Source organism: Candidatus Gastranaerophilales bacterium, from assembly GCA_028693235.1.
Classification (GTDB): domain Bacteria; phylum Cyanobacteriota; class Vampirovibrionia; order Gastranaerophilales; family Gastranaerophilaceae; genus JAQUVW01.
The window spans coordinates 1-230,686 of the sequence record JAQUVW010000004.1 but is presented as its reverse complement, the minus strand read 5'-3'; the positions used below and the strand labels follow the sequence as shown (position 1 = coordinate 230,686).

Genomic DNA, 230,686 nt, shown 5'->3' with positions numbered 1-230,686 from the left:
ATGCAAAAGATGTTTTGAAAGCGGTTAGAGATAATGCTGCTGATGATTTTGCCATCAAAGAACTCGCTCGTGAAATACCTATTATTCCCGAAAATAAATTTATCAGTGATTTATTGAGTGATTTTACTTCTTCTAAAACTCAAATCGCTGCAGTCGTTGATGAACATGGTGGTATCGCCGGTATAGTAACTGTTGAAGATATATTAGAGGAAATTGTCGGCGAAATATACGATGAATTTGATGAAGCTCCTGTTTCTGAAATTATAAAAATTGATGACAAAACAATGAATGTATCAAGCCAAATCGATATTGATGATATGAATGAAAGATTTGACCTTGATATCCCTAATGAAGATTTCCAAACACTTGGCGGATACGTTTTCGGGCTGCTTGGTAAAGAACCTGAAATCGGCAATATTGTTGAAGATAGAAATATTACATATAAAGTTATCGAACTGGACGGAAGAAGAATTTCTCGTGTTATAATGCACAAAAATACCCCATTTATTGATGCTTTAGAAAAAGAAGAAAACGAAGAAAATGAAAAATTATAAATCAGGTTTTGTTGCAATTGTCGGACGACCGAATGTTGGTAAATCAACAATTTTAAACCGAATGGTCGGTCAAAAAATTGCTATTGCGACTTCGAAAGCTCAAACAACACGTCGCAGAATTAAAGGTATTTTGACTAATGATGATGCTCAAATCGTTTTCGTTGATACACCTGGAGTACACAAACCTTTAGATAAACTCGGCGAATGCCTTGTTGACGAGGCTAAACAAACTTTGCCTGACGTTGATATGCTTTTGTTTGTTGTTGATGGCTCTACTCCTGCCGGGCGTGGTGACAGGTGGATTGTTGATAATTTGCTTAAAGACTTAAAAACCCCCTTGATAATTGTGTTGAACAAAATGGATTTAATCAAAGATGCTTTGAAGAGGGAAGAAATTTTGCTCTCTTATAAAACTTTATTCAATGAAAATTACCCTTGTGTTAAAGTTTCAGCGTTAACCGGTCGCAATTTTGATACCCTAATTGATAATATTGTTCGCAAGCTTCCGGAAGGTGCTCCAATTTATGACTCTGACGAGCTTACTGATGAAACTATGAGAAATATAGCTCGGGAGTTAATCAGGGAAAAAATTCTTTTGAATACTCACGACGAAATCCCTCATTCAGTTGCCGTAATTATTGATAAATACGAAGAAAAACCAAAAATAGACCGCATTTTTGCACAAATAATTGTTGAACACGATAGTCAAAAAGGTATAATAATCGGCAAAAAAGGTTCTATGCTTAAAAAAATCGGCTCAGAAGCAAGAGTCGAAATTGAAGAATCTGCAGGAAAAAAAGTATATCTTGATTTGCAGGTTAAGGTCATAAAAGACTGGCGTAAAAAATCTAAAAATATTGAAAAAATGTATTAGGTTTGATGTTTTAGTGCAGCTTATAAAAATATCCGTTGTAAAATTGAGGTTGATATAAAAACCGTCGAGGATAACTAATCGGGTAATCATTAGTGCATATAAAAAGTTTTAAAAAATAGCCAATTGGCTATTTTTCATTTTTATAATCAGTATTATAATAAAACCGAAAAATATAATTAAAAATATTGATAATTTAAATTCTTATATGAAGTAGGTAAAATGAAAAAAGCATTTACATTAGCGGAAGTATTGATTACATTAGTTATAATCGGTGTTATAGCTGCGTTGACGATACCTGCATTGTTACAAAATACGCAACAACAAGAATATAAAACTGCTGCTCTAAAAGCTTTATCTACAATTTCAAACGCTACTTCAATGGCTTATGCCAAAGATGGTGTTACTTTTGATGATTTAATGGATATGACACCAGATGAAAGGACATCGGAATTAGAGTCAATGATGCAGGTTTCAGATAGAGATGTTAGTCTTGAATTCGATGCATCTAAAGCTCAGGGGAGTTCTGATTATTCACTGGAAGGTTTCAGCACTACTGACGGCATGCTATGGGGGATATCTACTCAAGGAATTTGGGTTGATGTAAATGGAAGCAAGGGGCCTAATATAGCTGCAAATTCTCAAGATGAGCCACAAGATGTTATTTTTATGAAGCCTGAAAGGTATGTCGCTGACGATATGCCTCAATCTGAAGCTTGGGCTTTATATGATTTTTCTTGTTCTTGTGAATGGAATAGGGGATAAGTTTATCATTTCTTTCTTGTTAAATATCATAAGAATATTTTATTTGAAAATTTCATAAAATATGATGTTATTGTTCTTTAAATTATGAAAGGTTAATTATGAAAAAAGCATTTACATTAGCGGAAGTGTTAATAACACTTGTGATTATCGGTGTTATAGCTGCGTTGACGATACCTGCACTGCTCAATAATACAAATAAAGAAGAATATAAAACAGGTGTAAAAAAGGCGTATTCTGTATTATCACAAGCGGTACAAACCCATTATGCTTTGACGGGCAAAAGAGTAGAAGATGTTGCTGATGATTGCGGTAATGATGCTGACTGCATTTTTGAAAATTTCTATTCAAAAAGAATGAATATAGTGTCATCTACAACTCCATCAAACAGTAAAGCCTGCACAGTCAGTGGTGATGGGGATAGCGGTGATCTTACTTTTTATACTGCAGACGGTATGGCTTTTACAATAAATGAATATGGAGATATCGTTTCTGTAGATGTAAACGGTGATAAAAAACCAAATTTGTCAACAAAATCCCCTGATGATCCCAAAGACGGAGGTTATTATTTTGAAGTGGAATGGGGCGGAAAAGCAGATAATTATTTCAAACCCCATGGACCCGCAAAATGCTTGATTAAAGGCAATACTGATGATTCTAGTTGTGATTGGTCTGATTCAGATGGTGGGTCTGGTGAAGGCGAAGAGCTTCGGTAAAAACTGCATTATATACTAAAAAGCCCCGATTGGGGCTTTTTAGTGCTTTAAACTATTTTGTGTTTATTATTTGATTTCAACTCTTTTTGCAGCAGCATCTATTAGTCCTGCGAATAATGGGTGCGGTCTTTCCGGACGTGATTTAAACTCAGGGTGGAATTGGCAAGCTACGAACCAATCATTTTTAGGAAGCTCTATCATTTCGCATAGCATTCCGTCAGGGGACATTCCTGAGAATACCAAACCAGCTTCTGCGATTTTGTCACGATATTCGTTATTGACTTCATATCTGTGGCGATGACGTTCCATAATCTTTGTAGCTCCGTAGGCATCAGATGCTTTTGTGCTTTTTTTGATTTTACATTCGAATTGGCCGAGTCGCATTGTTCCGCCGTATCCTTCGACGTTTTTTTGCTCCAACATAAGGTCGATTACAGGGTATGGGGTATTTTCATCAAATTCCATACTATTAGCATTTTTTAGTCCAACTACATTTCGAGCATATTCAATTACTGCACATTGCATTCCGAGGCATAAACCTAAGAAAGGAAGATTATTTTCTCTTGCGTATCTGATTGCATTGAGTTTACCTTCAATGCCTCTTATTCCAAAGCCTCCGGGGATTACTAATCCGTCAACGTCTTTGAGCATTTCCTTTGTTTTATCCATATCGGTGCATTCATCAGATGCAATCCATCTTATATCAATTTGGGCATTATGTTTATAGCCTGCGTGTTTTAAGGATTCAACGACAGAAATATAAGCGTCTGAAAGTTTTGTATATTTACCAGCTATAGCGATTTTAATTGTTTTTTTAGGGTTTTTGATTTTATCGACAAGCTCTATCCATGATTTCAAATCAGGAGTCTTTTTCTTGTCGTCCATTAGTAATCTTTGCATTACAACCCCTGCAAGATTTTGTTCTTCCATTGCTAAAGGAACTTCGTAGATACTTTTCATATCTCGACATTCAATAACAGCATCATTCGGAACAGAGCAGAACAAAGCCAATTTTTCCTTTTCTTTCTTCGGAATAGGTTTAGAGGTTCTGCAAACCAAGATTTCAGGCTGAATGCCGTAGCTTCTTAGTGTAGCAACACTGTGTTGAGATGGTTTTGTCTTTAGCTCGCCTGAGGTCGGAAGATAAGGAAGCAGTGTAACGTGGATTGAAATGCTGTTTCCTATACCAGCTTCAGAGCGGAATTGTCTGATAGCTTCAATGAATGGCAAGCCCTCAATGTCACCGATTGTGCCTCCGATTTCTGTAATCAAGAAATCAGGTTTAAATTGAGTTGTTGCTTTTTTTATTCTTGCTTTAATCTCGTTTGTAATGTGGGGAATAGTTTGAACAGTTGCACCGAGGTAATCTCCTCGTCTTTCTTTTTTAATAACGGTTTGATAAATACTACCTGAGGTTACGTTGTTGATATGACCTAAATTTGTATCAGTAAATCTTTCGTAGTGTCCCAAGTCTAAATCGGTTTCAGCTCCATCATCTGTGACGAAAACTTCTCCGTGTTGGAAAGGGCTCATTGTTCCGGGGTCGACGTTTATATAGGGGTCAAATTTTTGGATTACTACCGAGTAACCCCTCGCTTTTAACAGTCTTCCTAACGATGCTGCGACTATCCCTTTTCCCAGTGATGACACAACACCACCTGTAACAAATACATATTTCGTCATAATACCCTCTGTCTCTAGTTATTCTATTTTAGCGTTATTTAGTTGATTTTCGGAACCTTGAAAAATCCATCTTCTTCAACTGGTGCATTTGCCATCAATTCTTCTCTTGTTTGTTCATATTTGACGACATCTTCTCTCATTACGTTTACTATCGGAATAGCTGTTGTCATTGGCTCAACATTTGTTGTGTCAACTTCATTCATTTGCTCAACGTATTTTAATATATCACCGAGTTGCTTTGAAAACTCAGCAACTTCTGCAGCTGTAAGTTCTAATCGTGCAAGTTTAGCAACGTGTTTTACATCATCTGTGCTAATCATGGGTTTAAAATCTCCTATAATCTTAAACAAAATCATAGCACAATCAGGCATGATTTTCACTTTTCCTTTACATTCTTAAAAATTTTTGTTGGACTGAATGTATTCAGCATCGCAACGGCTCTATTTTTTATTTTAAAACTATGTATGGCGTTACGGAAAATGCCAAGTGGTGCAATCCACACCATCTAATTCAGTATATAACTGTTATAAATCTCTTTTTGCCTGCATTTTTTTGTGTAATGTTTCAATTTCTTTTTTTACATATTTTGCAGGTATTGATAGGTTTGTATGATTTTGAAGTGTAAGTTTAAGATATTTTTCGTAAGAAGTGTCATCTTCAAGTTTGTTAAATATTTCAGCCAAATAATAACATGTATTTCCGTTAGTCGGATTTACTTCAAGAGCTTTTTGCAAGGTTTCCATTGCAGGGATATGCTCACCTTTTGAGGCTAAAATTTGAGCATAAAGAGTCATTGCGTCGATATCTTTCGGGTTGATTTCTATTGTCTTTTGTAAAGCGTCAACAGCTTCTTCTTCTTCTCCACGTTCCCAATATATAGCGGCAAGATTAAAATAAGCCCAGCTGTAATCAGGCGTGTCCTCGATTACTTTTTGATAACCTTCAATTGCTTTTTCGATTTCTCCGTTTCGTTTGTACTCGAAAGAGAGGTAAAAACGGGCAATCGTGTCTTTTTCGTTTAATTCTACAGCCTTTTCAAGATATTCGATTGCTTTATTTGTGTCATTCTTTTTTGAATAAATGTATCCGATATTAAACAGTGTATTTGAATCGTTTTCAATAGCTTCTAATACCTTTTCAAACAAGTCTAAAGCTTTATCGTATTCTTTTTTTTGAATGTATGCACAAGCCAAATTGTATTGAAAATCAGGTTCATTAGGGTTTACATTAAGTGCATTCAAATATGAGTCGATGGCTTTATCTACATATTTGAGTTTTTCCCATATAATCCCTATGTTGTAATGAAGCCGTGCATCTTCGGGAAATATACCGACTAAATAAAAAAGATTTTTAAGTGCTTCTTCATTTTCACCTATATCAAGCAGTGCAACGGCAAGTTCTCTCATTGCTTGAAAGTTTGTCGGGTCGTTTTTTACAATATTTTGGAGCTCTTCAATTCTGTCATCCATAGGCTTTATATTAACAGTTTTTATTTAATGTTTCAATCATTGTTTTTAAGAATTCAAAATATTTTTTAAAGAAATTGGTATTGCTTTTATCAAGTCAGTTGCTAAAACCGAGTATTCAGTCAAATTGTTTGACAAAATATCGCCCGAAAGCCCATGTATATAGACTCCGAGCCTTGCTGCATCAGCTAAATACATATTTTGGACAACAAATGCTGATATTATCCCGGTCAAAACATCACCCGTACCGGCTTTTGCTAGAGCGGAATTGCCTGTATGGTTTATATAAATAGAATCTTTGTCTGCGATTATTGTTTTGTGACCTTTTAGCACAATGGTGCAATTGAATTTTTCAGAAGCTTCTTGTGCATATTTTGCCCTGTCTTTTTGTATTGTTTCAACGCTTACCTTCAACAATCTTGAAAGTTCCATTGGGTGAGGCGTCATTATTGTGAATTCAGGTAATTTAATGTTTTCGCCGTCTTTTGATGCTAGTAATTTTGCAAAACAGTTTATCCCGTCAGCGTCAAGAATTAATTTTGTAAGAGGTGAACAGTAGTCTAAAAACTTCTTTAAAAATCTAACGGTACTATTTGTTTGCGTTAATCCGCACCCCAAGCTTACAGCATCATATTTCAGTGCTTTTTCCGCAACAAGTTGAGCTGATATACTTGAAAGAGTTTTGTCAGGTTTGCAGCTTAAAGGCATAAATGTAAGCTCCGGAGCAAGTGAGGCAATATTGTTCACAATGCAGTCAGGGCAAGCCAATGTGACATATCCAGCACCTGTTCTTAACGCAGAAATTGAAGACAGATAAGCCGCTCCTTGATAGCATCTTGAACCGGCGATATTTAATATTTTTCCGAAAGTTCCTTTGTTGGAGTCTTTTTTTCTTTTTGGTAAGAGTATTTTTGCTCTTTTTAAATCTATGGTTTTATCCATTTGTTTGCCTTATTGCTTCATAAACAACTATTGCAACGGAATTTGAAAGGTTTAAGCTTCTTTGATTTTCTTTCATTGGAATAGTTAAGCAACTTTCTTTGTTTGCATTTAATAGTTCCTCGTCAAGTCCTCTTGTTTCGGGCCCGAAAACAAGAAAATCACCTTCTTGAAAATTTATATCGGTATATTTTTGTGTTGTCTTAGTCGTTAAATAGAAAAAACGAGAATCAGGATATTTTTGTTTTAAATCTTCTATATGATTAAATTGAGCTACAACTGCACTATCCCAGTAGTCTAAACCTGCTCTTTTTAAATATTTATCAGTAATTGAAAATCCCAATTTCCCGACAAGAAATAATTTTGCTCCCGTGCAAGCACAAAGACGCACTATATTTCCTGTGTTTTGAGGTATTTCAGGTTCAACCAATACAATGTTAAAACTTTTTTTAATTTCGTTATTGCTCATTTTCTTGCTTTTCTTGTGTAAAGAAACGTTTGCTTTCCAAAATAACAGGGATACCTCTCAATACGCAGAAAGTAACTGCAATATAAGCAAATACATTGGCAATAGTTATTAGCAATCCTTGGTGTTGTGAGTACCATATAAATTGACCGATGGACATTGGTTTATACATATACATATTAGGAACATGGGCGATAATCATCATAACAAATGCTATTGCTTTTGCTCCGCCATAAGCTGCTCTTGCAAATCTTGATGCTGTGATGAATTTGCCGATAGGGTTTGTCATCATTGTTTTGTCGCCAAATGCTGTGTAGCCTTCTGCAAATGCTAAGCTTCTTATTCCGTCTGTAATAATGCCTCTTGATAAAACTACGATTGGAAGCCAAGCTCCAATCCAACCTAAAGCGGCAAACGTTACCCAGTAAGCATTTTCAACTATTCTGTCGCCTAAAATATCAAGAACAGAACCTAGTTTTGTTTCTTCGTGACGAGCTCTTGCTACATAGCCGTCAAGTCCGTCTAAAATTATTACGAAGAACGTAAGCCAAAAAGCACTGAAATACCAAGATGGTGAACCTGTAAATAATAGTGCTAAAGTTCCGAATGCTAATAGTATTCTTAATATAGTCAAAAAGTTTGCCATTATAAATTTCTCCTTTATCTCTTACTTCTTGAAAGTGCAAAATCAAATTCATCAAGATTTTTTCTGCGTTCTCCAAGCATAATTTTTTCAGCTTCTTCAAGAACCTTTGTTACATTGAAGCCGTTTTCTCCGTCGCTTCTTGCTTTTTTACCTTGTTCAATGCAATTTAAGAAGTGTTGGCATTCAAGTTTTAAAGGTTCAATTTCTAAATAATCCAAGGTTTCTGTTTTGACGGCTCCAGGAGCAGAATTGTCAAATATTTGTAATTTATGCTCAGGCAATGTGTCATCAAACATCGCACTTGCTTTTGTTCCTCGGACAAGCAGATTTACTCTTTTTTGAGGGTGAATCCAGCTATCTGAAATGTGTCCTATAATGCCGTCTTCGTATTCAATAGTTACGTGCGTAATATCCATAATCTCGTTGCCGTCAGAAGAAGCCCCGACTGCACTGATTACTCTCAATGGTTCTTTGTCGATAATATAGCTTGTCATAGAAACGTCATGAGGAGCTAAATCCCACATTACGCTTCTGTCATTTTTAAAGTGGTTAATATTTAAACGGTCGCTTTGAATGTATCTGATTTTTCCTAAAGCACCTTCTTTGATAAGCATTCTCAAACGGTTTACTGCAGGATGATACAAAAGTAAATGTCCGACCATTAGTACAAGACCTTTTGAATCTGCTAGTTCTGTCAGCTTTCTTGCTTCTTCTGCGACTGTTGAAATGGGTTTTTCAACATATACATTTTTGCCTGCTTCTAAAGCGGCTTTTACTATTTTATAATGAGTATGACTTGGTGTAACAACAATTACGCCTTGTATTTCAGGATTGTTGAATACATCTTGAAAATTATTTGTTGTATTGACCTCAGGATATTGCTCTCTCACTTTTGCGATGTTGTCAGGGTCCAGGTCGCAGACCGTGTTAAGGGCGTTTAAATTATAGAAATTTCTGACTATATTCCTTCCCCATAAACCACATCCTATTACTGCTATATTATGCATTTTGTTTTCCTTTTTCCTCTGTTTATATTGGTACTAATTCTATTATACATATTAATACTAATAAAATCAGTTGCCCCTCGTCAAATTAAGATTTTATAAAGACTGCTCTTTATTTTCTTTATTTTGCTCTGAAAGCTCTTTGTCTTCTTCCGTCATTTTTATCGGTAGTCTTATCCCGAATGTAGACCCCACGCCCGGCGTGCTTTTTACAAAGACTTTGCCGTGATGATGTTTTTCGATAGTTATTTTTACAAGATGTAAACCAAGGCCCGTTCCTTTAATTGTGTGAGTTGCATTTTCAACTCTATAAAAACGTTCAAATATTTTCTTTTGGTGTTCTTCGGGAATACCTATCCCTTGGTCTTCTACTGTTATTTCAACAAAGCTAGGGTCTCTTGCTATTTCTGCTCTTATTTTGACTTTGCTGTTATCAGGTGAGTATTTGATTGCGTTTGACACCAAGTTCTTAAATGCTCTTTCAATACTTTCAGTGTTTATTGGAAGCTTTGGCAAATCAGGTTCTTTTATAATTGAGAACGTTATTCCTTTTTCAGAAGCCAAAACTTTCATAGAGCTGATTACTTGTTCAATAAGCGGGACAATGTCAGCATATTCTTTAGGAACGTTAATGTTAGGAGATTCCAGTCTTGAAAAATCCAATATTTCGTTAACCATTTTTTGAAGCCTTGTTGCTTCTTTATTTATGGTTTCCATAAATTCTTTTTGTGTTTCTTTATCAAACTCATCTCCATGAGAATATAAAGTGTCGATATAGGTTCTTAGTACTGTAACAGGAGTTCTAAGCTCGTGGGATACGTTAGAGATGAAATTATTTTTAAGTTTATTGATTTCGACTTCTTTTGTGACATCAATAAGTACAATAATATATCCGACGTAGTCTTGGTTTTTGGAGAACATAGGGGATATTATCGCCTTTATTACATTTTTATCGACTTCTATATTGAATTCGAGAGGCTTGTTTTCCATAATATCTAGAGGAGTATCTTTAAATTGTTCGATTTTTTCTTGGAAACACATTTCTCCGTTGCTGTCACAGTACATTTGAATTTTTGTATTTAATATTTGAGAATCTTCAATCGCAAGCATTTTTAAAGCGGCACTGTTCACCAATACCACATTGTCAAAGTTGTCACAAACAACAACACCGTTGACAATACTCATCAAAACAGCTTCCAGCTTGTTTCTTTCGAGTGTAAGTTGGTCGATATTTTGTTCTTCATAAAGGTGCAAACGGCTCGACATATCGTTGAAAGCAGTGATTAATTCTTTAACTTCTCCGCTAACTCCTTTTGTTTCAAGCTTATAGCCGAATTGACCCGTTGAAATCTGTTTTACGCCGTGATGAAGGATTCCTAATTCTCGTGTTATCAACAAAGTGTTAATTAATATTACGATGGAAAATAAAACCCAAGCGATTGAAAATATGCCAAAGAGGGAGTTTCTTGTGGCTTTAGAGATTGCTTTTATACCCTTACCTGCGAGTCCTACACTTACAGAGCCAACAACTTCAGAACCGTTTTCATTAACCAAAACCAAAGGAGAACTTATAGATATTTTTGTTTGTTTAGCTTTTTGAGGGTAATCGTTTTTTGTTGAATAAATTATATTGTTTTCTTTGTCTTTAAACTCAATGAAGGAAATGTCTTGGTCGCTTGAAATTATTGAAGCTGTATGAGCTCTTAAAGTATCTATTTTTTCAGAATTATCAACATCTTTAGCGACCTCAAGGCTTTCAATGGAAAGAGTTTTTGTAACAATCTGGGCAAATTCTCTGTAACTTGCATCAAGTTTTTTCTGAATATTGGATATTGCAAAAATGGCGACCATAACAATCAGGAGGGTGCTCATTACGAGCCCCAACAATATAAATTTATTCTGCGTACTTAAGCTTAATTTTGGTTTTTTCATAATTATAAATTATATTATATGTCAAAATAATAATCATAACAAGATTATTAAGTAAGGAATAAAAAAACAACTGCCCTTGACAATAGGTTGCTTATAATTCGTGGATTATCGCCGAATTTCTTTCGATAGCAAGGAATATGTTAACAAATGTTTAGACAGCTCATTGCTAATCGGTTTTTTTCTTGACTCATGGTATTTAGCGAATATTATTGTATAACGGATATATATGGTTAAGATTATGATTATAAAAGGCTTTTAAGCCTGTCTACAAAAGGTTTAGAGGCACAATCGAAACAAAAATAACGATATAGTAAAAATTATAAATTGAATATATTTAAAGTTAATTATATTACGTAGTACACCACATACAGCGAGGTGAATGAATGTCGACAACAAAATATTCTGAAAGAGTTACTCCAATGGGCATGCCCAGAACTAGATTGGATGACTTGCCGGACTTAATTGAAATTCAAAAAAAATCTTTTGAATGGTTCCTTAAAGAAGGTTTGAAAGAGGAGTTTCTTTCTTATTCTCCGATTAAAGATTATACAGGAAGATTGGAATTGCATTTCCTTCCTAATTATACCTTCGATAATCCGAAATATTCTATCGAAGAAGCTAGAATCCATGACGCTACCTATGCAAAACAGCTAAGAGTTATGGCTCGTTTAGTAAATCGTGACACAGGTGAAATCAAAGAACAAGAAGTCTATATCGGTGATATCCCGACGATGACTGATAAAGGTACTTTTATCGTAAACGGTGCAGAACGTGTTATCGTTTCTCAAATCGTACGTTCACCAGGGGTTTACTTCAAGAGAGATATTTCTCCTACAGGTAAACGTTTGTTCAATGCAACCTTGATTCCTAACAGAGGTGCATGGTTAAAAATTGAAACTGATGCTAATGACGTTATTCACGTTAAAATTGATAAAAACAGAAAAATCTTAGCTACAACATTGTTGAAGGCTATCGGTATTACTGTTCCTGAAATGGAAACATTGTTTACCCACTTTGAGTTTTTGAAAAAGACACTTGAAAAAGATACAGCTGAAACAACTGATGATGCTTTGATTGAAGTTTATAAAAAACTTCGCCCGGGTGACCCAGCTTCTGCTGCAGGCGGTCGTTCTATTTTAGAAGCTCGTTTCTTTGATGAAAAGAAATACGATATCGGCAGAGTCGGTCGTTACAAATTAAACAAAAAATTGAATTTGAATGTTCCTGAAACAATGAGAACCTTGACGGTACAAGATTTAGTTGCTTCAATCGAATATTTAGTAAACTTAACTTACGATGAAGGCTCAGTTGATGATATTGACCACTTGGGTAATCGTCGTATTCGTTCAGTTGGTGAGTTGCTCCAAAATCAATTCAGAGTTGGTTTATCAAGAATTGAAAGAATCGTTAAAGAAAGAATGACTCTTCAAAATTCTGAAACATTGACTCCATTGAACTTATTAAATACAAAACCTTTAGTTGCGGCATTGAAAGAGTTCTTTGGATCTTCTCAATTGTCTCAATTTATGGACCAAACAAATCCGCTTGCAGAATTGACTCACAAACGTCGTATTTCTGCTCTTGGACCTGGTGGTTTGGTTAGAGAAAGAGCTGGATTTGCAGTTCGTGATATTCACCCTTCACACTATGGACGTATTTGTCCGGTTGAAACTCCTGAAGGTCCGAACGCAGGTTTGATTGGTTCTTTAGCTACTCACGCAAAAGTTAATGATTATGGCTTTATTGAAACTCCTTATTTCGCTGTAAGAGAAGGAAGAGTTACTGATGAAGTTACTTATATGAGTGCGGATGAAGAAGAAAACTTCCGTGTTGCTCCTGCTGATATTAAACTAAACAAAGACAGAACTATTAAAGAAGATTATGTTCCTGTCCGTTACCGTAGTGAATTTACAATGGGTGAATCTAACCGTGTTGACTATGTCGGTGTTTCTCCTATTCAAATCATTTCAGTTGCTACGTCAATCATTCCGTTCATTGAACACGATGATGCGAATCGTGCGTTGATGGGGTCTAACATGCAACGTCAAGCTGTTCCGTTATTGATTACTCAACGTTCTGTTGTTGCAACTGGTCTTGAAAGAAGAGCGGCTAAAGACTCAGGCATGGTCGTTTGTACTGAAGTTGACGGCGTGGTTGAAAGAGTTGTCGGTGATGAAGTTTGGGTTAAGGATAACGCAGGCAAAACTCACAGATACCAATTAATGAAATATTTAAGAAGTAACCAAGATACATGTATTAACCAAAAACCAATCGTTAGAGATGGTGATGTGGTTAAAGCAGGTGACGTCCTAGCAGACGGTGCTTCTACATGTAGCGGTGAACTTTCTCTCGGTAAAAACGTTTTAGTAGCGTATATGCCGTGGGAAGGATATAACTTTGAAGATGCTATTTTGCTTAGCCAAAGATGCGTCAAAGACGATGTATTTACATCTGTCCACATTGAAAAATTAGAAATAGATGCTCGTCAAACTAAACTCGGACCGGAAGAAATTACTCGTGAAGTTCCGAATGTTTCAGAAGAGTCTTTGAGACACTTGGATGAACGCGGTATTGTCAGAATCGGTGCAAGAGTTTATGCTGATGACATTTTAGTCGGTAAAGTTACTCCAAAAGGTGAATCTGAACATCCTCCTGAAGAAAAATTGTTAAGAGCAATTTTCGCTGAAAAAGCAAGAGATGTTAAAGATAATTCTTTGAGAGTTCCTCATGGTGAAGGTGGCCGTGTAGTCGATGTTAAAGTATTTGACAGAGAAAAAGGCGATGAACTTCCACCAGGAGCTAATACAGTTATAAGAGTTTATATCGCTCAAAAACGTAAGGTTTCAGTCGGTGATAAACTTGCAGGACGTCACGGAAACAAAGGTATTGTTTCAAGAATTCTTCCTCAAGAAGATATGCCTTTCTTACCAGATGGTACACCTGTTGATATCGTATTGAACCCACTTGGTGTTCCTTCACGTATGAATGTCGGTCAAACTTATGAATGTTTATTAGGTTTGGCTGCATACTTAACAAAAGAACATTATGAAGCACCTCCGTTCGATGAAATGTACGGTGACAATCAATCAGAAATTGCAACAAGAGCTGAATTGATGAGAGGTATCAAAGATTCAGGTTGTGATTGGGTAAGAGAAGATGGTAAAGTAAGACTTTATGACGGTAGAACCGGCGAACCTTTTGACCAACCGGTTGCTGTAGGTCTTACATACTTCTTGAAACTTGTCCACTTAGTTGATGACAAAATTCACGCAAGATCAACAGGTCCATACTCACTTGTTACACAACAACCATTGGGTGGTAAAGCTCAATTCGGTGGTCAAAGATTCGGTGAAATGGAAGTTTGGGCTCTTGAAGCTTACGGTGCAGCTTATACGCTTCAAGAAATGCTTACAATTAAATCTGATGATGTCAACGGACGTTCAAGAGCTTATGAAGCGATTGTTAAAGGTGACAATATTCCAAGACCGGGTATTCCTGAATCATTCAAAGTACTTGTAAGAGAATTACAAAGTATCGGTTTAGATATTACCGTTGCTAAAAAAGGCGGCGAAGAAGTAGATTTGATGTCTGATACTGATGACCTTAGAAAGTCAGCTCCTAAGAGAACACTTTCTGATGTGGATTCAGAGCTTTTAAACATCAATTTCTTTGAAACCCCAAGCTCATTTAAAGAATAAGAACTAAAATTATATAAAGGAGATAAAAATTGTCTACAAGTATAGATTATTTTGACTATATACGAATCAGTATCGCTTCTCCTGAGCGTATTCTGAAATGGTCGTATGGTGAAGTATCAAAACCTGAAACAATCAACTATAGAACATTAAAACCGGAAAGAGACGGTTTGTTCTGCGAAAGAATTTTTGGACCTACAAAGGACTGGGAATGCTATTGCGGTAAATATAAAAGAGTAAGACATAAAGGTATCATTTGTGAACGTTGTGGCGTAGAAGTTACTGATTCAAAGGTTCGTCGTCACAGAATGGGGCATATCAAATTAGCGGCTCCTGTATCTCATATTTGGTTCTTAAAAGGTATTCCATCTTACCTTGGTTTGCTTTTGGATATGTCTTTGAAAGACCTTGAACAAGTTATTTATTTCAACAATTATGTTGTAATTGAACCAGCTGATTCAGGATTTAAGAAGCTTCAACTTCTTTCTGAAGAAGAATATGAAGACTTTATGTTGGAAAATGAAGAAAGTGCTTTAAAAGTAGGCATTGGTGCTGAAGCTATTAAAGATTTGCTTTCTGAAATTACAATGCCTGAATTGTTAGAAAACATAAAAGCTGAACTTGACAGTGCTGGTGGTTCTGTTCAAAGAAAAGCAAAATTAATTAAGAGATTAAGACTTGTAGAATCTTTAATTGCAAGTAATACATCTCCAACTTGGATGATAATGGATGTACTTCCTGTTACACCTCCTGATTTAAGACCTATGGTTCAATTAGACGGTGGCAGATTTGCAACATCAGATTTGAATGATTTATATAGACGTGTTATCAACAGAAACAACCGTTTGTTGAGATTGCTCGAAATGGGTGCTCCTGAAATTATTGTTAGAAACGAAAAACGTATGCTTCAAGAAGCCGTTGATGCTCTAATTGACAACGGAAGACGTGGTAGAACTGTCGTTGGACCAAACAACAGACCGTTGAAATCATTATCAAATATCATTGAAGGTAAACAAGGTCGTTTCCGTCAAAACTTACTTGGTAAACGTGTTGACTATTCAGGTCGTTCAGTAATCGTTGTCGGTCCTAGCTTGCAACTTAACCAATGTGGTTTGCCTAAAGAAATGGCTATAGAATTGTTTAAACCTTTCGTTGTTAATAAATTAATCGAAAGAGGACTTGTTCAAAATATCAAATCCGCTAAGAAGAAAATCGAAAGATCAGAACCTGTGGTTTGGGATATTTTAGAAGAAGTAATTGATGGACATCCGGTTATGCTAAACCGTGCTCCTACACTTCACAGATTGGGTATTCAAGCATTTGAACCTAAATTGGTTGAAGGTAGAGCTATTCAACTTCACCCGCTCGTATGTACTGCGTTCAACGCCGACTTCGACGGTGACCAAATGGCGGTTCACGTTCCTTTATCAATTGAAGCTCAAACTGAAGCAAGAATGCTAATGCTCGCAACCAATAACATTTTAGCACCTGCTACAGGTAAGCCAATCATTACACCTTCTCAAGATATGGTCTTAGGTATGTATTATCTAACCATTCTAAAAGAAGATGAAGGACCGGGAAACAGATTCTTCTACAGCTTTGAAGACGCAATTGCTGCGTTAGAGGCTGGTGTCATTACTCTTCACGAAAAAATTACAGTTCGTGATGATAAAGGCAAAAGACTTACAACTACTGTTGGTAGAATTATCTTTAACGAAACTGTTAGAAAAGCAGTTCTTTCATCATAAGACGAAGCAGGGTTACCCCTGCATTTCGTCGTCCTGTAGGCTACTACAGAGGGAAGGTACATTTTATAAAAATTAAAGGTGAGAATATAACATGGATACATTAATTCACAAAAAGAAATCATTTGACTTCATTAACAAGCAGATGAATAAAGGTTCGTTGAAGAACTTGCTTGCTCAAGTATATCTTGAGTTCGGCGGTGCCAAAACTGCTGACTTGGCAAACAGTTTGAAGAACTTGGGATACAGATTTGCTACAAAAGCGGGTACAACTATTACTATTACTGACTTATCTGTTCCTGCTGTAAAAAAAGATTTGCTTGCTCAAGCTGAAAAAGAAATTGAAAAATCAACACACAGATATTTAAAAGGTGAGATTACTGAAGTTGAAAGATATACAAAGGTCATCGATACTTGGTCTGAAACAACAGCTAAGTTGACTGAAAGTGTAGTTGAAAACTTTGATAGATTGAACCCTGTATATATGATGGCGTTCTCCGGAGCGAGAGGTAACTTATCTCAAGTATCACAATTGGTTGGTATGAGAGGTTTGATGGCTGATGCACAAGGTCAAATCATCGACTTACCTATTAAATCAAACTTTAAAGAAGGGTTATCGGTTACTGAATATATCATTTCTTCATACGGAGCTCGTAAAGGTCTTGTAGATACAGCGTTGAAAACAGCCGATTCAGGATATTTAACAAGACGTTTAGTCGACGTTGCTCAAGATGTTATCATTAGAGATATAGACTGTGGTACAGATAGAGCTATCAAAATGTCAGCTATTTCAGACGGTGAAAAAATAGTTGCTCCTTTAACAGACAGACTTTTAGGTAGAACAATTGCTGAAGACATAAAAGATGCTGAAGGTAATGTTATTGTTGCTAAAGGTACAACCTTAGATCGTATGGATGTTAAAAAAGTCGAGCCTTTAAATCTTAAAGAATTATTAGTTCGTTCACCTTTAACTTGTGAGCTTGAATATGGAATTTGTCAAAAATGTTACGGTTGGGCTCTTACAACTCAAAAAATGGTTGATGTCGGTGAAGCAATTGGTATTATCGCTGCTCAATCAATCGGTGAACCCGGAACTCAACTTACAATGAGAACTTTCCACACCGGCGGTGTATTCAAAGGCTCAGGTGCTATGAAGCAAATTATTGCTGATGAAGATGGTGAAATTACATCTAAAATTGCTTTTAAAGAATTGAGAACACGTCATGGTGATGATGTACAAGTTTGTCTTCAAGAATCTGATATTGAATTGAAAGGTGCTAAAAAGACTTATAAATACCACATTCCTGCAGGTGCTATTTTGCATATCAGCAAAGGACTTAATGTTAAAAAAGGTGATAAGTTAGCTGATTTTGAACCTACAAGTCAAGGTGACGGTAGTCGTTTAACAGAAAAAGCTACAAAAGATATTACGACTGATTTGGGTGGTGAAGTTGTATTCCAAGACTTCATCGCAGATGAAAAGAAAGATCGTCAAGGTAATATTTCAAGAACTGCCAATAAAAATGGTATAATTTGGGTTTTAGGCGGCGACGTTTATAATCTTCCGGGTGGTGCTAAAATCTTGGTTGAAGATTCTCAAAAAATTAAAACAGGTGAAAAATTAGCCGAAATTATGACCGTTTCTGAACACGGTGGTGAAGTTAGAGTTGGTGATAATTTAATTGTTGAAGAAATTAAATTCGAAGGCAAAAAAATCAAAAAAATAGTTAAAGGTAAAGAATTAACTATTGTCATTGCTTCAATCACGCCATCTAACGCAGTATTTGAAAATACAAAAAAAGAACAATTATGGACAGTTGAAGCTACAGGCGAAAAATATATCGTTAAATCTCCAGTTGATACAACAGTGGAAAACGGTATGATTATTGCAGAACTTGTCGATGAAGAAAACAGTGTTGCTTCAAGTGGTGAAATTAGATACAACGGCGTTGAAGTTGATGAAAATCAAATCGTAACAAAACCCGGCGAAGTAATTTTTATTCCTGATGAAATACATCAGTTGAATAAAGATTCAGCTTTGAAAATGGTTGAATCCGGTACTTTTGTAACAGCCGGTACCGAAATTGTTAAGGATTTATATTCTCACATTGACGGTATTGTTGAAATAAAAGAATTCAATGACATTATTCACGAAGTTGTAATCAGACCAGGCGAAGTTTATACATTGTCAAACATCAACGATTTAAAAGTCGATGAAGGTGAGATTGTTGAAGCCGGTACTCAAATCGCTCCTAAAGTTAAAGCGAAAGAGTTATCAATTGTGACTATTTTGGATTCAGATAATGACAATATGGAAATTGATGATCTAGATGAAGATATTGATGTTTCTACTATTGATGAAGAAGAAATTTCAAATAAACCTATCCAAATTTTAGTAAGACCTGTTCAAAAATTTGATGTTCAACCAAAAGATGTTTCTATTGATTTCAACACAACTGATGAATCAATTGACATTGTTCCAGTTACTCAATTGCAATTCAAAGATGGTGCAAGAGTAAGAAACTTGGATGGTGCAGTTCTTACAAGAACAAGCTTGGTCCTTCAAATGCAAGGCTTCTTGAGTCACTTAAAAGGTATGGTTGAATTGGATGAGGATAATAACTTAAAAGTTGTTGTTCTTGAAACATTGATTGTAAGAAGAGAAATCGAAGGTTCATCTAAGACCAAAGCTTCAATGCAAACTGAATTGTTGGTTCAAGACGGACAAATAATTGATGCAAAAACTCCTGTTGCTAAAACTCAAGTTTTGGCTGTAAATGATGGTGTTGCAAGCATTAAGGGTGCAGCTCAAGACCTTAGAAGATTGCTTCTAATCTCTGACAACTATGAAGAAACAATTTCAACAAAAACTAAACCGATTGTTGAAGTCGGACAATTTATCAAAATGGATTCTGTACTTTCTGAATCTGGTGAACAATCTGATATTTCAGGTATGGTTGTTGCTGTTGATAAGGCGTCAGTCACAATAAGAACAGGCCGCCCATATTTGATTAGCCCCGGAACTATGCTTCAAGTAAACAATGGTTCATTGGTTCTACGTGGTGATTTCTTGGCTACATTGGTATTTGAAAGACAAAAAACTGGTGATATCGTTCAAGGTCTTCCGAGAGTTGAAGAATTGCTTGAAGGTAGAAAGCCTAAAGATTGTGCTATTCTTGCTGAAATCGACGGTGTCGCACATATTGAAATCGAAGATGATGTTCCTAGATTGTTTATTGTAAATGACAATGGAAAATACGAAATTAAATTTTCTATCGATTCTACAATCATCGTTGCTAACGGGCAAGAGGTTACAGCCGGACAACCTTTAACAAGTGGTCCGTTGAACCCTCATGATGTCATCAGATTGAACGGAGCGTCAGCTGCTCAACAATATTTGGTTGATGAAGTTCAACGTGTATATCGTTCTCAAGGCGTTGAAATCGCTGATAAGCATGTCGAAGTTATCGTTAAGCAAATGACTAAGAAAGTCAAAATTGTTGAATCAGGTGATACAAAATTGCTCCCAGGCGAATTCCTTGATTTGAAAATTGTTGAAGAAGAAAATAAGTTGGCTATTGAAGCTGAAGGTCAACCTGCTACATACGAAGCTGTATTGCTTGGTATAACAAAAGCAAGTTTGAATACTGAAAGTTTCATCTCTGCTGCTTCTTTCCAAGAAACAACAAGAATCTTGACTGAGGCTGCTGTTGATGGCAAACGTGATCTTTTAAGAGGATTGAAAGAAAACGTTATCATCGGTAGATTAATACCTGCAGGTACAGGTTATTACCATTTGACAAATGCGTCAGAAGAAAAGGATAAAGAAGCTCAAAGAAGAGCTGCTCAAAAGAACAATGCTCGCAAACCTTCTGCTATCTTAGAAGAAATTGAAGGTATGTTCGGAGCTCCTGATTTTACCATTGAGTAATTTAAATTTCAAATAAACACGAAAAGAGGCAGTCTTGAAGGCTGTCTCTTTATATGTTAAAATGGCTAAGTCTTTCAAAAAAGAGTTTATAAAAGATAATGTTTATATGGCTATTAGGGGGCTTTAATGAAAAAAATATTATTATTACTTTTTGCATTAATTATTGGTACTTTTATGTCTTTTGCTATTGCTAATGATGAATCAGCTTCTGTTTTGCAGTTTTTCAATAAGTATGTTCAAGCGGGCAACAGCTATTCTTCAAATTTCTTTAGCTTTTTTGTACCTAATCCGAAAATTATCCGTATTGTAATAAAGCCAGATGGAACAAAGCAGGCTGTAAATGTCCCTTTTGCAAAATACAAAAAAGAGGCAAGTTTAGGTATGAAAGTTGGTAAAATCGTAAAATACAGTAATTCATATTCTGATATAAAAGTTACAAAAGATGGTGTAGATTACAAGGTTACTGCAATGCGAAAGGCTTCGGCAAGTGATTATAGTTTGCCGGCGTATTTTATCATCGGGAAAAATTCTCAAGGGGAATGGAAAATGAAGGTTGAGTCGATGGAAACCAAAGTTCAGAAGTTTTTAAATAATAAATAAATATTAAAGGGCGGATATGTTCCGCTCTTTTTTAAAATAAACCGTCGCATTTAGTCCCACAGAATTTGCATTTGCCGTCATAATCGAGATTGTAGCTTTTTATTATATATTGATTACGGATTATAAGTTCTTTTTTACAGTTTTTGCAATAAGTAGTTGATGTTTTTTCGTGATGAAGATTGCCTGTATATACGTAGTTTAAGCCAGCTTCTTTGGCAAAATTATATGATTTAATAAGTCTTTGTGGTGAAGTTGGTTTATGATTTTCAAATTTGTAGCAAGGGAAAAACGCACTAAGGTGAAGCGGAATATTTTCTCCGAGTTCATTTTTTATCCAGTTAAATTCGTTTTTCAATTCAGTTTCTGAGTCATTTTCCCCTTCAATAATAAGGGTTGTAAGTTCAAGGTGACAGTTTGTTTTTTTGTTTACGTATTTTATTGTATCAAGAATGGGTGGGAACGTGACCAATGAATTTCTTTTATAGAAATCGTTTGAAAATGCCTTGAGGTCAATATTTACAGCATCTATATATTTGAAAAATTTTTCTCTAGGTTCGGGGTTTATATAGCCTGCAGTTACGGCTATTGTTTTTATTCCGAGTTTCTTGCATTCTTTAGCTGTATCAATTGCGTATTCAAAAAATATCACGGGGTCGTTATATGTAAATGCTACGCTTTTGCAACCATATTTTTTTGCCATTGTTGCAATTTCAATGGGGGAGGCTTTTTGAAGAAGGGTCGGGTCGATTTTTGCTTTTGTTGTTGTGTAATTTTGGCAAAATTTGCAGCCCAAATTGCAACCAATTGTGCCGAAAGATAATACTTTGCTTCCGGGGTAGAAATGGTAAAGCGGCTTTTTTTCAACCGGGTCTATTGCGAGTCCTGTTGTGTAGCCGTAGGTTGTAAGTTTGATTTTGCCGTTTATGTTTTGTCTGACATAGCAAAATCCTCTTTGTCCATCACCAAGTGTGCAATTTCTGGGACAAAGAGTGCATTGAACTTTATTAGAAGTAAGGCTATTTTCGTATTTCATAAAATATATTATAATGCTAATTATGTATTTTGTAATTGGTTTAATCGGTGATTTATTATGGAAAAAATTAAACAATCTTCTGCAATGGGGACATTCTATTTTGAGGATAAAAAAGAACTTTTATCTCAATTAAAAACTATTTTTTCTCATGAAAAGGTATATGATGTAGAGTCAAGAGCTATTATAGTTCCTCATGCGGGGTATGTATTTTCAGGAGCTTTGGCGGCAAAAGGTTATCAATGTTTGAAAAAAACTATAAAAAATATTTTTATAATTTCACCCGTTCATTATGTTCCGATTGATGAAGTTACATTGTGTTCTTATGATTTTTTTAAAACACCATTGGGTACAATTCCTGTAAATAAAGATATAGTTGCAGATATAGTAAAGCATTTTGGTGCTCAAGTTTCAGATATTCCTTTTGAAAAAGAGCACGCAATTGAAGTTCAAATACCTTTTATTCAATATCTGTATGAGGATGTTCGGATTATTCCTGTATTGGCTTCCGGTAATCAAGTTGAGAAGATATCAAACATTATAAAAAAATATTATAAAGATGAAGAAAATGCCTTTGTTATATCAACTGACTTGAGTCATTTTCATACAGATGTAGAAGCAAAGAAAATTGATAAAATAACGGCGGAAATGATTGAGCAACAGGATTTATCAGGTTTTCAATCTGAGCAGGCATGTGGCTCAACAGGGTTATGTGCGGCGGTTGATTTTGCAAAAGCAAATCAATACTCTTTCATCAGAATAGGGTTGACAAACTCTGCTGCTGTTACTGCGGATAAAGATAGAGTCGTTGGTTATGGTGCGTGGATGCTTCAAGAAATGACAAAATCAGAATTTATAAAAGAATATTTTTCACCTTTTGCGATTTCTGTTTGTTACAAAAGTATTGCAATGGGATTGAACAACAAAAAATTGGACGCTCAAGTTGAGCTAAAAGTTATTCCGCCAGTATTTGATGAGCTCGGTGCGTCATTTGTTACGTTGAAAACAGATGGCAGTTTAAGGGGATGTATCGGCTCTATTATTGCACATAGACCGCTAATTGCTGATTTAATAAACAATGCTTCAGCTGCTGCTTTTCAAGACCCTAGGTTTGCTCCTTTGACGGAAGATGAATTTGACAATCTTGATATTTCTATTTCTTTATTATCAGCACCAATGAAAATTGAATTTTCCGGGGAGCAAGATTTATTGCAAAAAATCAAACCCTTTGAAGATGGAATAATAATAAAAGATGGGGCTCATCAGGCTGTATATTTGCCATCTGTTTGGGAACAATTACCTGAAAAAGTTATGTTTTTAAATTCTTTAAAACAGAAAGCCGGTTTGCGACCCGATTATTTTTCCAAGACATTTGAAGCATACAGATTTTCGGCAATTCATATTGACGGTTAATTGCTTCTATTTAAAGTAGTATAAAAAGTGATATAATTCGTACAAATGCCGCTATTATAAACTATGAAAGTTTATCTCAGCTACATTTGAATGAAATATCTCACGAATGCTTTTTGGCAAATGGTAAACGTAGTATTGAGTAATTTATATTTTAGTTTTGACTTTTATAGGTATGAATATGTAGTAGTTGGCTATTAGCTCAAACATATATATGTGGAGGTGTTATGGAGCTTTGTTTTCAATGGGGTTTTGATATTTTTAATCCACTCAAAGTCATATTTGTCCTAAAAGTCTTATTATTAAAGTTTATAGCCGATGTGTAGCTTTTTGTTTTTTTGTTTTTTGAGAATAATAAAAAACAAAATATACGGAGGCTTAGATGAAAACAAAATTGTTAAAAAAAGATGGTGAATATTGTGTTATTTTGCCTGATGAGTTTATTAAAACGCTTCATTTAAAAGAAAATGAGCTTTTAAAAGTGGATTTGGATTTAGCTCTTGAAAAAATTGAACTTTTTAAAAGTGCTCCCGATGATAGAATGGAAACACTCGATGTTGAAGCTGACATAGATTTTTAGTTTTAGGCTTTAATATTATTATTTTCGTCAACGTGTACAATTGTCGGCTTGAAAGTTTTAGCTTCCTCAGGAGTCATAGCCGCATAGGCAACGATAATAACTTTGTCGCCGATTGCGACTTTTCTTGCAGCCGCTCCGTTTAGGCAAATATCACGTTGTCCTTTTTTACCTGCAATAATATATGTTTGAAATCTTTCGCCGTTATTGATGTCCAATATTTCGACTTTTTGACCTTCTGAAAGATTTGCTGCGTTCAAAAGTTCAGCATCAATAGTTATGGAACCGACATAATTAAGATTTGCGTCGGTCACAGTTGCTCTATGTATTTTTGAGTATATAAATTCTAATAGCATAACTCTTCTCTTTTCCGAGATTATTTTATCAAAAACAAAGTTAAGAGTCAGCGTTCTTTTTTAATTTGTTAATATATTTTTTTAAATCAGATATTTGTTTAGGTTTTAAATATTTGAATTGACCTTTTTTTAATCCTAAGATATCAATAGGTCCATGTGAAACACGTTTTAGCGAAATAACTTTGTGTCCCAAGTAATCTAGCATTTTACGGATTTGTCTGTTTAGTCCTTGATAGAGAACAATCTGCAGAACTGTATTTTTGCCTTCCATTTCAACAATTCGGGCATCAGCATAAGCAGTTTTGCTTTCTTCAATTTCGATACCTTTTGCCATAACGTCAAGGTCGTTTGTGTTAACTCTGCCTTCTGCACAAACTCGATAAATTTTAGGGATGTGTATAGAAGGATGTGCCATTTCGTTGATTAAATCGCCATCATTTGTAAGGAGTAAAAGTCCTGTTGAATCTTTGTCCAAACGTCCTATTGGCTTTAAGTTTTGGACTTCTTCCGGTAAAATGTCATAAATAGTTTTTCTACCTTTTTCATCGTCCATGGTCGTTATATATCCAGCCGGCTTATAATAACGGATATAGGTCAGATTTTGGGGTTTTATAAGTTTATTTTCGACATAAACCCTATCTTTTCTGCCTACAGTATAGCCCATTTCTCTAATGACTTTATCGTTTACTCGGACTTTTCCGGCTTCGATGTATTCATCAGCTTTTCGCCTTGAACAAAATCCTGTTGAGGCGATAAATTTATTTAATCTTATTTTTGTTTCTTTTATGCTCATATTCCATTATGATACAATACATTTTTGATAATGTATATTGTTTTTGAGAAAAAACTTTTTTATGATATTATTTAATCAAGTAATATTCTGTATGAGGAGTCTTTAGATGGTAATCGTCAAAAAGTATAAAATCGGCGTAGATGTAGGTGGGACAAACGTAAAGATTGCATTGGTTGATAAAAAAGGTGCGATTGTTTATTCAAATTCAGTCCCAACAAGAGCGGAGATGGGCTACGAATATACAATAAGCAATATAAAGCAAGCTATTTATGATTTGATGAAAGAAACCAAAACATCAAAAGACCTTATCGAGGGTATTGGCTTTGGCTTCCCGGGGCAAATTGATTGCGATAACGGAATTGTAAGGATTGCTCCTAATATTCCCGGATGGGTTAATGTGCCGATTGCTTCAATTATTAAAGAAGAATTCGGGATTGAAACCAGAGTGGACAATGACGTAAGATGTGCTGCTTTGGGTGAGCTCAATTTCGGTGCAGGTAAAGGCTGTCACAATTTAATCTGTATTACAGTCGGAACAGGTATTGGTTCAGGCTTGATTATCAACGGAAAACTCGTAAGAGGTGCGAATAATGCAGCAGGTGAAATCGGACATATTAAACTCCAAATGCACGACGGACCTATTTGCGGTTGCGGTGATACAGGTTGTTTAGAAGCTTTTGCTTCCGGTCCTTCAATTGTTGCGATGGCGGAAGAATATATCATTGGCGGAAAATCTACAAAATACAGAGAGCTTGCTAATCCTGATATTACACCTTACATAGTTGCTGAAGCTGCAAAACAAGGCGATGTAGTAGCGAAAAGAATTTACAATATAATCGGTGAATACATCGGTATAGGTTTGACAAGTGTCGTAAATCTTTTGAATCCTGAAAAAATCGTTATCGGCGGTGGCGTCGCAGACGCAGGCGATTTACTCTTTGAACCTATTATCAGAACTATTAAAACCAGAGCTATGCCAATACAAGGCTCATCTGTTGAAGTAGTTCATGCAGAACTCGGAAATACCGCAGGTGTTATTGGTGCAAGTTTATTAATTGAAAGCTAAAATCAAATTATGTCTTTATTTCTATATTGGGGACAAGAAGATTTTTATATTGAAAAAGAAATCGAGAAGCTGAAATCAAAGCTTCTTGATTCTTCTTTTATTTCAATGAATTACAAGGTTTTAGATGACCCTCAATTTATTGATGTCGTTGAATGTTGCCAAACTACTCCTTTGATGTTTGGCAATATGGTTATTGCAATTAATATGGAAAAGTTTTTAATAGGAACAAAGACGGCTGTTGATGATAAACAAATTGCTGTTTTTGAAGAAGCTGTTAAAAATTTGCCTGAGGCTGTTAATGTTATTTTGGTCTGCAAAATAAAAAGAGATGAAAATAAAAAAGTTGATTCAAGAAAAAAACTCTACAAAATAATCTCAAAATATGCTCAAGTTAAAGAATTTCCTCAATATAGAACTTATCAAAAGGAGCTTCCTTCGGCAATCCAAAATCTTGCAAAGGAAAAAGAATTATCGATTGATGCTCAATCGGCTCAATATATTGTTAATCAATTGGGTGCCAATTTGCGGTTGATTGATTCAGAGCTCGAGAAACTGAAAATTGCGATATATCCAAACAAAAAACCTTCGCAAAATGATATAAAAAACAATTGTATCTCGTCTGATGATATATTTGCACTTGCGGATTTAATTGTCGAAGGCAACAAAAATGAAATTTTGCGTCAATTCCATTCTTTAACCGATAGGCGTCACTATTTGGAAATTTTGGCTGTTTTGCAATCTAATATCCAAAGATTTGTTTTCATAAAAAATTATTCAAAAAAAGCTTCCCCTGCTGAAATTGGAGCCCAATTAAAGTTGCATGAGTTCGTTGTCAAAAAAACTGTCGAAAAACTTTCGCATGTATCGTTAAAAAGATTGGTTGATATAAAAAGCAATTTAACTCAAGCTGAATATAAGATAAAATCAGGTCAGACAACAGATGCAATGGTGGCGATGGAATTGGCTTTATTGGAGTGATTATGAATGAATTTTTAAAAAAAAGATACTCTTATTTGGCAAATTTTTTTGAAATGGCTTTATCAGAAAATAACAAGTCCGTTGCAAATTCTATTATTTTTTACGGAATGGATGTTTTGTCACAATATTATATGGCGTTATCGCTTGCTAAACAATTAAATTGTACAGGAGATAAAACTGATGATTGCTCGTGCGTAAATTGCTCTTGGATAAGGGACAATAAGCATCCTGCGGTGACTACTGTTTCTAAAATAAACAACAAAACAGACTCTTCAAAAACAGTAATATCTTCAGAGCAAGTTGAACAAGTGATGGATTTGTTGATGAATACATCTCCGTATCACAGGGTTTTTATCTTTTGTGATGCAGAATATAAAGAACTTTCTGACGAGGAAAAAACACATATCAATGAATTTAAAGCATTAAATCTTTCATTACCCGACTCTGAAACTGAAGGCATGAAGTGGTATCCATCAGGTATTACTAAAGCATGTTTTCAAGATGTTGCAGCAAATTCATTATTGAAATCAATTGAGGAGCCTCCAGAAAATGTGACTTTTATTTTCTTAACGGCGGACAAAGAAGATTTGATTTCAACCATCATTTCTCGCTCTCAATCTTTCTTTGTTCCCAGCTTCAAAAAAGAAAAATTCGAAACAGAGTTTTTGTTGGATTGGTTTGCTGACTATCCTAATTTTCCTGTCGATAATTCGTTGAGATTTTCTAAGAGAATGCTGGAATATCAAAACTCTAATGGCTACAAGCCTCAATATATACTTGATTGCATTGAGTATTATCTTGTTCAAATAATTAAGTCAAATATAGATAACAAACAGCTCTTTTCAAAAATAATGAATGATATCCAAAAAATTCAAGATTCAAAAAAAATGCTCAATTCCTACGTGAAAGACCAAACTGTTTTTGAGGATTTGGCTTTCTATTTTGCAAAATCACACTAACTCTTGAATTTATTATTAACATAACTTAATTTTAATGCTATAATAGCCGTAATCAGTTTATTATAAGGAAAAATTTATGAATAAAAGCCAATCAGTCGGTATTTGGATTGTAATAGTCCTATTAGCGTTATCACTTGTTTCGATGCTCTTTACAGGCTCAACAACTACGACCAAAGACTTGTCTTATACTGACTTCTTGAAAAAAGTTAAGGCAAATGAAATAAAATCTACAGAGATAGAACGTGATATGCTTGTTGCAAAGCCAATCAACGATACTATTCCAAACGCTCAAGGCAACAAGCTTCAACCTGCTGCGACTTTGCAATACAAAGTCATGATTCCTTTGAATGATGATAATTTATACCCTTTGCTTGAAAATCATAATGTAAATGTAAGTATTAAAAAACCAAGTGATTCTTCATCGTTTTTAGGCTTTTTAGGCACTGCTCTTCCTTTGTTGCTTATTATCGGCATTTTTGTTGTTATGGCTAAAACGCTTCAGGCGGGTGGCTCTCAAGCAATGTCCTTTGGTAAAAGTAAAGCAAAACTTATGCTCGATAGCAAAGTTAAAATTACTTTTAATGATGTTGCAGGTATAGATGAGGAAAAACAAGAACTTGAAGAAATTGTAGATTTCTTGAAAAACGGCGAAAAATATATGAAACTCGGTGCAAAAATCCCTAAAGGTGTTCTGCTTGTCGGACCTCCCGGAACCGGTAAAACTTTGATGGCAAAGGCAGTTGCTGGGGAAGCTGGAGTTCCCTTCTTTTCAATAAGCGGTTCTGATTTCGTTGAAATGTTCGTCGGTGTCGGTGCTTCAAGAGTTCGTGATTTATTTGAACAAGCAAAAAAACATCACCCTTGTATTATTTTTATAGATGAAATTGATGCAGTAGGTCGTCAACGTGGTGCCGGTCTTGGTGGTGGGCACGATGAAAGAGAACAAACATTGAATCAATTGCTTGTTGAAATGGATGGTTTTGATGAAAATGTAAATATAATTGTTATTGCGGCGACAAATCGTCCTGATATTTTGGATAGTGCCTTGCTTAGACCGGGCCGTTTCGACAGACAAATTATGGTTAGTGCTCCTGACGTTAAAGGTAGAGAAGAAATATTGAAAGTTCACTCTAAAGGTAAGCAACTTGATGATACCGTCGACTTAAAAGTATTGGCTAAAAGAACCCCTGGATTCACAGGTGCTGATTTGCAAAACTTGTTAAATGAGTCAGCTCTTTTAACCGCTCGTAAAGATAAAACAAAAATCGGAATGGATGAAATTGATTCTTCAATTGACCGTGTAATAGTTGGTATCGAAAAGAAAAGCAAAGTAATGACAGATGAGGACAAAGAAGCTACTTCTTACCATGAAGTCGGTCATGCACTTCTTCACTTCTTCTTGGAAAATGCTGATAAATTGCACAAAGTAACTATTATTCCTCGTGGATTTGCCTTAGGCGTCACTTGGAATTTGCCGGAAGATAACAAAGTCCATGTTACAAAAGCAAAGTTGCTTGACCAAATCACTATGACTTTAGGTGGTAGAGTTGCGGAAGAAATAATCTATGGTAGAGATAAAATCTCAACAGGTGCATCTTCTGATATTGAAAAGGTGACTGACTTAGCTCGCAAAATGGTTTCAATATGGGGAATGTCTGACAAAATGGGTACAATGGCTTACGGCAAATCTCAAGAAAATGTCTTTATGGGGCGTGATTTCGGTCATACAAAAAACTATTCGGAAGAAATTGCAGCTGATTTAGACAAAGAAATTAAACATATTATTGATGAGCGTTATGATATTGCCCACAGTTTATTGACAGAAAATAGAGATATGCTTGAAGCTGTTGCTAAAGAACTTTTAGAACGAGAAACCTTAGACGAAAAAGAAGTTTCTGAGATTATCGACAGAGTAAGAGCTGATAGAAATCAAAACTGTTAAAATAAAAATTTATATAAATAAAAAAGACGTCTATTGCGAAAGGCGTCTTTTTTATTAGTATATTATTTTATACATTACCTTTTAATCGTTCTTCAGGTGATGTTATGGTATTGATTCTAAGTCCAAAATTATCGCCGATAACAACGACTTCCCCGTTTGCTATGTGCTTTCCATTGGCGTAAAGGTCAACGGATTCTCCTGCGATTTTGTTTAGTTCAATAATAGAACCTTTGGTCAGTTCCAATACCTTTTTTATAGGAAGCTCACATCTGCCGAGTTCTACAGTCAATTCAAGATTGATATCCATCAAGATATCAAGGTTGCTGTTTTCTTCTGCACTTGTTTGGATTTCGTTTTCAAAGGAGGAAAATTTTACGGGTTGAACAGTGACCGGCTCTTTGTATAATTCTTCAGGTTGAGCGTCATTAGTGCTTTCTTCAGTAAAATCTTCAAGAACAGGTGTTTCTTGAATTGGTTGGACAGTTTCCTCTGGAATAGAAGTCTCATTGTTTAAAATATCATCGTTATCCGGCATAATAACCTTTCTATAAATAGCTTTTTAAAATATCTGATGTTTCATTATATCGTTCCTCAACTTTTACGCAGAGTTTGTTTTTCATTGTACCTGGTCTTGCAAAAAATTTCTTTGCTCCATTGACTTTTACGACTAAATCGTCTTGGATTTTATTTTCTAAAAGGACAACATCTCCTTCTTTTAATGCCATAAAATCTTTTAGTGAAATTTTTGTTTTGCCGAACAAAACTTCAATATCGACATTAGATGTGTTTAATTTGTCAATCATGTTTTGTTTTTCTTCGGCAGTTGCCATAATACCTTTTGTTTGGAATATATGTTGAGTACTCAATTGACCGATTATGCTTTCAAGAAGCGGATATGGCAAACAAATATTCATAAGTCCGTAATATTGTCCACTGATTTGCACCTCTAGTGTAATCAGTGCAATAATTTCGCCGGGGCTTGCGACTTGCACAAGACTAAATGAATTCTCTACATCAATCAATGTCGCTACAGCAGGCATGATATTTGACCATGAGTCTGCAAATGTATTGATGGTTTTTTCAAGAACTTTCTTTGTTAAAGCTTCTTCAACATCGGTAAGTTCTCTCGATTGAATTTCTACAGTACCGATACCGCCGAGCATTCTATCTACAATACTTGAAATAACTTCAAAGCTGAATCCGATTAATATTTGCCCCAATAGAGGGTCGAGCTCAAAAATACCAACCGTCATAGGTGTTGGCATAGATGCGACAAATTCATCGTATGTGATTTGGTCCACAGATACGACGTCGACATTTATAGGTATTCTGAGGTATCCTGTCATTGATAGTGACAATTGACGAGAAAATTCTCTGTGTATATCTTGCAGACCTCTTAAGTGTTCTTTTGAAAATTTATCAGGGCGTCTAAAATTATACAGTTTATAGCCTTTTTGATGTTCGTTGAAATCCTCATCTTCATTGTCCATATAGCTTTCAAAATCATTGAAATTTTGATAGCTTGAAAATGCAGGATTTTCTTTCACTGCAGCTTGGTCTTTATTTTTTTGTATATCGTTGTTTATTTCAGCCAAAAGGTTGAACTCCCTATTGCATTATGAACTGTCCGAAACTTACTCTTATAACTTCTCTTTCGCCACCGAATATAGAGTCTACTGCGTCTATAATTTCATCTTTAGCGAGCTCTTTACCGGCAGTTGTTGATAGCTCGGCAGAAGTTTTACTTGATAGAGATGAAATAATGGCATCTCTGATTGCTGGTTTATATTGTGCCATTTCTTCTTCAAGCGGTGAAGCTGCTGCTCCTTCGCCGTGTCCGCCACCTTTTTTCGCAGGTTCTGAGTCGGCAGGAGTTTTTGTTAATTCAAGAGCCACACTTACTTTTAGGTATCTTCTTGAATCAGGGTCACTCAAATTCATTGTGAAATCGCCTAAGTCAACAATTACTCCTCTTTCTTCACCGGCAGCTTCTTGGTCAGCTTCTGTTGTTGTTTCTTGAGTCGAGTCTGTTGATATTTTTTTGAACATTGAGTCTTGTATAAAATAATTTGCAGCCAAAAATAGTCCGCAGATAATAGCGGTTGTAAGAACATTTACGATTAATATTTTTGTGCCGGCACCTTTGTCTTTGTTTTCTTCATTCGGTTTTTTAGGTGCTATGTCTTTGGGTGCGTTAGGTTTTGCCATTTTATCATCTCCAATGATTACTTCTTCTTATCAAGTATTATAATATCAACACGTCGGTTCATTGCTTTGCCCTCAATTGTTGTATTAGGTGCGATAGGTTCATATTCGCCATAGCCTATTGCTGAGAGTTTCTTGGGGCTGAGTCCTTTTTGTGTTATCAAATATTTTATAATATTTGTTGCCCTTGCGGTTGATAACTCCCAATTAGAGGGGAATTGTGTGTTGTTTATCGGTGAGGAGTCTGTGTGACCTTCTATTATTATTTGGTTATCCAGTTTTACAAGCTCGTCTGCGATATTGTCTAAAGTGCTTACCACCTCGGGTTTTATTATAGCAGAACCTGGGGCAAAAAGCATTTTATCATTAATTCTTATTATAGCTCCTTTTTCTCCTTTTAGAAGCTTTGTTTTACTTTTTATATCATTATTTTCGGATAATTTTTCAATAATCTTATCTTGTTCCGTTGCATTTAATGTATTTGGTTGAACTTGGGCTGTAGAAAAAGCCTGTTGCATTTCTTTTTGTGCTTGTTTTGCTTTGTTTAAATCCATACCGTTTATAGCCCACATAACCATAAAAAGAGCCAAAAGCATTGTGATAAAGTCTGCGTAAGAGATAACCCAGCGGTTTATATAGTCTTTAGAATTTGAGTAGTAGTCGTTTCTCATCAGACTTTTTGCTCCGTTGCTACGTATCTTAAGCTTTTGCGGTTGTTGTATTTTAGGTAAGCTATTAATTTTTCTTCAACAATTGTGGGACTTTCTTTCATTGTTATGGAAATCACGCCTTGAAGAATTGCTTCTTTGAACATAACTTCTTCTCTTAATTTTAGTTTCATATAACCTGCAAGAGGTAAAAATACTAAGTTTGCGATACCAACGCCATATAAGGTTGCAACAAACGCAGTTGCAATGCCGTTTCCCAATACTTGAGGGTCTTGAATGTAGCTCATTGCTTGGATTAAGCCCAAAACTGCACCTACAATTCCAAATGTGGGGGCATAGCCTCCCATCGCTTCAAAAACCCGTGAGTGGATAAGTTCTTGTTCTTCATCATAAGATATTTCCGCACCGAGAATGTCATATAAAAGTTGAGGGTTTTCAATATCTATTGCGAGTTGGAGCCCTCTCCTTAAAAAATTATCATCAATATTGTCTATTATTTCTCGTAGGTCAAATAGAGTGTTATGTCTTGCATAATGAGCAATTTGTATAATATCGTTTATGATTTTTAACCTTTTATCAGGCTTCTTTTGTAAAACATTAACTGATGATTGGAGGGCGTTGTGTACTATTTCAGGTGAAAAATTAAATAAAGTCGCAACAAGGGTCCCTCCTATTACGATTAATAGAGCCGTTGGCTGGAATATCAATCTCCAGATATCTGAATTTCCGCATTGCGAAAGAATTACCATAGCTGAAATAATTATAACTACAAAAGCAATCATTCTGTTCATTAGATGCTATTCATCCCCAATTCTAGTATATATACATGATTTCATATTTTTCATATATGGGTATCAACTAAATAGTGGATATTTTATAAACTTTTCTTGTAAAAGTGTTATATCTGCTATCATGTAGGGGATAATATATGAAAGGGGGCATGTTTATTAATGGCTTCAATAATTGATTCTATCAAAACTATTTCAGGAGATGACCATCCGTATTACAAAATCACAATTCTGTCTTTGCTTTTGTTTTTCGTGGTTGAACTCAATAAAACCGGCTCTTTAAGTCCAACAGGGACTCTTGTGCTTAATCTGGTTGCGGGATTCTATTTTATAGGGTACTTGTTTTCAATTGTTCACAATACGCTATCTGAGCAACACGTTTTGATGCCTGGGTTTATGACTCCGATAAATGATATTTTGCATGGTGCTCTTGGTATTGTTGCGATTTTACCTACTGCATTTTTAACATATTGGTGTATTACAAAGTTAATGCCTTTTTTGATTTATATTCCATCTGTAAATTGGATTATTTTGATTATTACGTTTTCTGTTTTATTTTCTTTTGTTATGATGCAAGCATTATTTTATGCGAGAGATTATAAATTTTTCAACGCATTCAACTTGCCGTTAATGCTCAAAGTCGGTGGCGATTTTATCGTGAACAGTATGTTACTTGCCTTGTTCCTTGTTATTTTATCTGCAATTATTCTTTTGCCATTAGGTTATGTTGTTTGGCTCTTGTTCGGAACAGGTATTGTGATGAATTTCTTTATAACAGCTGCAAGCTTTTATTTGTTGGTTATTTCCTTGCAATATTATTGCCAAATGTATTTTGAGTTTGTTATGTTGGAATACGAAGAAAAGACAAAAAATGAAGTTGATAAGCGATTTTAATTACATAATTCTCTAAGCTTTTTCAATTGGTCACGAAGTTCAGCCGCTTTTTCGAAATCAAGTAGATTGGCGGCTTTTTTCATGTCTTTTTCGATTTTTGTTATTAATTTAGGGAGGTCTTTTTTCGATATTTTCATCTCAACCATTTCTTCAGCAACTATGTCTTCAATGCTCCTATAGCTGGAAACGAGTTGTAAGAGATTATTTTCTATCGGCTTTTTAATGGTTTGTGGTGTTATGTTGTTTATTTTGTTGTATTCAAGTTGGATTTTTCGTCTTCTTTTGGTTTCGTCTAGTGCTTTTTTCATGCTATCAGTTATTTTGTCAGCGTACATAAGAACTTTTGAGTCGGCATTTCTTGCTGCACGTCCTATTGTTTGGATAAGACTTGTTTCTGATCTTAAAAATCCTTCTTTGTCTGCGTCCATAATTGCAACCAGTGAAACTTCAGGGATATCAAGTCCTTCTCTAAGCAAGTTTACACCAATTAGAACATCAAAGACTCCGAGTCTTAAATCTCTAAGGATTTCGACCCTTTCCATAGAAACGATTTCACTGTGGAGATATCTGACTTTTAAGCCTCGTTGAGTTAAATAGTCGGTGAGGTCTTCAGCCATTCTTTTTGTTAGGGTTGTGACAAGAGTCCTGTCGCCTTTGTCTATTATTTTGTTGATTTCTGCAATGAGGTCATCGACTTGATTTTCTGTCGGGTGGATAAATATCTCCGGATCAACCAGTCCTGTGGGGCGGATTATTTGCTCTACAAGTTGAGATGAGTGCGATTTTTCAAAGTCAGAGGGAGTTGCGGAAATAAATATTTTTTGTCCTACTCTTTTCCAAAATTCTTCAAACTTCAAAGGTCTGTTATCCTTTGCACTGGGTAGCCTAAAGCCGTAGTCGACAAGGGTGTTTTTTCTTGCTTGGTCGCCGTTATACATAGCTTTGATTTGTGGAATTGTCACGTGTGATTCATCAATAACAAGCAAAAAGTCATCTTTAAAATAGTCTAAAAGGGTTGCAGGAGGAGTGCCCGGGGCTCTTCTTTCGAGTATTCTCGAGTAATTTTCTATGCCTGAGCAATACCCCATTTCTTTAATCATTTCCATGTCGTATTTTGTACGTTGCTCAATCCTTTGAGCTTCTATTAGTTTGTTTTGAGATTCAAATTCTGTAACCTGATTTTTCATCTCTTGTCTAATCATTCCGAGAGTTGCGTCGACATCATCATCATCTGAAATGTAATGCACTGCAGGGAAAATCACGGTTTTATTCATGTTTTCAAGTATTTCCCCTGAAACAGGGTCTATTTTTGTAATTCGTTCAACTTCATCTCCAAAGAGAGAAATTCTCGTTATTAATTTTTCATAAGGTGGCATAATCTCGATTAAATCGCCTCTTGGACGAAAAGTCGCACGTTCTAATTCAACATCATTTCGTGAATATTGAGTTGCAACCAAACCTTTTAGAAACTCATCTCTGTCGAGCTCGTCGCCTATTTGGATTGTTATAGCACCTTTAAAATAATTTTCAGGAAGCCCCAAGCCGTATATGCAGCTGACTGAAGCCACAACTATTACATCATTTCGCTCAAAGAGGCTTCTTGTTGTGTTGTGTCTGAGTCTATCGATTTCGTCATTAATTGTTGCTTCTTTTTCAATATACGTGTCAGTTCGTGGAATATATGCTTCAGGCTGATAATAGTCGTAGTAGCTTATGAAATATTCAACGGCGTTCTCGGGGAAAAGCTCTCGGAATTCATTATATAGCTGTGCTGCCAAAGTTTTATTATGAGCTATAATAAGTGTCGGCTTCTGCACTTTTTCAATAACATTTGCAACTGTAAAGGTTTTTCCTGAACCTGTAATTCCTAATAATGTTTGAGCGTCATTACCCGATTTAAGCCCATTTAGAAGCTTTTCAATAGCTTTTGGCTGGTCTCCTTGAGGCTTATATTCTGATGAAATTTTGAATTTCTTCTCCATAATACAGAGTATTGTAACATTAATTTGCGTAACTTGCTTTACCAATCGGCTAATTAGAAATATAATAGTTTTAAGGTTGGTATGGAGTACAAAATGAGCGAATTATCCGTAACTGAATATATTAAAAAAGCTTTTGACGTAAAATCTCAAGGTAATTATAAGCAAGCTATAGAACTCTTTTATAAAGCTCTATCTATTGATGATGAAAGCTCTGAAATTATGAGTGAAATCGCTAATTTGTATTTTAAAATGAATGACCCTGAAAGAGCTATAGAATATTACGAGCAAGCACTCGAGGCGGATCCGTTTAATTTGAATATTAAGTTTGAATTGGCTCTTGTTAATAAACATCTAGGCAATATCCAAAAAGCTATAGATTTGATTGAATCTGTTTATCTTAAAAATAATGATTTAAAATATCTTGTGGAACTTTTACATTCTTTATGTCTTGAAGGCAGAAATGAAGAAGTTGTCGATAAATTTGAAAAATCAGATTTTCAAAATGCAGACTCTGATGCTCTTTTTAATTATGTTGCGATGGCATATAGAGCAATGGGTAAAAATGATGAGGCAGAAGTCTTTTACCGCAAAGCTATCTCTTTAAACAATGATAACAGCGATGCGAAATATTCATTGGCTGAAATTTTAGTTGAAAAAAAATCATATAAAGAGCCAGAAGAACTTTTGTTGAGTATTCTCGAAGAAAAAATTTGCTCAAAAACGTATCACCTCTTGGGGCAAATACATTTCAATTGTGGCAGATATGACAAGGCGATAAATTATTTTTCTATAGCCGCTAATATTGAATCAAATAATCCTCAATATTTTTATGATTTAGGCACATCTTATTCCTTGAAGGGCTTTCTGGCTGAGGCGGAAGATGCTTATCAAAAAGCTGTAAAATTAAGCCCTAATAATTTGCATTATAACTATACATTGGCTTATTTGAATTATCAATCGGGTGAAATTTCTAACGCAAAACAAAAACTCGAATATGTGTTGTCTATAAATCCACATCATATAGATGCACTTGTTTTAAAAGCCCTAATTGCATCAGAAGATGGGGACGTCCTTGCTGCAAACAAACTTTTAGATGAAGTGCTTGAAAATACTAAAACAAATGATTTCGCTTTTTATGTTAAATCCTTGCTATTCAAAAAATTAAATTGGTGGGAAAAAGCTATTGAAACTATAAAAAAGGCTCTTGAGTTAAGACCTGATTCCTTGGAATATATGAGTGAATTAGCTACTTATTTTTATAATGCAAAATTATATGATGAAACTAAAGAAATTTGTGCAAAGATAATCAGTCAAGATAAAAAGTTTTTATATGCTTATTTGCTCGGTGCAAAAGCGTATTATGTGTCTTTAGACTATGAAAATGCCTTGAAGTATGTTGAAAAAGCATTAAGGTTAGACCAAAATTCTGATGAGGCATACTATATCAAGGCACTTGTTTTTAAAGATACTGCGGTTATAAATTCTGCAATTGAAATGGCTCAAATTGCAATTAATATCGCACCTCAAAAAATAGAATATTATGAATTTATTGCAAAAGGTTATTTTGCTCAACAAAATTATAAAGATGCGTATTCTTATTATAAAGAAGCTTCTAATCTTGACATGCTAAATGTTTCATACAAATATCAGATGGCAAAATGTGCTCAATGTGACGGCAATAACCAAGAGGCTCTTGCTAATTATTCCGTTGCAAAAAGATTGGAGCCTGCAAATGTATTTATTGCAACTCAATATGCGGATTTTTTATGTTCAATTCATAAGGTGAAAAAGGCTTATGATATGTTGAAAACAACGCTCGATTATAACCCGTCGAATCATGATAGAACTGAATTAGTAAAAAAAATATTAGAAGTTAGAGAAATTCTAAATGATAAATCTACAGCAATTGAAAGAATGTTTTCTAAATTAAAATCTAAAAAATAATTTACTAAGCAAGTTTTATATCGGCAAGTTTCGGGTCTAGCAATCTTCTGCCGACATTTTCAAACTGTATTGAGCAAAGAGTTTTGTTGCCGTATTTTATTATTTTTTCAACAACACCTTTTCCATATTTTGCGTGGAAAACGAAGTTTCCTTCATGAAATTCAGTAGCTTGTGAGTTTGATTCTTCAATTTTAGCTTCAATAACAGGAACCGTCGGAGTCTTTTTAATCGGGACAGGCTCGGGAGGTGTTGTTATTATAGGCTCAGCTGTCGAAACGGGTGTTTTGACAGATTCGGGAGCTTCCTTGACAGTTGATTCTTTAATAGCTTGGGGCTCTATGGATGGTTGTTTTGTTTCTTCTTGTAAAACGGCATCATTTTGAAATTCAATGATTTCTTGAGTTTGATGGGGTTCTTCAAGATGAATTTCGCTTTCTGTATCTTCAACAATAACAGATATTTCAGGTTCCATAGCTTCATCTGTTTGAACTGTTTCGTTGGATTTTTCTTGAAATTGTTCAGTAGGTGTTGTTTTTTGAGGAGGAGTTACCTCATCAAGTTCTTCTAACAAATCCAGGTCATCTTCTGTTAATTCGTCTTCAATTATGTCAGTTGTTGTGATGTTTTTTTCAACCTCAATATTTTCAACAGGTTCAGTTTGTTCTACAATTTCTATAGTACCATCTTGGTGAATATCAATTTCAGGTTCAGGCTCTATATTCGGCTCGGCATCGGCTATTTGTAATTGAGGCAAGATTTCTTTTTGTGGCTCTAATTCTTCATCTAGGGCAGTATCTTCTGCTTCTATAAGGTTTTCAGATGGTGCTTCAATTGGTATAACATCTTCTTGATTAAGTTCAACATCATCTTTTATTTCAACAATATTAGCTGGTTCTTCCGACATTATCTCAGGAACAAGGTCGATAATTTCTTCAGGTTGTTTTTCCACTATCTTATTTGTTTGTTCTTCCGGTGTTTCAACTGTCAACATTTTGTCAATGTCGTTCTTTATTGCTTCTGTAACGGTATCTTTGAAAACCGCTCTGTTATATGCTTTAAGCTTTAATATAAGTGGCATGTAAAAAGTGTTTTCGCTCCAAATAATAAATTCTTTTTGGTTTAATTTGTTCAAGAATGTATTATATATTTCAAAGTCGTTAGTCTTTTCAATCGGTGCAAATAAAATCAAGTTTTTGCACAAAGATTTTAGCTTAAAAATGTTGTCATATTTAAAAGATGAAACAGGAATAGGGCGAATTGCCTCATTTTCGTATATAGAAAAAAGAATTTCTTCGTCAGAATTTTTGTTTGTGACATCAAAAATCATATAGCATTTTTTGTTAATTTGAGAAGCGATAAGCTCTAAAATGAATTTGTGCCATTTTTTGTCAATTTGAGAGGCATCAATTACGGTAATAGAGTTTTTGGAAATGATTTTGTTTATGAAGTCAAATTGTTCTTTTGATTGAGCAAAAAGCCCTTTTTGTTGATATTTTATAAGTTTATTTTTGAAGATTATAAGCTCAGGAAGCGGGTTTTGCCTGCATTGTTCGTCAATAACTGATTTGAATAAGTCAAACGGTATAAATCCATCTTCAAGCGTGCTTACATAGCTTTGAAGCTCAAGCAATATACCTTCAATAATGGCTTTATTTTCAGTAGAGCAATCATAAAGGTCGTTTTCTGCAATATAGTTAAATGCTTTAAAATTCAGTGGCAATTTATATTCTTTAGAAACAGATAAAATATTAGCATTTTCAAGCTTTTTGTATCTTCCGTCAAAGTCAATGACTAAAGTCTTTTTGTGGCTTTCTAAAAGACCATATAATATATTTGTTGTTAGAACAGCTGCATTTTCAATTTTGTCACATTGAATATAAGGGCGTTCTTTAAGAAGGCTGAAACCGAGATTTATAGCTGTATCAGGATGTGAAGCCAGATTGCCCCAATACATATTTCCGTTTGAGCTTTGGATTAACTGTGCTATTTCAGAGGCTTCGATATATATAATATTAGCGTTTTTAGACGGTGTATAGCCGTTATAAGTTGAAAGATTTGCATTTTTATTAATTGATAGAGAAAACTTTATCGTAGCAATGTTTGAGTCATCTTTTTCTGCTGATTCAATGTTTATGATTTGTGCAATAAGACTTTGATTAGAATCTTCTATAAGTAAAAAATCTGCAAGTAAAAGGTTGTTTTCAGATGGGGAATACAAAATTTTAGCTATATCATTTTTTATCTCAAATAACTGCATTAGTAGCCTCTCAACTCATTCCGTGTCATTGCAATAATTATACAACAAAATTCGTTATTTTATACAATGATTTTCGACAAAAGGCTCTAAATGTATTAAAAAAGAGGTATTTCCAAGTTTTTCTTCGATATTTTTTTCGATTTCATCACAATAATGGTGACCTTCTTTTATGGTTTTTTCAGCGTTAACCAATAATGTGAGTTCGACTTCTCTGTTTATTCCTGATTTTCTCGTTTTGACATTTTTGAAATGGACATTTCTGCTGATTGCGTAATCTTCTAAAATATCCATAATTATCTTGTTTTCTTCAAGGGGCAAAGTTCCGTCCAATAAGTTGTTAGAGGCTTTTTTGCAAATGTTAAAACCTGCGTTTAAAATAAGAACTGCAACTATTATCGCAATGATTGGGTCAAGAATAGCAATTCCTGTGATTTTTATTATTAACAATCCTGCAAAAACGGCTAATGATGAATAAACATCGGTTCTAAGGTGCTCTGCATCGGCAAAAAGAGCTATGGAATCGGTTTTCTTTGCGACTCGAAATATATACATACTTATAAAAAAGTTCAAAACAGCTGCAAAAAGCATTACCGCAATTGCGATATTGGTATCAAGAGCAAATTCAGTCGGGTTCAATATTTTTTTCACAGCTTCGAATACTATGTAAAAAGATGCAAGGATTATCAAAGTGCCTTCTATTAATCCTGAAAAATCTTCGTATTTTCCGTGTCCGAATTGGTGGTCAGCGTCCGGGGGAGCACTTGATTTTACAACAGAGAAAAATGCCAAAAATGAAGCCAACAAGTCACTTAACGAGTGAATGGCTTCTGATATAATACTTATTGAGCCTGAAATATAGCCTGCTATAAATTTCAATATAATTAATGTTGTATTAGAAACAATAGACAAAAATGCTGCTCTTTTTTTGCCTCTTGTTGTTATAGTTGCTTCCATGGAGTGCCTCTTTTATTCTCGTATATCTACTATTCTTGATTTGTTTGCTTGGGGTTGATATGTGTTTAAAATTTTGTCTTTTTTATTTTCGTTAGAAAGTTTTTGTTTCGTTTCTGCGTGCATTTTTGTCAAATTATCCAGATTTGTTTTTTCAAGAATTTTTATTTTTTCAATCAAATTTTTTAAATCTGAAGGGTATGAGTCTAAATCTTTGTATAATCCGGCTATTTTATCAAGTTGACTGTATAGACCGTTTCGGATTTCGATAATGTTTTCGAGTGTGTCAAAATCTTCCTCTTCAAGGCAAGTCTTAACTTGAACAGAGGTGTTATATATTTTTTCATATAAGAGAGTTATTTGTTTATAATCCATTTTATGCCGTTTCTGTCGTTGTAGAGTGGACTGCGTCTGAGTCGTCATTTTCGGACTTTTCACGTTTTTCTTTGGCTGCTATTTCAATAGCTTTGTTCCAAGTGTCACGGAGGCCTTTTAAATGTTTTAGAACTTCATCAAGTGCATCAACATCTTTTTTGATATTGGCATCGACGAGTCTGTTATACAAATATGTGTATAAATCATATAGGTTTTGAGCCATTTCTCCGCCAATTTCCATGTTCAAAGTGCTTTGAAATTCGGAAATAATCTTTTGAGCTCCGATAATATTGTTGTGTATTTTTGGGATATCTTTAAGCTTCTTTTCAGAAGTCATTTCAAGTCGTGCGATATTCAGGTATTGAATAGCTCCATCATATAGCATTATTAATATTCTTTCGGGTGTAGCCGTTTCAAGATTACTTTTTTGATATTGTTTGAGATATGGATTCATTTTCAGGACTCCTGATTTATATTTTCTTATTTACAAGTATACCAGATGCTGAGTTTAATTTGTATACTAATTTTATCAAATCATTTGGGGATATTGTTTCTATAACGGAATGGCTTTCTGTGTCGATAAGCTCAATCAGTTGAGATATTGGGTTTAGCTTCACAGTGTATGCTTTTGAGTCATCTAATTTGTATTCGTTATAGTTTTCTTTTTCGTCGGTTTCAGATTTGCTGTCGTTGTCAGATTGTGCATTTCCTCCTGAGCCTCCTTCAAATTCTGAAGTTTCGGTCTGTTGGTCGGTTATAGTTGATTGTTTTTTGGAAATTCCGTCTATTGCATTATTTCCCAAGGATTGAAGTGCTATTTTGTCAGCTTCGTTTGCCATTTGGGCTGATGTCTTTTTTATTTGTATTCCGAGATTTCCCATTGAAAGTCCATCTACGCCCATTTTTGTCCACTCTTTCTGTCCACTTATGAATGATTTGTTACCAAATTGCATAAACTTTACTATTATATTATAATATACATTCAGCAATTATTAAATACTTTTTTAGGAGAGGATATGGAGAAAAAAAATTTATTTGTAAGTTTCCTTGATAAATTTATCGATTTGCCATTGTGGATAAAAGAAGCATTGTTTTTGTGTTTAAAACAAGACCTTGAAAAATATTCAGTAGCTCAAAAATCTGTTGATAAAAGCGATTTATATCAATTCTATTCGCCTGTGTTAACTTATGTTGGTAAAAAAGAAATATCTTCTCATAATGATTCTCACGAGCCAAATGTGTATAAATTTTTAGAAGGGGCTGCTATGGGGCTTAATTGTTTAGAGATTACCCTAAATAATTATTGGACTCTTGAAGAAACTGCTTTGCTCAATATTCTATGTGTTGAAAAAGAGTATGTATCGCCACCTTCTTCAAAAGTTGCAAATGCTATGCTTCTTTATTTTTCAGGAAAAATAAGGTTTGGTGAGTATTTTAAGCGTATAGGTAAAATTAATGTTGACCAACTTGATTCAGCTTTGAGAAAACAAAAAGAACTTGAAGAAAACGGGCAAAAAATGGGTATGGCTTCTGTTATGATAAAATTGGGGCTTGTTACCGAAGAAGATACAAAAAATGTCTTGTATGTAAAAGATGAATCTAAAAAAAGATTTATTTTTAATACAGATTTGCTTGGTAAAGGAAATGCCTCCCGCGTAGATTCGGTATCCGGTATTACTGCTGGTTCAAACTTGGCTTTATTGGAAAAATTAACCAAAGAAAATACTCTTTTGAAACATAAAATTAAAGGAATTATAAACGTAATTCAAGGCAAATAATATGGAACCCGAATATAAAAAATTAATTGAATTTCAACGAAATGCTATTGTTGAACAGGAACATTCAGGTCTTATTCTTTTGCTAGATAAAAAAAAGGTTCTAAAAAGAATAGGCTCCGATAATGGGGCTAAATTCTATCTGCGTTCTTGTATGAAGCCTTTGCAATTTGCTTTGCATATAGATGAGGATGTTCCTAAAACATTTTCTTTTACACGAGAAGAAATTGCAGTTTGTTGTGCTTCGCACACAGGGTCTTTAAAACATCAAAAAGTTGTTAGAAATATTTTGAATAAAATAGGGCTAGATGAGTCATATTTATTGTGTCCAGCACATTTGCCATTGAGCTTAATAGAGCAAACAAGATTGATAAAGGAAAATATTCTTTTTAAACCAATTCACAATAATTGCTCCGGGAAACATTCTGCTATGCTTGCTTTATGCCAAAAAATGGGTTGGAATAAATCAAATTATATGGATAAAAATCATCCTTTGTATTGGTCTATAATTAATAGGGTCCTCTCTTTATGTGAAGTCCAAAATGATGATTTTGTTATAAGTAAGGACGGGTGCGGCCTTGCTACTGTCGCAACAACGCTATCGCAGTTGGGAAAAGGCTTTTTGAACTTATTCTTAGATGATAAATATGTTGCTGTTAAAGATGCTTTTTTAAACGAACCGTTTTTAATCGGAGGCGAAAATCGTCTGGATTCTTCAATAATTGAAGCGTCAGAAGGTACTCTTATTGCAAAAGTCGGAGCTGGCGGGTTGATAGTTGTCGTAAATCCGAATTTAGGTCAGGCAATAGTCGTAAAAATAGCTGATGCGAATATGCAGGCAAGGGCTATTGCGACAACAGAAGCCCTCTTACAATTAGGCTGGCTGACTAGAGAGCAAGTTGAAACATCATCACTAAAAAGCCAGAACGACAGACATGTTACTACCCTTTTAGGTGAGCAAATAGGTCAAATCATTCCGACTTTTCAGTTTTAATTTAATATTAACCGAATGTTTTAAATGAACTTTCGACGTTCTTTTCGATAACTTTTTTTACAGAATCCATTTCGGTTTGTAAAGCGGTATGTTCAGTTTCAAGTTGTTTCAATCTCATATCAAACATTTTGTCTTGACGAGCTAAAACACCTGCTTTTTCTTCGTATTCAGCTTCTGCAGCTGCATCATCAGCCGTATATAAACTATCGCTTACAGATTCTAAACCTTGCCAAGTTACACTTGAAAAGCCTGTATCAGAGTCTGCATCAACTTTTTCTAAAGTCCATTCGCCACTTCTGATTTTCTTTTCCAAGTAGTCGTTATCGGTACATTTGTCATCAATGATATATTTTTCGCCTTGATTATTTCTGATAGTTTCCATTGTGAATTTATATGCGTCAGAAGCGGATGCGTCATCATTAATGTATAATTCTTCGTTGTTTAATACGTTAGTATTTTGGAAAGAATATTCATTTTTTGTCCAGTAGTCGTAAAATGAAGGTGCGTCCATTTCTTCAATATTCTTTTGGAATTCATCAGGGTCAACAATAGCTCCGTTTTTGTCCAAGATTGGATTGCTCATATAATCATTGTTAAGTCCTGACATATAAGTGCTCATGAAGTTTTGACCTGTGTAAATAGTATTGGAAAAGCCTTTACCTTCTGTATAGGTGAAACCGGTGAAACATTTATTGTTTATAGCTTTATTGTATTTATCAGTAGCATTTTGAACATTTTCTGAGGTATCTGCGTATTTTTGCGGGATAACGATGTTTCCGTTTTGGTCAACAAGTCTCATGCTTAAGCCGTTAATAGGGTCAGTGCTTGTGATTATATCGTAGGTCAATCTTGTTGAAGCATTGGAGTTATTATTTGCATCAACTTTAACAAACAACAATTGTTGATTGCTCATTTTGTTGCTAAAAGCGTTTGCAACAGCGTCAGTTTGATTTGCAAGCATTAATTTTTGTTGTGCAATTTGTTGAGCTTGATATTCGTTGTTGTTTCTTCTAGCTGTTAGCTCTAAATATCTTGCTTGTGAAGCTGACATACCCATGATATAAAATACTCCTTGTTTGTATCATGTTAATCGTCTTAAATTATTAATATCTTTAATAATTTAATTATATTTTATATCTTTTGTTAAGAAAGTGTTACAATTTTTTCTTTGTGCTTTTGCAATATTGTTAAGCTGTATTTCTCTTAATTGGCAAAAAATTTTATGTTTTATATTATAATAAGTGTGAGTATAAAATTGTATGTAAGCAATATAAGTCTAGTGAGGAGAATTTAATGGAAATCGGCATACCAAGAGCCTTATCTTTTTATAATTTTTATCCGTTTTGGTTTGGATTTTTTAACGACTTAGGTATAAAAATTGTGTTGTCTGACAGGACAACCAAAGAAACAATGTCTACAGGAGCGGCACTTGTCGTTTCGGAAACTTGTTTGCCAGTTAAGGTATATGCCGGACACATATTGAATTTGTTAGAAAAAGGTGTGGACAAGATATTTTGTCCTTCTATTCAATCTATTGCTCCAAAAATTTACAACTGTTCAAAAATAAGGGGGTTACCCGATTTAATCAGAAATGTTATTAAACGTGAATTTACGCTTATTGAAGCAACTCTTGATAAATCAGAAAAAAAACAAGGTCTGTATGAGTTTTTAGCAGAAGCTGTAGCTCCATTTGGCATAACGGATAGTAATATTATAAGAAAAGCTTCAAAAGCTGGCTGGCGTATGTATAATAACTTTAATGTTATGACAAGAGCCGGTGTTCCTTACAAAAGAGCTTTGAAATATGCTTTAGAAGATAAGGTTATTATTTCACAAAATAATAAATCATATCCTATAAGTATTGCAGTCATTGCTCATGGATACAATTTGTACGATGAACGTGTCAGTATGAAGATATTTGATAAGCTGGAAAAACTCGATGTTAAAGCATATACAGCAGAACAACTTTCTCAAGAGCAAATGCAAGAAGGTATTGCAGCTTTAGACTCAAAAGTTTATTGGGCGAATGAATATGAAATATCAGGAGCTGCTGCTCATTATATTCAAGAATCAAAAATCGATGGTGTTATTACTATCAATGCTTTTGGTTGTGGCCCTGATTCTTTAATGATTGAAAAAATATCAAGATATGCAAAAGAACAATCAAAACCTATTTTGAATTTGTCAATTGATGAACAAACAGGAGAAGCTGGTTTCGTTACAAGAATTGAAGCTTTTACGGATATGTTATTCAGAAAAAAACGCTCCAAAATTGTTAATAATATAGAGATTGACGAAGACGAAATGATGGATTCAAATTCAATCAGGGACAGAATAAATACATCTTTAAACGCAAGATAGGTGAAAGCTTAAATAAGTTTTAATCCTGTTTAAAAGCACGAAAAGAGACCTTAAAATAAGGTCTCTTTTATATTAATTAATTGGCAATAAGTCAAACTATTGAGGTTGGTTCCAAAGTGCGTCTCTTATGAATTTGCTTTTTTGAGATTCAGCAGAAAGAGCAACGTTTTGTGGAGTAAAGATAAAAACAGTATCACCTATTTTTTGTTGGTTGCCGCTTAGAGCGTGAGTAGCACCGCAAAGGAAGTCTACGATACGCATAGCTTGGTCTTTGTCAAGCAAGTGTAGGTTAAGAATGATTGTTTTTTTATCTTTTAAGTGTTTAACAATTCCGACTGATTCGTCGTAAGAGCGTGGTTCGCAAACCATAACTTCGTAACCACGGAAGTTCGGATGATTAACAACTTTTAAATCTTGGTTTCTTGAAGAAGATGATGAGTACATAGGTTCCATAGCCAAATTGTCTTGGATAGGGTAATCTGCGACTTCGCCTTCCATGTCTTCAAAGATGTCATCTCTGTTTTCAAATCCTGATGTTAAAAATCCAACGATTGATTTAATTTTGTCTGATACTGCCAATTTAATTTCCTCCCCATTATGTTTATTTAAATAATATTCTACCTAATCTGATGATTGTCGAGCCTTCTTCCAAAGCGATTTTGAAATCATTGCTCATTCCCATCGAAATCTCATTTAATTCTACCTTGAATTCAGATGCTAATTCATCCTTTAAATGTTTGATATTTGCGAATAAAGAATGCAACAATTTTTGGTCTTGAGTTAAAGGTGCAATGTTCATTAATCCAAGTACATTGATGTTCTTTAGTTCTGTTATTTCTTTAAAACAAGCTTTTAAATCATTTGTCGAAAACCCGTATTTTTGTTCTTCGTTTGCATTGTTTACTTGCAAAAGAATTTTTTGAACGATTTTTTGTTTTTTAGCTTCTTCATCGATTATCTTAGCTAATTTGAGTGAATCTACGGAGTGGATAAGGTCGAATTTTCCGATGATAGATTTCACTTTTCTTGATTGGAGATGACCAATCAGATGGAACCTGCTATCAGCCAATATTTCAGCTGGAAGCTTTTCCATTTTAGCTAAAGCGTCTTGAACTCGATTTTCCCCAAAATCTCTGAATCCTGCTTTGTGATATTCGATAATCGCATTTTCGTCAAAATACTTTGTTACCGCCACTATTTTTGGTGTATAAGGTTCGATTTGTGATTTAATCAGCTCAATATTTTCTACTAATTTGTTCATTAGGTTTAAAAAACTCTCCCCTAAGTCATGGCCTCTTAAACACTTTAATTATTATAATGTAAGATTTTATAATGGACAACAAATTGCATACTCAACAAATAGATGAATATATTAAAATACCTCTAATCCCATGTGGTTCATGGATTGACCATGGTTTTCGCCTTCTTAATAAAACTTAAACTTTCGACTTGCATAGCTAACTCTGCTATAAATTTATTACACAAAGTAAAGTTTTTACGTTGCGATTAGCAACTTTTTTCTTTATGTACGTTCAAAAATATGTGTTTATAGGAGTGTAATTGTAATGAAAGTTTCAAGTATTAATTCAAATGTGACAAAACCGTCTTTCGGAAGAGCTTTAACTACCGAAGAAAATCGTGAATATCAAGTCTTGATGAAGCAAGCAAGAAAATCTTTAGGAACCGGTGATACTTATATGATTACCCCTGACACAGCGTTGCCTCAAGAAAAAGGCAAAAATACAGGTATAGGAACTTCTTTTTCTAAATCAGGTCAAGATTTTATAAAATTTATGAAAAAAATGACAGGTATAACTTTCGTTCAATATCTACCTCAAGGAACTATCTCAAAAGGTAACAAATCACCTTTTTCAGGGTCTGTTTTTGCTGTCGGACCGCATTTAATCGATCTTGAAAAACTAACTCAACCCGAATTTAATTCAATTTTGCCTCAAAAAGAATTTAAAGCTGCAGCAAAAGAAAAAAATACAAATAATGTCAATTTTGATTCAGTTTTAGGTGTTGATGGCGTTCAAGAAAAAGCATTAAGAAAAGCGTATTCTAATTTCCAAAAACTTGATGATAGTTCAGATTTGAAGATTAAATATAATGATTTTATGAACTCTGATGATACTGAATGGCTTCAAAGAGATTCATTATATGAAGCATTGAGTGAAAAACATGGCAATGATTACTGGAAAAATTGGGATGACGATTTAGATAAAAATTTATTCTCAGGAAAATATCCTAAAGCCAAAGTAAACGATAGAATTTCTGAATTAGAAGAAGAATATTCAGACACAATCGGATATAACAATTTCGTTCAATTTGTTGCAAATGAACAACAACAAGAAACAAAACAAGCATTAAATTCTGAAAATATAAAAGTTGCAGGTGATTGCTTAGTAGGGTTTTCACCTAGAGAAAATTGGGCGTTCCAATCAGCTTTTATGTCTGACAAATATATCGGCTGTTCAGGAGAAGGTGGAAGCGTCAATGCTTGGGGATTGCCAGCTATAGATTTTGATTCTATAGGTAATGGAGGCAGAACGTCAGAATCTGAAAAATTGTTGACTCACAAATTAGACACTTTCTTTACTAAATATGATGGTGCCAGAGTCGATGCTGCGTGGGAACTTGTTCAACCATATATCTACGAACAAAAAGAAGGACAGGCACCTCGCAAAGACCGTGACAGATATGAAGGTGATAAAATCTTTAATTTGATAGAAAAAACTGCTCAAAAACATGGTACAAACAAAGAAAATATCACATATGAAATGCTTGGCGGTCCGGTAAATCATAAAGATAATTTGTTAAAAGGCAGAACTCAAATTCACCATTCTATCTATCAAAATCCTGGTTGGGGCTCTGTTCAATTCTATACTAACGAGGGTTTACGACCTAACGAATTTACCTTTGGGTTAGGTACTCATGATGATATCGGTCTACAAGATATTGCTAATGTCAAAAGAGGGGAGCAAGCTCCTGTCTTGGCTAAAAATCTTCATATTTTCAATGAAGGTGAATTAAAATCAAGCCCTGCAAAATTCATGAGAGCTAAATGGGCAGAACTATTTACCGCAAGAAATAACTTCTTTACAGCTTTTGATGCAGTAGGTGTAGACGGTAGATTTAATGACCAAAACGGAGGCAATCCTGTTAATTGGACATTGAGAATTCCTGATAATTATGAAGAAGCTTACCATAAAAATTTAACCCAAGGAAAAGGCTTGAACGCAGCAAGAGCAATGGCTGACGCTATGGAAATTACCGGTAAAGGTGAGTGGCAGGTCAAAGAAAAATTGCATAAAGTTGCTTCAATACTTGAACAAAACGGACCAATGACAGAAGCTGAGGCTAACAAAAAACTTGGTGCAAATAAAAGCGTAATCTAGTTCATTTAAATTAAAATTTAATTTATTATTTTAACAAGTGTCTAAAATGATGTATAATCAGTTTAGGCACTTGTCTTTGATGGGAATTATGAATAAAAATTCAACTCAATACTTAAAAGATTTTGCACTCTACCTTGAGGTAGAAAGAAATTTTTCCCCACATACTCTAAAAGCATACCATTCCGATGTATTGGATTTTTTGGTTTGGTTAAACGAGGAGGATGTTACTTCTGTATCTTATAAAACTTTTAAAGAATTTTTGCTTTTTATACAAAAATTTAATTATACAAAGACAACGACGGCAAGAAAAATTGCTTCCCTAAGGACTTTTTATCGTTTCTTGTATCGTGAAAAAATTATTGAAGCAAACCCCGCACTGGGAATTCACGCTCCAAAAAGAGGTAAGCCGTTGCCAAAATTCCTCACCCAAGAAGAAATTGACCAAATTCTAAACAATATCAAGATTGAAACGCCCTCCGGGTATAGAAATCGGACAATATTAGAGCTTCTATATGCTACAGGCATGCGTATTTCGGAATTAAGCGGACTGAATTTTGAAGACCTTAATTTAGAAAATAACGAAATAAGAGTTTTGGGTAAAGGCGGTAAAGAAAGAATCGTTCTTGTTTCTAACAAGGCAAAGGAATTTTTAAACAAATATATAAAAACTGCACGTTATATGGTGCAAAAAGAAGGTAACAAAGAAAAACCTACTGAGGAAAGTCCTGTATTTATAAACAAGACAGGATATAGACTTCAACCTCAAAGTGTAAGATTGGCAATAAAAGATGTAGTTGAAAAAATAAAGTTACCGAAAGATGTTACGCCTCATGTCTTTAGACATAGCTTTGCAACAAAGCTTCTTGAAAAAGGAGCTGATTTGAGGGTTGTACAAGAACTTTTAGGTCACAGTAGCATAAGCAACACCCAAATATATACCCATGTTACTACCGAACGTCTTAAACAGGCGTACAATTCGGCTCACCCGAGGGCGAAATAAAATGAATATATTTAATAAGATGAAGGATAAAAAATGTTTGATGTAATAACAATCGGAAGTGCAACAATGGATGCTTTTATAGAAACTGATGCTGCAAAAATCGTTTCTGTCACATCTATGAAAGATTCAGCTGAGTTTATGGCTTATCCTTACGGTGCCAAAATTGAAATTGACAATTTTAAATCTTCAACGGGTGGTGGAGCTGTTAATACGGCGACAAACTTCTCAAACTTAGGGTTAAAAACATCTACAATAATTAAAATCGGAAGTGATAATCAAGGCAAAACCGTCGTTGATAATTTAGTTAAATTCAAAGTAGATACTTCAAATGTTAAGATGTGTAATGATTCAACTACGGGCTTTTCAGTTATATTAACGAGTTTTCAAGGCGATAGAACCGTTCTTGCACATAGAGGTCCAAATGCAACAATTACTACTAAAGATATAAATTTTGATGCTATAAAAAAATCAAAATGGCTTTATATCGCACCATTAAATGGGCACTCAAGAGAGGTTTTAGATGAGATAGCTGTTTTTGCTGAAGAAAATGGCGTCAAAACCGCAATTAATCTCGGAACAAGCAGTATAAAACAAGGAGTTGACAAACTTGCAAAAGTTTTAAGCACGGCAGAGGTCATAACAATGAATTTAGAAGAAGCGTCCATGCTTACTGGTATAAAAGTTCGTCCCGATACAAAAGAGGAAAAATTTTCAAGAAATTTAGTTCATCCTGATGTAATGGCGATGTTAAAGTCTATCAAAGCTTCTCATCCGAAAATTGTAATGATAACAGATGGCAAAAACGGAGTTTATGCTTATGACGGCAATACCTTGTATCGTTGTCCTGAATTTCCGGCAAATGTTGTAAGTACATTAGGAGCCGGAGATGCTTTTTCTTCAACCTTTGTAGCTTCATTAATGAAAACTAACAATAATATAGAAAAATCTCTCAAATATGCTTCAATAAACGCTGCTGCTGCGGTTTCTAAATTTGGAGCACAAGAAGGATTTTTAACTTTTTCAGAGATTGAGAAAAAATTGAATGAGTCTCCTGATTTTGTTGTTGATAAATGTCATTTTGATATCACAATAGATAATAGTGATAATTCGAATTTAAAAATGTAAACGAATGTAACAATATAGCAACTTTATGTAATCGGTATATATTTTTTGTTTTTATATATGTGTGTACAACGTGTAAGGTGCATTATGATTTCAAGACTAAGTATGATGAATAACGCAAATACAAATGCAGTTAAGTACGCCTCTCAAACTAACGAAAAGAAAGGCGAATTCAACTTATTTGTAGGTGGTTCCGCAAATGATACGGTTCTAATGGATGCTGATTCATCAATTATTTTAAGCGGTGAAGGCAATGATTTGTTGGTTTCTAAAGGTAATGGCTCTCGAATTGAATCAAACGGCGGAAATAATCAGATTGCTACAACAGGTGATAATAATAAAGTAACTGTCGCAAACGGAAATAATACAATTATTTCTCAAGGTGACGGAAACACAGTTACGGCTGTAACCGGCGATAATAAAATTTCAACAACAGGCGATAATAACAAAGTTTCTGTTGCGAGTGGTGATAATACAATAGTTTCAGCCGGCAATTCAAATACAATATTGGGCGTTTCCGGCGACAATAAAGTTTCAGTTACCGGCGACAAAAATAAAGTAAACTTAGCTATTGGTAACAATACCGTTATAGCGGCAGGTAATTCAAATAATATTGAAACAACTTTCGGCGATAATAAAATATCAGTAACCGGCAACGAAAATGCAGTTGATGTGATGGCCGGAAATAATCAAATTGTTGCAAAAGGTGATTCAAACAACATTGAAGCAGAAGACGGAAAAAATATTATCAATGTAACCGGTAATAAAAATAATATCGCTGCTACAAATGGCGACAATTCAATATTAAGCATCGGAAATATTAATAATATACTAACAGGCGATGGCAAAGACCAAATTGTAGCAATCGGAAACGGTACGAACATTGATGCAGGCGATGGTGACAATTCAGTAGTAGTTAGTGGTGATGATATTACCATCAAAACCGGCTCTGGTAACGATTATATTTCAACATTAGATTTTGCAATATCAGGTGGTGCATATACGGATTTTGTTAGTTACTTAAAAGATAAAACAACTATTGATGGCTTAAAAGCAGTCATTTCAGGCAACAAAAACTTGAACATTGACAGTGGCGACGGAAACAATAACATTTTTGCTAATACCGATGGCAAGGCTGATATAACTGTCGGCGACGGTAACAACAAAATTATTGCAACTAACGGTTTGGAAATTGCTGTCGATGATGCAAATAATTTCTTTACAAAATAAAAAATCAATTAATAACTGATATTGCGACGATTTTGTTTCGAAGTTGCAATATAAATAAAAACGAAACTCTCAGCAGTAAATACTCTTTACTGCTATTTTTTTATGCTTTTTTTTCGGTTTTGAATAAAACGACCGATTTTTATAATCTTTTTTCTGTCTTTAAGCTGGCTGATATAGATGCCTCCGAAAATAAAAGAGCAAGCTGCGAGTTGCCAAAGGTTGAAGGTTTCTCCCAAGAAAAACCAGCCGAAAAATACCGCTGCTACAGGTAGCAAAAATAAAAAAGGAGAGGCTTTACTTGCAGATAAAGTGCAAATCGAAAAATTGTATAAAGCATAGGCAATTACTGTCAATATGCCGAGATAAAGTACAATAATAGCACTGATATTAGGTATAATTGCAAAGCTGCCGCCTTGAATCCAGTTTAGCAAAACAAAAAATACGGCACCGCCCATAACAGATATTCCTGCAAGGTAAAATGGAGGATATCGGTCCATTAAATATTTTGTAGTGATTATACTTGTATCCGTCAATATAATTGCACAAAGCTCTAAAAAATTACCGAAAATCGGATTGGGAGCTTGTTCGTTTACGTCTGATGCCAAGCTTAAAAACACAGATCCGATTATCGCTATAAACAAGCCGTAATAGGCTATTTTCGGAAGCTTTTCTTTAAGTATTATTCTTGCTCCGATAACAATAAATATAGGCTCTAGAGCACTTACAATACCCGCTTGACCAGACGAGGTGTATTTAAGAGCATTAGTTTCAAATAAAAAATACAAACAAGGTTCACAAATCATCATCAATAAAACAAATTTCAAGTCCAATTTTTCAATTTTAACGTTTTTGTATGTTGTGAAAAAGAATGGTAAAAACAAAAATGCAGAAATTAGCATTCTAAAAGTCATAAGTTCGGGCGTAGAATAAAAAGTTAAGCAGACTTTAGTTGCAGTAAGTGTTGTACCATAAAGAATTACCGCTATGAACAGCGATATATAGGCAAAGATTTCATTTTGATTTTTGTATTTGGATAATAAATCTTTCATTTCATACAAAATTTCCTTGCCTTGCTAACTCGATAAACAACATTCTTTAATAAAAGTATTGAAAAATCAATTCAATAAGAGTATATTTTAATAAATATTTAATTCTATAAGACTAAACAAATCGGATTAAATTTTTGAAATAGATATTAATATATCTATACAAAAGAAATATTTTGTAATATATTTGATTTTGTATTATAATTTACATAAGTGTGACAATTAAAAGGGTTCGCAATATGACAGAAAATAATGAAATACAAGGTGAACAACAAGACTCTCGCCAAAAAATATTGGTTGCTGATGATGAAGCCAGCATTAGAAGAATCTTAGAAACCCGCCTTAAGATGATTGGTTATGATATTATTACCGCTGCTGACGGGGAAGAAGCTATCGCTGCTTTCAATAAATATAATCCTGACTTAATTGTTCTTGATGTAATGATGCCAAAAGTAGATGGCTATGGTGTTACCAGAGAAGTCAGACGTACTTCTGATGTACCTATTATTATTCTTACAGCTTTGGGTGACGTATCAGAGAGAATTACCGGTCTTGAACTCGGTGCTGATGATTATGTTATCAAACCATTCAGCCCCAAAGAACTTGAAGCTAGAGTTAAATCTGTTTTGAGAAGAACTACCAGCAAAGAAACACTTGCTCCGACAGGTAAAGTCGCTAAAAATGTTATTACTACAGGCAATATCAAAATTGATACAGCCAGACGTCAAGTTTTTAGAAAAAATGAACGTATCAGATTGACAGGCATGGAATTCAGCCTTCTTGAACTTCTAGTTAATAACTCAGGTCAAGCTTATTCAAGAAACGAAATTCTACAACACGTGTGGGCTTATCCACCTGATCATCGCATTGATACCAGAGTTGTTGATGTTCATATTTCGAGATTGCGTTCTAAATTAGAAACTGACCCTGCTAATCCTGAATTGATTCTTACAGCTCGTGGAATTGGTTATATGTTCCAAAGAATAGCATAATTACAAGTTAGCTGTTTAATAATCAGATATAATAAAAAGACCTCATTTTAGAGGTCTTTTTGTTTTAAATATTTTTTAAAATTGGCTTTTAAATCTTTGTATATATCTTGCATTTTGTTTTCAAGTAATAATCTGTATTTTTCAATAGTTTCTTTATCCGCATCAGAGGGTACATAAATCGGGTCGCCATATAAGGCTACCGTTTTACATAAACCTATTGGGTATCTGAATTCGTCCCAAGATTTGAATTTAAGAAAATTTGGTGAAGGTGAATACCAAAGAACCGGAATTATAGGTATTTGTGACATTTTTGCAATGTTTATTATTCCATCTTTTACGACTCTTTTAGGACCTTTTGGACCATCTACGGTTATAGCAATAGAGTCGCCGTTTTCAAGCTTTTCTAAAAGTTGCATTGTTGAAGATACGCCTTGTCTACCTTTGGAACCTCTTACAGTGTTTATTCCGACATGGTGAACGCCTCTTGCTATTATCTCACCGTCATTTGATGGACTGATTAAAACGTGCAGTTTTGATTTTTCTTTATTTGCATATAAAGCACATTGGTGTGCATGCCACAAAGCATATATGCAGGGCTTTTCTTTTGGGTAGTTAGAATTTTTAAATAAGGTTAATCTTGTTGTCATCTCAAACATTAATTTGACAAGATTTGATAAGATAAATATTTGTATTTTTCCTTTGAATGTTGGCATAATACCTACTTTACACTAAACTGATACATAAAGCAAAAGAGACGCTTAATCTGTTTAGGCGTCTCTTTGTTTTTTTTAGAAAATTATAAAGAATATTCTTTAACTTCAGCAACTAGGTTTCTAGCGTCAAGTTTAATGCTTGGCCCCATAGTTGTTGTGATGAATGCTGATTTTAGATAAGTACCTTTAGCAGAAGATGGCTTAGCTTTAATGATAGCGTCAGCCAATGTCATGAAGTTTTTAACCAAGTCTTCTTCTGTGAAATCAACTTTTCCGATAGGAACGTGAATCATACCTTGTTTGTCAGCTCTGAATTCAACTTTACCAGCTTTAGCATCTTTAACTGCCTTAGCAACATCAGGTGTAACAGTACCAGTTTTAGGGTTTGGCATCAAGCCTTTAGGTCCTAAAACACGACCCAATTTACCTAACATGCCCATGCAATCAGGAGTTGCAATAAGGGTATCGAATTCAAACCAACCGTTTTCGATTTTTTCGATAACTTCTTCAGCACCTGCTTCATCAGCACCAGCAGCTTTAGCATCAGAGGCTTTAGGTCCTTTAGCGATAACGCAAACTCTTACTTCTTTACCTAAGCCGGCAGGAAGAACAGTTGTGCTTCTTACTTGTTGGTCAGCGTGTTTAACGTCTATGCCTAAACGCATGTGACATTCAACAGTTTCGTTGAACTTAGCAACTTCTTTAGAAACTTTTTGAATCATTTTCAAGGCTTCAATAGAAGATGCAGGTTGTTCAAAACCTTCCATTATTTCTGCAATTTTTTGTTGTTTTTTAGTTAATTTTGCCATTTTATTCTCCTTTCGTGGTAATAGCGCTTATTCAGCTTCCACGTTAATAGTTGTAATTAAAAATGTTACTAGTCAGCGACCGTAACGCCCATAGCTCTGCAAGAACCTTTAAGCATTTCAACAGCTGCATCCATGGTAGTTGCATTTAAATCGTTCATTTTAATTTTAGCGATGTCTTCAAGTTGAGCTCTAGTGATTTCAGCGACTTTAGTTTTATTTGGAGTAGCTGAACCCTTTGGTATATTAAGAGCTTTTTTAATTAATACAGCAGCCGGAGGTGATTTGATGATGAATGAGAAAGATCTGTCTTCATAAACATCAATAATAACCGGAATAATATAGCCGGCTTGAGATTCTGTTTTAGCGTTGAATTGTTTACAGAAATCCATAATATTAACACCATGTTGTCCCAAAGCTGGACCAACCGGAGGTGACGGATTAGCTTTTCCGGCTTCAATTTGAAGTTTAATTTTTCCTACTACTTTTTTTGCCATTTTATTTCTCCTTTCGTGGTCTAGCAGGAGCTTTAGAGCCCCCTTCCACAGTTTATCAGTTATTCAGTAGCTTATACTTTTTGAATTTGTTTATACTCTAATTCAACAGGAGTTTCTCTACCGAAGATAGAGACTGTAGCACGCAATTTAGATTTGTCAGGATATACTTCAGTAATATCTCCGATGAAATCAGAAAACGGACCTGAAACAATTCTAACTTTGTCGCCGATTTTAACATCAAGTTCAATTTTTGTAGTTGAACCTTGAGTCCTGTTAATAATTTTTTTGATTTCGCTGTCTTTAGCAGGAATAGGTCTTTTGCTGGAGCCAACGAATTTTGTAACGCCGGCAGTATGTCTTACGACGTACCAGCTGTCGTCATCCATAATCATTTCAACAAGAACATATCCAGGGAAGATTTTTTCTTCTCTGTCTTGTTTTTTGCCATCTTTCACTTTAGTGATAGTTTTTTGAGGGACTTCCACTCTGAAGATTTTTTCTGCCATGTTCATGTATTCGATACGTTTTTCGAGATTAACTTTAACCTTGTTTTCGTGTCCAGAATAAGTATGAACGACGTACCATCTTTTTTGAGGAGCTTTAGTTTCTTTGATGGAGCTTTTAAATTCTGCATCTTTTTCAGCAGCTAAAGCTTCAGTTGCTGATTCTTCAGCTTGATTTTCAATTAATTCATTATTATCTTTAGTCATTTTGTGTCCTGTCTATTTAATCGAGCGTGCTAATCTTTATATAGCTCACTTTGTTTAATGTGGTTTGAGCCATTCATTTAAAACGAATTTACTCGCACAAATTAGTTTCCAGCGATACCTTTAATCATATCGAAGAAACCTTTAAATAACAGATCCAATAAAAGAACGAGGATTGTAAAAACGAAAACGATTACAATCACGTAGATAGTTTCGACGACGACTTGTTGTTTTTCAGGCCAAGTAATTTTGCCCCATTCCAAGCGGACGCCTTTAAAATAGTTAATTAAACCATCTTTTAATGAAGTTTGATCTTTATTAGAACCAGTCATTAATACCTCTACTCTATTTTTAAAACGCGCCCTGAAGGACTCGAACCCTCGACATCCGGTTTTGGAGACCGACGTTCTACCAACTGAACTAAGGACGCTTTTTATAGCTTATTTTGTTTCTTTGTGAACGGTGTGTGTTTTGCAGAACGGACAATATTTTTTAAGTTCCATTCTTTCTTTCAAAGTTTTTTTGTTTTTAGTTGTAGTGTAGTTTCTTCTTTTGCAGTCTTCGCAAGCTAGAACTACCATTTTGTCATTTTTTCCTTTTATGCCCATTTTTCACCTACATAAATTAAATGTGTCGTACTTTGTAAACAAGGCAAATTTATAGAATGCTGTTTTATTCTTTACATTCTATGCGTTTGTCTATGCGTAATAAGACTATATCGCAAACATAAAAAAATTAAAACATTTTGTTTACAAATTGAAATCTTTTGTTTCGCAAGGCAATTCAATACTTGCAATTGTTTTTATATATACATACGGGGATTATATTTTTAAGAAGGGGATTTTTAACATGGGTTATGACATTGGTGCAAATCAAAGTGATATATTTAGGGCTATTGGAAAGGTTTCTTCTGCAGGCAAGTACGATTCAGATAAAGAAATCACACCTTTAGCTGATGCTGCGGATAAAAAGGCAGCAAATATTGATGATAAAACAGGCGTTACTGTTGCTTTAGAAGATTTTACAAAACTCACAAACAGTTTCGATTCTAATGGCAGAAGTCAGGTTACATCAAAAAATGCAAAGTCTAATATATTTGAAAAAATCGGCAGTATTTTTGGCAAAAAATCAGATAATGTATTCAAAAACAGTGTTTTAAAGGATTCTTTGGCGGAGGATTCTTATACACAGTCGGATATTTTAAGTGAAAATATTGCAAAAAACGGTGGTTTGCAGTTCAAAAAAGATGGTGACGACTTATATAATTCTGCTTTAAATTATGCAAAAGCAGATATTGCAGCTGTTGAAAAAAGTTTTGCAAATGCTCATCCGGAAGACGGATTTCAGGGGAAAAAATTAAATTTAAATACGGCAGAAGTTTCTTCATATATTTCTGACAATTCTTTTTTAACAGACAATTTTGAAAAACTCGATTTAGACGGAAAGAAAAAGTCTGTTTCTGCTGAAGAATACGCAAGCTATATGCTTGTAGCGGACAAAATGAGCAATGGCAAAAACGACGGAAAAATTACTTCTGACGAGGCAGATGCCTTTAAGGGGGTAAAAATGACAGATTTGCAAAAAGAGGCGTTGAAAATATATAACGCACAATATAAAAAATAGAGATTATCTGTGATAAGGTTCGTTAAGGTTAATTTTGTAAGAGCGGTAAATCTGCTCAATCAGGATTAACCTTATCATTTGGTGGGTAAAAGTCATTTTAGAAAAACTCAATTTGAAGTTTGACAGCTCTGTAACGCTTTTGTGGAGACCATTTGCACCACCAATGATAAATACAAGTTCATTGATACCTGAGTTTGAAATATCTTTTATTTTTTGAGCAAAGTCTTCTGACGATAGATTTTTGCCTTTGATTTCGAGTGTAATTATGTAGCTGTCGGGCTTTATTTGTTGGAGAATTTTTTGAGCTTCAGCTTCCATATATTTTTCGGCGAGACTTTCGTCGTAGATTGTCTCAGCGGGGATTTCGAGAACAGAAAGGCTGCAATATGGTGTAAGACGTTTTTCGTATTCTTTTATAGCGTCTTTCATAAAATTTTCTTTTATTTTGCCTGTTGCAATGATTTTGATGTTCATAGAATGATTATATAGCAAATATCAAGGACGAGGTAAAACTTTTGGTATATCTTCATTTTCGTCATAATCAACAGGAACACAGGCTGAGTAGTCCATTTGAGTTACATCTTCCTTGATGAACACCTCTTGACTATTTTGTCGTCAATTTATACAAGCTTTTGAATAAATCACAAAAATGCCTTTTACATTATCGCTGTTTAGCGTTAATTCATTTGGACCCTTTTCTCCATTTGTATCAACAAAAATAAAAAACTATTTTTCTTGTGTTTAGTTCAAAATAAAGAGACTTGGGGATAATTGAATTAAAATTTTTGATAAATAAATCTTTAAGATTTGACAGCTTGTTGATTTATACTTACCATTGTTTACATGGTTATAGATTTGCCAAAATATGAAATAAAGACAGGTGTCAGGGCTGTAAAGCTTGGCGGGTTGAATATCGGTTCCGACAGAGCTCTTAGCTATATGAGTGAAAATTCAAATAGCTCCAAGCCTTACTTTGCTTTAGAAATACCATTTTTTGATTTGCAAAATGAAGCAGATGCCATCAAAAACGCTTTTGATGGTTGTAAAAGTTTCGATGATATTTTTCATTTTTCTGAAAATTTGCCGTGCGATATTATTTGTATCTCTTTTGATTTTGATGAAGAAAAGGTTCAAGGTGGAGTAGAAGCGGCACTTCCTGTAATAAAAGATGTTGTCAAAAACTCCACAAAACCCATTATTTTAAAGGGGTGCAACAATAAAAACGTTGATAAAATTTTGTTAAAAGAGCTTGCTTTAAATGTCAAAACCCCTTGCGTTATTGCTTTTGCAGAGGAGTCTACTTATTCTGAGATTGTGCCTGCGGTTATTAAAAATAATCACATTTTAGCCTTGCGTTCTCCGATTGATATAAATCTTGCAAAAGAGTTGAATATTTTGACAGAAGATTTGGGCTTAAAAACCGATAAAATTTTGATAGATCCTGATTTGGGAGCATTAGGCTATGGGCTTGATTATGGCTATAGTATAATCGAAAAAATTAAAGAAGCAGGGTTAAGCGGCGATGAAATGTTGAATATGCCAATTATTAGTTTTGTCGGCGAAGAAACTTTTAAGGTTAAAGAAGCTAAATCTGATAAATATGACGCAAACTGGGGCGATTATGGTTCAAGAGCTTTGATGTGGGAGATTGCAACAGCTGGTGCCATTATTTCAGCAGGTGCAAATGTTGTCGTCTTGAAACACCCAAAATCTGTTGAAATTTTAAAGGAAACTATATGGAATTAAGTGGATTACAAATCTTCAAATATCTTCCTGCCGGTAAAAAAATACAAGGTGCAAATTGCAAAGAATGTGGATGCCCTACTTGCATGGCGTTTGCGTTAAAAGTCGCTAAAAAACAAATAGCTATTGACAAATGCTCTAAGGCTCCATCGGAACTTGTCGAAATTCTTGAATCTGCTTTGAAAATTCAACAACATGAAATTCAATTTGGCGTAAATAAATCATTAAAAACCGGCGGTGAAACCGTTATGTTTCGCCATCAAAAAACTTTTGTAAATAAAACAGTTTTCGCTGTTACTTTGGATTGTTGTGACAAGGAATTTTTTGAAAAACTTAAAAAAATTAAAAACTACTCGATTGACAGAATAGGAGAACTTTTTAAGGTTGATGCAATTAATTTAATTGGTGACAATGATGTCGAAAAATGTGCTAAAGAAGTAATAAGTGCAGGTTTTTCTTTGATTCTTAATACTGATGACGAAAAAGTTTTTAACGACTTGAAAAATTTTAATCCGATAATGAGAAATTCTAAAGTCGGCGATATCTTGACTGCTAAAGCTTCTTCGCTCGATGAGTTGAGCCTTGCTTCTCAGAAATTAATCGATGAAGGTAAGAAAAATATAATTTTAGATTTTGATATTTCAAACAAATCTCTTAAAGAAAGCGTGGAAGCCTTGACTTACATCAGGCGGCTTGCAGTTTTAGATAAAAATGAGCCTTTTACATACCCTGTAATGGTTCACATAAAAGAGAAAAATGTATATAAAACAGCTGCTTGGGCAGCGTCATTGATTTGCCGATATGCAAATATTATTATCCTAGATGAATTTGATGAAGCAATGATGACTACGCTTTTAACCTTGAGGCAAAACATTTATACCGACCCTCAAAAACCGCTGCAGGTTGAATCAAAAGTGTATGAGGTAAACGAGCCTGACGAAAATGCAATAGTCATGATGACTACAAACTTTGCACTTACATATTTTGCTGTTTTGAGCGAAGTTGAGTCTTCTCCTTTTTCTACATATCTAGTTATAACACCATCTGACGGCATGAGCGTTTTGACGGCTTGGTCTGCTGAAAAATTTACGCCTGAAATAGCTGCTAAAATGATTAAAAATTCTGAGATTTTAAAAACTGTAAAAAATAAAAAAATAATTATCCCCGGACTTTTAGCTCACCTGAAAGAAGACTTGGAAGAAGCAATTGATGGCTGGGATATAATCGTAGGACCCAATGAGGCGTATAAATTACCTGATTTTGTAAAAAATAACGTTATGTAGTTTTAAGATTTGTATCGCTTTTATTTAAATCTTCTTTTGTTTAAGTTAAACTGTCTAATGGTGAGTAATTACCGCTGTGATTAAAAAGAGATGGAGATAGGAATGTATAATGTTGCTATAATTGGGGCAGGACCTGCAGGGATTTTTTCTGCTCTTGAAATAGTTAAGTTGAAGCCCGATTGGAAAGTTGTTATCGTTGAAAAAGGGCAAAAAATAGAAAAAAGAAAATGCCTTTTAAGAGAAGGTTACGCTCAATGTCCTAAGTGTAAAAAGTGCGGTCTTCTTTGTGGTTGGGGCGGAGCCGGTGCTTTTTCCGACGGAAAATTAACTCTTACTCCTGACGTCGGCGGCCATTTGACCGAATATATGGAAAGAAATAAGGTCGAAGACCTATTGAAATATGCTGATGAACTTTATCTTGAACATGGTGCAACTGATGAAATCTTCGGATTAGACAAATCAACTTTTGCAGACATTGAAAGAAAAGCCACAATGGCTGAATTGAAGCTTATCCACTCTCCGGTACGTCACCTTGGAACAGAAAGAAGCTTGCATGTTTTGAAACATATGCAAGATTATTTATCTGATAAAATTACTATTTTAAATAACGTAAGTGCTAAAAATTTGATTGTAGAAAATGAGCAAGTAAAAGGTTTTACGACCTCTGACAATCAAACTATATATGCCGATAATATCATCATAGCTCCAGGGCGTGAAGGTGCTGATTGGCTAACTAAAGAATTTGCCGAAAATAAAATCGGTATGGTAAGTAATGCCGTAGATATTGGTGTCAGAGTTGAGCTTCCTGCTCCTGTGATGCAAGACATAACAGATAAATTGTATGAATCAAAATTGGTTTATTATTCTCCGACATTTGGTGACGAAGTCAGAACATTCTGCATGAATCCGAATGGCGAAGTTGTTATGGAAAACTACAATGGAATCGGAACAGTAAATGGACACAGTTATGCAAACAAAAAGACTCCAAATACGAATTTTGCATTGCTTGTCAGTAAAAAGTTTACAGAACCGTTTAAAGAGCCGATAGCATACGGGCAACATGTTGCAAGATTGGCAAATATGCTATCAGGAGGTGTTTTGGTTCAAAGATTTGGTGATTTACTTGATGGTCGCCGTTCTACTCCTGAAAGAATTGCTTCAAGCATTATTAAGCCTACTCTTGCTTGTGCTACACCAGGGGATTTGAGCTTGGTTATTCCTTATCGCCAAATGCTTAGTATTATTGAAATGCTTTATGCGTTAGATAAAATTGCACCCGGAGTAGCTTCCAGATACACATTGTTGTACGGTATAGAAGTTAAGTTCTATAGTGCTCGTGTGAAGTTAACAACTGACCTTGAAACAGAGGGCGTAAAAAATCTATACGCAATCGGTGATGGTGCAGGCGTAACAAGAGGCTTGCTTCAAGCATCAGCTTCAGGCGTTCATGTCGCAAGAGTTATTTGCGGAAAATAACAACCCCCAATTTAATCGATATAATAAAAGGCAGTTTAATAAAAAAAGCTGTCTTTTATTTTATCTAATGTCGATAGAATTCAATTGGCAATAGGTTTTGAATGCTGCTTTTTCTTTGTTTACTTCAGTAATCATATTTCCTAAATCTAAATCAACAGCTATGCTTGTAGCATATTCAAACATTTGTAGAGTGTTTTGAGCTACTTCAGACTTGTTTACAACTTTAATTGATATTACTTCTTCAAGGTATTTAGCGTAAGCTAAATAAAGCTCAACTTGAGCGTAGCTCATACCGAATTGTTTGGCGATTAGCAGTGCTTTTTCAAGGTACATTTTTGTTGCGTCGAGGTCACCTTTTATTATATAGATTTCTGCAATAAATTTTTGCAAATATACAATAAAATTGTAGTTATTGATTTTTGGGTTTTGAGCCACATCGAGAGCTCTTGATGCTATATCGAGTGCTTTGTCGGCTCCGTCTATGGTTAATGTGTTGGTTGCAATAAAGTACCAGCATAAAAGAGCTCCTGTTGCAATTTTTTCTTTTGCAAAATAAGTAACTTCTTCGTTGTAAATTTCAAGTGATTTTTGGTAATTTTCATCACGTTGAAGCATATAGCCAAGGATAGTTTTAATTATATTTTTGGTAAATTGGTCATTTGTGTTGTTTGCAAAGGTTGCAAGTGAGAATAATTCTTCTTTTAAATTGTCAAATTTATGCGTTAAAAGTGCGTTTATTATGTATATTAAATTCCATTGAGATAAAAATTCAGGATTTAAAACGTCATTTTTATAAGCTTCTGTTATTTCGTTTAAAATGTCGTAAGATTTTTTAATTCTTCCTGACACCGTAGAGGAGAGTGCTTTTGTTAAAGCTGCTTTAGTTTGGTAGTATTTGCTTTCAAGTTTGTTGATTTGCATTATTTCTAAAATATTATCAATAATTTCAAATCCTTTGGAGTTTCCTTGCAAAGAATAAGCGTCAGCCAGTGTAAGACTGGTTTCTAGCCAGCTTTCATAAATCAATGTTAATTTATTTTTAGGAGTTTCAGGACGAGCTAAAGCATTTTCAAGTTCCGATAAAATTTCGTTGTTGATTAGGTTTATGACTTCTTCGCAGTTGCCTATTTTAAACAATGCTTTTAGTTTTCTGGATTTTATAAGAGCCGTTTCAGAAGGTGAGATGATATCGCCGACCAAGTTTATAATCATGTTTATAGCTTCGATAACCCCATAGAAATTGCCTGTTGAGTAGCAACTGTTTACGACATATCCGCACAAATCGATTATTCTGTTTGTGTCGCCTGCTTTTTTTGCGTTTGATATGACATTGGACAAGTATTCAATGGCTTCTACAGGATTTTTTTGATATAAGAGTTTTCCGATTTTTTCGCAAATATCGTTATATAAAATCTGTGAGTTTTCAAAATTATTATCGTTTAATATTTTTAAGCATTGTTTTTGTTCTATTACAAAAAGATTAATATCTCCAACAAAAGCCGCCAATTCAGAGTTTGATTGCCATATATCGAATAAAAGGTGAGGGTTGTTGAGGTTTTGAGCTATTATTGCTTTTAGAGAGCTGTTTGAAAGAGTGCAAGAGCTCAAAATGTTATAAAGTTGTTGGTTTAATTCATAATATTTAGGCGAAAGTTTTGTTATTTCAAAAACTCTTTTCCAAAGCGATAAGCTTCTGAAAACATAGGTGTAAGGTGTAATTTGTTTTATAAACAAAAGGGATACAAGTTGGCTTAAAATAGATTCAAGTTGTGGTTGTTCAAGCCCCAAGGCAGCACCAAGAATTTGGATATCAAATTTGTATCCGATAGTTGCAGCCCCAAATAGAACTTCTTTTGCTACTTGATTAATATTTGATTTTTCGTCAAGACGTTCTTGTATGACGGCATCAATAGTTTGTGGTAGTGGCGGGATTTGTGAGTCGTTTGCGAATTTAATAACGCCGTCACTTGCTTTGAGATAACCTTTGTTGTGCAATAGAGCCATCACCTGCTCGATATAAGAAGCGTTTCCCCTGCAATTTTCGATGATTTGTTCATAAATATTTTGAGGAAGAATCTCGATACTACCGTTAAGAAAATTACTGATAAAAGTTTTGATTTGTTCAAGAGATAGCTTGTCCAAATAAATATTTTCAAAAACAGATTCCGGTAAGAAGGAAGAATAGAAGAAGCTTTGGGCTGCACGTTTGTCTTTGTATGCAACAAGAAGCTTGAATTCGTCAGGAATATCGTATTTTTCCAAGAAGTGCATTAAATATTCATAAGAAGATGCATCAATTAAGTCAAAATCGTCAGCAATGACAACAACTTGATTTTTGGCAAGAAGTGAATTAAACGCTTTGTCTAAAATTTCAAACAGAGAGTTTTGATTAATTATTATATTTTCAAAATTATCTTTTTTTGTTGGGTATAAAAAATTTATAAAATCAGCTAATTCAGTTGAATTTAATTGGTTAAATACATTTTCAAAAACTTTTTTGTTATTTTTGCTAAAGAGTTCAACATCTGTTATAAAAGCTGGAAGTGAGAGAAATCTGAGGAATAAATCTTGTATAAATCCAAAGTTGGAAATTTGAGTTAAAGGGTTACATTCGCCTAAAAGCACCAAAATATTATCTTCTTGAAGTTCATTTTTAACGTAATCAAGTACGATTGATTTTCCTCTTCCTTCAGAGCCGTTAATAGCAATTATAGCTTTATCTTTAGCGTTTTTAATTGTGCTTACTATTTTTTGATTTGCTTGAATTTGCGAATAATAAACTATTTTGAAATCATCTTCATTTTGCGTTTGTGTATTTTCAATTTGTTTTTCTTCTTTTATGTGAGATTTGTCAAGGTTATCAGGGATTTCTGATATATCAATATTTTTATCTTCTGTTGAAGATTTTTGTATTTCCTTTTTTTGAGGTTCTTCCATATCAGATATAGGCTTAGTATTTTTAATCATATCTTGCAGAAACGATTCTCCGCATTTTCTGCATTTTAGAGCGTTTCCGAGGTTTGCCGTTTTACAGACCGGACAAAATTTTATAAGTTCTAGTCCGCAAGACGAGCAAAATTTTGCACCAAAAAGGTTAAGTTGATTACATTGAGGGCAATGCATCTGAACTTTTACGCCACAATTAGCACAACGCAAGGTATTATCTGATATTTTGCTTCCGCATTTGGGACAAATCATCTCGTATCCTGATATTGAATTCAATTAACAAAAATCATTATAACAGGAAAATCCAATATAGACTATTTTATGTGAGTTTTAATTAATTTAGAAAGCTCAAGGAGTCTTTTGCTGACTTCTGACTGGGAAAGATTTAATTCTGTAGAAATTTGATTTTGTTTAAAATTTTTCATATATCTTAAATAAAAGATATCCAAGAAACATTTTTGAGGGTTTTCTTTATGCAATGTACAAACGACATCAGCAATTCTTTGTAGTAGGTCTTTTTTTACGACAATTTCTTCAACGCTTTCTTTAGGGTCAGCAAAATCAAAAGAAACAATTCCTTGATTTGAGCTTGATGAAGCTGTAGAGAAATCAGGCTTATGTTTTAGTTGGCTTAATGGAATTTCACCTGTAGAAACATATTTTTTTGTAGAACGTCTGACTCTGCCCATATTTTTTAATACAGACAAAATAGAAGTATTAACTACTTTTGAAACATAGCTTTCAATTTTTTGGATATTAGAGCCTGAGTTAAAAACAATATAAGTTTTTTGAAAAGCTTCATTGCAAAAATCTTCAAGCAAATCCTCATTGCCGTTAAACTTCGGATTAGCCTTAACAATTTTTTCTATAAGTTGTCTTTGGTCATCTACTAGTAACACAGTTGTCCCACTCAATTAACATATCCTCTGACAATATAATAGCATAAATTAGAAATTTATTACCAATTTTAAATCATAAAGGTTATCTTTGTTAAAAAGAGCAGCCTTTGTTTGTGTGGATAGCTTGTTTTCCTCGGTTTTAGAGAGTTGTGGAACTTTTATGTAGGGTAAAGTTTCTTTAATAGTTTGTAACACAATGTTATCAATTTGGTCAGAACCGCTTGAATCGAGAACGCTAACTTCTTTAAGTTTGTTATCTTTTGCAACTTTTATTTCAACTTTTATTTTGTTGTTGTAGGCTGTTTCTGTTGAGTTCACGAGTTCTGCTCTCAAGTTTGTTTGAATATTTTTACCGGCTTGTTGAAGGTAAACAGCAAAGGATTTATTAGTCGCCATAGCTTGAGATACTTCCCAGAATATTTTTGTTACAGTAACAGCAGACGGGTTGTCGCTGAATACGTTAGTCATGGCTCTGTTTACATCTCTTGGTGTGTCTGCCATAGGTGCTTTTGCAAGTTCATTGGCTGTCATAGGGGAATGACTGCCACCTTGAGGGGCTTCATTAATCGGAGGTGCGTTAAGGTCGTCCATCATTTCAAGATTTGCAGCTTCGGTTTTATCTTTGCCGGATTTCATCATATTCCCGACGCCGAGTATAGTGCCGAGAACCAAACAACCGATTAAGCATGAGGATAAGATTATCATTTTCTTTTTATCAATAGGTGTTTTTTTCTCATTCATCTCAATCAAATTAGACTTGTCATCTTGGAATTGAGTTTGTTCATCATAAAGGGCGGCGATTTCTTCTTCATCTATTGTTTCAACAGCGTTATCTTGAGGTTCTGAGAGTGATATTTCATTGTCTTCAGTGTTTACGATAGAATCGCTGTTTTTGTTCGTGGTATTTGATTCTGCTATAAAATCTTCAAAATCGCCTGAGTTTTCAGGTGTTACAGGCGGAATTTCTTCAAAATCATTAAGTTTAATGTTTGAAGTATCAGTCGGCTCAAACATTTCTTGATATTTTTGTTTAGTTGTATCTTCAGGTAATTCTTCAAAACCATCATCTGATGCTACGGGCATATCTGAGAGTTGTTGATTTTCTTCATTGGTTGACAAATCTATATCGGATTTGATTTCAGTTCCTTTAAATATGTCATTTGAAGTTGAAATATCCGTATTTTCATCTGTTGATAAATCAATATCAGAGGTGATTTCAATATCTTCGTTGATATTTTCAAAAGGGGTATCAAATAAATCTTTGTTATCAGTGAATGCATCTGATGAGTCATCTTCGATAGAGAAATCTTCAATTTCGCTAAGTTCGTTTAATTCCGGGTTGGAGATGTTTTCGTCAAATCCAAGCTCGTTATTTTCTTCTGCTTTGTTTTTTTCTTGTGCTTTTGAGAAATCTTGCAGTGAAAACATTTCATTGTCTAAATCTTCTTCTGATTCGGTGTTATCAGATGGAACCTCCTCTGTATTGATGTCTTTTTCTAAGAGGTTGACTTTTTTTGCTTCGTCATCAAAAGTAATCATTTCATCATCGATTTTAATGTCATCATCGAGTGAAAAGTCTATAACATTTTCTTCTGTGGAAGTTTCTTCAACTTTGATTGGTGAGTCTTCAATAATTTCATCAGTATTTTGATTTTCTTCAACTATTTCAGAGGGTTTAGTGTGGTCTTCAATCAAGTCCAGAGTGTCTGTATTTGTAGTGTTTTCAGGAGTAGATTGAAGCTCATCTTCAATTAAATCATCAAGGTCATCAAGGCTTATGTCATTATTTTCTGTTAGAATTTCAAGGTTATCATCTTCTTGACTTGTTCCGAGGTCGTTAGATGAGAGCATATCTTCAAAAGTCAGATTTTCCAAATCTTCATTTTCGTTTAGTGATTCTTTTTTGTCTTGCGAGTCAAAGCTTAAATCTAAATCTATATCAGGAGCATTAATTGTCGGAGCAGCGATTGCGGCTCCTCCTATGATTGGTGCTACAATTGGCACAATCGGAACGATTGGTGAGGATTTTTTGTCTTCTTCGTCATTATCTTTAGTAGTTTCATTTTTAGCTAGGTTGTCATCGTCATCAAAAAGCTCATCTAAGATATCGTCATTTTCGTCATCTTGTTCTTCAGTTTTAGGCTCAATAATGTTTATAATTTCTTCTTTGCCTTCATATTGCGGTTCTTCTGTAATTGTTGCCCCGATAAAGCCGAGAGTTTTGTCTTCTAATATTTCAGGATAATCTTTGCTGTTTGTGACGATTGATTCAAAGTCATAAAATTCGACAAAATCAGCTCTGCATTCAGCACAATCAATAAGATGTTTAATCATTTTCTTTTTGCTTATGTAAGGGATTTCTTCATCTAAATATGATAAAAACATTTCTCTGAACTGTTCGTGGTCTTCATCTACCAAATCAACAGGTTTAGGTTCTTTTATTTGTTCGAGCAAACTATCGAATGATTCAAGAGCATCTGTGTCCATGATGAAATAGTCACCTGATTCAATTGCTTTTGAAATATTGTTTTTTGAAGTAAAGCCAATGAGTTCGGCTTTTTTTAGGCTTTTATCAACATTTATTGCGATATAAAAATCAGCCACTATGTCATAGTTGAAATGAGATTTTGGAATAGAAAGATATTTGTTATCGGAGATTATTCTTATGTCTAATTTCCAGTTGTTGAAGTAGACGTCGGAGATTTCAAATTCTTCGTTTACAGGTGCTATTTTGAATAAATTTTTTGTAATGCTGACTTCAATATCTTGAGTAAGCATAAAATCAGCGAAAGCGTCTAATGCGACAATAGAAGCGAAAGCTCGTTTTCTTTGGGTTATGTTCTCAATTTTTGCCGAAATTATTTTGGCATATTTTAAAGCATCTGCTGTAATCGTCAATTCTCTGCTACTTGCTAATTCCATTTGTTTAACTCCTGTGGTATAATCCTCTAATTAATAGAGTACACATCCTAAAAAAATATTCCAATAGATTAAGTTTGTAACGTTTCATTTACAAACCGCTTTAAATGGGCAATTTCGAAGACTTTTTGTTTTCATGAATATGTCAAAACTGCATCTTATTACAAAAATTAAATATGAAGGAGACAACAATGATTAACGGCGTAAACTTTGGGGCTATCTCTACTGATCCAACAATAAAATTGCAAGACGCAACGATAACACAATCTAATGCTAACAATACCGGAACTCCGGCTGCTGCGCAAAAGGTCGAGGGCGATTCTTTTGCAGGCGGAGAAAAGAAAAAAACTCATAAAGGTGCCAAATTCTTAGCATTTATGGCTGCTTTAGGTGCAGGTATTGCAGGTATTGCAGTTGCTGCTAAAAAAGGCAAATTGGGCAATCTTGCCGAAAAACTAGAGGGCAAACCAGACTTTTTGAAAAACGGAGTTGCTAAATTAGAAACCTTTGGAAACTTTATCGCAGATAAAGCTGCTCCAATTATTGCAAAGGTTAAGGATATGATTCCCGGCTTGAAGAAAGCTGCTGAAGAAACAACTGAAACAGTAGGCGAAGCCGTAAAAGACGTTGCCGAAGCTGCTACATAACTTAGAATTATCGTTAATCAGATGCACTATATAATAAAAAGCTGTTCTATTGGACAGCTTTTTTGTATGAACCGTTAAAACGGAAATAACTTACTAATGGGGCTATTTCGTCCATTGCATTGTCTACATCTTTGTCTTCGATATGACCGTCAAAATCAATAAAAAAGTTATATTCTCCGAGATTTTTCTTTGAAGGGCGAGAATCGATATAAGATAGGTTAAGGTTGTATTTGTTAAAGACATCTAATATTTTAGCCAAGGCACCTGCAACATTTTTTGTTGAAAAAACTATGCTGGTTTTGTCGTTTCCGGTTTGGGGCATTTCGTATTTTCCGATGAGTAAAAATCTTGTTTTGTTATCTTTTTCATCGTTTATGGCGGTATCTAAAATGCTTAAATTAAAAACGTCAGCGGCCATTTCATTTGCGATAGCTGCGTAAGTGTTATCCAAAAGGCTCACTCTTTTAGCAGCGGCACTTGTTGATGTTTCTTCAAGAATTTGCACATCGTCAAGTTCTTTTTCAATATAATTTGCACATTGAGCAAGTGCTTGAGGGTGAGATATGATGGTTTTGATTTTGTTTTTATTTATAGCTTTTGACATCAAAGCGTGAGAGATTGGCAATATGACCTCGCCCATTATTGTAACTCTTTCATCGCTTTGTTTTATTAAGTTGTCAATTGACTCTCTTACTATTCCTTCGATTGAGTTTTCGATAGGGATTACACCGAGGACATCGCCGTTATCGTTTACTGCTTCAAGCACTTTTTTAATTGTTTTCAAAGGAGTGTAATCATTTGCTTCAAGATTAAATTCTTTTTCAAAAAAGGTTAAAGCCTTGTGGGTGTAAGTACCTTCGGGGCCTAAATAGTATATTTTTTCGACTTTTAGTTTTTCCATTTGCTAATACTTCATTTATTTAATAAAATCAATTATGAGTATAATACAAAAAAGGTTTTTTTATGACAAATATAAAATTTGGAACAGATGGTTGGCGAGCTATAGTTGGTAAAGATTTTACCGAGGAAAATGTAAGAAAGACAGCTCTTGCGATTGCGAAGTATCAAATTGATACTTTTGGCGTTGATAAGCTCTTTATCATCGGCTATGACCCAAGAAATATGGCGGATACGTTTGCAAAATATACCGCCGAAATTTTATCTGGTTTCGGATTTAATGTTTGGCTTTCGGATAAAATAGTTCCGACACCTGTAATTGCTTACGCTGCAAAACATTATAACGCCAGTGGAATTATGTTTACAGCCTCTCATAACCCTCCGGAATATCTTGGAATGAAATTTATTCCGGATTACGCAGGTCCTGCAACAGAAGAAATTACAAAAAAAATAGTTGAAAATATTGACGCAGATTTGACAAAATATAACTTTAGTCCAAAAAAATATGTGTTCAAATCGTTTGAAGACGTGTATTCAGAGCATATAAAAACATTGATAAATTTTGAAAAAATTAAATCATCAGGTCTAAAACTTAATTATGACGGGCTCTATGGGGCAGATAGCTACTTGTTTACAAAATTATTGAAAGAATATGATATCCCGTTCGAAGCTGAAAATTTAAACCACGACCCGAATTTTGGCGGAAAAATGCCTGACCCGAAAGAAAAATATTTGCTTGAATTAAAAGAAAAATGTAAAAATACTAATCTTGTTGGACTCAGCAATGACGGCGATGGTGATAGATTTGGCGTGTTTGATGAAAACGGAGTGTTTGTTACTGCAAATGAAATAATAGTTATTTTGTTGAAACATTTGGTAGAAAACAAACATTTTACAGGAAAACTTGTCAAAACTGTTGGGGCGAGTGTTATGAATGACATTGTCGCAAAAAAATTAAATATCGAAACCATTGAAACCCCCGTCGGGTTTAAATGGGTTGGAAAAGCTATGCGTGATAATGACGTTATAATCGGCGGAGAAGAATCAGGCGGCTTGAGCATAAAAGGACATATCCCAGAAAAAGATGGAATAATCGCTAATTTCTTGATTTTAGAGGCGATGGCTTATTACGGGAAGACACTCGCTGAACTTCAACAAGACTTGCATAAAAATGTTTTAAACAGCATTGATTTTATAAATACACGGATTGATATGAAGCTTGAAAATCAGTCAGAACAAGATGTTATTATCAATAAATTTAGAGATGTGAAAACGATTTTGCCACTTGATGTAATCGGCAAAAATACAATGGACGGTTTGAAATTGTATTTAAGCGACAATTTAAGCTGGATATTGATTAGAAAAAGCGGTACAGAACCGCTTTTGAGAATATATTTTGAATCCGATAGCCAAGATAAAATCGAAGCGTTGAAAAAGTCAGTAGCTCAAATCGCTGAGGACTAAAAATTGCTTTTTAAATAAAATTGCTACGCAGTTTCAGCATCGCAAAGTCTACTATCGATAGTCATGTTTAAAGCATTTTGTATCTCAAATCGGCTCCCGTGCCTCTATATTGCTAGTTTCAACTCAAAGCGAATAACTCACTTCGTTCAAACAAATTCGCTTTTTCTGCAGTTTCAACAAGCAATCTCACGATACTCCGTCGGAGATTTTCAATACAAAATACTTTAAACGCGGATAATGCCAATGAGCCTAAACCTGAAAAGGATTTATGGTAAATCACTGAGGGCTAAAAATTGTTTTTTAAATAAAATTGCTACGCAGTTTCAGCATCGCAAAGTCTACTATCGATAGTCGTCACCGTCATCGTCGCTGAAATCTTCGCAACTATAAGCATTATCTCCACCGATAATACAAGCGGAAGGTCCAAAAGGAAGTATATTCATGGCCCCGTAGGTATGTGTGTCTGTAGCATCATTATAGTTTTCTATAGAAATAATATAGCCGTCTTTCAGGTTGTCTTTTGACAGAGTAAATTCGTTAGGCTTTTTGTCCCCATTTACATCAATAAATACGCTACAAGACTGGGTGTATCCGTGTATAGAAAAAGCCATACCGTCAGCTGTATAGAATGCTATTTCTCCAGTCCACCCATCTCCCGAGTGGACAGCTTTGCTGATAGACGAGGGCATAGAGCTCACGATATTGAATCTTTTGCTGAAGAAGTTGTCATACCAATCTTTCGAATTCGCAAAAGAGTATGCATTATTACCTGTTTCAGCATATTCAAGGTTAGCCGCCTGTTGAAGCATGGAGACTGCTTTTTTCAAACCGGTTCTATATTCTTCTTTATTTGTGTTATTCAAAAGTGCCGGAATAGTCATCGCAGCAATGATTCCGATTATTACTAATGTTATCAATACTTCCGCCAAGGTGAACGCTTTTTTCATAGACTTTTTGTTTCCTTTTACTTCTGAATTTTGCATGCGTGCAATATTTTCCAATATAATAACATTAAAATTGCATGTATGCAACAAAATAACGATGAATTAAAATCTATCGGAGAACATATAAAACAATTGAGAAAAGCGAAAAAACTTACGCTTTCCGCATTGTGTTACAGAAACGGGCTTGAACCTTCAACGATAAGCCGAATTGAAAAAGGCATTGTTGAGGCGAAACTTTTTACTATTATAAAACTGGCTAAAGCACTTGAAGTTTCTGTTGATGAATTACTTCGCTATTGAAAATTTTTATCTGGGCTTAAAGCTTGATATTGCGTTGGCAGCTGTTTATTTTTTGCTTACAGCTTCTTTGAATGCGTTGAGGTCATCTATCGTGTCGATTCCGATTGAGTCATATTCAACAATTGCGGTTTTAATTTTCATACCGTAGTAGAGGGCTCTTAATTGTTCAAGGCTTTCGGTTTTTTCGATTTCGGGTTGAGCTAATGTGCCCATCTTGAACAAGGATTCTCTTTTGTATGCGTAAATTCCGATATGCTTGTAAAAATCTCCTTGGTGCTCTTTTCTTTCGAATGGCATTTTTGAACGTGAAAAATACATAGCGAAACCATTCACGTCAATTACGCATTTGACGACATTTGGGTCAGCGAGGTCATCATCTTTGCTTGATTTAGATAAAAGAGTTGCGATATCGGCATTTTTAGTTTCTTTAATTTGTTTGATTACTTCTTCGACGCATTCAGGGTTAATCATTGGTTCATCGCCTTGAAGATTAATTATGTAGTCAATTTCTTTGTGGCGTTCTGCGACTTCTTTTATTCGGTCACTGCCTGATTTGTGCTTGTCTGAGGTCATTTCTACATCAGCACCAAAAGATTGAGCTTTGTCAAAAATTTCTTGGCTGTCTGTTGCTATTATGACCATATCCGCTGATTTTACTTGCTTAGCCCGTTCCCAAACCCATTGGATAATCGGCTTGCCTTCAACCTCAATTAACGGCTTTGCGTTGAGTCTTGTTGAACTGTATCTTGCAGGTATTATAATAGCTGTCTTTGACATGATTAATCCTCTCTTTCGACGACGATTCCTATCCATTCTTTTATTTTTGACGTTTCAATTATTTTTAAATTTGCTTGTTTTACAGCTTCCAATACAACAGGCTCTTTTCCTTCAAGAATACCGCTAAGAGAGATTTTCGCTCCTTTTTTTGTAATCCTTTTGAGGTCAGGCATGATTTCTGCTAAAACGTTGTGCAAAATATTAGCCATGACGAAATCGAATTCTATATTTTGAATTTTGTCGATAGTTGCAGTTTTAAATTTAATTTTGTCTTCAATTCCGTTTTTTTGAGCGTTTTCAATAGCCGTAGGGATAACAGTTTTATCATTATCTATTGCTACGGCTGATTTTGCACCGTTTTTAATTGCACAGATTGAAAGAATGCCGGAGCCGCATCCGATGTCGGCGATGTTTGCATTTTTAGGCATATATTTTTCAGCTGCAATAACGCAATGTTGGGTCGTTGGGTGAGTTCCTGTCCCGAAAGCATTCCCAGGGTCTAATTTGACAACGGCTTCACCTGCTTTTGCATCATATTTTTCCCAAGTAGGGCAAATTACAATATTATTGGAAATTTTAGATGGGTGCCAATGTTCTTTCCATTTTTTTGACCAATCGACTATTTCTTGTTTTGTTAAAACAATATTCCAAGAGCCGAGGTCTTCATTAAAAATTTTTAATTCTTCAATTTCGTGCTTTTTCAATGCGAAAAACGATTTTAGCTCGTCTAAGTCTAATGTGTCAGCAACAATATAGGCTTTGATTATGTCATAGGTTGCTTTTACAAGCTCTAAATCTTTATAATCTTCTGTTGCTGTAACAATACCTTCGCACTCAAAATTCGATTGTATAATGTCGCATACAATATCCGAACAGATAGGATTAATATTGATGGCGACTTCCCAATATATTTTACTCATTATTGATTAAAAACGCCCATTCTTCTAAATTTATTATATCTATCGTCTTTTAGCTGTTGAGCATCCATTTCCGAAAGTTCGTTGATTGAGTTTAGAATAGCTTCTTTGAGGTTGTTAGCCATAAGCTCATGGTCATAGTGAGCACCGCCTAAAGGTTCTTTAACAATTCCATCGATGATATCGAATTTTAATAAATCTTGACCTGTTATTTTAAGTGCATTAGCAGCGTCAGGAGCTTTAGAAGCATCTCTCCAAAGGATTGAAGCACACCCCTCAGGTGAAATAACTGTATAATAAGCATATTCAAGCATTAAGACTTTGTTAGCGACGGCAAGCCCTAAAGCACCGCCGGAGCAGCCTTCACCTGTAATAACAGCAATAATCGGTACATTTAATTTTGCCATCTCTTTAAGGTTTGTTGCAATTGCAATGCCTTGACCTGTTTCTTCAGCTTTTATGCCGGGGTAAGCCCCGGGGGTGTCTATCAACGTTACGATAGGCAAGTTGAATTTATTGGCATGTTCAAATAGTCTTAAAGCTTTTCTGTAACCTTGAGGTTGAGGCATTCCGAAGTTGCACTCGAGGTTTTCTTTAGTAGTTTTACCTTTTAATGTGCCGATTAGGACAACATTTTTTCCGCCAATGTTAGCCAAACCGCCGACGATAGCTTTGTCGTCAGTTCCTTCTCTGTCGCCGTGAAGTTCGATGAAATCGTTGGTCATTTGTTTTACATAATCAAAGAAATTCGGACGATTGGAATGTCTTGATATCAAAAGTTTTTGTGACGGTTTCAAGTTAGAATAAAGTTGTTCTCTATATTCTTGGGCTTGATGTTCAAAGATTTCAATTTCTTTAGTCATATCCATTCCTGACGTTTGGCTCAATTCTTTGAGCTCATCGATTTTTGATTGTATATCGTATAACGGTTTTTCAAATTCTAAAATAGTCATAATTCCACAGAACTCCTATTTGTGAAGCTTAACGAGCTTAGATAGTGTATTTTTAAGGTCGTGACGATTAGAGATTACGTCGATTTGACCGTATTTCATAAGGTATTCGGCTGTTTGAAAATCCGCAGGCAATTTTTGGCGAATAGTTTGTTCAATAACTCGTCTTCCTGCAAAGCCGATTCTTGCACCTTGTTCAGCAACAATAATGTCACCGATTGTGCCGAAACTTGCTGTCACACCACCAAAAGTAGGTTCTGTAAGAACTGTGATATATAGTATACCGGCTTCGTTCAGTTTTGCCACTGCACAACTGGTCTTAGCCATTTGCATAAGGCTTAATGCACTTTCTTGCATTCTGGCACCGCCTGAAGCGGTAACAGCAATCATCGGAATTTTTCTTTTTAAGGCTTCTTCCATAGCGAGTGTGACTTTTTCGCCGACTACGCTACCCATAGAACCGCCCATATATTCAAAATCCATGACCGCACAGGAGATGTCTTCTCCGTCTATTTTTCCTACTCCGCAAATTACAGCTTCGTCGAGGTTGGTTTTTTGTTTTGCTTTTTTTTGTCTGTTTTTGTATGACTCAGTATCGACAAAATCCAAAGGGTCGGTTGGCTGTATATTTGTAAAAAGTTCTTCAAATGTATTTTCATCAAACAGCTGGTTAATTCTTGTTCTGGCGTTTATTCTGAAGTGGTAGCCACATTGAGGGCAAACCATCATATTTTCTTCAACTTCTTTTCTCATTAGTTGAGCGTTGCAGTTGTAGCATTTTACCCATAGGCGACCGACGCTGTCGTCGATGTGAGCATCATGCGGTCTGTGAGCTATTTGAAGTTCTTTTCTTTTTTCAAACCAATCTTTTATAGTCATTTAAGATTCCCCAATTGAATTTTTATTTATTATACATCAAATATAATTATTCAATTTATATTCCCGATTAAAATTGCCGAAGTGGATAACAAGAAGGATTACATTCTTTGAGGAGCACTTACTCCTATAAGGTCTAAAGCTGATTCTAAAACGATTGAAACAGCGTTTACAATTCCTAATCTTGCAATCATCAAATCTTTGTTTTCGACGACAAGTACTTTTGTAAGTGTATAGAATTGGTGGAAGTTAGCAGCCAATTCTTGCAAGTATTTTGTTAATAGATAAGGAGTTCTGTGTTGAGCTGCAGAAGCCACGACATGCCTGTATTCTTCAAGTTTAAGGATTAATTTTTTAGTACTTTCGACGGATTTTTCATCTTGTTCAGCCCAGATTACGGATAGGTCAGATTCTTTGATGTTATTTAATTTTTCATCAAGTTCAGATTTTAGAATTACGGGATTTATTTTTTCGCCTGATTCGGTATCAATTTTTTCGTTTACGGCGTTACGTACGATAGAGCAAGCTCTTGCGTGAGCGTATTGTACGTAGAAAACAGGGTTGTCATCACTTTTTGATTTAGCGAGTTCAACGTCAAAATCGAGAGTGGTGTCGATGCTTCTCATAATCATCCAAAATCTTGTGCCGTCGACGCCGACGTCGTGGATAAGGTCATCGAGGGTAATCATTTTTGTTCTTTTGCCCATTCTGACTTGTTCGCCTTTTATTACAAGATTTACGAGTTGTCCTAATAATACCTCGAGTGAATTTGGGTTGTAGCCCAAAGATTCAATTGAGGCACGCATTCTGGGGACGTAGCCGTGGTGGTCTGCTCCCCAAATATTAATAAGTTTTTGGAAGCCTCTTTGTAATTTATTGTAGTGGTAGGCGATATCGGCTGTTAAATAAGTATAAGCACCATCAGTTTTTTTAATTACTCTATCTTGGTCGTCGCCGTATTTAGTTGACTTAAACCAAACAGCACCTTCTTTTTCGTATAGCATATCGAGCCCTTGAAGCTTGTCTATGCAGGCTTGAACTTGTCCTGACTCGTGGAGTGTAATCTCACTGAAAAAGTTGTCAAAGTGGGTGTTAAAGCCTTCTAGGAGCTTTTTTTGGAGTGATAGCATTTTTAGTCTTGCGTATTTTGAAATTTTCGCAAGATTTTCAGCAGACAATTCATTTTCTGATTTTAATTCGTCTGCAAAATCTTTATTTTCGGACACAAATTCTTTAGCAAGCGGAATCAAATAATCCCCTGTATAGAAGTTTTTAGCTTCTTCTTCATCTTGAGGGAAGTCTGTTTTTACGCCGAGTTCTTGTAATATTCTTATGTGGAGCGATTTGCCGAGTTTTTGAATTTGGCTTCCTGCATCATTAATATAAAATTCTTGATAGACGTCGTAGCCTGAATATTTCATTATATTTGCTAAAGCACTTCCCATCGCAGCCCATCTTCCGTGTCCAATGTGGAAGGGACCTGTAGGATTTGCACTGACATATTCAATCATAACTTTTTCGTTTTTGCCGAGATTGTTTTTAGCGAAGTCTTTTTTTTGTGTTAAAACTTCTTTTAAAATATTGTCGAGAATTGTATTTCCAAGTTTGAAATTAATAAATCCTGAAACGATATTTATGTCAAAATTTTCTTTTTCAATATAATCGGCAATAACGGCAGCTATTTGAGGGGGAGCCATTTTTGCAAAGCGAGCAAGTGATGATACATTAACAGCGAAATCCCCGAATTGTGTATTTTTAGGTGTTTCAATCGGCAAACTATAGTTGTTATTTGCCTCCATTTGACCGAGTTTGTTATCTTTTAGTGCTAGATTTATAGCGTTTTCAACTTTTTTTGAAAAATAATCTTTTAACATCATTGTGCCTTTAATTTGTATAAGTCTTGTGGCTTTTATAATACCAAAAAAATACTCATACAAATAGAGCAAAAAGAAATTTATTATTATGATATAATATATAATTATAAAATTGAAAGGAATATCTAAAATGAAAAAGGCATTTACATTAGCCGAGGTGCTTATTACTCTCGTTATTATCGGTGTTATTGCGGCTATGACTATCCCCGCTCTTTTGAATAGCACAAATAATGAAGAGAAAAAAACTGCTTTGAAAAAATCAATTTCAATAATGGCTCAAGCAGTTCAACAAGAATACGCATTGAGTGGCAAGTCAATAGAAGATTTTTCTTCTGTAAACGATTTAGTAAACAATTTTTTTAAAGAAAGATGTAATGTAATAGCGATGGGGACTGGAGCTTCTTCTTCTAATCTTTTCTCTGCTCCTGCTTTTGCAGAATTGGTTGTTGATGATTATTATTACACAGCTGATGGAATAGGTTATTCTTTTAGGGCGGGTAATATAGGCGATTGTCCTTATTCAGGTTCTATTAATGACGATCCTTGTTTTATTGTGACCGTTGATGTTAATGGTGAAAAAGGTCCAAATCAAACAACAAATAATGTTGATAGTCCAAAAGATAGGTTCGAGTATTTGTTATTATATAGAGATGCAGTTGTCCCTGCTATGGAATTAGCTGAGTTCTTAGGATATAAACAAGCTACCGGCGGTGCAACCTAATAAGTTGTTATAAAATTTAATATAAAAATCAAAAAAAAAGGCACTTTAAATAAGGTGCCTTCTTAAATAACAAACAACAAAGGAGGATTTTTGGAAATTTTTTTTACAGATTAACTTTAATTTTTACCTGAAGTAGAAAGAAACATTTCTTTCATAAATCTGCAATATTCTTCAACATCTTCTTTAAAGTTATCGATGTCATTAACTAATTCTCTGATTTCAATAACTATTTTATTATCGTTAATATCGTTGTTATGCATTTAGTAGCTCCTTAAGCACATATCCCTTACTTTATATCCTTCGTCTCATTTAATGATGAACTTAAGGTTTGGCAAGCTTATTTTTACAAAACTTTACTTTGGAATATTTTTTATAAGAGAAAACTACAAAATAAAAGCCCCTCAAATTCTTGAGGAGCTTCATTTTTAGCTTGTAAATTTAATGTTTAACGCATTGCTTTTGTTGGTTAGCAATCATTTGTAATAAAAGTTGTTGACCTTTTATCAGTTGGGAATCGTGCTTTGTTTTGACATCGTTATCTGTTATTTCAACTTTTACATCAGGTTCAATACCTTTTTTGTTGATATCAGTGCCATTTGGTGTCAAATATTTTTGGATAGTAATGTTGACGCCGGAGCCACCAGGGAGTTTGTTGATTTCTTGAACAAGGCCTTTTCCGAAAGATTTGTCACCGACTAAAAGAGCTCTTTGATTGTCTTTTAAGGCACCTGAGAAAATCTCACTGGCTGAAGCACTTCCTCCGTTGATAAGAATAACCATAGGTTTATCAGATAAATATTTACGAGTAGCTCGAGATGTTTCTTTGTAGCCGTCACGGTCAACTGTGCTGACGATAACGCCACCATTTAAAAACATGTCTGATAACAATATTGCGTTTGACAAAAGCCCACCGGGGTTTGAACGGAGGTCAATGATGTAGCCTTGTTTTGTAGAATTTTGTTCTAAGGCTGTAATAAATTCAGTCGAAGCGTTTTTGCTTAAAAAAGAACTTAATCTTATGTATCCGATTTTGTCTTCGAGTTTTGTATTTTCAGGCAATTTAGTCGAAACTGATTTTATTTCAATTTCAGCTCTTGTTATTGTGTATTGTTTGTTCGGTTGGTTTTTACGTTTAATCAATAGATTTACGGTAGTACCTTCTTCGCCTCTTATTTTGTCGGCAGCCTTATCAACAGTTATGCCTTTAGTTGATTCACCGTTAATTTCCAAAATTTCATCTTCCGCCTTTAATCCCGCACGTTCTCCGGGGGTATCTTCAATTGGGGCGATAATCAATAATTTACCGTCACGAACACCGATTTGAACGCCGATTCCTTTTAGTGAACCTTTTATCGAACTTGTTTCTTCTTCAAATTCTTTAGGGTTTAAAAATTTTGTATAAGGGTCGTTGAGGCTTGCGAGCATTGTGTCTATAGCCACATAAGCATCTTCGTCTGTTTTTATATAATTGTCATATTTTCCTCGCCACTTGTTCCAGTTTTGTTGGTTGTTTGTAGGGTCAACATATTTTACGTTAATCAGTTTCCAAACTTGGTCATAAAGCTGTGTTGGAGCAAAGGCATCGCTTGAGTTTCCGAAGAAAGTCAATAAAACCAAAAATACTGCTACAAATGATACAATCCCATATTTTTTAAGAAAATTTTTCAAAATAATATCCTTTATTATTACTTTGCCACGAAAGACAAAATCTCTCACCCATCATTATAATATAAAATCTTAGAATTTATTCAATCCTCTTGTTGGTGATTTGAAAAGCCGAAATTTTTCTTCATAATCTTGAATATGTCGCTGTTTTTTTGTTAATATATTTGTTACTTGAGCTTAGGTGATATTATGCACAATTATTATTTCAAAATAAAAAAGAATGATACAGAACTTGAATTTTCTACAGATAGCTTGGCTGATTTTGACGAAACTGTCTTAAATTGGGTAGAAAATATTTGTAAACCTTCAAAAAACGTGTCAGATGAAAATTCTGAAGATGCTCCTAAAAGAATGGGTTTTATTGATATTAAAAAACTTGTTACCTTGAAACAAATCGCTAAAAATATTGAGCAAGAAACAGAAACCGTTTCCCCTCCTGATTTTGAGGCTGTTTTGCAAGAATCAATTGAAAAACCCAAGATTGATTTAGACAATATTGCTCAAGAGGAAAACGAGCTTCAAAACATGATAAATGAAAAAAAACCGGATTCACCTTTGAAAGTTTTGATATTGACAGTATTTTTCATGATTCATTTAGAAAATTTTGAACGATTTACCATTAAACAGGTCAATAGCCGTTTGGTGCCAATCGGAGAGGCTCCTATTGCTCATTCAGCCTTTGAAGATGCGATAAATTCGGATTTTATCTCAATAGTGCCGGATTTGACAGGACTTGGCGATGTTACAGAATACACACTAACTCAAAAAGGAGAGGAATTCTTTTATAATGAGCTCTAAGGGAAAAGTCGCAGTTGCTCTAAGTGGGGGGCTTGATAGTTCTGTTACTGCTTTGCTGTTGCAGAAAGATGGCTATGAAGTCGTTGGAATAACAGCGAAAATGGTTTGTGATGAAAATTTTGACGAGGTTGTTAAAAATGCCAAAAATGTCGCAGATACATTGGGAATTGAGCATTTTGTTCTCGATTTGAGTAAAGAATTTAAAGAAAATGTCATAGATTATTTCGAAAATTCTTATAAAAATGCCGAGACACCAAACCCTTGCATTGTCTGCAATAAAGCGATTAAATGGGGTGCCCTTTTGGACTATTCAATAAATGAGCTTCATGTCGATTTTATGGCTACAGGTCATTATGCCAAATTAAAAAATGAGGACGGAAAATATCTACTTTACCCCGCTCAAGATATAAAGAAAGACCAACTTTATTATTTGTTTGATTTATCACAAGAGCAACTCTCAAGGACTATGTTTCCTTTGAGTGCTTTTTTGAAAAATCAAGTACGTGTTTTAGCCTTTGAAAACGGACTTCCCACAGCATCTGCTAAAGAAAGCCAAGACATTTGTTTTATAAAAAAACCAATGTCTGTAAAAAAATACATTTTGAATATAACAGAACCCTTAAAAGGCGATTTTGTGCTCGAAAAAACAGGCGAAAAAATTGGCGAACATGAAGGCTTTTATCAGTACACAGTCGGGCAAAGAAAGGGTATCGGAATAGCATATTCAGAGCCTTTATATGTTACTAACCTTGATGCTGAAAAAAATATTGTGTATCTCGGAACCAATAATGATTTGTGTTGTCACAAAGTGTTATTAGAAAGATTTAATTGGCATGATGATAGTCACTGCGTGCCATTTGAGGCTATGGTAAAAATCAGATATAATATGGACGCTCAAAAAGCTCTCGTTACAAGAAAAAATGAATGTGTCGAAATTACTTTCTTTGAAGGGCTTTCAGCTTCAGCTAAAGGTCAAGCCGGTGTCGTATATGACATGAAAGACGGTCATTTAATCGGTGGCGGTTGGATAAAAGAAATACTTTAATCTAACGGTTTTGTCAAAAAATTCTCTTTTTGTTCAAATTTTATTTTTGTATCAAAAAGCGTGTTGATATAATAATTGGGGTTGTTAGTTGGTAAAATATATTTATTTTTTGCTTTTGATTTTTTGATGAAAATTGAGAAACTGCCGTCATCAAAAATTTCTTGCCAATCTTTTAATTCTTTTAGTTTTTTATATATTTTATAGTTTTTTTCAATGATAATAATATCTGTGGGGTAATCTTTAATTACGCTGTCCCAGTTTTTTCTGACGAGGTGAAAGTTCTTCATTGTTTTGATTAAATTAGGGTCGTAAACCTCCTCATAACGCCCATCCATAAAGATTTTGTTTTGAGGGTATAATTTGTAAGCCGCAAAACTCGCGTATTCAAAGTTTATAAAGAGATTCCCCTTTAAACCATTGACACGTATGAATTCAACAGGATATGCAGGATATTTGAAGCCAAAAAACTGCACGTTTTTGTCAACTGAAATTATACGGAACACTGAAAAGCCAATAACGGCAATGGGTATCAGAATAGTTGTCATAACTTTTTTTATTTTTTCAAAATTTTTAAATTTTAGGAAGAAAAATATTTCATCATAGAATAAAGAAGATGTGACAATTACAAAAAACGGAATCATTTTTACATGTTCTACAGCGATTATTAAAGTAGAAAAGAATAAAATGAATTTTGTTTTATCGATTTTTTTATAGTCAAATCCTGTTTTTTTGAAATAAACGGCAATCGCAATAAACATGTATATTATGTAGAATTTAAAAAGAAAATAGCTTGCACTGTTTGCCCAATGAAAAGGGCTTAACCATTCGGTAATAAATGGGCGTTTCATAGTTACTGCGGTTAGTAAAAAACTTACATATTTATAACCGTATGGATTTATAAATAGAGCAAAAGTGCTCAAAATCAGTGCTACAAAATAGTCTTTACAAGGCTTTTTGTTTAAAAATTCACCTATTCCGTAAATTGCAAGAAGTCCAAGTCCGCATACACAGCCACCGTGGATATTTGACCAAAAAATCATTATAAATGGGAGGTAAAAAATCCATTTTTTTTGACCGTTTCTGACTTTTTCAAGCAAGTATAGCCAAATTGCGAAAAATAAGAAAGTGAACATATGACATCTTATCGTTGCTGCATATACGTCATAGGCTATCAATATTGAAAGTAGATAAAACATAATATTTTGAGCTGAGATATATTCAGGTTTTCTGATTTTGATGATTTTGTATGTGAAAAAGCTTATTCCGAAAATCATAAGCCCTTTCAAAACAGTCAGCCCAACCTGTCCAAAAAGTTTGAATACGGTTGTAAAAATTAAGCTTGCACCCCATTCATGGTCATACCAAATGTGGGTTGGCGTATAAGAATAAAAGTCAAATTTAGCAATAGAAAGGCTTTCTAAAATATGATTGCCAACGATTAGGCGAGCCCAGATATCATAATCAGGTTTGTTGTTAATAAAGCTTAATGCGACGCAAAATAATAATAACGCCGTCAAAAATATATATGTATTTATTGCTTCTTTTTTCATTTTTAATTCTCATGCTAAGATAGTCTATTATAGGATAACATAATGGGGATTTATAATGAAAATAATATCTGAAAATATACATATTATCTCAAAAAGTATAAAAGAAGCTGTACTTGTCCGTGATGAGGCTTTTATAAGGTCAATTGTCCAAAGACAAATTGACACAAATCCTGATTTTATTGACTTAAATATAGGACCTGCAAAAAAAGCTTTTTCGGGCACCATGACTTGGCTCGTGAATATAGTTCGCTCTATGAGTGAGGTTCCTCTTTCATTCGATTCTACAAATCAGGAAGAAATTCGTGCAGGGTTGTCTTTGGTTAAAAATCCTTCAGCTTGCATTATAAACAGCACAAGTGCTGATGAGCAGAGGCTGGAGGCGGTTACGTCTTTAGCGAAAGAATTTGATTCTAATATTATAGCTTTGACTTTGAATAATGAGATAGGTATTCCCAAAATGGCTGATGAGCGTTTGGAGCTTGCGTTTAGCATTATTGAAAAAACTTCTGAAAAAGAAATTGATAATTCAAAAATATTTTTTGACCCGCTCATTTTGCCGATAGCTGTTGACCAATCTCAAGCAGGGCAAGCCTTAGACGCTATCAGAATGTTTAAGGAAAGTTTTGACCCTCCTGTTTTGACGACAATCGGACTTTCAAATGTTTCTAACGGTTGCCCGAAAGAGCTTCGCCCATTGATAAACAGAGTTTTCTTTGTTTTGGCGTCAGGCTGCGGTTTGGATAGTGCGATAGTTGATTCTTTCGATTTTGAGCTTTTGAGGCTGAACAAGGTCCTTGAAACAGGTATTTGTGAAAAATCTTACGACAAATTTATTATTGATTTATTTCAAATGCAGCGTGATTTTGGAGATTTATCAGATTTGAGTTTTGACAAAGATGATGTTGAGGCAAAAAATATACATAAAACTGCAGAAATACTTTTGAATAAAAAAATATATTCAAACAGTTATTTGGAAATATAATAAAAAAGACTTCTCTCTTTGAGAAGTCTTTTTTGTCTATATCCAACTTAAAATCTTAGCATGAAAAAGTCATCAAGGCTCTTACAGAGCGTGCTGTATCTTTAACTTCTTTATCTGAGTGTTGCTCAATTGTATCATCCAAGATTTTTATTGCTTCAGTTTTATCTTCTAAAGCCAAAAGCTCGTTTATAGCGGTCATTGCTACTCTTGCACTCAAGTCGTTTACACCTTTCCCTTTTGCCAAAAGCATAATTTTTAATGAGTCGTGAGAGTTTCTATTTATAAGTGCTTTTGCTGTCCATTCTCTGATTTCGTCATCAGCACAATTTGTACCGATTTCATCTAAGACAGCAACGGCTTGTGAGTCTTGATGTGCACCTAGTGCATCTATAAGATTTTTGATTTTGTCTTTTCTTTCCATTATGAATTCTCCTACGCTAATTCAGCTTTTAACATTGTACCGAGTTCTTCAACGGGGCGTTTTACAAGATTTTTAACTTTAAATTGGCTATCAGGGAAAATTCTGTTTTTCAAAGTTGTTTTAAAAGCATTAAAATCAACAGAGATTTCTGTGTTTACTATTTTGTCAAAAGTTGAGAATACATTAGTTTTGATTTTTTTACCAAAAGAAACTATGGCATTCATTCTTGATTGAAAAGCGTTGTTGAAGTTGTTTATACCACCTACAATAGCACTTGCGAAAAGTTTTCCTTTGTTAGAAATCTTTTTTGCAATATTCGGAGTTGCACCTTCAAAAACATCTGCTTGAATTACGTTTCCTTTAAAGCTTACGCCAAATGGATTTGTGCTGAAATTTTTTGTTTCATCAGCTTTAGGAGCTATTTTTTGCCCCAAGTTAAGGTTGATTTTTGATATGTTCATAACCTATTCCTTTTTTAATTTAGTTGATATCTCTATCACAAGGTAACACAAGCATTTCGATTGTATATCATCTTTTTATAGGAAATAGGATAAAAATTTTACAACTTTAGTTATAGACATTTTCTTCTTCTTAATCATTACAAGCTTGCTAATTATATGTTTAGATATTAAAATGAGGTCAAACATTTAGCTGATTTGTCTAGTCGGGTGTTGAATAGATTTAATCAGCTGTTTTAAACAAAATCAGGCAGAGGAGTCAACATGTCTAAAACAAGAAAAATTTCGATTATATTGCTCGCAGTGATTGGGTTTATTACCACAATAAAATTGGCTTTGATATATTTTGATGCAAATTTTAATCCTTATTCTTTGGGCAGTTTTTGCTCTATAAATAATATTATCGACTGCGATTCTGTCGCAAAGACAACTTTTTCTCAATTTTTAGGAATTCCGCTTGCTTTATGGGGAATGCTTCTTTATGTGTTCGTCCTTTTTATGACTTGCGTGAACAAGCTAAAAGATTTTAAATATTTGAAGTTTTTGGAGGTTTTTAAACATCCTTATTCTTATATATTTTCGATTTCAGTTTTGTCCTTTTCTATCTCTATGATTTTAGCTTGTGTTCAATTCTTTATGATTGAAAAAATTTGTATATTATGCTTTTTTACATACATTTTGGATTTTGCTATAGCGTTGATTTCTCGAAATAGGGAAGAAAACGTTTTTTATGATATAAAAACGAGTTTTGTTGATTTCATAGAAGCTGTTAAGATTAAAAAGTACGCAATTGCTTTTTCAGCGTGCGTTCTCGTGGCGATTGCTTTTTTGACATTTACTTCAATGAGCTATATTTTTACTCCTCAGGTCAAAAAATATAATTCTTTTCAATCTTTTAAAAAAATGAAGAAAAATCCGTATATGGTTTCAGGTAATGAGCTTGGTGACCCAAATTCAAAAATAGTAATAAAAGAGTTTATGGACTATAATTGTCCGTCTTGCTATATCTCCAATTTGATGCTACATCGTGCAGTTTCAGAGCTCGACGGCGTTAAAATAATTCAATACAATCTTCCGCTAGACGCTACTTGTAATCCTTATGTACCTCGCACTATCCATGAAAATTCTTGCATGTTGGCTAAGTACGCTATTGCGGCTAAAAAACAAAATAAATTCTTAGAGATGAATGAGATTTTGTTTGAAAATACTCCTGAAACCGAAGATGAAATAATGAAACTCGCTGCAAAGGCTAATATTGATGCTCCACAACTCTTTGAAGATGCAAATAGCAAAGAAGTCGCAAAGCAACTTAGAGCAGATATTGATTTGGCTGATGAAGAAAGTATTGAAGGGACTCCTTCTGTTTTAATCAATATGGAAAAACATATCGGCTTAATCCCATATTATGAACTAAAAGATAAGTTAATAAAAATGGGTGCCAAAGAAAGAAAATAAAGTATGAAAAAAATATTGCTCCATGCCTGTTGTGCCACTTGTGCGGGGTATTGCATTGAAAAATTAAAATCAATGGATTATGAGCCTGTTTTGTATTTTTATAATCCGAATATTTTTCCGCCCGACGAGTTTATGAAACGATATAGAGAGCTTGAAAAATACTGTGAAAAAATGGGCTTAGAACTCTTAATCGATAAACAAGACGCATCTGTTTGGTACGATTACATTGCTGGTTTAGAAGATGAGCCCGAGAAAGGCAAAAGATGTACCCGTTGTTTTGAGCTCAGGTTGTTTCAAACCGCTGCTAAAGCTATCAAACTCAATATTGACACTTTTACAACTACTTTGACTGTCAGTCCGCATAAAAATTCTAAACAAATTTTTGGGGTTGGAAAAGGTATTGCCGAAAAATTTGATTTGAATTTCTTAGAAGAAGATTTCAAAAAACAAAACGGCTTTTTAAAAACAATGGAAATCTCTAAAAAAGAGGGTTTCTACAGGCAAAATTATTGCGGGTGCGAGTATAGTATATTTAAGGAAAATTGATGCACGATATTATTGAAAAAGCTATAGAGTTCCATAATCTTGATTTCGGCGAAATAACAACTTTGCTCAAAAATTCCGGCTCGGATAAAGATTTATTTGAGGCTGCAAATGCTGTTAGGCAAAAATTTGTTGGAGATGAAGTTCATTTAAGAGGATTGATAGAATTTTCCAATATTTGTGCTTGTAATTGCAAATATTGTGGTTTAAGACGCGATAATTCTGATATCGAAAGATATAACTTATCTTTTGATGAAATATACTCTTTTGCCTTACATGCCTCAAATCAAGGCTACAAGACAGTTGTCCTTCAATCAGGAGAGAATTCGTCTTATGATATCGATTTGTTTTGTGAATTGATTTCAAAAATTAAAAAATTGAATATCGCAATAACGTTGAGTATTGGCGAAAAATCTTTCGAGGTATATAAAGCTCTAAAAGAAGCAGGTGCAGATAGATATCTTTTAAGAATAGAAACAACAGACGATGTTTTATACAAAAAAATGCACCCGAATATGAGTTTAGAAAATAGAAAAAATTGCCTTTTGAATATAAAAAAACTGGGCTATGAGGTCGGCTCAGGCTGCCTTGTCGGACTTCCTGCTCAATCAATCGAGTCTTTAGCTGGTGATATCTTGTATTTTAAAGCCCTTGACGCTGATATGATTGGGATAGGACCTTTTATCCCTAATCCAAATACCCCTTTGGTAAATGAAGCAACCGGGAGTTTTGTGTTGGCTTTAAAAGTTATGGCTATAACCAGATTGCTTTTGCCGAATATAAATATTCCGGCGACGACTGCTATGGAAACATTGAACAAAAACGGAAGAATTATTGCCTTACAAAGTGGTGCAAATGTCGTTATGCCAAACGTAACAGAGGGTGACTATCGCAAAAAATATGAAATTTACCCCGGCAAAATTTGCGTAAATGATACTCCCGACAAGTGTAGAAATTGTATTACGGCAAAAATTGAGTCAATTGGTCGCACCGTGTCTTCAAAATTCGGGCAAAGCTTGAATTATAAATTCTGATTTTCTGAATTGTAAAACTTTCTTAAAATAACAGCAAAAAATATTTTGAAGTGGTTTAATACTTCTGCTAATGGTATAAAAAATATGGGCTTTTTCTGCAACTGCCCCCAAGGAGAGTTATGAGATTTTCTGTGTTGAACACGACAGCCAATGCTGTCAGCTTTAAATCAGCAAGAGTTAATATTTTGGCGTCTTCTGATAATCATGGCAATTTGACTACGTTGCCTGATTTCTTCAATACAATCAAAGAAAATAAAGAAGACATTTTTCAAAAATCAGAGGATGAAAGTACATTGAATTTGTTTGTAAATGCAGGCGATTTCTATATTAATCCTTCCAAAAAAGGGTTTAGAACATATCCTGAGTCTACAAACGGGAATATTCAGAAAAGATTTCTCAGAAAATTAATACAAGAGGTCAAAAATCTTTTGCCTAAAAATTCAAACTTTGATGCCGTTTATACCCCTGGAAACCACTGCTTTGACGGGGGCGATGATACTTTGTTGAATTTAGTTGATATGAAAGAAATGACAACAGTGGTTTCAAATATCGACAAACGGAAATCGCCTATCTATAAAGATTTATCCAGAGAAAAAATGCCGCTGGTTGACTCAAAAGAATATTCTATCCCTGATAGTGATGACCCTGATTATAAGCACCACGTAATGATTTTGGGTGCGACTATCCCTACTATGAAGTTCTATAATCCCGGGCTTTTAAAGCGTTTATCGTTTTTTGATGACCAAGAAAAAAAAGATGCTCAATTGAAAAAAGAAGATTTGACAAAAACATTTGAGGTCTTGAATGAAAAAGTTTCTGATTTTAAAGAACGTTATCCAAATGGCGTTGTTCTCTTTTCTTCTCATATGGGAACAAAAATATCTAAAATGATTAGAGATGAAGTCCCCGGAATAAATGAAACATTTGACGCTCATCAACATGACTGCTCGACTATTTCTAAAGGTTTGTCTTCAATAAGCTCTCTCGGAAAAGATAATGAGCTCGTAAAATCTATTGCTCTTACTCTTGAAAAAAACGGCGATATTGAGCGTGAAACAAGTACCTATTTTACTAAATTATACAAGATGGATAATCTTGAAACAAATGGTGTCAAAAAACTCCTCGGTGCAACTTTCAAAAAAGATATGGAGCCTTTGATTAACATTGTCGACAAGAAAAAAGAACTTGAAGAATTGCCCTATGACAATGACATCCGTTATGCCAACAGTTATTTAGCAAATTATTTGACAAGTGCTATAAAACGCTCTGTCAGAGAAGATGTCCCAGATATAGACATTGTAGGTGTTCAATCTTCTATTATTCGCGGAGGGCTTAAAAACGGCTCAAATAACCTCGATATGATGAAGATATTTGATGGCGTCAGCGAAGATTTATCAGGCGTCGAAGTCGGAAAAGTTAAAGGAGAAGATTTGGTAGGGCTTATTGTCGAAAATGTTAAAGGTAATATCGCCGCTAAAACCAGAAATACTATAATCCATTGGTCTGATATAAAAGTCGACAGAACTTTGCTTGAAAAAATTCTATCGGGCGAAGAAAAACATAAAACCGCCTACGATGCTGTGAAAATCAGGAACAAAAATGAAAAATCATCATTCGTTAAAATAAATCCCGAAAAAGATTACACAATGGCTATCGCTGAAAAATATTTAATCAAAGACGATATCGAATATCCGAAAAAAATTCGTGAAAATTTCGTTCCGCTTCACAAGACCTATGATGAGCTATTTCGTAATTATTTAGAAGAAATTGACTACAATCTTTTAATTACGGACAAAACTAAAGAAAAAAGAATTGTTTAACTGCATTCTTTATTACTTTCAAGCTTGTCAAAAATGATTTGAGCGGCGTTTAACAATGGATCTATAGCTGGTGAATACGGTGGGGAATATGGAAGGTCTAAATTGAGAAAATTATCTATTCTTGTCCCGTTCCCGATGGCTGAGCTGACAGTGTTTATTCTCTGATTCGCTTCTCCACAACCTATCGCTTGTGCTCCGAATATTAATCGTGAACTCTTGTCTACCACCAGTTTTAATGTGATGTTCTCTACGTCAGGCATGTAGCCTGCTTTGTCTTTTTTTGTGACAGTAGCTGTTACAACTTCATACCCTTTTGCTTTGGCTTCTTTTTCTGTTACACCGGTTTGGGACATTGTGAATGAAAAAAATCTGCTTACTGCAGAGCCAAGAACACCTTCAAACGAGCAGTCATTATCAGAAATATTGAGTGCAGCACAACGTCCTTCTTTATTGGCTATAGAGCCCAACGGTATCCAACATGGGTTTTTTGTTATTTGATTGGTCTTTTCAACGCAGTCACCTGCTGCAAATATTGCAGATGCACTTGTTTTAAGGTGATTGTTTACCCAGATTGTGTTGTAGCAGCCTTTTTTGAGGTCTGTGCCATTTAAAAATTCCGTGTTCGGAACAACCCCTGCTGCAATAACTACCATATCAGTGTTTATCGCTTTACCCTTTTGTGTGATAACCTGTTTTACAATTCCATTTTTTCCTTCAAATTTTACCGCTCTATCTTCGTTTAGTATATAAACTTGTCCTTTTGTCATTTGAAGTACATGATTTTGTATAATCTGAGAAATCTCAGGGTCAAAAGTATTCATAATGTATTTGTTTGGCTCTATAACTGTCACTTCAAGGTGGTTTGCCACAAAGGCTTCTATGAGTTCAATAGAAATATATCCCCCCCCGATAATCGTGACTTTTTTTGAGTTAAGCATTGCGTTTTTGATATTTATCCCATCAGAAAGCTTTCTTAGAGAAAAGACATTTTTCAAAGCTATATTTTCAATAGGAGGAATAAATGGTCTTGCACCTGTTGCCAACACCAAAATATCATAATTTACAGTTTTTTCTGTTTCTGTTTTTAAATTTTTTATAAGTACATGTCTTTTTTGCGGTTCAACTTTTATACATTTTTTGTTCAGGTGGATATGTATATTTTGTTTTTCAAATTGTTCAGGAGTTCTGACGATGAGTTTGTTTATATCGTCAATTATGCCTTCGATAAAATAAGGTAAGCCACACGCAGAATAAGATATAATGTCTTCATCTGTAAATAAATCTATAATATAATCAGGGTTTTCACGGCGAAGTTTTGCGGCTGCTTTCGGTCCCGCTGCACCACCACCGATTATTACTATTTTTTTTGTCATGCTACTTACCTTATATTTCTATGATGTCAAAAAGGATTAGTCATCGAAAACCATTTTTTGAAGTTCAATTTCGCTTATATTTAAAAGTTCTTTTTCAATGGCTCTTGCATCATTTTCATCAGTAATATCAAGCAAAATTATTCCATAAGGAGAACAAGTTATTTTGTCTGCTCGATGTAATCCCACACGGGTTTTTATGGAACATCCGTATTTTGTTAAGATAGCTTGAAAATTTTCAGCGTTTTCAACACGGCTGTTCATTTTGATACCTAAAATTGTTGTCATAGATAAACTCCTTTTTATTATCTTTTTGGGGGAACTTATCCATTATATGTTATTTATCTTCAATTTCAAGCTTGCTTTTTTTGTGTTCTTCTTTTTCAAGTTTGGGAAGGCAAATATTTAGTATGCCGTTTTTTAATTTTGCTTTTGTATCTGAAACATTTATTTCTTCAGGGAAGTAGATGGTTCTTGAATATTTCCCGTAGCGAAATTCAGATTTATGATATTTTTTCTTTTTGTCTTGTTCTTCTTTTTCTGTTTGTTTTTCTGCATCAATGGTTACAGAGTTTTTTGTGATATCAACATTGATATCGTCTTTTTTAATGCCGGGAAGTTCAACTTTTAGTTTATAAGAGTCTTCAAATTCTTGAACGTCAATGGGCATAGCTATTCCGCTTAATTCCTTTTGGAAAATATATTCAGGGAACATATTGTCAAAACTCTTGTGAAGAATGGAGTTTATATCATCGTTGAGGGCGTTTAAAAAGGTGTCGGGTTTTTTAATCAGGTATTTCATGTCTTTTCTCCTATAGCTGTACTTAGATATTTTGCAGAAAAAAAATAATACTTGCATTGCCTGCAAGTATTATTCAAAAATAGTTATAGTGTTTAATCTTTAATAGTACTAATCGGAGTATTTAGCGAGTTGCTTTTTTTTGATGTTATGAACAACGGCGTCGACAAGTAGGTCGAAGGATTTTAAATTTTTGATATCAGCTGAGAATTCTTTTATCAACATTTCTTTGACCATGGTTTCAAGGTGCTCGTTGTCGTAATTTATTTCTTTTTCTTTGTCGTTACAAATCATGTCGACATAATTTGAATTTATTTTATAATCTTGAATTTGCGAGAACATCAGCCATTTAAGTTTAGGTTGAATATTTTTAAGTTCTTTTACGATTTTTAAATTTTTTAAATTAAACATTTTAGCTGAACCTCTCCGTTGTTAAAGCTAACATCTTGTATTTCTTTTATATTTTGTTTCTTTTTATATGATAAAACATTTTTGATAGATTGCAAAGTACATAATTTGTTAGTAAGTACGTATAACAATAAATTGTAGAATTCAGAGTTTGTAATTTTGTCTGAAAATTCATTTTTTAAGACATCTGCAATTATATCAGACATTCTTCCTGCATTGCATTGGAGTGCAAGTTTTTGGTCATAATAAATAACATCCGTAGGCTCAATATGGGTCGTTTCTTGGGCAACATACCAAATTAATTTTTTGATATGTCCAAAAGTTTTAATATATTTAGTATTAAAGCTTTTTTTCATTGTTTTTTGCTACTTCCTATCGGAATTATTTACATTTAGGTCATGCTTATTAGGCACATTTATACAATGAAACTGAATTTTTTTAATTAACCTCGGAGAGAGTATCTTTTACAAAACTTAATGAATGTCGAAAATTTTGTTTGAAGCAACTGATTTTAAAAAGCCCCACGCTTAATAGAAGGGCGTATAATTGGTTGGTAGAATTTACAACGGCGTATAAAATTTCATTTGTATCAACGCAAAGAATTATTTTATATTTTTCATTCTTTCATCAGATATAGTTCCACTTGTAGTTTTTAGAAGTGAACCATTAATTTCAACTGTATTTTTATTAAAATTACCCCAAATCAAAGAATTTGTTACTTGCGGAAATAAGTCAGAAGCAATATATAATCGATTGGTATCTGTTTTAAGAGTATCTGCAAAACGCCTTGTTTATAAATTTAAAACCAGTTGAGCTCTTTATAAGAGCTCAACTCCTATTTCTATATTGCTTATTCTATCAAAAGATATATTGTCTATATTTGTCATTCCACTAGCTGCTTTTTCTCGGAAGTCTATCAATTAATGCTTAATTTTCGGACTTGTTTTTGTTACAGCCGGCACAATAGCTGAGAGCATTCAGCTTGTTATCATCAGCGTAAATAAAGCTTCTGCAATAGAAAATGCTGTTTCTTAATCTATCTCGGCTCTAAGCTGTACACTCATTGATAGGTAACGGCTTTGCCTTATATTTCTTGATAAAAACATACTTTTGTATAAGCCGTGCTCCCTAGTATTTTCTCTTTTTTATGTTTGCTTATTTTTCTTTAGCACGTAAAATTGACTTTAATAATAATTAGGTGAATTTATGGGTAAATCGAAAAGAAGAATATTCAACAAGAATAAAAATACGATTGACCTTACTATGCATAGAGAAGATGCAATTGAAATTGTTTCATCTGAAATTAACGAGAACAGGTTGTCTGAAGAAGCTAAAAATTTAATTTCTTTGTTTGGTATTTCTGCTGAAGAACTGGCTGAAAGTGGCGTCACTTATGAGGATTTACGCTCTTTGGATTTTATTTTGTAACGAAATATTACAAAAAATACTCTCTCTTGAAATAATCTTGAAACCCTTGATACAACAAGAGTTGTGCCTATTCCAGTTTGTTTTGTCGTGAAAATGTATATACTTAATATAGCAATTTTCTATTCTTCTATGTTTTTATATAAGAGTAAGAGAGATAAAACAAAACCACACGAGAGACAATTAAGACGAGAGATTACACCACATAAAAGACAGCGAATTACAGAGAAAAACAAAATATTAAAAAATATAGAAAGAGGACTATTATGGCTAGAGTTTTAATTTCAATGCCCGAAGAATTTTTATCAAAAATCGATTCAGTTGCTGACAACGAAAATCGTTCAAGAAGCGAATTAATTCGTGAAGCTTTGAGAACTTATATACACAAACAAAAAGTTAGAGAAAATTCATTAGCTATGAAAAATGCAAATATTTTGGAAGCTCTCTTAGATTAGAGTTTCAACAATAATCCTTCGTTTCCGCTACTTGTGCAATGGGGATTGCTCAATGGGGACAGAGGACAGGCGCTAGACTACAAAATAGGTTATTTATTTGGGGATTTAAAGAAAGAGCTTACGCAATGTAAGCTCTTCTTATGTTTATGATTTACCTGAGAAAAAAATTGCGATGTTTTTGCAAGTCTTCCGCTTTTACTACAAAACCGCATTTCGAGCATGCTAGTATCTTTTTTGTACTGTCTATCGGCAAAAATATATGTTTGCAGGTATTTACATCTTCCAGCTCGTCTTGCACATTTAGATTAGCTGCCTCAAGGTCTGGCGGTGCTTTCTGTGTTTTCTTTTCAAAAAATTTTTTATATATTAATTCTATTATATACATTTCCTGATTTCTTCTATTATTTTTGCTATGCACAACAATAACGTAAATATAAACATGACGTTTCGTGCAAGTAAAAATTTTTGCATAAAACCTTCGTTTTTATTTTTAACTATTTCGTTCCAATTTTCAATGGGTCCCATCCAAAATTTTGCCTTTATATAGATATTAGGGTTTTCTATGTGTCGATACAAAAGTTCGTAAAGGGTTATCATTAAAGGTATTGTCCCCAGTGTTAGCAACATAATAGGGGGTAATTTCCCTATCGATACTAATATAATTATATTTAACATTGCTAATATAAAAATGGCACCTTCTGTTTTGACCGCATTGTGTTTGGTTTTAGCAATGGTGCAAAGCGTGATTTTTCGGTTTCTTTTATCGAAATCAAAATCCATAAATGTGTGTGCGTTTAATAATCCTATAGTTAAAAGTCCTGTTGATATTGAAACAAGTAGTATTTCAACGGAAAACGATTTTGTCATAACAAAATAAACGCCGCTATATAAAAGTGGTGCGTAGACTGTTCCGACAATAATTTCCCCCAGTCCAATATATGTAACTAACGGGTATAAAACACACAAAAAAGCGGTAATTAGCATTATGTATAATACCGGCAATCCACACTTCCAAACAAAAAACAGCCCTATCAGCCCGCCAAGAGCGAATAAGCAGAATGTAATCAACAGAATAATTCTATAGGTGGCGTGTCCATCTATAATATATTTGCATTTCCCCTTTTGAAAATTAATAGTGTTTTGCAAACCTTTTTTTGTTTTGTATTTTTCAAAATAATAATCAACAATATCATCAAAAAGATTTACGCCGAGGTGAACAGACAAAATTCCAATAAGTGCCAAAATTCCAAAAAATATGTTACCGCCCTCACTAAGTGCAAAAATAAAAGGCACACTCCATGACATGATTGTTACAGGCGTTGTATAGCCCCTTGAGGCGTTCCACCAAAATTTTATTTCATTTAAAATTTTGTTCATAAAAATTCCCTTTTGTTTTCCCTTATTAATAAAATTATAACAATATATATTAATTTTTGTAAACGTCTAAAATAAAGTCGAAAGTATCACAAAATAAGTTAAACATACTTATTTATATATAAAAAATCTCATACTTTTGCACCAATAATCCTGTTGAACTAAAGACAAGCTTCAAAAAATATGCTATAGTATTAGAACAAAATAAAAATAAGTGTTCTTTATACGTTTTATGTCGTTTGTGAACGCAATTGTAAATATTTTGTAATCTTACATCAAAAAAAGTCAATAGTTTATGTTTTCTTTTTTTTAGATAAGTAAGTGTGAAGGAAAGTTTAAATGTCGGAGGAAAGACATGACAATTAGTGTGAATTCAAGAAAGAAACAAGCTAAAAAATCATTTGATGACTTATTGAATGACTTGAGAACAAGTAATTCTGAAAAAGTTAGATATAATGCAGCTAGAATCTTGGGCGAAATGGGCGACTCTGCCGCTGTTGAGCCTTTGATTGATGTGTTAAAAAATGATAAAAACGGCTCTGTCCGTTTGTATGCCGCAAGAGCCCTTGGTGAACTCGGTGATATCGCTGCTACTATGCCATTACTTGAGTCTTTGAAAGAAGACCGAAACGTAGATGTTCGTGTCCGTGCTGCTCGTGCTTTAGGCCGATTGGGCGGAAAAGAAGTCGTTGTTCCTTTGGTTGAGGCTTTGAATGATGAAAATCCTCAAGTTTGTATTACTGCTACTGATGCGTTGATTGAAATTGGTGATGTTGCTACAGATGCACTTATTGAATCACTTGATCACGAAAAAGTTAATGTCCGTTGCGATGCAACAAGAGCTTTGGGTGAAATCGGTAATCCAAAAGCCGTTGAAAAAATTATTACTATGCTTAAAGATGAATGGGTAAATGTCAGAATTTACGCTGTTACATCTCTTGGCAAATTGAGCGATACAAAAGCTGTTCCTGCATTGATTGAGGTTATGCAAAATACTCAAGAAAATGATTTGGTAAGAGCCGGTGCCGCTGCTGCTTTAGGCGTTCTTAGAGATCAAAGAGCTTTGATGCCTTTAAGAGAATTGATTATGGCTGCTGAAGAACTTGGTGAGCTTGAAGATACAGCTTTGAAATCTTTCAAAAAAATCATGGCTGCTAATTGGCAATCAGTTCCAGGGGCTTCTCAAAAGAAAGTCGGCGTTTAACGTCATTTTTAGAAAAAGTTAAAAAAGACTCTCGCATAATCGAGGGTCTTTTTTTATAAATTAAGTGTTTTGCTGTGCTTTCTGTTTTACCCTATATCCTTAAATAATTCAGTTAGCGAAATCTTAAGCACTAGAGTTATTTTATAAATCGTCGCCAAGCTGGGGCGTTTCTCGCCTCGCTCAATACAGCCGATATAGTTTCTGGCGGTGTTTATTGAAAATGCGAGTTTTTCTTGAGAAATATTCTTTTCTTTTCGATATTGTTTTATATTTTGCCCGAGTTTATAATATAATTCATTAATTTTCTTTGTATCTTTACACATACCACCTATTGTGGTATATTTGTTTTGAGTTATCTACCACCCAGTAGGTGGTAAGACGAATGGTAAGGACGGTAAATATGAAAAAGGCTTTTACTCTTGCAGAAGTTTTGATTACGTTAGTTATAATAGGCGTTATTGCTGCGATGACAATACCTTCATTGTTGAATAATACAAATAAAGAAGAAACCAAGACTGCTGTAAAAAAAGCGTATTCTGCTTTGTCACAAGCTATTACACAACATTATGCTCTAACGGGGCAAACTTATTTTGATTTACTTAAAGAATGTGATTATGAGTCTGATTGTATGTATCAAAACTTCTTTTCAAAAAGAATGAATATAGTATCTTCAACAAACGATTCACAAGCCTACTCATATGGGGATGTTATATTTTATACATCAGACGGAATGGCATATTCTATAGACTGGGATTATATATCTGTAGATATAAATGGTGACAAAAAGCCAAATGAGTATACAGACTCCTGGCAAACACTTAAAGACGGGTATGGATTTCGCATTAATGGAGTTTATGATGATAATGGACACCGCGTAGCTGAAAAAGTCGATGGATATCCGCCCGTGATGGCGATTATATCAGGCAGAGACTGCTCTCAAACTCCCCATGATTGTGATATGTGCGAAAGTTGTCTCGACGAATAATTATCTTTTAGTTGCTTTATAAATCAAATCGCATAGGTCACGGACTGCACCTTTGCCACCATCTCGAGGGGCAATAAACAGTGAGGCTTCTTTGACTTCTTCTACTGCGTCATTCGGGCAACTAGGTAAACCGACAACTTGTAAAACTTTTAAGTCGGGAAGGTCGTCACCCATATAGGCTATTTCTTCAAAGTCTATATTGAATTCTTTTGCAATTTCTTCAAGGGTTTCGAGTTTGTTTTTTCTTCCTTGGCATATTTTGTGTATTCCAAGCATTGTGGCTCTGATTTCCACCGTTTTTGTGTTTCTGGCTGTAATGATTGCGGTTTTGAAACCTGATTTGTTTAACATTACTATACCTTGACCGTCTTTAGCGTTGAAGGTTTTATATTCAAGCCCGTTTTCGTCAAAAATGATACCACCATCAGTCATAACGCCGTCTACATCAAAAGCTATTAATTTGATTTTGTTTGCTCTATATAATAAATCTGTGTTTGTCATTAAGCAACTCCTGCTTTTAATAAATCGTGAATATGCACAAGTCCTATTGGTTTGTTGTTGTCGTCACAAACGGCAATAGATGTAATAGCGTGTTTTTCCATTATTGCAAGAGCTTTTGCTGCTAAATCTTTGTGGTGAATTGTTTTAGGGTTTTTAGTCATCACATCTTTTGTTTTTAAATCTGATACATCGTGATATTTCAACAAAGTCCTTCTTATGTCACCATCTGTAAGAATTCCTGTCATTGTACCTTGTTGATTTATTACAATTGCACATCCTAATTTTTTAGTAGAAATCAAATCAATAGTATTTATGAACGAATTATTTTCTTGAACGATAGGCAATTTTTCATCTTTAATCATTAAGTCTTGAACATTGTATAAAATACCTTTACCCAAAGCACCGGATGGGTGGAAAAGCAAGAAGTCTTCTTCTGAGAATCCACGTTTTTTCAAAAGACAAATTGCAATAGCGTCACCCATTGCAAGGGTTGCTGTTGTACTTGCTGTAGGAGCTTTGCCAAGCGGGCATGCTTCTTTTTCTACAGATATATCAAAAACCACGTCACTTTTTAGTGCAAGTGTTGATTTCGTTTTTCCCACTAAGCTTATTAAAGGAACTTCAAATCTTTTTATCAACGGTAAGAGGTTTAATAATTCAGAAGTTTCGCCGCTGTTTGACATTGCGATAACTACATCATCTCTTGTTATAATCCCTGAGTCCCCGTGGGTGCTTTCAGCTGGGTGCAAAAAGTAAGCGGGTGTACCTGTTGAAGATAAAGTAGCCGCTACTTTTCTTGCTATATGACCAGACTTGCCCATTCCTGTAACAATTACTCTGCCTTTAGATTTTATAATTAGGTCTATTGCCTTTTCAATATTTGAATTTATTCTCGATTTGAGCTCTATGATTGAATTAGCTTCAATATCTAAAACTTCTTTTGCTATATCTTGAACAGTTGTTGATTTAATAATCGCTTGAAGCATTTTTTGAACCTTTTCTCTCTTATATATATTATTATATGACAATCTCATATAAATAATGTAGTTTGTTATAAAAGTTTTGATTTTTTTTACATATATGTCGATTTATATAGTACCACTATATTGAGAGAAATTTTAATGATAGCTGTAGAAAGTTCTAACTTATACCTCGAGATTGGCAAGTACACGACAAGTGTATTTCAAGTTATTGATGAGGTTAAAAAATATATTTTGGAGAAAGAGTGCACCTCGTTGACGGTGGATGCTTCTCGTATGAATATGATTGATGCCACAAAAACTTGTATTTTGTGTTCGACATTTCATTTTGCAAAATATCCGGAAGGGTCAATGTTGTGGTTAGTACATGACAAAGAAACAATGTTCAATATTCGGACTTTGCGGCTAAAAAATATTTCATTAGAAGTAAAACCTCATTTGAATGATACCATCAGATATTTTGAGGAAAGGTATCGGACGAGCATTCTGTAGGCAATTTTAAGTTGTTATTTTTTGGATTGGTTAAAGAGTTCAACATGTTTGTAAGTAATATTGATACAAATTTTGCATTTAGGCTGCTACAATCAATTACAAATTCGTTTATGCCTATTTGTTCAAGAGGGCGAATGTAATCGTATATTTGTAAAATTTCGTCTTTGAACATGTGCATTCTACAAAAACCATCAACAACAAAGGGGTAAAGTTTTTTTAAAGAGGGGTCTTTTAGTGCATAATTACCTTTGTGGCAAGGTGCTTTGCAGGAAAGTCTTGATACTATTGCAGAATCGTTATTTAAAGGACATAATCCGAGCGATGGAACTCTTATGTTTCCACTGATTGTAAGTTTTTTGTTCGGTATAATATGTTTTATCTTTTTTATACATGATTTTATGTTTTGAAAATCTTTAAAAGTTGTAAAATCGATAGTGTTTATAGGGTGCAAATTGTTCAAACAGTTAATGGACATGCTATTTAAGAGGTTGATTCCTTGCCCGATTTCTATAGGGAAACGGTGAAGTTCACTGTCGTTGATAAAAGCCCACAAGTAACCGATATTGTTAGCGATTATTGTTGAAGGGTGCGGTTCTTCAAGGCAAATATTTTTGACGTATTCATACACTCTGTCAAAATCTCGTTCTATTAAAATACGAGGGGTGCTTACTTGAAGCTTTATGTCTTGGGCTTTGCAGAATTTTTTAACTTTTGTCATGACCTCGCTGAAACTGCTTTTTGCAAGGTCTGAGGTGTTTAATATTTCACCGAATTCAATTGAGTATATTGGGTTGAAGCCCAATCTGTCTATGAATTTTTTGACTTCTTTCATTTGTAAGAGAGAAGATAGTCTTAGATTTATTTTTGGTAAATTCAATGATTTGTATTCGACATGACCTTTTAGACGAGTTCTTTTTGCATCCCATTCGAATGTCTTGATGTATCTGCTGAATTTGAAATCTTTTCCTTGAGCACTTATAACTTCTCCTGAAAAGTGGTTCGTTTGGTAAAAGCTTTTTCTTATATGTTTAAAAGGCAATTTCTGATTTTTGAAAACTTTTGGTTTTTCAAGAATTTTTTCAACAAGATTTATACCGTCTAATATTTCTTCAGAGGTTGCAAATTTCCCTTTGATAACAATGGAGTCAATAGCTTTTAGTTTTTTTATATCTTCTGCACACCAAGGTAAGTTGTCGCTGTCAATTGAGAGTGAAAGATTGGTGTATTGCTTTATTTTTGCAATATTTTTGAGGTAAATTTCTTCCGTAATAATAAGCCTGTTTGCCTTATGAAAATTGTTTATAAAGTCGATTCCAGCCAGATTGTGTATATCAAAATACGAGTCGATAATCACTTCGTAAGGTAAGTTGTGCGTTTTCACAGCTTCAAGTATTGCAAAGCTGTTTATAAAAATTCCATCAATTTTAGTCGATTTTAAATATGTAATGAATTTTTTTATTTCGACAATTTCATCTTCTGTTATATTGTGCTTGAAATTGACATATATCTTTGAATTTGTGGCGTGTGCCTTGTCTATAAACTCTTTAACATAGTCAAAATTGTTGTTAAGAAATTTGTGATGATAAACATAAAACTCTCGGCATGATGAATTTTGAGTAAAGGTATCAATGTCGGAAGGTTTTTTTATAGGTGATATTACAAATATTTCTTTCAATTTTTACCCCAATTTATATATATATTACAAATTTATCTCATTCATTTCAAGTAAATTATTATAAATTTATACTCCATATAGTTTATATATTTGCATGCTATTGTTTTATGCTGTTATACTATTTTTGGTAAATAGTAATGAATTTGCCAATTTTTATAAACCAAAGTAAAATATAAATAAATTACTGTTTTTATACGATAACCTCGTTAGCAGGAAGGTATAAAATTCTGATAAGTATTGAGTGAGAATTATAGATGCTGAATAACCCGAACGAGTGGCACAATATAGAAGATGAAAATCAACAAAATCAAGATGAAGCACAGGCTCCGTCAGATAATGTTGCGACTGAAGAAGATTTACAGGAGTTGGCTCCTAATCAAGGTGATGCTCAAAAAATAAAAAAAATTATTATAGTTGTTGTGATATTCCTTGCTTTATTGGCAATAGGTTTGTTTAAACATACTCAAGACATAAATAAAGATATCGACAAAACGTCTAACCAAGAAGAAATGGGCGATTATTTCTATGATCAAGCCAAAAGTAAAGATGGTTCAAATGAAACAGCTACTGTAGAAGTTGCCGTAGACTCAGGTTTGCCTGATGGTGCTTCTGTTAAGGGTAAATTGCCTGCAGATGATGTTGCTCAAGGGAAAGACGGATTGCCTCCCATTGCTCAAGCCGGTCAAGATAAAGATTTGGTTTTCGTTTCAATAGGTGGAGGCGGACGTGAAAATCCGTTTATTCCTACTATATCAAAAAGTGGTTCTTCCGGTCCAAGCGTTTCGTACCCTACTATTGGATTTGATTTGATTGAACCTCCGAAAGCTACTTTACCTGATGTTCAAGCAGAAGAATTAATGCAAACAACCATATCAGGTATTATGTTTGATTCTAAAAAACCATCAGCTATTGTAAATATTAACGGAAAAGATCAACTTGTAAGAGTGGGCGATAGATTAGCTGGCTTTACGATATTGAATATTGCCAGAGATAAAGTCATAGTAAAGGCTGGAACAAATGTCTTTAGAGCTTATGTCGGTCAATCCTTTACCACAGATGGTGTTGTCCATGTTGCTAATCTGCAAAATAAATTTGGCGGAGCGTATAACGGTAGAAATATAAAATCATTAAGATTTGATAACTAGAGGAGTTAAGTATATATGTTAGATAACAAAAATAAAAAAATATTAAAATGCTTTTCGGTAGCAGCAATGCTATCTATGGTATTCTCATATATGGCGATTGCGGCTCCTCAGGCTAAAATGCAGGCTACTGCCTATCATCCGCAAGCCAGAGGTGCTTATTCTAATCCGAATAATATTAAGCTTGAAGGTGATGTCTCTTTGAGTCATGGCAATCAGATAATTAGTGTTAGTTTACGTGATTCAGATGTCAAACAAGCTCTTAGAATGTTTGCGGATAAAGCAGGTTTGAATATTATTTTCCACAGTTCAGTAGATGGAAAAATTACTTTAGACTTGGTTAATGTTACTTTGAATAACGCTTTCAAAATGATTATGCAAATGAGCGATTTGTCTTATGTAATCAAAAATGACACTATTATGGTTATGTCAGCTACCGCTAGTAAAACAAGTAATGTATCAAAAGATACAATGACTACGATTCCGGTTAAATATGTTGATGCTTCTGCACTTGCTTCGTTTTTGAATAAAAATGTATTTTCTATAAATAAACCTGGGCTTTCTAATTCAGAAATCGTTGTTACAAATCCGTTGAGAAATGAATTATTAATTTTTGGTACAGATAATGATTATAGAATGGCCAAGAAAATAGTCGATAAGTTGGATGTTAAGCCTACAGCAACTACATACAAAGTAAATCATACAACACCAAAAGAAATGGCTAATTTGATTTGTACAACATTGTTGGCAAAAGGTGGTTCTGCGGGTTCAGCTGCAACAGGTTCTTCATCTTCTGCGTCTTCATCTCAATCAGGATCTCCGCAGGGAGGTAAACCAACAGGTGGTGCTAGTTCATCAAGCTCTTCAAGTTCATCATCTTCTTCATCTTCATCATCATCTTCTTCTGAAGTTAAAGACCTTGAAATGGGAGGTGGCGTTGTCGCTTGCAGAATAGAAAATAGTGCTAATGCAGGTGCTCTTTCATCATTCAATAACAATTCTATGTCTGTTATATATAATACAGGTTTGGGCTCTGTTTCAATTTTCGGCGGCTCTCCTGAACAAATAAAATTAATTAGTGATTATATCGCTGCAAATGATAGAAAACAACCTCAAGCAATGATTGAAATCTCTATTGTCGAATTAACTGAAGAAGGTGCAAAAGACTTCCAAAACTCTTGGGAACTATCTTTTGGTAATTTCTCGGCTGCATTTTCTCCTGATAATGGTTTTTCAACAGGAGTTATCCCTTGGCATGGACCTTATTCTACAGGTACAGATTATTTGACACAAAGAATTTCTTATTTGATAACAAATAATAAAGGTCGTCAACTTGCAAATCCAAAGGTAATTGTAACAAGCGGTCAAAAATCTGTTATCGATTTAACATCTGATTATATAGAAAAAATTGAAGCTCAAGTAATGACATCTTCAAGTGGTACAGTTGCCGGTGGTATAGAAAAGACTTACACAATTGGTGACGATTTGGGTATGAAAGTTACATTGGTTGCTTTTATCAGCCCCGATGGCTATGTTTCAATGAATGTAAAACCTGATTATTCTACTGTTTATAAAGAAGTTAATGATACTTTAAAAACAAGTAGCGGTGATTATAAATATCTTGCGGCTACTTTGTTAAGCAGAAGAAACTTAGAATTAAATAACATAAGAATCAAAGATGGTGAAACATTGGTTCTTGGTGGTTTAACAAAAGAAGAAGAGAAAAAAGAGGTAACAAAAGTACCTATTTTGGGTGATATCCCTGTTTTGGGAGTATTCTTTAGAAACTCTTATAAATCAAATTCTAAATCAGAGCTTGTAATCTTAATTACACCACGTATTATCAAAGATACTGAGGATGTTGCTCAGTTATAAAGAGTAAAAAATGGCAAACCAACAAATTACAGATAAATTAAAACAAATTATAGATTTTTCTTCTGTGGCACAATTCGACACAGAAGAATTTTCTCAACTTGGTTTTATCCCATTAGGTCAAAAAAATAACCTGTTTTATGCGGCAGTTTTATCAGGTGCAAATCAAGATGCTGTCCAACAAATAATAGAAAAAACCGTCAGTGTTCATAATTGCAAATTTTTGGTTGTGGAACATGTTGCATTTGCCGATGTCCTTAACTATATACATCAGCACTCAGGAATGGCTCAAGTAGCTACACCATCAGCAATTCATGATGCTCCAAATGAGGCGGTTGGAGAAGCTAATCCAAGTCAAAACTCAGGCTCTAAAAAAAGAATTGGTGAAATTCTTATTGATATGGGCTTTATTACAGAGGATCAACTCTTTGATGCGTTGGTTGTTGCTAAAAAATCATCAGTTCCTGTCGGAACAGCACTTGTTCAAAAAGGGTATGTTTCAATTGCTGATTTGAAGGTTGCATTGTCTGCTCAACAGGGGTTTGAATCAGTAAATGCAGATCAGTTGAAAATTGATTCTAATATCTTAAATATATTGCCCGAAGATTTTATTAAATTAAATAAAGTTATTCCTTTAAGCTTTGACGGCAAAACTCTTGTCGTTGGTATGGTAAACCCAAATGAAAAACATGTTATAAATGACATTGTGTATTTAACAGGCTTGAGACCTCGAGTTATGTTGATTACGTATTATGAATTTACAATGTGTTTGGAAACCTATTATAACGAGTCTAAAAAAGAAACTTCTCAAATTATGAAATCAGTTGAACAAGAGTCAATTGAATTCAGTGAAGAAGAATCTTTATTTGAACAAGCAGAGCGTGAACTTCAAGACACTTCAAGTTCTGTAGTTAAGTTTGTAAATAAAATTATTACAGACGCTATTGAGTCGCACGCAAGTGATATTCACATTGAGCCAAGACTAGCAAAATTTGTTGTCAGATACAGAATTGACGGCATTTTGAGAGAAGTATTGCAACTTCCTGCAAAATCTGAATCCGCAATTTTGACCCGTCTTAAAGTTATTTCAAAAATGAATATTGCAGAGCATAGACGCCCTCAAGATGGTTCTTTTTCAATTAAATATAAAAATCAAGACTACGATTTCAGAATAAATACTTTGCCTGTTGCAGGTAAAGAAAAAATGGTAATCAGAATTTTGACGCCAGCCGTAGCTATGACTGTTCAAAATCAAGATATTGAACTAAATGGGGCTATGGATGATGATTTAGAAAGAATTAAACGTATAAAATCAGTTCCAAACGGGATTATCCTCGCAACAGGACCTACCGGAAGTGGTAAAACAACTACTTTGTATGCGTTGCTAAAAAATATTAATGATGAAAAAATAAATATAACTACTATCGAAGATCCGGTCGAAATTCGTATTGAAGGTGTAAATCAATCACAAATTAATACGAAAGCGGGTATTACTTTTGCTTCTTGCTTAAGAGCTATTTTAAGACAAGACCCCGATGTTATATTAGTAGGTGAAATTCGTGACTATGAAACTTTAGAAGTTGCAATTTCGGCTGCGTTGACAGGTCACTTAGTATTGAGTACCTTGCATACAAATTCGGCTGCTGCTACTATCACCAGATTGATTGAAATGGGTGCTAAAGATTATTTGATATCATCAACAATCGCTGGCGTAATCGCACAGCGTTTGGTAAGAAGATTGTGCCCTCATTGTAAAGAAGAATACCATGCTTCAAGAGAAGAAGCTCAACTTGTTGTAATGAATGATAAAGAAATTGAAAGGTTTATGCAGGTTCCTATATACAAGCCAAAGGGTTGCGAAAAATGTGGTTTCCAAGGCTATGAAGGCAGAATAGGTGTATATGAAGTACTGCAAGTTACTAAAGAAATAAAAAGACAAATAGCTTTAGGTGCTCATGACATTCAAATTGAAGAAGCTGCAATTGGTACTGGAATGAAAACATTGCAACAGTCTTGTCTTGGACATATATTGCGTGGTGATACAACGATTGATGAGTTCATTCGTGTATTAGGTCCGGTGAATGAATAAGGGTTTGATGTATGCCGGTATATAATTACATAGCATTAAAAAATAATAGTGAAGTTGTAAAAGGCAAAATTGAGGCTGATGACACAAGACAAGCACGTCAGCAAATTCGTCAATTAGGTTATGTCCCTACAAAGGTCTACGATACGGCTTCAAACTCGTCTCAACAACAAACAGTCAATGTCGCAAAATTGCAGAGCCTTTCTTTGAAGGAAAAAATTGATTTTACTTCAACTTTTAGAACCTTGCATAAGGCAGGTTTGCCGGTTGTTGAGAGCTTGATTTTTATGGAGAATGATGCTTCAAGCAGAAGAATCAGATTATTAGCTAGAGAAATAAGAAAACAGATTATATCAGGTTATACTTTTTCTGATACGTTGGCTCATTATCCGCAAATATTTGGTCAAGTGTATATAGGTTTGGCGAAAGCCGGTGAAGATTCTGGTGAAATGGAAAGATCCTTCGACAGAATAATTGAATTGTTACAAAAAGAAAGCGATATTAGAGGTAGAGTGGTTTCCGCTTTAGCTTATCCGTCTTTTGTTGTCGTTCTTGCACACGTAGTAGTTCTGATTATGTTGATGTTTGTTTTCCCTGCTTTTAAAGATATGTTTGACATGATGGGAAAAGAACTTCCTATCTTTACCAGAATTTGTATGGGAGCCGGAGAGTTCTTAAAAGATAAATGGTTCGTTATACCTCTTGGCTTGGGTACTTTAATCTGGAGTGTTGTTTATCTCTGGAAATGGTCTGTATCAAGAAAAGAAATTGATAAATTGATGTTGAGGATACCATTGTTATCTGATTTGTTAAAATTTTCAGCTTTTTCAAATTTCTTATCTGTGTTGCAAGTAGCATATGAGGCAGGTATCCCAATTGTGGATTGTTTATATTTGTCTAATTTGACATTTTCCAACTCAATGATGCATGAGGCTGTAAATCAGGCGATAAAAAAGGTTCAAGGCGGTGCTCATTTGTCTGTAGCAATGCGTAGTGCTAAAATATTTCCCAAAATGATTTTGTTTATGGTTGCGACAGGTGAACAATCCGGTAAGCTTGGTGAGTTGATGCATCAGTCAGTATTGTATATTGACCAAGAGTTAGACAGGGTAATTGATATTATATCAAAAATGATTGAACCGATATTGTTAATATTCATTGGTGGTATAGTTTGTTTCTTGGCTTTGTCATTATACTTACCTTTATTCCAATCATACCAACTTGCATAAGAAAGAGGATGTTATGTCAAAAGATGAAAAAAAACAAATAGATCAAGATTTTATAACGGGTATATGGTCAGAAAGAATATTGGTAATTACCAAAGACTATGAGATAAAAGGGAATGTCTTTATGCCCAAAACGGGAAGACGCAATCGTGTATTGTCAGATATTCTCAATGGCGGAAAACGATTTGTGGCAATAAAAGATTGTGAGATTAAACATAGAGAATTTCCAAATAGAAAAGTAGAAAATCATGATTTTTTGCAGTTAAATTTGGGCTCTATAATATTGCTTCGACCGTTAGATGACGAAGAAGAATAAAAAAAGCTTGATTTTGAGAAATGTCTATGGTATCAATATAGTATATTGAAAGACAAAGGGCTATTAGCTCAGGTGGTTAGAGCGCACGCCTGATAAGCGTGAGGTCCCTGGTTCGAGTCCAGGATGGCCCACCATAAAAAGACCGTTATTCGGTCTTTTTATTTTTTGTATATTTATAAATTGTTTGAACCCCATGATATACTTTGAGAAATTCAGATAGTAAACTTTTAAATCATCTTATATATTATACCGTTCAAGTTACAATGGGTTGAGACATCGTTTTAAGTACAAATTTATCCAGCAAAGAATTATTGAATAGCTTGAAGTATATTCTGATTAATAATAATAGTTGTATTTGTTTGATTTATAGATGAATTTAAATCATTTTCTACTTTAGAGCTTACATCTGCTAGATAAGCTCCAGCTATTTTTGATAGATTTTCGAGATTTTCAGTGTCCGAGGTAATATTCAAAGTTTTATCAAACTGTCTGTCCAAATAATATACCATAGGTGTAGGATAAAATACATTTAACAAAAAATTTTACATTCAAATATAAAACGACAGTATTGATTTTTTTTTTGCTTATGATATCATAATATTGTTCCCAAGGGGGATTAGCTCAGTTTGGTAGAGCACCTGCTTTGCACGCAGGGGGTCAGGAGTTCGAGCCTCCTATCCTCCACCATTTATTAAAAGAGACCTTAAGGTCTCTTTTTTCATGTTATAAGCCGCTTTTCGGCTCTACAAAGTTCTATTCGGCGAGATACCATTTCTAATTTTTGATTTCTATTACCTTGAAACTCAATTAAATTAAAAGTTTACAAAAGTTCGAGTGCGAATAAGGCAATGATTACGAGTCATTATCTTGATTTTCTTCGAATAATTCCTTACATTTCGGAACAAATGTGTCGAAATTGTCATCAAAAAATTTGAAAAATGCTTTTTGTTCGGCTTGTATTTGTAGAGTTGTTTCCACTTTTTCTTCTTTAACAATATCCTTTGATTGATTAATTTCTCCTAACTCAATCCTCTGCAAAATTTCTGCAAGTTTCAAAATAGATTTTCTTGATTCCTCATAAGTTGGTTTTGAATTGCCAAATTCAATGATAAAATTCGGTTTTTTGTTTGTCATAGTTTTCTCCTTTTTAAGTTATAATTAATTTATGAACAAAGAAGAAATAAAATTACTAAAAGATATAAAGCAAGATACAGAAAATCTTAGAAATTTATTAATAAAAAACACTAATGATTTAATTTATAAATCAAAAATTAATTTTAATATTTTTTGTTGTTCTCTTGACGCTATCGAAGATAGTTACTTAGCTATTGAATTTTATTTTAAAAATGGACTTGGAAATGAAGCCGGAGAAAAATATTTGAAACTTTGGGGATTATTGCAATCAATAATAATACAACAAGATGCGATAATTGAACTATACAAACTAGTAAATATTCAATATCAATGTAAAAGTGCTTTCAAAAGCATAAGAGATGTTAGAATACAAATTTCTGGTCATCCCGTAGCCGCAAAATACGGAAAATTACTTTGCTACACAACACGTTGCTCAATTGATAACGATTTCATTGACGTAATAATGTATGACAAAGAACGAATTTCTGAAGATTCATCACACATAAATTATAGAGTCTTAATATTTGAATATTTAAATGAACTTGATATTTGCTTAAAAGATTTATACAAACTTAATTCAAACTAATCATAATGAAATTATGCAACATTTCCTAAAAGATTTATGCTATCAATTTTAAAAATTAACGGAAGAAAATCTTCGTCTTTTAAATTCTTAATAAATTTATTGACCAAAAGTTCTAGTTTCGCCTCTTTTAGTCCAAATTTTAAAAAAGAGACATTAAGGTCTCTTTTTTCATGCTATAAGTGAGTTTTCCGTGCTACAAAGTTCTATTCGGCGACGGACCTGAAATATTTATTCGGCAAAAGGTAATCATTGTAAGCTATATTTATTTTGTATGTTTTTCTCTGTTTCGGGTAGTTCTTTTCATTTTAATTTTGGAAAGTTTTTGTTTCTTTTATATTTTAAAAAGTAAATTGAATAAATCAAAAGATGCTTTTTTTGTTCCTATTTTGTCAGGCTTGAATTGTCAAATTCAATGATGAAAGTCGGTAGTTTATTAATCATATTATTTATTGTTTTTCAGTTGATTTGATATTTGATAGAGATAATAATAGAAAGGTTATAAAAATTATTTTTCATTTTCCTTTCTATCTCTATATTTTTAATAATAATTTTAATAAAAAATCTTATTGATATTTGCGAAATTCATAGTATTGAATATTTGAAATATGGTACAATTTACAAAAAGGATTTTTATGATTAAGCGAATATTTAGTATAACTTTTCTGTTAATAATTTTCTCGGTCGGAGCTTGTCATGCCGCAAAGTACAAAATTAACACTTCCGGGGTCATTAAAACGAATGGGAAAATTATACAAACACAAACGAATATGAATCCATATAATGTTTATACCCCACAAACATATAATGCTACAAAACAAGTAGCTCAAGTTCAAATTGTTAATTTAGTTATGGACTATTCTGGAAGTATGTCCAATTGTATTGAAAAAACAAAATCAATTATGTCCTACATAATCGCCCAAATACCTCAAACCACAAGGGTTGGATTAAGAGTATTCGGGCAAAGCCAAAATACCTCAAATTCTACCCGTCTTTTAGGAACAATTAAATCTATAAAAAAAGAAAATAAAAAATACAAAGTTATTGCAAATTGTAATCCAGCAGGAAGAGCATCTGGTGCTTGTTCTGCAACAGAACAAGTAGCATCAATAACAACGGCGAATGCTAACTCGTTAATTGCGGGTATGAATTCAGTGAGGATTGGAACCTCAACACCAATGGTCTACGGTCTTGATAGAGCTATAAATCAAGATTTTGCATATTTAGATAAAACCACCCCCAAAAAGGTTATTTTAATTACTGATGGCGGTGAAAATTGTGGAGGCGATCCTTGTGCATTTGCTAAAAACCTCATAAAACAACGTTCAGATGTTCATGTGGATATAATTCTTGTTTCTTCAGACAATGATGAAGGATTGGCTTGTTTAGCTTCTACTACAGGGGGCAAAGTCTATAACATAAACAACTTGTCTAATCTACAATCTGTATTGACCCAAGCTATAACCTCTCAACCGGGGCAAATAAAACAATCGCCTCAAAATAAGACTCAATATGAATTTTATAAAGATTAAATTAATGTAATTTCAAAATTTCCATTATAAAATTTTACGGTAAAATTTAGAACTTCATTGTTATAGGCAGATGGAGGAGAAGTATATGTTGGAACTGCTAATACAGCTTCATAAACAGCATCATTCAACATTCCATTGTCAGATTGAAGAGTAAATCTTCTGTTTTGCAATGCCCCTGCTTTAGAAAGGGTAAATGATACAACACAAGTCCCGTCTCCTAAAATGTTTGTAAAATCAATTTTTGATGCAATTTTATTTCTTAAAGAATACTTGTAATAATTAAGTTCTTGCTTATTTATTTTTGATGTTGAAACCGGTTTGGCTTTTATTTGAACAGGTGTTTGTATGATTTTTTGCGTTTTGACTTGCTGTTTAGGCATTTTATTTTGCTTATTAGCTATCGTTTTATTAATATTTTGTTCTTTTGTTTGTTGAATTATCTCAATAGGTTTTTCTTCTATTTGTTGTTTAATTGAGGGTTCCTTTTCTTGCTTTTCAGGCATTTTGCTTGGAGTAGATGAATTCCATATTTTATCAATGTTGGGAATGTTTTGATTATTTTCAACTTTTGTATTTTTTATAGAAGAAGTATTAACAGCTTTGGGATTCCAAGCAAAAAGAAGAACAAAAGCTGATAAAAGTAAGCAAAACATAAAAATACAAACAGATGGAATATGAATTTTATTCTTTTTTGTGGCGTCGTTTTTAGTTTTATATATATGTGGTTCTTTTTTATTATCTAAATTCGAATTTATGGATTTGTTTTCTATAATTTCATCAAATTCATCATTACCACATTCGCAATAATCAGGTTTGATATCATAATCAAAGCCACATTCTTTACACCTAAACATTGTGTCCTCACTTTTTTTCTATATCATTATAATCACTAGGTTTACTATATTTTGCAACTTGAGAAACTTTAAATCCGCCATCAACTGTTGTTGTAATGCGATTTGACGACCTTGGGAAATCTAGAATAGAATGTCCTTGATAACCTCTTATAACAGGTGCTATATACTGAATTGCAAGAGGTGTATAAGTGGGATTTAAAGACCAAGTTTTAACATTAGAAACCTTACCATATCTATCTACAACAAAGCTAAATTTAAAAACAGTACCGTTTGGAACCCCGCCAATAGAGGCATCATTCATTATTTGATTTTGTATATTTGATCGCCATACATTCCAAGCGATTTCTTCTTGTTTTGCCAGCGATTCTAGAGTTTTTTTGGATTTTGCAGGTTGCATTTTTATGGAAGAAGCAGGCTTTTTAATTTGTTGAACCGTATTGTCTTTTATTGTTGAAGTTCTTTGTAGATGTTGTTTCGAATCTTGTTTTGTAATTTGAGGTAATGCTTTATTTCTTTTAACTTCCGATATGTAGTTGTCTGTTTTTTGGGGCAAACTTTTTGACAAAGTTAGATTTTTGGTTTGCACATTTTGCAAATCGGATTTTTGTGAAGAGTCATCATTTTGGACTTGTTCAAAATTTGAATCATAAACCAATATTTTTGTATGAAGATGTGGCTTAATCCCACAAATTAAGAGTGTAATAAATATAATTAGAGCTATTAAAATTTTAAAAAATAAATTATAAAACATTAATCTTTATCTATTTTTGATATTAATCCATCACAAACGAAGGATTCAAATTTGGTTGCACTTAACATATATGTTTCCGCAATCAAGATAGCAGTAGGAACAAGTGCCGCCAATACGCTCAACAGCATTCCGCCCAAATCTCCACCCATTTCTTGCATAAAATATGAGATATTCATTGTAAATTCTATTCCGATAATTGCAATTCCAATAAGAAAAGATTGTCTCATTTCAGAATTAAGTTTTCTGACTCCTTGTAATCCGAATATTTCTACCCCGTGGTTAATAAAATTACTAAATCCGTCGGTTTTTAAAACATTCGAAGCCTGAATTTTACGATTACAAGTAAAAGCATTAACAAAAGCAAAAAATGCAAAGACAATCATTACAGTTGCTAATACCAAAAATACCGGACTAAAACGTAGCCCTGATATTCTTATCCAGCCTGCAGCTTCAGGGAAGCACATTGCTAGGGTATTAGAAACCCCATACGCCAAAAACGGAGCGGTCAAAATACCTAAAATTATTTCTCCGATTGATTTTAACTGCAACATAAATAATTTATCTTTTATGTTCCTTATTTTTGTCAAACTCATGTTATTGGCAAATCTTTCAATCCAATTTTGATATTCTTTTACTACTTTTTCAAAATCTTCTCTATATTCAAATTTATTAAGTTCCTTTGATAATTCAACGTTATTATGTTTAAAATACCCGCAAGCAATTGCAAGTGTCATTGCAATTGAAGTGAATAACAACGAGATTAGAACTGCGAAAACAGGTATTGTTTTTGGCGTCAAATAATACAAAACATTTATGAGATAAATTGCAACATAAAAGACTGAGGACATAACAATCATAAATTTTTCAGCAATTATTGATGTATCACTGTCAATATTTGACTTGTTTTGTAAATAGAGGAAAATACCTTGTTTCATAATTAGTCCAAGCCCATATAAAACAAAAGCAAAAACAAATATTAATTTTAAATTTGTAGGCATTTGAATTACATTTGAAGATTGAGCTAAAGGTAGTCCCATTAAATAATTTGAAACTCCAAAAGAGCAAATCAGAGAAGCTAGTAGTAATGCAATATGTAAAACAATTCCCCCTTTTGAATTCATTGACAATTTATGTTGTAAATCATTAATTGTATGGGATACCTGATTTATTATAGAAATTCTTGCTTGCTCAATTTCACTTTTTCTTTTTTCAATTTTTAATCGAATATTTGCATTTACTTCATCGCCATATAAATCTTTTAAATCATTTTCGGTAAGATTATCCTCTTTTAGCTCAACATTAGAGGAAGTCCCAATCATTTTTATAGTAATAAACTCATCTGAATCTGCAATCATAATTTTGCATATTTTTTCAACTTCAAGTCGAGCAGGCAGAGGCTTTCCTTTGAATAAAAATTTCTCGTTGTTAAATTGATTCAACAGAATACATTTATTAGTTTTTAAATCATATTGGACAGCCAACATAAAGTCGAAATCGACATCAAGTTTGAAATCGAAACCATCTTTTGAACAAATATTGACTAATTCTTTATCTGAAAATGTTTTTTCTTTATTTTTTGAAATTATTGTAAATGCCATTATTTAAGAAACTCCTATCTTCCAATTGCTTCTAAAAATTTACGTTGAGCTTTTGTTGAATTTTGCTCGGTTGCAATGATGAGTCTTTTTTCACCTAAAACAGGTGCCAGTTTTGTTTTGACAAAATCAAGTTTTTCAGGATGAGCAAAAACAAACATCATAGCTAAGTCAGGTGCATATTTCTTGACGTTTTCAACATTAGACGGCAAAGTATCCCAATTAATTTGAGTTGAAGTATCTCCTTCATTAGCCAAATCGCCGATTACGACTATTGCTGGAACATATCCTTCTTTCTTCATTGTTAAAGAATGTGAAAATGCTTTTTTAAGCCCTTCGCCATAAGCTGTTCCGTAATTGTTTTCATCATATTTAGTAAATGTATTTACGGCTTTTGATATTCCTGAAGAATCACTTGGGGAACCTTCAAATATTAAATATGCTTTTTGCGAAACGTTTAAGATTTTTATTTCATCTTCTGGGTCAAGAATAGAACAAAATGATTTTAAATATTTTATTTGTTTTGGTAACATTTTTTGGTTAGATGCTGATGAATCAACGACAAAAATAATCGCTGATTTATGAAAATCATCTACCTTAATATTTTTTGAAAGAACAAATAACAATTTCCCTATTATTGATATTGCTAATATTATAATTCCGATAATTATTAATCTTTTATTCATAAATTTTAATCCTTAATATTTTAACATTACATTCAATGGTTTTATTAATTTCAATTCCAAATCCGTATAAACAGGAATTTCCGCATCAACACCTTTTTCGGCAACCGAAGAAACCAAGCTAATGCCGGCACCGCTAGCGGCACCAAGTGCAGCAGCTTTCCCCAGATTGGAGCCACTACCGCTAAAACAAGCAGCAGCTAGTAATCCGACAACCGCACCAACTGCAGCTGCGGTTATTACAGATTTTGTAGACTTTGCAATTTTTCCCTCATTTGTGACGGAAAAATCAATCGGTTCAGTAGAAATATAATAAATCTTATTATCTGGTGTTGTAATTTTATTGAAATCAATAATCGCTTTACCGTTAAAAGAACCAACTGAAGCATGTCTAGCGTTGGTCAAAATGCCAGAAACTAAGCTTCCTTGTGGTGCTATAATATTTCCATTGTAGCTCCAATCTTCTGACAAAACAGCGGTTACGACATCTCCTTTTGAGGCAGTAGATGTGTTTATTGGCGTTTGTAAATATGTTTTAAAAGTAGTGCCCGAAACTACTTTCCCTATATACCCCTTTAATGCAGTTGATTGGCTGGTTTGACTTTTTTTTGCGGGAGCTTGATATTTTGTTGTTGTTGAGTCAAAACTATATAAATCGGTTCCGTTGTTTGACAAGATTTTATTTGATTGAGTTTCAAACAAATTTATATAATTAGTATTAAACGATTCTTCATAAACAATATTGTTTGTTTTTAGCATTTTTAATATTGCTTTATCAAGTCTATTGTTAGAGGTTGATTTATAGAAATAAAACACATTCGAACCTGTAGTTTGCAAAATTATTAATGCAGAATTTGAATTATCAGTTTTTAAAACACCATAATAAGGATCTGTTTTTGTTAAGTCATATTTTTCTTTCAAATAGGATTGTTCAACATAAGGTTTAAGCAGGCTTTTATTGGTATTTTTAACAAAATAAAGATGCGTAGAGTCCGCAAAACAAATATTTGACGAAGCAAAATAAAAAAAACATAGAAATAAACAAATGAATTTTTTCATTATTTCATCTCCTTATTTTTATAGTTTGTACGAGTAGTTTTTTTAGTTGTAATAACAGAACCATCATCATTAAATTTTATTAAATAATCAATAACACTCATTGAAACAGGAGCGTGAAGTTTAGGTTTTTCACAAATAATCATGCCTGTTCCGATTACGGCTATGATTGTCAAAAAGGTGGCACAAGTTTTAATATATTTCTCTTTCCTAAAAAAGAGGAACAAAAAACAAACTAAAGCTATTATAAGTAAAACGGAGATAAGTCCAATAATATTCATATATCCACCCTTCACCAATTATAGTCTTAAAAGAACTAAAAACCGTCATTTTGAATATTATTTTTAACATTAATTAACGCAAAATTACAATATATTAATTGCATTTTGTAAGTTGGTTTGCCGGATTCCACTCATCTTGGAGGTGGTTGTTTATAAGATTTTTATAATAATTTTCTTTATAGTCTAAAAGTTCAAGTTGATTTTTTAATTCTTCCATTTTTTTTATGGCGTTAGTTTTTGTATTTTTTATTATTTCAAAACGTTCTTTTATAGTTGAATCACCTTCAAGACACAAATCAATGTATTTTTTTACTTCTTTTATTTCTGTCCCAACGCTCCGAAGGCAATTAACCATTTTTACCCATGCCAAATCGTTTTCGTTAAACATTCTGATATTATTTTTATTTCTTGATATTTCTGGAAATAGCTCATTTTTTGCCCAAAATCTGAGTGTATGTTCAGATATTCCCGTTTTTTCTGATACTTCTTTTATTGTGTACATTTTACCCCCCTTGACTGATAGTTACTATCAAGTTTTAAAATTATAATATCATAGATTTAAGTTAAAAATAAAGGTAGAAAAATGATATTAGACAAAATTGATTCACCACAAGATTTGAAAGAACTTTCAGTTGCTGAAATGGATGAGCTTTCGGCTGAAATGAGAAATTGTATTTTAAAAAGAGTAAATACGATAGGGGGCCACTTGGGTCCGGATTTAGGAATAGTTGAGGCGTCAATTGCGATGCACTATGTATTTAATTCGCCTGTCGACAAGTTTGTATTTGATGTTTCCCATCAATGTTATCCTCATAAAATGTTGACAGGCAGAAAAGAGGGCTTTACAACAGCTGATAAATATTTCTCTGTTTCGGGCTATTCAAATCCTGAAGAAAGTGAACATGACCATTTCATAATTGGACATACTTCAACATCGGTAAGTTTGGCTACAGGATTGGCTAAAGCAAGAGATTTGAAGGGTGAAAAATACAACGTAATTGCTTTAATCGGCGATGGCTCTTTAAGTGGCGGAGAGGCTTACGAGGGGCTTAATAATGCAGCTGTCTTGGGGTCAAACATTATTATTGTTGTCAATGACAACGAAATGTCTATTGCTGAAAATCATGGCGGCTTGTATGAAAATTTAAAATTGCTAAGAAAAACTAATGGAAAATCAGAGCTTAATTTCTTTAAGGCTTTAGGGTTTGATTATCATTATGTTGAGAATGGAAATGATATAAAATTGATGATTTCGGCTTTTGAAAATATTAAAGATTCTGAAAAACCTACGGTTTTACATATTCACACCTTAAAAGGTAAAGGATATGAACCTGCTGTGATTGATAAAGAATTTTATCATTGGCAAATGCCTGGATTTATGGAGCCTAAAAATGAAACAATAACACAAGTTGAAAGCTATGACAGTATAACTACTGATTATATTTTGAACAAACAAAAAAATGATAAAACTGTTGTTGCTATTTCGCCTGCAACTCCGGGTGCTACAGGATTTTCAAAAGAATTCAGAAGTTTGCTTGGCGACAATTATACAGATGTAGGAATTGCAGAGGAGCACGCAATCGCATATTCTTCAGCTATTGCAAAAAACGGCGGAAAACCTGTATTGGCGATATTGAGCTCCTTTGTTCAAAGAACGTATGACCAACTTTCACAAGATTTATGCTTAAATAACTCACCCGCAACCATTTTGGTATATTGGGGAGGGCTTTCAAATGCTGATATGACGCACTTGGGCTCTTTTGACATTCCTTTGATTAGCAATATTCCAAATATTGTTTATTTAGCTCCTACAACAAAGGAAGAGTATCTGGCTATGCTTGATTGGTCTGTTGAACAAAAAGAGCATCCTGTTGCAATAAGAGTGCCTTTTGGCGCATTTGTATCTACGGGTAAAAAGGATGAAACGAATTATTCCTTGTTAAATAAATATGAAACTGTTGAACAAGGTGATAAAGTTGCGATAATTGCTGTGGGAAATTTCTTTAATCTTGGAGTGGCTGTAAAGACAGAATTACAAAAGAAATTGGGAATAAATGCTACTTTGATAAATCCAAAATTCTTAACAGGTACTGATGAAGAACTTTTAAATTCACTAAAAAATAATCATCAAGTTGTAGTTACTTTAGAAAGTGGGATTTTAGATGGTGGCTTTGGACAAAAAATTGCAAGCTTTTATGGACCAACTGATATGAAAGTTTTAAATTTTGGCGGAAAGAAAGAATTTACAGATAGAGTTCCCATGGAGGTTTTATTTGAAAAATATCATTTGACTCCTGAATTAATTGTCGATGATGTTAAAAAGGTTCTATAGAAAGGTGTTTTTATGAAACAAATAATTGACCCTGTTTTCAAAACGGCAGAATTGAGTGAAAATCAGTATTTTGTGGGGCTTGCCTCTGCCCAAACCTTGGTTGAAATTGATGACTTTAATTGTCCGATTTGGAATGTGGTATTTGAAGCAAAAAGCCGTAATAACTGGCATAAACACCCAGGCGGACAAATCTTGTTGGTTATAGATGGCGAAGGATACTATCAAGAAAGAGGAAGTTCAAAAAAGAAAATTACAAAAGGTGATGTCGTTAAAATTCCACCCGATAAAGAGCACTGGCATGGTGCAACTGAAAATTCTAAACTTGTTCATCTTGCGATAGGGGCAAATATCAACCTTGGTATTGTTGAATGGTTAGAGCCTGTTTCTGACGAAGAATACTATAGCTAAATTTAAGGACGCATTTAGCGTCCTTTTTTATGTAAATAGTTGCTTTTTATTTTGTATCTGGTGATATAATGTATAATATCTAAAAGGAGAAATCATGAGAGACGAATTATTAACTGTAATTGAAAAAAACAGCAGAATTGATTTGAAAGAACTCGCTGTTATTCTTGGTGTAGAAGAAATTGATGTCGTTAATGAACTCGCCGCATTGGAAAATGAAGGTATAATTTGCGGTTATCATACTTTGATAAATTGGGAAAAAACATCTATCGAAAAGGTTACCGCATTGATAGAAGTAAGAGTCACGCCTCAACGTGGTCAAGGCTTTGATAACATTGCCGAAAGAATATATAACTATCCTGAGGTTAGAGCTGTCTATTTGATTTCAGGCGGATATGATTTACTTGTGACATTAGAAGAAAAATCATTGAAAGAAATTTCAAGTTTTGTTTCTGATAAATTATCTACGTTAAACAGTGTTTTGAGTACCGCTACTCATTTTATATTGAAAAAATACAAAGACCACGGTACGGTTTTGTCAAAGAAGATAGAAGATAAAAGAGAGGTAATTACTCCATGAAAAACCCTCTTTCAAAAAGTGTTATAAATATAAAACCGTCAGGTATAAGAAAATTTTTTGATATAGTTCATGAAATGCAAGACGCAATTTCTCTTGGTGTTGGAGAGCCTGATTTTGATACCCCTTGGCATATAAGAGATGAAGGTATTTATTCTTTAGAACGTGGACGTACTTTTTATACCTCGAATTCCGGTTTAAAAGATTTAAAACAAGAAATTGCCAATTTTACCAAAAGAACACAAGGAATCAGTTATGATTTTGAACATGAAGTTTTGGTTACAGTAGGTGGTTCAGAAGCTATTGATATCGGTTTCAGAGCTATGATTAACTCAGGAGATGAAGTTATAATTCCTCAACCCAGCTATGTTTCTTACGAACCTTGTGCTGTATTAGCAGGTGCGAAGCCTGTTATTATCGACTTGAAAGCAGAAAATGATTTTAGATTAACACCTCAAGAACTACTTGATGCGATTACTGATAAAACAAAAATTTTGGTATTACCTTTTCCGAATAATCCGACAGGTTCTATTATGGAAAAATCAGATTTAGAAGCTATTGCAAAAATTGTAATAGAAAATGATATATGGGTAATGTCTGATGAAATATATGGGGCACTTACTTATAAAGGTGAACACACATCTATTGCATCGCTCCCCGGAATGAAAGAGCGTACGATTTTAATAAACGGTTTTTCAAAAGCATACGCAATGACCGGGTGGCGTTTAGGCTATGCTTGTGCTCCAAAAATTCTAATTGAGCAAATGACAAAAATTCACCAATTTGCTATTATGTGTGCACCTACGACAAGTCAATATGCTGCTATTGAGGCATTAAAACACGGTGACGATGACGTGAAAGAGATGAAACAATCTTATAATCAAAGACGACGTTTTTTGATGCATAAATTTAAAGAGATGGATTTAGATTGTTTTGAGCCATACGGTGCTTTTTACGTGTTTCCGTGTATAAAAGAATTTGGACTATCCAGTGAAGAATTTGCGACACGATTTTTGCAAGAAGAAAAAGTCGCAACAATCCCCGGAACCGCTTTTGGGAATTCAGGAGAAGGCTATTTAAGAATATCTTATGCTTATTCATTAGAAACATTAAAAATAGCTATGGAAAAATTGCAAAAGTTTGTGACAAAACTTAGAGAAGAAAATAAAGCTGAAAAAGAAACCGCAACTCTTTAAAGCTTACTTTCTTGTTTGTGTTTTTTCTTGCAAGTAATCATTTTGCTTAAAGTATCAGATGGATTATCTTCGTGGTATTCGATAGCGTGCTCGGATTTTTCGTGGTAATCGATTAAATGGTAATGCATAGACATCTCAAGATTGATTAGAGCTATGTTATAGCGGTATTGCGAATTTATCACGTTTAGCAAGGATTGATGATAGCTTTTTATGGCATCTTGAACGTCTAATTGGTTCATAGAGCCTAAGGTATAATTATTTTTTGTGAGAGTCAAATTGTTTTCTGCAATTTTGTTTTGTTCTTTTGCAATCGGGATTAAAGATTGGGTTTCATTGACTGTATTTAAAGCTCTTCGCACTCTATAATATAAATCTTTTTTGAACTTGTTAATGGTATCTTGTGCTATATTTAGTTCTTGATTTGCACTTTTTATATCGTATTTTTGTTTCATAAGATTTAATGATGAGGAAACATTAACCCCAATAGCCAAATCGTTATTATAATATTGATTTGTGTTCAAAATATCATAACCAATTCTTCCTCCAATTTCAGGGTAATATGAGCGTTTTACAAACAACAACGATTGTTCCATTGCGTTTTTTACAGCAACGAGAACTTTTAAATCAGGGCTGTTTTTGTACGCAAGAGATGTTGCTTCAGAATATGTAAAATGAGGATGTTCGAATATAGTTTCATCTTTTTTTATAGTGGCATTTTTTTTGTTAGAAATATTTATATAAGGTGATTTTTCTGTAAAATATTGAAAGGTTTGAGTTTCGTAAATTTCATAATTAGGAGCATTATCAAGGAACATTGCATTATTGAGATTTTCTTTTGCATTTGCATAATCATCTTCAGCATCAAGCATTTGGATTTTTGCTTGAGATTGTTGAATTTGAGAGTTTAAAAAATCGACTTTATTCTTTTTTTTAGATAAAACCAAATTTTCCATCTCTTTTGTTGTTTGAGCTTCAATTTTGTAATTTTGTTGAGCAGCAGCGAAAATAGCCTTTGCTCTTAAAGTGGCATAATATTTATCTTTGATGTCGAAAACAGTGGAGCAAACAGAGTCTTCAAATTCATATTGTGCTGCAATTTTTAAAAATTCTTCCATTCTGATATTGGCGGTAGTTTTTCCAAAATCCCAAATCATTTTATTTAGCATTACGTTAAAGTTAGGATATTCTTTATAATTGTGATAAAAATCCTCATGGTCAGAGTTATAAATTTGACCAATATTAGCACTTAGCCCAAGAGTAGGAAAATATTCTGATTTAGCTGTTCCAACATTACTTTTTGCAAGCTCATACTTGTGCTCATATTCTTTGATTATCGGGCTGTTGCTTATTCCGACGGCAATACAGTCTGTAATGGATAAGATTGCACCATCTTTTATCACCGGTTGTTGATGGTGATGTTCCGTTTCGCAACAGCAGTGGTGAGGTGCTTCAATGGCTGAAACTTTTGAGCTATATAAAGCAAAACATAAAACAATTAAAAATAGTGAAAATATCTTTTTGTATTTATATTTTTTCATAACAAAACCATTATAGTCTAAATATCAAAAGTGAGTATTTTATTTTTAATTTTCTCAAAAATCAAATGCCCGATAAGAGAATGAGCCTCTTTTGTATAATGCAAATTGTCTTCAACTGCAGTTTTGATGTCTTTTCCGAATGTTATTAACTCTACATTTTCAGAATCTGCCACTTTGGAATATATTTGATGCACACATTTTGAAAGATTTATCGAGTAATCATTAAACTGAAAACTAAAAAAGCCTTTTTTAATATCCTGATTAAGCTCTGGCGGTTCGATAACTATTATATTGGATATATGTTTATATGATTTTAATTTTTTTATAAATTTGATAAGTCCAGCTTCAATATCTTTTGGTTCAAGCTTGTAGACGTATTGCAAATCGTTTGCCCCCAATGCAAAGATAAAATAATCAATCGGGCAATTAGGTAAGCAAGAATCAAGATATTCCAATCCGGATTGTTTTAAGCCATCATATGATTTTACAAACGCTGTTCTATTGTTGCAACCTTCTTCTACAATATTACATTTATTTTTCAAAAGGTTTGTTAAAACACCTGTCCAACGAGTATTTTTGTCAAATCTGGTATGGTCATCAGCTTTATAGCCATATGTATTTGAATCACCGTAACAAAATATAGTTTTCATTCGACTCCTATTTTATGGTATGCCATAATTATAAAAATACAATACTAATCAGCTTTTGTAAAATAAAAACTGATTTGAAAAGTGTAAACATTAATATATTGTAGTAACTAAATTTTAACCCTTGTTTGAATGGAAATCATATTTGAATGTTCCCCATTGTCGACATTGCGATACGTATAGGCTGCAAGTATTTTAAAGCTATTACTTATTTTGTATGCAAGTCCACCGGTACATTCTGTTATTAGATGAGTAGTTGCTTGCAAATTAGGATTGAAGACATCATATCTTCCGATTACTTGAAGTTTTTTATTTATATCATAAATTATAGTGTCGTAAAAACCTTCACACTCGTTTCTTCCTTGAGCACCGGCGTTAAATCCGTCTGCGTGGGAATATTCAAATTTATTATGAAAATTTTTATAGTCATAGCCTATATAAGCCCCATAAACAGAATATGAAACATCATTTTTACCAGTTGAAATGCCGGTTCCCATTGTGAGTTTTCCGAATTTTTCAGCATCTAAATTTGCCAAAGGCTTTAATGTCAACCAACTTGTAAAATCTACACCGTTAGTAAGATTTTCCCAATAGCGAGTGCTGTCATATAACCCTATATCGTAATCCATATATTTGTAATTACCGACATTTCTGATACCAAAGGATCTCGTATTACCAAAAGTTCTACCGATTTGAGAACGAGTCGGCAAATCTTGGTTGAAGGTAGATACATATCCGTCAACACCAATCGGTAAACGCCAAGTTTGTCCCAAATGCACTTGATTGTGTTTATTAAATTCGTAGACAAGCCCCATTTCGGAAACTTTTTCCATAAATCTGTTTTCGTGTCCCTTGACAAATTTTAACAAATTATAAGAAAATCTCAAAGTCGTTTTGTTATCTTTAAATTTAGTAATGGTAGAAATTTCACCTACCGTGTTATTCCAGTTGTTGCCAATCCTTGAGCCTTCCCAAGGATAAGTGAGAGTTTCGCCTCCAACATATAAAAGCCCCATTTTGAAACTTTTGATTGGTCCCCCTTCAAACTGATAACCATCTTTATTGAATATTTGTAATGGCTTTGGTCTGTTTTCTTCAATAGAAATTCTTTGGACAAAGGTGGGTTTGCCATTTTCATCAATTATAGTCGAATAATTTGCATCTGAATTTTCAATATTTGCTTCATTTTTTTGTACACCAAGGTCAATTTTGACACCTGGAGTTAAAGCTTGAGCTATTTGATAAGTGGTAGAATATGCATCGTTTTCAAATAAATTTTGTTTGTAATTTTCCTGAGTTTGTGTAATAGATGCAGGTTGGTAGGAATGAATAGAGTCTGTGGTCGTATCTATTGGAAGGGTTATTTCATTTAAAGCTAAAGCTTTCCCACTAAACAGAGCTGAAAGACCTACTCCGACACAAAAAAGTGCCAATAAGTTTTTCTTCAATTTTAATATCCTTCGTTGTTAATTATTTTGTTCGTTAATTATACTATTTAGATGTGATAATACTCCGTTTAGAGTTTCTGCTTCATTATCCAAGTCTTCAGAAATTAATGCAGTATTTCTAGCTGTTTCAGCATTATTGTTAAGAATGCCTGTGACTTGATTTATTGCTGTTGAAATTTGTTCAACACCGATTTTTTGTTCATTAGTTGAAACTGTTATTTCTTGCATAATTTCGTCAACTTTTTTAGTTTTATCTGTAATTTCTACAATAGCTTTGTGAACATCTTTAGCAATTTGATTACTTTGGTCGCATAAAATTATATTATTTTCAATTAAAGCAGTTGTATCTTTTGAAGATTCAGTACTTCTTTGTGCTAAATTTCTAACTTCTTCAGCGACAACAGCAAAACCTTTGCCTGCCTCTCCTGCCCTTGCTGCTTCAACAGCCGCATTAAGAGCAAGAATATTAGTTTGGAATGAAATTTCATCAATTACTTTAATGATTTTTGAAATTTCTTGACTGGAAATATTAATTTTTTCCATTGAATCCATAAGAATATTCATTTTTTCATAGCTTTTTTTAGTGCCTTCTAAGCTTTCTTTTGATAACTTAGCTGCGAAAGAAGTATTTTCGTCATTTCTATCAATCATAGATGAAGTTTCTTGTATTGAAGCAGAAATTTCTTCAACAGAAGCAGCTTGTTCAGTTGAACCTTTAGCAAGTGCTTCGCTTGAGTTGATTAGATTTTTAGAAGAAGATAATAAATTATTAGAGGTCGAATTTAATTCATCATATAAAGATAGTAAATCTTTAACTACTTTATCAGTAAAAAAGAATTTTGTAACTAAAATAAGTCCAAGCATGACGAGTATATTTAAGCTAAGGATTATTATTACAGTTTTGTTGACCATTTCATTGACTTCTGTTAAATATACACCGGTAGCAATGACCCAGCCCCACGGTTTATAAGCTTTTGCAGTAGAAATTTTATCAACAATTGTACCTTCAGCAGGTCCACCGGGTATTTTTCTTACCACTTTATATTTATAGAATTCGCCGTTACCTGATTTTGCCATTTCCGTAATATCTTTGTAAAAATATTTTCCATCCGGACCTGTAGTGGCAGTGCAATCAGAATGGAATGGTCTTTTTGGGTTATATATCATTATATTGTTGTAGTCATTTATCCATATGTAATTCTTACCATTTTCATAAGAATAAGTTTCTATAGCTTGTTCAGCTGCTTTTTTAGCATCAGCGACAGTCATTTCTCCATTTTTCGCCTTGTCACCATAAAACGACACCATATTATATGCAACTTCTGTGAGTTCTTCAATTTTGACTTGTGCAGAATCTGTTATTGCTTTTTTAATCTGAATAACACTTGCGACTGAAGTTAATATTGCCACTAATCAAACAATTGAAATTACTAATAAATTTATTTTTTTTCTAAAGCTGAATTTTTCAATACTCATAAACTACCTCAAACGCAAATAATTAAATACATATCTATTTTAAAATTTTTATTAAAGAAGGTCAATACATTATAACGGGTATTTTAAAAAGTTAATACACAAAAAGAGCATGACCGAAATCACACTCTTTTTATGAATAAATTTTATAAGTTAAGCCATAGCTTTTTGAACAGCAACAGCACAAGCTACAGTAGCACCAACCATCGGGTTGTTGCCCATGCCGATAACGCCCATCATCTCAACGTGAGCCGGAACAGAAGATGAACCAGCAAATTGAGCATCGCCGTGCATTCTTCCCATAGTATCAGTCATACCGTATGAAGCAGGACCGGCAGCAACGTTATCTGGGTGAAGAGTTCTACCTGTACCACCACCAGAAGCTACTGAGAAGTATTTTCTACCGTTTTCCCAGCACCATTTTTTGTAAGTACCGGCAACAGGATGTTGGAAACGAGTCGGGTTAGTTGAATTACCGGTTATAGAAACGTCAACACCTTCTTTAATCATGATAGCAACGCCTTCAGAAACATCATCTGCACCGTAGCATTTAACTTTAGCTCTTTCGCCCTCAGAAAATGGAGTTTCTTTAACGATTTTGAGTTCGCTTGTTTTGAAATCATAAGCAGTTTCAACAGCTGTAAAACCGTTGATTCTAGCGATAACGTAAGCGGCGTCTTTTCCCAGACCGTTCAAGATAACTCTTAAGGGTTCTTTTCTTACTTTGTTAGCATTTCTTGCAATACCGATAGCACCTTCAGCTGCAGCGAATGATTCGTGACCGGCTAAGAAGCAGAAACATTTAGTTTCTTCTCTCAAAAGCATAGCACCAAGGTTTCCGTGACCAAGTCCGACTTTTCTTGTGTCACCGACAGAGCCGGGTACCGCGAATGCTTGTAAGCCGATACCGATTGTTTCAGCTGCATCAGCTGCGTTTTTGATACCTTTTTTAATTGCGATGGCACAACCCAATGTATATGCCCAAGAGGCATTATCAAAAGCAATAGGTTGAATGCCTTTAACGATTTCGTCAACGTTTATACCTTTAGATAAGCATAATTCATTAGCTTCGTCTAAAGATTTGAAGCCATATTCAGCTAAGACTTTAGCCAAAGAAGCTTCACGTCTGTCTTGTCCTTCAAATTTTGCCATTTTTTATTTCCTTATAATTAATTACTATTAAGTGTATATATGTTTTGTAAGCTTGATTTATTCTTTTCTCGGGTCAATAGTTTTGACAGCGTCAGCAAATCTGCCGTAAGTACCGATATTTTTTTCATAAGCTTCTTTAGGGTCTTTACCTGCTTTTATAGCATCCATAACTTTGCCGAGGTTTACGAATTTGTATCCGATAACTTCGTCATTTTTATCCAATCCTAATTCTAGGATATAGCCTTCTGTAAGAGAAAGGTATCTAACGCCTTTAGCTTTTGTAGAGTGGATTGTACCGGCCATAGAGCAAAGACCTTTACCCAAATCTTCAAGACCGGCACCAATTGGTAAACCGTTTTCAGAGAAAGCAGTTTGAGTACGGCCGTAAACGATTTGTAGGAATAATTCTCTCATAGCAACATTTATAGCATCGCAAACCAAGTCAGTATTTAAAGCTTCCAGGATTGTTTTACCGGGTAGAATTTCGCCTGCCATAGCAGCAGAGTGAGTCATTCCTGAGCAACCTAAGGTTTCAACTAAAGCTTCTTCGATGATACCGTCTTTAACATTTAGGGTTAATTTGCAAGTACCTTGTTGTGGAGCACAACATCCGCAACCGTGAGTTAAACCGGAAATATCTTTAATTTCCTTACATTTTGTCCATTGTCCTTCTTGAGGAATTGGAGCAGGAACACCTTTAACGCCGCGAGCTACACAGCATTTTTCTTCGATTTCCTTTGTTAATTGAATGTGATCCATATGACCTCCTTGTTTCTATATAACTTTCATTAAAATAAAATCTATATGTGTCGGATAGGCATGCCTCAAAACGGCTAGTCGGGCTAATCCTTCCAGACATCACGATTATACAATAAACACATTTTATTTGGAAATAAAAATATTCCCCATCTGTATGAGTTATTTGAACTTGAGGTGTGGTTTAATCGTTATATATATAGGAAATATAATTGGGGACTAAAAGTAGGATGAAGTTTGGATATAAAATAGCTGTTTGGGCTTTGACTTTAACTTTAACCTTTTTACTGCCCGTAAATCAAGCTTTTTCTTTGGAGGAAGCAACTGTAAAAAGAGCACCTATGACTATTAAAGATTGTATTAATACTGCTTTGCAGAACAGTCCGACTGTTAAAAAATCACGTCTTAATTATAATCTTGCAAAAACAGAAGTTGGTATTTCTAAAACGGCTCCTACGTCTAACTACGTTAATCAAGAGCAAACAAATCAAAATCTGACAGCGTGCCTGCGTACTAAAAGTACGATAAATAAAAAGCTTCAAACATCTATAAAAAAAGGCACTCCTACAATGAGACATCTTTTCTAAGGTAGTCCAAGTTTCCTTTCATAATGACCCACGCAGTGCAACCTGTGCCTTTGGTGTGGCAAAGTGAAGGATCTCTATTAAAACTATATTCCGGATATTTATAGTTTGGCATACCGTCAGGCACTATAGAATCTTTGTGTATTATAAAGCTAAATAAATCTTTTCCGAATGTATTCGGGTATTTATCTCCGTTAATATCTACGGTGATTGTGCCAAAAGCAGGGAATGAGAGGTAACTGCTTGCTAATAGATTTATTGCCAGAGACATTCCATCAGTCAGTTGAAGTGTGTAGAAATATGTTCCTCCAAATGTGCTGCCGGAAGATCCGTCCAGATTTTTGTAAGTAACAGAGGGGAAACAACCACTGTTATATTCATTCATTCTTCCGCATTTTTTGTTTATGTTTAGATATTGAGTGATGTATCCCGCATAAGCCATCGTTGCATCGTAATAGCCTCCATAGTCAGCAATATCAAAAGAATCTTGGCTCAACACGAGACCGTGAGCACGGCTTAAAGTTGAATATGCTTTTTTTACCGCTGTTATTGTTTCTTGCTCATTGGTTTTGTTCAGCAATGAAGGTATTGTCATCGCAGCGATAATACCAATTATGACTAAAGTAATCAAAACTTCAGCTAATGTGAAAGCGGTAAAAGACCTTGTTGTTACAGGATTGTATTGAGTTGGGATGATAAATTGCATAAATAATTCCATTTTTGTATATAATAAGCCAAACTAACTATAGATTACCCCAATTATTACCTATTGTAAAGTGAAGCTAAAACCTATAAAATATTCCCCAGATGAATGAGTGATTTGAACTAATATTGTGGTTTAATCGTTATATATATAGGAAATATAATTGGGGACTAAAAGTAGGATGAAGTTTGGATATAAAATAGCTGTTTGGGCTTTGACTTTAACTTTAACCTTTTTACTGCCCGCAAATCAAGCTTTTTCTTTGGAGGAAGCAACTGTAAAAAGAGCACCTATGACTATTAAAGATTGTATTAATACTGCTTTGCAGAACAGTCCTAATGTTAAAAAATCCAAATTGAATTATGAATCCGCAAAGGCTGACGTTGGTATCTCAAAATCAGTGTATGCTCCTACTATTGGGCTTGGTACGGGGTATAATTATAATAAAAATGATACTTCTTACACCAATATTAATCAGAACTATTATGCAGCGGAGGCGTCTTTAAATCAGCTTATTTGGGATTTTGGAAAATCATATGCCAATATCAAAATGCAGGGCTTTAATAAAATAACTGCATTATTCAATTTTGACAATACTGTTTTGACTACGATTTTTGATGTCAAAGTCAATTATTATGGTGTTCTTGCAGCCGAAGCAAATGTTGATATTGCAAAATATAACGTCGATATGAATGAGAGAAATTATCAAAGAACAAAAGCTTTCTTTGAAGAGGGTATTAAATCAAAAATAGACCTTGTAAATGCGGAGGTCTATTTGAGCGATTCAAAAGTAACGCTTGTAAAAGCTGAAAATTCTTATAAAAATGCTCTTATAAAGCTCAATAACTCTATGTATATGGCATATACTCCGATTTATGAAATAGAAGATATTAAATCCGTAAAACAAAACAAGGGCTTATCGCCTGTTAATTTTTTGAAAATTGACGAAAAAAAAGATATAAGTGCTCCACCAAAAGGCGTCAATGATGCTTTTTTAATCTCAAAAGTTGAGAAGGTGGATATTGTCACAAATTATAAATTTGAAGAATTTCCGTATTCGTTTGAGGAATGTCTTGACTTAGCAAAGAAAAACCGTCCCGATTTGAAAGCATACGAGTCAACTTTAAAAGCCATGCAGGAAAATTTGTTGTATGTAAAAAGAGAATATTATCCATCTTTAAGTGGCAAAGTCGGCTATGCTTACAGGGATTTAAACAGTACCAAATCTTTAACTGCCGCTGTTAATTTGACCACAAATTTAAATGTAATGCAGGTAAAAAATGACATTGACAAGGCTAAAGTTAAAGTTGAACTTGCTCAAAATGAAATTGATTTGTTAAATCAAAATATATATTTTCAAATTCAAGATGCATATGTAAATATGCTCGAATTGGAACGTCAAATCCCACTATTAGCTATTAAAGTTAAACAAACAAAGGAAAATTTGGAGCTGGCTGATGGCAGATATTCTGTCGGTTTAGGAGATTATATTGAACTTCAAGATGCAAAAGTTAATTATAATTCTGCTCAATATTCTTACGTGCAAACGGTTCAAAATTACAACGTAGCAAGAGCGGCACTTGAAAGGGTTGTCGCACTTGAACAAGATACTGCAATAAAAATTGAGGATATAAAAAATGAATATAAAAAATCCTAAGGTAATAGCTGTTTCGGTGGTTTGCATTGCCATTGTTGCAATTGGCGGATTTCTGTCTGCACAAAAACAACCGAAATTTGAAACAAAACCGCTTGAGACTTGTACTATAACAGAAGTCGTTGAAGCCTCTGGAACAATAAACCCCGTAAATACTGTTAGCGTTGGTTCTACAGTGTCAGGTCTTATAAAAGGGATTTATGTCGATTTTAACTCAGAAGTTAAAAAAGGACAAATTTTGGCTCAAATTGACCCTGCGAATTTTGAAGCTACAGTCGCCCAAAACGAAGCCTCAATTGCGAATTCAAAGGCTAATCTTATAAAACTTCAAGCAACTGCCGAAATGAGTAGAAAAACTTACACTCGTTATAAAAATTTGTATTCAAGAAATTTTGTCGCAAAAAGCGAATTGGACCAAGCTGAAAGTGACTATAAGGCTAGTATGGCTCAGATTTCTGCTGCAAGAGCTCAAATTCGTCAAAATCAAGCACAATATCAAACAGCTATGACAAATCTAGGCTATACAAGAATTGTCGCACCTGTTGATGGTACTGTTATTTCAAGAAAAATTGACGTTGGACAACCGGTTGCAGCAAGCTTTCAAGCTCCTGAATTGTTTACTATTGCTCAAGATTTGAAAAAAATGCAAATTGAAGTTAATGTCTCAGAAGCCGATATAAGCAAAGTGAAAGTCGGGCAAGAAGTTAAATATACTCTCGACGGTTATCCTGATTCTGAATTTACAGGAAAAGTTTCGCAGGTTAGACTCTCTGCTACAACTGTTTCAAATGTCGTTACGTACCCTGTTATTGTCGAAGTTAATAATGATGATTTGAAGCTTGTCCCCGGTATGACTGCTAATGTATCCATTATTACAAGCAAAAGCGAAAACGTGCTATGTGCCCCAAATAACGCTTTGAAATTTACTATGGATGCTGAACAAAAATACAAGGAACAAGGGCTTTGGATTTTGGTGAAAAACAAGCCCGAAAGATTTAATATAAAAACAGGTACAAGTAATGATTCTGTGACAGAAGTTATATCAAAAGAATTGAAATCCGGCATGCAAGTTATTTTAGAACAAAAAAACAAAAAAGGTGAAAAAATGGCTCACGATATCTCATCTTCTCGTGGAGGCTCTAAAAGCGGCAAGTCGCCAATGAGAATGTTCTAATGAGTTTAATTGAAGTAAAAAATGTTATAAAAACATATTTGTCAGGCGAAAATTCGTTTAATGCTTTAAATGATGTTTCCTTGAATGTTGAAAAAGGTGAATTTGTTGCGATTATGGGAGCTTCAGGTTCTGGTAAATCAACATTTATGAATCTGTTAGGTTGTTTGGATATCCCGAATTCAGGGTCATACAAGCTTGATGGAATTGACATTTTATCCCAAAATATTAATACACTTGCTGAAATCAGAAATTTGAAAATGGGTTTTGTTTTTCAGGGATTTAATCTGATTTCAAGAACCTCTGCTCTTGAAAATGTCGAGCTCCCGATGATATATAAGGGAGTTTCGGAAGATGAACGAATAAAAATAGCGATGAAAGCTCTTAAAACGGTCGGTCTTGAGGGGCGTGAAAATCATATGCCTAATCAAATTTCAGGTGGGCAACAACAAAGGGTCGCAATAGCAAGGGCTATAGTGAATGATGCTCCGCTTATTTTGGCAGATGAACCCACTGGAAATCTCGATACGAAAACAAGTGTTGAAATAATGGAGCTTTTTATTAAATTGAATACAACAGGCAAAACGATTATTCTTGTAACCCATGAGCCTGATATTGCAGAATATTGCAAGCGGATAGTGCGTTTTAAAGACGGAAATATAATCTCTGACGAGGTGAAATTATGATTGATGCCAAATCCACATTTAATATGGCAATTCGCTCTTTAAAAATAAACAAAATGCGTTCAATTTTAACGAGTTTAGGCATTATAATCGGCGTTAGTGCCGTAATTATTATGCTTGCAGTCGGGACAGGTGCAAGAGAGAAAATCGCAAAAGATATGGAATCTATGGGGAGCAACATTCTTGTTGTTCGTTCCGGGGCTGCAAATTCAGGCGGTGTAAGAATGGGCAGTGGCTCCAAGCCTACATTGACATTAAAAGATGCAAAAGCTATAGAAAAAAGTTGCTCAAATGTATTATCAATTGCACCTTATTCAAGCGAAGTAAAACAGCTTACTTTCAGAAACCAGAACTGGTCCTCAACTGTTGGCGGTACAACGGATTCGTTTTTATTTATAAGAAATTATGAAATTCAATCAGGGCGAAATTTTTCAAACGAAGATGTTAAAAATGCCTCAAAAGTTGCAATAATCGGTAACACAATCGCAACAGAACTTTTTGGCGACATGGAGCCTATTGGCAAAACTTTCAGAATTGGGAATGTACCTTTTAAAATTATAGGAGTGCTTGCAACAAAAGGCCAAAGCGGTATGGGGCAAGACCAAGATGATATTTCTTTTATTCCGATAACAACTGCTCAACGTAAAGTTTTTGGGACTGATTTTCCGGGAACTGTTTCTATGATAAACGTCAAAGCCACAGATTCAGAGGCGTTGACAAATTTAGAAGATGAAATTACAGATTTGATAAGAGAAAAACATCACATCGGAAAATTTCAAGAAGATGATTTTCAAATAAGAAACATGGCTCAGATGCAGGAAACAATAAAATCTTCAGCAAAAACAATGTCGGTTCTACTAGGGGCGATAGCTTCAATTTCATTGCTTGTAGGCGGGATTGGTATTATGAATATAATGCTTGTTTCTGTTACAGAAAGAACAAAAGAAATAGGCATCAGAATGTCTATAGGTGCAAAACCTGCTGATATAAGGGTTCAATTTTTGATTGAATCAATCATTCTTTCCTTAGCCGGTGGCATCATAGGCGTAATCATAGGAATAAGCGGAGCTGCATTAATCCAAATGGGCGGTGCTATGAGTGCAAAAGTGTCTTTATTCTCTATTTGCTTAGCATTGGGTTTTTCAGGCTTTATCGGTGTGGTATTCGGATATTATCCCGCATACAAAGCCTCTTTGTTAAATCCTATTGATGCTTTACGCTATGAATAAGCCTAATTACACAAGTAATTTTCCGGATCTTTTTTGCAGTCGATATTTGTCAATATTGCTTCAGCTCCTCTAATCGGATATATTTGATTACCGTTGTAATAAGATAGTTCAAAAACATATCCGTCGTTGAGTTCGTTTGCATAATGGGTTATTGTATTCGGACCCCTATCGCCGTTTACGTCTATTAAAATATAATTATTACTTATAGAAAAAGCCATTCCGTCTGCAGTGTAAAAGGTTATAGTGCCAGAATAGTCATCTATTTCGTGGCAAGCTTTTGCTTGTTCTGGAGGCATTGATGAAACTATATTGAAATATTTTGAGTAAAATTCATCATACCAACATTGGTCGTCACTGCATTTGTTTGTTAAATCTTCTAGGTTTTCGCCCGAATCAGCTTCAAATTTCATAACTGCTTGATGTAATACAGAATATGCTTTTTTGACACCAACCTTTTTTTCCTCATCGTTAGTTTTATTTAGTAATGAAGGAATAGTAAGAGCCGCAATAATGCCTATAATAACCAATGTTATTAGGACTTCTGCCAAAGTAAAAGCTTTTTGTTCTTTCATTCAAACTCCTGTTCTAAAAACCGCAACCTGCTGTTGCTGATTGCTCAGATTTAATTTTGTTGCAGTCTATGTCTTTTATCACGGAAACTGCAGGCGGAATTGGGGTAACTTTGTGAATTTCTTCGCCGTTACTATTTGTATTCCTCTCAAAAACAAAAACGAAACTGTCTTTTAAGTCAGTTCCGCTATGAGTTATTGTATTAGGTTTTTTATCGCCGTTCACGTCAACAATTACAAGGTCTTCTTTTGGTGAAAAAGCCATTCCGTCAGCGGTATAAAAAGTAATTCCGTCGCCAAAGTCACCGCCGATATTGCTACAAGCGGTTGCTGATGATGCGGCTGTTGTTGAGATAATGTTGAAATGTTTTTTATAAAAATTTTCAAATAAACAATTTGAATCAGCACAAGATTCTCTAATATCTTTGAAACACTGTCCGCTTTCTGAGTATTCTTTTTCTTGAGCTTGAGATAACATTGAATAAGCTTTTTTGACACCTGTTCGAATTTCTTTATCATTTGTGTCATTTAACAGGGACGGTATAGTAAGTGCAGCAATAACACCGATTATCACGAGTGTAATAAGAACTTCGGCCAACGTAAATGCTTTTTTATCCATTAATGCTCCAAATACTTTATTACAATAATAATATATACAGAGATATATTGTCAACAATTTCTCATTCATACGACCTCTTTCATGTTACAAATTGTGTCTTTTCTTGCGTGGTTTTTGTTAAAAGTATTCAAAAAATCAGTATGCGGGGTTTAAAACAATATAATTTAAAGTGTGAGAGGTAAAATATGCTCAAAGTTACAGGTGATTATAGTCCAAAAACAAAGCCTTACGAAGGCTTACACAAGGAAAAAGATACACCGCCTAAGGTCAAATCGCCTAGTGAATATAAAATCACTTGCCCTAATATTAAAACACCAGAGCGTCCTGCTTTCTTATATAATCAAACTCCACTTCCATCTGAAATTCAGTCTAAGATTGATGAAATAAAAGAACTTCAGTTGCAAGAAAGACTTAAAGCCGAAGAACAAGAACGTTTAGCTGAACACATTGACGAAGTGACTGACGCTGACAAGTCTGCTCAGAGTATTAACGACCTTGATATGGATGAAATTTTATCTATAGAGCTTCCTCAAAAAACAAAAGGCGGACCTATTCCGTTTGAGCTTGGGGATAAATATTTGACGCTCGATAAATATCAACAAGAAGCTATTGATGAATTTAATAGTGGCAAGACTTCTATTGTTACCGCTCCTACAGGAACCGGTAAAACACTTATTGCTGAATATGGAATTGATGATATTTTAAAAAAAGGTAAAAAAGTTATTTATCTTTCACCTTTAAAAGCATTGAGCAATGAAAAATATACAAAATTCAGTGAATTATTCGGAAATTACGGCAAATATTATGATTTTGAAGATAGCAAAAATGTAGGTATTATTACCGGCGATATAGCTATAAATCCTGACGCACAGCTACTTGTTATGACTACTGAAATATACAGAAATATGCTTACTTGCGGCACAAAAGAAGAAGCTGCTGAAAAATTAAAAGACTTCGATGCTGTTATTTACGACGAATTTCATTACATGAACGACCCCGATAGAGGTAAAGTTTGGGAAGAATCTGTTATGAATACTCCTAAACACATGAAGCAAATGATGCTTTCTGCGACAGCTTCAAACGCTCCTCAAATTGCAGAATGGGTTAATGAATTAAATCCTGAAAAGAAAGTAGCACTGATAAATGTACCTGAAACAGAACGTCACGTTCCTTTGAAAGAATATGTTTTCGGCTTCGAGCAAGGCGAAGGTATGAAAATTCAACCTGCTGCAACTTACAAAATTTTTATGGACGATTTGGATTCTGAAAATCTTAGCGACAGGCAAGTCCTTGCTTTAAACGATTTGAAAGAACTTTATCAAACCGAAAATCCTACCGAAAAAATTAAAACTTGGAAAGATATTCAAGAAGATGGTGCTATCTCAACTGATAAATTTACTGAAAAACTTATTGCTGATGGGGCTGAAAAAGAAAAGGCTGAGCAAATTGCTCTAGTTCTTGCTAATAAAAATAAAGCGGTTTACAACGATTGTTTTAATTTGGATTTCCCCTCCAAAACTCCTAAAACTAACGCTTTGATAAAAATCCTTAATAAAGAAGATAAAACCCCTGCTTTATTCTTTGTTTTCAGCAAAAAAAATTGTCAAAAATATTGTGATTTTGCAAATAAAAAAGTAGGTACTCTTTTGACTCCGGAACAATCAAAACAAGTCCTCGACAGGGTCAACGATGCTAAAGAAAAAGGTATTTATCTCGGAAAAGATTTCGATGAAAATTGCCTAAACAGTTTGATGAAAGGCTACGCCGTTCACCATGCCGGCATGTTACCTGCTTATAAAAGTTTAGTGGAAGGGCTTGCTCGTGAAGGTTTGGTAAAAGTTTGTTTTGCGACAGAAACATTGATTGCTGGAATAAATATGCCTTTCAAAACAGTCGTGTTGACTTCTTTGAATAAATCCAACGGCTCAGGCACGATTTTGCTTCCGAATTCAACATTCAAACAAGGTTCCGGACGTTCAGGACGACGCGGTATTGATAATATTGGCAACGTAATAATTATGCCTAAGAGCAGAAGCGATTTGGAAAATTTTTATAAATTGTTAAAATCAACAGATACTTCTATAAACAGCCAATATAAAGCTACTTATTCTTCATTGTTGTCGCCAAATATGCTTAACCATATGGATGAAACTTTGAAAAATACTTTTGCTTATTACCAAAAGAAGGACAAAAACAAAAATATATTGACTGAAGCTCAAAGTAAAAAGCAATTGCTTGAAAGTATGGGATATGTCCAAAAAGATGCAAACGGAATATATTCAACAACAGAAAAAGGTGATATTGCAAAAAAAATATTCGGCGTAAATGAAATTGTTATGACTGAAATTTTAACCGACCCTAAATATACAAAAGATATGTCATCTGCTGAACTCGCAGGATTGATGGCTATTTTTGCTGATGTTAAGGATGATAATCCTAAACAAACTTTCTCTCCTGAATATAAGGATTTTGCAGAAAAAGCCGCTCCCGCAATAGAAATGGCTAACTATGTAAAAGGTCAAGAATATCGTCACAAAATATATGAAAAACTGCCTACCAGCACAAGTTTGGCTACGTCAATTCTGAAGTTCGCTCAAACCGATATAACAGAAGATGACCCGCAAAAAGTTTGGAAAGATATGATTAACGAGCTTCGAGAAAAACATTTGATTAACTACGAAGGTGATATGTTGAGAGTGGTTAACGGTACAATCGATTTGCTTCATACGATGAGTGATGTTGCTGAAAATGATGAATTGAAAGAAAAAGCCGATAGTGCTATTGAAATGTTAAAAAAGCCTCCGATTACTGATATTTTGAAATATGAATTAAATGCTTAATGATAAAAATGGTGGAATTATTCCACCATTTTTTTATACTTGTTTTTTGAACTCAATTATTTTGTTGTATATATTTTCAGCTTCTGACAAATCATTGACTTTAGCTCTGTCGTTGAGTTCTTTTGTTAAATTATATAAGGTCGTAATTCTTAAATTTCCACTGGCACCTTTTAAAGAGTGTGAAAGCTGTTCAATATCTTCAACATTTCCATCATCAATGAGGCTTTTAAGAACAGGCAATTCTTTGTCTAAATCCTCCCAAAATTCGTTTAATAATTCTTCAGCATCGGGTCTGTCAATTCCCAAATCATTTACTATATTATCAATTATTGAGTTTTGGTCAAATGTGTGTGTAGTTTGGTTAGTAGTTTGTCCTTGGGACTTTTCTTCTTCTTGGATTTCTGTTGAATAAATATCAATTTTTTCAAGTAAATATTCATATTTTAATGGTTTTGCCAAATAGTCGCTCATTCCAGCGTCAAGGCATTTTTTAATATCAGAATCCATTGCATTTGCAGTCAGAGCAATAATCGGGGTTTTATTTGGTTGATTTTGTTCTAATTGTCTTATCTTTCGAGTGGCTTCATAGCCATCCATTATAGGCATTTGGCAATCCATAAAAATTATATCGTAATTGTTATTTTGGTATGATTCAATAGCTTCCTTCCCGTTGTTGGCAATGTCGCAAGTCAAGCCAGCCTTGTTTAGCATTTTAGTTGTAAGTTTTTGGTTGAGAGCATTATCTTCGACAAGCAAAATCTTTAATTTTGCATCACGACGCATTTCGTTTATTGTATGTCTTGTTATAAGAGCGTCAGGAGCTTCTTTTATCGGTCCTTCATTATTCACGATGAGCATTATGCATTCGATAAGGTCATTTTTTCTTAAAGGTTTGGGTAAATAGCCTCTGAATTTATTTTCTTTAGCGGCTTTGTAGTCGCCGATTTGTGCTCTTGAAGTTAGTAAAACAATTGGAATATTTTCGTATTTATCAAGTTTTTGAACCATCAATGCGAAATCAAGCCCATTGATTAGAGGCATACAATAATCGGTTAAGATTATATCAAATACGTATGGGGCATCTTTTATTTTCGATAAGGCACTTACGGCATCTTCCGTGCAAACAGTTTGACAGCCGTATTCTTTAAGATAATGTTCAATAACTTTTAAGTTTGTTTTATTGTCGTCAACAATTAGAATTTTAGTGCCTTCGATTGAGAGTTTTTTCTTTTCAAAAGCAGGTTCTACAGTATTGTCGATTTCAAACTCAGCCGTGAAAGAAAAAGTAGAGCCGACATTTAATTCGGATTCCACGTTTATTTCACCGTGCATCATTTTTACAATATTTTTTGAAATAGTTAGACCAAGTCCCGTTCCGCCATATTTTCTTGTTGTTGAGCTATCGGCTTGAGTAAAAGCTTCGAATATTTTTGCTTGATTTTCTTTAGAAATTCCAATTCCGGTATCTTGAATAGCGAAAGTTAATTTGACGGTTTTATCATCTTTTTTAATTACTTTTGCAGTTAAGTTGATTTCGCCTGTCTGAGTGAACTTTATTGCGTTATTTACAAAGTTGTTTAAGACCTGTTTTAATCTGCTTGGGTCACCTTTAACTTTTTCAGGTACGTTAGAATAGCACAAAACGTTGATTTCGAGGTTCTTTTTTGAGGCATTAGAAGACGCCAATGTTCCAACATCTTCAAGTACGTGTCTTATATTAAAGCTGATATTTTCCATTGTCATTTTGCCTGCTTCAACTTTTGATAAGTCTAAAATATCATTAAGCAAAGAGAGCAATATTTCAGAGGATTTTTTAGCTTCATCGACGAAATCTTTTTGTTCGCTGTCTAATTTAGTATCAGCGAGAAGTTGAATAAATCCCATAATACCATTCATAGGAGTTCTTATTTCGTGGCTCATATTCGCCAAAAATTCACTTTTGGCTTTGTTTGATTCTTCAGCTAGTTCTTTTGATTTTACGAGAAGCTGTTCGTACTGCTTGCGTTTTGTGTTGTCATAAGATATACCCAGTAGTCCTCTCGTGTTGCCTTTTTCGTCAATTATTGGAGCTTTAGTTATGGCGATATGGCGATTTTCACCGTTTATAAGCATTATTGCTTCATTGTTAATTATTTTTTTCTGAGTAATTACTTCTTTATCGGCTTCAATCAAATCGTGGACAGTTTCTTCTGTTGCAAGATTGTTGTCGAGTAGGGTTTTCATTACTTCTTTGTTGATTAAGTTTTCTTTTTTTACATTATAAAAATTTTCATATTCTTTGTTCAGCATAATATACTTGCCTTGAGTATCTTTAATCCATAAGGCAAACGGAATATTGTTAAAGATTGCTGTTAATTGAGAGCTTTGTTCAAGGATTTTTTCATTCATTTTATATTTTTCGGTTATATCTCTTGAAATGCCTGCAACGCCTACAATTTCGTGTTTATTATTATATAATGGTGATTTTACAGTTTCGATTAACATTGAACCTTTTGTTAAATGCTTGACCCAAGATTCGCCTTTTACGATTTCGCCTGTTTCTATAACTCGTTTATCTTCATCTGTGAATAATTTGCTGAGTTCGTCAGAATATATTTCAAAATCATTTTTTCCAACCATTTCGGAGGCATTATTAAGTCCTGCGAGATTCGCTGTAGAATTCGAAACGCCACGGTATATCCCACTAAGGTCTTTAAAAAATATAAATTCCGTAATTGAGTTTATCCAATTCCGCCAAGCTTCTATTTGCGTTTGTAAATCTGTATCCATCTCACACCTTCGTTTTTTGGCTACAACTCTATTATTATATCAAATATTTTACAAATGAAAATAAAATTGTTATAATTCATATATGAAAAGAATACTTATAGTTGATGATAACGAAACAAATTTAAAAATTTTAAATCTTATTTTGACAAAAGCCGGATATTCAGTGATTGCACTTAATGATGCTTTGCAAGTGCTTAGTGTCGCTATCAGCAAGGTTCCGGACCTAATTCTTTTGGATATAAATATGCCTGATATTGATGGCTTTACTCTTTGTGAATTATTGAAGAATGAAGATGTTACAAAAAATGTGCCTGTTATATTTATCAGTGCATTGTCTGAGGCGGATGATATCGTAAACGGATTTACCCAAGGTGCTGTTGACTATATCACTAAACCTTATAAGGCTGAGGAAGTTAAAATCAGGGTTGCTACTCATTTGAAAATTCATGATTTGCAAACTGAGCTTGAAGAAACTAATAAGTTACTTGAACAAAAAGTTGAAGAACAGGTTAAAAAAATCTCTGATACGCAAATGGAAACAATTTTTTCCTTGGCAAAGTTGGCTCAATCGAGAGATGATGATACTGGTAAGCACCTCGAAAGAGTTCAAAAATATTGTTTTTTGTTGGCTAAAAAGTTAGCTCACAATTCACCTTATGCAAAGTATATAGACAAAACATTTATTAGAAATATTGTGCACGCAAGCCCGCTTCATGATATTGGCAAAGTCGGAATTTCGGATTTGATTTTGTTGAAGCCCGGAAAGCTTACGCCTGAAGAATTTGCAGAAATGAAAAAACATACGACTATCGGTGCTGATACATTAGAAGAAGTTTATTCAAAATTCGGAGATAACGAATTTATTAAAATGGGAACGGTTATCGCCAGATATCACCACGAACGTTGGGATGGCAACGGTTATCCGGAATGTTTAAAAGGGGAAGAAATCCCACTTGCCGCAAGAATAATGTCTATCGCTGATGTCTATGATGCTTTGGGTACAAAACGTGTCTACAAAGATGCTTTTCCTCAAGAAAAATGTGTTCAAATTATACAAGATGGCAGAGGAACTCAATTTGACCCTTATATTGTCGATGCTTTTATGGAAATAAAAGATGAGTTTTATAAGGTTCGTTGCCAAAATAAAGATGCCTGTGTTGAAATATAGTCTTACTGCTATATAATTGACTTATGAATACTAGCTTGTTAACTCGGATACGGATAGAGAGATATTTGTTCGCAGCTCTTATGACGCTTGTGATGTTTTGGCTTGCTGAAATCAGCGGACAAAAAGAAATAATATTTCCTGAAATTGCTGCTGTTATGACGGGTGCATGGATAGCTGAAAAGCAACCTTGGAATGTAAATAAAAGAAGAATTTTTTTATTAATGTCTTTGTCTGCAATTATTGGAGTTGTTACGGTTAAATATAGTCATGTGCATTTGTTTTTTCAGATTTTGATATGTTTTTTGTTTACCGGAGTAGCTTTGATTGTTGCAAAATCTTCGTTTATCCCTATTATTTCAGCGTGCATTTTGCCTGTATATATGCAAACTACAAGCTGGGTATATCCTCTTGCCGTCGCTATTATGTCTTTGATTGTTATTGCTGCACAATGGCTTATGGAAAAAAACAGATTGCGTCCTAAAAATATCTATTCATCAGAATTTTTTGATTTAAAATTTGAAATTAGTCAATGGGCTAAATTGCTGCTGGTATTTGCCGTTATTTCATTTTTACCTGTTCAAAGTCGGCATATTTTCTTGTTGGCACCGCCTTTAATTGTTACTTATGCAGAATTTGCAAACCCAAACAGCCCTTTACGACACAAAAAGGGACAAGTGTGGGCTATTATGGTTTTTGCTGCTACAATTGGTACAGTTCTAAGATTGGGGCTTAATTCGTTTTTAGAGTTACCTTTATCCTTGTCTGCAATTTTAGCTTGTGTCTTACTTTTCATCGTGTTTGATAGGGTAAAAATCTTATTTCCGCCCTCAGGAGCTATTTTGTTATTGCCGTTAATTTTGCCAACTGCAGAACTTGTTATGTTCCCTTTTGAAGTTGCTATAGGTACTGCGTTTTTAATTTTTATAGCCGTTAATCTTTTTAAAAAAGCTGGTTAATTAAATTATATAGTTGTATAATTCTAAAGCATGCTGAAAATTAATATTATGGATAAAAATATAAAACAACAAATAGCAACAACTTTTAGAGCTTTTAATTCAAGAAATTATCGTCTTTTTTTCTTTGGGCAGTGTATTTCATTAATAGGAACGTGGCTTCAAAATGTTGCAATAGGTTGGCTTTTATATTCTTTGACAAAGTCTGCTTTGATGATGGGGTATGTGCTTTTTGTGGTTACATTGCCTCCGATTTTTTTATCCCCTTTTGCAGGCGTCGTTGTTGACAGGGTTCAAAAACATAAATTGCTGATATTAATTCAGTTCCTTTTTGGTATTCAGGCTTTTGCTATGGCTGTTTTGACACTAAGTGGGGCTATTCAAACTTGGCATGTTGTTTTTTTAGGTATTTTATTAAGCCTTATAGTGGCATTTGATATGCCGACAAGACAGGCACTTGTTGTGGAGCTTGTCGATAACCATGAAGATTTAAGCAACGCAATATCTTTAAACTCTACGTGTTTTAATTTTGCAAGGCTTTTAGGTCCGGCGATTGCGGGTGTTTTAATTGCTGCTGTGGGCGAAGGATATTGTTTTTTGATTAATGCTTTAAGCTATATTGCTGTAATTTGGGCTTTATTTTTAATGAAAATTCCGAAAAAAGAACTTCGTATAAAAAATCAAAAGCCGATTGAAGATTTCAAAGAAGGGTTTAAATACGTATTAGAAATGCCTGAGATAAAATATGTGATTATCTTTTTAGCATTAATTACCTCAATAGGTTTGTCTTATCAGCTTTTAATGCCTATTTTGTGCAAAGAAATCCTTGACGGTGGTGCAAAGACTATGGGCTTTTTGATGAGTTCAGCCGGAGTGGGAGCTTTAATAGCTTCTCTAATCTTGGCTTCAAAAGAGGGTATAAAAGGTCTTCCTCGTATGCTTTTTAAAGGTGGCTTAATTTTGTCATTAGGATTATGTGGCTTGGGGCTCAATCATAACTCGATTGTTGCTATGATATTACTCTTTTTGGTCGGCTATGGAATTGTATCATCTTTGATTATCGCAAATACGCTTGTTCAACACGTGGTTGATGATGATAAAAGAGGACGTGTTATGAGTCTTTATTCAATAGCTTTTATAGGAACTGTTCCTTTCGGCAATTTGTTCCTGGGTGCTATGGCTGATAAAATTGGAGTTTTGAATACTTTTTTGTTTTTGGGAATAGCTATGATTATAGCTTCTTATTGGTTTGTTCAAAAATTGAAACATCTCAAATTTAAAGCACAAAAAAGAGTTTTTATTCAAAATATTGAAAGTTAGATTTTTGCATTTTCTTTAATGTTGTTTTCTGCAAGTTTTGAGATTGTTGTTTTTTTCATCTTGTTTTTTAAATAAATAAATCCTGCAACTGTCAAGATAAATCCGACAATTTCCGCTGTATATAAATTGAGCCCGAAACCGATTTTTGCATTAAAGATAAAAGACATTGTTATAAATACGTAGAATAAACCGGGTATCATTGTCATATAATAATTTTTTTTGTGTTGATACAAATACAAGGTTGCATAGAAAAATGTAGGGATTGCAATTAATTGATTGAAGAAAGTAAAATATCTCCAAATTATAGCGAAACTATCGGAATGAGTTTTTGCCAAGAAAATAATGCCAATCAAAATAAACACAATAGGCAACATCAGATAAAGTCTGTTTGCTATTGGTTTTTGATTTAAAGATAAGCCGTCAGAAAGAGTAATCCTGAGGCTTCTTAAAGCAGTATCCCCCGAAGTTATTGGCAATATTACAACAGCCAATGTGACAATTATAGCTAAAAACGAAGGAACAAAGTGTGTTGTTATTATATTTACGACATTTACTGTACCAATCATTGCTTTGGGCACAATATTGATATCATAGACGTGCATAGCAGCAGCTGCCCAAATCATACCTATTAAGGATTCGACGCACATCATCCCGTAAAAGACATTTTTTCCTTCTTTTTCCCTGTCTAAAGTTCTTGAAATTAGAGTTGATTGCGTTGAGTGAAAACCTGACAACAATCCGCAACTGATTGTCATAAAAAACATTGGAATAATCGGGATATGCTTAGGGTGTTGGTTCAAGTTAGAAAAGTCAATATTCTCAAGACTGCAGCCGTGAAGCATAAATTTTACTAATATTAAACCTGTTCCGATAAGTAATAGAGCTCCGAAATATGGATACAATTTGCCGATTATTTTGTCTATAGGAAACAGTGTTGCTAAAATATAATAAGCTGCGATAATTCCGTATATAGCAATCATCAACGGGTTAGCGAGTGAAAAATCTGTTTCGTTGAAGAATTTGCCAGCGATAATATCTCCTGATGTATATACAAAAACTGCTGCTACAAAAATCAGCATTGTGCATACTATCACCATAAAAATTTTATATTCTTTTTCGCCGAGGTATTTTTTTATTAATGCAGGAATTTGTAGTCCTTTGTTTCTTAAAGAAATCATGCCTGCGAAATAGTCGTGGACGCTACCCATAAAAACGCATCCGAGAGGAATAAGAATGAAAGCAACAGGTCCGAACAAAACGCCCTGTATTGCACCCAAAATAGGACCTAAGCCTGCAATATTCAACAATTGAATAAGCATATTTTTCCATTTATTCAAGGGAACATAATCAACGCCATCGTTTATTGAGTTTGCCGGAGTAGGGCGGCTATCAGGTTCAAATTGTGACTCTGTGTATTTTGAATAAAACAAATATCCAAAAAACAAAATACAAAGCCCGCATATAAAAGTTATCATATTGTGCTCCACTGTGTAATGTCGTTTATATTATACTGCTATTTGGCTCTATCTCAAAATATTTGTTTCTATAATAAGATAATTTGTTCTAATAATAAAATCTATGTTAATATTATTTTATGCGTGATTTTATTAAAAATTATATTTCTACGTCAATAGATGTCAAAACAAAAATAATGAATGATGATGCGATGGTTTCTGAAGTTGAGAAGATTGTAAACCAAGTAATAAAAGCTTATCAAAACAAGAAAAAAATCATCACAGCAGGCAATGGCGGCTCAGCTGCTGATGCTCAACATATAGCTTGCGAGTTTGTTTCCAAGTTCAATTTGGATAGACATCCATTGAGGGCAATATCTTTAACCGTAAATTCTTCGATTTTGACGGCGATAAGCAATGATTATCACTTTGAAAAGCTGTTTTCAAGACAACTTGAAGCTATTGCTGATAATGGAGATATCTTTTTTGCCATTTCGACATCGGGAAATTCTCAAAACATAATCAATGCAATAAATAAAGCCAAAGAGCTTGGAGTTGTTGTTGTAGGCTTAACCGGTCAGAAGCCCTCTAAAATCGATGGAATATGTGATTATTTGCTGAAAGCTCCGTCTTTTGAGGTGTCAAAAATCCAAGAAGCACATATAATGCTGGGGCATATAATTTGTGATTTAGTTGAAAAAAAACTGTTTGAATAAACTATTTTATTTGACGTTTTAAATCAGTTCTAATATTGGATAAAGGTCCTGAATTCGGGGCTTTAAGGTTCCTATAATACATTTTTGCATAGGTAAATGGAAACCTGGGAAGCCAAGAGGCTTTGATTATTATATTTACAGATTCGGCACCTTGAGAGAACATAAGTTCGTCAATAGTTTCTTCGTATGCAGGCGAAATAGATGAGAATATTTTTAACAAATAATCAGTAAATGAAACAACAGAATACCCCGAGATAATTCCTGTATTTTCAACTAAATCAGTAAGGGTATATTCATCTTGTTTGTTTTTTGAGCTAATCAAATCGACAGGTAGAGTAATGGCTTCTTTGTCTACTCTTTCAAGCTCGTACCATTTACCTTGATAATTTATTCTCAATTCAGATGGGTTTGGCATATAGATGTCATCAAATCTGTTTGCCAAAATCGTTTGCCCGTCAAAGCTTACGATTCCGTATTGATAGTTTTTGCAAGTAACATACATTTTGCCGAAAAGAGGTTCAATTGATGAATATTCAGGCTTTATGATAATTTCACCAAATTGATTGTATAGACCATAATCTCCGTCATTACCTAGTTTTGCGTATTGACCGAAGATTCTTTCTGCGTGCCTGAATCTTGCAGGTACAAGGAATTTGCCTTCCTTGTCTATAATCCCAAAGCGGTTACCTTTTTGGCACAAATAGGAATTTTTTCCAAGAATAATCAATTTTTTGTAGTTTGCAGGGGTTATTTTATTGCCGTTCTTTTCCTCAAGTCCGAATTTGTTTTTTTCTGAATAGACTTGAATTTGCTTGTTTTGAGCAGGGCTAAATGTTGCTTCTGATGCATAACAATTGCATTTAAACGTTAATATTAACAAAAATAAAGATAGAACTTTTTTCATAACAGTATAATACCATAAATCTATATGGTATAATTTCCATAGAGAATATTATTTAATAAAAGAAAATTATGCTTGAGAGAAAAAGTTTAAAGTTTAAATCGTTGATAATTACACTTATGATTGTGATTATAGCTTTTTTTGTTTCATTTCCGTTTGTGTTTTATTTGAAAATCGTTCCATACATTGTCTCAAATCAAAGAACAATAAACTATGCAAAAATGCTTGTCAAAGATTCCACAGGTGCTGATTTGTCGATTGAGACTCCATATATTGTCACTCAATTATCTCCAAATATTGCTTTAGGCGTTAAAAAAGTAGAACTTTCGAAAAATAAAAAAGAAATTTTTTCTATTTCAAATGTTAATTTGGTTCTTTCCTTAGAAAAAATACTTGAACACCGAATACAAATTGTAGACTATTCTACAGATTCTATTTATGCAGATGTTAATGGGCTTATGTCATTAACTCCAAATGAGGCAAAGAAAGAGCAAAAATCAGATTATAAAATTGATTGGCTTGATTCAAGATTTTATTTGGGTAAACTTCTTGTAATATATAAACCTACTGACAATATTGGTGTGAAAATTGAGGGTAAAAACTTTGAGATTACTGCAGATAGAAAACCCAAATATGTGCATTTTGATTCAACTATAACACTAACCAAAAATAATTATAAAATCGATTTGTCTTTGAAAGACAGAAATAAGGTGTATATAAAAAATAAAAAAATGTATCTTGATGATTTATATTTGTTTGTGAATAATTCCAAGATATATATAGAGTCTATCGGGGACGCCCAAAACAAATTTAATATTTTACTTTATGCTAATAATTTTGATATAAAAATTTTAACAGACTTAATTTCTTCTGATTTAATAGTTCCTAATGGCAATGAGATACTTGCTTTTACGACAAATATTAAAGGTAATTTTGATTTTAAAATAAACCTTTCTAATAAACATATAAAAGGGCTTATCTCTTTGAAACCAATAAAATTTAATGCCGTTCCTTTGGCGAAACTCCCTGTTACTGTCAAAGAGGGCGTTATTACCTTTGATGAAAAAAATGTTTCTTTGAAAAATATAAAAGGTTATTATGAAAATAATCAAAAAAACGAAATAATTTTAAAAGGCGATGTTAAAGATTATACGAAATCAGTTGCGATGAATTTGTCTGTAAAATCTGTTGTCAATAATGATTTTGTGCACAAATATCTTTCAAAACTTGCAAATTGCAACCTGTCGATGACCGGTCAGTCTAAGGCAAGAATTAAGATAAAATCTAAAAACAATATTTTTGACGTAACAGGCTTTTTTAAGGTAAAAAAAGGTAATAGCTTGTTTATCGAAAGCACATCACTTGCTCCAAAGGGCTATGAAACAGCGTTAAAACTCGACTTGAATTATGCGGGGACATTGCTAACTCTGAAAGCTTTAGATTATTGTATCGCAGAGGAAATAAACAAAACTCACAGAGCAAAACCGATTGTTCGAATAAAAGGACAATTTGATATCAAAAAAGAAGTCACTATTAAGAGTTTAGGGTTTGAAATTCCTAAAGCTCTTCCGAGTGAATTTTTGAATATGCTTTTAGGACAAAAGATATTTAAAAAAGGTACTGTATCAGGTAATCTTGAATATATAAATCAATCGGCCCCTTCGATTTTAGACGGAAATATAAAACTTGTTGGAGTTAGGGTTCCATCTCAACGATTAAAAATTGAAGAAGGTATTTTGCATACAGACAGCAATCTTATCCACATTGATTCTATAGGCAGATTTAGACGAACGAATTATAAATTTAATGGAGATATCAAGAACGAAATGGTTCTACCGGTTGTTGTCAAAGATGTAAATTTAACTTTTGAAAATCTTGATATAGAAAAAGTTATGCAATCAGTTGCACGACAAGCTGAAAAAGAAGCATTAAAAAAAGCAGAAGACATTAAAAATGATGCTCAAAGTGCCCAAGATGAATTTAATGAAAATGATATGGAGCCTTATGAATATGTTCCAGATGTTATTGCTGTTGAAAAATGTATGTTCAATGTCAATAAAGGCGTTTACAAAGAAATAAAATTTGGAAATTTACACGCCAATTTGACTCTTACACCAAAAGGCATTTTGAAAATTGAGTCAAATAAGTTTGATTTTGCAGAGGGAATTTCTTCATGCAAGGTTTATTGTGATTTGCTAAAACACAAATATAGTATAAGACTCGGGGCAAAAGATGTGGATTCTGATTTAATAGCAACAGCTATTTTAGGCTTAAAAAAAGAAATATCAGGCAAAGCAAGTGCCTTGATGGAATTTTATACAGATGATTCAGCAAAACTAAATGGCTCAATAAAGTTTATTGTAAAAGATGGAACAATCGGAAAATTAGGTTATGTTGAATATGTTCTAAAAGTTGCGGCATTGTTCAGAAATCCCTTAGCAATGATTAGCCCTTCTACTGTTGTTGATTTGGTAAATATTCCGGAAGGAACATTCAAAAGCATTATAGGGCTTATTGATATTAAAGATAATGTCATATATAAAATGAGTATAAAATCAGCTTCACCCCAGTTAAGCTCTTTTGTTGCAGGGCGTTTCGACCTTGAGTCAAGAGATGCTTCGCTTCGTATTTATACAAAATTTAGTGGTAAAGATAAAGGTTTTGCTGGTTTCTTGAGAAATATTTCCTTGAATAGCTTAGCAAATAAAGTCCCTTTGAGTGGACGCAATGACAGTAATTATTATGCTTCTGAACTTTCTCAATTACCTGAACTTGAAACAGGAGAAATTGGCTCTCAGGTATTCTTGACTAAGGTTGAAGGTGATGTTGAACATAACAATTTCCTTTCTTCATTAAAAAAGATTAAATAAAAACTTAACAATAAGTATTAAAAACGCAACTTTTTCTGTTTATGTTTTTTATTTCAACATCTTCAATTGTGTGAAAGGTGTTTTTATGCGAGCAAATAATAACTATCGCCGTGTTTATTATGATTCATCATACAACCCAAATGTAACTTCTGTAAAATCAAAATACAAAAAGAAAGATGACGAATATACTGTTAAACAGTTTGTCGGCGATACTATAACAGGAGCGGCTATAGCTTTAGCTATTGTAAACACAACGCTAGCCGCATCAAATAAAATGTTGATTAACTACAATGATAAAGCGGAAAATCCTCAAACTGCGATTGTTCAGCAACAAGCCGAAACCGATTATGATACAGATATACAAAATATTATAAATGAAGCAATTGATAATCAATCTCAAGTTGATAGTGTAGATGTTTCTGCCGAAAAAGCAAAAGCCAAAGAAGCTGGGAATTACTATGTCGCAGCAGGCGAAACTTTATGGGGTATTTCAAGTAAATTCCAAACCTCTGTAGACAATTTTGCGGCATATACTGATATTTCACCTGACAACTTGTTAGCAGGACAAATTATCGAAAATGTGCCTATAATTGAGGCAGATGCCGATACCACGCTTAATGATGTTGCTCTAAAAAATAATATTGCAGATATTGATGCGTTTGCCACCTTGAATGAAATGTCACCTGATTCACCTGTTTCAAAAGGAGAAAAGCTTTATTCTTTTGTTCCGCAAGTGATTGAAAATATACCACCAACTCCTGTTGAAGTTCCAGAAGGTTCTGCAAGGTTAGAAGATGGAACTATATTATCCACAGATTATATGTATGATGTTGCCATTTCAGTTGCACCAAATGGAGCTGAACGCCCTCACCCAATCGTTGATTCTGATGGAAATATTGTAGCTGAGGTAAAGATTTTTGAACCTACGAAAAAAGGCGAGCTTTCAGGCAAAACTATTTTAGTAAACTCAGGGCATGGTGGGTATAACCCTAATAACGGATTATTCGATCCGGGGACAAAAGGAGTTGATGAAAACGGCAATGATGTAGAAGAATGGTACATGAATAAACTTTTGGCAGGTCAAATTAAAGATGACTTATTGGCAAAAGGTGCAAAAGTTATTTATACAAGTGGCAGTGTCTATACTGTTACTGATGAAATCAGTAAATATTCAGATTCCGTTGATGCAACATTGAGCGTTCATTTGAATTATGCAGATGATGCTTCAGCTCAAGGCTACCAAATTTATACAAATACAACAGAACCCGATGAAAATAATGAATTAGCTAATAATATTGTTAATAACATAGACCCGAATGCCTCACCTAGCGTCAGAGAAGGAAATTATGCTGTCTTAAGAGCCAGCAATAATAATCCATCAGTTTTAATTGAGGCTGGTTTTATGTCTAATAAAACAGATTTGGCAAATATCTTGAATCAAACTGACAGGACTCAAAAAGCAATTGAAATCGTCGATGGGTTGCTTGATTCTTTACGAGGCTAATGATAATATAGTGCACGCTATAAAAACCGAAAATTAGCTAAATGTTAGGAATAATATGTTAAGAAAAATACCGCTACAAATAGTGAATACAGTGATTTTTATTTGTATTGTTGTTGGCGTGACATTTTATCTTCAATATGATATTTATGAATTTGATGACTATTTGCAAAGCTTTTTTTATACCTATAATCCTATGGACTTATGGAAAAATGCAGATCACGCAAAATATATCAGCTATATTATGCAAAAAATGGTTTGCCATTCATCTTCATTGCTTTTAGGTATTCATCCTAATGAAAACATTATTCCGAGGCTATTTGTTGCATTCAATTTTGCCCTTTTGCCGTTTTTATATGCCAGATTAACAAAACTGTCTGCAAATAAAAAATACACAAATCCATTGGTTTATTTAACAGCTTTTTTCATTTGTTTTTCGTTGACATTGTTGCATACAGATTATTTGTTACGTTTAAATCAGCATTTTGAGTATGTGTTTTGTTTTATTTTATTTTTGCTTTTTCTTTATCCTGTTTTGGAATATTTTTTCAAAGAAGAAATTCCTCAACGCAAACATCTTTTGCGGAATTCTCTTTTGTTTTTCATAAACGGTATTTCATCATATTTCAATGTATATATGAGCTTGTGGGTACTTAGTTATATTGCAATTTATAGTAAGCTAAAATATAAATTTTCATTCAAAGAGTTTTTCTCCGGCGAAAAATATGTCGGTATAAGATTGCCGATTATAATATTATTAGGAGGATTGGGGTTTATTCTTACTAATCCAAATTTACAAATTTTATCCGGTAAACGTTCTCATTTTGTGAGTATTGAACATTTTTTAAGATATGATTTATTTCCATATACATCAGAGTGGATACACAGCATGTTTACGATACCTGCAGTTTTCATTCTAAATGTATTAATAATAGGATTATTTGTTTTTTTATATTGGAAAAATAAAAAAATCTCAAAAATAATGACTACTTCAATAATTATAATCGTAGCGGGATTGCTGTTTTTTTATGCATTGATTTTTTGCGGTAAAACATATGCTTTCGGGCGTTATTATTGGATTTCATTTTCTCGAGTATTTTTGGTTCATTATTATTTTATTCTCATTCCTTTATTCTTATTATGGGGAGAAGCTTCTAAAAATTTAAAAAATAAATATTGTTTATTGCCGTTTTGCTGCTCTTTGATTATGTTTATTTCCTTTATCCCTTATTTCAAAAATAATTATGAAAATACAAAATTAGTAAGACAAGAAATGTATAAAATAATAAAATCAGAAAAATTCTATATATCAAAAGGTGCCAAATATGCAGTAGTTCCTAAAAAATATGTAGATTGGGATGTCTATACATATACAAAATATTACTATAATTGGTGCTTATGCATTTTTTATGAAAATTATAAACTCGTTTATCATCAAGTCCCGATTCCGTTGCATTTTGTTACAGATGAAGACTTTATAAAGATAGTTCAAAAAGATGGGCTGATTTTTACAAAAGAAGAATTGGAAAAATCTGATTTTAATAATTTTTTGAGATAAAAAATGTTAAAAAACCACTTTATATATGATGGCATCAAACTGCGAAATACATTCGGGTGAAGCATCTACTATACCAATAGGCGTAAAAGATTTAACCATTATACCTTGTTTTCTTAAAATACTTTTTATTACATCGGGGTTTTTCATTATAGAAATCGAAATATAGATATTATTTTTGTTTTTATCTATAAGCTTTTTTATGTATTCTTTGCCGTCAGTGGAGTATAAATCAAGATTATAAAACTCTTGAAAAGAATCTTCCTTAAACCTTATATTACCCAGATGTATATATTGTAAGGTTTTATCTTGAAAAAGCATAATGTAACCGGTATTGTAGGTCAAAATCACTGTGGAATTCTTGGGGATAACGGCGTTTTTATAAACTGTAAAAAACTTTTCTTTAGTTTCTATTGGGAAACCATAATACATTTTAAAAAAAGAAGAAATTATTATGGCTATAGCAATGACAGCTTGATAAAGTTTATTTTCAATACGGAAATGACGAAAAATTACATAGATAAAATAAATAAACAAAATACAAAACATAAATTTGAGAGGAATAAAATATCTTTTATCTCCAAAAATTAAAATACCTGAAAAATAGGAAACAAGGCTACTCGTAGCAATAAAAAATAGGGTGTTTCTTTCAAAGTAATCTCCGATTTTATTTCTTATCACATTGATAAAAGTAGATAATATTCCGCAAAATCCGCCTAAAAAGATAAATATATTTGTGAAGTTTTTTTCAAATAATGGCTTAAAGTATATTAAATCAAGAATTTTTTGAGGTCTTAAAAAGTAAAAATCTTCATAAAAAAATGAAACAGAGTTAGCTAATGATGAGTGGAAAATATTATTAAAATAAGGGAAAACAGGATTTCCAAATTTTAGAAAAATATATAAATTCCACACCCCCGCAATTGGTAGATATCCGAGTAAGAAATATGGTAATGAAAATAAAATATTTTTTTTATTTTTAACAAAAAAATATGAGGCAACAAAAAGCCCGATAACCAGAACTAATGCAGTAAGTTTAAGCCCAATAGCAAGACCTGAAATAAACATTATTATATTTAAGGATTTTGGTGTAATGCAGCCATTTTTTTTTATACTTTTCAAACATACGAGGTAAGCAGACATTGTAATCACAGCCGTGATGATGTCATTCGTAAAAGAACCTGTAAGTATTAATAAAGTATTATCTTGTAAAAAAACAAAACAAATTAAACTGCAAACAAAAATTTTAAACGGCATTTTGTCTGATAAAACATTTTCTGAAATTTTGAAACTTAAAAACAATAATAGAGTTGTAGGAATTGCATAAATGAACAATATTATCCGTGGATAATTATTAAAAGTTTTCCATAATAAAAAATTTATGATATCTAAAATTGGATTAAAATAACTTTGAATTCCGACAGGCAGAATATCATAAGCAATCCTATGATTTAAAAATTCCCATGCATTACATAAATGATAGTTATAAAAATCATCAAAAATAATATGCTTACCACTAATTATATGTAAGATAAATACAGAAATAAAGCAAACGAGAGTAATCGCTATATTTCTAATGCTTTGTTTATTTTTCATTTTATATAAAACTTTAGCCCAACTATCTAATATCTAATTGCTGAATAATTTTACAACTTATATTCTTATAGAGTCAAGTAGCAATTTTGCATGAAATAAAAACTTTATATATATAAGGAAATAATAAAGGGAAGAATAATGACAAAAATACAAGGTTCTGATTCGTTGCAAAATGCGTTTAAAGCAAGCATAGAGCAATCCAAATTGCAACAAAAAAAGCTGGAAGCTGCTGCAAAGCAAATTTCAGATCCAAATGTAAGAAAATATCTAGAAGCCTCAAATAAAGTAATGAAACAATTAGACCAATTTGATGAAGTAGTATTGAGTAAAGTTACCAAAAGTGCTCCAGCCGCAAAAAAGTCATTGGTTTCAACAATAAAATCTTTTATTAAAAAATTGTTTTAAATAACTGTATAAACTAAAAACAAGGCAACTTATATAAGTTTGCCTTGTTTTATGCATTATAAAAACAATTTATTTACTTCTGAATTTTGATGTGGTTCTTTTTTTATATTTATCAGCGTTAATTTTGTTTCTTTGAGCTTTTTCTTTTTTTAAATTATTTTTAGCCATCAATAATCCTTCCTTATTAATTAGTAGCTTCTGCCATATTGATGTCTTGAGTTTGAGTTTCTTGCATTTTTTCTTGCAGCTCTGCATTTAGGGCATCTTTTTGGTTCAGAGAATCCTTTGCTTGAATAAAATTCTTGTTCTTCAGCTGTAAATTCAAAAGTTTCTCCACAGTCAGCACATGTTAATTCACGAGTTTCGTAAGTCATTTTTTCCTTCTTTCTTTGTTAAATAAATTGCTTAGTATAATATTTAAAGCAAACTGATATTGCTTTAATCGTGTTATTTGTAATTTTATTGAATGTATCCATAAATATCCTTGTAAATGCTCTTAAATTACTAAAATGTATAAGAGCAATAAAATACATTAAAGATAAGTTTTCAATTATAATAACACAAATAAAATATTTTTAACAGTCTGAAAAAATAAATTTATAATGTTATTAAAAATCATTATAAGAATAAAAAGAGGCCGGTGCCTCTTTTTAAAATCGGAGAAGCAGGGATTCGAACCCTGGATACAGAGTAATCCATATAACACCTTAGCAGGGTGCCGCCTTCAGCCACTCGGCCACTTCTCCATTTATTCAATTATCAAGTGTTATTATTCTAACACAAAGGTTTTGAGTTAGACAAGCATTATTTTATTAATTCGGACATTAATAAATTTGCTTTTTCTTCAATAATTTGTTTGCATTCCATGGGGTCATCAATATAGATGTTTGTTCGTCTTTCAATTTGTTGGTCAAAATATGGTTTTTTAAAATTAGGTTGAATCATTGTGTCGGCGAAGTAGACCAAAGAAGCCACATTGCTCATTGAAGATTTTAACGGGTCATGGTGGTATTTAATTGCGTTAGCTATAATAATTGATAGTTTCCATTTTGACGCCAGATAGAAACCGACTTCAGCATGATTAGTTTTGAAGAAAATTTCCTCAGCCTCGACAACATTAAGACCTCTGTCTGCGATTTCAACGGCTTTTGCATACAATTTAGGGCTTTTTTTGTTCAAGAGAATTTTACCGATATCGTGTAAAAAGCCTAGAATAAATGCTTCATCGGGACTCATCAACTTAAATTCTTTAGCTAAATATTCACAAGCTATACCGCATCTCAATGAATGTTGCCATAATTCTTTGCCGCCATTAGAGGTAAGAACTGACTTCATCGCAACTGTGATGATTATATTTTTAGCTTGGCTCATACCTAACAATGAAATAGCCTTTGATATTGATACTATTTGTTGAGAAAAACCGTAGTAAGCCGAATTTACGAGTTTTAAAATTTGAGTTGTAAGAGCTTGGTCATAAGAGATTATGTCCGCAAGTTCTTTAACTCCGGAGTCCTCGTCTTTTATTATGTTCAATGCTTTTACAATAACTTGAGGCATTGAAGGGATTTGATATGGTTCAATTATAAATTCTTCTAAATTCATCTACACCTGCAAATATTTCTTAATTGGTAATAAACTGCCTCCCGCACCGAAGCCGACAGCGATAATGAATAAGGTCATAATAACGGTGTTAACGGCAAGAACTGGTGAAGGAATCATAAAGAAAGCATGGACTTTCAAAAGCCAAGTTTGAACAAAATTCAAAGGAATTAATGCAATTAGTGCACCAAAAAAGCCGTATATAGCACCTTGCAAAATTAATGGAATTTTAATATACCAATTGCTTACGCCCATTAGCCTCATTATTTCAATTTCTTTTTTACGGGATTGAATTACGAGCTGAATAGTGTTGTTTATGATAGCAATTGTCAGCACGGCAACGATTACGACGACAAATAGGGTCATAACATTGACAGCATTATTAAAGACTTCCATCTTTTTTGCGATATCTTGTGCGTAGTTATAGTCTTCTATTCCGGATATATTTTTCATCGAGCCATAGACATTTTGTATGTTTTCGGTTTTGTCGACTTTTACATGGAGCGTATCAGGGAGCGGATTTTCAATATCAGCTACATCAAGCTCTTTTCGCATATCGCTCCAGGCTTTATCTTTAGTGATAAGCTTAACTTTTTCAACATGCGGAATTTCTTTAATTCTTGCAATAACTTGGTCGGTGTTGGAATTTTGTTTAACGTAAACTGATATTTCTAAAGCACTTCCGAGTTGATGAACGATTGTAGACAGTGACAAAGTTGTTCTGAATAGAGCTCCGAAAATAGTTAAAATGGCAGCCATTGTTGTAATAATAGCGACATTAATCCAACCTGTACGTTGGATACCATTTACGGTTTCCATAGCTATTCTATAAATTATTCTAAGCTCACCAAGCCAATCTTTTGGGATGTGAGATTTTACCTTTTTTTTGATTTTAGCTTTACTATCGTTGCTCATAAGTACCTGCTTGAATATCTTTTATGATTTGTCCTTTGTCCATAGTGATTACCCTTTTTCTAAAGTAATCTACCATAGCGTGATCGTGAGTTGCAACCAAAATAGTTATACCTTTTTGGTTTATTTGTTCAAGAATTTGCATAATTTCCATTGAGTTTTTCGGGTCGAGGTTGCCGGTGGGTTCATCTGCTATTAGTAAAGGTGGACCATTGACAATTGCACGGGCAATACTTACACGTTGTTGTTCTCCACCTGATAATTCAGTTGGTTTAGCTTTCATTTTGTCGATTAATCCGACGACTTTTAAAGCACCTGTAACCCTTGCTTCAATTTCTCTAGTGCTCATACCGAGAGTTCTTATTACGTAGGCAATGTTGTCGTAAACGCTTATGTTTGGTAAAAGTTTATAATCTTGGAAAACTATCCCCATGCATCTTCGTAGATTTGGGACTCTGTCATTTGCAAGATTAGCAACATTGATGCCCCCGACCATAACAGTACCGGAGGTAGGGATTTCTTCTCTATAAAGAAGTTTCATCATTGTTGACTTGCCGGCACCGCTTGAACCAGTCAAGAAAACGAATTCCCCAGACATTATGTCCAAATTTACATTTTTCAAGGCATAATTGTCTTTATATCTTTTTGTTACGCCACGTAATTGAATCATTTTATTTTACAAATCCTATAATTTTTTCTGCCAATTTATTTGCTGTAAGTCCGTAAAAATCCATTAATTCTTCGGAAGTACCGCTTTGTCCGAATTCGTCCATGGTACCTATTCTAAGGATTTTAGTAGGATAATTTTCACTTAACCCTTCACACACCGCACCGCCTAAACCGCCTATGATAGAATGGTTTTCGACAGTTACAACTTTATGCGTTTTTTGAGCCGACTTGATAATTGTTTCAATATCTAAAGGTTTAACTACTGGAGCATTGATTACTTCCGCATTAATTCCTTTTGATTTTAAAATTTTAGCACATTCAAGCGATTCTGCCAAAGTTTCACCGTTTGTAACAATTGAAACGTCAGAGCCTTCTGTCATTTTAATAGCTTTCATTACATCGAAAGTGTAAGAAGTATCGAATACATCAGGCAAATTAGCTCTTGAGACTCTTATGTAAACAGGACCTTTGTATTGAACGGCAAATTCAACAGCTTTGCGGGTTTGAATAGCATCAGCAGGAACAATTACAGTCATGTTTGGGATTGTACGCATTAGGGCGATATCCTCGAGAGCTTGATGGCTTGCACCATCTTCGCCGACTGTTATTCCGCCGTGAGTTGCAACTATTTTTACATTAAATTTGGGATAACAAATCGCATTTCTGATTTGCTCCCAAGCTCTACCTGATGCGAAAACGGCAAAGGTAGAAACGAAAGGAATTTTGCCGACAGTAGAGAGCCCTGCAGCAGTTGTCATTGCGTCTTGTTCGGCTATTCCTACGTTAAAATGTCTTTCAGGAAATTCAGCCTTAAATAATTTTGTTTGAGTAGAAGAAGATAAATCCGCATCTATTACAACGACATTTTTATCAGCTCTTCCAAGGTCAACTAATGTTTTTCCATATTCAGCTCTTGCTGATTGATATGTTTTCATTTCTGTCATTTTAAATCCTTCCTACGTTAATTCAGCCAAAGCTGTTTCAAATTGTTCGTTACTCGGAACTTTTCCGTGCCATGCAGGATTATTTTCCATAAATGATACACCTTTGCCTTTGATTGTATTTGCAATAATAGCTGTCGGTTTATCGTTTAATTTTGCTGTTTCTAAAGCTTCATATATTTCTTCGATATTGTGTCCGTTGATTTCCATTGTGTTCCAACCGAAGGCTTTGAATTTATCAGCAGCAGAACCAATTGCCATAACATCTTCAGTGGAGCCGTCAATTTGGAGCTTGTTTCTATCAACGATGGCAATTATATTTTTCAAATTTCTTGCAGAAGCTTGCATTGCAGCCTCCCAGACGCTACCTTCTTGAAGCTCGCCGTCGCCCATCAGGACAAAAATTTTGTTATTTATATTGTCTAATCTTAGTCCAAGAGCCATTCCGCAAGCCATAGAAAGTCCTTGACCTAAAGAGCCTGTAGAAACCTCTACCCCTTTAACGAGTTTGCAAGATGGGTGACCTTGTAGAATTGAGCCCATTTTTCTAAATCCCATTAATTCGTTTTCTTGAATATATCCGCAGTGAGCTAAAACAGCGTATAAAGCAGCTGATGCGTGCCCTTTAGAAAGGATAAAACGGTCTCTTGAATTGTAGTTAGGATTTTTTTCACATTCAGGAAAGTGTTTCATAACTTTTGTGTAAAGTACCGTTAAAATATCTATAGCGGAAAGACTGCCACCGGGGTGTCCTGATTTTGCATTGAAAATCATTGACAAGATTTCACGTCTTTCTTTTTTACAGATTTCTTGAATTTCTTTAATTTCGTCAGATGAAAGTTTTTTCAACATAACCCGCCTATTCTTTTTTTATGTGACCATTATTTGCTTAGCATAACTTTAATTAGGAATAAAGGCAATGTCGGGAATATTCTTTTAAACCTTGAAGGTTGTTTCAAAAGTCTAAAAAGCCATTCACAGCCTAATTTTCTAAAAATGATGGGTGCTCTTTGAACCGTGCCTGCCCATACGTCAAAGCTTCCGCCGACTCCGACATAAGCGGCACGGGGAAGAATTTGTTTAACTTTATTTATAAAGAGTTCTTGTTTTGGAGCTCCTAATGCAACGAGCACAAGTTTAGCTTGTGAGTATTTAATATCAAGAAGCATTTGTTTTTCTTCTTGTTCGTCGAAAAATCCATTGTGAGAGTAGCAGATATTGAGGTTTGGGAACTCTTTTTTTAAATTTTCAACAGTTTTTTTGATAACATTATCTTGAGCACCGATTAAGGCAATCGGATATTCATTTTGCTCACATTTTTCAATAACAGATTTTGAAAATTCAATGCCGGGGATTTGTTCTTGTTGAACCCCTTTCATTTTAAGAGCTATTTTGATGCCAACGCCATCAGGTATAACCATATCAGCACCTTTGAGAGCTTCATTGAAGTCGTAATTTTTACAAGCCAGTTCAATCATCTCAGGGTTTATGGTTACGACGTGAGTGGATTCTCCGCAGTCTATACGTTCCATAATATATTCGATTGATTCATCAAAAGAGAATAAATCGACATTAAAACCTAAAATATCTTTTTGTTTGCGTTCCATAATAGTTAATTTTACCTAAATAATGTCTAATAATCAAAGAAAACTTTTAAATTGGCAACAATCTTTTACCATTTCAAAACGAATTCTTGTTCAGTGTAGTTTTTGAGATACGTTAAGGCATCTTCAATAGTATTTGCAAGGAAGTAGAGGCTTTTCATTTCTTTTTTTGCAAATTTATATTTGTAAACATTTTCAAACATATCGAATAAAGGATTGTAAAAGCCATCAAGATTAAGGAAAATGATAGGTTTTTTGTGATATCCGAGCTGTTTTGCGACAATCATTTCTGAGACTTCTTCAAAAGTTCCGAAGCCTCCGGGTAACGTAATGAAAGCATCGGCATTTTTTTCCATAGTTGCTTTTCTTTCACGCATATCGTTGGTTATGATGATGTTTGCAAGGTCAGGGTGGCTCAATCCTTTTTCTTCGATAATTTTCGGGATAACGCCAAGAACCTTGCCTCCATTTGCTAGAACAGCGTTAGCAAGAGAGCCCATCGTCCCTACGTTTGTGCCTCCATAAACCAAGTCGAAACCACTTTGAGCCATTTTTATTCCGAGAGCTTCAGCAAGTTTGTAGAATTTTTCATCTAAATAGTTGCTGGAGGAGCAATAAACGCATATATTTTTAATTTTGTTGTTTGGCAATTTTCGACTCCTTTATTTGATGAGTTCAATCATATTATCGTGTACAAATTGGTTTGAGGAAAGTATGTCAGAATATTCTCCAAAATTTATTTGTTTACCTGAAAAATCCGTCACTTTTCCTCCGGCTTCTTCAATTATCAAGACTCCTGCAGCGTAGTCCCAAGGTTTCAAACCTCTTTCCAGATATGCTCCCAACCTGCCTGCTGCTACGTAGCATAAATCAAGAGCGGCAGAGCCTGAGCGGCGAATATCTTGTGCTGTTAAAAATATTTTTTTAAAGAGTTCAAAATTCTCATCAGCCCTGTATTTTTCATAAGGAGATGTTCCGATAGAAACTAGGCAATCAGAGAGGGAATTTACTTTGCTGGATTGAATTTTTGTATTATTAAGGAATGCACCTTTGTTTTTTTCGGCATAAAAAATTTCATTGGTAAAAGGGTTGTAAACAACGCCGAGATAGGGTTTTTTGTTAATCATGAGTCCTAATGAAACGGCACTCATTTGATATTTATGAATAAGATTAGTTGTACCGTCAATCGGGTCTAAAATCCATGTTGGCTTAGATAAATCGAGTTCGTTGTTATCTTTTTCTTCCCCCATGAATTGAATTTCAGGGTATAAAATTTTGAGTTCTTTTTGCAAATAAGCCTGAACACTGATGTCTACTTTTGTGACGTAATCAGCGAGCCCTTTTTCGTCATAATTTGATTCAACATCTTGACCTAGGATAAGATGTTTTGTTGATTTAACAAGATTTATGATGGTTTGAAGTTCTATTTTGGGCAAAGTATTCATTCTTATTCCTTTATGATAAGGGCTACAGACTCTATGTGGTATGTGTGAGGGAACATATCTACAGGCTGGACGTATTTTGTTTTAAAACCGTTTTCGTGTAAATATTTCAAATCCCTAGCCAAAGTTGCAGGGTTGCAACTTACATATATAATTAATTTTTTGCTTAATTTTGAAGCGAAATCCAAAGCTTCCTCGCTGCAGCCTTTTCTTGGCGGGTCTAAGATGACGACATCAAATTGTTTGTTGTTATCGAGCATTTTTTTGAATTCAGCTGAGGCATCTCCGTTTACGATTTCAACATTTGTAGCGTTATTTTTAAATTTATTTGTTCGGGCATCTTCAGAGGCACCCTCGACTTCTTCAACGCAGACGACAGTTTGAGCTATATCGCTCAAATATATCCCGAAGCTTGAAACACCTGCATATGCGTCTAAAATTGTGGGCTCAGTAGTGTTTTCTTGAATCATAATTTTTGTTGTTTCGAGAATTTTTTCAGCACTTTTCGGATTTACTTGAAAGAAGCTGTTTGCACTTATTTGGAAGGTCTTGTCACCCAAATTTTCTTCATAGAAAGCTTCTCCTATAAGAAGTTTTGATTCTTTACCTAAAATGACATTATTTTTTTTCGTGTTGAAGTTGACTAAAATTCCAGCAATATTTTTGCAATTTTTATAAATATAAGTTGCTAATTTGTCTATATTTTCAGAGATTTCCTCATCATTAATGACAAATATGATAAGATTTTTGCCGTTTGAGCAAGAATTTTTAAACACAACGTGACGTAAAAGTCCTGAATGTTTTCGTTCGTTGTAAGCGGAAATATTGAATTCCTGAGCTTTTTCCTTTATTTCGCAGATAAGTTCATCTATAGCAACAGGTTGAATAGGGCAATGTTTAATATTGATGAGCTCATGGGTGTGTTTTTTGTAATATCCCGAAAGCAGTCTTTTAGAAACTTTTGTTTGACTGATAGGATATTGGATTTTGTGCCTGTATTCAGTTGTTACAGGGCTTTTTATGACATCTTTGACCTCAATATCAGAGCCCGTGAATTTTTTTAATGTTTCATCAACAATGTTCTTTTTTTGTTTTATTTGTTCGTCATAGCTTACAAACTGCCACTGACAGCCGCCACATACATTGTGAAGTGCACAAAAAGGTTTTACTCTTTGAGGTGATGGCTCAATTATTTCAACGAGTTGACCTTGTGCGTAATTTTTTTTGAGCTTTACAATTTTTATTTTTACCTTGTCTTGAGGGCAGACATCTTCGATAAAAATCGGGAAGTTGTCGACTCGAGCGAGTCCTTGACCTTCATAAAGCAATTTTTCTACATTTACAATTATTTCATCATCAATATTCATAATACCAATATCTTACATCAAATATGCCTGAATAGTGAGTTATTTAAAACATATTTGTGCTAAGCTTTACTTATGTATAACAAAAAATGGAGCGGATATGAAAAACCAAAAACGTGCTTTAATCAGTGTCTTCAATAAAGAAGGAATTGTAGAATTTGCAAAAATCTTGACTGAAAAATATGATTTTGAAATTATTTCAACAGGTGCAACTTATAAAACCTTAACAGAACACGGGATAAATGCGATAGAAGTTAGCGAAATTACCGGTTTTTCAGAAATGCTTAATGGTAAAGTTAAAACCTTGCACCCGAATATCCACGCTGGGATTTTGGTTGATACGGATAATAATCTTGAAGTGGAACAAATCGAAAACGCAGGTATAAAACCTGTTGAAATGGTTGTTGGCAACTTCTATCCATTTGCAGAAGCTGCCTCAAAAGGAATTTCAACTCCAGAGTTGATAAAAAATATTGATATCGGCGGACCTACAATGCTAAGGGCTGCGGCTAAAAATTGTGCAAGAGTAACAGCTGTTTCTTCTCCGGAACAATATGCCAAAGTTCTTGATAATTTAGAAGAAAATGACGGTGAAACATCTCTTGAACTTAGACAACAATTGGCGTTAGAAGTTTTTAACGAAACCTCCTCATTGGATTCTTTGATTTTGAATACGTTATCACTAAGGTTTGGTGATATGGATGTTGCAAGTCCTGATTATTATTCTTATTCAGCAAAAAAACAAAAAGATTTGAGATATGGCGAAAATCCTCATCAATCGGCAGCCTTGTATTCTACAGAAAAAGTCTTGGATTATGATGTTTTAAACGGAAAAGAACTTTCTTATAATAATATAATGGATATGACAGCAGCAACTGCGATTGCGAGTGAATTCTATGATGTCTGCTGTGTTGCTATTGTTAAGCATAATACACCTTGCGGAGTTGCTCTTGGAGCCGATATTATTGAAGCTTATAATAAAGCCTTCGATTGTGACCCGATAAGTGCCTTCGGCGGGATTATTTCATTTACTCAAGTGGTTAATGAAAAACTTGCAAAACAATTGGTAGATGTGTTTTTAGAGGTTTTGATTGCACCTGATTACACTCCGAAAGCTCTTGGAATTTTAAAAACAAAGAAAAATTTGAGAGTAGTTAAACTAAATACTCCGCTTGAAGAATATAAAAAATATTTATCAAAAGAAATAAGAGTTACTCCATTTGGAACACTTGTCCAAGAAGCGGATAAAGCTGATTTGCAAAAAGATACATTTAACGTAGTTTCTAAAGCAAAACCGACATCTGAAATGATTGAAGATATGATTTTTGCTTGGAAAGTTGCAAAACACTGTAAATCAAATGCGATTGTTGTTGCAAAAGATTTCAAAGCTCTTGGTATTTGTCAAGGGCAAACAAGTAGGGTTGACGCAGTGGAAATAGCACTCGATAGAGCTTGTGACGGTTCAAAAGGTGCAGTACTTGCTTCTGACGGATTTTTCCCCGCTATAGATAACATTCAAGCTGCTGCACAAGGACGAATAGCTGGTATTATTCAGCCGGGAGGAAGTATCAAAGATAAAGATGTTATAGCCTGTGCTGATAAGTACAATATAGTTATGATAACAACGGGCATAAGACATTTCAGACACTAAATTTGAGGTAAGAATGAGAAATAAAAATCAAAAAGCAGTTAATTGGTTAAGTACGGGGCATTTTGTCTTAGATGCTTATTCAGGTTTTTTGAATCCGATATTACCTTTTATAGCAGCCAATCTCGGGATATCAATGGCAATAGCTTCGTTAATGGTGAGTGCTTCAAATCTTACCGCATCACTTTCTCAACCTTTGTTTGGCTTTATTGCGGATAAGTGGAAAAAACGATTTTTTATTTTTTGGGGAATGTTGTTTGCGTCAATATTTTTGTCTTTAATAGGCATAGCTCCAACCCCTTGGATATTAGCTTTGTGCATAATTTTAGGTAGTATGGGTGTGTCATTTTTTCATCCTCAAGCGACGAGTTTTGCAGCATTTTTTGCAGGTGATGATAACAATTCCACTCAAATGAGTAAATATATAGCCGCAGGAACTATCGGATACGCAATAGGACCTTTGATTTCATCAGGGATTACTGACCATTTTGGGCTTCATTCATTGCCTTTTGCCGCAATTTTTGGTGTGCTTTTAGCTTTTAGTATGTTCTTTTTTATTCCTAAATTATCACTTGTAAGCACTAAAAAAACAGAATTTACGTTCTTTGGTGCATTTTCTGATATGTTTAAAAACAGAACAGTAAGAATATTGATAATGACATCAATACTTAAATCACTTATAGTATCTTCTTTTTGTTTGATATTACCGTTTTATTGGAAAAATTTAGGTTTTAATGCAACAAAAATTGGATTTATTTTGTTTGTATTTATGTTGCTCGGCGGACTTGGAATTGTTGCAAGTCCATATATAGAAAAGCTTTACGGAGCAAAAAGAGTATTTTATTTGTCGATGATGTTTGTGTTTCCATTGTCGCTGTTGTTTTATTTTGCAGAGCTCAAAATGCCTGTATTCGCAGTAATTCCACTATTTATAATAGGTTTTGTCAGTTTTTTATCCGTCCCTTTGAATATGGTAATGGCACAAAAAACAATGCCACAATATAACAGCATGATTTCAGGGTTTATCGGGGGGTTTAGTTGGGGCGTCGTAGGGTTGTTGTTGCCATTGATAACGCTTCTTGCTGAAAAATTCGGGATATTAAATGTTCTTCTATGTATATCATTGTTCCCGTTTGCTCTTGCGTATTTTGTAAAATATTTGCCTGAAGAATATTAATTTATAACAACTTTTTTGAGCCCTATCGGTCTATCGATATTGCGGTGCAAAGCTTTTGCAATTTCAAGAGCTACAAGTTGTGCAAATAGTAAAGTTCCAAAAATATTGAAAATCTTACTTTCGGCATTGTTTTTAAATGCAAAATCTGCAATTTCATCAATATCAGGACGGATATTTTTGCCTGTAACTGAAACTATGTAAGGATTGTATTCTTCTTTTATTTTTCTGAGGTTGTTCAAATACAAGTCTTGATTTTCTTCATCGATAAACGAAATCAAAGCAGCCTTTTGGTTTAAGACAGCCAAATGCCCGTGCATAAATTCGCCTTGAGGGTAAGCGACAGAATTTATGTAAGAGGTTTCAGTTACTTTGAGAGCGTTTTCTTTAGCCAAAGCATAAAATTCTCTTGAGCCTAAAATTATAAGATTTTGAAATTTAGATATTTTTTTTGCAATTTCTTTAATTTGCTCTTTTTTAGAGATTACGTCATTCAAAAGAGCGGGGAGATTGTTAATTTGTTTTAGTTCTAGCGTAATATCAATATTTTTAGAATACATAATTTTTAAAACTAATAGGTAGCAACACATCAATTGAGCACAAAGAGCTTTGGTGGAAGCAATACTCATTTCTATGCCAGCTAAAGTATTAATTTTATAGTTAGAAAGTTGCCAAATAGTGGAGTCTTCGTGGTTTGTAATGCACAATATATTATCAGTTTTTTTAGCAACTTCTTTTAATGCAGCCAATGTATCAGAGGTTTCGCCTGATTGAGAAATGAAGATAAATAAAGTATCTCGATTGACATCTAGGTTTGGATTATAGTTAAATTCACACGAATAAACGCACTCAGCGTCACAATGAGCGAGATCTTTCAATAATTCAGCAGTAGCGTAAGCACAATGGTATGATGAACCACTGGCAATGAGAATGACTTTTTTTATTTTTAAGGGCAAATTTATGAGAATATAGTTTTCGGGAGTGATATAGTTTTCGATTAAATGCGTTACTATATCAGGCTGTTCCTGAATTTCGAGTTCCATATTTGTTTTTTTAGCAGATTCATTTTTATTCATACTTACCACGAATGATTGTACATATCCTAAGATATTTGTATTAATAGATGCAATTATCCCTGTGTTATCATCATTTCTCATACATTTTATATCGGCATAAAATATATTTTATTTAGCTTTTGTAAAGATTTATGAACTATGGTGGTGTGGGAATTTTGTACCCATTTAAAACGTTACCGATGCTAATAATTCCCGAATTGAAGAGTAGCTGAGCTTGAGCTTTGTTGTATTCAATCATTGTATTGATTAGAGTTTCTCTGGCTTGGACTTTAAGGCTTTGAGCTTGAATAACATCTAAAAATGTAGAGGCTCCAACTTTCATTCTCATGATAGCAATACGTAAACTAGAGTCGGCAGATCTTACTTCTTTTTTTGATGCTTCAATTCTTTCAAGAGCTGTCTTTGAGTCATAGTATGAATTTAGGATATCTTCTTTGACGCTTCTTGTCAAATTTATTAACTTATATTGTTCGGCATCAATTTTTTCGTTGTAGGCTTTTACTTTTGTGAAGGTTCCGAGTCCTAGGTTTTTGCCCAAAGGAACCGTTGTTGAAAAACCGACTGTTGTGTTATCGCCTATCCCACGGCGGATTGTGCCGTATTGTCCGGTTGTATAGAAAATATTTAATTGGGGAACAAAATCCATGTAGTTTGAGCTTCTTTCAGCTTTTAAGGCTTTAATTTTTTCTTTGTATTCACGCACATCATCACGGGTGTCGAGAGCCGTTTTATATAGTGTTTCTATGTCGTAAGAAGGTTCCAAAAGTTCACGAGTATTAATGCCGTTTTCAGAGGGGTAAATTGCATTTGTTACTTCTATACCAATTAGATTGGCAAGCTTTGCTTGTGATAGCCTTAAGCTGTTGAAATTAGCTATATATTGTTGTTTTGCTTTGGCTAGTTCAGCTTCAGCTCTTGAGATATCGAACTTATCTCCAAGTCCAACAGCATAGCGGGCTTGAGTTAGTTTCAATTGTTCTTCTCTTTCAATGAGGTTTGTTTTTAAAACTTCAAAGGTAAGTTTTTTTTGAAGAAGGTCATAATACGTTAAAGTAGTATTTAAAATTACTTGGTCACGAGAATATTCAAATGCTGCGTAACTGGCTTTGTAAGTATGCTTAGTTTTAGCATAAAGGAAGAACAATTTACCTTGTTGAACAGTATCCCAGTTGATTTTGAGCTGTGATTGAATAGCTGTTTCGTTCAGAACAGTTGGCAAAACATTTCCGACTAAAACTGTACCATTTATCTGTTGCATTGTATAACCGTAGCTTAAATCTGGGATAAATTGAGCAATTGAGTTTTTATTTTCCCAATAATTAGCTTCTTTTGAGCTGTTGTTAGTTTTTAGTGTATAGTTGTTATCAACGGCGACAGTAAGGCATTCCGCCAGATTTGTGTAGACCAAGTCGATACCGAGATTTTTGCTCAATTCAGAGTCGAGAACCTTTTGTTTTTCGTCTTGAATGACGTTAGATTTTCCTTGAGTAAGATTTTCGACAAATTCATCACTTTTATAGTTCCAAATCAAGTCATCGTCAGCGGAGGCAAGGTTTGCGAAAGAGAACATAATAAACAGTATTATGACAAGTTTTTTCATAATTCAAATCATAATGAAAATTTATAATAACGCTTATATCCCCTTTGGTAGTCTAACCGGCTATATCTGAGGCACTTGCAAGGGTTGTTTCAAGATAGTTGTTTAATGCTTTAAAAGATTTGATATCATTTTCTTTTATGAAGGAAAAGGCTTCTGCCCTTGTTAATTCAAGTATTTTGATATCCTTTGTTAAATCGGTTAAATGGAGCTCTGGAAGCCCGCTTTGTCTTACGCCTAAAAATTCCCCGGGACCTCTTAATTCAAGGTCTTTTTCAGCGATTACAAAACCGTCGTTAGTTTGAGTTAAGATATTTAAACGAGCGAGAGTTTCTTTTGTTGTGGAAGCAGATGTCAATATGCAATAAGATTGCAGCTTTGACCGCCCGACACGTCCTCTGAGTTGATGGAGTTGAGATAGCCCGAATCTGTCGGCATCTTCAATCATCATAACTGTTGCGTTGGGTACATCTACCCCAACTTCAACAACGGTGGTGCTTACCAGAATATTATATTTTTTGTCTTTGAAATCCTTCATTATTTCATCTTTTTCATCGGGTTTCATTTTTCCGTGGAGAAGCCCGATTTTCAAATCTGAAAATTCACCGTTTTTCAATTCTTCAGCTTCTTTTGTTGCAGCTTTAGCTGAAAGCGTCTCCGACTCATCTATAAGCGGAAAAATAATGTAAGCCTGATGTCCGAGTTCAATTTGTTGCCTAATAAGGTTGTATGCTTGTTGACGTTTGTTCATGTTGATTAGAACGGTTTTGATTGGTTTTCTGCCTTTTGGTAATTCGTCAATAATTGTCAAATCCAAATCCCCGTGGACAGTCAATGCCAGAGTTCTAGGGATGGGAGTAGCTGTCATTGTAAGCATTTGCGGCTGTGAGGCTTTTTCTCTTAATGCATTTCTTTGTTTGACCCCAAATCTGTGTTGTTCATCGATTACGATTGCTCCGAGGTTGCTGAACTCAATGTTTTCTTGTATCAATGAATGAGTGCCTACAGCGATATTTATTTGTCCGTTTCTCAAATTTCTTTCTATTTGAGTCCTTGTACGTTTGTTATTTGAAGATGTGAAAAGTGCAGTGCTTATTCCCAGCGGCGTAAGCCAAGAAATAAAGTTATTGAAATGTTGTTGGGCAAGGATTTCTGTAGGAGCCATTATTGCAGCCTGATAACCGTTTTCAATAGCAGCAAGAAGCATTATGCAAGCTACGACTGTCTTTCCGCTTCCGACATCTCCTTGTAAGAGCCGTTGCATAGGTGTTTCAGAATTTATATCTTTCAAAATTTCATTTACTGCTCTTTGTTGAGCATCTGTTAATGTGAAAGGCAATGAATCCACAAACTTTTTTACAAGTCCATTTTCTTTTATTTTGAGGGGAACTGTTTTTAAATCTTTAACATTAGCCTCTCTTAAAAGGGCAAGTTTTAATTGAAGCAAAAACAATTCTTCGAATACAAGGGTGTATCTGGTATGGTCTAAAAGCTCAGTGCTTTTAGGAAAATGGATTTGTTCAATGGCTTCTTTTCTGTCTAAAAGATTATGCTTAGCTTGAATCTTATCAGGTATAAGATTTTCGATTTGATTTTTATAATCGAATAAAGCGTTATAAATGGCACGTCTGAGCGTTTTAGGACTAAGATTTTCAACCATTGAATAAACCGGAACCAAGCGACCGAGATTTAGATTTTCGCCCTCGTAAAAGTCATTATTCACAAGTTGATATTGAGGCTTGTCTATTGTGAATTTACCGGTGTAATTGTCCTTTTTGACTTTTCCGGAAATTATAATATTTGCATCTTTGGGAAATTGAGCCTTGTATCTTTCTTGCATAAATCTGTTTGCTTTTTGATAAAAGAAGTTGAGCTCCATAATATCAGTTTCATCAGATATTCTTACGTTTATAATCGTCAAATTGTTTTTTGTTGTAAATGCTTTCAATGCCTTGATTTTGCCGAAAATTGTAACATCTTCTCCTACTTTCAAATCCTTGATAAAAACCCTGTTAGAGTAGTCAATATGCTTGTTTGGAAAATAATTTATTAAATCAAAAACGGTAAAAATGCCGAGTTTGTTTAACAAATATGCGACCTTTGGGCCCACTCCTTTTACGTAGGTGACGTCTTGTTCGTAGATACTTTTTTTTATTTCATTTTCATTCGAAGATTGTTTTTCCTCAGAGATTAATGATGGATTTAATTCCCCCTTTAAAATTGTGATGAAGCGTCTTAATATTTTTTTTCTTTGAGGCATAGACTCTTGTGCGTAATGCTCAAATGCTTCAATAATAGGGAGCCAGCGAGTATTTTTTTTAGATAGTTTATAGATTTTTCGGAGCTCTTTTATCATAAAACCTGAAAAAGAAGTTTCTTTTCCACGAATATCAATATATTGATGTTTTTCTTCAACAGCAATAGCCAATTTAATTTGGTCAAGATTTGCATTTTCGAGGTAAGTTTTCGTCATTATTCTGTAATTCTAAGGACTTCGTAAATATCAATTTTTCTTGATTTGCCACGGATAGTGACGTTGCTGATTTTTATAACGTCAGCAATATTATTAATATGCTTGTAGGTGTTTTCACTGATTAAAAATTGAGTTTTGTATATTCTGTTATGAGCTTCTATTCTGCTTGCAAGATTTACGGTATCGCCGATTACGGTATATTCTAGTCTTTCTTCTGAACCTACATTTCCGACGAACACTTCACCGGTGTTGATTCCTATGCCAATTGAAATTTTAGGTTTTTCTTCAAGCAGCCATTTTTTTTGTAGCACTTTTACTTTTCGAAGTATTTCATGAGCACATTTTACAGCATTAATGGCGTGTTGCTTGTTTTTTATAGGCTCTCCGAAAATAGCCATAATCGCATCACCCATAAACTTATTTAATACACCGTCATATTTTCTTATTATAGGCTCTATTTCGCTGAAATATTCGTTTAGAATACCGGTGACTTCTTCAGCACTCAAAGCTTCTGATATAGCTGTAAAGCCTCTTATATCTGCAAAAAGTATCGTAACTTCAGATTTTATTCCGCCTACTTTTACTTGGTCAATATTTTCCATTACATTTTGCATAATGTCTTTTGAAATATATTTTCCCATAACATTTTTGATTTTTTCTTTGTTTTGTCCCTCAATTATAAATTTGTATGAGTAGCCGAAAGCAATAACAACAACCTCAATAACAATTGGCGTAAACAGTGAAATCTCAACATTGTTAGCCATTAACAAATTGTATAAAATAACATATAAACACGTCATTGATGTAGTTAGTGCCAAAGAAATGATAATAGAATATTTTTTAATAATGTAAAAGGTCATAATAGCGAAGAATAAAGTAAATAAGAAGGTTGCTATAGGGTTTCTTTCTAATGCAAACTTGTTGTCTAACATATCATTCAATGCCGTCGCTTGAATATCAATTCCCGAATGTTTGATTAGTATGGGGGTATTCCTGCGGTCTGCAAGACTTTGCGAGTTTGCATTTCCACCGACTATAACTACTTTGTCTTTGAAAATCTCAGGATTTAAAACAGGTGGTTTCCCTGCTTTTATATACCTGTTGGAATTTATAATATCTATCGCTGAATAAGAATCATGAGTGTAAAATTCACTTTGAGGCTTGTACCAGTTGTAGTTCATAAAAATTCCTGATAAATTTGAATAAGCAGGATTTTTAGACTTTTTTTGTGAAATAGGTATTCTCAAACTTTTGCAATCATCAGCAGAGCATAAAAAATTATCATACAAAATGTAATCCTTAATCCCTGTTTTCATTGCAAAACCTGATAATGCCAGTGACGGATACAATTTATTTTTGTATTCGACAACAGGCATGTATCTTCTTATGACGCCATCTTTGTCAACCGGAACCATAACCGAGCCTAGTTGAGGAATTGCTTCAATATAATCTTTCGGAAATTTAATAATTCCTGTGTAAGTCGAAGGAATTTTAGTTTTTCTGGCATCTTTAATATCTATACCTGTTTTTTGATTAAAAACTGCATCATATTTAGTAGGTAAAATATCCCCGCTGTTGTTATCTGTATCATAAAGGTTAAATCCGGCAATAAGCGTCGGCATAGATTTAATCGACTGGTAAAAATTTTTATCTGCATTAGGGTTATAAGAGTCAGGTGAAGTTATAACTGCATCAAACAGAATAGCTTTTGCACCTGCTTGATTTTGTAAAAAGTCAAAAATTTCAGTATAAAGCGACCTAGCCCAAGGCCATCTCACGGTTTCTAAAGACTTGTCATCTATAACAACGAGAACAACATCTTTGCTGCCATAATTTTTTTGATTGTAGGTAATTTGTTTTATTGCGTAGTCGTTAGTATTTCTATCGACAAACTGGCTTGTTACAATGTATGCGATAGAAGCTACAAATAAAAATGCGATTATTACAATTATTATAGAACTTTTAAATTTTTGCATATTATAATTTTACTCGTAATTTTACTTTTTAGGCAACTATGTTTAGTGTATATAAACACTTCCTTGTCTTAAAACTTTGATATTATCGTCAAGAGCTAAAGCGACAGTAGAAGCAAGACCTTGTGCTTTTTCTCCGAAATCTTCAAAAGTATAATCAACTTTATCCCCGATATAATTTTTAGCCTCTTGAAAAGTAGTTGCAGCGGGTTGGTTTGATAAATTGGCACTTGTAGTTGCCAAAACGTGACCGTCAATAACCTCGCATAATCTCTGGAAAGTCTTGTTATTAGGGACTCTTATCCCAATAGTGTTTTTGCCGGAGCTAATGAAATCAGGTGCTTGCGATGTTTTTTCGAATATTAATGTCAAAGCTCCCGGAAAATGTTCTCGCATAAGCTTTTCAGCAGTAACGGGTATCTTCGATACGTATGGCATAAGGTTTTCGGCCTTATTTGACATAAGGATTAACGGCTTAGAGGTGTCACGCCCCTTTAGCTCATATATGCGTTGAACACCTGTAACGCTTGTGGGAAGGGCTCCTACGCCCCAGACGGTATCAGTTACGAAAGTTATTACTCCTCCGTTTTTCAAGCTATTATTGAGTTCTAGTACAAAATCAGTGTTTTTGAATATATCCATGCAGTCTTCCTAACAGTTCTTTTACGTATGACAGCTTCAATAGAGCCGCAAAGAGCAGGTAAAAACCAAAGCAAACAATTACCATTATTCCGGTTTTTATAGCTAAAAGCAACCAATTAGAAGGGTCGATTACCCACAATTTATACACGATAAAGCTCATTGCAAAGGTAAAAATAGAAGCTATTATCATTTTTAAAATATTTTTGAAATATATTTTGTATCCCATATCCATTTTTTTTGTCAATAATATACCCAAAATTGTAGCATTAAACAAAGTTACAAGTGACGTTGATAGTGTAATACCGCCTATTCCCAATGGTTTTGTAAAGAAATAATTGAGAACGTATTTTAATATAATTGACGAAAAAGCTACGATAAAAGGAGTTTTTGAATCGTTGAAAGAATAATATATTCTTGTGACGGAATCTCTGAAAACATAAGGTACTATTGCTATAGACAAGAAAATCAATGCCTGAGCTACCATTGCTGTTGCTTTTGCGTCAAATGCTCCACGTTGAAATACTAATTGCACCGCATCAGAGGATAAAAGAATAATCGCTATCAATATTGGGAAAGAAACGAAGTTTAGTAAGCCTACACCCTTGTTGAAGTAATATCTAATATCTTCGTAATTTTTTTCGCCTGCAAGTTTTGAAAAAATCGGGAATAACGGAACCAAAAATGCTGTTACTAATATTCCTACCGGAAACTGAAAAATGCGGTTTGCATAGCCAATAGCTGACCAGGCTCCTGATGGGAGCTGGGACGCAAAAAACATATCTACATAAACATAAATTTGCCCCACTGTTGAGCTTAAAATTGCGGGAAACAAGAGTTCCATAACGTTTTTAAACTCTACATTATTTCTTATTTCTAAATTTGGCTTCCATTGAAATCCGAGTTTTTTGATTTTCGGAAATTGTACCAAATATTGGCAAAACGCACCGACTGTAGTGGCTCCAGCCAAAATCAATCCGTTGGAATCTGTTTTAGCAAGCGAAATTGCGATAATTATGACAATACTCATAACGATAGGTGACAAATTAGGGAGTAAAAATTCTTTAAATGTTACCAAAAGCCCGTAATATATACCTATTACGCCACCTATTAACAAAATCGGTGACATAATTCTTAAGTGAATTCCCGCTAAATGTATCAGTTCAGGAGAGCCTCCTGAAATCATAAAGCCCATAATGGGTTCCGCAAAAATAAACACAAATGCTGTTAAAACTGCGAAAATTAAAAACGACGAAGTCATAAATGTACTGTATAATTTATTAACTTTTTTGCTGATAGTTTCTTCATTACCCGGGATTAATTTTGCAAATACAGCAACTGTTGCACTGTGAAAAGGTCCACCGACTCCGCCCAGTAATATGAGTGCTAAAGCAGGTATTTGATATGCATAAAAGTAGGCATCTGAGGTGGTGCCTGCTCCATAAAAATTAGCGGTTACAATATCTCTCAAAAATCCCATGAATTTTGAGATTATTGTCACAAATGCTATTATCCATGCCACTCTTAAGAGGCTTTGCTGTTTTGTATCAGTCATTTCTTGCCTCTTTTAATACGATATTTATTTTCATTATTTTTTTCTTGTTTTCTATATTTTGAATATAATATACTGCTGTATTTTGCCCAATTTTTACATAGTCACTGATATCAATACTCGTTCTTTTTGAGTATGATGAGTCAAGACTTACGGGGATTTCTTTTCCATTTATAATTACTGTTATTTCTTTGATATTGCCAATATTATTAATATTCAGCCAAGCTTTTTTATTTGTGGCATAAAAAATTTGCTCAGCAGTATTTTGTCCTTTGTCGCTGGAGATTGTTTCAATTGGGGTTGCTAACTTTATGCCTGTATAATAATGTTGAAGAATTTCGTCGTATGCATATCCTTTTTGAGCCATACCGCCCGCTCCGAACTGGCTTAAGCCAACTCCGTGTCCAAATCCTCCTCCTTGGAATATATATTTTGTTACGCCTGCGTCATCAGTGATTTTATCTATGACAAAATTACCGGAGGGAAGTGCTTTGCCATCTTTTTTAAATGTTCTTCTGATGGTTAATTCTTTAGCTACGACAAAATCATTTTTGGTTGTTTCAATTTCTAAAAAGGCAATTTTGCCTGACACGCCTCTGGTCAAAGCTTTTATATTTTTGATTTCACCAAAATTTGAGGCATTTTCTTTTGTTAATTGAGGTTTTACAAATCCGGTTTTGGATTGCTCAATCAATGTTTGTTTTAGCACATTTTCAAGTTCCGGCTCAGTCCATTCTCTTTTCCATCTAAAATAAGGCGAAGCATTATCAAAAGTATCAGGATAACCGGTATAGAAGGCTCTGGCTGCTTCTTCAGTATTAAGACAAGGAGTTTTCTTATTATCAGGTTGCCCTTTTAGATGTGACAAGGGTTTAGGAGGAAATGCTTTTGTAACAGGGTCAGAAAAAGCGTTTTCATAGCTTTCAGAGTATCCTCCTGCTGTAGATGAGTATAAAGCTAAAATTATTTCATCATTTTTATTTAAAGCCACAATTCCCTGAGTTTCTTTGATAGCTTTATTTGCGAGTTCTTTTTCTGTGTTTGCCCCGAAATATACTTGGCAGGCAACAGAGTCACAAACATCAAATTCTTTATAAAATTTTGCTCGTGGTTTTATAGCATAATTTCTTGCCGCAACAGCTTGAGCCTTGAGAGCTTCAAGTCCAAATCGGACAGGCATTTCATTAGGAACGACACCTTTTAGATAATTTTCCAGAGATAAAACATTTACTATAGAAAAGGCTGTCGGTTTTCGTTCACTGGCTCTAAGTTCGAGAACTCCTCTATATAAAGCGGGTTTCCCCCCTCTTGTTAGTCCTTTAACCGTTACGAAGCCTGATTGTGCTGGTTTTATAATCACAGGACCAATCAAGTCTTTTTTGGCGATTTTTCCATCTTTATAAACCGTAAAAGTTCCGTTTTGGAAGGTTACTTTTATTGTGGATTGAGGTGCTATCCCTGTAACAGCATAACCTGTAGATATATCAATGGCTTCAAATTGTCCTGTAGCTCCAAATTCTGCTGTACTATAAATTAAGCTTCCAAAGTTGTTGGTGCTTATGCCTACTCTTATAACGTTATCGTCGATTGCTGATGCGATAGGAGCTATTATCATTGTCAGCAACAGTGTTATTAATATTGATACTCGTTTTAACATAAAAAATCCCTCTAAGGTATTTTATAATAAAAAAGAATTAATCAATACTTTTAGAGGGATTTTGTGTACAGATATTAAATTTTTATTTGTTATTCTTCAGTGACTTTTTGTTTATTAATTAAATCTTGAAGTTTTTCCATTAGTTCATCACCTTTTTCTTGTAGGTCACAAACAATGTCATCTGCTTTTTCTTGGATTTCGTTCACTGTTGAATTTGCTTTTTCACAAAGCTCTTTTGAGGTTTCGGCGAGTATTTCTCTTGTTTCCTCACCTGATTGAGGTGCCAAAAGAATTCCTATAACGCTACCTACAACGCCACCGACTATAAAACCTGCTAAAAATTTTCCTGCTGACATATTTTTGTCTCCTTTAATCTACTTTTTTTTAAACAGCTTTAATGCAGTAGAAAGTCCTTTAAAAAAACCGCCTGAAATGTTTTTTAATCCGCAAAAAGCAACGCCACTTGCTCCAAGTACTCCTGTAAATACTTTCTTAATCACGTCGACTTGTTTATCTGCACTTTTGGCTATAGAGTTTATGTTATTTAGTGTATCTTTTATTTCTTGCAAAGTAGGTTCAATCTCTTGCTTTACAATAGTTGTAGTTTCATCGAGATTTGTTGTTAACTTAGACAAATCCATTAATAATTTAATTAAGAATACGCCTATGATTATTCCCAATACGATAGTTGTGAATATTAAAAAGATTATACTGACTTCAAGTGTTGTAGACATTCCATCTCCTAGTTAAGTTCGTAGTCTGTTGATTCCTTCTCTTTAGCTTTTGCAAGTTGTCGAGCTCTAATCACGTCATTTATTTTATTGTATTTTTTTTCGAGAGTGTATTTCATCATATCGATAGAGGTTAAAGCTTGACGCTTTGCTTCTTGGATTTCAGGAGCGTGTTTTTGAGCGATGTCAACGACAACGTCTTCAACTTCTTTTCTGGTTTCAGCTCCCGGTTTCGGAGCCAATAATACGCCTGCCACTATACCGCCTATCACTCCTGCCAATAAGCCCAATCCGAATGAAACTGAGTTGTCTTCTTTTGACATTTCTATTTTGCCTCCGTAAAATACTAATAATGTATTGAGTTTAACATATTTTTTGACCCCGTGCAATCCTGATTGGGGGATTTTTGTGCTCTTCTTTTTTATTTTTTTATAAATATCATTCATTTGGCTTGTTTAATTTCTGTATATTGTAGTAAAATATTTTTATGAATAATAATGATGAAGCAAAAAGTTTAATTGAAGAAACAATCAAAAAGATTGTGAAGAATCCGCAAGAGCCGGAAAATTATCTTATTCTCGGCAAGTTATATCTTGTAAATAATGAATACGATTTGGCTCTTAATATATACGAAAGCCTACTGAATATTGACCCTTTGAATGTTCAGGCTCTTATAAATTCAGGGAGTATTTATTTTTATAAGCTCGATTTCTCAAAGGCTATAAATAATTACACCAGAGCCTCCGAGCTTGAAACTAATAATTTCTCTATATATTTTAACCTCGGTAACGCTTACGCTGAGATGGGAAATTTTAAAAGTGCAATGCAAAATTATGTTAAATCTATGAATTTGCAACCTGATAATGCCTGCATATACAGTGCTATCGGTTTGTTATTCCAAGACCAATCCGATTTTGTCGAAGCTAAAGTCTACTATGAAAAAGCTTTGAAGCTTGAACCTGAAAACCCAGATTCTTATATGAACTTGGCTTGCGTTTATATGAAATTGTTTAAATTTGAAGAAGCTGCTGATTTGTTTAAAAAAGCTTTGATACTTGCTCCAACTGATGCAAAAATTGCTCTTTGTTGTGCAAATGCTTGTTCTTCTGCTGAAAAATTTAACGATGCAGATTCCTATTTCGCTGAAGCTTTCAGGCTCCAAAATGATTACTATCAAGCTTATGTTTGCTATGCGATTTCTCTTTGCGATAGAAAAGAAATTCAAAAAGCTATGGAATATTACAGAAAAGCTATTGCTGTTTCACCCAATGTTACCAATGCTTACACCTTATTAGCTAATTTATATGTCGCAGAATCTGACTTTAACGAAGCAATTAAGCTATACAAAGAAGCTCTCGGTATTGATGTCAATGCCTCTAATGTATTAACTTTGCTTGGTAATACTTACGTCATGGTTAATGATTTAGTATCTGCTATGAGCTCTTACAAACGTGCTGTCGATATCGACACTGACAATGATGAAATTAAGCTCGTCTATCTTGAAACCGCAGAAGAATATATAAACAGTAAACTTGAAAAGGTATAAAAAGTGGCTAACAATTACTCAAGAAATTCTTATATTTCTCCGTCAGAAAAAATTATCGCAATATTATCCTATTTTACTTTTGGGTTTGTCGGGTTTATTTGGATTATTTTGGGTGCTTTGTTGAAACAAAATCTTAAACCTTTTTTGAAATTCCACATCTATCAAGCTATATTTTTAGCTTTTGGATTCTTCATCGTTTCTCAACTCTTAATATTTATAATTAATATTTTGGGCTATATACCCGGTATAAATGTCTTAGTCGGAGCAATTGTATTCTTCTTCAACGCTGCTATTATTAACTTGCCTTGGCTTCATTTGACAATTATACAAATGTTGGTTTTGGCTGTTACTATATATTTATCAGCCGGTGCTTGGAACGGAAAATTTAGCTATATACCTTGGGTTTCAAACATCATAAAATATAATATAGGACAATAAAAATAAGGATTTAGTTATGAAATTTGATACTATTGCTGTTCAAGGTGCTCACAAAGCAGGTAAAAACAGACATTGCATCAGCGTGCCCATTTACCAAACTACTGCGTTTGATTTTGATACGGTTGATTATGCTGCAGATTTATTCGACCTGAAGTGCGGTGGCGATATTTACACGAGAATTTCAAATCCTACAACTCAAGTTTTAGAAGAACGTTTGGCTATGCTTGAAGGCGGAGTCGGGGCTTTAGCTGTTTCATCCGGGCAAGCAGCTTCTTTGACTGCCGTTTTAAACCTTGCAAAAGCCGGTGATGAAGTTGTTGCTTCTTCAACCTTGTATGGCGGCACTATCAACCTTCTTTGCGTTACTTTGAAAAAATTTGGAATAAAAACCGTTTTTGTCGACTCAAATGACATCGCTGATTATGAAAAAGTTATAACTGATAAAACCGTTTGTATTTTTTCAGAGGCTCTCGGCAATCCCGATATCAACGTCGCTGATATTGAAGCTCTTGCAAACGTTGCTCATAAATATTCAATTCCATTAATAGTTGATAATACCGTTCCAAGTCCTTACTTCCTACGCCCGTTTGAATTTGGTGCTGACATAGTTGTTCACTCCACAACAAAATATATTTCAGGTCACGGGAACGCAATGGGGGGTGCTGTTGTCGATGCCGGTAATTTTGACTGGGCTAAATCAGGAAAATTTCCCGATTTGGTCAATGAAGACCCAAGTTACCACGGTTTAAGCTATACAAAAACTTTTGGTAAAGCAGCTTTTATTGTAAAAGCTCGCACTCATTTGTTAAGAGATTTGGGAACCTGCATGAGTCCTTTTAACGCTTATCTTACCCTAATCGGACTCGATACTTTGCACCTAAGAATGCAACGTCATGCTGATTCTGCGTTGAAATTGGCAACTTTCCTAAGCAGTAACCCCGCTGTTGAATGGGTCAATTATCCCGGGTTAAAAACTGACAAATATTACAATCTTGCTCAAAAATATCTTAAAAAAGGTGCGTCTTCTCTTTTGAGTTTCGGAATTAAAGGAACCAGAGAGCAAGGACAAAAATTTATCGAAAATTTGAAACTTTTAATCCACGCTACAAACATTGGAGATGCAAGAACTATCGTTACTTATCCTGCTTTAACTACACACAGACAATTATCTTCGGAGCAAATGAAAGCTTGCGGTATCGATGAAAGCTTCATAAGAATTTCTGTAGGGTTAGAAGATATTGACGATATTATTGACGACGTTTCACAAGCTCTAATTGCTTCACAAATGTAATACAATATCCCTTATAACTAGCAAAAAAATTCTTTACATGGTTTAATTCAATCAAGAATAAGTGTTATTAAAGGGAAAAAATGTTAGAAGTTCAACGATTATATCCGCAATACAAAGCTATTGCCGACAGAAGACAATCAAGTGTGCCTGTTGATGTTGAAAGACGCTCAGGCAGAGAAAGACGCTCCCAAGACAGAGTCGTCATGGATACAAGATTGACTCGTGATATATTCGAAATAAAAAGCAGAGTAAACAGTTTACAAAAACCCGAAGCAAGCAATGTTACTAAAGTCGCAAATGTTCAAAACACTGAAAAAGCGGCTGCCACAGCTGGCGTTGCGGATTCATTTGTCAAGGCTAAAAGTCCTGAAAATACATCAAGTATAAAAGACTACAAGCCCTCAAAAGAATCTCAAGTGGCTGCAGGTGCTATCGTAGGTGCTTTAGGCGGTGTCCTCGGAGCTGCATTGTTAGGTCCCGTTGCTGCAGGTGTTGCTGCCGGTATAGGAATGTTTGTCGGGGGCAAATTCTTAGCCTATGCAGTCCAAAATCACCTCAATGGCAAATAACAAGCTGTTTTTAATTTTTAATCACTACACTAATTCTTAATAGTCGTAATGTTCACGCTTTTTCAAGTATTCTCTGACGTAATTAAGCGACGCTTGGACTATTCTTGTTATTCTTGAAGATGACAAGCCGACTTGTTCTGCAATTTCTTTAACTTGCATGTTTCTATAAAATCTATATTCAACAATTGTTCTGTCTTTTTGTGGCAACGTAGCAATTGCTTCTCTTATAACTCTTCCAAGTTCTGAAATTTCAGCTTTTTCGTCTGGTAACGCAGAAGGGTCTTTGATAAAATCGAAAGGTGAGTCGTTATCAGAAGAATTTGCCGCTATGCTGTCGATTGAAAGAATTGTTTCATAAATGGCTTCTCTGACTTTTCCGGGAGAAATTCCGTTTTCACCGCCACTGGAGCTACCTTCTTCTTCAGTTTCTTTTTTATGTTTCAATGAATACCATTTATAACGATTTCTCAATTCGTTTCTAATAGCCCATCTGACAGCTGTTGCAATATAAGCATTGTTATATCTTGCAAGCTGTTCTTCGGATTTGCCTTTTATCATCGCTTGAATCGCAATGATACCTATGCTGACCAACTCCTCGTATTCCACCATGTGAGAGGGGATACGACGTTGCTCAACTTTTGCAACCTTTTCAATGATTTCTATGTAATCTTTTAGTTTTGAGTGCACTTCTGTAACCACAAAGCAATCTTATCTATATCTGTTTCTATTTCTGTTTATTATCTATATTAAACCTTTTTTGCGGATTACGCAAATTGTATACAAAAAGCAGGATTTCTGCTACTGCCTTATATAAGTCAGGTGGTATGTATGAATTTAATTCTACCATACGGAACAGTGCTCTTGCAACTGGTGGATTTTCTACCACCGGAATAGCGTTTTCACGGGCTATTTCGATAATTTTTTTTGCAAAAAGCTCCGTACCTTTTGCTATAAGTTTTGGTGATTCCATTTTTTCTTGGTCGTATTTTAAAGCACAGGCAATATGGGTCGGGTTTGTAACGACAAAATCTGCTGTTGGAACAGAGTCCATCATACCTTTTTGAAGCATTTGTTGTCTTTTTTGACGTAGGGCGGCTTTAACATGTGGGTCGCCTTCTGAGTTCTTATACTCATCTTTTACTTCTTTAAAGGACATTTTTTGGTCTTGGAGAAATTTCCATCTTGTCATTCCATAGTCGGCTGCAGCTATTATTAAAAACGCAATTCCGGCTTTTGTTATAAAATCCAACAGCAACTTGCCGAATTCTATCATTATCGCAAAATGGTTATCGATTGCAGCCAAACCCAAAATTGTTTCTAAATGAGCACTATAGACAACCCAGCCTATATACCCTAATAGTGCCACTTTAACAATGTTTTTTACTAATTCAAACAAGGTCTTTACGGAGGCTAGATTTTTGAAATATTTTGTGGGATTTAGCTTATCAAGCTTAGGGGATAACGGGCTCATCGTAATCAAAGGTCCGATTTGAATCATATCGCCCATAATCGCTATAAATGCTGCTAAAAATAATATCGGTCCGATTATCAAAAGCGTAGGGACCAGCGATATAAACAAAAAATAAGTATAACCTATTTGCTCAAGATGCTTATTCGGGATTTGCTCGTAACAAAGAACAAAAAGTTTCGTTATTTGGTCCCAGATAAACGGTGCAAGTTTAAAAATAGCCATGAACATTACGACAAGGGCAATTGCCATAGAAAAATCTTTTGATTTTACTACTTGCCCTTCTTTTCTTGCTTTTTGCAGTTTTTGCTGACTTGCCTCAAACTGCTTGTCTTCATCACCCATGTTCTATATAGCCTTGGATTTTTGTAATTATTATTTAATATTTAATTTTTTAAAGTCTAACGTTTTTATTTATAATTTTGTCTAATATGTGACCATTGAAACTATTTCAAGGTCTTTAGGTAGTTTTTCTCTGCCTTTTAAAGCTTCAAGTTCAATAATAAATGCAGCCCCTACTACTTTTGCACCTGTTTTATTAATCAATTGGCAGGTAGCAGCTACTGTTCCTCCTGTAGCTAGTAAGTCATCAATGATAAGTACGTTTTTACCGGGTTCTATTGCGTCTTTATGAATCTCAATTTTATCTGTACCGTATTCAAGCGAATATTCTTGGCTTATTGTTTCTGCAGGCAATTTGCCCGGTTTTCTTACTAAAATAAATCCGGCATTCAAGTTTGCGGCAACAGCTGCTCCGAAAATAAATCCTCTTGATTCAATACCTGCAACGTAGTCGATTTTTTTATCAGCAAATTTGTCTGTCAAAAAATGAATCATATCTCTAAGTGCTTGAGGATCTCTAACTGCTGTTGTTATATCTTTGAACACAATTCCTTTAACTGGAAAGTCTAAAACGTCTCTTATTTTTTCTTTGACTAACTGGTTTGTCATTACTTTTTCTCCATCAATGTTTTCATATACAAATATATTACTATAAACGGGGTTAATTATTTATAGTTGTAAGCATTTTTATTAAGGTTTTTGTCGGAAGCCCCATTATATTATCAAAATCGCCCTCGATTTTTTCAACAAAGCCATCAGGTAATTCCTGAATACCGTAAGCTCCTGCCTTATCAAGAGGTGAATATTCTTCAACATAATAATTTATAAGCTCATTTGAAAGATTTTTAAATGTTACAAAGCTTGTAGTTGACTCAAGAATTTCTCTTTTTTTATCCGTATCAACCACCGCTATTGCTGTTACTACTGTATGTGTTTTTCCGCTTAATTGATTAAGCATTTTAAATGCTTCTGTTTTGTCTTTTGGTTTTCCTAAAACAAAATTGTTTTCAATTACAACTGTATCCGCACTGATTATCAGAGCGGAGTCTTTTGTTTCTATTGCAACTGAGCGAGCTTTCCCGAGGGCAGTTTGCTCAATGTCTTCGTAGCTGAAATTTTCTTTAAGAATGTTTTCTTCAAAAGAGGGGGAAATACATTCAAAAACCAAACCCAAACCTGCTAAAAGGTCTTGGCGTCTTGGAGAGGTCGATGCGAGTATTATTTTTTTCATTACGATACTTCCTTTTTTCCGTTTTGTATCGTAAATCAAATATAATTTTAAATCCAGTTATTACTTTAATTAGCTAGCTGCTGAAACTCTTTTTCTTGTTTTATAAACTGCTGTTTTTGAATTTATAGCTGCACATGCTTTTTGTAAAGTATCGTTCAATGCAAGCATATTTCTGTGCATTAAAGCGTAATCATTCATTGTTTCCAACATTTTTTGTGAATCAATTAATTTTGTCATTGTCGGATTATCAACTTTTTCTGCTTGATACTTCTTTACAAGTAATCTGTCTATTGAATCCTTTGGTCCTACTGCCATAATATGTTCCCCCAATAATTAAGTTTTTAAAATCCCCTTGTATTAATATAAACAAATTCGGAGAGCGAAAATTGCCTTTTTATTATGATTGTTACAATATGTAAATATATTCGTAAACATGCATGATTGCAGGTTCTTTGAATATGTGAAATAATTACCTTATGAATAAGGTTCTTTATGTGACAGGTGGTGGTGGCTTGAGCCCCAATGCCATTAATATTTCGACTTTGGCAGCTATTGCCGCTTCTTCTGTCGGGCTTCAAATTATTAAACATACAGATTTCAACGGGTTGAAAAAATGTAATGCAGGTCATTTTTTGGATTTTGTAAATGTAAAAATTGCAAACAATATTTCTGACGTTGAAAAATATCTCGCAAAGAATGGGATAGCGTTTATTGAAGCTGAACCTCAACTCGTTCTTGAAAACTTGTGCCCTATATTGACTCTCGGTTCGGATTTCTCTTATTTTATAGGGCTCAATTCTACAGAATTCGCTATGCAATATATGTTTGAACTTAAAAATAAAAACGTCAAAAATGCAATCATAGCTTGCTCAATAGACCCTCTTTTCGATGAGGTTTCTGTCACTTCCGGCACTCAAATATTTGAGTTACGAGATGGTAAAATCTCAAACTACGTAATTAACCCGACCGACTACACGATAGAGCAAGTAGAAGCAAAAAAACTTACAGGGGCAACGCCTCTTTACAACGCAAATTTGGCAAAAGATATATTGTCTTGCAAAACAAAAGATGCAAAATTTAATGCGATTGCTCTAAATATGGCATTAATGTTTTATGCGACAAAAATTGCTCCATCTATTGAAAAAGCCATAATTGCGGCATTTCAAACTTTAGAATCAGGTAAAGCTTTCAGAAAATATTTAAGCATTGCGAAATAATTTAAAAACCGATTTGCATAGAAATTTCAGAATATTTTAGCCCTAAAGCTTCTGCCACCGCCTTATTAGTCACTTTCCCTTCATAAGTATTTATACCTTTAGCCAATGATGGTGACTTTTTAGCAGACTCTATCAATCCTAAATCTGCAAGGTTCAACAAATAACTTTGGGTAGCGTTTGTCAAAGCAACAGTTGATGTTTTTGATACAGCTCCTGCGATATTGGCGACGCTATAGTGAATTACACCGTATTTTTCAAATGTCGGATTTGTATGAGAAGTTATTCTGTCCATCGTTTCGACGCAGCCGCCTTGGTCTATCGCTACATCTACAATTACAGAGCCCTTCTTCATTTCTTTTACCATTTTTTCCGAAACAATCTTCGGCGTTTTGTTCCCGGGAACCAAAACCGCCCCGATAACAATGTTAGCTTTTTTTATTTGGTTTGTTAAATTATATTCGTTAGACATATAAGTCTTGACATTAGCCCCGAAAATTCGCTCTACATAACGGAGTTTTGTTATATTAGAATCTAACATTCTAACATCAGCTCCGAGCCCTACAGCGACTCGTGCCGCATTAACACCGACTACTCCTGCTCCTACTATAACTATCTTAGCGGGTGGGACTCCTGCAACTCCACCTACCAACACACCAGCTCCGCCATTTTGCTTTTCAAGCAAATTAGCTCCGATTTGAACAGACATTTTACCTGCAACTTCGCTCATCGGTACTAACAATGGAAGGCTTCCGTCTGATGTTTCTATTGTTTCATAGGCTATTGCCGTAATCTTTTTCTTTAACAAAATATTTGTAAGTTCTTTATCCGTTGCAAGATGCAAATAGGTAAATAGTATTTGATGTTCTTGCAAATATCCGTATTCACTGGGTTGTGGCTCTTGAACTTTTATAATTAAGTCAGATGCTTTATAAACATCTGCCCCTGAATCAAGAATTACAGCACCTTGACTTTTGTATAACTCATCATCAAAATCAGAATTTATTCCTGCATTTTTTTCTACAAAAACTTCATGTCCGTTTTGAACTAAAGCCTGGACATTTGCAGGCACCAAGGCTACACGGTATTCACCGCTTTTTATTTCTTTGGGAACACCTATTCTCATAAAATTCTCCTAAATAGTTTCTTTTTCATTTGCTTCTTTTTGAGCAAGTGCTTCTTCTATTTCGTTAATAATCAATTTTGCAGCAGCAACAGGGTCATCAGCTGAGGTGATTGGTCTTCCTATAACCATATAATCGACCCCCGCTTCAATTGCATCAGAGGGTGAAACAACTCTGATTTGGTCATTTACAACTGACCAAGTCGGTCTTATCGCAGGGCACATTATCATAAAATCTTCGCCTATTTCTTGACGAATTCTTTTAGCTTCTGTTGCAGATGCAATTACCCCGCTTATGCCCGCTTCTTTGGCTATTTTTGCAATATGAGTAACATATTCATCTATATTTTCATTAACATTTAATTCTTCAGTAAGCGTTCTTTGTCCAAAACTAGATAGCAATGTCACGCCTAAAATCGTAGGAACCGGCAAATCAAGCTTTTTGGCTGTTTCTCGACATAATTTAACGGTGGTTGAAATCATTTTTGAGCCACCGCTTGCATTTATATTGAAAAAATCTATGCCTCTTTTTAAGAGGTTTACGCTGGCTTTTGCGACAGTATTAGGAATATCATGGAATTTTCCATCGAAATAGACTTTACCACCATGCTCTTTTATAAGTTCAATCGCCTTGTAGCCGCAAGAAGTATAAAGCTGCAATCCGACTTTAAAGTAGCCTACATAGTCTTTCAGCATAACTGTGTATTTTTCAACTTCTTCAAGTGTGTCAACATCTAATGCTAAGATTATTCGGTCTTTAGCTTCTGTAGGTTTATTTAATGTCATATTAAGTGCAATATCCTCTATTTAAATGCTCAATTATATTAACACCAGTTCGCCATCTTAGCAAGATTTTTACATATTTGAGTTTCTTATCCGAAAATTTGTTATCCTAATTAATTTCTCACAAAAAAATAGCGAGAACATTGCTGTCTTCGCTATTTCTTTTGATTTTTATAACTTAACCTTGTTGGGCAAATTCTTCTGTAAAAGCTTTTGTTAACTGGCATGCCTTTTCGTAAGCGTCAGGCTCACCTTTTGCTAACAATCCATTCAATGTTATATCAAAGTATTTGTCTGCTTTTTCTACCAATTCAGGGTGCTTTTTTGCAAAATCAATATCAGTTAAGATATTTTCAGGTTGCTTAACTTGTGACTGTCCTGCAACTCCCAAACCAGCCGGTATATCGCAATTAGGACATTCCGCTTGAGTTTCTTCCGGTTGAGGTTTAACTTCCGGTTGTTCGATTTTTTTAGGCTGAATAGCATCAACCTTTGTGCCTATATTAGGCATGTTATTAATTTCTGACATATTAAATTTTCTCCGTGTTTATCTTTCATTCATAAATCGTTAATTGTATCTTTCGTATAAAACCCTTGGCAAATTTTTTTTTGCTAGTAAACCTGTAAATATATACTATTTTTTATAAATTGTTTTTATAGTATAAGGGCAATCCTTTTATTATAAATAGCTTTAGCTATTATGGAATATGTAACGATTTCTTAATATTGTATAGAATATTTATCTAATTTTTATAGCCAATGCTAATTTTTGCATAATTTTAGGTTATTGTAAAGTTTATTTTTTATATTTTTGATTATTTTTTTATCTTAATTTATAATGTGACAATGGATAAAATGATTGATATGTATGAACCTGATGAAGATTCGTTGCTTTGCTTGAAATGCGGAAAATGCTGCAAATTAATTGCTATGAAAGCTTCTTTTGATGAATTTAAAAAACAGGCTGAAAGTGGCAATGCCTTTGCAAAAGATTTTATTCAAAAATATATGCCTTATGAATCAGATGAGCTCGCAAAATCAGTTGATGAGGGCTTTTTTGAGGCGTTAAAAAATTACGTCTTAAATGATGAAAATAATGACACTAAGCAGATCTATTTCTACTATTGCATGCACCTTTCCTCTCAAAACACTTGCAGTATTTATCAAAATCGTGAGGAGGAATGCAAAATTTATCCTAAAAATGCTTGGTCTGTTACTCCCCAATCCTGTGGGTATAAGGGGTGGCAGTTTGAACAAAAAGAACGGGCAAAAAAGCTTGTAAGAGGTCTTAAAGAACTTTTGTATGAATTGTCTTTCTCTAAAGACGATGAAGTTGTGACGGCTGACGGACAGACCGTTTCAGAGTTGAAAAAACGCATAGAAGAAAAAATTCTTCCTTGGAAAAAATACGGTGCCGATTTCTGGTAAATCAAGGCTTTAGGGCATTTATTTCTTCCATTTTTTCAATAATCCTTTGAAGATGAAAAAGGTTTGCGTGAATATTTGAAAAAACATTTTTTATTACATTAAATGATGCTTTTTTATCGGGAAGTTTTGAGCTGAAAGGAAGAAAACAAAGTTTCATTTCAATAAAATCCTCTTGAGTCGGATACAGGTATTTGAAATCCATAATCTCTGCATTTTGTCTTTTATAAAAATTAAGACGTCTTATCGTATGAGGGGCTTCACTTGTCGGGATTTCTATTTCGAAGAAAACGCCCTTTTTTTCGCTTTCAATTTTACTCATTTTTTCAAGTATTTTCGCCCCAAATCCATGTGAATGATATTTTTTTAATACAGCAAAGTAATCAAGCCACAAAAAATCTTTGTTGTCCGTTTGTGCAAAAATAACGTATCCTACAATATCATCGCCATACGTTGCGACATATGGAACAAGTTTCTTTTTAGCGATTAGTTTATCAAATTCCATCTTCTCTTTTAGTTCATTTTTTGGAAATTGGGTGCTCAAATCTTCCAATATAAATTGAATTTGCCAATAATTTGCGATATTAAGCTGTATTTCTTTGTTTTTCATAAAATATTCGTTCTGATTGATGATTTTTATACTTCTTCTATGAATTATATTATGGATATTGTTTTAATCAAAAAATAGGGCATAATATAATTATGAAGCGTTGGTTTTTAATTAGTTTAATTTTGCTTTTATCTACAACAAATGCAATTGCAAAGGGAGTAGATTCAGACACTGCCGAGCAAATTAACCAAATTAATGATTCTTTTAATTCCGCCGATGACTCAGCTCTTAATGAAGAAGATATCCAAAATATGGGCTATGGCATAGACCCTGCCGACAAAAAAAGGGATTTGACAAAAAAATATGCCTCTATTGATGAAACTGATGAGCAAAATGCCGTCACTTTAAATCTAAATCAACAAACTGGCGAAGAAAAATTTGAAGAACGTTCCAATAAAATTTTCAAATTGGGAGTCGAAAAAGAGTCGCCATACGCTGACATTGAAGCCTCTAATATGTTTTGGGATAATTCTAAGAATTTTACAAACGTCTTTTTTCAAGATTATAAAAATTTAATGTTTATGCCATCAACCATAAATTCATCAGTCCTAAAACGTGATTTGGGTGCAGGGACATCTGTCTATGTAGGGCAAGAAGCTCTATCAAGTTTTGACGGAGTTACTGTTGATTTTATTCGTTCTAACATAACTACTTATGATGTTGGGGCTAAAATTATTCAACAAGGTGACAAAGTTAAATTTTCAGCAGGCACCTACACTTCAACCCTTAATCAATTGCTTTCAGGCGGTGCCGTACTTTCTTCTAACTCGATTAATTTGCCTAAAAATCTCGGGAGCTTTTTAGTAGGTGGCGGATTTTACTCAAATGAATATGATGCTGCCAGCAAAAATACAGGCGGACTTTTCGCTCAATACAAGTTTGACAGGCTAAAACTGAATGCTTCTGTTTCCAAATCTCAATATTCTAACGCTGATAACTTGGAAACAGGTATATATTTGGTTCCGGAGCTGCAACTTACGAAATCCGTATCCTTAAAGACTAGAGTTGTCAAAAACATTTCTCAAAATACAAACCAAGGTGAAATCGGGTTAACATACAAGCCTTGGAAAAATAATTCGAGAGATTTTGAGCTTGAATTGAATGCCGCAAATACTCACTCTCCATCTCAAGTCGATAAGCAAAGATTTAAGTTCTCCGCCTCTTTTAAGCTATAAAAAAGCCACCCTGTCTAGGGGTGACTTTTTAAATTTGTCAGTTGTTATGAATTTAAAAATAAATTACATAGCACCTTTAACGATTTGTGCAAAGCTATCAGCTTTCAAACTTGCACCGCCAACCAAAGCTCCATCAATATCTGATTGAGCCATTTGTTCAACTATTGTGTTTGGTTTTACGCTTCCGCCGTATAAAATTCTGATAGCGTCCGCTGCTTTTGCACTAGAAACTGATTTAACTGTGTTTCTAATCATTCCAATAACTCTATTTGCTTCAGCTGAATCACAAGTTTTGCCAGTACCTATAGCCCAAATAGGTTCATAAGCGATGATTGATTTTGCAATTTCTTCTTCTGTCAATCCTGCTAATGCAAGTTTGATTTGAGATGCGATATGTTCATCTGTAATACCGGCTTCTCTTTGGTCCAAAGTTTCGCCACAGCAAATAATAGGAATCAAACCTAATGATAAAATTTTCTTAGCTTTTTTGTTAATCATTTCATCTGTTTCACCAAAATATTGACGGCGTTCGCTATGTCCGATGATAATGTATTCGCAGCCTGTATCTTTTGCCATTTCTACAGAAATTTCACCTGTGAAAGCACCTGATGTTTCATAAAAACAATTTTGTGCTGAAAGTTTAACTTTTCCACAGCCACAATCTTTAAGAGCTTTGTCTACAACATGCAAAGATGTAGCAGTAGGTGCAACTACAACTTCCGGCAACTTGTTTTTATCTTCATCTTTTAGCTCAGCCATTACTCCGTTGACCAATTCAACAGCTTCAGCTTGCAATTTGTTCATTTTCCAGTTTCCTGCAATAACGGGTCTTCTTGTCATAATATTATCCTCTTTTTATGTACTGTCACAAAATGATATTAGTCAAAAAATATAATTTAATCAAGGTAATGTATTGGCAATTAGCAAAAAATAAACTATAATAATTTTACTTTGAACTTTTGTAAAGAAATCGGTTCTTTCCCTCAAGTTCCTTTTACAAAAATCCGAAATATTATATACGTAATAATGTGAGTGTGGCGAAAAGTTGGTATGAACGAAATTTCTCATAGTCTAAATACGCTTATCGAAAATGACCTCGAAAGCATCAAGCAAACTATTTTACTCGTTGATGACGAGGAGAATAATTTGCAATTATTAAAAAGGACCTTGAGAGGTTCTTATAACATCAAAACCGCTACAAACGGCAAAGATGCCCTCGAAATTATTAAAAATGATGGCGAAAATATTTCGCTCGTCGTTAGTGACCAAAAAATGCCCGAAATGGAAGGCACTGAGTTTTTAAAGCATGTTAATGAAATAAATCCTGACATCGTCAAAATTCTCTTGACCGGTCACCAAGATACGGATATTATTGTGGCTTCAATCAATGATTGCCAGCTTTATCAATATATCTTGAAACCTTTTGAGCCTGAAGAACTCAAGGTGTCAATTAAAAACGGTTTGAAAAAATATGAGCTTTCAAGCAATCGTGTCACTATAATGCGTGATTTGAAAGAACTTTTCTACAAAACAATAAAGTCTATTTCTTTGGCTCTTGACGCTAAAGATTCTTATACTAACGGGCATTCCCTTCGTGTGACTTTGTATTCATTGATTTTGGCAAATAACATGAACCTTAGCGATGAAGTTTTAGAAGAAATTGAAACTGCAGGTCTTTTGCATGATATCGGGAAAATAGGTATCCCTCACAATATCTTGTGCAAGCCCGGTAAACTTACTGATGAAGAATTCGAAATCATGAAAAAACACCCTGAACAAGGTGAAAAAATGATTATGAATATAAAAAAATTGAAGATTATTGCAAATTGGCTAAAAACCCATCACGAAAGATGGGACGGAAAAGGCTATCCTTTGGGGCTTAAAGGTGAAGAAATTCCTATTTCTGCCCGTATTATAGCTCTAGCTGATACTTATGATGCGATGACGTCTACTCGTCCTTATCGGAAATCTTTGCCTCATGAAGTCGCTATTGCCGAAATACAAAAATGTTCAGGCACTCAGTTTGACCCGCAACTGGCTGAAATGTTCGTAAGCTTACAAGACACTATCAAAGCTGCTAAAGAAAATCCGGAAGAATTCTATAATAAATACAGCTATTTGCGTAAATATTTGACCGATGAAGTTAAATCTATTGCAAGCTAGCTGTCCAATGATTTTATCTCGACTTTGATTTTTCCATCAAAAGCTTTTTCGACTGTTTGAGTCATATCGTTTGATGCTTCAATCCAAAAAGTTGTTGAGCCCAATATTTTTGTGCCATTTATTTTAAACATTATAGGGTCGGTTCCTTTGAATTTGCACAGCAAATCTTTAAGTTGAACAATTTCTTCAAATTTCATTTCATCAAGTATATTTAGCGTAATTATATTGCTGTTATCTACAGGTTTTACGCTTTCAACAATTATTTGCGTTCGGTCTTCATCTTTTCGTTGAAATTTACCTGACAATATAACTTTGCTTTCAGCTTGCATCAATGAATTATATGCTTGCAAAGTCTTGTGAAAAGCAACAAATTCCAATTTTCCTGTAAGGTCTTCAATAATCCCTGCCTTTAGAAACTTAGTGGGGTCTTTCTTTAGAGGGATTTGTCTTACTTGAGTAAGAAGTCCGCAGATTGTAATATATTTGTCATTTGGCATTTCTACAAGGTCACAAATGTTGTGAGTTGTCAAAAATGGAAGCTTATCTCTAATTGATTCAAGCGGGTGGCTGGTTACATAAAATCCAAGGTATTCTTTTTCAAATGCTTGAATTTCTGAATCAGAAAAGTCCTCATCATCTCCATAAAGTTCAAACGACTGCATCTGATAGCTGGCTGTTGCCGTCGCTTCTCCTCCACCACCTAATGCTGCAAAAAGGCTGACTTGACCGAGCTCACGAGCTTGGCTTTCTCTCGTTGCCGCTGTAATAATATTGTCGATATTATTAAACATTTTTTTGCGTGATGGCTCTAAGCAAGTAAAAGCACCTGCTTTAATTAAGCTTTCGAGGGTCTTTTTGTTTAAACATTTTGTATTTACTCTTGCTGCAAAGTCGGCGATGGATTTAAACTCACCATTTGCTTTTCGCTCTTCTTCTAGCATTTCGAGGACTGCTCCGCCAATCCCTTTTACCGAATTTAGTCCGAATCTTATATTGTTTTCGTCAGGTGCAAATTCTGCGTGAGATTTATTTATATCGGGAGGCAAAACCTTTATGCCCATTTTTTGAGCCATTGCAATATACATTTGGGTTTTGTCTTGGTCATCTTTTACACTTGACAACAATGCACAAAAATATTCGATAGGATAATGAGCTTTTAAATAGGCTGTTTGGTATGCTACAAAAGCGTATGCGGCTGAGTGCGACCTGTTGAAACAATATGCGGCAAATTTCGCCATTGTATCAAACAAGTCTGAGGCAATTTTTTCGTCAACATTGTTTTTCTTTGCACCATCTACGAAACCAGCTTTGTTTTCTTGCATGATTTCGACTTTTTTCTTACCCATTGCACGTCTGAGCATATCTGCTTGACCCAACGAATAACCTGCAAGAACTTGTGCAATTTGCATGATTTGTTCTTGGTAAACAATAGTTCCGTATGTGTCTTTTAGTATTGGCTCCAAACTCGGATGCGGATAGGTAACCTTTTGACGTCCGTGTTTTCTGTCAACAAAATCATCGACCATTCCTGAATCCAACGGGCCCGGTCTGAATAATGCCACTAACGCACCTAAATCTTCAAATACAGACGGTTTTAGTCTTTTTACAAGGCTCTTCATTCCAGCAGATTCGAGCTGGAAAACTCCATCAGTATCGCCTGCATTTAAAAGTGAAAAGGTCTTTTTATCATCAAGCGGAATTTTATTTATTTCAACGTCTATCCCTCGTCGTTCCTTAATCATATCCAACGTAGATTGAATTGTCGTCAAGTTCTTCAAGCCCAAAAAGTCCATTTTCAAAAGACCGATTTTTTCACAATCTTCTTTTGGATATTGAGTGATTACGTTTCCTTCTTTTGTATATTGAACCGGAACGATTGTATCCAATGGGTCACGGGCGATTATTACCCCCGCTGCGTGCATTCCGATGTTTTGTTTTAAACCTTCAATACTTTTTGCTTCATCTATCCAGTTTCTTATTCTTTCATCTTTGTCATACAGGTCTTTTAATTCGCTTCCTTCGGCTAATGCGTCATCAATATGGACTTTTGGACCGTTCGGAATAAGCTGTGAAATTTGGTTTGATTCTGCAAAAGGAATATCTAAAACCCTTGCAACAGCTTTTATCGCATTTTTTGCACCTAATGAGCCAAACGTGATAATTTGGCAAACCTTATCAGCTCCGTATTTTTCGGTTACGTACTCAATTACTCTGCCTCTGCCGACAATACAAAAGTCAATATCGACATCAGGCATGCTTACACGTTCAGGGTTCAAAAATCTTTCGAACAACAGGTGATGCCTCATCGGGTCAAGGTCTGTAATTCCCAACGAATATGCTATCAAACTGCCTGCTGCCGAGCCTCTTCCGGGTCCAACAGGAATTCCGTGCTCTCGTGAGTAATTTATAAAATCCCAAACTATCAAGAAGTAGGCGGAAAATCCCATTTTTGAAATAATATCAAGCTCGTATTTTCGTCGCTCTTCAATTTCCGGGGTGATAGTTCCATATCTTTGTTCAAGCCCTTCTCTTACGAGAAAATCAAGATATGATTCAATAGTATGGTTTTTAGGGACATCATAATGCGGTAATATATTTTCACCCATTTTTATTATTAGGTGACATTTTTCTGCAACTTCTGATGTGTTTTCTATCGCTTGATTAAAAGTTTCGGCATCAAGCCATTTAAAAGCATCACGCAACTGTTCTTCAGTTTTTACATAAAATTCATTGTTAGGGAACTTAAATCTGTGCTCGTCTGACTTTAAAGCATTTGTTTGAATACAAAGAAGCGTGTCATGCCAGAGGGCATCTTCTTTTTTTAAATAGTGGCTATCGTTTGTTATTACAAGTTTAACATTTAATTCTTTTGCAATTGCAATCAATTCAGGATTAGATTGTTTTTGTTCAGTTAATCCGTGGTCTTGGATTTCTATATAAAAGTCTTCGCCAAAAAGTCCGAGATAATATTTTGCAATTTCTCTTGCACTTTCTTTTGTTCCTTTTAAAACTTCTTGAGCGAGTTCTCCTTGAATACAAGCAGACAGGCAAATCAAGCCGTCTTTGTGTTTTTCAATCAATTCATGGTTGACACGAGGTTTATAGTAAAATCCGTCAATATAAGAGGCACTGACGATTTTTACGAGGTTTTGATAACCTTCTTTGTTTTTTGCAATCAAGACCAAGTGGTTAAGCTTGTTTCTTCCTTGTTGTTTTTCTTTTATATCTCCGTCATAAACGTAGACTTCGCAGCCGATTATGGGTTTTATGCCGTTATCTTTACAGGTACGATAAAGTTCCATGGCTCCATACATGTTGCCGTGGTCGGTTATTGCAATTGCCTCAAAGCCATTTTCCTTAGCAAATTTACAATAGTCCTTGTTCCTGATGGCACCATCAAGTAAACTGTATTCTGTATGTACGTGGAGTGGAACGTACTTTCCCATTTCCCTTTGATACTCACTTTCCTGTCTTTTATTACGGTAGCACGGCAAAAACATGCTTACAAGTTAAGTTATTTTAAAATACCCATCAAACGACTTTTGTCATTGCTTATTCCGTTAATATGAACCTTTGTAATACCTGTTTTGTTTTCTTTTGTATCAATTAAAACGTTTAAATAATTGGGCGTAACACCTTTTAAAAATCCTGTTTTTTTATCTCTGTTAGGTTCAATAATGACTTCGGTTTCGGTATTTATATTTTTCGTTAAAAATTCTTCCAGTTTTTTTTCTGAGAGCTCTAAAAGCATTTTTACACGTTCTTTTTTTATAGAGTCTTGAATTTGGTTTTTCATCTCGCCTGCAGGGGTGTTTTTTCTTCTTGAATAAGGGAAAACGTGAATTCTGGAAAGTCTTGAGTTTTTTAGATTATTATAAGTCGTTTCAAAGTCTTTTTCTGTTTCATTCGGGAACCCGACTATCACGTCGCTGCCTAAAAAAGGAAGTTTGAAATTTTTGTTGATTTTATTGATTATATTGTCTGCAAAGTCGTAAGAATAAAATCTGTGCATTGTTTTCAATGTCTTGTCACAAGCAGATTGTAGCGAAATATGAAAATGGGGACAGAATTTTTTTGATTGTGACAAAAAATCTAAAAGTTCATCATTCAGCTCAAGCGGATTCAAAGAGCCCAAACGGTATCTTGTAATCTCAGTTTTTTCAATTTCTTTGAGCAGATTAACTAAATGTTTTTGCGGTTCAAAATCATTGCCCCATTGACCGATATGAATACCCGTAAGTACAACTTCTTCGAAACCATGCGATTTCAAAAGAGCAATTTGCTCTATAATGTTTTGAGCTTTATTGCTTCTGTTTTGTCCTCTAGCCAATGGGATTGTGCAATATGTGCAACGATTATTGCAACCATCTTGGATTTTTATTACAGCTCTTGTTTTGTGAATTGTATTGATTTTTTCATATCTAAAATCTTTGTATAAAAAAATGTCACTTACGGCAAATCTTTTGTCGTTTTCTAATATTTCAGGAATATCAGCTTTTTCTTGGTTCCCGACTAAAAAATCTATATTAGAGTTGGTTTTAAGTTTTTCATAAGCAAGTTGTGCAAAACAACCGGTCAAAACAGTTGTTATTTCGGGATTGTTTTGTTTTGCGTGTTTCAAGAGGGTCAAAGCTTTGCTATCTGCTGTCGATGTTACAGAGCAAGAATTTAATATGAAGATATTTGCATCTTGCATTGTTTCAACAGGCATAAACCCTTTTGAAATCAACCTTTCTTCTATCACGGCAGATTCAAGTTGGTTCGTTTTACAACCCAATGTTTTTATTAAAAAATTTTTAATCGATTTAGACATAATACTATTGTACTAGCAAAAAATTTTATTTTTCCGTATTAATATAGTATAATTTACAAAGTTTATACCAAATTGTTAAAAATATAGGAAGAGGCAGTTATGGTTGGTATGGTTTCTCAAAATAATTCGTTTAATCAATTTCCGCAAATAATTGATATGCAAGCAGATAACACTAAAAAACAGCAACCATCTGTTTTACATCGTGAATATAAAAATAATCAAGCTTCTAACACAGCTCTAAAAGTAATCCCAGTTGTCGATTCCTTTATTGCAGCTGGGCAAACAACTTCAAAACTTGGTGCTGCGGGCATTACCTCGCTAGGTGCAGGCATGGGCTCATTCGCTGCGAGGATGACATCTTGGGGTGTTTTCTTTGGCGTATTCAATCTTCTTTCTAAAGGTATTGACAAAATTACTGCCAAATCACCAAAACTCCAACAAATGCAACAAGAACATCCTGTCGCTAAATCTTTAGTCGATTTAACAGCATTGTTTGGTGCCTACGAAGTTGGTAGAAGCATTGTTGCTAAAGCAGTTAAGGCACTTCCTGAAGGGGTAAAAGACAAGACAGTTGCTAAATTATCAAAACTTCAAGCAGGCATCGATTCTTCAAAAATTGCACAAAAAGTCTTTAATCCACTGGTTGAAAAGGCCGGCAAGTTTGCAGCAAACCATCAAGGAATAGCGAAAACTGTCAAAGCAGTCACTCCGTGGATAGTTCCCGCTATGATAATCGCTTCATTAGCCAAACCTATAAATATTGCACCACGACAAGACGTGTAAATATTTATACATAATATATTTTTATTAGATGAAACTTCATTATCTTAAATAGTGAAGTTTCTTTTTATCTATTAAACTACTTGACCATAAGATATTTAGATGTTATTTTAATAACATAATAAATAGTGATGGGCTTGTGGCGCAGCGGTAGCGCAGAGGACTCATAATCCTTTGGTCGCAGGTTCGAATCCTGCCGGGCCCAAATTTTAAAAGATAGAAATAGCAAACCTTTTAGGGGTATTGCTATTTTTTATAAAAGGACATCAAAGCAAAATTGTCGTAAAAATGTCGTAATAGGATTGTAAAACCCTAAAATGATTACAATAATTTTATAAAAAATAAGGTCTTGATTTGGGTATAAAAGAAAAGCTTAAAAAATTAATTTCAGAAGGGGAAGCAGTTTTAAAAAGTGCTTATCAAAAAGATGTCGGAATTACAGTTAAAGCTAATGAATGGTTACACCAAAAAGAAACTCACAATGAAATAATACAAACATTTGTCGATGAAACTTTATTTAATACTTGGTATGAAAAAGTTCGTTTATTTTTAGATAGAAATAATTACGCTGCTTCTTTTTGCGAATTTATTCGTTTTAGTACAAATTACGATGTAACAAAAGCCCAACTTTGCAATCTCAATGCAATATATGAAACTATTGAAGACATTATTTCCGTAAATGATGAGAATTGGGGATATTTGCCTGATAATGTAAAATCATTATTTAAAGATACTCATTATTCGGAGGCTGTATTTGAGGCTTTTAAATATGTTGAGGTCAAGGTTAGAGATAAAAGTAACCTTATCAATTTAAATGGTGTAGCCTTAATGCGAAAAGCCTTTAATAAAGATTCCGGGGGATTAATAAATACTACATTACCAGAAGCCGAACGACAAGCTCAATCTGATTTGTTTGCAGGTGCAATAGGTTTTATCAGAAACCCAAAGGCACATAATAGGATAACTATTAAACAAGAAAAAGCTGTTGAACTTCTATATTTTGCAAATTATTTATTAAGAATATTGGACGGTGATTATTCAAAACGAGAATTGGGGTAAATATGATTATTACAATCGGATCTATAATCTATGACGACAATAGAAATGAATATATTGTTATCGAGTCAATCGGGAGTGGTGGATTTGGCAATGTGTTTAAAATAAAAGATGTAAAAACAAATGCTATATTTGCATTAAAAACTTTACCTACGGAATATCCTAATGAAGCAACCTTAAATTCATTTATTCAAGAAGCAAAAAGTGCAATTAAAATAAATCATACCCACATCATTAAATATTGGTATTTTCATGACGGACAAACCTATAAAGATTTGCCTCCGTATATCATAATGGAATATGCAAATAACGGAACTTTAGACCAGTTTATAAAGGAACAATCCGATTATATTGAAAATCAACGACTTTCTGATATTTTTTCACAACTGATATCAGGAATGAAAGAAATAAATTCAAAATTAGTACATCGAGATATAAAACCTCAAAACATATTAATTGATAAAGAACTGTTTAAAATTTCGGACTTTGGTTTATCAAAATTTGCTGATGAATCAACAAGGACAAAAACATTTAAAGGTTATGGCTCTGAGCTATATTTTGCACCTGAAGCATGGGGAATGCAAAAAAACACAATCCAAATAGATATATATTCAATGGGTATAGTATTTTTCCAATTAGCAACACTGAAGTATCCTTATGACATACCTGATAACAAAGATTACAAATCAATGCACCTATATCAACAAGCAAAAAACCCTCAAAGTATAAATGAACAATTATCACTTGCGATGTCTCAAGTAATATTAAAAATGCTTGAAAAAAATACTAGCAAAAGATATGCAAACTGGTCAGATATAATAACTGACTTGTCAAAGGTTAAAACAGCAACCGCTAATAATTCAGTTTCTTCAATGGTAGATTTTGCATTAAGAGTAAAAGTTCAGCAAGACAATACGTTGAAAGCCGAAGAATTAAAGAAAAAGCAGAGACAAGAAGAAATAACAGAAATAAATAATCTTGTCGAATATCAATTGAAAGAGTCGATAATAAATCCAATTAAAGAATTTATTAATACTTATAATCAGCAATATATTGATGGTAATCAAATAATCTTTAACAAAGAACCTTTTTCTTCAGAAAATTTTTGTTATGCAATTAAAACCTCATCTCGCAAGGAATTGCGAATTGAAGTACAAACCGTATTGCCTGAGAAATGTCACAAAAAGGAATATTATACAAATTGGCATTCTGGTCAAAGAGCAACAAAACAAGTAAATTTTACTCCAAAATTAGACAATAAAGTGATACAAGCTTGGGGGTATATAAACCATTCTTCCGGCGCTGGATATAATTTAATACTTGCAAAAGAGAATGAATCTGACATATATGGTTCTTGGTACACTTTGACGAACACAAACAGTGGATTATCAACTCAGAGAAGAACTCCTGAACCTTTTGCCTTTGATTTTTTAGACTTAATTACAGAAATTGACAATATACATGCATTGCATATTTATAATACACAGGTTGCGGAACTTGATAAAAATTTATTATTAAATTTTTTAATTCAATATAATAGTTAATCATTATATTTTAAAGTGAAAGGATAAATTTATGGATTACTATACTATTAAACTTAGTTATCTATCAATAATTACTAAAAATAATAATGATGAACTAACAAGTTCAGGAAGTGGCTGTTTTGTTAGAAACAATAATAATATATATTTAGTAACGGCCAAACATGTTTCGGAACCTAATGAAATCAGTTATCTTGAAAGGAAATATGATACTACTGCCGGAACTTTATTAAAGCCATTGCAAGAATTATCATATGCAATATCAGTCAATATATTTTCAAAAGAAGAACCCAAAGAACCAAAACATATAGATGTTGCTTTTAAAAATATTACCGATAAATTTGAAGAGGAATACAAAGCTTATGTTCAAGATATAGATGCTTCCAAGTTTCCTGCAAAAATAAAAAATGAAGTAGAAAATAATATATTAAATATTTCGCCAAATGTACCTATTATTAATGAAGAATATTCCTTTGCGGGGGGAACTAGAGGGCAAATAGTGGCGCCGCCAATTCCTCACTACATTTTTCAAAGAATTGAGACTTGCGAAATCGTTAAATATAAAAAAACTAATGAAAATGATAATGATATATATATATTTACACCTTTGGATGGACACCGTGGGCACGAAGTATATCAAGGTTGTAGTGGAGCCCCGATTATAAACGAAAATGGCGAAGTAGTTGCCATTGTTTTAGGAGGTAATGTAGATAAAAACGAAATATACGGATACAATATAAATAAAATAAAAATACTTATGGATGCAGAATTATTGGCTGAACAATTTACACAGCATGAAATCTAATAATATGATTTATTTACAGGAATATTTATAGTTTGATAAATTTTCCAATATATTATTTGTATAATTCTCAATAAGTTCAGATATTTCTGCAGCGGTGCAAGATTTTTTATTCATAATATCTTGTGATATATCTTCCGGAAGTTTTATAAGATAATTTTTTATAGTACTACCCAAATCGTACAGTAAATCTTCAACATCTTCAGCACAATGCATTTTACTTAACAAATCAGATAATCGCATTTCTGCTATATCCGCCCTTGTATTAATAATTCTTATTTCAGCTTCAATTTTCTGCTTTTCTTTTTCTTCAAAAGCTGAATCTGATATGTTTATGCGTTCCTGAAGATATTCAATATATTTTTTTATGGCAATAGGTGGATCGAAATAATAAGATCCGTCTTTTTTTATAGCCGGGATTATACCTTCTTGTGCTAATTGTCTTACTCTACGAGGAGTAACTCCAAAATAATTAGCTATAAATTCGGTTGTTTTGTGCATTTTGTTTATTTCAATATTTGTCATATTTTACTCCTTAAATTTTCTGCGGAAGGAAGTGGCCTAAAATTTTTTTTCTCAAAACTATACCTTTTCTGGGCTCGCAAGCACCACAGAGATAAAATCTGCCAGAAGTACCTATTGAGATTTTATCCAATGTATGTGTGCCCCTGTATCCCAATTTTATTTATCTCTATGCAGTCATATCCCAATTGAGTTTATTCATGCCTTGTCGGGCAACGTGGTGCGAGTAAATATCTTTTTATACCATGCGCTCACTCGCATTGCTCGCTCGCTTAATAATTAACAATAGCGCTTCAAAGTTCTTTGTTTTAATGAATGTTCAATCATATCCATAAACTCTGATTCATGTTCTTTTAATCGTTGCATAATATCTTCGGAGTTTGAACTATTGGTAACATTAATATTTGGCGCAAAATTTATTCCTCCCATATCTATTACAACACTATTTGATGTTGTTGCACCAAGCATGGCGCCTGCATCTTTCCATATTGATAAATTTTTATCTCTATATGATGGGTTAAATGAGATTACGGCTTCTGTTCCATCTTCGCCGGCAATACTTACTCCGTCTGTAAATCCACCTGCTGCAAGCATAGGTATGTGCGGAATTTTAACACCGAATTCATTTCCTCCCATACCTGGAACCCAATCAGGTATTTGAATGTGCAAAGCATTAATCCCAGAAACAACAGAGTTGATTATCGCAATAACGGCATTAATTGGACCTTTTGCTAATTCATCAATTAATCCAAATGTGCTACTGAATACTGCCACAACATTTTTCCACGCATCACCCCACTGCAATGTAAATACATTTACAATAAAATCAATCGCATTTGTAAGTAAACCAATAAAATCGTTGACAATAGGCATTATTATTAAAAAGGCTTGTCCTAAAACACCTCCAATTAATCCTGCCAATAGCTGAATAATAGGTATTAAAGCATCCAATAAGGGCTCTATGTTTTTGAAAAACTCCTCAAACATCGGTGCACAACTACTAATAAAATCAGCTAATTTAGAAAACAATTCATTTGTAATTGGTTCTGTAAGTTCTACGAACTTATCTATTAACGGCAAAACTGGTGCAAAAGCTTCTTTTAATGGTTCAATTAAATCACCCATATTATCAAATATCGCACCACCCAATGGTTCTAAATGAGTATCAAGTTCGTGCCATACAAGTTTAAGTTTTTGAGGGAAATCCATTGTTTCTTGAAATACACTCATTATTTTTTCATTATTTTTTGACATTGAATTTGCAAAATCATCTGCTGAAATTGTACCTTTTCTAATTGCATCCGCAACACTTGAACCAGCTCTTGCGCCAAATACTTCATTCGCTATTGCGGTGGCTTTTGCAATATCGCCCGCATTTTTAATTTCGTTGTAATATTTTTTTATACCTTCAGAAGCCGACAATCCTTCTTTTGCCATTGTTCCAACAGATTTTTTTAATGCTGCCATTATTTCATCGGTTCTAACACCTGCTTTTTCCATTTGCCCCATCATCGCTGCAGACTGTTCAAAAGAAAATCCTAAAGCTTGAAGTTGAGGACCATAGTCTTTTAAATTTGACATTAAAGCATTAAAACCGATACCAGTAGCTTGTTGGACTTTAAAAATATAATCCATAGATTTGCCCATATCTTGATTACTAATCCCCCATTGTTGAAAAGCTTGAGAAGATGCTTCTATTGTGGTATTCAAATCTTCACCCAACATTTCACTAACTGCTAAAGCTTGCTCCGATAAACCTGATAATTGAGAACCTGTCAAACCAAGTCTTGTATTATAATCTGAAATTGCTTTGCCTGCGTTTTCCATCGATACCGGAACTGAAGTATAAACATCGTTCATTGTATCTTTTAGATTCTCTAATTCAGTACCTGTTGCTCCGGTTCCAATTCTAATTGAAACTTTTCGCCTAAATCAAATAACCCCTTTGATGTACTAGCAAAAGCTTTTACTGCAAGTAGTGCTGCGGTGGTAAACGCTGCACCTGTAGCTATGGCTTTTAAATCAATACCTCCGAGAGCTTTTTCTGCGTTGCTTATGCTTTTTGCTAATGACGGATCTACTGTTCCTGCGAGTTCAACAACTGCTTTCATAACTTTGTCATTCATTTTTACCCCCTAACTATTTGTTCATTCTTTGTGGGTGCAACGAAAAAACGAGTTCCTATTGCGGCAACTTGCACCATATCATAACCTTTTATCCGTTTTAAATCTTCCATATCTATATTAGGATTACAAGCAATAATTGCTTGCATTCCTAATAAACAGTGCAATAAATAATCCGCTTGTGCGACTTTTAAATTTGTAATTGCAGCTCTGCCAAAAATTTTACTTTTTTCAATTTCGGCTTTGCCTATTTCTGCAACACCAATTTTTGAAATGTCATAATCAATAACTTTTAACTCTGCGCCATTAATCACAATTGGTTCTTGTAATTCTAATTTTTCTACTGTCATTTTTACCTCCCTTTTTTAAATATTTTAGTAGTATGAAATCGGTATTTTTACCAATGGAAATTTTTTATTTTTTGTATAAAATTCACTACACCAATCTTCAGTTATTATCGTTGTATATTCAAACTGAGTATCGATATAACCATATTTTTTAAGTTGACTAATCCAAACACCAATTGTTTTAGGAGCCACATTATAAATTTGCGCAAATTCTTTATTTGTGACTGTCGTATAGCCATTTTCTCTTGATTGCTCATATATATCGCCATATAAAAGCCTTGCGCCATAAGATAATCTATTATCATTTTTAATATTTGATGGAATAATAAAGGCTCTAATTTTATTTAAACTATTTTGTTTATGCATTATAGTATCGCCATTCCTTTCTCTTGCAAATGTTCAAGATTATCACAAGAGTATTTATTAGGGTTTCTGTTAGCTTCTTTTCTAAATGTTGAACAGGAACCCAATCTTACATCGGGCATATTTACAAATGTTCCCTCATAAACTCTTACATAATTAGTATCATTTTCGATAAACCAATCAAAACTACACCAACTCTTTTTTATAAAGAAATCAGACCTATTTGCTTTTTCAAAAACTTTTTTCCAATATTCAAGGTTATCTTTTTCTTTTAACCTTTGTATAATTTTATTTAATCTTGTTTCTGTAATCTCTGTTACTTCAGGTAAATTTGAACATGTCTCATTATATAACTTTTTAAAAGCTTCAATTTTATCTTCAGTTATAGTTTCATTTTCATTTCCATTTCCAAGTAGGTTTGCACTAGGTTTCGCACTTGCTTTTTCATCGTTCTTTTTAGGACGCCCCCCTTTTTTTCCGTTTTCTCTACGACTTTCAGTAAATGCTTTTCTTTTTTCTATAACATCATCGAGCCTTTTGTTATAAAAATGCCCATTTTTATCTTTTAAAAATTTAGATAAAATATCATCCGACAAGTTTCCTACAGATAACCTTATGGTTTTATCGGACAGATGTCCTTGTTGGTGCTGTAAACACATCATTGTGATATACTGTCCACGTTCTTCCATAGTAAGTCCGGCGCAACCTGTTAAAAAATCACTACTGTAAAACAAAAATGCAGGATCTTTTTCTTTTATATCCATTTATATACCCCCATAATTATATGGAGGGACTTGTTCCCAACAATCTTTTTAGGTAGAATGGAAGTATAAGTTTTATTATTTAGCTGTGCAATTTGCACAGCTTTTCTATTTATATTCATAACTAACACGCAGCTTTCTCACCGGTGCCATTTTCCACCCATTCGTTAAACGCTGCAACGCAAATATATTGTCGTTTGCCCATCCATCGCAAAACCTTGTCAAATCCGTTACGGCGCTTATAAAATATATATTGTCTAATTGAAGCCACCGATGGATATGGAAAGTATTCATTCCACTTACTAACCGGAATAAGTTCTGGGATTAAGTTTTTGTTTTCAGTAATTGCTAAATTTGTCATTTAAACCTCCTATTATTTGTAATGTCTTTGTACTTTTCTATAATAGTAAGGTTTTTTATAAATCGGTAGATTAAATATGTATGATATTTGAACGATTTATTCGCTTTTTAGCCGTTTTAAATATGGCAAAATTTTTGTACAAATTCTTTTTTTATCTTTTCTTTTAGATACATCTATTTGAAGCAATTCAAGGATTCCTAAACCTTCGAATTTGCTAATTAATCGAGCCACTCTTTGATGAATTGCATTATCTTCTACAACCTCTTTTTGGGCAATATTTTTAACATCAATGGATGTAAACTTTTCTAATAAGTCAATATTTTGAAAGGTTATCTTGTGCTTATTAAGTTTTAAAAGTTCCATTATTTTATCTGGAGCATCCATATTATTTTTATATCCGTATTCAACTCCATTTTTAATATGGAATAAAGTTGTATATAGTGCTATTTTTAAAAGAATACACATATTTTCATCATTCTTAATAAATTCAATATCATCAGGTGACAGTTTATGTATAAAATATTCATCTGCACCATTTTCAACTACATCAAATTTCATTGGTGGATAGATGCCCCTTTTTTCCATTTCTTTCCATTGCTCATCTGTTGGCTTAAATGTAAATACAGGGGCTAAAATCTTCACATCGCCATTTTTTGAGACTAACGAAGAGTAATAAAATAGCAATCCAAATCCCATAGAAGATGCATAGTCTTGAGCCTTTTCATGATTATTCTTGAATAATTTTTGTTGTATTTTTAAATGATTACTTTGTTCAATACCCCAATTTTCGTCAATATAGACAGTATTAGGACAAAATAAATCACAATATTTTTCACTATTTGAGTCGGTAAAATTAAATTTGTCTATATCTTCACTTGTAAATATTTTTGCTTCACTAAGTAAATCTTTCATAAATAAAATATATACTTTATCTTCTCGTAATTTTTTAAAATTTTCAATCTTTTCGTCATATATTTTTTTTATACAATCGTATTTGCAAATGATAGCTTTTGTTTTTAAAAACAAGCAATATAAATCCGCAGAAGTAGCTACATTTTTTATATTTTGCATTAATTCTTCTATATTTATAAGAGTTTCGTATATATTTATATTGTCTTTTTCCATTTATACCTATTACTCGCCACACGTTCAAAAGTATGGGCTTCTTTTCAGTTTTATTATATCAGTTCTTGAGAGATGTCTTAATCTTTCAATATAGCCCATTCTGTCGCTTATTTTATGAAACATTTTCACAAAATAAGTAACTGATTGGCAAATTACCAAGTGTATATTTGATTTTTAATGCTTCATCAATATTAAAATCAGTTTTTTTAATTTTTTGCGTAAATTGTTTAACAGAAAGCCCTAGTAAATAAGCCATTATATTGACCGGAACTTCCTGTTTTTTCATTTCTTTTAGTAAGTTTATATACATATAACATCCTCATTAAAGTTACATAAATCTTGTTTTAAAAATGTGCACAATTTTATGAAATCAATCGAATTTAATCGTCTCTTTTTATTATTCAAAATAGACTCTATTGTGGACTTTTTTACCCCCGTGCATTCACTTAATATTTCTATGTTTAGGTCGGTTTGCGAAATAGTTTTTTTATGGTCTCAATAACATTCATATTTGTAGTTCCTTTTTGGTTAATTATTCTTTCTTTTTATGTTTCCATGCCTGTCAATTTGTTTTTACAATTTTTGATTTGTTTGTTTTTGGTATATACCCCGGGCAAGCCCCCCCACTTGGCCGGGGTATATTTTGCTTACGCAAAATACTTTAGTCTTTTACTTGCCGGCATGAAAATTAATCGGTTTTATAGCCAATTTGTGTCGGTTTGGTTCGATCCATAAGTAAACCGAGTGCATCATATATTTTCTGCATATCAGCTTGATTATCTTTACAATGTTGTATGAAATAATGTTCCAATTCTTGTAGGCGCAGAGCCATTTCCTTGTTTTCGATTGCCCATTGTCTCATTTTTGCAAACACACGCATTATTTGTATATTTATCTCAATAGCAGTTTCGCTATTTAACACTGTTGAAAGCATAGCAACACCCTGTTCTGTAAACGCATGTGGTGTAGTCGGCGAATGTTTTAACTTTTCGAACCTATCACAATTTGTGATAAGTTCCTTTAGTTCTTCAGGAGTAAGCTTAAACATAAAATCATCGGGAAACCTTTTTAAATTTCTTTTAACGGCCTGGTTTAATACCATCGTCTTAACTTTGTATAATTCAGCTAAATCACGGTCTATCATAACCTTTTGACCTCGAATTATAAAAATCCTGTTTTGAATTATTGTAGTCGTCTGCAACTCATTCATCTATGCCTCCCTTCCAATATGTACATTTTTAAACATTTGAATATTCATATTCTCTAAAACTTCTGCCGTATGTCCTTTGGTTAAATGCGAATAGCGCTGAACCATAGCAAGTGTTTTATGTCCTAAAATTGTCGCTATTTCAAGTAAACTTGCTCCGCCTTTTGCTAAATAACTTGCAGCAGTATGGCGCAAATCGTGAAAATGAAAATCTTTTATTTTTGCTGTTTTTAGAGCATTTTCAAATTGCCCCCGAATATACAAGGTTTTTCTGCCGTCTTTTGTCGCAAATAATAAATCTGAATTAATGTTGCGTATTTTTTGAAACTTTAACAATTCGGCATATACATTAGAAGTTATAGCCACACCTCTATCATCGCCATTTTTTGTATTTAGAAAATGGAATTGCTTGTGTTCCATATCTACATCTTTCCACGACAAATTAGTTATTTCGCTATATCTTGCACCGGTAGAAAGTGCAATCAAAATACATAAATATAATTCATTTGATTGTTGCAGGCATGCAGACAAAAGCTTTTCAACTTCTTTATCAGTTAAATATTTAACACGACCTCTGGGTTCTTTTTTCTTTATCACTTTTAACATTGGGTTTTCGTCAAGCCAGCCATATTCTTTTACCGCTAAACTTAAAACCGTAGAGAGTGAAGCCATGTAACGATTTACAGTAGAATTTGAACGAGTTTTATCACTAATTTTTGGTGACATATTTTTTCGAGGAATTAAACATTTTTCTTTTGACAACTTATCCCTATATTCTGAAAGCATGATATTATCAATACTTGATAATAAATATGCTCCGATTTGTTTTTTCCACCAAGCAAGATGCATTTTGTATTTATCTTTGTCGGATTTGCGATTTTTTAGTTCATATTCAATATATCTATCAATTAATTCACCTGCTGTATGCTTTTGTGCGTTTGAATTTTTAATATGCTTTCCACGTTTTAATGGCAATTCATTCTCAGAAATCCATTCTTTTGCATCAGTTAATCGAGAAAACGTTGCAGTCATAATTGGACAACCTTTAATTCTTATACTTGCAGTATAGCTAAAGTCGCCATTTTTGCGCCGTCTTTTTTTAATTTCTGCCATAGAAATTCCTTTGTAAGTTTTATTATTTAAAATTGTCGTAATTTTGTCGTAATAAAATGTAAAAAAATTATAAAAATTACAAATCAATTTTAAAACAAGAATTATAAAATGTCAAATATTATTGGGTTTTGCGTACAAAAAATTATTAGAATGTTTTTTAAATTTTTAATTACCAAAGGACTCATAATCCTTTGGTCGCAGGTTCGAATCCTGCCGGGCCCAATTTTAAAAAGCCAGTTTATGTCTGGCTTTTTTAATGTCAAATTTTCAGTGCATAAAAGTTTTGTAAAAAATCATTTATTGTTGAATGTCTATATATGGGTTTAAAATGTGCTTTGACAGACAAAAGAATAATGTCTGACACATAAAAGCATAAATTATAAATTCATGTATTTTTAGTTAGAAGATTTATCGTTTTAAATATCAGGCATTAATAAAAATTTAAATTTTTATTAAAAAAGAAATATTCCATAATCTCTTTCAATAAGTGATTTATATAATATAAATTCATCCTCAAATTCTTTATATAATGGTAAATCGATATTTAGTGGCAATTGTTCATTATTTATCCGATTTAATTGTTGATTCAAAAAATCAATAGCATCTTTAGGTTTTATCTCACTTAAATAATACATTAATGCGATATCTCTTATGTAAAATTCATATTTTTTATTTTTGAAAATATCCAAAAGTAAAAAGTTTCTATTCTGGATTTGTTTAATCATAATAATAATTAAATTACCAATCGTACCTCTGTCAATGCCTTCATTAGGACCAATAACTGATAAAACTTTATACAATATAACTTCATCAACAATTTCATTGAATTTATTTTTTAACCAAATAGAAATTGAAGTCTTTATTATATTATTTTCATGCCAAAAGACATCTACCTGCTCTCCCATTGCAATTGTAAGATAATAAACGATATGATATAAAACATTTTTATCATTACAAAAGTATAAATAATTTAAAATAATATTCCAAAAAAAATTTTCATTTCGTTCAGATAAGAATAGGCTTGATAAACTTCCCAATGATAACTCTGTATCTGTATCTGTATCATATAAATCATTTAGCTTTTTTGTTATTGAAAAACGGTTTTTATCTTTTATACAGTAATCTATACAATATTGCATAAAATAATCAAAAGTATCTTTATTCAGAATATTTTTATTATTAACTGGGATATTGTAACCTTTTGTATGATTATTTAATAAAAATTCTGTTATATTTACCCAATATAAAGTCTCTGTTTTCGGATTATATGTGATACCAAAAGCTGGTAAATTAAAATTTTTCCAATATGCAAAATGTTCTCTATCACCTTTGATGAAAGATCCTATTTTATTAAAGTATGATTCACCTGACTTTACTTGAATTTTTATTTCTATACCACTTGGTAAGTATTTACAATTAGCCATTTTGCAGAATTCAATATTGGCATCAAAACCAATATCATCTTGTTTATTTATTTCTCGAAAAATTGAACCTTTATTTTCTACTAGGCTTCTTAATTTGTTGATTCCAGATTTATCTATTATCGTTTTTTGAGTAATTTGTGTCATAATTAAATATTATATTTATTTTTTCTCTTTTCAAATGCTATTTCACCACCTTCAAGAATATCGCATATATGCTGTTGAATTCCCTGTTTATTTAAAATTCCAGATTCAATATTTCCCTTGGCATCGTATAAAGGTAAATGGTTTTCAATTGAACCGCTTCTGTACTCGAATTTATATTTTTTATTTGGTGACGTGATTCCATCTTGATTTGCAATAATGATTTCATCAGCATCACAACCTAAAACAAGATTAGCATTATGAGTTACTATAATAATTTGGCGTTCTTTCTTTTTCTTTTTTATATAATTAACTAAATCATCATATATTGAACGATTATCTAAATCATCTTCTGGCTGATCAATTAAAATTGGACACTGGGTTTCGGCTAAACTTATTAAAATTTTTAATAGCACTAAAGCCTTTTTCCCAGGAGACATTTTATCTATCGAGTCATTATCCATTTTTACTCTATATACAGTATTATACCAATCACTTAAAATTTCTCTTAAAGCTGACTCTGGAGTATAATCAGCTTTTAAAACAGAAGGATTTTCAATAATTTCTTTTATTAAGCTTTTAATTTTGTCTTTTGTATAACTAGTTTCATCAAAATTTTCTATATCAATTAAACTTTTAAATTTTGCATTATTATTTTTGAAAATGGCAAGAAGTTTTTCAGTAAAAGTATCTTTGCGGAAAGGATTTTCAACATAAAATTCCAATCCATCATCTACAATTTTATCTTTATTTACTAAACTTGCAAATGTTTGGTGCTCTAATTTATAAAAATCTATAGATTCAATAAGTTTAGATAAAAAATCATCCATACCCTTTTTATTTAGAGCAAGAATTTCTTCTTTCTTTAAATACTCACTTAGTTTTGTTTTCTCCAATTGAATTTTTCTTGCACATTCTAATACAGCATTATTAGTTTTAATTTTTTCTTCTAACTTTTTTATTAGTGATTCATGGTCATTTATTTCTTTCTCAATACACTCCAAAGATTTTTCAATAATTGTAAGTGTAGATTTTTTTTGTTCTGTCCAAAGAGCTTTAGCATTATCAACAATTTCTTTTTGTTTTTCAATTATTGTATTTATGAATTCATTTGAAATATTAAAATCTAATTGTTTTACTTCAATTAGATTTTCTATATTTGAAATTTTATTTTTTGTGTATAATAAATTTTCTTTTTCTTGTTTTTTACTATCAAGTTTTGATAAACTTTCTTCATAAAGAGTTGCATCCTCAGAATAAAACTCCACATCTTTTGATTGTAAATTTTTCTCTGCTTCTAATTTTTTTATTTCTTTCTCTATTCCAGTTTTAGTTCCAAGGTTATCTATTTGCTCTTTTAAATTTATATATTCTTCGTGTTTTGAGAACAAATCAAGTATATTTTTTTCTAAATTACCTTTATATTCTTTAATTCTTAATAAAAATGTTTCATGTGCAGCTCCTATTTCCGGCTTATTTAGAATTATATTTTGAATCCAACTATCAATCTCTGTTTTTTCTTGTTGCTCATCAGTTAATTTGTTCAAATATGTTTGTGGAATATAAATTATTTTGCGATTTTCTTCCGTTTTATCTGCCCAAAAAACTTTTATATTATTTACCTGCAATGTTTTATTTTTTGATTTTTCAAGACATTTTTCAGCTTCATTTTTGTCAATTGCCATCGCTAAGTTCTGAATTAAAATTGATTTACCAGTAGATTTCCCTCCAATGATACAAGTTAGTTTATCGTTAAAATATATTGGCTCTGTTTGGAAATTGGAATCATTATATTCAACCCTATCAATTACAAAATAATCTGACTTTGTCTCTGGTTTGGAAGAACATATTCGAACTCTCTCTTCTGGCTCATATTTTATCTGTTTTAAACCATTGAAGGTGGGATCTGACTTTACCCAACAATACCGCTGTTCATCAGGCTCGAATATTTTTGTATTTGTGTGGGCATCTGAGCCATGCAAGCATGGTTTTAAAGAACCACATTCTTTGATAACTTTTTCTATTGAACATGTTTCTTTTTTACCTAAAAAATAATTTATATCACTAGGTGTTGCTGAAAAGATTATATCGACAAATTTATAAATTGCTTGTCTGACAGCTATCAATTGTGAAGATTTGCCTATCATATAATCTGAATGATTAACGATTCCACTGGCACCATCACAGGAACTATTTGATACTCCAATTACTACATTTTCCCTTAGATCCATATCTTCATCGAAAATATTTTTTATAGAATCAAAAGAAACGACAAACATTTCTATGCCTTTTTTATATGCATTTTGCTCATCTAAAGTGTTATCAAAAGTTTTTCCTAATCTTGTTAAATCTACTTTAGAAGCATTAAAATTAGTATTATCATATGGAAATTTTAATTTAGAGAAAAATCTACTTTCTAGTTGATCTATAATTTTAGGATTGAAAATAAAATGTATATTTATTGGAGAATCTCCAGAAATTGGTTGCAATCGCATTTCTATATTTGGAAGAATAAGCTTAATTGAATCTGGTAATCTATTTTCGGCAACTATTTTTTTATAATTATCAATTGATAAATAGTCAGTAATTCCAACCACGGCTATATTTTTTAAAGAATTTGCAGAATCTCCAATATATGAATCAATATCTTGATAAAATTTCTCCCACTTTTCATCAAGGCTACTTCCATCAAATTGATCATTTTTAAGTGTTCCTGGTGTATGCAGATGTAAATCCCATCTTCTCCATTCTGAGCCTCTTTCAAAAACATTATTCATTTTTCTTCCCCTTTTTTTATTGTAATACAAACACACCTATTGGATATTAGACACATGGGTATTTAAATATTTATTCTTAACAACCCGAAACAAAATGCCTAAAATTCTTGTTTGTATTACAATATCACAATAGGAGGGTTGTAACTTTTGTCTGTACAAGAATTGCTCAAACATAAGAATACAAGAACAAATGAAGATAAACCTAAATTTTCAGAAACGAATTTGAAATTGGTTCATAGTTCAATTATTGACGATAAAAAATATGCAACTTTTTCTATTAATAATCGCCGTTATCTTGGCAATAAATATAAATTAAACCAATTTATAAAAAGTATAATAAATAAAGAATGTGGCGAATTTCAAACGTTTGCAGATTTATTTGCAGGTACAGGAGCAGTTGCTTCAATGTTTCAAGAAAAGCATTTAATTGTAAATGATATTCTTTACAGCAATTATGTTTGCCATCAAACTTGGTTTGGATATGAATATTATTCAAAAGATAAAATTATTAATTTCATAAATAGATATAATCAAATTTCGGTTACTGCCGATAATTATATGTCAAAAAACTATGCTGATACATATTTTAGCAAAAAAAATTGTAAAAAAATCGGGTTTATAAGAGAAGATATTGAGAAAAATTTTAAATCTGACAATTTGAATAATCGTGAAAAGTGTATTCTTATAACATCTTTACTGTATGCCATGGACAAAATTGCTAATACTTGTGGACATTATGATGCTTATCGTAAAAATGGGGAATTAGATAAAAAATTAGAATTAGCCGTTCCAAATATAGAAAATACAAATTTTCATAATGAAATATACAATGAAGATATTAATAACCTTGTGAAAGTTGTAAGTGCTGATGTGGTTTATCTTGACCCTCCATATAATTCAAGACAATATTGCGATGCGTATCATTTATTAGAAAATGTTGCGAAGTGGGAAAAGCCCAAAGTTATTGGCGTTGCCAAAAAAATGGATAGAACTTCTTTGAAAAGTGATTATTGCACTCAAAGTGCGGTTAAAGCATTTGAAGATTTAATTACCAATATTAATGCTAAATACATTGTTCTTTCTTATAATAATATGGCAGAAAAGGGCAACGAAAGGTCAAATGCAAAACTTCCTGATGAAGAAATTTTGCGCATTTTAAATAATAAAGGTAAAGTAAAAGTGTTTTCTAAAAGTTATAAAGCATTTTCAACAGGTAAATCTTTAATTGAAGAAAATGCAGAGAGATTGTTTGTATGCAAATGTTGTGCGAAGAAAAAAGTTTAGAAATAATACAATCTCCATTAAATTATACCGGCGGTAAATTCAAATTACTTCCGCAGATTTTACCGTTATTTCCTAAAAATATTGATATTTTTGTAGATTTGTTTTGTGGTGGCGGAAATGTCGGAATAAACGTTCAGAGCAACAGAACAATATTTAATGATACTGACGATAACTTAACCTATCTTTTCAATACTTTTAAAAATCTGGGTAATGATTTCCTTAATATGATTGACGAAGTTATTGAAAAATACGGTTTATCGCAAAGCGATAAATACGGATATGAGTATTATAAATGCAATAGCAATACAGGTTTAGCACCTTATAACAAAGACAAATTTTTAAGGTTGCGTGAAGATTTTAACAAAATTAAAAATATAGATTATTACTATTATACTTTGCTTTACGTCTTAATTATTTATTCTTTTAATAATCAAATAAGATTTAATTCTCAAGGTAGATTTAATTTACCTGTCGGCAAGCGTGATTTTAACGAAAAAATGCGTTTGAAATTGAAAAATTTTATTGAACGTTTGGAGGGTAAAAACTTTGAATTTTCAAATTTGGATTTCAGAAAATTTGATATTTCAAAACTAAATGAAAGTAGTTTTGTATATGCAGATCCTCCGTATTTAATCACTTGTGCTACCTACAATGAACAAGGCGGTTGGAATAGTACCGATGAAAATGATTTGCTAATATTCTTGGACAAGTTACATGAAAAAAATATAAAATTTGCATTATCAAATGTGCTTAGAAGTAAAGGCAAAGAAAATTCAATACTAATAAATTGGGCAGAAAAAAATTCTGACAAATATAAAGTTATTAATTTGAATTATGACTATAAAAATTCAAATTATCAGACAAAAAACAAAGAAGCCGTGACGGAAGAAGTTTTAATTATTAATTACTAAAGGAGATTTTATTTTGGATACACTTTGGAGTATGACAACTACAATTAGAGAGGCTGAAAGAATCCCCGCATTTTTAAAAACTGCAAAAGAAATGGAGAATGATGTTTGGGACGAAGCGGCACAAATAAAATTTCAAACTTTGTTAATTAAAAACAGGGAATATCTAAATACAGATAGTACACAAACCTTTAATAAATTAAATGCCGAACAAATAAATTTATTAAAGGATAAAACTATTAATATGACATATGCACAAGCTAAAGAAATTTTTGAAACAAAACAATATGAAGATGCTCCTATGAGAGGTCGTCAGTCAATGTCCCCTCTTGAAAAATTAGGCTTAGTTGATAGAAGCACCGAAAAAATAATTATAACAGATGTTGGTAATAAACTTCTGAATGAAGAAATTACTTTTGATGAGTTTATGTTTGAATCACTACTAAAATTACAATATCCGAATCAAATTGAAAGTGAGCGTAGAGATTGGAATTCAAAGCCTTTTATTAATGCTCTGAGATTAATTAAGAAAGTTAATGAATTGTGCCAACAAAATAATATGAAGGAAAAGGGATTAACAAAAATTGAATTTGGCATTTTTGCACTTTCAATTAAAAATTACTCTGATGTTGATGACATTGCCCTAAAAGTAATTGAATTTAGAAAGCACTATGAAACGCTACCATCAAATGCAGAAAAGGAAATTTATAGAAAAAGTTATATAGCACAATATCTTTCAACTTTTAATAATCCAGAGAAAAATACTAAAGAATATACAGATAATGTAATCCGATATATGCGAATAACGAAATATATCTACATTAGAGGTAAATACGGAAACGCTTGTGTGGATTTGGAACCAAGAAGAATGGTTGAAATAAATTCAATAATTGAAAATGACAATGGTGCAGCAAAAGATTTTTCAAAAGAAGATTGGATTAAATATTTTACGACTTACGGTACTTATAATTTACCGTTTGATACGGTTGAAAAGTTACAAGAAATTTTTAATGAAGTTTTATCTGATATTAACAAATTGGAAGAAAAACTAAATTTTACTAAAACGGTTCAATCTTGCCCTGCAACAAAAACAGAAATAAAATCAACTATTGCTGATTTACGTGCAAAACGTGTAAAATTGCAAAATTTAGAAATAAAGTTTGATTACAGCAATGATATTTTAAAAATCAATGAAACAATTGATTCTTTACTAAATATTAGAAAATTAGATTTAAAACCTTCAATAGCACTCGAAAAATGGGTTAATGTTGCATTAAATATTATCAATGATTCTTTATTGATAAAGCCGAACAGTATAGTAGGTGATGATAATGAACCGACTTTTACAGCTCCTGCCGGAGTACCAGATATTGAATGTTTTTATTCTGATTTTAATGCAACTTGCGAAGTAACAATGTTAGCAAGTAGAGATCAGTGGTTTAATGAAGGACAGCCTGTAATGAGGCATTTAAGAGAATTTGAAAATATTCACACTGATAAAGATTGTTATTGCTTATTTGTTGCACCATCTTTGCATACTGATACAATAAACACCTATTATACAAGTATTAAATACGAATATGCCGGAGCAAAACAAAAAATTATTCCTATTACAATTAAACAATTAATCGAAATACTTAAAACCGTTGCGATATTTAGGCAAACAAATATTGAATTTAAACACGCATATATTAGAACTTTATATGACAAAATTATAGATATTGCTTTAGAAAATAATTCAGAATCATGGTTAGAAAAAATTCCAGAAGCATTAAATAACTGGAAAATTGAAATGAATAATTTGCTTGTAGCATAAATAATGACAATCTGTCTTCAGAATCGTTTTAAAACCTCTTTAACTCGTTTTAATTTTACATTTTGTAGTAAGTTAGGTATTGTTTGTCTTTTAGCATAGCAACTTGGCTTAAAACCCTTTCTGACATTTGTTTCTGTTCTGACACAAAGAGTTGATTTTCTTTCGTTTGCAATCAATTAATGTGATTGTAAACGAAAGGATTTTTACTATGGATTTATGTTACGGCACAAAAATTTTTAACAGTAAAACGAAAGAAATCGGATTATTAATCAAAATTTGGAAAAATAAATTTGCAGATGGCGTTGTCGATTTTGCTGCTTGTGTTGATAAAAACGGGAAGCGGTACAACACCGAACTTGATAATATTGTGCCGTTGGAGGATTATGATGATTCTAAAAAATAGAAGAACTCGTGAAACTTTAGAATTCTTATTTTTGAATCAAATATAACTTTAACAGTTTTTGCAATTCAATTCGGATTATTGAAAAATTATAAATTATTTTCTTGAAGAATTCTGAGTAAATAATTAGCCAAGTGCAATAATTCAGTTGCTTTTTCTTTAGAAACACTTATCATATTATGGCTTTTCGGATTTTTTATAAAACCTATTGCTCCTGCAAATAATTCCATTTGTGCAACTTGTTCTCCGTCCGGCAAATTTATATTTTTTAAAGGGCCATCTTGTTTGCTAAAAGCTTGTCTCATTAATGAAACCCCAAACAAATCTTTCAAGCCACTTTTATTTTTAACTTGAACCTCAATAAATTTAAAAGCATCAAAAACGGATTGAGAGTAATGTTCATCTTTATATAACTTCTTAATATCTTCTGACAAAAAGTTTAAATTGTTAATACAATCATCATCTAATTCGAAAGATTCATATAAAGCAGTAATCATTGCCAATTTTGTAAGTACCACTTCGCTATAAGGAACATTTCCGTTAATATTAACTTGGCAATCAGTATAATTGTATTTTTTCAAAAATTTATTTGTCTTTGTAATCCATTTTTCATAATCATATTTACTTACATTTAAAATTCGTTGTCCTGATAATGGATTTACAATATAGCTCCCTTGATATTTGTTGAGTATGTAATTTGCATCATCTATAATTTCTTTTAAATATTCTTTCTTATTCATTGGTTTGTATTTAATCCTCTTCGCTAAAAAAAATCTTCATCAAGTTTTTTGATTTCAATTTTAGTTTTTGTTTGGACTCCAACATTGTGCTTAATCATTAATTTTGTTAATTCTTGTCCGTCAATCAAACGTAAAATTTTTCCTTGCACTGATTCGGCTTTTCTTTTTGCTCTTTCATCAAAAAAACTTGTTGTAATGAAAACGCCCTTGCGAACAGTTGAGCAACCAAGTGCTCCGACAAAATTTTGCATTTCTTTTTCATTAACTTTATTGTCTGAATATCTTTTAGCTTGAAGATAAATTTTTCCTAATCCCAATTCATCTTCATCTATAATTCCGTCAATACCGCCATCATGACTTATTTTTGTCATTTGCCCGATACCGTAATTCATTTTTTCCATTAAATCCAACACAATCTGCTCAAATCTTATCGGATCAACTGTTTTTAATTTTGACAAAAGTTCACTTTGCAAATTTTTAGAATATAGTTCTTGAGCCTTTGCTATCATTTCATCAGGAGTTTGAGAGGATTCTGTCATTTCGTGATTATCTTTTTTCTTAGGATTTACAACATCTAAATTAAATTGCTTTAAATATTTATTGTTTATAACTTCCGGATTTGAACGCAAAACTTTTTGACCAATTTCTGAAATTTTATAAAATCCACGTTGAGGACGATTTACAAGATTTGCTTTAGATAAGTATAACAATGCCCACGAAATTCTATCCTTAAAAATTTTTTGATGACTATGCGGATAAAGTTGCACACGGTCTTCTTCTGAAAGTTGTATTTGATCTGCAAGCAATTGTGCCAGTTCTACAGTAGTTTTTTCTTTATTATCATTTAGATTTTGTAATACTGGTAACATTAAAGTTTGAAAATCAGGTATAGCCATTCCGTACTCCTTTTTTATGATTATATCATAAAAATAATGACTTCTGCCCAGATATGTTATGCTGAATTAATGAAGACGATTAATATTTTCATATAATTCTTCAAAATCTTTATCAATCCTCCAAATTTCTTCGGCAATGTAATAAGATAGAAAACTTATCATACTATGATGATTTATTCTTCTTGTTAATTTCAAATATGTTTTTCGAAACTTTAAGTCTTCACTTTTTGCTAATGTTTTTGGTGTTAAATTTGTCTTTAAAGCTTCTCCCGATACAAAAGTTCTGTTATCGTAAAAGTAAAAATACACAGGTATATCGAAAAACTTCCTTATTCTTGGAGTTTGAGGCTGCAAAAAATATAAATTGCTCAATTCTGCAAATTGATTTTCATAAATTTGTTTTCTAAAAAACTGATTAAATTTTTCAATTATACCATTACTTAAGTCTAATATTTGAGCTGTCTTAGTACAAGGTAAATCAGCACAAAAACACCTTATTATTAAATCCAATTCTTCTTTTGTTCTGAATTCAAAAAACAATGGTAATTCCTGCTTTTTGGTTTGTTTTTCTTTGTAGAAATAAACACCGTCTTCTCTCAAATTAAGACGTCCTTCTATAACCAGCTCCTCTAAAACGGGGCAAATTTCGCCTCGTGTCGCCTGTAATATTGGAGTGATTTCCTCAATAGCTACTTTATTTAAGCGTTTGCAAAGTTTAAGTAATTTATTCTTCACTAATTATCTCCTTAATTATTTCATCCGTTATTTCGCTTAATTTGTTAGTTTTTGCAAGTGATTCTGCCTTACTAATTATTTTTACCAATTGTCGGAATTGTAAATTTCGCATCGTTACATATTTTATGGCATCAGCTGTAAACTTGACCTCAGACAAGGTTTCTATAATTTCTTTAAAATCGTCTTTACATATTTTTTCAAACTTTAGCTTTGCAAAAATTCTGTCATTGATATGTCCGTATTTTTGAAGTTTCTTATCAGCTAAACCCATACCTACAAGTAATATCGGAACTCCGAGTTTATCGTGGATATCTCTTAAGGTTTCAATCGTATGCGTGTTTGTAAAAAGATAATCAATCTCATCAACCACGATTACTTTTGGATTGTATTTCAGTTTTTCCTCAATCTGCCTAAATAAATTTTGTGAGCAATAACAAGGCTCTTCGTCTAACTCTTTGACAATTTCTGTCAGAAGCCACCTTGTTGAAATTTTGTGATTACAGCGGACGTAAATCGCATCGTTATTTGTTACCCACCACATTATTGTTTGAGATTTGCCAAGCCCGAATTCTCCATATACAAGTGCCATTTTTGAAATACTCGGCGGTGCTTTTTGTAAATTGTCCATAAGTGAAATAAATCGTTTCACATTTTTTGTTTTAATAAATTCATTCTTCATATATTGTTTTATACTCCTCTGATTTTATGTAATCACTCAGCCATTGACGGTCTTCATTACCGATGCAGCCGTTTTTCATATGCCATTCGTAGCGTTCGTAGTTTTCTTTAAACAAAGGTCGCTTTCTATTTTGAACATAATTTTCTTGAGGCTTTTCTTTAATTTCTTTTTTTGTCTCAATTGGCTTAATTTCAACAATTTGTTCTTGTTTTTCAATCTCATTTTGAATAAGTTCTGCCTTAATCAACTCAACGTCTTCAAGTTTAAAATGTTCTTTAACGGCATCAATTGTACGTTTTCTTAGCTGACCTTGTTTTCTGACTTTTTGCTTATAATCTTCAATGTCTTTAATATCTCCCATTTGACTTGCAAGCGGATGAGTACCTGTAACTCTATCCGCTCTGCATAAAAACTCGCCTTTTAGTGAATAAACTTTGATGTAGGATAAATCGTTTAAATTGTATTTAACAATGGCTTTCCCTCTGATTCCGTAAAGTTCGTCATTAAAGTAATCAGCTTTTAAGAACCTTATTCCGTTTCTGCCAATATGTTTTACTTCTTGTGCCATCATCAAATCATCAAGAATATTTTCATCAATATTTTGTTTAGGAATTGTGTCCAACATTTCTTGAATTGATTTTGTCCTGTTATTAGGACAAGGTTGTGAATGTCTAAATTTCAACCACTCTTCAACAAGTTTCAATGCTTGCTCAATAGTCGGAATAAAATTTGCTTTTTCTTGGTGTATTTGTTTATGTAGCTTCTCATTCCTATTCATATACGCAGGTTTATTCTCAATACTTGTACCTATATAGCTTGGAATCAGTTTTTCAAAACTCTCTTGAAATTCAAGAAAAAATCGTTCTATCACTTTTGCCCTTGCATTATAAGGTGTTGCAAACACAGGTTTTATCCCGAGTTTCTCATAAATTCCTGTAAACCCAAGTTCTTCAAACTTTTTATCCCCGTTAAAGAATTTGCTTTTGAAGGCCCTGCCGTTATCTTGATAAACATAGTCGGGAATGTGGTTCATCGTTAAAATTGCATTTCGTAGAGCCGACATGATACTTTGATTGCACTCTTCAAGCATAATGTCATAACCTACAAGCCCGCCAGACTTCCAATCCAAAAAGCCTATTAAGGTTGCACGAGTTGGTCTTCCTGTAAATGGATTTATTACTTGGAAGTTTAAAGTATGACCGTCAGCAATCAGAACTTGTCCGACTTCAAGCATACTAACATCTCTTAAAATATATGGTTCAACTTTATCTTTTAAGGCTTTAAACCCGTCACGTGCAAGTGTCCATTTATCAAAATTATTTGCTTTATACCAATCAGCATATCGTTTAAAGGTTATGTCATTTGGCGGATTTTCAACTCCTTTTTCTTTTAAAATATGCTTAGTTAAAGAAATCGCCTTTCCGATGGAAAAGCGATTTGGTGAAAGTAATATTTTTAAAAAGATTGAAATTTCTTGTTCTGATAATTTAGTACGATAAGTTCCACTTGAAGAATATTTGTAATTTCCAACTAATGAAGTCCAATCTTTTGTTTTATCTATTGTGGCTTTCCAACGATAAATTGCACCAATCCCAACGTGATTGAGTGTTTTATAAATATCGGGATAAAGTAAGCCAGTATTATAATTTCCCAAAAATACTTTGTCTGAAGTTCTATTTGATATTTTTAAGGCTTTTTGTTCCTCCCTATATCGTTCCCACGATTTAACCAAATCATATTTAGATAAAGCAAGATTTTTTTGTTTCTCTGAAATGATTTTTTCTTTTTTAATCGGAAGCGTTTCGAGTTTAATCACATCATTTGTGAATTTAAGCTCAGCATAATATTTTTTTATATATTTAATTTGTAATTCTTCTTCAATGCTTGATAAAAGTATTTTATACGATTTTCCACCTCTAACTTTTTCTGTTTGATAAACGTATCGATTTTGAGAGCTTTGATTTTCTTTTTTCAAAGCTAACCTAACAGCCCGGCTTGAGATATTTTTTAATTTAGCAATAATATCTACACTAAGCCAAACATTAGTGGTATCAAAGGTCTTTAAGATTTCATTATTAATATTCATACTCCATACATCACTCGAAACGAGAATGAATGGAACTCTTTTAGTCGGAAATGTGTTGGGGTGTGTTCATAAATATGTCAAATTTTTGTATTATAATAATAATCAAAAGAGGTTAATCATGATTAAAAATATATGTTTAAGTAATTTTAGAAGTTTTGAAGATATTCAAAACATCCCCATAAAACCAATAACTCTTGTATATGGAGCAAATTCAGTTGGAAAAAGTTCTATATTAAAATCTTTATTATTAATGAAACAGTCTTTGGAAGATACTACGAATATAAATTCAAATTTAACAACAAAGGGACACTTTGTTGATGTAGGTAATTATAAGGATTTTATAAATAAACAAGATTTAACTAAAGATTTTTCAATTAAATTTAATTTTGATATATCATCTACAAATGAAAAAAATAAGTTTATAAGGTTGCCTAATTATAGATATAATAGAATAAAAAATATAAATTATTTATCTATTGAGTATGTTTATAGTTATAATGATATCAAAAATGGCGTTTTATCTGAAATTAAATTATATTTAAATAATTTAACAGAACCTTTTTTAAAATTCAAAAAAAGTTCAAAAAAATTAGAGTCACAAAACTTTAAAAAAATAAGAATTCGTTCTTTACAAGCATTAAAAAAAGAGTCTGATTTAAACAGTATATTTGTACTCGATTATATAAACTGGGAAAGTGATTATTTTAAGGCTTTCTGGAAATCGGCAGAAGAAAAAATTAAAAAAAATAAAATTATTGACAAAGTTAAAGACAATATTATCTCAGTGAAAAATAACATTAAAAAACAAAGTCAAAAAAATTCTAGTCAAATGGATTTGTTTGGTGACCATTTAGATGTTTTGAAGAAAAAACTAGAAATATATACAGAGATTGATGAATTTTTATCTGATAATGTAGAATGCAAAAATAAATTTAAAAATATATTTAATAAATATTATGAAACAAATCTGTTTTTATTTGTTAATTTATTATTTTTTGATGAATATAATAGTTCAGAAAACGAAGATGGCATATTAAATACATTATTTAGAACAAGATTAAGACCTGTTTATTATGAAAATGAATTTGATTTAAATTTAAATTTAAATCAAGAAATTTCTGATATGTTGTACCTCAGTTGTCGTTTAATGCAACAATATCTTACGAATATGAAATATCTTGGAGCGTTAAGGGATAATCCAGAAAGATACTATTTATCAAACCCAGGTACAAAAAATTATGTGGGTAAATCTGGTAAAAATACAATAGATATAATAGCTCATAATATTACTTTCAAAAATAAAATAAATAAACAATTAGAGGCTTTAAATATTGGATATACTTTAGTCCCTCGAAAAATACCCAATGAAGATATTTACTTATTTTTGCTAAAAGAAAAAGATTCTGGAATAACAGTTTCTTTGAATGATATTGGTTTCGGAGTTAGTCAAATATTGCCAATTTTAGTACAAAGTATGCTTTCTAAAAATGAAACTATTATTATTGAACAGCCTGAAATTCATATTCACCCTAAATTACAAGCTGAATTAGGAACCTTGTTTGCGGAATGTATAAAAGAGCCATACAATAATAACTTTATTATAGAAACACACAGTGAAAACATTATTTTAAGGTTACAAAAATTAATTAGAAAAAAAATCATAACATCAGAAGATGTATCTGTTATATATGTTGATAAAGATACTACTGGAGCTACCTGCTTAAGTCTAGAACTTGATGAAAATGGTAATTTTATTGATAAATGGCCAAACGGCTTTTTTGAAGAAAGTTTTGAGGAGATTTTTGGATAATGTTAATTCCATGTGTATTAGCTCCTACAATATTTAATTTTGATGAATTAAAAGATCTTGAACAAAAATTAAAATTAAATCAAATAATATTATTATTTAGAACTATTCAATCAAGAGGGATTATTTTATTTGATAATAAGGATTTTTTGATAAGTGAAATAAAACAAAATATTTTAGATATTAATAATGATAATATTAAAAAAAAATTAGAAACTTTATTGATAAATATGT

217 protein-coding genes, 6 tRNA genes and 1 pseudogene (1 of these 224 cut by a window edge) are annotated in these 230,686 nt (G+C 33.6%); 92 read left to right on the top strand and 132 right to left on the bottom strand.

Annotation, left to right across the window (positions count from 1 at the left end; all coding sequences use genetic code 11):
- From PHV37_08470 to PHV37_08455, 4 genes are all read left to right on the top strand, one after another.
- A protein-coding gene (locus PHV37_08470; GenBank protein ID MDD3238112.1) for a cation diffusion facilitator family transporter crosses the window boundary here: on the top strand, positions 1-554 show its 3' end. It extends 1,300 nt beyond the left edge of the window; only the last 554 of its 1,854 coding nucleotides appear in the window; its start codon lies beyond the left edge, outside the window; it ends in the stop codon at positions 552-554.
- Positions 541-1,428: a GTPase Era gene (gene era / locus PHV37_08465; protein ID MDD3238111.1), complete on the top strand. Its 888-nt coding sequence runs from the start codon at positions 541-543 to the stop codon at positions 1,426-1,428. Before PHV37_08470 ends, era begins: the two co-directional genes overlap by 14 nt.
- 219 nt (positions 1,429-1,647) lie before the next feature.
- Positions 1,648-2,190, top strand: coding sequence for a type II secretion system protein (locus PHV37_08460; protein ID MDD3238110.1), 543 nt, complete (start codon positions 1,648-1,650; stop codon positions 2,188-2,190).
- 98 nt (positions 2,191-2,288) lie between these two features.
- The gene (locus PHV37_08455) at positions 2,289-2,903 is read left to right on the top strand and encodes a type II secretion system protein (protein MDD3238109.1); all 615 of its coding nucleotides are present in this window, start codon (positions 2,289-2,291) and stop codon (positions 2,901-2,903) included.
- 66 nt (positions 2,904-2,969) lie between these two features.
- On the opposite strand, the gene PHV37_08450 is transcribed toward PHV37_08455, so the two are convergent.
- From PHV37_08450 to PHV37_08415, 8 genes are all read right to left on the bottom strand, one after another.
- The gene (locus PHV37_08450; GenBank protein ID MDD3238108.1) at positions 2,970-4,586 is read right to left on the bottom strand and encodes a CTP synthase; all 1,617 of its coding nucleotides are present in this window, start codon (positions 4,584-4,586) and stop codon (positions 2,970-2,972) included.
- A gap of 38 nt (positions 4,587-4,624) precedes the next feature.
- Positions 4,625-4,957: an Asp-tRNA(Asn)/Glu-tRNA(Gln) amidotransferase subunit GatC gene (gatC, locus tag PHV37_08445; GenBank protein MDD3238107.1), complete on the bottom strand. Its 333-nt coding sequence runs from the start codon at positions 4,955-4,957 to the stop codon at positions 4,625-4,627.
- A gap of 153 nt (positions 4,958-5,110) precedes the next feature.
- A complete protein-coding gene (locus PHV37_08440) occupies positions 5,111-6,055 on the bottom strand; it encodes a tetratricopeptide repeat protein (GenBank protein ID MDD3238106.1) in 945 nt (314 codons plus the stop codon).
- A gap of 45 nt (positions 6,056-6,100) precedes the next feature.
- On the bottom strand, positions 6,101-6,994 hold the full coding sequence (locus PHV37_08435; GenBank protein MDD3238105.1) for an NAD(P)H-hydrate dehydratase: 894 nt from the start codon (positions 6,992-6,994) through the stop codon (positions 6,101-6,103).
- Complete coding sequence (locus PHV37_08430; GenBank protein MDD3238104.1) at positions 6,987-7,460, bottom strand: tRNA (cytidine(34)-2'-O)-methyltransferase; 474 nt, start codon at positions 7,458-7,460, stop codon at positions 6,987-6,989. Before PHV37_08430 ends, PHV37_08435 begins: the two co-directional genes overlap by 8 nt.
- On the bottom strand, positions 7,450-8,103 hold the full coding sequence (locus PHV37_08425; GenBank protein ID MDD3238103.1) for a CDP-alcohol phosphatidyltransferase family protein: 654 nt from the start codon (positions 8,101-8,103) through the stop codon (positions 7,450-7,452). The genes PHV37_08430 and PHV37_08425 overlap by 11 nt, the downstream gene beginning before the upstream one ends.
- A gap of 14 nt (positions 8,104-8,117) precedes the next feature.
- Positions 8,118-9,110, bottom strand: a complete 993-nt coding sequence (locus PHV37_08420; GenBank protein ID MDD3238102.1) for a Gfo/Idh/MocA family oxidoreductase — start codon at positions 9,108-9,110, stop codon at positions 8,118-8,120.
- Positions 9,111-9,203: 93 nt separating this feature from the next.
- Positions 9,204-11,039, bottom strand: coding sequence for an ATP-binding protein (locus tag PHV37_08415; protein MDD3238101.1), 1,836 nt, complete (start codon positions 11,037-11,039; stop codon positions 9,204-9,206).
- Between the two features lie 383 nt (positions 11,040-11,422).
- Here PHV37_08415 and rpoB point away from each other — a divergent pair, with 383 nt between their 5' ends.
- The 4 genes and pseudogenes from rpoB to PHV37_08395 all read left to right on the top strand — a co-directional run bounded on the left by rpoB (position 11,423) and on the right by PHV37_08395 (position 21,010).
- Positions 11,423-14,737: a DNA-directed RNA polymerase subunit beta gene (rpoB, locus tag PHV37_08410; GenBank protein ID MDD3238100.1), complete on the top strand. Its 3,315-nt coding sequence runs from the start codon at positions 11,423-11,425 to the stop codon at positions 14,735-14,737.
- 41 nt (positions 14,738-14,778) lie between these two features.
- Positions 14,779-16,458, top strand: a pseudogene (locus PHV37_08405) (DNA-directed RNA polymerase subunit beta').
- 115 nt (positions 16,459-16,573) lie between these two features.
- Complete coding sequence (locus PHV37_08400) at positions 16,574-20,410, top strand: DNA-directed RNA polymerase subunit beta'' (GenBank protein ID MDD3238099.1); 3,837 nt, start codon at positions 16,574-16,576, stop codon at positions 20,408-20,410.
- Positions 20,411-20,536: 126 nt separating this feature from the next.
- Positions 20,537-21,010, top strand: a complete 474-nt coding sequence (locus tag PHV37_08395; protein ID MDD3238098.1) for a hypothetical protein — start codon at positions 20,537-20,539, stop codon at positions 21,008-21,010.
- Between the two features lie 31 nt (positions 21,011-21,041).
- On the opposite strand, the gene amrS is transcribed toward PHV37_08395, so the two are convergent.
- Positions 21,042-22,043 carry an AmmeMemoRadiSam system radical SAM enzyme gene (gene amrS / locus PHV37_08390; GenBank protein MDD3238097.1) on the bottom strand — a complete coding sequence of 334 codons (1,002 nt, stop codon included), beginning with the start codon at positions 22,041-22,043 and terminating at the stop codon, positions 21,042-21,044.
- A gap of 57 nt (positions 22,044-22,100) precedes the next feature.
- Between amrS and amrB the strand changes: the two genes are divergently transcribed.
- Together amrB and PHV37_08380 are read left to right on the top strand one after the other, a co-directional pair.
- Positions 22,101-23,453 carry an AmmeMemoRadiSam system protein B gene (gene amrB / locus PHV37_08385; protein ID MDD3238096.1) on the top strand — a complete coding sequence of 451 codons (1,353 nt, stop codon included), beginning with the start codon at positions 22,101-22,103 and terminating at the stop codon, positions 23,451-23,453.
- Between the two features lie 379 nt (positions 23,454-23,832).
- Positions 23,833-24,030: a hypothetical protein gene (locus PHV37_08380; GenBank protein ID MDD3238095.1), complete on the top strand. Its 198-nt coding sequence runs from the start codon at positions 23,833-23,835 to the stop codon at positions 24,028-24,030.
- Between the two features lie 2 nt (positions 24,031-24,032).
- On the opposite strand, the gene PHV37_08375 is transcribed toward PHV37_08380, so the two are convergent.
- Positions 24,033-24,383 (bottom strand): aspartate 1-decarboxylase, encoded by a 351-nt coding sequence (locus PHV37_08375; protein ID MDD3238094.1) that lies wholly within the window; start codon positions 24,381-24,383, stop codon positions 24,033-24,035.
- Between the two features lie 40 nt (positions 24,384-24,423).
- Entirely contained in the window at positions 24,424-25,176 is a 753-nt protein-coding gene (locus PHV37_08370) for a pseudouridine synthase (GenBank protein ID MDD3238093.1), read from the bottom strand.
- Between the two features lie 106 nt (positions 25,177-25,282).
- Between PHV37_08370 and PHV37_08365 the strand changes: the two genes are divergently transcribed.
- From PHV37_08365 to ftsH, 4 genes are all read left to right on the top strand, one after another.
- On the top strand, positions 25,283-26,242 hold the full coding sequence (locus PHV37_08365; GenBank protein MDD3238092.1) for an ROK family protein: 960 nt from the start codon (positions 25,283-25,285) through the stop codon (positions 26,240-26,242).
- Positions 26,243-26,251: 9 nt separating this feature from the next.
- Entirely contained in the window at positions 26,252-27,220 is a 969-nt protein-coding gene (gene holA, locus PHV37_08360) for a DNA polymerase III subunit delta (GenBank protein ID MDD3238091.1), read from the top strand.
- A gap of 2 nt (positions 27,221-27,222) precedes the next feature.
- Positions 27,223-28,179 (top strand): hypothetical protein, encoded by a 957-nt coding sequence (locus tag PHV37_08355; GenBank protein ID MDD3238090.1) that lies wholly within the window; start codon positions 27,223-27,225, stop codon positions 28,177-28,179.
- Positions 28,180-28,255: 76 nt separating this feature from the next.
- Positions 28,256-30,121 (top strand): ATP-dependent zinc metalloprotease FtsH, encoded by a 1,866-nt coding sequence (ftsH, locus tag PHV37_08350; protein MDD3238089.1) that lies wholly within the window; start codon positions 28,256-28,258, stop codon positions 30,119-30,121.
- 67 nt (positions 30,122-30,188) lie between these two features.
- On the opposite strand, the gene fliN is transcribed toward ftsH, so the two are convergent.
- The 5 genes from fliN to PHV37_08325 are packed head-to-tail and all read right to left on the bottom strand — an operon-like array spanning position 30,189 to position 33,785.
- Entirely contained in the window at positions 30,189-30,656 is a 468-nt protein-coding gene (gene fliN / locus PHV37_08345; protein MDD3238088.1) for a flagellar motor switch protein FliN, read from the bottom strand.
- A 10-nt stretch (positions 30,657-30,666) separates the two neighbouring features.
- Positions 30,667-31,716, bottom strand: coding sequence for a flagellar motor switch protein FliM (gene fliM, locus PHV37_08340; GenBank protein MDD3238087.1), 1,050 nt, complete (start codon positions 31,714-31,716; stop codon positions 30,667-30,669).
- 13 nt (positions 31,717-31,729) lie between these two features.
- Entirely contained in the window at positions 31,730-32,329 is a 600-nt protein-coding gene (locus PHV37_08335; GenBank protein ID MDD3238086.1) for a flagellar basal body-associated FliL family protein, read from the bottom strand.
- 17 nt (positions 32,330-32,346) lie between these two features.
- Positions 32,347-32,997 carry an OmpA family protein gene (locus tag PHV37_08330; GenBank protein ID MDD3238085.1) on the bottom strand — a complete coding sequence of 217 codons (651 nt, stop codon included), beginning with the start codon at positions 32,995-32,997 and terminating at the stop codon, positions 32,347-32,349.
- The gene (locus PHV37_08325) at positions 32,997-33,785 is read right to left on the bottom strand and encodes a MotA/TolQ/ExbB proton channel family protein (protein ID MDD3238084.1); all 789 of its coding nucleotides are present in this window, start codon (positions 33,783-33,785) and stop codon (positions 32,997-32,999) included. Before PHV37_08325 ends, PHV37_08330 begins: the two co-directional genes overlap by 1 nt.
- A 159-nt stretch (positions 33,786-33,944) precedes the next feature.
- On the opposite strand from PHV37_08325, the gene PHV37_08320 reads away from it, so the two are divergent.
- On the top strand, positions 33,945-34,676 hold the full coding sequence (locus PHV37_08320) for a hypothetical protein (GenBank protein ID MDD3238083.1): 732 nt from the start codon (positions 33,945-33,947) through the stop codon (positions 34,674-34,676).
- Here the strand turns inward: PHV37_08320 and uvrB are convergent.
- On the bottom strand, positions 34,673-36,658 hold the full coding sequence (gene uvrB, locus PHV37_08315; GenBank protein ID MDD3238082.1) for an excinuclease ABC subunit UvrB: 1,986 nt from the start codon (positions 36,656-36,658) through the stop codon (positions 34,673-34,675). The two genes, PHV37_08320 and uvrB, sit on opposite strands and share 4 nt — an antisense overlap.
- Positions 36,659-36,751: 93 nt before the next feature.
- Here uvrB and PHV37_08310 point away from each other — a divergent pair, with 93 nt between their 5' ends.
- Positions 36,752-38,602: a tetratricopeptide repeat protein gene (locus PHV37_08310; protein MDD3238081.1), complete on the top strand. Its 1,851-nt coding sequence runs from the start codon at positions 36,752-36,754 to the stop codon at positions 38,600-38,602.
- A 4-nt stretch (positions 38,603-38,606) separates the two neighbouring features.
- Here the strand turns inward: PHV37_08310 and PHV37_08305 are convergent, their stop codons facing one another.
- The 5 genes from PHV37_08305 to PHV37_08285 are packed head-to-tail and all read right to left on the bottom strand — an operon-like array spanning position 38,607 to position 43,138.
- Positions 38,607-40,859 (bottom strand): hypothetical protein, encoded by a 2,253-nt coding sequence (locus PHV37_08305; GenBank protein ID MDD3238080.1) that lies wholly within the window; start codon positions 40,857-40,859, stop codon positions 38,607-38,609.
- 54 nt (positions 40,860-40,913) lie between these two features.
- Complete coding sequence (locus tag PHV37_08300; protein ID MDD3238079.1) at positions 40,914-41,813, bottom strand: cation diffusion facilitator family transporter; 900 nt, start codon at positions 41,811-41,813, stop codon at positions 40,914-40,916.
- 12 nt (positions 41,814-41,825) lie between these two features.
- Positions 41,826-42,185, bottom strand: a complete 360-nt coding sequence (locus PHV37_08295; protein ID MDD3238078.1) for a hypothetical protein — start codon at positions 42,183-42,185, stop codon at positions 41,826-41,828.
- 1 nt (position 42,186) lies between these two features.
- The gene (fliS, locus tag PHV37_08290) at positions 42,187-42,639 is read right to left on the bottom strand and encodes a flagellar export chaperone FliS (GenBank protein ID MDD3238077.1); all 453 of its coding nucleotides are present in this window, start codon (positions 42,637-42,639) and stop codon (positions 42,187-42,189) included.
- 16 nt (positions 42,640-42,655) lie between these two features.
- Positions 42,656-43,138 carry a hypothetical protein gene (locus PHV37_08285; GenBank protein MDD3238076.1) on the bottom strand — a complete coding sequence of 161 codons (483 nt, stop codon included), beginning with the start codon at positions 43,136-43,138 and terminating at the stop codon, positions 42,656-42,658.
- A 63-nt stretch (positions 43,139-43,201) separates the two neighbouring features.
- On the opposite strand from PHV37_08285, the gene PHV37_08280 reads away from it, so the two are divergent.
- Positions 43,202-43,963, top strand: coding sequence for a hypothetical protein (locus tag PHV37_08280; protein MDD3238075.1), 762 nt, complete (start codon positions 43,202-43,204; stop codon positions 43,961-43,963).
- A 1-nt stretch (position 43,964) separates the two neighbouring features.
- Positions 43,965-44,954, top strand: coding sequence for an asparaginase (locus PHV37_08275; GenBank protein MDD3238074.1), 990 nt, complete (start codon positions 43,965-43,967; stop codon positions 44,952-44,954).
- Positions 44,955-44,961: 7 nt separating this feature from the next.
- On the opposite strand, the gene PHV37_08270 is transcribed toward PHV37_08275, so the two are convergent.
- The gene (locus PHV37_08270) at positions 44,962-46,011 is read right to left on the bottom strand and encodes a hypothetical protein (protein ID MDD3238073.1); all 1,050 of its coding nucleotides are present in this window, start codon (positions 46,009-46,011) and stop codon (positions 44,962-44,964) included.
- 236 nt (positions 46,012-46,247) lie between these two features.
- On the opposite strand from PHV37_08270, the gene PHV37_08265 reads away from it, so the two are divergent.
- On the top strand, positions 46,248-47,315 hold the full coding sequence (locus PHV37_08265) for an acyl-CoA dehydratase activase-related protein (protein MDD3238072.1): 1,068 nt from the start codon (positions 46,248-46,250) through the stop codon (positions 47,313-47,315).
- 96 nt (positions 47,316-47,411) lie between these two features.
- Here the strand turns inward: PHV37_08265 and PHV37_08260 are convergent, their stop codons facing one another.
- Both PHV37_08260 and PHV37_08255 read right to left on the bottom strand, forming a co-directional pair.
- Positions 47,412-47,894 (bottom strand): cell division protein SepF, encoded by a 483-nt coding sequence (locus PHV37_08260; protein ID MDD3238071.1) that lies wholly within the window; start codon positions 47,892-47,894, stop codon positions 47,412-47,414.
- Positions 47,895-47,916: 22 nt separating this feature from the next.
- Positions 47,917-48,576, bottom strand: coding sequence for a YggS family pyridoxal phosphate-dependent enzyme (locus PHV37_08255; GenBank protein MDD3238070.1), 660 nt, complete (start codon positions 48,574-48,576; stop codon positions 47,917-47,919).
- Positions 48,577-48,880: 304 nt separating this feature from the next.
- Here PHV37_08255 and PHV37_08250 point away from each other — a divergent pair, with 304 nt between their 5' ends.
- The 4 genes from PHV37_08250 (at position 48,881) to PHV37_08235 (ending at position 54,065) form a co-directional block, all read left to right on the top strand.
- On the top strand, positions 48,881-50,713 hold the full coding sequence (locus PHV37_08250) for a 4-alpha-glucanotransferase (GenBank protein ID MDD3238069.1): 1,833 nt from the start codon (positions 48,881-48,883) through the stop codon (positions 50,711-50,713).
- Positions 50,714-50,801: 88 nt separating this feature from the next.
- On the top strand, positions 50,802-51,713 hold the full coding sequence (xerD, locus tag PHV37_08245; GenBank protein ID MDD3238068.1) for a site-specific tyrosine recombinase XerD: 912 nt from the start codon (positions 50,802-50,804) through the stop codon (positions 51,711-51,713).
- Between the two features lie 33 nt (positions 51,714-51,746).
- Positions 51,747-52,838: a carbohydrate kinase family protein gene (locus tag PHV37_08240; protein MDD3238067.1), complete on the top strand. Its 1,092-nt coding sequence runs from the start codon at positions 51,747-51,749 to the stop codon at positions 52,836-52,838.
- Between the two features lie 84 nt (positions 52,839-52,922).
- Entirely contained in the window at positions 52,923-54,065 is a 1,143-nt protein-coding gene (locus PHV37_08235) for a DUF3060 domain-containing protein (GenBank protein ID MDD3238066.1), read from the top strand.
- 92 nt (positions 54,066-54,157) lie between these two features.
- Here the strand turns inward: PHV37_08235 and PHV37_08230 are convergent, their stop codons facing one another.
- Positions 54,158-55,114, bottom strand: a complete 957-nt coding sequence (locus PHV37_08230) for a DMT family transporter (protein ID MDD3238065.1) — start codon at positions 55,112-55,114, stop codon at positions 54,158-54,160.
- 236 nt (positions 55,115-55,350) lie between these two features.
- Between PHV37_08230 and PHV37_08225 the strand changes: the two genes are divergently transcribed.
- Entirely contained in the window at positions 55,351-56,103 is a 753-nt protein-coding gene (locus PHV37_08225; protein ID MDD3238064.1) for a response regulator transcription factor, read from the top strand.
- A 47-nt stretch (positions 56,104-56,150) separates the two neighbouring features.
- On the opposite strand, the gene PHV37_08220 is transcribed toward PHV37_08225, so the two are convergent.
- The 7 genes from PHV37_08220 to rpmG all read right to left on the bottom strand — a co-directional run bounded on the left by PHV37_08220 (position 56,151) and on the right by rpmG (position 59,434).
- On the bottom strand, positions 56,151-56,816 hold the full coding sequence (locus tag PHV37_08220) for a lysophospholipid acyltransferase family protein (protein MDD3238063.1): 666 nt from the start codon (positions 56,814-56,816) through the stop codon (positions 56,151-56,153).
- A gap of 83 nt (positions 56,817-56,899) precedes the next feature.
- Complete coding sequence (rplA, locus tag PHV37_08215) at positions 56,900-57,625, bottom strand: 50S ribosomal protein L1 (protein MDD3238062.1); 726 nt, start codon at positions 57,623-57,625, stop codon at positions 56,900-56,902.
- A gap of 68 nt (positions 57,626-57,693) precedes the next feature.
- Positions 57,694-58,119 (bottom strand): 50S ribosomal protein L11, encoded by a 426-nt coding sequence (rplK, locus tag PHV37_08210; GenBank protein ID MDD3238061.1) that lies wholly within the window; start codon positions 58,117-58,119, stop codon positions 57,694-57,696.
- A 71-nt stretch (positions 58,120-58,190) separates the two neighbouring features.
- On the bottom strand, positions 58,191-58,829 hold the full coding sequence (gene nusG, locus PHV37_08205; GenBank protein ID MDD3238060.1) for a transcription termination/antitermination protein NusG: 639 nt from the start codon (positions 58,827-58,829) through the stop codon (positions 58,191-58,193).
- A 101-nt stretch (positions 58,830-58,930) separates the two neighbouring features.
- Positions 58,931-59,158, bottom strand: coding sequence for a preprotein translocase subunit SecE (gene secE, locus PHV37_08200; protein MDD3238059.1), 228 nt, complete (start codon positions 59,156-59,158; stop codon positions 58,931-58,933).
- Positions 59,159-59,183: 25 nt separating this feature from the next.
- Positions 59,184-59,256, bottom strand: a tRNA-Trp gene (locus PHV37_08195).
- A gap of 10 nt (positions 59,257-59,266) precedes the next feature.
- Positions 59,267-59,434: a 50S ribosomal protein L33 gene (rpmG, locus tag PHV37_08190; GenBank protein MDD3238058.1), complete on the bottom strand. Its 168-nt coding sequence runs from the start codon at positions 59,432-59,434 to the stop codon at positions 59,267-59,269.
- Between the two features lie 241 nt (positions 59,435-59,675).
- On the opposite strand from rpmG, the gene PHV37_08185 reads away from it, so the two are divergent.
- On the top strand, positions 59,676-60,449 hold the full coding sequence (locus PHV37_08185) for a hypothetical protein (GenBank protein ID MDD3238057.1): 774 nt from the start codon (positions 59,676-59,678) through the stop codon (positions 60,447-60,449).
- A 3-nt stretch (positions 60,450-60,452) separates the two neighbouring features.
- Here PHV37_08185 and rlmH read toward each other — a convergent pair whose 3' ends face one another.
- Positions 60,453-60,923 (bottom strand): 23S rRNA (pseudouridine(1915)-N(3))-methyltransferase RlmH, encoded by a 471-nt coding sequence (gene rlmH / locus PHV37_08180; protein ID MDD3238056.1) that lies wholly within the window; start codon positions 60,921-60,923, stop codon positions 60,453-60,455.
- Positions 60,924-61,292: 369 nt separating this feature from the next.
- On the opposite strand from rlmH, the gene PHV37_08175 reads away from it, so the two are divergent.
- From PHV37_08175 to PHV37_08165, 3 genes are all read left to right on the top strand, one after another.
- Positions 61,293-62,195 (top strand): hypothetical protein, encoded by a 903-nt coding sequence (locus PHV37_08175; protein MDD3238055.1) that lies wholly within the window; start codon positions 61,293-61,295, stop codon positions 62,193-62,195.
- Positions 62,186-63,475 (top strand): acetyl-CoA decarbonylase/synthase complex subunit gamma, encoded by a 1,290-nt coding sequence (gene acsC, locus PHV37_08170; GenBank protein ID MDD3238054.1) that lies wholly within the window; start codon positions 62,186-62,188, stop codon positions 63,473-63,475. The genes PHV37_08175 and acsC overlap by 10 nt, the downstream gene beginning before the upstream one ends.
- A 102-nt stretch (positions 63,476-63,577) precedes the next feature.
- Positions 63,578-64,951, top strand: a complete 1,374-nt coding sequence (locus PHV37_08165; GenBank protein ID MDD3238053.1) for an FAD-dependent oxidoreductase — start codon at positions 63,578-63,580, stop codon at positions 64,949-64,951.
- Between the two features lie 60 nt (positions 64,952-65,011).
- Here the strand turns inward: PHV37_08165 and PHV37_08160 are convergent, their stop codons facing one another.
- From PHV37_08160 to PHV37_08150, 3 genes are read right to left on the bottom strand one after another with little or no spacing between them, the layout of a single operon-like run.
- Entirely contained in the window at positions 65,012-68,173 is a 3,162-nt protein-coding gene (locus PHV37_08160; GenBank protein ID MDD3238052.1) for a zinc ribbon domain-containing protein, read from the bottom strand.
- A gap of 38 nt (positions 68,174-68,211) precedes the next feature.
- On the bottom strand, positions 68,212-68,796 hold the full coding sequence (locus tag PHV37_08155; GenBank protein ID MDD3238051.1) for a hypothetical protein: 585 nt from the start codon (positions 68,794-68,796) through the stop codon (positions 68,212-68,214).
- Between the two features lie 48 nt (positions 68,797-68,844).
- Positions 68,845-71,718, bottom strand: coding sequence for a DUF1822 family protein (locus PHV37_08150; GenBank protein MDD3238050.1), 2,874 nt, complete (start codon positions 71,716-71,718; stop codon positions 68,845-68,847).
- A gap of 188 nt (positions 71,719-71,906) precedes the next feature.
- On the opposite strand from PHV37_08150, the gene PHV37_08145 reads away from it, so the two are divergent.
- Positions 71,907-72,362 (top strand): hypothetical protein, encoded by a 456-nt coding sequence (locus PHV37_08145; GenBank protein ID MDD3238049.1) that lies wholly within the window; start codon positions 71,907-71,909, stop codon positions 72,360-72,362.
- 46 nt (positions 72,363-72,408) lie between these two features.
- On the opposite strand, the gene pheA is transcribed toward PHV37_08145, so the two are convergent.
- Complete coding sequence (gene pheA, locus PHV37_08140) at positions 72,409-73,263, bottom strand: prephenate dehydratase (GenBank protein MDD3238048.1); 855 nt, start codon at positions 73,261-73,263, stop codon at positions 72,409-72,411.
- Positions 73,264-73,325: 62 nt separating this feature from the next.
- Between pheA and PHV37_08135 the strand changes: the two genes are divergently transcribed.
- Positions 73,326-74,723: a hypothetical protein gene (locus PHV37_08135; GenBank protein ID MDD3238047.1), complete on the top strand. Its 1,398-nt coding sequence runs from the start codon at positions 73,326-73,328 to the stop codon at positions 74,721-74,723.
- Between the two features lie 341 nt (positions 74,724-75,064).
- Here the strand turns inward: PHV37_08135 and PHV37_08130 are convergent, their stop codons facing one another.
- Entirely contained in the window at positions 75,065-75,706 is a 642-nt protein-coding gene (locus PHV37_08130; protein ID MDD3238046.1) for a type II secretion system protein, read from the bottom strand.
- 42 nt (positions 75,707-75,748) lie between these two features.
- Between PHV37_08130 and PHV37_08125 the strand changes: the two genes are divergently transcribed.
- A complete protein-coding gene (locus tag PHV37_08125; protein MDD3238045.1) occupies positions 75,749-75,967 on the top strand; it encodes a helix-turn-helix transcriptional regulator in 219 nt (72 codons plus the stop codon).
- Positions 75,968-76,012: 45 nt separating this feature from the next.
- On the opposite strand, the gene kdsB is transcribed toward PHV37_08125, so the two are convergent.
- From kdsB to argS, 5 genes are all read right to left on the bottom strand, one after another.
- On the bottom strand, positions 76,013-76,744 hold the full coding sequence (gene kdsB / locus PHV37_08120) for a 3-deoxy-manno-octulosonate cytidylyltransferase (GenBank protein MDD3238044.1): 732 nt from the start codon (positions 76,742-76,744) through the stop codon (positions 76,013-76,015).
- A gap of 2 nt (positions 76,745-76,746) precedes the next feature.
- Entirely contained in the window at positions 76,747-77,664 is a 918-nt protein-coding gene (gene prmA, locus PHV37_08115) for a 50S ribosomal protein L11 methyltransferase (GenBank protein MDD3238043.1), read from the bottom strand.
- A complete protein-coding gene (locus PHV37_08110) occupies positions 77,664-78,614 on the bottom strand; it encodes an acetyl-CoA carboxylase carboxyltransferase subunit alpha (protein ID MDD3238042.1) in 951 nt (316 codons plus the stop codon). Before PHV37_08110 ends, prmA begins: the two co-directional genes overlap by 1 nt.
- Before the next feature lie 15 nt (positions 78,615-78,629).
- Positions 78,630-79,490: an acetyl-CoA carboxylase, carboxyltransferase subunit beta gene (gene accD, locus PHV37_08105; GenBank protein ID MDD3238041.1), complete on the bottom strand. Its 861-nt coding sequence runs from the start codon at positions 79,488-79,490 to the stop codon at positions 78,630-78,632.
- A 98-nt stretch (positions 79,491-79,588) separates the two neighbouring features.
- On the bottom strand, positions 79,589-81,364 hold the full coding sequence (gene argS, locus PHV37_08100) for an arginine--tRNA ligase (GenBank protein MDD3238040.1): 1,776 nt from the start codon (positions 81,362-81,364) through the stop codon (positions 79,589-79,591).
- 127 nt (positions 81,365-81,491) lie between these two features.
- Here argS and PHV37_08095 point away from each other — a divergent pair, with 127 nt between their 5' ends.
- The gene (locus PHV37_08095) at positions 81,492-82,082 is read left to right on the top strand and encodes a type II secretion system protein (GenBank protein MDD3238039.1); all 591 of its coding nucleotides are present in this window, start codon (positions 81,492-81,494) and stop codon (positions 82,080-82,082) included.
- Positions 82,083-82,198: 116 nt separating this feature from the next.
- Here the strand turns inward: PHV37_08095 and PHV37_08090 are convergent, their stop codons facing one another.
- Together PHV37_08090 and PHV37_08085 are read right to left on the bottom strand one after the other, a co-directional pair.
- A complete protein-coding gene (locus tag PHV37_08090; GenBank protein ID MDD3238038.1) occupies positions 82,199-82,342 on the bottom strand; it encodes a hypothetical protein in 144 nt (47 codons plus the stop codon).
- Between the two features lie 178 nt (positions 82,343-82,520).
- A complete protein-coding gene (locus PHV37_08085) occupies positions 82,521-83,750 on the bottom strand; it encodes a S41 family peptidase (GenBank protein MDD3238037.1) in 1,230 nt (409 codons plus the stop codon).
- Positions 83,751-83,936: 186 nt separating this feature from the next.
- Here PHV37_08085 and PHV37_08080 point away from each other — a divergent pair, with 186 nt between their 5' ends.
- Both PHV37_08080 and mnmA read left to right on the top strand, forming a co-directional pair.
- Positions 83,937-84,545: a hypothetical protein gene (locus PHV37_08080; protein MDD3238036.1), complete on the top strand. Its 609-nt coding sequence runs from the start codon at positions 83,937-83,939 to the stop codon at positions 84,543-84,545.
- Positions 84,535-85,590, top strand: coding sequence for a tRNA 2-thiouridine(34) synthase MnmA (gene mnmA, locus PHV37_08075; protein ID MDD3238035.1), 1,056 nt, complete (start codon positions 84,535-84,537; stop codon positions 85,588-85,590). Before PHV37_08080 ends, mnmA begins: the two co-directional genes overlap by 11 nt.
- Here the strand turns inward: mnmA and PHV37_08070 are convergent.
- Complete coding sequence (locus PHV37_08070) at positions 85,587-87,140, bottom strand: hypothetical protein (protein MDD3238034.1); 1,554 nt, start codon at positions 87,138-87,140, stop codon at positions 85,587-85,589. The two genes, mnmA and PHV37_08070, sit on opposite strands and share 4 nt — an antisense overlap.
- A gap of 55 nt (positions 87,141-87,195) precedes the next feature.
- Between PHV37_08070 and PHV37_08065 the strand changes: the two genes are divergently transcribed.
- Complete coding sequence (locus tag PHV37_08065; GenBank protein MDD3238033.1) at positions 87,196-88,122, top strand: dihydropteroate synthase; 927 nt, start codon at positions 87,196-87,198, stop codon at positions 88,120-88,122.
- Between the two features lie 55 nt (positions 88,123-88,177).
- Here PHV37_08065 and PHV37_08060 read toward each other — a convergent pair whose 3' ends face one another.
- Together PHV37_08060 and PHV37_08055 are read right to left on the bottom strand one after the other, a co-directional pair.
- Positions 88,178-88,543 (bottom strand): hypothetical protein, encoded by a 366-nt coding sequence (locus tag PHV37_08060; protein ID MDD3238032.1) that lies wholly within the window; start codon positions 88,541-88,543, stop codon positions 88,178-88,180.
- Positions 88,544-88,554: 11 nt separating this feature from the next.
- Entirely contained in the window at positions 88,555-89,004 is a 450-nt protein-coding gene (locus tag PHV37_08055) for a hypothetical protein (protein ID MDD3238031.1), read from the bottom strand.
- Between the two features lie 261 nt (positions 89,005-89,265).
- Between PHV37_08055 and PHV37_08050 the strand changes: the two genes are divergently transcribed.
- The 4 genes from PHV37_08050 to PHV37_08035 all read left to right on the top strand — a co-directional run bounded on the left by PHV37_08050 (position 89,266) and on the right by PHV37_08035 (position 93,853).
- The gene (locus PHV37_08050; protein ID MDD3238030.1) at positions 89,266-90,456 is read left to right on the top strand and encodes a vitamin K epoxide reductase family protein; all 1,191 of its coding nucleotides are present in this window, start codon (positions 89,266-89,268) and stop codon (positions 90,454-90,456) included.
- Between the two features lie 3 nt (positions 90,457-90,459).
- Positions 90,460-91,002 (top strand): epoxyqueuosine reductase QueH, encoded by a 543-nt coding sequence (locus tag PHV37_08045; protein MDD3238029.1) that lies wholly within the window; start codon positions 90,460-90,462, stop codon positions 91,000-91,002.
- Positions 91,002-92,033 carry a [FeFe] hydrogenase H-cluster radical SAM maturase HydE gene (gene hydE, locus PHV37_08040; GenBank protein ID MDD3238028.1) on the top strand — a complete coding sequence of 344 codons (1,032 nt, stop codon included), beginning with the start codon at positions 91,002-91,004 and terminating at the stop codon, positions 92,031-92,033. The genes PHV37_08045 and hydE overlap by 1 nt, the downstream gene beginning before the upstream one ends.
- Before the next feature lie 119 nt (positions 92,034-92,152).
- Positions 92,153-93,853, top strand: a complete 1,701-nt coding sequence (locus tag PHV37_08035; protein ID MDD3238027.1) for a hypothetical protein — start codon at positions 92,153-92,155, stop codon at positions 93,851-93,853.
- Here the strand turns inward: PHV37_08035 and PHV37_08030 are convergent.
- The 5 genes from PHV37_08030 to PHV37_08010 form a co-directional block, all read right to left on the bottom strand.
- Positions 93,850-95,226 carry an FAD-dependent oxidoreductase gene (locus PHV37_08030; GenBank protein MDD3238026.1) on the bottom strand — a complete coding sequence of 459 codons (1,377 nt, stop codon included), beginning with the start codon at positions 95,224-95,226 and terminating at the stop codon, positions 93,850-93,852. The two genes, PHV37_08035 and PHV37_08030, sit on opposite strands and share 4 nt — an antisense overlap.
- A 36-nt stretch (positions 95,227-95,262) precedes the next feature.
- Positions 95,263-95,511, bottom strand: coding sequence for a hypothetical protein (locus tag PHV37_08025; GenBank protein ID MDD3238025.1), 249 nt, complete (start codon positions 95,509-95,511; stop codon positions 95,263-95,265).
- 49 nt (positions 95,512-95,560) lie between these two features.
- Positions 95,561-96,025 (bottom strand): Hsp20/alpha crystallin family protein, encoded by a 465-nt coding sequence (locus tag PHV37_08020; GenBank protein ID MDD3238024.1) that lies wholly within the window; start codon positions 96,023-96,025, stop codon positions 95,561-95,563.
- Between the two features lie 108 nt (positions 96,026-96,133).
- A complete protein-coding gene (locus PHV37_08015; protein ID MDD3238023.1) occupies positions 96,134-96,433 on the bottom strand; it encodes a hypothetical protein in 300 nt (99 codons plus the stop codon).
- A complete protein-coding gene (locus tag PHV37_08010; protein ID MDD3238022.1) occupies positions 96,421-96,786 on the bottom strand; it encodes a hypothetical protein in 366 nt (121 codons plus the stop codon). Before PHV37_08010 ends, PHV37_08015 begins: the two co-directional genes overlap by 13 nt.
- 850 nt (positions 96,787-97,636) lie before the next feature.
- Here PHV37_08010 and PHV37_08005 point away from each other — a divergent pair.
- Together PHV37_08005 and PHV37_08000 are read left to right on the top strand one after the other, a co-directional pair.
- Positions 97,637-97,858 carry a hypothetical protein gene (locus tag PHV37_08005; GenBank protein MDD3238021.1) on the top strand — a complete coding sequence of 74 codons (222 nt, stop codon included), beginning with the start codon at positions 97,637-97,639 and terminating at the stop codon, positions 97,856-97,858.
- Between the two features lie 263 nt (positions 97,859-98,121).
- Entirely contained in the window at positions 98,122-98,310 is a 189-nt protein-coding gene (locus tag PHV37_08000) for a ribbon-helix-helix domain-containing protein (protein MDD3238020.1), read from the top strand.
- Between the two features lie 375 nt (positions 98,311-98,685).
- On the opposite strand, the gene PHV37_07995 is transcribed toward PHV37_08000, so the two are convergent.
- The gene (locus PHV37_07995; GenBank protein ID MDD3238019.1) at positions 98,686-99,687 is read right to left on the bottom strand and encodes a prenyltransferase; all 1,002 of its coding nucleotides are present in this window, start codon (positions 99,685-99,687) and stop codon (positions 98,686-98,688) included.
- Between the two features lie 352 nt (positions 99,688-100,039).
- On the opposite strand from PHV37_07995, the gene PHV37_07990 reads away from it, so the two are divergent.
- On the top strand, positions 100,040-100,888 hold the full coding sequence (locus PHV37_07990; GenBank protein ID MDD3238018.1) for a HEAT repeat domain-containing protein: 849 nt from the start codon (positions 100,040-100,042) through the stop codon (positions 100,886-100,888).
- 86 nt (positions 100,889-100,974) lie between these two features.
- Here PHV37_07990 and PHV37_07985 read toward each other — a convergent pair whose 3' ends face one another.
- Positions 100,975-101,211 carry a helix-turn-helix transcriptional regulator gene (locus PHV37_07985; protein MDD3238017.1) on the bottom strand — a complete coding sequence of 79 codons (237 nt, stop codon included), beginning with the start codon at positions 101,209-101,211 and terminating at the stop codon, positions 100,975-100,977.
- Between the two features lie 77 nt (positions 101,212-101,288).
- Between PHV37_07985 and PHV37_07980 the strand changes: the two genes are divergently transcribed.
- Positions 101,289-101,873, top strand: coding sequence for a type II secretion system protein (locus PHV37_07980; protein ID MDD3238016.1), 585 nt, complete (start codon positions 101,289-101,291; stop codon positions 101,871-101,873).
- Here PHV37_07980 and PHV37_07975 read toward each other — a convergent pair whose 3' ends face one another.
- The 3 genes from PHV37_07975 to PHV37_07965 form a co-directional block, all read right to left on the bottom strand.
- Positions 101,874-102,374: an HAD-IIIA family hydrolase gene (locus PHV37_07975; GenBank protein ID MDD3238015.1), complete on the bottom strand. Its 501-nt coding sequence runs from the start codon at positions 102,372-102,374 to the stop codon at positions 101,874-101,876.
- A complete protein-coding gene (locus PHV37_07970) occupies positions 102,374-103,360 on the bottom strand; it encodes a KpsF/GutQ family sugar-phosphate isomerase (protein ID MDD3238014.1) in 987 nt (328 codons plus the stop codon). The genes PHV37_07975 and PHV37_07970 overlap by 1 nt, the downstream gene beginning before the upstream one ends.
- A gap of 445 nt (positions 103,361-103,805) precedes the next feature.
- On the bottom strand, positions 103,806-105,521 hold the full coding sequence (locus PHV37_07965; protein ID MDD3238013.1) for a U32 family peptidase: 1,716 nt from the start codon (positions 105,519-105,521) through the stop codon (positions 103,806-103,808).
- A gap of 254 nt (positions 105,522-105,775) precedes the next feature.
- Here PHV37_07965 and PHV37_07960 point away from each other — a divergent pair, with 254 nt between their 5' ends.
- The 6 genes from PHV37_07960 (at position 105,776) to PHV37_07935 (ending at position 112,297) form a co-directional block, all read left to right on the top strand.
- Complete coding sequence (locus PHV37_07960) at positions 105,776-106,666, top strand: hypothetical protein (GenBank protein ID MDD3238012.1); 891 nt, start codon at positions 105,776-105,778, stop codon at positions 106,664-106,666.
- A gap of 15 nt (positions 106,667-106,681) precedes the next feature.
- Positions 106,682-108,538 (top strand): secretin and TonB N-terminal domain-containing protein, encoded by a 1,857-nt coding sequence (locus PHV37_07955; protein ID MDD3238011.1) that lies wholly within the window; start codon positions 106,682-106,684, stop codon positions 108,536-108,538.
- A gap of 10 nt (positions 108,539-108,548) precedes the next feature.
- On the top strand, positions 108,549-110,624 hold the full coding sequence (locus PHV37_07950; protein MDD3238010.1) for an ATPase, T2SS/T4P/T4SS family: 2,076 nt from the start codon (positions 108,549-108,551) through the stop codon (positions 110,622-110,624).
- Positions 110,625-110,635: 11 nt separating this feature from the next.
- Positions 110,636-111,850, top strand: coding sequence for a type II secretion system F family protein (locus tag PHV37_07945; GenBank protein ID MDD3238009.1), 1,215 nt, complete (start codon positions 110,636-110,638; stop codon positions 111,848-111,850).
- Between the two features lie 13 nt (positions 111,851-111,863).
- Entirely contained in the window at positions 111,864-112,163 is a 300-nt protein-coding gene (locus PHV37_07940) for a hypothetical protein (protein MDD3238008.1), read from the top strand.
- A gap of 57 nt (positions 112,164-112,220) precedes the next feature.
- Positions 112,221-112,297: transfer RNA gene (locus PHV37_07935), tRNA-Ile, on the top strand.
- Between the two features lie 174 nt (positions 112,298-112,471).
- Here PHV37_07935 and PHV37_07930 read toward each other — a convergent pair.
- Complete coding sequence (locus PHV37_07930) at positions 112,472-112,672, bottom strand: hypothetical protein (GenBank protein ID MDD3238007.1); 201 nt, start codon at positions 112,670-112,672, stop codon at positions 112,472-112,474.
- Between the two features lie 101 nt (positions 112,673-112,773).
- On the opposite strand from PHV37_07930, the gene PHV37_07925 reads away from it, so the two are divergent.
- Positions 112,774-112,850 (top strand) — tRNA-Ala (locus tag PHV37_07925).
- 165 nt (positions 112,851-113,015) lie between these two features.
- Here PHV37_07925 and PHV37_07920 read toward each other — a convergent pair.
- Positions 113,016-113,297, bottom strand: a complete 282-nt coding sequence (locus PHV37_07920; protein MDD3238006.1) for a hypothetical protein — start codon at positions 113,295-113,297, stop codon at positions 113,016-113,018.
- A 31-nt stretch (positions 113,298-113,328) separates the two neighbouring features.
- Here PHV37_07920 and PHV37_07915 point away from each other — a divergent pair, with 31 nt between their 5' ends.
- A complete protein-coding gene (locus PHV37_07915; GenBank protein ID MDD3238005.1) occupies positions 113,329-113,883 on the top strand; it encodes a hypothetical protein in 555 nt (184 codons plus the stop codon).
- Between the two features lie 632 nt (positions 113,884-114,515).
- Complete coding sequence (locus PHV37_07910; protein ID MDD3238004.1) at positions 114,516-115,412, top strand: VWA domain-containing protein; 897 nt, start codon at positions 114,516-114,518, stop codon at positions 115,410-115,412.
- On the opposite strand, the gene PHV37_07905 is transcribed toward PHV37_07910, so the two are convergent.
- The 7 genes from PHV37_07905 to PHV37_07875 all read right to left on the bottom strand — a co-directional run bounded on the left by PHV37_07905 (position 115,409) and on the right by PHV37_07875 (position 121,134).
- Positions 115,409-116,266, bottom strand: a complete 858-nt coding sequence (locus PHV37_07905; GenBank protein ID MDD3238003.1) for a TonB C-terminal domain-containing protein — start codon at positions 116,264-116,266, stop codon at positions 115,409-115,411. The genes PHV37_07910 and PHV37_07905 overlap by 4 nt on opposite strands.
- Positions 116,267-116,273: 7 nt before the next feature.
- Positions 116,274-116,921, bottom strand: coding sequence for a hypothetical protein (locus tag PHV37_07900; GenBank protein ID MDD3238002.1), 648 nt, complete (start codon positions 116,919-116,921; stop codon positions 116,274-116,276).
- A gap of 95 nt (positions 116,922-117,016) precedes the next feature.
- On the bottom strand, positions 117,017-118,615 hold the full coding sequence (locus PHV37_07895; protein MDD3238001.1) for a hypothetical protein: 1,599 nt from the start codon (positions 118,613-118,615) through the stop codon (positions 117,017-117,019).
- Between the two features lie 14 nt (positions 118,616-118,629).
- A complete protein-coding gene (locus PHV37_07890; protein ID MDD3238000.1) occupies positions 118,630-119,298 on the bottom strand; it encodes a VWA domain-containing protein in 669 nt (222 codons plus the stop codon).
- 12 nt (positions 119,299-119,310) lie between these two features.
- A complete protein-coding gene (locus tag PHV37_07885; protein MDD3237999.1) occupies positions 119,311-120,354 on the bottom strand; it encodes a hypothetical protein in 1,044 nt (347 codons plus the stop codon).
- Positions 120,354-120,632, bottom strand: coding sequence for a hypothetical protein (locus PHV37_07880; GenBank protein ID MDD3237998.1), 279 nt, complete (start codon positions 120,630-120,632; stop codon positions 120,354-120,356). Before PHV37_07880 ends, PHV37_07885 begins: the two co-directional genes overlap by 1 nt.
- A 94-nt stretch (positions 120,633-120,726) precedes the next feature.
- Positions 120,727-121,134 carry a MerR family transcriptional regulator gene (locus PHV37_07875; GenBank protein MDD3237997.1) on the bottom strand — a complete coding sequence of 136 codons (408 nt, stop codon included), beginning with the start codon at positions 121,132-121,134 and terminating at the stop codon, positions 120,727-120,729.
- 81 nt (positions 121,135-121,215) lie between these two features.
- Here PHV37_07875 and PHV37_07870 point away from each other — a divergent pair, with 81 nt between their 5' ends.
- From PHV37_07870 to PHV37_07855, 4 genes are all read left to right on the top strand, one after another.
- Complete coding sequence (locus PHV37_07870) at positions 121,216-122,964, top strand: 1-deoxy-D-xylulose-5-phosphate synthase (GenBank protein ID MDD3237996.1); 1,749 nt, start codon at positions 121,216-121,218, stop codon at positions 122,962-122,964.
- A gap of 12 nt (positions 122,965-122,976) precedes the next feature.
- A complete protein-coding gene (locus tag PHV37_07865; GenBank protein ID MDD3237995.1) occupies positions 122,977-123,372 on the top strand; it encodes a cupin domain-containing protein in 396 nt (131 codons plus the stop codon).
- Between the two features lie 94 nt (positions 123,373-123,466).
- Positions 123,467-123,949: an Lrp/AsnC family transcriptional regulator gene (locus tag PHV37_07860; GenBank protein MDD3237994.1), complete on the top strand. Its 483-nt coding sequence runs from the start codon at positions 123,467-123,469 to the stop codon at positions 123,947-123,949.
- Entirely contained in the window at positions 123,946-125,142 is a 1,197-nt protein-coding gene (locus PHV37_07855) for an aminotransferase class I/II-fold pyridoxal phosphate-dependent enzyme (protein MDD3237993.1), read from the top strand. The genes PHV37_07860 and PHV37_07855 overlap by 4 nt, the downstream gene beginning before the upstream one ends.
- Here the strand turns inward: PHV37_07855 and PHV37_07850 are convergent.
- The 6 genes from PHV37_07850 to PHV37_07825 all read right to left on the bottom strand — a co-directional run bounded on the left by PHV37_07850 (position 125,139) and on the right by PHV37_07825 (position 132,159).
- Positions 125,139-126,680 carry a TolC family protein gene (locus PHV37_07850; protein MDD3237992.1) on the bottom strand — a complete coding sequence of 514 codons (1,542 nt, stop codon included), beginning with the start codon at positions 126,678-126,680 and terminating at the stop codon, positions 125,139-125,141. The two genes, PHV37_07855 and PHV37_07850, sit on opposite strands and share 4 nt — an antisense overlap.
- 17 nt (positions 126,681-126,697) lie before the next feature.
- Positions 126,698-127,330: a GDSL-type esterase/lipase family protein gene (locus PHV37_07845; protein MDD3237991.1), complete on the bottom strand. Its 633-nt coding sequence runs from the start codon at positions 127,328-127,330 to the stop codon at positions 126,698-126,700.
- A 107-nt stretch (positions 127,331-127,437) separates the two neighbouring features.
- Positions 127,438-128,775, bottom strand: coding sequence for a hypothetical protein (locus PHV37_07840; GenBank protein ID MDD3237990.1), 1,338 nt, complete (start codon positions 128,773-128,775; stop codon positions 127,438-127,440).
- 18 nt (positions 128,776-128,793) lie between these two features.
- Positions 128,794-130,185: a methyl-accepting chemotaxis protein gene (locus PHV37_07835; protein ID MDD3237989.1), complete on the bottom strand. Its 1,392-nt coding sequence runs from the start codon at positions 130,183-130,185 to the stop codon at positions 128,794-128,796.
- Positions 130,186-130,401: 216 nt separating this feature from the next.
- Positions 130,402-131,400, bottom strand: a complete 999-nt coding sequence (locus PHV37_07830) for a GGGtGRT protein (GenBank protein ID MDD3237988.1) — start codon at positions 131,398-131,400, stop codon at positions 130,402-130,404.
- A 57-nt stretch (positions 131,401-131,457) separates the two neighbouring features.
- Complete coding sequence (locus PHV37_07825) at positions 131,458-132,159, bottom strand: hypothetical protein (protein MDD3237987.1); 702 nt, start codon at positions 132,157-132,159, stop codon at positions 131,458-131,460.
- Between the two features lie 227 nt (positions 132,160-132,386).
- Between PHV37_07825 and PHV37_07820 the strand changes: the two genes are divergently transcribed.
- Positions 132,387-132,743, top strand: a complete 357-nt coding sequence (locus PHV37_07820; protein MDD3237986.1) for a hypothetical protein — start codon at positions 132,387-132,389, stop codon at positions 132,741-132,743.
- Here the strand turns inward: PHV37_07820 and PHV37_07815 are convergent.
- Positions 132,721-133,446, bottom strand: a complete 726-nt coding sequence (locus tag PHV37_07815; GenBank protein MDD3237985.1) for a type II secretion system protein — start codon at positions 133,444-133,446, stop codon at positions 132,721-132,723. The genes PHV37_07820 and PHV37_07815 overlap by 23 nt on opposite strands.
- A 178-nt stretch (positions 133,447-133,624) precedes the next feature.
- Here PHV37_07815 and PHV37_07810 point away from each other — a divergent pair, with 178 nt between their 5' ends.
- From PHV37_07810 to PHV37_07795, 4 genes are read left to right on the top strand one after another with little or no spacing between them, the layout of a single operon-like run.
- Complete coding sequence (locus PHV37_07810) at positions 133,625-135,100, top strand: TolC family protein (GenBank protein MDD3237984.1); 1,476 nt, start codon at positions 133,625-133,627, stop codon at positions 135,098-135,100.
- Positions 135,081-136,271: an efflux RND transporter periplasmic adaptor subunit gene (locus PHV37_07805; protein MDD3237983.1), complete on the top strand. Its 1,191-nt coding sequence runs from the start codon at positions 135,081-135,083 to the stop codon at positions 136,269-136,271. Before PHV37_07810 ends, PHV37_07805 begins: the two co-directional genes overlap by 20 nt.
- Positions 136,271-136,954, top strand: coding sequence for an ABC transporter ATP-binding protein (locus PHV37_07800; protein MDD3237982.1), 684 nt, complete (start codon positions 136,271-136,273; stop codon positions 136,952-136,954). Before PHV37_07805 ends, PHV37_07800 begins: the two co-directional genes overlap by 1 nt.
- Entirely contained in the window at positions 136,951-138,180 is a 1,230-nt protein-coding gene (locus PHV37_07795) for an ABC transporter permease (protein ID MDD3237981.1), read from the top strand. Before PHV37_07800 ends, PHV37_07795 begins: the two co-directional genes overlap by 4 nt.
- Before the next feature lie 2 nt (positions 138,181-138,182).
- Here PHV37_07795 and PHV37_07790 read toward each other — a convergent pair whose 3' ends face one another.
- Both PHV37_07790 and PHV37_07785 read right to left on the bottom strand, forming a co-directional pair.
- On the bottom strand, positions 138,183-138,752 hold the full coding sequence (locus tag PHV37_07790) for a type II secretion system protein (protein ID MDD3237980.1): 570 nt from the start codon (positions 138,750-138,752) through the stop codon (positions 138,183-138,185).
- 13 nt (positions 138,753-138,765) lie between these two features.
- The gene (locus tag PHV37_07785; protein ID MDD3237979.1) at positions 138,766-139,368 is read right to left on the bottom strand and encodes a type II secretion system protein; all 603 of its coding nucleotides are present in this window, start codon (positions 139,366-139,368) and stop codon (positions 138,766-138,768) included.
- 185 nt (positions 139,369-139,553) lie between these two features.
- On the opposite strand from PHV37_07785, the gene PHV37_07780 reads away from it, so the two are divergent.
- A complete protein-coding gene (locus PHV37_07780) occupies positions 139,554-142,208 on the top strand; it encodes a DEAD/DEAH box helicase (GenBank protein MDD3237978.1) in 2,655 nt (884 codons plus the stop codon).
- Positions 142,209-142,241: 33 nt separating this feature from the next.
- Here PHV37_07780 and PHV37_07775 read toward each other — a convergent pair whose 3' ends face one another.
- Entirely contained in the window at positions 142,242-144,977 is a 2,736-nt protein-coding gene (locus PHV37_07775; GenBank protein MDD3237977.1) for a response regulator, read from the bottom strand.
- An 82-nt stretch (positions 144,978-145,059) separates the two neighbouring features.
- Between PHV37_07775 and PHV37_07770 the strand changes: the two genes are divergently transcribed.
- Genes PHV37_07770 through PHV37_07760 form a run of 3 tightly spaced genes read left to right on the top strand, consistent with a single transcriptional unit; the run spans position 145,060 to position 148,418 of the window.
- Positions 145,060-146,145: a response regulator gene (locus PHV37_07770; protein MDD3237976.1), complete on the top strand. Its 1,086-nt coding sequence runs from the start codon at positions 145,060-145,062 to the stop codon at positions 146,143-146,145.
- Positions 146,146-146,168: 23 nt separating this feature from the next.
- Positions 146,169-147,101: a hypothetical protein gene (locus PHV37_07765; GenBank protein MDD3237975.1), complete on the top strand. Its 933-nt coding sequence runs from the start codon at positions 146,169-146,171 to the stop codon at positions 147,099-147,101.
- Between the two features lie 48 nt (positions 147,102-147,149).
- Positions 147,150-148,418: an MFS transporter gene (locus tag PHV37_07760; protein ID MDD3237974.1), complete on the top strand. Its 1,269-nt coding sequence runs from the start codon at positions 147,150-147,152 to the stop codon at positions 148,416-148,418.
- Here PHV37_07760 and PHV37_07755 read toward each other — a convergent pair.
- A complete protein-coding gene (locus PHV37_07755) occupies positions 148,415-149,893 on the bottom strand; it encodes a carbon starvation CstA family protein (GenBank protein ID MDD3237973.1) in 1,479 nt (492 codons plus the stop codon). The genes PHV37_07760 and PHV37_07755 overlap by 4 nt on opposite strands.
- Positions 149,894-150,012: 119 nt before the next feature.
- Here PHV37_07755 and PHV37_07750 point away from each other — a divergent pair, with 119 nt between their 5' ends.
- On the top strand, positions 150,013-150,588 hold the full coding sequence (locus PHV37_07750; GenBank protein ID MDD3237972.1) for an SIS domain-containing protein: 576 nt from the start codon (positions 150,013-150,015) through the stop codon (positions 150,586-150,588).
- Position 150,589: 1 nt separating this feature from the next.
- Here the strand turns inward: PHV37_07750 and PHV37_07745 are convergent, their stop codons facing one another.
- Positions 150,590-151,492: a WG repeat-containing protein gene (locus PHV37_07745; protein MDD3237971.1), complete on the bottom strand. Its 903-nt coding sequence runs from the start codon at positions 151,490-151,492 to the stop codon at positions 150,590-150,592.
- Between the two features lie 116 nt (positions 151,493-151,608).
- Between PHV37_07745 and PHV37_07740 the strand changes: the two genes are divergently transcribed.
- The 3 genes from PHV37_07740 (at position 151,609) to PHV37_07730 (ending at position 157,418) form a co-directional block, all read left to right on the top strand.
- Positions 151,609-154,359: a hypothetical protein gene (locus PHV37_07740; GenBank protein ID MDD3237970.1), complete on the top strand. Its 2,751-nt coding sequence runs from the start codon at positions 151,609-151,611 to the stop codon at positions 154,357-154,359.
- Positions 154,360-154,444: 85 nt separating this feature from the next.
- A complete protein-coding gene (locus PHV37_07735; GenBank protein MDD3237969.1) occupies positions 154,445-155,863 on the top strand; it encodes an N-acetylmuramoyl-L-alanine amidase in 1,419 nt (472 codons plus the stop codon).
- 55 nt (positions 155,864-155,918) lie between these two features.
- Positions 155,919-157,418 (top strand): hypothetical protein, encoded by a 1,500-nt coding sequence (locus PHV37_07730; protein ID MDD3237968.1) that lies wholly within the window; start codon positions 155,919-155,921, stop codon positions 157,416-157,418.
- 6 nt (positions 157,419-157,424) lie between these two features.
- Here the strand turns inward: PHV37_07730 and PHV37_07725 are convergent, their stop codons facing one another.
- Positions 157,425-159,011 (bottom strand): hypothetical protein, encoded by a 1,587-nt coding sequence (locus PHV37_07725; protein ID MDD3237967.1) that lies wholly within the window; start codon positions 159,009-159,011, stop codon positions 157,425-157,427.
- Positions 159,012-159,149: 138 nt separating this feature from the next.
- Between PHV37_07725 and PHV37_07720 the strand changes: the two genes are divergently transcribed.
- Positions 159,150-159,416 (top strand): hypothetical protein, encoded by a 267-nt coding sequence (locus tag PHV37_07720; GenBank protein MDD3237966.1) that lies wholly within the window; start codon positions 159,150-159,152, stop codon positions 159,414-159,416.
- A gap of 188 nt (positions 159,417-159,604) precedes the next feature.
- On the opposite strand, the gene PHV37_07715 is transcribed toward PHV37_07720, so the two are convergent.
- The 11 genes from PHV37_07715 to rlmD all read right to left on the bottom strand — a co-directional run bounded on the left by PHV37_07715 (position 159,605) and on the right by rlmD (position 167,950).
- Positions 159,605-159,790, bottom strand: coding sequence for a zinc-ribbon domain-containing protein (locus PHV37_07715; GenBank protein MDD3237965.1), 186 nt, complete (start codon positions 159,788-159,790; stop codon positions 159,605-159,607).
- 283 nt (positions 159,791-160,073) lie between these two features.
- A tRNA-Ser gene (locus PHV37_07710) sits at positions 160,074-160,162 on the bottom strand.
- Positions 160,163-160,220: 58 nt separating this feature from the next.
- Complete coding sequence (locus PHV37_07705) at positions 160,221-161,018, bottom strand: HDOD domain-containing protein (GenBank protein MDD3237964.1); 798 nt, start codon at positions 161,016-161,018, stop codon at positions 160,221-160,223.
- On the bottom strand, positions 161,019-161,930 hold the full coding sequence (locus PHV37_07700; GenBank protein ID MDD3237963.1) for a permease-like cell division protein FtsX: 912 nt from the start codon (positions 161,928-161,930) through the stop codon (positions 161,019-161,021).
- On the bottom strand, positions 161,917-162,597 hold the full coding sequence (ftsE, locus tag PHV37_07695) for a cell division ATP-binding protein FtsE (protein MDD3237962.1): 681 nt from the start codon (positions 162,595-162,597) through the stop codon (positions 161,917-161,919). The genes PHV37_07700 and ftsE overlap by 14 nt, the downstream gene beginning before the upstream one ends.
- A 1-nt stretch (position 162,598) precedes the next feature.
- The gene (locus tag PHV37_07690; GenBank protein ID MDD3237961.1) at positions 162,599-163,540 is read right to left on the bottom strand and encodes a transketolase family protein; all 942 of its coding nucleotides are present in this window, start codon (positions 163,538-163,540) and stop codon (positions 162,599-162,601) included.
- A 12-nt stretch (positions 163,541-163,552) separates the two neighbouring features.
- Positions 163,553-164,389 (bottom strand): transketolase, encoded by an 837-nt coding sequence (locus PHV37_07685; GenBank protein ID MDD3237960.1) that lies wholly within the window; start codon positions 164,387-164,389, stop codon positions 163,553-163,555.
- 29 nt (positions 164,390-164,418) lie between these two features.
- A complete protein-coding gene (locus PHV37_07680; protein ID MDD3237959.1) occupies positions 164,419-165,144 on the bottom strand; it encodes a WecB/TagA/CpsF family glycosyltransferase in 726 nt (241 codons plus the stop codon).
- 65 nt (positions 165,145-165,209) lie between these two features.
- A complete protein-coding gene (locus PHV37_07675; protein ID MDD3237958.1) occupies positions 165,210-165,791 on the bottom strand; it encodes a TIGR00730 family Rossman fold protein in 582 nt (193 codons plus the stop codon).
- 12 nt (positions 165,792-165,803) lie between these two features.
- Positions 165,804-166,586 carry an inositol monophosphatase family protein gene (locus PHV37_07670; protein ID MDD3237957.1) on the bottom strand — a complete coding sequence of 261 codons (783 nt, stop codon included), beginning with the start codon at positions 166,584-166,586 and terminating at the stop codon, positions 165,804-165,806.
- A 2-nt stretch (positions 166,587-166,588) separates the two neighbouring features.
- Positions 166,589-167,950, bottom strand: coding sequence for a 23S rRNA (uracil(1939)-C(5))-methyltransferase RlmD (gene rlmD / locus PHV37_07665; protein MDD3237956.1), 1,362 nt, complete (start codon positions 167,948-167,950; stop codon positions 166,589-166,591).
- Positions 167,951-168,047: 97 nt separating this feature from the next.
- Between rlmD and purH the strand changes: the two genes are divergently transcribed.
- Together purH and PHV37_07655 are read left to right on the top strand one after the other, a co-directional pair.
- Positions 168,048-169,598 (top strand): bifunctional phosphoribosylaminoimidazolecarboxamide formyltransferase/IMP cyclohydrolase, encoded by a 1,551-nt coding sequence (gene purH / locus PHV37_07660; protein MDD3237955.1) that lies wholly within the window; start codon positions 168,048-168,050, stop codon positions 169,596-169,598.
- Between the two features lie 13 nt (positions 169,599-169,611).
- Positions 169,612-170,772: an MFS transporter gene (locus PHV37_07655; protein ID MDD3237954.1), complete on the top strand. Its 1,161-nt coding sequence runs from the start codon at positions 169,612-169,614 to the stop codon at positions 170,770-170,772.
- On the opposite strand, the gene PHV37_07650 is transcribed toward PHV37_07655, so the two are convergent.
- From PHV37_07650 to PHV37_07605, 10 genes are all read right to left on the bottom strand, one after another.
- Positions 170,769-171,926 (bottom strand): SIS domain-containing protein, encoded by a 1,158-nt coding sequence (locus PHV37_07650; protein ID MDD3237953.1) that lies wholly within the window; start codon positions 171,924-171,926, stop codon positions 170,769-170,771. The two genes, PHV37_07655 and PHV37_07650, sit on opposite strands and share 4 nt — an antisense overlap.
- A 55-nt stretch (positions 171,927-171,981) precedes the next feature.
- Positions 171,982-173,445 carry a TolC family protein gene (locus PHV37_07645; protein ID MDD3237952.1) on the bottom strand — a complete coding sequence of 488 codons (1,464 nt, stop codon included), beginning with the start codon at positions 173,443-173,445 and terminating at the stop codon, positions 171,982-171,984.
- A 52-nt stretch (positions 173,446-173,497) separates the two neighbouring features.
- Entirely contained in the window at positions 173,498-175,915 is a 2,418-nt protein-coding gene (gene recG, locus PHV37_07640; GenBank protein ID MDD3237951.1) for an ATP-dependent DNA helicase RecG, read from the bottom strand.
- The gene (locus tag PHV37_07635; protein ID MDD3237950.1) at positions 175,915-177,891 is read right to left on the bottom strand and encodes an adenylate/guanylate cyclase domain-containing protein; all 1,977 of its coding nucleotides are present in this window, start codon (positions 177,889-177,891) and stop codon (positions 175,915-175,917) included. The genes recG and PHV37_07635 overlap by 1 nt, the downstream gene beginning before the upstream one ends.
- A gap of 42 nt (positions 177,892-177,933) precedes the next feature.
- The gene (locus tag PHV37_07630) at positions 177,934-178,530 is read right to left on the bottom strand and encodes an L-threonylcarbamoyladenylate synthase (GenBank protein ID MDD3237949.1); all 597 of its coding nucleotides are present in this window, start codon (positions 178,528-178,530) and stop codon (positions 177,934-177,936) included.
- Positions 178,508-180,082 (bottom strand): murein biosynthesis integral membrane protein MurJ, encoded by a 1,575-nt coding sequence (gene murJ / locus PHV37_07625; protein MDD3237948.1) that lies wholly within the window; start codon positions 180,080-180,082, stop codon positions 178,508-178,510. Before murJ ends, PHV37_07630 begins: the two co-directional genes overlap by 23 nt.
- Positions 180,075-181,736, bottom strand: a complete 1,662-nt coding sequence (locus PHV37_07620) for a SpoIID/LytB domain-containing protein (protein MDD3237947.1) — start codon at positions 181,734-181,736, stop codon at positions 180,075-180,077. Before PHV37_07620 ends, murJ begins: the two co-directional genes overlap by 8 nt.
- Positions 181,737-181,825: 89 nt before the next feature.
- On the bottom strand, positions 181,826-182,092 hold the full coding sequence (locus PHV37_07615; protein MDD3237946.1) for a YtxH domain-containing protein: 267 nt from the start codon (positions 182,090-182,092) through the stop codon (positions 181,826-181,828).
- A gap of 18 nt (positions 182,093-182,110) precedes the next feature.
- On the bottom strand, positions 182,111-182,470 hold the full coding sequence (locus tag PHV37_07610; GenBank protein ID MDD3237945.1) for a DUF948 domain-containing protein: 360 nt from the start codon (positions 182,468-182,470) through the stop codon (positions 182,111-182,113).
- Positions 182,471-182,478: 8 nt separating this feature from the next.
- On the bottom strand, positions 182,479-182,913 hold the full coding sequence (locus tag PHV37_07605; GenBank protein ID MDD3237944.1) for a YtxH domain-containing protein: 435 nt from the start codon (positions 182,911-182,913) through the stop codon (positions 182,479-182,481).
- A 41-nt stretch (positions 182,914-182,954) separates the two neighbouring features.
- Between PHV37_07605 and PHV37_07600 the strand changes: the two genes are divergently transcribed.
- The 4 genes from PHV37_07600 (at position 182,955) to PHV37_07585 (ending at position 186,311) form a co-directional block, all read left to right on the top strand.
- Complete coding sequence (locus tag PHV37_07600) at positions 182,955-184,013, top strand: tetratricopeptide repeat protein (GenBank protein ID MDD3237943.1); 1,059 nt, start codon at positions 182,955-182,957, stop codon at positions 184,011-184,013.
- Between the two features lie 3 nt (positions 184,014-184,016).
- Complete coding sequence (locus PHV37_07595; protein ID MDD3237942.1) at positions 184,017-184,451, top strand: hypothetical protein; 435 nt, start codon at positions 184,017-184,019, stop codon at positions 184,449-184,451.
- A gap of 16 nt (positions 184,452-184,467) precedes the next feature.
- A complete protein-coding gene (locus PHV37_07590) occupies positions 184,468-185,742 on the top strand; it encodes an O-acetylhomoserine aminocarboxypropyltransferase/cysteine synthase (protein ID MDD3237941.1) in 1,275 nt (424 codons plus the stop codon).
- A gap of 80 nt (positions 185,743-185,822) precedes the next feature.
- Positions 185,823-186,311, top strand: a complete 489-nt coding sequence (locus tag PHV37_07585; protein MDD3237940.1) for a hypothetical protein — start codon at positions 185,823-185,825, stop codon at positions 186,309-186,311.
- Between the two features lie 36 nt (positions 186,312-186,347).
- Here PHV37_07585 and PHV37_07580 read toward each other — a convergent pair whose 3' ends face one another.
- The 5 genes from PHV37_07580 to PHV37_07560 all read right to left on the bottom strand — a co-directional run bounded on the left by PHV37_07580 (position 186,348) and on the right by PHV37_07560 (position 189,667).
- Complete coding sequence (locus PHV37_07580; protein MDD3237939.1) at positions 186,348-187,010, bottom strand: sigma-70 family RNA polymerase sigma factor; 663 nt, start codon at positions 187,008-187,010, stop codon at positions 186,348-186,350.
- 25 nt (positions 187,011-187,035) lie between these two features.
- Positions 187,036-188,124, bottom strand: coding sequence for an EscU/YscU/HrcU family type III secretion system export apparatus switch protein (locus PHV37_07575; protein MDD3237938.1), 1,089 nt, complete (start codon positions 188,122-188,124; stop codon positions 187,036-187,038).
- A gap of 81 nt (positions 188,125-188,205) precedes the next feature.
- Positions 188,206-188,730, bottom strand: a complete 525-nt coding sequence (locus PHV37_07570) for an adenine phosphoribosyltransferase (GenBank protein MDD3237937.1) — start codon at positions 188,728-188,730, stop codon at positions 188,206-188,208.
- A 52-nt stretch (positions 188,731-188,782) separates the two neighbouring features.
- Complete coding sequence (locus PHV37_07565; protein MDD3237936.1) at positions 188,783-189,352, bottom strand: Maf family protein; 570 nt, start codon at positions 189,350-189,352, stop codon at positions 188,783-188,785.
- Positions 189,353-189,421: 69 nt separating this feature from the next.
- The gene (locus PHV37_07560) at positions 189,422-189,667 is read right to left on the bottom strand and encodes a hypothetical protein (protein MDD3237935.1); all 246 of its coding nucleotides are present in this window, start codon (positions 189,665-189,667) and stop codon (positions 189,422-189,424) included.
- A gap of 161 nt (positions 189,668-189,828) precedes the next feature.
- Between PHV37_07560 and PHV37_07555 the strand changes: the two genes are divergently transcribed.
- Entirely contained in the window at positions 189,829-190,569 is a 741-nt protein-coding gene (locus tag PHV37_07555; GenBank protein MDD3237934.1) for a hypothetical protein, read from the top strand.
- A gap of 1 nt (position 190,570) precedes the next feature.
- Here the strand turns inward: PHV37_07555 and ald are convergent, their stop codons facing one another.
- The 3 genes from ald to PHV37_07540 all read right to left on the bottom strand — a co-directional run bounded on the left by ald (position 190,571) and on the right by PHV37_07540 (position 193,001).
- Positions 190,571-191,692 (bottom strand): alanine dehydrogenase, encoded by a 1,122-nt coding sequence (ald, locus tag PHV37_07550; GenBank protein ID MDD3237933.1) that lies wholly within the window; start codon positions 191,690-191,692, stop codon positions 190,571-190,573.
- A gap of 9 nt (positions 191,693-191,701) precedes the next feature.
- Positions 191,702-192,475 carry an orotidine-5'-phosphate decarboxylase gene (gene pyrF, locus PHV37_07545; GenBank protein ID MDD3237932.1) on the bottom strand — a complete coding sequence of 258 codons (774 nt, stop codon included), beginning with the start codon at positions 192,473-192,475 and terminating at the stop codon, positions 191,702-191,704.
- Positions 192,476-192,650: 175 nt separating this feature from the next.
- Entirely contained in the window at positions 192,651-193,001 is a 351-nt protein-coding gene (locus PHV37_07540; GenBank protein ID MDD3237931.1) for a hypothetical protein, read from the bottom strand.
- Between the two features lie 317 nt (positions 193,002-193,318).
- Between PHV37_07540 and PHV37_07535 the strand changes: the two genes are divergently transcribed.
- The gene (locus PHV37_07535) at positions 193,319-193,900 is read left to right on the top strand and encodes a YkgJ family cysteine cluster protein (GenBank protein ID MDD3237930.1); all 582 of its coding nucleotides are present in this window, start codon (positions 193,319-193,321) and stop codon (positions 193,898-193,900) included.
- Between the two features lies 1 nt (position 193,901).
- On the opposite strand, the gene PHV37_07530 is transcribed toward PHV37_07535, so the two are convergent.
- A complete protein-coding gene (locus PHV37_07530) occupies positions 193,902-194,507 on the bottom strand; it encodes a GNAT family N-acetyltransferase (protein ID MDD3237929.1) in 606 nt (201 codons plus the stop codon).
- A gap of 92 nt (positions 194,508-194,599) precedes the next feature.
- Here PHV37_07530 and PHV37_07525 point away from each other — a divergent pair, with 92 nt between their 5' ends.
- Positions 194,600-195,682, top strand: coding sequence for a hypothetical protein (locus tag PHV37_07525; GenBank protein ID MDD3237928.1), 1,083 nt, complete (start codon positions 194,600-194,602; stop codon positions 195,680-195,682).
- Positions 195,683-195,745: 63 nt separating this feature from the next.
- On the opposite strand, the gene tpiA is transcribed toward PHV37_07525, so the two are convergent.
- Positions 195,746-196,522 (bottom strand): triose-phosphate isomerase, encoded by a 777-nt coding sequence (tpiA, locus tag PHV37_07520; protein ID MDD3237927.1) that lies wholly within the window; start codon positions 196,520-196,522, stop codon positions 195,746-195,748.
- A 210-nt stretch (positions 196,523-196,732) separates the two neighbouring features.
- Between tpiA and PHV37_07515 the strand changes: the two genes are divergently transcribed.
- The gene (locus PHV37_07515; GenBank protein MDD3237926.1) at positions 196,733-197,845 is read left to right on the top strand and encodes an HD domain-containing protein; all 1,113 of its coding nucleotides are present in this window, start codon (positions 196,733-196,735) and stop codon (positions 197,843-197,845) included.
- Here PHV37_07515 and PHV37_07510 read toward each other — a convergent pair.
- Positions 197,842-201,291 carry a DNA polymerase III subunit alpha gene (locus tag PHV37_07510; protein MDD3237925.1) on the bottom strand — a complete coding sequence of 1,150 codons (3,450 nt, stop codon included), beginning with the start codon at positions 201,289-201,291 and terminating at the stop codon, positions 197,842-197,844. The genes PHV37_07515 and PHV37_07510 overlap by 4 nt on opposite strands.
- A 68-nt stretch (positions 201,292-201,359) precedes the next feature.
- Positions 201,360-202,658, bottom strand: a complete 1,299-nt coding sequence (mtaB, locus tag PHV37_07505; GenBank protein MDD3237924.1) for a tRNA (N(6)-L-threonylcarbamoyladenosine(37)-C(2))-methylthiotransferase MtaB — start codon at positions 202,656-202,658, stop codon at positions 201,360-201,362.
- A 99-nt stretch (positions 202,659-202,757) separates the two neighbouring features.
- Between mtaB and PHV37_07500 the strand changes: the two genes are divergently transcribed.
- The 5 genes from PHV37_07500 (at position 202,758) to PHV37_07480 (ending at position 206,840) form a co-directional block, all read left to right on the top strand.
- Positions 202,758-203,441: a hypothetical protein gene (locus tag PHV37_07500; GenBank protein ID MDD3237923.1), complete on the top strand. Its 684-nt coding sequence runs from the start codon at positions 202,758-202,760 to the stop codon at positions 203,439-203,441.
- 130 nt (positions 203,442-203,571) lie between these two features.
- Positions 203,572-203,643: transfer RNA gene (locus PHV37_07495), tRNA-Ile, on the top strand.
- A 149-nt stretch (positions 203,644-203,792) separates the two neighbouring features.
- Entirely contained in the window at positions 203,793-204,497 is a 705-nt protein-coding gene (locus tag PHV37_07490) for a TIGR02391 family protein (protein MDD3237922.1), read from the top strand.
- Between the two features lie 2 nt (positions 204,498-204,499).
- A complete protein-coding gene (locus tag PHV37_07485) occupies positions 204,500-206,038 on the top strand; it encodes a serine/threonine-protein kinase (protein MDD3237921.1) in 1,539 nt (512 codons plus the stop codon).
- A gap of 31 nt (positions 206,039-206,069) precedes the next feature.
- Positions 206,070-206,840 carry a hypothetical protein gene (locus PHV37_07480; GenBank protein ID MDD3237920.1) on the top strand — a complete coding sequence of 257 codons (771 nt, stop codon included), beginning with the start codon at positions 206,070-206,072 and terminating at the stop codon, positions 206,838-206,840.
- A 9-nt stretch (positions 206,841-206,849) separates the two neighbouring features.
- Here the strand turns inward: PHV37_07480 and PHV37_07475 are convergent, their stop codons facing one another.
- From PHV37_07475 to PHV37_07425, 11 genes are all read right to left on the bottom strand, one after another.
- On the bottom strand, positions 206,850-207,362 hold the full coding sequence (locus PHV37_07475; GenBank protein MDD3237919.1) for a helix-turn-helix domain-containing protein: 513 nt from the start codon (positions 207,360-207,362) through the stop codon (positions 206,850-206,852).
- Positions 207,363-207,638: 276 nt separating this feature from the next.
- Positions 207,639-209,219, bottom strand: a complete 1,581-nt coding sequence (locus PHV37_07470) for a phage tail tape measure protein (GenBank protein MDD3237918.1) — start codon at positions 209,217-209,219, stop codon at positions 207,639-207,641.
- 17 nt (positions 209,220-209,236) lie between these two features.
- Positions 209,237-209,485: a hypothetical protein gene (locus tag PHV37_07465; GenBank protein ID MDD3237917.1), complete on the bottom strand. Its 249-nt coding sequence runs from the start codon at positions 209,483-209,485 to the stop codon at positions 209,237-209,239.
- A 2-nt stretch (positions 209,486-209,487) separates the two neighbouring features.
- Positions 209,488-209,832, bottom strand: a complete 345-nt coding sequence (locus tag PHV37_07460) for a hypothetical protein (GenBank protein MDD3237916.1) — start codon at positions 209,830-209,832, stop codon at positions 209,488-209,490.
- Positions 209,833-209,856: 24 nt separating this feature from the next.
- The gene (locus tag PHV37_07455) at positions 209,857-210,195 is read right to left on the bottom strand and encodes a helix-turn-helix domain-containing protein (protein MDD3237915.1); all 339 of its coding nucleotides are present in this window, start codon (positions 210,193-210,195) and stop codon (positions 209,857-209,859) included.
- Positions 210,195-210,956, bottom strand: coding sequence for a hypothetical protein (locus PHV37_07450; protein ID MDD3237914.1), 762 nt, complete (start codon positions 210,954-210,956; stop codon positions 210,195-210,197). Before PHV37_07450 ends, PHV37_07455 begins: the two co-directional genes overlap by 1 nt.
- A gap of 121 nt (positions 210,957-211,077) precedes the next feature.
- Positions 211,078-211,314, bottom strand: a complete 237-nt coding sequence (locus PHV37_07445) for a hypothetical protein (protein MDD3237913.1) — start codon at positions 211,312-211,314, stop codon at positions 211,078-211,080.
- A gap of 96 nt (positions 211,315-211,410) precedes the next feature.
- Positions 211,411-212,439, bottom strand: a complete 1,029-nt coding sequence (locus tag PHV37_07440) for a hypothetical protein (protein ID MDD3237912.1) — start codon at positions 212,437-212,439, stop codon at positions 211,411-211,413.
- Positions 212,440-212,551: 112 nt separating this feature from the next.
- Positions 212,552-212,749, bottom strand: coding sequence for a hypothetical protein (locus PHV37_07435; GenBank protein MDD3237911.1), 198 nt, complete (start codon positions 212,747-212,749; stop codon positions 212,552-212,554).
- Between the two features lie 378 nt (positions 212,750-213,127).
- The gene (locus tag PHV37_07430) at positions 213,128-213,649 is read right to left on the bottom strand and encodes an ORF6N domain-containing protein (protein MDD3237910.1); all 522 of its coding nucleotides are present in this window, start codon (positions 213,647-213,649) and stop codon (positions 213,128-213,130) included.
- On the bottom strand, positions 213,650-214,759 hold the full coding sequence (locus PHV37_07425) for a site-specific integrase (protein MDD3237909.1): 1,110 nt from the start codon (positions 214,757-214,759) through the stop codon (positions 213,650-213,652).
- A gap of 123 nt (positions 214,760-214,882) precedes the next feature.
- Between PHV37_07425 and PHV37_07420 the strand changes: the two genes are divergently transcribed.
- Positions 214,883-214,981, top strand: a tRNA-Met gene (locus tag PHV37_07420).
- A 230-nt stretch (positions 214,982-215,211) separates the two neighbouring features.
- Here the strand turns inward: PHV37_07420 and PHV37_07415 are convergent.
- On the bottom strand, positions 215,212-216,327 hold the full coding sequence (locus PHV37_07415) for a DUF4365 domain-containing protein (protein MDD3237908.1): 1,116 nt from the start codon (positions 216,325-216,327) through the stop codon (positions 215,212-215,214).
- 2 nt (positions 216,328-216,329) lie between these two features.
- Positions 216,330-219,101, bottom strand: a complete 2,772-nt coding sequence (locus PHV37_07410) for a hypothetical protein (GenBank protein ID MDD3237907.1) — start codon at positions 219,099-219,101, stop codon at positions 216,330-216,332.
- A 147-nt stretch (positions 219,102-219,248) separates the two neighbouring features.
- Here PHV37_07410 and PHV37_07405 point away from each other — a divergent pair, with 147 nt between their 5' ends.
- The 4 genes from PHV37_07405 to PHV37_07390 all read left to right on the top strand — a co-directional run bounded on the left by PHV37_07405 (position 219,249) and on the right by PHV37_07390 (position 223,512).
- Positions 219,249-220,385 (top strand): DNA adenine methylase, encoded by a 1,137-nt coding sequence (locus PHV37_07405; protein MDD3237906.1) that lies wholly within the window; start codon positions 219,249-219,251, stop codon positions 220,383-220,385.
- A complete protein-coding gene (locus tag PHV37_07400) occupies positions 220,355-221,296 on the top strand; it encodes a DNA adenine methylase (GenBank protein ID MDD3237905.1) in 942 nt (313 codons plus the stop codon). The genes PHV37_07405 and PHV37_07400 overlap by 31 nt, the downstream gene beginning before the upstream one ends.
- A 13-nt stretch (positions 221,297-221,309) precedes the next feature.
- On the top strand, positions 221,310-223,109 hold the full coding sequence (locus PHV37_07395; GenBank protein ID MDD3237904.1) for an AlwI family type II restriction endonuclease: 1,800 nt from the start codon (positions 221,310-221,312) through the stop codon (positions 223,107-223,109).
- A gap of 208 nt (positions 223,110-223,317) precedes the next feature.
- Positions 223,318-223,512 carry a hypothetical protein gene (locus PHV37_07390; GenBank protein ID MDD3237903.1) on the top strand — a complete coding sequence of 65 codons (195 nt, stop codon included), beginning with the start codon at positions 223,318-223,320 and terminating at the stop codon, positions 223,510-223,512.
- Between the two features lie 86 nt (positions 223,513-223,598).
- Here PHV37_07390 and PHV37_07385 read toward each other — a convergent pair whose 3' ends face one another.
- The 5 genes from PHV37_07385 to PHV37_07365 all read right to left on the bottom strand — a co-directional run bounded on the left by PHV37_07385 (position 223,599) and on the right by PHV37_07365 (position 228,645).
- The gene (locus PHV37_07385; GenBank protein ID MDD3237902.1) at positions 223,599-224,249 is read right to left on the bottom strand and encodes a TIGR02391 family protein; all 651 of its coding nucleotides are present in this window, start codon (positions 224,247-224,249) and stop codon (positions 223,599-223,601) included.
- Positions 224,250-224,272: 23 nt separating this feature from the next.
- Positions 224,273-225,145 carry a restriction endonuclease gene (locus PHV37_07380; GenBank protein MDD3237901.1) on the bottom strand — a complete coding sequence of 291 codons (873 nt, stop codon included), beginning with the start codon at positions 225,143-225,145 and terminating at the stop codon, positions 224,273-224,275.
- Positions 225,146-225,211: 66 nt separating this feature from the next.
- Positions 225,212-225,880 carry a hypothetical protein gene (locus PHV37_07375; GenBank protein MDD3237900.1) on the bottom strand — a complete coding sequence of 223 codons (669 nt, stop codon included), beginning with the start codon at positions 225,878-225,880 and terminating at the stop codon, positions 225,212-225,214.
- Positions 225,870-226,559, bottom strand: a complete 690-nt coding sequence (locus tag PHV37_07370; protein MDD3237899.1) for an ATP-binding protein — start codon at positions 226,557-226,559, stop codon at positions 225,870-225,872. The genes PHV37_07375 and PHV37_07370 overlap by 11 nt, the downstream gene beginning before the upstream one ends.
- Positions 226,549-228,645, bottom strand: coding sequence for a transposase (locus PHV37_07365; GenBank protein ID MDD3237898.1), 2,097 nt, complete (start codon positions 228,643-228,645; stop codon positions 226,549-226,551). The genes PHV37_07370 and PHV37_07365 overlap by 11 nt, the downstream gene beginning before the upstream one ends.
- Before the next feature lie 118 nt (positions 228,646-228,763).
- Here PHV37_07365 and PHV37_07360 point away from each other — a divergent pair, with 118 nt between their 5' ends.
- Together PHV37_07360 and PHV37_07355 are read left to right on the top strand one after the other, a co-directional pair.
- Positions 228,764-230,455, top strand: coding sequence for a DUF3696 domain-containing protein (locus tag PHV37_07360; protein MDD3237897.1), 1,692 nt, complete (start codon positions 228,764-228,766; stop codon positions 230,453-230,455).
- A partial coding sequence (locus tag PHV37_07355) for a hypothetical protein (protein ID MDD3237896.1) occupies positions 230,455-230,686 on the top strand: 232 nt, incomplete at its 3' end. The genes PHV37_07360 and PHV37_07355, both read left to right, overlap by 1 nt.

Excerpts from the sequence above, each read along its gene's own strand:
- PHV37_07910 (MDD3238004.1), top strand. The coding sequence starts at position 114,516 with ATGATTAAGCGAATATTTAGTATAACTTTTCTGTTAATAATTTTCTCG.
- PHV37_07560 (MDD3237935.1), bottom strand. The coding sequence starts at position 189,667 with ATGGCAGTAGGACCAAAGGATTCAATAGACAGATTACTTGTAAAGAAG.
- PHV37_07435 (MDD3237911.1), bottom strand. The coding sequence starts at position 212,749 with ATGTATATAAACTTACTAAAAGAAATGAAAAAACAGGAAGTTCCGGTC.
- PHV37_07725 (MDD3237967.1), bottom strand. The coding sequence starts at position 159,011 with ATGAAAAATAAACAAAGCATTAGAAATATAGCGATTACTCTCGTTTGC.
- PHV37_07655 (MDD3237954.1), top strand. The coding sequence starts at position 169,612 with ATGAGAAATAAAAATCAAAAAGCAGTTAATTGGTTAAGTACGGGGCAT.
- recG (MDD3237951.1), bottom strand. The coding sequence starts at position 175,915 with ATGACGAAAACTTACCTCGAAAATGCAAATCTTGACCAAATTAAATTG.
- PHV37_08365 (MDD3238092.1), top strand. The coding sequence starts at position 25,283 with ATGGTAATCGTCAAAAAGTATAAAATCGGCGTAGATGTAGGTGGGACA.
- PHV37_07415 (MDD3237908.1), bottom strand. The coding sequence starts at position 216,327 with ATGACACAAATTACTCAAAAAACGATAATAGATAAATCTGGAATCAAC.
- PHV37_08035 (MDD3238027.1), top strand. The coding sequence starts at position 92,153 with ATGAGATTTTCTGTGTTGAACACGACAGCCAATGCTGTCAGCTTTAAA.
- PHV37_08400 (MDD3238099.1), top strand. The coding sequence starts at position 16,574 with ATGGATACATTAATTCACAAAAAGAAATCATTTGACTTCATTAACAAG.
- PHV37_07775 (MDD3237977.1), bottom strand. The coding sequence starts at position 144,977 with ATGGATACAGATTTACAAACGCAAATAGAAGCTTGGCGGAATTGGATA.
- hydE (MDD3238028.1), top strand. The coding sequence starts at position 91,002 with ATGCACGATATTATTGAAAAAGCTATAGAGTTCCATAATCTTGATTTC.
- PHV37_08430 (MDD3238104.1), bottom strand. The coding sequence starts at position 7,460 with ATGAGCAATAACGAAATTAAAAAAAGTTTTAACATTGTATTGGTTGAA.
- PHV37_07455 (MDD3237915.1), bottom strand. The coding sequence starts at position 210,195 with ATGCATAAACAAAATAGTTTAAATAAAATTAGAGCCTTTATTATTCCA.
- PHV37_08000 (MDD3238020.1), top strand. The coding sequence starts at position 98,122 with ATGGCTAGAGTTTTAATTTCAATGCCCGAAGAATTTTTATCAAAAATC.
- PHV37_07765 (MDD3237975.1), top strand. The coding sequence starts at position 146,169 with ATGAATACTAGCTTGTTAACTCGGATACGGATAGAGAGATATTTGTTC.
- PHV37_08045 (MDD3238029.1), top strand. The coding sequence starts at position 90,460 with ATGAAAAAAATATTGCTCCATGCCTGTTGTGCCACTTGTGCGGGGTAT.
- amrS (MDD3238097.1), bottom strand. The coding sequence starts at position 22,043 with ATGAAATACGAAAATAGCCTTACTTCTAATAAAGTTCAATGCACTCTT.
- acsC (MDD3238054.1), top strand. The coding sequence starts at position 62,186 with ATGGAATTAAGTGGATTACAAATCTTCAAATATCTTCCTGCCGGTAAA.
- PHV37_08460 (MDD3238110.1), top strand. The coding sequence starts at position 1,648 with ATGAAAAAAGCATTTACATTAGCGGAAGTATTGATTACATTAGTTATA.
- PHV37_08265 (MDD3238072.1), top strand. The coding sequence starts at position 46,248 with ATGGAAATCGGCATACCAAGAGCCTTATCTTTTTATAATTTTTATCCG.
- PHV37_07540 (MDD3237931.1), bottom strand. The coding sequence starts at position 193,001 with ATGTCAGAAATTAATAACATGCCTAATATAGGCACAAAGGTTGATGCT.
- PHV37_08090 (MDD3238038.1), bottom strand. The coding sequence starts at position 82,342 with ATGCATAACAACGATATTAACGATAATAAAATAGTTATTGAAATCAGA.
- PHV37_08370 (MDD3238093.1), bottom strand. The coding sequence starts at position 25,176 with ATGAGCATAAAAGAAACAAAAATAAGATTAAATAAATTTATCGCCTCA.
- PHV37_08270 (MDD3238073.1), bottom strand. The coding sequence starts at position 46,011 with ATGGGTATGTCAGCTTCACAAGCAAGATATTTAGAGCTAACAGCTAGA.
- PHV37_07570 (MDD3237937.1), bottom strand. The coding sequence starts at position 188,730 with ATGACAAACCAGTTAGTCAAAGAAAAAATAAGAGACGTTTTAGACTTT.
- PHV37_07380 (MDD3237901.1), bottom strand. The coding sequence starts at position 225,145 with ATGGCTATACCTGATTTTCAAACTTTAATGTTACCAGTATTACAAAAT.
- PHV37_07940 (MDD3238008.1), top strand. The coding sequence starts at position 111,864 with ATGTCAAAAGATGAAAAAAAACAAATAGATCAAGATTTTATAACGGGT.
- PHV37_07830 (MDD3237988.1), bottom strand. The coding sequence starts at position 131,400 with ATGGCAAAATTTGAAGGACAAGACAGACGTGAAGCTTCTTTGGCTAAA.
- PHV37_07680 (MDD3237959.1), bottom strand. The coding sequence starts at position 165,144 with ATGGAACGCAAACAAAAAGATATTTTAGGTTTTAATGTCGATTTATTC.
- PHV37_07825 (MDD3237987.1), bottom strand. The coding sequence starts at position 132,159 with ATGGATCACATTCAATTAACAAAGGAAATCGAAGAAAAATGCTGTGTA.
- gatC (MDD3238107.1), bottom strand. The coding sequence starts at position 4,957 with ATGCCTGATTGTGCTATGATTTTGTTTAAGATTATAGGAGATTTTAAA.
- ftsH (MDD3238089.1), top strand. The coding sequence starts at position 28,256 with ATGAATAAAAGCCAATCAGTCGGTATTTGGATTGTAATAGTCCTATTA.
- PHV37_07705 (MDD3237964.1), bottom strand. The coding sequence starts at position 161,018 with ATGAATTTAGAAGAATTTATAATTGAACCATATCAAATCCCTTCAATG.
- PHV37_08440 (MDD3238106.1), bottom strand. The coding sequence starts at position 6,055 with ATGGATGACAGAATTGAAGAGCTCCAAAATATTGTAAAAAACGACCCG.
- PHV37_07685 (MDD3237960.1), bottom strand. The coding sequence starts at position 164,389 with ATGTTGAAAAAACTTTCATCTGACGAAATTAAAGAAATTCAAGAAATC.
- PHV37_08425 (MDD3238103.1), bottom strand. The coding sequence starts at position 8,103 with ATGGCAAACTTTTTGACTATATTAAGAATACTATTAGCATTCGGAACT.
- uvrB (MDD3238082.1), bottom strand. The coding sequence starts at position 36,658 with ATGGAGAAGAAATTCAAAATTTCATCAGAATATAAGCCTCAAGGAGAC.
- PHV37_07985 (MDD3238017.1), bottom strand. The coding sequence starts at position 101,211 with ATGTGTAAAGATACAAAGAAAATTAATGAATTATATTATAAACTCGGG.
- PHV37_08125 (MDD3238045.1), top strand. The coding sequence starts at position 75,749 with ATGCAACAAAATAACGATGAATTAAAATCTATCGGAGAACATATAAAA.
- PHV37_07585 (MDD3237940.1), top strand. The coding sequence starts at position 185,823 with ATGTTAGAAGTTCAACGATTATATCCGCAATACAAAGCTATTGCCGAC.
- PHV37_08275 (MDD3238074.1), top strand. The coding sequence starts at position 43,965 with ATGGAACCCGAATATAAAAAATTAATTGAATTTCAACGAAATGCTATT.
- PHV37_07920 (MDD3238006.1), bottom strand. The coding sequence starts at position 113,297 with ATGACAAACAAAAAACCGAATTTTATCATTGAATTTGGCAATTCAAAA.
- PHV37_07475 (MDD3237919.1), bottom strand. The coding sequence starts at position 207,362 with ATGACAAATATTGAAATAAACAAAATGCACAAAACAACCGAATTTATA.
- PHV37_07645 (MDD3237952.1), bottom strand. The coding sequence starts at position 173,445 with ATGAAAAAACTTGTCATAATACTGTTTATTATGTTCTCTTTCGCAAAC.
- PHV37_07890 (MDD3238000.1), bottom strand. The coding sequence starts at position 119,298 with ATGAATAAAAGATTAATAATTATCGGAATTATAATATTAGCAATATCA.
- PHV37_08030 (MDD3238026.1), bottom strand. The coding sequence starts at position 95,226 with ATGACAAAAAAAATAGTAATAATCGGTGGTGGTGCAGCGGGACCGAAA.
- holA (MDD3238091.1), top strand. The coding sequence starts at position 26,252 with ATGTCTTTATTTCTATATTGGGGACAAGAAGATTTTTATATTGAAAAA.
- PHV37_07690 (MDD3237961.1), bottom strand. The coding sequence starts at position 163,540 with ATGACAGAAATGAAAACATATCAATCAGCAAGAGCTGAATATGGAAAA.
- PHV37_07480 (MDD3237920.1), top strand. The coding sequence starts at position 206,070 with ATGGATTACTATACTATTAAACTTAGTTATCTATCAATAATTACTAAA.
- PHV37_07445 (MDD3237913.1), bottom strand. The coding sequence starts at position 211,314 with ATGACAAATTTAGCAATTACTGAAAACAAAAACTTAATCCCAGAACTT.
- PHV37_08380 (MDD3238095.1), top strand. The coding sequence starts at position 23,833 with ATGAAAACAAAATTGTTAAAAAAAGATGGTGAATATTGTGTTATTTTG.
- PHV37_07400 (MDD3237905.1), top strand. The coding sequence starts at position 220,355 with ATGCAAATGTTGTGCGAAGAAAAAAGTTTAGAAATAATACAATCTCCA.
- PHV37_07615 (MDD3237946.1), bottom strand. The coding sequence starts at position 182,092 with ATGTCAGCAGGAAAATTTTTAGCAGGTTTTATAGTCGGTGGCGTTGTA.
- PHV37_07730 (MDD3237968.1), top strand. The coding sequence starts at position 155,919 with ATGTTAAGAAAAATACCGCTACAAATAGTGAATACAGTGATTTTTATT.
- PHV37_08010 (MDD3238022.1), bottom strand. The coding sequence starts at position 96,786 with ATGAAAAAAAGCTTTAATACTAAATATATTAAAACTTTTGGACATATC.
- PHV37_08335 (MDD3238086.1), bottom strand. The coding sequence starts at position 32,329 with ATGGCAAAACCTAACGCACCCAAAGACATAGCACCTAAAAAACCGAAT.
- PHV37_08095 (MDD3238039.1), top strand. The coding sequence starts at position 81,492 with ATGAAAAAGGCATTTACATTAGCCGAGGTGCTTATTACTCTCGTTATT.
- PHV37_07440 (MDD3237912.1), bottom strand. The coding sequence starts at position 212,439 with ATGGAAAAAGACAATATAAATATATACGAAACTCTTATAAATATAGAA.
- PHV37_07990 (MDD3238018.1), top strand. The coding sequence starts at position 100,040 with ATGACAATTAGTGTGAATTCAAGAAAGAAACAAGCTAAAAAATCATTT.
- PHV37_07605 (MDD3237944.1), bottom strand. The coding sequence starts at position 182,913 with ATGAATGATATTTATAAAAAAATAAAAAAGAAGAGCACAAAAATCCCC.
- fliN (MDD3238088.1), bottom strand. The coding sequence starts at position 30,656 with ATGCCGGATAACGATGATATTTTAAACAATGAGACTTCTATTCCAGAG.
- PHV37_08450 (MDD3238108.1), bottom strand. The coding sequence starts at position 4,586 with ATGACGAAATATGTATTTGTTACAGGTGGTGTTGTGTCATCACTGGGA.
- PHV37_08150 (MDD3238050.1), bottom strand. The coding sequence starts at position 71,718 with ATGGAATTAGCAAGTAGCAGAGAATTGACGATTACAGCAGATGCTTTA.
- PHV37_08310 (MDD3238081.1), top strand. The coding sequence starts at position 36,752 with ATGAGCGAATTATCCGTAACTGAATATATTAAAAAAGCTTTTGACGTA.
- PHV37_07535 (MDD3237930.1), top strand. The coding sequence starts at position 193,319 with ATGGATAAAATGATTGATATGTATGAACCTGATGAAGATTCGTTGCTT.
- PHV37_07390 (MDD3237903.1), top strand. The coding sequence starts at position 223,318 with ATGGATTTATGTTACGGCACAAAAATTTTTAACAGTAAAACGAAAGAA.
- PHV37_07960 (MDD3238012.1), top strand. The coding sequence starts at position 105,776 with ATGCTGAATAACCCGAACGAGTGGCACAATATAGAAGATGAAAATCAA.
- PHV37_08225 (MDD3238064.1), top strand. The coding sequence starts at position 55,351 with ATGACAGAAAATAATGAAATACAAGGTGAACAACAAGACTCTCGCCAA.
- PHV37_07555 (MDD3237934.1), top strand. The coding sequence starts at position 189,829 with ATGAATAAGGTTCTTTATGTGACAGGTGGTGGTGGCTTGAGCCCCAAT.
- PHV37_07915 (MDD3238005.1), top strand. The coding sequence starts at position 113,329 with ATGAACAAAGAAGAAATAAAATTACTAAAAGATATAAAGCAAGATACA.
- PHV37_07515 (MDD3237926.1), top strand. The coding sequence starts at position 196,733 with ATGAACGAAATTTCTCATAGTCTAAATACGCTTATCGAAAATGACCTC.
- PHV37_08055 (MDD3238031.1), bottom strand. The coding sequence starts at position 89,004 with ATGAACATATCAAAAATCAACCTTAACTTGGGGCAAAAAATAGCTCCT.
- PHV37_07970 (MDD3238014.1), bottom strand. The coding sequence starts at position 103,360 with ATGCTTCAAGCGATTATTAAATCAACAACTGTTCAAGATATAGCAAAA.
- PHV37_08060 (MDD3238032.1), bottom strand. The coding sequence starts at position 88,543 with ATGGAAAGAAAAGACAAAATCAAAAATCTTATAGATGCACTAGGTGCA.
- PHV37_07740 (MDD3237970.1), top strand. The coding sequence starts at position 151,609 with ATGATTGTGATTATAGCTTTTTTTGTTTCATTTCCGTTTGTGTTTTAT.
- murJ (MDD3237948.1), bottom strand. The coding sequence starts at position 180,082 with ATGACTGATACAAAACAGCAAAGCCTCTTAAGAGTGGCATGGATAATA.
- amrB (MDD3238096.1), top strand. The coding sequence starts at position 22,101 with ATGGAAAAAATTAAACAATCTTCTGCAATGGGGACATTCTATTTTGAG.
- PHV37_08250 (MDD3238069.1), top strand. The coding sequence starts at position 48,881 with ATGAAAGTTTCAAGTATTAATTCAAATGTGACAAAACCGTCTTTCGGA.
- PHV37_07635 (MDD3237950.1), bottom strand. The coding sequence starts at position 177,891 with ATGCAAAAATTTAAAAGTTCTATAATAATTGTAATAATCGCATTTTTA.
- nusG (MDD3238060.1), bottom strand. The coding sequence starts at position 58,829 with ATGACTAAAGATAATAATGAATTAATTGAAAATCAAGCTGAAGAATCA.
- PHV37_08185 (MDD3238057.1), top strand. The coding sequence starts at position 59,676 with ATGGGTTATGACATTGGTGCAAATCAAAGTGATATATTTAGGGCTATT.
- PHV37_08325 (MDD3238084.1), bottom strand. The coding sequence starts at position 33,785 with ATGAACAGAATGATTGCTTTTGTAGTTATAATTATTTCAGCTATGGTA.
- PHV37_08015 (MDD3238023.1), bottom strand. The coding sequence starts at position 96,433 with ATGTTTAATTTAAAAAATTTAAAAATCGTAAAAGAACTTAAAAATATT.
- PHV37_08330 (MDD3238085.1), bottom strand. The coding sequence starts at position 32,997 with ATGAGAAACGACTACTACTCAAATTCTAAAGACTATATAAACCGCTGG.
- PHV37_07980 (MDD3238016.1), top strand. The coding sequence starts at position 101,289 with ATGAAAAAGGCTTTTACTCTTGCAGAAGTTTTGATTACGTTAGTTATA.
- PHV37_07845 (MDD3237991.1), bottom strand. The coding sequence starts at position 127,330 with ATGAAAACTATATTTTGTTACGGTGATTCAAATACATATGGCTATAAA.
- PHV37_07950 (MDD3238010.1), top strand. The coding sequence starts at position 108,549 with ATGGCAAACCAACAAATTACAGATAAATTAAAACAAATTATAGATTTT.
- PHV37_07735 (MDD3237969.1), top strand. The coding sequence starts at position 154,445 with ATGCGAGCAAATAATAACTATCGCCGTGTTTATTATGATTCATCATAC.
- PHV37_07745 (MDD3237971.1), bottom strand. The coding sequence starts at position 151,492 with ATGAAAAAAGTTCTATCTTTATTTTTGTTAATATTAACGTTTAAATGC.
- PHV37_07525 (MDD3237928.1), top strand. The coding sequence starts at position 194,600 with ATGAAGCGTTGGTTTTTAATTAGTTTAATTTTGCTTTTATCTACAACA.
- PHV37_07755 (MDD3237973.1), bottom strand. The coding sequence starts at position 149,893 with ATGATAACTTTTATATGCGGGCTTTGTATTTTGTTTTTTGGATATTTG.
- PHV37_07370 (MDD3237899.1), bottom strand. The coding sequence starts at position 226,559 with ATGAAGAATGAATTTATTAAAACAAAAAATGTGAAACGATTTATTTCA.
- PHV37_07780 (MDD3237978.1), top strand. The coding sequence starts at position 139,554 with ATGCTCAAAGTTACAGGTGATTATAGTCCAAAAACAAAGCCTTACGAA.
- PHV37_07875 (MDD3237997.1), bottom strand. The coding sequence starts at position 121,134 with ATGTACACAATAAAAGAAGTATCAGAAAAAACGGGAATATCTGAACAT.
- argS (MDD3238040.1), bottom strand. The coding sequence starts at position 81,364 with ATGATGTTAAAAGATTATTTTTCAAAAAAAGTTGAAAACGCTATAAAT.
- mnmA (MDD3238035.1), top strand. The coding sequence starts at position 84,535 with ATGAGCTCTAAGGGAAAAGTCGCAGTTGCTCTAAGTGGGGGGCTTGAT.
- purH (MDD3237955.1), top strand. The coding sequence starts at position 168,048 with ATGAAAAACCAAAAACGTGCTTTAATCAGTGTCTTCAATAAAGAAGGA.
- PHV37_07500 (MDD3237923.1), top strand. The coding sequence starts at position 202,758 with ATGGTTGGTATGGTTTCTCAAAATAATTCGTTTAATCAATTTCCGCAA.
- PHV37_07650 (MDD3237953.1), bottom strand. The coding sequence starts at position 171,926 with ATGAGAAATGATGATAACACAGGGATAATTGCATCTATTAATACAAAT.
- PHV37_08415 (MDD3238101.1), bottom strand. The coding sequence starts at position 11,039 with ATGAAAAAACCAAAATTAAGCTTAAGTACGCAGAATAAATTTATATTG.
- secE (MDD3238059.1), bottom strand. The coding sequence starts at position 59,158 with ATGACTGGTTCTAATAAAGATCAAACTTCATTAAAAGATGGTTTAATT.
- PHV37_07610 (MDD3237945.1), bottom strand. The coding sequence starts at position 182,470 with ATGTCTACAACACTTGAAGTCAGTATAATCTTTTTAATATTCACAACT.
- PHV37_08165 (MDD3238053.1), top strand. The coding sequence starts at position 63,578 with ATGTATAATGTTGCTATAATTGGGGCAGGACCTGCAGGGATTTTTTCT.
- PHV37_08305 (MDD3238080.1), bottom strand. The coding sequence starts at position 40,859 with ATGCAGTTATTTGAGATAAAAAATGATATAGCTAAAATTTTGTATTCC.
- PHV37_07805 (MDD3237983.1), top strand. The coding sequence starts at position 135,081 with ATGAATATAAAAAATCCTAAGGTAATAGCTGTTTCGGTGGTTTGCATT.
- PHV37_07720 (MDD3237966.1), top strand. The coding sequence starts at position 159,150 with ATGACAAAAATACAAGGTTCTGATTCGTTGCAAAATGCGTTTAAAGCA.
- PHV37_07955 (MDD3238011.1), top strand. The coding sequence starts at position 106,682 with ATGTTAGATAACAAAAATAAAAAAATATTAAAATGCTTTTCGGTAGCA.
- accD (MDD3238041.1), bottom strand. The coding sequence starts at position 79,490 with ATGACTATAAAAGATTGGTTTGAAAAAAGAAAAGAACTTCAAATAGCT.
- xerD (MDD3238068.1), top strand. The coding sequence starts at position 50,802 with ATGAATAAAAATTCAACTCAATACTTAAAAGATTTTGCACTCTACCTT.
- kdsB (MDD3238044.1), bottom strand. The coding sequence starts at position 76,744 with ATGTCAAAGACAGCTATTATAATACCTGCAAGATACAGTTCAACAAGA.
- PHV37_07565 (MDD3237936.1), bottom strand. The coding sequence starts at position 189,352 with ATGAAAAAAATAATACTCGCATCGACCTCTCCAAGACGCCAAGACCTT.
- PHV37_08110 (MDD3238042.1), bottom strand. The coding sequence starts at position 78,614 with ATGACTATTTTAGAATTTGAAAAACCGTTATACGATATACAATCAAAA.
- fliS (MDD3238077.1), bottom strand. The coding sequence starts at position 42,639 with ATGAATCCATATCTCAAACAATATCAAAAAAGTAATCTTGAAACGGCT.
- era (MDD3238111.1), top strand. The coding sequence starts at position 541 with ATGAAAAATTATAAATCAGGTTTTGTTGCAATTGTCGGACGACCGAAT.
- PHV37_07600 (MDD3237943.1), top strand. The coding sequence starts at position 182,955 with ATGAATAATAATGATGAAGCAAAAAGTTTAATTGAAGAAACAATCAAA.
- PHV37_08070 (MDD3238034.1), bottom strand. The coding sequence starts at position 87,140 with ATGAAAAAAGAAGCAATAAATACATATATATTTTTGACGGCGTTATTA.
- PHV37_07855 (MDD3237993.1), top strand. The coding sequence starts at position 123,946 with ATGAAAAACCCTCTTTCAAAAAGTGTTATAAATATAAAACCGTCAGGT.
- prmA (MDD3238043.1), bottom strand. The coding sequence starts at position 77,664 with ATGAGTAAAATATATTGGGAAGTCGCCATCAATATTAATCCTATCTGT.
- PHV37_07790 (MDD3237980.1), bottom strand. The coding sequence starts at position 138,752 with ATGAAAGAACAAAAAGCTTTTACTTTGGCAGAAGTCCTAATAACATTG.
- PHV37_08065 (MDD3238033.1), top strand. The coding sequence starts at position 87,196 with ATGAAAATAATATCTGAAAATATACATATTATCTCAAAAAGTATAAAA.
- PHV37_07815 (MDD3237985.1), bottom strand. The coding sequence starts at position 133,446 with ATGCAATTTATCATCCCAACTCAATACAATCCTGTAACAACAAGGTCT.
- pyrF (MDD3237932.1), bottom strand. The coding sequence starts at position 192,475 with ATGACATTAAATAAACCTACAGAAGCTAAAGACCGAATAATCTTAGCA.
- PHV37_08435 (MDD3238105.1), bottom strand. The coding sequence starts at position 6,994 with ATGGATAAAACCATAGATTTAAAAAGAGCAAAAATACTCTTACCAAAA.
- PHV37_07470 (MDD3237918.1), bottom strand. The coding sequence starts at position 209,219 with ATGAACGATGTTTATACTTCAGTTCCGGTATCGATGGAAAACGCAGGC.
- pheA (MDD3238048.1), bottom strand. The coding sequence starts at position 73,263 with ATGGAAAAACTAAAAGTCGAAAAAATATACTATTTAGGCCCCGAAGGT.
- PHV37_07450 (MDD3237914.1), bottom strand. The coding sequence starts at position 210,956 with ATGGATATAAAAGAAAAAGATCCTGCATTTTTGTTTTACAGTAGTGAT.
- PHV37_07530 (MDD3237929.1), bottom strand. The coding sequence starts at position 194,507 with ATGAAAAACAAAGAAATACAGCTTAATATCGCAAATTATTGGCAAATT.
- PHV37_08020 (MDD3238024.1), bottom strand. The coding sequence starts at position 96,025 with ATGAAATACCTGATTAAAAAACCCGACACCTTTTTAAACGCCCTCAAC.
- PHV37_08230 (MDD3238065.1), bottom strand. The coding sequence starts at position 55,114 with ATGAAAGATTTATTATCCAAATACAAAAATCAAAATGAAATCTTTGCC.
- PHV37_07865 (MDD3237995.1), top strand. The coding sequence starts at position 122,977 with ATGAAACAAATAATTGACCCTGTTTTCAAAACGGCAGAATTGAGTGAA.
- PHV37_07860 (MDD3237994.1), top strand. The coding sequence starts at position 123,467 with ATGAGAGACGAATTATTAACTGTAATTGAAAAAAACAGCAGAATTGAT.
- PHV37_08320 (MDD3238083.1), top strand. The coding sequence starts at position 33,945 with ATGGCTTCAATAATTGATTCTATCAAAACTATTTCAGGAGATGACCAT.
- PHV37_08220 (MDD3238063.1), bottom strand. The coding sequence starts at position 56,816 with ATGCCAACATTCAAAGGAAAAATACAAATATTTATCTTATCAAATCTT.
- PHV37_07590 (MDD3237941.1), top strand. The coding sequence starts at position 184,468 with ATGAAATTTGATACTATTGCTGTTCAAGGTGCTCACAAAGCAGGTAAA.
- PHV37_07385 (MDD3237902.1), bottom strand. The coding sequence starts at position 224,249 with ATGAATAAGAAAGAATATTTAAAAGAAATTATAGATGATGCAAATTAC.
- PHV37_07700 (MDD3237963.1), bottom strand. The coding sequence starts at position 161,930 with ATGAGCAACGATAGTAAAGCTAAAATCAAAAAAAAGGTAAAATCTCAC.
- PHV37_08130 (MDD3238046.1), bottom strand. The coding sequence starts at position 75,706 with ATGCAAAATTCAGAAGTAAAAGGAAACAAAAAGTCTATGAAAAAAGCG.
- PHV37_07795 (MDD3237981.1), top strand. The coding sequence starts at position 136,951 with ATGATTGATGCCAAATCCACATTTAATATGGCAATTCGCTCTTTAAAA.
- PHV37_07905 (MDD3238003.1), bottom strand. The coding sequence starts at position 116,266 with ATGTTTAGGTGTAAAGAATGTGGCTTTGATTATGATATCAAACCTGAT.
- ftsE (MDD3237962.1), bottom strand. The coding sequence starts at position 162,597 with ATGATTCAATTACGTGGCGTAACAAAAAGATATAAAGACAATTATGCC.
- PHV37_08005 (MDD3238021.1), top strand. The coding sequence starts at position 97,637 with ATGGGTAAATCGAAAAGAAGAATATTCAACAAGAATAAAAATACGATT.
- PHV37_08295 (MDD3238078.1), bottom strand. The coding sequence starts at position 42,185 with ATGGATTATAAACAAATAACTCTCTTATATGAAAAAATATATAACACC.
- PHV37_07880 (MDD3237998.1), bottom strand. The coding sequence starts at position 120,632 with ATGAATATTATTGGACTTATCTCCGTTTTACTTATAATAGCTTTAGTT.
- PHV37_08395 (MDD3238098.1), top strand. The coding sequence starts at position 20,537 with ATGAAAAAAATATTATTATTACTTTTTGCATTAATTATTGGTACTTTT.
- PHV37_08080 (MDD3238036.1), top strand. The coding sequence starts at position 83,937 with ATGCACAATTATTATTTCAAAATAAAAAAGAATGATACAGAACTTGAA.
- PHV37_07630 (MDD3237949.1), bottom strand. The coding sequence starts at position 178,530 with ATGGATATATTCAAAAACACTGATTTTGTACTAGAACTCAATAATAGC.
- PHV37_07820 (MDD3237986.1), top strand. The coding sequence starts at position 132,387 with ATGAAGTTTGGATATAAAATAGCTGTTTGGGCTTTGACTTTAACTTTA.
- PHV37_07425 (MDD3237909.1), bottom strand. The coding sequence starts at position 214,759 with ATGGCAGAAATTAAAAAAAGACGGCGCAAAAATGGCGACTTTAGCTAT.
- PHV37_07785 (MDD3237979.1), bottom strand. The coding sequence starts at position 139,368 with ATGGATAAAAAAGCATTTACGTTGGCCGAAGTTCTTATTACACTCGTG.
- PHV37_08025 (MDD3238025.1), bottom strand. The coding sequence starts at position 95,511 with ATGACAACAATTTTAGGTATCAAAATGAACAGCCGTGTTGAAAACGCT.
- PHV37_07410 (MDD3237907.1), bottom strand. The coding sequence starts at position 219,101 with ATGAATAATGTTTTTGAAAGAGGCTCAGAATGGAGAAGATGGGATTTA.
- PHV37_08235 (MDD3238066.1), top strand. The coding sequence starts at position 52,923 with ATGATTTCAAGACTAAGTATGATGAATAACGCAAATACAAATGCAGTT.
- PHV37_08455 (MDD3238109.1), top strand. The coding sequence starts at position 2,289 with ATGAAAAAAGCATTTACATTAGCGGAAGTGTTAATAACACTTGTGATT.
- PHV37_07975 (MDD3238015.1), bottom strand. The coding sequence starts at position 102,374 with ATGACAAACACAGATTTATTATATAGAGCAAACAAAATCAAATTAATA.
- PHV37_07670 (MDD3237957.1), bottom strand. The coding sequence starts at position 166,586 with ATGAATACTTTGCCCAAAATAGAACTTCAAACCATCATAAATCTTGTT.
- rplA (MDD3238062.1), bottom strand. The coding sequence starts at position 57,625 with ATGGCAAAATTAACTAAAAAACAACAAAAAATTGCAGAAATAATGGAA.
- PHV37_07715 (MDD3237965.1), bottom strand. The coding sequence starts at position 159,790 with ATGACTTACGAAACTCGTGAATTAACATGTGCTGACTGTGGAGAAACT.
- rplK (MDD3238061.1), bottom strand. The coding sequence starts at position 58,119 with ATGGCAAAAAAAGTAGTAGGAAAAATTAAACTTCAAATTGAAGCCGGA.
- PHV37_07485 (MDD3237921.1), top strand. The coding sequence starts at position 204,500 with ATGATTATTACAATCGGATCTATAATCTATGACGACAATAGAAATGAA.
- PHV37_07760 (MDD3237974.1), top strand. The coding sequence starts at position 147,150 with ATGGATAAAAATATAAAACAACAAATAGCAACAACTTTTAGAGCTTTT.
- PHV37_07360 (MDD3237897.1), top strand. The coding sequence starts at position 228,764 with ATGATTAAAAATATATGTTTAAGTAATTTTAGAAGTTTTGAAGATATT.
- PHV37_07770 (MDD3237976.1), top strand. The coding sequence starts at position 145,060 with ATGAAAAGAATACTTATAGTTGATGATAACGAAACAAATTTAAAAATT.
- PHV37_08280 (MDD3238075.1), top strand. The coding sequence starts at position 43,202 with ATGGAGAAAAAAAATTTATTTGTAAGTTTCCTTGATAAATTTATCGAT.
- PHV37_08050 (MDD3238030.1), top strand. The coding sequence starts at position 89,266 with ATGTCTAAAACAAGAAAAATTTCGATTATATTGCTCGCAGTGATTGGG.
- rpoB (MDD3238100.1), top strand. The coding sequence starts at position 11,423 with ATGTCGACAACAAAATATTCTGAAAGAGTTACTCCAATGGGCATGCCC.
- PHV37_08135 (MDD3238047.1), top strand. The coding sequence starts at position 73,326 with ATGACAAATATAAAATTTGGAACAGATGGTTGGCGAGCTATAGTTGGT.
- PHV37_07850 (MDD3237992.1), bottom strand. The coding sequence starts at position 126,680 with ATGAAAAAATATAAATACAAAAAGATATTTTCACTATTTTTAATTGTT.
- PHV37_08240 (MDD3238067.1), top strand. The coding sequence starts at position 51,747 with ATGTTTGATGTAATAACAATCGGAAGTGCAACAATGGATGCTTTTATA.
- PHV37_08300 (MDD3238079.1), bottom strand. The coding sequence starts at position 41,813 with ATGGAAGCAACTATAACAACAAGAGGCAAAAAAAGAGCAGCATTTTTG.
- PHV37_07800 (MDD3237982.1), top strand. The coding sequence starts at position 136,271 with ATGAGTTTAATTGAAGTAAAAAATGTTATAAAAACATATTTGTCAGGC.
- PHV37_07945 (MDD3238009.1), top strand. The coding sequence starts at position 110,636 with ATGCCGGTATATAATTACATAGCATTAAAAAATAATAGTGAAGTTGTA.
- mtaB (MDD3237924.1), bottom strand. The coding sequence starts at position 202,658 with ATGTCTAAATCGATTAAAAATTTTTTAATAAAAACATTGGGTTGTAAA.
- PHV37_07750 (MDD3237972.1), top strand. The coding sequence starts at position 150,013 with ATGCGTGATTTTATTAAAAATTATATTTCTACGTCAATAGATGTCAAA.
- PHV37_07930 (MDD3238007.1), bottom strand. The coding sequence starts at position 112,672 with ATGGTATATTATTTGGACAGACAGTTTGATAAAACTTTGAATATTACC.
- PHV37_08420 (MDD3238102.1), bottom strand. The coding sequence starts at position 9,110 with ATGCATAATATAGCAGTAATAGGATGTGGTTTATGGGGAAGGAATATA.
- PHV37_08145 (MDD3238049.1), top strand. The coding sequence starts at position 71,907 with ATGATTAACGGCGTAAACTTTGGGGCTATCTCTACTGATCCAACAATA.
- PHV37_07895 (MDD3238001.1), bottom strand. The coding sequence starts at position 118,615 with ATGGCATTTACAATAATTTCAAAAAATAAAGAAAAAACATTTTCAGAT.
- PHV37_08375 (MDD3238094.1), bottom strand. The coding sequence starts at position 24,383 with ATGCTATTAGAATTTATATACTCAAAAATACATAGAGCAACTGTGACC.
- tpiA (MDD3237927.1), bottom strand. The coding sequence starts at position 196,522 with ATGACAAGAAGACCCGTTATTGCAGGAAACTGGAAAATGAACAAATTG.
- PHV37_07460 (MDD3237916.1), bottom strand. The coding sequence starts at position 209,832 with ATGACAGTAGAAAAATTAGAATTACAAGAACCAATTGTGATTAATGGC.
- PHV37_08355 (MDD3238090.1), top strand. The coding sequence starts at position 27,223 with ATGAATGAATTTTTAAAAAAAAGATACTCTTATTTGGCAAATTTTTTT.
- PHV37_07620 (MDD3237947.1), bottom strand. The coding sequence starts at position 181,736 with ATGTTAAAACGAGTATCAATATTAATAACACTGTTGCTGACAATGATA.
- PHV37_08175 (MDD3238055.1), top strand. The coding sequence starts at position 61,293 with ATGGTTATAGATTTGCCAAAATATGAAATAAAGACAGGTGTCAGGGCT.
- rlmH (MDD3238056.1), bottom strand. The coding sequence starts at position 60,923 with ATGAACATCAAAATCATTGCAACAGGCAAAATAAAAGAAAATTTTATG.
- rlmD (MDD3237956.1), bottom strand. The coding sequence starts at position 167,950 with ATGAATATTGATGATGAAATAATTGTAAATGTAGAAAAATTGCTTTAT.
- rpmG (MDD3238058.1), bottom strand. The coding sequence starts at position 59,434 with ATGGGCATAAAAGGAAAAAATGACAAAATGGTAGTTCTAGCTTGCGAA.
- PHV37_07510 (MDD3237925.1), bottom strand. The coding sequence starts at position 201,291 with ATGGGAAAGTACGTTCCACTCCACGTACATACAGAATACAGTTTACTT.
- PHV37_08255 (MDD3238070.1), bottom strand. The coding sequence starts at position 48,576 with ATGAACAAATTAGTAGAAAATATTGAGCTGATTAAATCACAAATCGAA.
- PHV37_07430 (MDD3237910.1), bottom strand. The coding sequence starts at position 213,649 with ATGAATGAGTTGCAGACGACTACAATAATTCAAAACAGGATTTTTATA.
- PHV37_07885 (MDD3237999.1), bottom strand. The coding sequence starts at position 120,354 with ATGAAAAAATTCATTTGTTTATTTCTATGTTTTTTTTATTTTGCTTCG.
- PHV37_07995 (MDD3238019.1), bottom strand. The coding sequence starts at position 99,687 with ATGAACAAAATTTTAAATGAAATAAAATTTTGGTGGAACGCCTCAAGG.
- PHV37_07810 (MDD3237984.1), top strand. The coding sequence starts at position 133,625 with ATGAAGTTTGGATATAAAATAGCTGTTTGGGCTTTGACTTTAACTTTA.
- PHV37_07870 (MDD3237996.1), top strand. The coding sequence starts at position 121,216 with ATGATATTAGACAAAATTGATTCACCACAAGATTTGAAAGAACTTTCA.
- PHV37_07365 (MDD3237898.1), bottom strand. The coding sequence starts at position 228,645 with ATGAATATTAATAATGAAATCTTAAAGACCTTTGATACCACTAATGTT.
- PHV37_07465 (MDD3237917.1), bottom strand. The coding sequence starts at position 209,485 with ATGAATGACAAAGTTATGAAAGCAGTTGTTGAACTCGCAGGAACAGTA.
- PHV37_08285 (MDD3238076.1), bottom strand. The coding sequence starts at position 43,138 with ATGCAATTTGGTAACAAATCATTCATAAGTGGACAGAAAGAGTGGACA.
- ald (MDD3237933.1), bottom strand. The coding sequence starts at position 191,692 with ATGAGAATAGGTGTTCCCAAAGAAATAAAAAGCGGTGAATACCGTGTA.
- PHV37_07575 (MDD3237938.1), bottom strand. The coding sequence starts at position 188,124 with ATGGGTGATGAAGACAAGCAGTTTGAGGCAAGTCAGCAAAAACTGCAA.